Consider the following 220,527-nt stretch of genomic DNA (forward strand, 5'->3'; position numbering starts at 1 on the left):
CGCCGGCGCCAACGGGCCGATGGGCAAGCAGGCCGCCGAGGTGGGCTATGATGAGAGCGCCGTGGTCCTGTGGGTTGCGACCGCGCCTAGCAAGTCCTTCGCCGCCGCCGGCCTCGACGACGGCCGCGTCTGGGCGGCTGAACTCTCAGGCAGTTCGGTGAAGACCCTGAAGGCCGACAAGGGCGAGCCTGTCAGCGCGCTCGCCATGTCCGCCGACGGCCGCCGCGTCGCCTGGGGCTGTGAAGACGGCCAGGCTGGCGTGGCCGAACTGGACTGAGACGACCTATGGCCAAGGTGCGAGGCGCGGGCGCAACGATTCGCAGGCTCTTGAAGGGCCTGCTGATCGGTCTGTTGATCGTGGGTCTCGTCGGGCCGGTCGTCGTGGTCGGCGTCTACCGCTTCGTGCCGCCGCCGCTCACCTGGCTGATGGTGCAGCGGGTGTTCGAGGGGCGCGGCTTCGATCGGCGCTGGGTTCCATTGGAGCGCATTTCGCCGACCCTGACGCGGGCGGTGATCGCCGCCGAGGACGCGCGGTTCTGCGAACACCACGGCTTTGACTTCGAGGCGATGCGCAAGGCCTTCGCCGCCAACCAGCGCGGCGGCAAGGTGCGCGGCGGCTCGACCATCAGCCAGCAGACCGCCAAGAACGTCTTCCTGTGGCCGCATCGCGACTATGTGCGCAAAGGCCTTGAGGCCTGGTTCACCGTGTTGATCGAGGCGATGTGGGGTAAGCCGAGGATCATGGAGGTCTATTTGAACTCCATCGAGTGGGGGCCTGGCGTCTATGGCGCGGAGGCCGCGGCACGGAAGAACTTCGGCGTTCCAGCCGCCCAGCTAAAGCCCGCGCAGGCCGCCAGGCTGGCGGCGATCCTGCCCAAGCCCCTTTCCTGGAAGGCGGGCAGACCCGGGCCCTATGTGAAGCGCCGGTCCGGCGCCATCAACGCCAACGCCCGCGTCGTTCGACGCGAAGGGTTGTCGGCTTGTGTCCTGAGGTCGTCAGTGTCCTGAAAACAGGAAGGGCGGCGCAGTCGCCTGCGCCGCCCTCTCCAGGTCTTAGCGGTAGCCGTAGCGATAGTCGGGCTGGGCGTAGTAGGCTCGACCATAGCGGTCGTAACGGACCTGGTTGTCGCGCTGATAGTAGCCGGCGCGTTGGTTGTAGTAGCCGCGGTCGTTGCGATAGTTCGACTGGTAGTAGCGGCGATTGTTGTTCTTGGTCGAGGCGCCGATCGCGGCCCCGGCCACCGCGCCGATGGCGGTCGCGCCGCCGTCGCCATTGGAGACCGCCGCGCCGGCGACGGCGCCGATGAGGCCGCCGATCAGGGCGCGTTCGGTCTTGCTGGCCGCCGAAGCGCTGGCGGCGGGCAGGGCGACCGCGCCGGTCACGAGGACGGCGACGGCGATCTTGCTGAACTTGTTGATCATCTGAAAGCTCCTTGTCGCTCCTCCGGCCACACCTGAGACCGGATGTTGAGACAGGTTTTAGGACCTGGGCTTTGAACCCATGCTGAACGGCGCTGTTCAGGTTCCAGTCATCGACCAGACTTGCCTCGACCCCCGGCTCAGGCCATAAGGCGCGCACGAAGGCGGTCCTCCGCAAGGAGGCCAAGAGGGAACGGGGTCCGGCGCAGCCATGCGCCAATTCCCCGGCTGTGCCCGCAACTGTCGGCGGTGAGCGCCGCGTCCGATTCCTCCGTTCGGAGGGAAGGCCACTGGGTCGCAAGACCTGGGAAGGCAAGGGCGTGGGGCGATGACCCGCAAGCCAGGAGACCTGCCGTCTTCCGTCGTTCGACCGGGGCCCGGGACCAGGCCATCGGCGCGGCAGGACGCCACGCGTTCTCTCGTTGCAGCGACATCGCAAGGCCCCGCCGTCGGGCCGCCATGTCGCCTGCAAGGCCCGCCCGACGGCTTCGGGGAGGGCCGGTTATGGAGGAACCGCGACCATGCGTTCCCAGCTGATTATTTGCCTTCTCGCCTCGGCCGCGGCCGGACCTGTCTTCGCGCAAACCCCCGTGAGCGAGCTTGTCGTCACGCGGCTGCCGACGACGCCGGATCTGGTCACCGGCGCCCGGGTGATCGACCGCGCCGAGATCGAAGCGCGGCGGACGAGCTTCGCCGCCGACCTTCTGTCCACGGTTCCAGGCGTCGGCTTCACACGCAATGGCGGCTTCGGCGGCGTCACCGCCTTGAAGATCCGTGGCGCTACGGCCGACAAGACCCTGGTCCTGATCGACGGCGTGCCAGCCGGCGACGCGGCCGACCCCAACGGATCGTTTGACGCCAGTTCTCTGCAACTGGCCGACCTGGAGCGCATCGAAATCCTGTCCGGCCCGCAGAGCTCGCTCTGGGGTTCGGAGGCGATTGGCGGCGTGATTTCCTTCACCACCCGCGAACTCGCCGGCTTGCGCGCGGAGGTCGAGGGCGGATCGATGGAGACCGTGCGCGGATTTCTTGGGGCAGGCGTCGCCAGCGAGGCCTACGCGTTGAACGCAACGCTCGCCGGCTTTCGCACCGACGGGGTCTCCAAGGCCGCCTTGGGCGCGGAGAAGGACGGGTTCAAAACCTATACGGCGAGCCTCGGCGGCCGAGCCCAGCTGGGCGGCTTGCGCCTCGACGGCCGAGTGCGGCGCGCCGAGAGCGACATCGATATCGATGGCTACGCGCCGCCTGCCTATCTGCTGGGCGATCTCGACGACCGCAACAAGAGCCGGACCTGGTCCGGCTTTGTGCGGGCGACGGCCCAGGCGCTGGGTTTCGAGCACCAGCTCAGCGCCAGCCTCTATGACATCAAACGCGACAACATCTCCGGCTTCGCGTCGAGCTACGCCGCAGACCGCCAAGTGTACCGCTACACCGCCGCGCTGGGCCGAACCTTGGTGGTCGGCGCCGAACGCACCGACACGAATGCTGATCTCGACGGCCGGCCGAGCCAGGACCTATCGAATACGGCGGCCTTCGCGGTGGCGCGGGTCTCGCCGCTGGAACGGCTGACAATAACCGCCAGCGCCCGCATCGATGATCCAGACCAGTTCAGGTCGAAAGCGACGGGCCGGATTGCGGCGGCCCTTGATCTAGGCGCTGGATTCACCCTGACGGGCTCGGCGGGCACGGGCTTCAAGACCCCGACGATCAGTCAGTACGTCTGCGACTTCTGTTTTGCGCCAACCGTCGCGCTGCGGCCTGAATTCGCCCGCGGCTACGACCTGCGCCTGGGCTGGACGAGCGAGGACGGCCGTCACTCCGCGGCGGTCACGGGCTACCGGCTGAGGGTGAAGGACCAGATCGTTTACGCAGGCGTCGGCCGCTACGAGAACGTCTCGCGGACCCGTGGCGAGGGCCTGGAAGCCGAGGCCCTGCTGGGCCTGACCGCTGCGCTCAGGTTGAAGCTCGCCTACGCGCGCACCGAGGCCGAGGACGGTTCGACAGGGATCACTCTGCTGCGGACCCCCAAGACCTCAGGCGCCGCGGCTTTGTTGTGGGTCCAGGATCGCTGGTCGGGTTCGCTCACGGCGCGGGGCGAATCGCGCCAGATCGACACTGACCTGGATGGTTTCAGCCGCGTCGTCCGCAAAGGCTTCGTGGTGGCCGATGTCGCCGGCGCCTACCGGGTGACGGAGGGCGTTGAGCTCACGGGTCGTGTCGAGAACCTGGGCGACAGGCGCTACCAGGAGACTTTCGGCTACGGCGAGACGGGACGGGCGGTCTATGTGGGCGTGCGCCTGCGGCGATAAGGTCGGCGCCTAGGCCGCCGCCCAGGTGGCCTGTGCGTCGAGGGTGACGGGGTCGTCGATGGCCATTTCGTCCCAGTCGAGATCCGGCGGGGGCGACATGGCCGCGGCGATCACCGCCGACATTTCCGCCGCCGTGGCGACTCCGACCATCACGCAGGAGGCTTCCGGACGCGACAGGGCGAAGCCGAGCGCCGCCTGAAGCGGGTCTGAGCGGCCCTCGGCGATCAGCCGCCGGGCGCGGGAGATCCGGCTGGCGGCCGCCTTGAGATGGGTCGGCGCACGGTCCGGCGGCAGAAACAGCAAGCCGTTGAGGAAGATCGCTCGCAGGTGGACCTGAATGTCCATGTCGCAAAGCTCGGCCAGGGCGCCGTTGACCAGCAGCCGCTGGTCGAGGAGCGAGGCCGGCGCCTGGATGATGTCGGGCTTGAAGCGCTTGGCCAGACCTACGGGGTCGTCGGAGGCGTAGACCGAAACGCCGATGTGGCGGCAAAGTCCAGCGTCGCGCAGGCGGCGCAGGCGATCCCACAGCGCCGGGCCGTTCGGACTGAAGAGGTCGGTGGCGGAGGGCGCGAGGATCGTCTCGACGGTATCGACGCCCAGGCGGCGCATCTGCGCCTTCAGTTCAGCTTCGGCGAAGTCGGGGCCGCGGTCGGGGCGAACGGTGGTGATCGTGAGGCGAAACGGGTTTGGGCGCGGCAGGATCTGGCCCAGCACCGCCTCGCAATGGCTGGTCTGCCGGGCGACTTCGAGCACGGGCAGGGCGGCGCGGGCGGCCGTCGCCAGGATGTCTCTGGCCTCGACGTCCCGCGGACGGCCACGCGCCGCGGGCTGTCCGTCCAGGCCGAACTGGCCAGTCGAGACGCCGAGCTTTGCGAGGAGATGCTGCATGGGCGGTGGGGCTGCCGAGGCGGTTGCGAAACTGTCGATCGAAGCATCTTGCGCAGACGAAGCCTAAGAAGGCGTATCTAGGACCTTTCCAGGACGTTAAGGTTTTCGCCATGCGAGACCCCCTTCCCGAGTGGCCGATGTTCGGCCTGTCCGATGATGCGCGCCCCGCGCTCCGCCGCGCCCGAGACGCCGGCCAGACCCTTGTCCTCGCCACCTTGATCGCGCTGGACGGCGGTGGCCCGCGGCCGCCGGGCACGCAGATGGTGTTCTCGCCTCTAGAGGTCAGCGGCTATTTCTCGGGCGGTTGCGTCGAGAGCGACATCGCCGACCATGCCTTCGCCTGCCTGGAGGACGGAGAGCCCCGGACACTGGTGTATGGCGCGGGCAGTCCCTGGCCGGACATCCGCCTGCTGTGCGGCGCGCGGCTGGAGATCTTCCTTGAGCGTGTGCCAGCCGATGACCCCGCTCTGGCCAATCTGCTCGACGCCGACGACGGCCGCCAGGTGGTGACCTGGGTCAGCGATGGCGTGACCCGCGCCTGCGCGGCGGAGCTGTCGCCCTGGCCGGAGGCGGCGGTCAGCCGGCTCTATGCGCCGGCGACGCGATTGATCGTGATCGGGGGCGACCCGACGGCGATCGCTATCGCGACGCTGGGCGCTCAGGCTGGGATCGAGACGACTCTGGTGCGCAGTAAGGGTCCGGCGACGCCGCCGCCCGTCGCTGGCCTTGCCTATCGTCGCGATAGCGCCGCTGAGGCCCTGGCCGCCATCGGCGCAGACGCCTGGACGGCGGTGGCCATCGCCAGTCACGACCTGGAGGTCGATCGCGAGGCGCTCATGGCGGCTGTGCCGTCATCGGCGGGCTATGTCGGGCTCCTGGGCGCGCGGCGTCGGTTGCCTGATCGGATCGCGCCGCTGCAAGCAGCCGGCGTGCCAGAGGCGCAGATCGCGCGGATCCATGCGCCGATCGGCCTGGATATTGGCGGCAAGGCGCCCTGGGAAGTCGCCGTCTCGGTGATCGGCGAGATCATGGCCGAGCGCGGCGCCGAGGGCTTTCAGAAACGCTCGAGCGGCAAGACCGAAACCCTTTCGCCCGCCGCCGCGGCCGGCGCGCCAGCCTGACGCACCAGCAGCACGGTCGATAGGGCGAAGACGCTCATCAACGATGAATCCTGTTCGCGATAGGGCGTGACCAAATCCCCGTCATTGTCCGCGGCCAGGGTCGCGCGCATCCAGTGCTCTCGCGGGCCATTGGCCGGCAAGGGGACGGCAAGCCGCGCCGCGCGCAGGCGCGGCAGGGACTCGGCGCCCTGATAGGCCGCCGCGATCGGCCGCAGAAACAGCTCGGCGCAGACGAAACAGGACGCTGGGTTGCCAGGCAGGCCCAGGAGACGGCGGCCATCGGGCAGGGTGGCGAAGAAGGTCGGCTTGCCGGGGCGAACCGCGATGCTGCCCACCTTGAAGCTGGCGCCCAGGGCCTCGGCGGCGGCGCGCACCAGATCGTGGTCGCCGACCGAAGCGCCGCCGATCGTGACGATCAGGTCGGCGTCGGCCGCGCGGATCGCTTCGATGGTGTCCTCCAGCCGATCGCGGACGGCGGTGACACGCTCGGCCACCACGCCCCAGCCCCTGGCCATGGCGATCAGCGCCGGCGTGCCGGCGTCATAGATCTGGTAGGGCCCAGGTGACGCAGGAGGGACGACGATCTCCTCGCCGGTGGACAGGAACGCGACCTTCGGGCGACGCCGCACCGCCACTTCGCCGCGTCCGGCGGCGGCCGCCAGAGACAGCCGCCAGGGGTCGATGCGGACGCCGGCCTTCAGCAGGGTCTGCCCCGCCTTGAAGTCTCCGCCGGCGGGTCGGAACCACTCGCCGGGGACAGCTTGAGGCACGGTCAGTTGCTCGCCGTCCCGGGCGGCGTCTTCTTGAATAACGATGGCGTCGCAGCCTTCGGGCACGGCGGCCCCGGTGAAGATCCGCACCACCTGGCCAGGCGCCACGACGCCTTCAAAACCGCGGCCGGCTGCGCTTTCGCCGAGGATCGCGAGGGTTCCGGGGGTGTCGGCCGCACGCATCGCCCAGCCGTCCATGGCCGACGCCGTGAACGGCGGCTGGTCGCGGACGGCGGCGACATCTTGAGCCAAGACCCGGCCGATGGCCTCGGCGAGCGGAACGGTCTCAACGCCAAGGGTCGTGATCTCGGCCAGCATCCGGGCTCGGGCGTCCGCGACGGAGAGCAGGTTCACTGCCCCCAGTCTCCGCTCTTGCCGCCGGTCTTGGAGACGAGGCGCACGGTCTCGATGACCATGCCTTTCTCCGCCGCCTTCAGCATGTCGTAGAGAGTCAGGAGCGCGATCGAGGCCGCGGTCAGGGCCTCCATCTCGACGCCGGTCTGGCCGGTGGTGCGCACGCGGGCGGTGACGCTGAGCCCGCCATCGCCCGGTTCGACCCGCACCTGCGCCTTTGTGATCGGCAAGGGGTGGCACATGGGGATCAGGTCGGAGGTCTTCTTGGCCGCCATGACGCCGGCGATCTCGGCCACGGCGCGCACGTCGCCCTTGGCGCCGCCGCCGGCGAGCGCGAGGGCCAGGGTCTCCGGGCTCATCCGCAGGAAGCCCTCGGCCACGGCCTCGCGCGCGGTGACCGCCTTGTCCGAGACGTCGACCATGGCCGCGCGGCCGGTCTCGTCGATGTGGGTGAGCCTGGTCACCGTTCCAAAAGCCTGGGCATGAGCTCGACCATGTTGCAGGGGCCATGGCGGCTGTCGAGCTGGGCGGCGATCACCTTGTCCCAGCCGTCCTTCACTGCGCCGTTCGACCCCGGCAGGCAGAAGACGAAGACGCCCTTGATGATGCCGGCGGTCGCGCGCGACTGCAGGGTCGACAGGCCGACGCTGGCGTAGCTGACCAGGTGGAAGATCACCGCGAAGCCGTCGATGACCTTGTCGAACAGCGGTGTCACCGCTTCTGGCGTCACGTCGCGGCCGGTGATGCCGGTGCCGCCGGTGGTGACGATGGCGTCGACCAGACCGCCGTCGACCCAGGCCATGATCTGGGCGCGGATCGCCTCGACCTCGTCGCGGACAATGGCCTTGTCGGCGAGCTCGTGCCCGGCGCTGGTGACGCGGCTGGCCAGCAGGCGCCCGGAGGTGTCGGTCTCCTCGTCACGTGTGTCGGACACGCTGAGCACGGCTACGCGAACGGGGGTGAAGGGCTTAGCCTCGTCGATCCGGCCGCCAGGGATCAGTGCGGTCATTGGTCCAGCTCCCAGCGTTGAAGGTCGGCGTGGTCTTGAGGCCGCGGCTGGATCCAGATGGTCCCCGCCGGCCCGTGCGACTTCTTCCAGAAGGGCGCCTTCGACTTCAAGTAATCCATCAGGAAGTCGCAGGCTTCGAAGGCCTCACGCCGGTGGCGCGCCGCGGTGGCCACGAAGACGATCGCCTCGCCGGGCGTGATCCGGCCCACGCGGTGGAGCACCTGGGCGTCCTGCAGGCCGAAGCGAGCGGCAGCGTCAGTGATGATGCTGGCGATCGCGGCTTCGGTGAAGCCCGGATAGTGCTCTAGCTCCAGGATGTCGGTGTCTCCCGCCTCGGCGCGGGCGAGGCCTGTGAAGGTCGCCACCGCGCCGGTCTCGCTGCGGCCGGCGCAGAAGGCGTTCAGCGCCGCGCCGGGATCAAACGGCTGGTCGGTCAGGGCGACCGTCACCTCAGCCGCCGCTCATAGGCGGCAGGAACGCGACCTCGCTCGCAGAGGTCAGCGTCGCGGCGCCGCGGACGATCGCCTGATCGACAGCGATCAGGACGCCTGCGCCGGACAGGGCCTCGCCGAGGTCTGCGTCCTCGAACGCCAGCTGCTGTTTCAGGGCGGCGACGTTGTCGGCCTCGATCGCGCGCTCGCGCCAGCCGGCGAGGTCGGCCAGGGGCCCGAACAGCAGCACCCGCGCCATCCTAGCCCCCCGTCGTCGACATGTGGCGCGCGACGGCGGGGCGGGCGCGGGCGATCTCGAAGTCGTGGCCCTTGGGCTTGCCCAGGACCGCTTCGCGGATCGCCACGGTCAAGTCGGCGCCGGTGGCGCCGTCGCGCATCAGGGCGCGCAGGTCGCAAGCGTCGTCGCGGCCCAGGCAAGTGTGCAACACCCCGGTGCAGGTCAGCCGTACACGGTTGCAGGATTCACAGAAGTTGTGGCTGAGCGGTGTGATGAACCCTAGCCGCCCTCCGGTCTGGGCCACCCGGACATAGCGCGCCGGTCCGCCGGTCCGGACGTCCAAGTCTTGCAGCGTCCAGTAGCTTTCCATCTCGGCCCGAAGCGCGGTCAGCGACAGGTACTGGTCGGTCCGATCGACCTCGATCTCGCCCATGGGCATGGTCTCGATCAGGGTGACGTCGCAGCCGCGCCCGTGGGCCCAGACGATCAGGTCGGGCAGTTCGGCGGCGTTGTCCGCCTTCAGCGCCACGGCGTTGAGCTTGACTGACAGTCCCGCGGCCTGGGCCGCGTCGATCCCCTTGACCACCTGGGTGAGGTCGCCGCCGCGGGTAAGCTTGCGGAAGAGGTCCGGCTTCAGGGTGTCCAGCGAGACATTGATCCGCTTTACGCCCGCCGCGACAAGCTGGTCGGCGAAGGCCGCCAGTTGCGTGCCGTTGGTCGTCAGGGTCAGTTCGTCCAGCGCGCCTGTCTTGATATGGCGTCCCAGCCGGCGGATCAGATCCATGACGCCCTTGCGCACCAGGGGCTCGCCGCCGGTGATCCGCAGCTTGCGTGCGCCCAGGCCGATAAAGGCCGACCCGATGCGGTCGAGCTCATCCAGGGTCAGAACCTGGGCCTTGGGCAGGAAGGTCATGTGCTCGGCCATGCAATATTCACAGCGCAGGTCGCAGCGGTCGGTGACCGACATGCGCAGATACGACACCGCACGGCCAAAGCCGTCCACCAACGCGGGTTGCGCGTCGGCGATGCTTTCCGCAGGGTCCTGGGCGTCGTAGGGCGACATGTCAGCGCTAACATAGAGAGGGTTTGGTCGTGGCGACAGGTCCAGCCTTGGATGCGCCCATTTTGGAAGCGATCGTGTTGGCTGCGGGTTCAGGCTCGCGTTTTGGCGGCGGCAAGCTGCTTGCGCCCTATGCGGGGCGCCCTCTGCTGCATGGCGCCCTCGCCGCGGCCTTCGCCGCGCCGGTCCGTCAGGTGACGGTGGTCACCGGGGCTGACGCCGAAGGCGTCGCCGCCGCGGCGCGTGCTTTCGACCCGCGGGTCAAGGTCGTCCACGCGAGCGATCACCTCGAAGGCATGGGCGCCTCCCTGCGCGCAGGCGTCAGCAGCCTGCCTTCGGACACCGCCGGCGTTTACGTCTTCTTGGGCGACATGCCGCGCATTCCGGCCTCGGCGACGGCGGAGATGGCTCGGGCGCTGGAAGAAGGATTCGCCGCGGCGGCGCCGACCTTCGACGGCCAGCGCGGCCACCCGGTGCTGTTCAGCGCCGCGCTGTTTGCGGACCTGCTCCAGTCGCGCGGCGACGCCGGCGCGCGTGAGGTGTTGAAGGGGCTGGGCGTCAAACTGGCCTTGATCGCGGCGGACGACGACGGCGTGCTCTTCGACATCGACCTGCCCTCCGATCTGGGACGCTAGATGGACGCCTTCCCCGCCTTCTTCCCCCTGGCCGGCCGATGGGTGGTGATCGTCGGCGAGGGCGAGGCCGCTGAGGCCAAGGCGCGGCTGTTCGCCGGCTCGCCGGCGCAGGTTGTGCGGATCGCGGGGCCTGCGGCGCTGGCGTCGGACGCCTACACGGGCGCCGCGCTGGTCTTCGTCACCGGCGAGGATGAGACCTATGTCGCCGCTGCGGTGGCCGCCGCGCGGGCTGCCGGCGTTCCGGTCAACGCGCCGGATCGGCCGCACCTGTGCGACTTCACGACGCCGGCGATCGTCGACCGTGGGGCGGTGGTGGCGGCGATCGGCACGGGCGGCGGGGCGCCGATGCTGGCGACCATGTTGCGCCACCAGTTGGAGGCGCAGATCCCGGCGGGCCTGGGCCAGGTGGCCGCCCTGTTCGCCAGGTTGCAGACCAGAATCCGCGAGGCCCTGCCGGAGGCGCATCGCCGACGCGGCTTCCTCCGCGCGGCGCTGTCGCGTGCGGCGGCGGACGAGGCGATGCTGCTGGCGATGCTGGACGAGACGGCGGCGAAGGCTGTCGCGGGCGCCGTTGAGACCATCAACGGCGGCGGGCCGGCCGAGGCCCTGACGCTGGGCCAGGTGCGCAGGCTGGCGGCGGCCGATGTCCTGGTCGTCGAGCCGGGTGTCGATGGCCAGGTTCTCGACCTCGCGCGGCGCGACGCGCCACGCCTGACTTGGCCCCAGGACCTTGAGGCCCTGGCGGCGGATGGACGGCTGGTGATCAGGCTGACCGCCTAGAAGTTCAGGTCGCGCCCCTTGGTCTCGGGCAGGAACAGGAAACCCACCACGACCGCGAGCGCGGTCCAGGCGAAGGGGAACCATAGGCCGGAGTAGATGTCGCCCACCGAGGCCACGATGGCGAAAGCGGTGAAGGGCACGAATCCGCCCACCCAGCCTGTGCCGACGTTATAGGGCAGCGACATGGCGGTGTAGCGGATCCGCGTCGGGAACAGCTCCACCAGGCTGGCGGCCAGCGGCCCGTAGAGCGCGGTTGCGGCCACGACGAAGATCGACATCACGAAGAAGGCGCCGACCAGGTTCATCCGCTTAGGATCGGCGACGGTCGGGTAGCCAGCGTTCTTCAGCGCGCCTTTGATGTCGGCCTCGACCTTAGCCTTCACGGCCTTGGCCTCAGCCGCCGGCAGGCCGGTGACGGCCTGCGAGGTGACCACGACCTCGCCGACCTTGACCTGGGCCGGCGCGCCGGTCGGGCCGTCAGCGTTCCTGTAGGAAACGCCGGCGTTGGCGAGCGTGCTCTTGGCCAGATCGCAGGCGGAGGTGAAGGCGGCTTTGCCGACAGGGTCGAACTGCAGGCGGCATTGGGTCGGGTCGGAGACCACGACGACGGGGGTCCGCTGCTCGGCCTCGGCGAGGGCCGGGTTGAGGGTTCGCGAGAGCATGTGGAAGCCGGGGAAGTAGGCGACCAGCATCAGGGTGATGCCGAAGAGCATGACCGTCTTGCGGCCCAGCCTGTCCGACAGCGCGCCGAAGAGGACGTAGAGGCCGGCGGCGAGGATCGCGAGCGCCATCATCAGGACGTTGATGGTCGCCGGCGGCACCTTCAGGAACTTCTCCATGAAGGTCTGGGAATAGAAGAAGGCCGTGTACCAGACCGCCCCTTGGGCCACCATCAGGGAGAACAGGGCCACCAGCACCAGCTTGAGGTTCTTCCACTCGGCGAAGGCCTCCTTGAAGGGCCGCTTGGCGATCTGGCCTTCGGCCTTCATGGCGGCGAAGGTCGGGCTCTCGGACAGCTTCAGGCGCATGACGATGGAAACCGCCAGCAGGCCCGCCGAGAACAGGAAGGGGATCCGTCAGCCCCAGGCGTCGAAGGAGCCCGCGCCAAAGAGGCTGTTGGTGACCAGGCGCGAGACGAGGATCACCGTCAGCGCGCCGAAGAAGCCGACGGTGGCTGAGGCCTGCACCCAGCTGGTGGAGCGGCCGCGCTTGTCGTTGGGCGCGTGCTCGGCGACGTAGATCGCCGCGCCGCCATATTCGCCGCCCAGAGCGAAGCCCTGGATGATCCGCAGCAGGACCAGCAGCGCAGGCGCGATGATGCCGGCGGTGGCGTAGCTGGGCAGGCAGCCGATCAGCACCGTGGCGCCGCCCATCAGGATCACGGTGGCCAGGAAAGCGCCCTTGCGGCCCGACTGGTCGCCGATCTTGCCGAAGACGAGGGCGCCGAGCGGCCGGAAGGCGAAGCCGGCGCCGAAGAGGGCGAGGGCTGCGATGTAGCCGGCGGTCTCCGGCAGGCCGGAAAAGAAGGTTTTGGAGACGATCTGGGCCAGGCTGCCGAAGACGAAGAAGTCGTACCACTCGAAGGCGGTGCCGGTGGCGGAGGCGCCGACCACCATCTTCAGCGACGTCTCGCCGTCCTTGGGCCTGGCCATGATCGCGTGTTCCCCCCGGAGTTGTCAGGCGCTTGTCTAGCCTGCGCTTTCTGTCGTTGAAAGAACTTGATCCGCTAAAGCTCGGCCCACATTCGCAGCAGGTTGTGATACCCGCCGGTCAGGGCGACGATGCCGGCGTCGCCCTGGCCGACGCTCTGCGCCAACCGCTGGATCGCGAGATCCATATCGAAGAGCAGCGCCCGGCGGGCGTCCTCGCGCACCAGGCTCTGGATCCAGAAAAAACTGACCTCGCGGCGGCCTTCGGTGACCGGGCGCACCTCGTGCAGGCTGGACGAGGGATAGAGGATCAGATCGCCGGCGGGCAGCTTGACCTCGTGCGCGCCGTAGGTGTCCTCGACGACCAGCTCGCCGCCTTCATATTCTTCTGGCTCGGCCAGGAAGAGGGTCGCCGACAGGTCGGTGCGGATGCGAACCCGGCCGTCGCCGCTTTGGCGCACGCCGTTATCGACATGCATGGCGAAGGCCTCGCCGCCGACGTAGCGGCTGAACAGGGGCGGAAACACCGTGTGCGGCAGGGCCGCGGAGATGAAGAGCGGATTGCGGGCCACCGCCTCGGCGATGATCCGGCTGGCCGCCTGGCCGATGGGATCGGCCTCCGGAATCTGCAGGTTCTTCTTGGCGAGCGCCGACTGATGGCCAGACGTCGCATTGCCGTCCGACCATGGGGCCGTGTCGATCAGCCTGCGCAGGTCGGCCAGCTGGGCCTTCGTCAGGACATCAGGGACATGGAGCAGCATGCGGACGCACCTTAAAGAAAATGCGCCCCGTCCGCGAGGACGAGGCGCAAGGCAGGGTCTCCCGGTTGGCAGGAGGTCTAGAGCCGGTAGTTCACCGTCAGGCGCACCGCGCGGCCGTCGCCAGGGGTCGCCCAGCCATTGTTGCGGACGCGCGTGTAGTAGGTGCGATCGAACAGGTTGATCACATTGGCCCGCAGCTCGATCTTGCGGGTCGGACGCCACGAGGCCGTCACGCCGTGCACCCAATAGGCCTTGGTGGTGACCAAGGGCAGGGTCGTGCGGATCGCGCCGACGCCGGTCGTGCCGCCGGTGCCGCCCACAGTGCCGTGTTGAGTCAGGTAGAATTCGCCCTGATAGGTCGCGCTGTAGCCGAGCTGGATTTGGGGCGTGATGTCGTAGGTCGAGAACAGGCTGAAGGAATGATCCGGAACGTTGGCGATCGGGTCACCCTTGGTGAAGTCGAGGCCTTGGGCGGCGAAGGTGTCGTTGACGCCCTGCAGGACCTTGGACTTCAGGTAGGTGTAATTGGCGAACACCGACCACTGCGGCGTGATTTTGCCGGCGGCGCCCAGGGTCACGCCGTCGACGCGCGCGCTGCCGTTCAGTTGCTGCGGCACGACGAGGGGGTCGGCCGAGGGCACGCGGTAATTCGAGCGCTCATTGCGGAACACAGAGGCGGTCAGCGACAGCAGGCTGTTCCAGTCGTACTTCGCGCCAATTTCGAAGTTTTCGGCGGTTTCCGGTTTCACGGTGCAGGTCACGGCCGAGCAGGCGCCCGCGCCGTTGACGGTTGCTTGCGACGGCGTCTTGGAGTTGCCGTAGGCGACGTAGAGGCTGGCGTTCTGGACCGGCTTGTAGACCAGGCCCAGGCGATAGGTCAGCAGGTTCTCGTCGTTGCCGAAGCTTGGACCAGGGGTGATCTGGCCCAGGGTCGCGCCGCTGGTCGCGTAGGTGTCGGAGCGGTTTTCGCCTTCGTTATGCTCCCAGCGGACGCCGAAATTCACCGAGAACTGCGGGTTCAGCTCGATGTTGTCGAACAGGTAGACCGCCTGGTTCTTGCGCTCACCATCCTGGGCGCCGCCTTGGATGTAGTTGATCGGACCCGCGTAGTTGTTGTTCGGGTCGGCGATGCTCATCTGCGGATAGGTCGGCGCGACGCCGGCGGCCGATCGCTGCACGTTGCCGTTCGACAGCGAGAAGTCTTCCGCCAGGAAGGCGAAGCCGAACACGGCGGAGTGGCGCATGCCCGCGAACTCGCCGTTCCAGGCGAAGTCCGTCTGATTGTAGAGCAGGGTGTTCTTGGTGTAGCGCGCTGTGCCCCGCGGGCCGGAAGGTGCGTAGAAGCCGGGGGCTGGATCGGTAGCCGCAACGCAAGCGGTGAAGCCGGCGGCGTTGGTGACCACCTGGCCGCCGGCATAGGTCTGGCTCCATGCTAGCGGCTTGAAGCCGTTCGCCAGGCAGAAGGTCCCTTGGGTCGGGTTGACCACGAGATCCTGGGTCGTTTCCTGGTAGCGGCTGAGGTTGCGGACCGTCAGGCCATCGCCAAAGTTGTGGTCGATGATGGCCGTGAACATGTCGACCTTCTGGTCTTGGATGTCGACATTCTCGAAGCCGTAGTAGTTTTCGCGCGGCACGCCCGGTAGCGCGCGGCCATTGTAGTAGGGCACGCCGTACTGCGGGGTGTTCTCGTCTTCCTGATGGAAGAACTGGGCGGTGAACTGCGTCGGACCGTCCAGGCCTATGACGACCGACGGCGCGATACCCCAGCGCTTGAATTGCTCGACATCGCGACCCGGCGCGTCGTTGCGGTGGATCATGGCGTTCAGGCGGACGGCGACGCTGTCGTTGACCCGGTGGTTCGTGTCGATCGTGCCGCGGTAGTAGTTGTCGGCGCCGACGCCGGCCGACAGGATGGTCGAATTGCGCAGACCCGGGCGCTTGGCGCTCAGGTTGATGGCGCCGCCGACAGAGCCCGCGCCCGAGTAGACGGAGTTGGCGCCGTTGGTGACTTCGATCTGCTCGACGTTGAAGGTGTCGGAGCGGCTGTACTGGGCGCTGTCGCGGACGCCGTCCTGAGTGATGTCGTTGTTCGCTGAGAAACCGCGAAGGTTGATCGAATCGCCGAAGCCGCCGCCGCCTTCGCCGGCGCCGAAGGTGATGCCCGGCACAGTCTGCAGCACGTCGCGCAGCGACAGCAGGTTCTGGGCCTCCATCACGCCCTTGGAGACGACGGTCACCGTTTGCGGGTTGTTGAGCGGAACGGCGGTGACCTTGACGTTCTTGATCGCCGGGTCTTCGCCGGTCACGTCGACGGCGGCGACGGTGTTGTCGTCGTCGTGACGATCTCCACGGCGCTCGTCGCGCCCGCGTCCGTCGTGGTCACGGTCTCCGGGACCGCGACCTTCGGGACCGCGCTGTTCCAGCGTCACCGCCTCGGCTGCGTCCGTTGCGTCGGCGGCGTGCGCTACGCCGCCATACAGCGACAAGCCCGCCAGGCCCGCCACCGCGGCGGTCGCCAACGGGCGCTTCGTGGATTTCACGCCAGTTCTGATCGTCATCTTATGCCCCAAGCCCTACTGGCAGGCGTCGCCTGCAATTGCGAGGCGTTCCTAGGACGCGCTTGGCGGCGGCGCAATGAGAATTATTCGCACTTGCGTGTCGTCGGCGTCACAGCGCAGCCGTAAAAAGACGCCCCCCGCCGAACCGGTCGGCGAGGGGCGTGTGAAGTCATCGGCATGAGGGAGGAATCTCACAACCGGAAGGCGAGTTGGCGAAAGCCGCTCGTCCGCACTTCAATATCAGAATGAGAATGATTTGCAAATATAGAAGGCGGCAGCTCTGGGTTCGCTAAGCTTCGCCTCTGCAACAGACGGGTCGTCTGAAGCGTTTAGGCGGCGATTGGGGACGATTAATGAACCGAGATCCCATCCTGCAGTTGCTTGCGCCGCTGGCCTGGCTCTTCCTTGCGGCGTTTTGCGTGGGCTTCGGCGGTGTGCTCGTGATCTCTGCGCCGGTCTTCTCCCGATCGCAGACGGTTGATGTCCCTCGTGCTGTGAGCGTGCCCGCACCAGGCGGGTGGGACGCGTCCAAGTCCATCTGACGGTTCTCCCCGGCGGCAAATCACAGCAGGTTCGGATCATGCCGTCCGAACCGATCCCGCAGAGCGCAGCAGAGTTCGCCGCCGTCGTCGCGGCGCGCCTTTGTCATGACTTCCTGAGCCCGGCGAGCGCCATCGTCTCAGGCCTCGATCTGCTGGACGATCCCCAGGCTCAGGACATGCGGTCTGACGCCTTGGGTCTGATCGCGGAGTCGGCGCGCAAGTTGGTCGACCTTCTTGCTTTCTATCGGATCGCCTTTGGGGCGTCGGCCGCCGCTCAGGCGTTCTCCACCTCTGAATTGGGGGGCCTCACGCGGGCGGTCTTCACCCACGCGAAGGCGGAGCTCGATTGGTCGCCGAGCCTGGAGGCCCTGCCGAAACCTGCGGCGCGGGTCTTGCTCAATCTGACGCAGATGGCGGGCGCGGCGCTTCCCATGGGAGGACTCGTGCGGGTGCGCGCAGATGTACTGAGCGGGGTCCTGACCATCGCCGTCGAGGCGACCGGTCCCAAGACCCGTCTTCGCGAAGAAGTCAGTGAAGGCCTGAACCTGAAGGCGCTCGGCGAAGGCATGTCCGGGCCATGGGCCCAGGCGACATATGCAGCGCTTGTCGCCGCCGAGGCGGGCGGACGGATCGTTGTGGAAGCGGCGCCGGAAAGGATCACATTTGGCGCGGCGCTTCCGTCCTAGGTTCCAAACAAAAAGCCCCGCTTGAGGCGGGGCTTTCCTTATCAGGCTTTAGGAGAGGCCTACTTGGCTTCTTCAGCGGCGCCGCTCACCGCGGTGCCTGCGGAGCTGACGTCCTTGCCGGCGCCAGAAACAGTGTTGCAGGCCGAGACAGCCAGGCTGGCGGCCACGACGGCCAGGATGAACATTTTGCGCATTGGAGCACTCCAGGTTGGGGGCCGGCCGCAAAGCGAACCGGTGGGATCAGCGCGGATTCAACACTCAAGCTGGGCCGTGGTTCCCCTCGGGCGAATCGGGAATCACCATCTCTGGCGGGGGAATGGGGAAGGTGAGCTTCGCAGTCACCCCGCCGCCCTCATTAAGGGCCAGCTCAGTCGTCCCGCGCAGCTGTCGAGCGAAGGCGGTCATCAGGGTGCGTCCCACGCCCGTGGCGCTCAAGGTTTCTACCTTGGCGTGGCCGGTGTCGGCGATTTCCAACTCTCCGACCATGTCGCGCACGCGGAAGTTCACGGTAAGCGTGCCGCCGCGCCCGGCGAAGGCGTGCTTCTGGGCGTTCGTTATGGCCTCGACGGCGAACAGCGCTAGCGGCGCCAGACGGTCAGGATCGATGACCAGGGCGTCGACGTGAAGTTCCGTGCGAACCGGCGGGCCATGCAGCATTTCGCCGGCGACCAACTGGGCGGTCAGTTCCTCCAGGAACGGCCGCAGATCGACACGCTTGAGATCAGGCCCCTGATAAAGCGCGCGGTAGATGAGGGCCAGCGCGGTGATGCGTTGGCGGGTGTCGGACATCGCCGCCCGCGCCGCCGGGTCCGACAAGGCGCGCTGCTGCATGTTCAGCAGGGACGAGATGATCTGCAGATTGTTTTTCACCCGGTGATGGATTTCGCGCATCAGCGCGTCCTTCTGGGCGAGAGAATCGCGCAAGGACGCGTCGCGACCGACGATGGCGTCGGCCATCTGCTCCATGGTTTCGGCCAGCTCGCGGATTTCCGGCGGCATGGCCCCGGCCTGGATCGGACGCACGCTGAGTCGACCCCGCGCATAGAGGGCGGCGATGCGTTGCAGGTAAGCGATCCAGCGGACCACAACGCGGTCGGCGGCGATGCTGACTGCGGCCAGGGCGAGCGCGAAGGTCAACAGCGGCAGGAGCAGCGACGTCAGCGGGTTTAGCCAGGCCCAGGACCAAAGTCCGGGCGAGGGCGCTGACAGGACGACATAGATCTCTTCACCGACAACCGGCGTCGCCGAATAGATTCGTCGGCGACCCTCCTGATCGTCGCCGTACCAGACCAGTTCGCCCTCTTCGCGGGTGCGGTCGCGCCAGGCGGCGGGCAGGTCCGGGAAGGCTTCTGCACGGGTGGCGTTGATATATTCGCCAGCCCGGTCGATCAGGGCGACCTCGGCGTGCCGCGGCAGCACGGGGTCGCTGAGGGAGGGTCGAAGGGCTTCGAGCGGTATGATCGCAGCGAAGGCGCCGTCGAAAGACCCGTCCGTGCGCGTGGCGCGGGCGGCGGCGAGAACGGCCGGGGCGCCGGCGTAAACCTCGCCGGTCTCGCGGGTGATGGTCAGTCCCTCGCCATCGGCCAGCCGCCGGAACCAGGCGCGGTCGATGCGCCCAGGGTCGGCCTGCACCCCCTCGGCGGCGCAAGCCACGCGGCCCTGGCGATCGAAGCGGATCAGATTGGCGTAGCCGGGCAGCCGCTTAGACACCTGCGCCAGACGCTGGGCGCATTGGAACCCAACGGCGCCAGGCGCGAGTGTCTCGAGCAGGATTTCCGCGCCTTCGAGCCGCGTGCGGGCGGCGGCCGCGCTGCGCTGGGCCGCGGCGCCCAGGTTCTCGCGGATCGCCACGCCTTCGCGATGGAAGGAGAGGGCGGATTGGACAATGCCCAGCACGAAGATCGGCATGAGCGCCGCCGCCAGGGCCGCCGTCAGACGGACCCGGATCGTAGTGAACGATTCCGAGTTTAGGCCGCTCATCGCCGACACTTAATTCCCATCGCCGGCGACGCTGCCGAGCAGCGCCGCGGCTTAATTCAACGCACCGTAGACAGGCGCTCCGCATCGGCGAGGATCGAGCGCATGGCGTCGCTGGCCGAGGCTCCGTCGCGATCATAGGCCCCGTCGTCGAGGATGGCGTGCAGAGCACGCCGGGCCCGGCTGACGCGACTCTTCACGGTGCCGACCGCGCAATTGCAGATCTCGGCGGCTTCCTCGTAGGCGAACCCGCCCGCGCCCACCAGGATCAGCGCCTCACGCTGTTCGGCCGGCAGCATGCCCAAGCCCTGGCGCAGTTCGTCCAGCGCCACGGGGGCCTCCGGATCATCCACGGCCACCAAGGTCCGCTCGGCGGCTTCCTGGTCGAGCTGGGTCTGGCGCCAGGAGCGGCGCTTCTCGGAATAGAACTGATTGCGCAGGATCATGAAGGTCCACGCCTTCATGTTGGTGCCCAGCTGGAAGCTGGCTCGGGCGTCCCACGCCTTCATCATCGCGTCCTGGGCCAGGTCGTCGGCCGCGGCGGCGTCGCCGCAGAGGGTCCGGGCGAAGGCGCGCAGATGCGGGATCAATTGCACAAGTTCGCGCTTGAAAGCGATGTCGTCCGGCGTGTCGCGAGCATCAACCGCCGGCATCAGCTCTTCTCCGAGCGCGTATCGGCGCGCCTCAGGATTTCCAGGAACTCGTCCGGAACCTCTTCGTTGACCACCTGATCGAACATCTGGCGCAACCTTACGCCGATGGCCTGCTGGCGCAGGCGCGCTTCATCCAGGGGCGCAGCAGGCGGCCTCTGTGTTTCTTCTGTCGGTTTGCGTTCGATCATATCGCCGGCGATCCGCTTGCGCGGCGGCCGCCCCCTCTTTTGCATCCGTCATCGCACAACGCCGGCTCGACCCTTAGGTTCCCACACAGCTCCGCGCCAGACGAGAAAACGCTGAGCAAAGGGAACGGGTTCCCGCCGGCAGCGTTCTTAGACCATCATGGGGCTTGGTCGAGGTTCGCCTCCGCCTTCGCTCGCGTGAGCCCGGACCGCTTCCGGGGCAGCTGAATTCACGTCCTTCTGGGAGGGGTAATCCTTTGAGTCTTCTAGCCCGATTGGCCCCGCACCTTCCCTACGTGCGACGCTACGCCCGTGCGCTCACCGGCGATCAGACCACCGGGGATCATTATGTGCGTGTGGCGCTCGAGGCGCTGGCCGCCGGCGAACGTACGCTCGAGCCCGACCTGACGCCCCGCGTCGCCCTCTATCAGGTCTTCCACGCCATCTGGTGCAGCTCCGGCGCCCAGCTTGAGGCCGTGCAGGACGACGACATGGCCGACGACACTTCGCGCCGGCTGATGCGTATCGCCCCGCGTTCCCGTCAGGCCTTCCTGCTCACCGCGCTGGAGGGCTTCACGCCTTCCGAAGCCGCGCAGATCCTGACCACCGACTTCTCCGAGGTCGAGCAGCTGATCGGTGAGGCGCAGAGCGAGATCGACGCCGAACTGGCCACCGAGGTCCTGATCATCGAGGACGAGCCGGTGATCGCCGCAGACATCGAGGCGCTGGTCAAGGAACTGGGTCACGAGGTTCTCGACATCGCCGCCACCCGCAGCGAAGCAGCCGACGCCGTCGCGCGCCACACGCCGGGTCTGGTTCTCGCAGACATCCAACTCGCTGACGGATCGTCGGGCATCGACGCGGTGAAAGACATCCTGGCGCGATACGACGTGCCGGTGATCTTCATCACCGCCTTCCCAGAGCGGCTGCTGACGGGTGAGCGTCCCGAGCCGACTTTCCTGATCACCAAGCCTTTCCAGCCGGAAACCGTGAAGGCGGCGATCGGTCAGGCGCTGTTCTTCCACCCGCGCAAGACGAGCCGCCAAGCCGCCTAAAACCGCCGGAACGCCGGCGAGGCCCGACGTTTGCATTTGGAAAGGCGCCGCAGGACCCTGCGGCGCCTTTTCCATTTCATCGCAGGAGGTTCGAATGCTCGGTAGGCCATCGTCTTCGCGGTCGTCGCGCTTCTCGCCGGCGTTCTGGGGTTCTTCTCCCTAGCCGGCCCGGCCGCGACGATCCCATAGTCCAAAGCAAAACGGCCGCCCCGAGGGGCGGCCGTTCTTTCATGATGGCGATGCGTCTAGCGTGAGGCGGGTAGTTCGCTCGGCGGATTGGCGATCGGCTGCGGCGTGGGCGCATTGAACGTCCGGGCCGCCGGTTTCATCCCCCCGTTGTCGGAATTGGATGCGGCGAGGTCGTCGGCGCGCCAGGTCCATGCGGCGAACAGGGCGAGGGCGGCCAGGGTCGTCGAGACAAGCAAGACCCAAAACATGTGGCGGCCAAAACGCCCCTGGCGCGCTCGGGTGGCGTTAAGGACGGGATGGCCGCTGCTGCGGTCGAGATTGGCCATGGTTGGCTCCTTAAAGGGCGGCGACGTAGGTGATCGACCCAAACGGGTCGTCGCCGGTCGCCTCAAGGTGGGACAGGTAACCCAGCAGGCCGCCGCCGATCGCGAGGGCGAGCATAGCGGCCAGCGCCCCTCGCCGACGGCGACGTGACGCGTGGCGCGGCAGGGGCGATCTCATCAGGCTGGCGTCAGCGCTGGTGTAGGACATGGATTGTTCCTGGAAGAGGTGTCGGCTTCGCAGGAGAAACGTCGTGGCGCCTCTGCCGTTCCGCATTGGTCCCCGCGGGCGGTGAAAAGGCGTCGAGAAAATCGCACAAAAACATCAGGGCGCAGGGAACGGGTCGGACGAAGACGAGTTTTCCAGTCTGCGGAGACGGCGACGCCCCCCCCCGACTTGAGACCGGCGACAGCCGGTTTGCCGTCTCCGCGCCCCTTTTCTCGACGATGCCCCTGCGGGCCCCTTTGGGGCCCGCTTTTTTGCCCGCATCTGGCGCCTTTGGGGTGCGCCTTCTTGTGCGTGCGGGCCGATTTTCGGCGCAGGTGTCTGTCAGAGCCTTGGATCAAACAGACGCCGCCACAGCCCTTAGGACTTGGGCGAGAGCCGAAGCTGGATGTCGGTGCGGCGGCGCAGGGGGCGCGCCTGGCCCTGGGCGTTAAGGGCGCCGGCGTCACCGGCGGCTCCGACAAAATCAGCACGTGGCAGGCCGACTTGCGTCAGGGCGGCGTTGACGGACTGGGCCCGGCGTTCGGAGAGGACCAGGTTCGCAGCAGGCGCGCCGGCCGCGTCGGCCAGGCCTTCGACCTGGATCTTGTCTATCGTGCAGCCCTTGGTCATGGTCGCCGCCTGGCGCAGAACAGCCATGCCTTCGCTGGTGACGTCCGCGGAGTCTGGCTCAAAGTAGATCTGCACAGCCTGGTCGCCGCAGGTCGCCGGCGCTTTCACGACGCTGCTGGAGGTGGCGCAGGCGGTCAGCAACAGGCCCCCGCCCATGACGCTAAGCGCGCCGATCCAAGTCGAATGGTTCATGTCCGCTCCCCTAGCCCAAATCGATTGTTAGGACGCCCCAGCGGATAAGGCGAGGGGCGGCCGGACAAGCCGACCGCCCCTCAGACACCCATCAGGCGGCGCCGATCATGCAGGATCAGCGCGGCGCGCCGTTCTCCCAATAGTAACGGCCCGAGCCGGAGTCGTAGTAATAATAGCGGCCAGCCCGTTCGTCGTAATACTGTCGGCGGTTCGGGGCGGAAGCGCCGCACCCGCCGTCTTCACGGCAACCCTTCACGGCGCCGACGCCGCCGCCAACCACGGCGCCCACCGCGGCGCCGGTTCCCACGCCCACATCGCCGGAAACGGCGCCCAGCGCTGCGCCGGCCAGCGCGCCCAGGGCGGCGCCGCCCGCGGCGTTACGTTCAGTGTTGCCCGTGGTCGTGCAGGCCGAGGCCAGAAGGGCTGCGCCCAAAAGGCCGATCATTGGCTTCATCATCGTTCTCTCCTTGGGAAGGAAGTCTCGCCTTGAGAAGTGGGTCTGGCGGTCCTGAACGGCCCTTGTTCGGAAAACGTCACAGCAGAGCGCCAGTTCCGTCAGGCTTCACTGTAGATTCGGAACCGTCACCGCAGTGCTTCGTTCACTGGTCAACCAACCCCCTTCCAAGCCCTGGAGCTTGACCATGATCGATCGATCTGCAGAGGCCGTGTCGGCCGAAGCCGTTAGCCTGCACGCGGACATCAAGTCCGACCTGCGTGAGGCGTACGAGCGTGGCCGGCGCGACGAACGCGCCACGCGCAAGCGTCACCCGATCGCCATGACGATCACGGTGGTCGCCGCGGCGGTGGGCCTGGTGGTCATGGGCCTGGCGGCCGTCAACGGCTCGTTCTCGCGGGCTGGAGGCGTGGTCGATCAGAACCTGACCGTCGCCGCGGACCGCGCAGAACCTGTTGTTCGCGACGCCGCCGCCGACGCCGGGCAGTCCTTGCGGAACGCGGGCGACAAGGCCAAGAGCGACATCGCCCGCTGATCGCGGCTTCGGCCAGCCCGGACCGCGGGCCGGGAGACTTTGTTCGGGGGCGAGGCGTGACGCGAATTCGACGGATCGAGGTGGTGGCCAATATCGCCTCCGGCAGCGTTGGGCCGCACGCCCCCGCCGAGGTCGGAAAGATCCTGGCGGATCATGGTTTCGAGGCGCGGATTTGCGCGCCTGAGCCCTCCGGTCTGATCGATTGCCTGCGCGAAGCCGTTGCATCCGATCCTGATCTGCTCATCGTCCTCGCCGGAGACGGCACGGCGCGCACGGCGGCGGAGATGTGCGGGCCGGACGGCCCTATGCTCGCGCCCCTGGCCGGTGGGACGATGAACATGCTGCCTCACGCCATCTATGGAGTCCGGCCGTGGCGTGACGCCCTGCCCTTGATGCTGCGGTCGGGCGAACCGCAGATGCTCGGCGGCGGCGAGGTCGAGGGCCACAAGTTTCTGGTCGCGGCCATACTTGGTTCGCCTGCGCTCTGGGCGCCGGCGCGGGAGGCGGCCCGGCATGGGCGGCTGCGCCAAGCGGTGGACCAGGCTCGCAAGGCCTTCGGTCGCGCCTTCTCAGGCCGGCTGCGCTACGTCACAGCGGACCTTGGCCGCAACAAGGCCGAAGCCTTGACCTTCATGTGCCCGCTGGTGTCGCGCGGCATGGACGCCGACGCCGATCTGCTGGAGGTCGCAGCGCTCGATCCTTCCGGCGCCGCCGAGGCCTTGCGCCTGGGCCTGCACGCCCTGGTGGGCGACTGGCGCGATGATCCCGCCGTGCATGTCTCGCACGCGGCGACGACCCGCGTCTGGGCCGCTCGCCGCATTCCAGCCCTGCTCGATGGTGAAAGCGTCACACTCCGGTCGCTGACCGAGGTCCGGTATGTGAAAGAGATGGTGCGCGTCTACGGGCTGCCGGAGGCGCTGCGCGCGTGACCGTGCTGCGGCTGGCTCATCTGTCCGACATCCACTTCGGCGGCGAGAACATCGCCGCCACAGCCGCCGCCGTGGAGCATGTCAACAAGGGCGACTTCGACCTCACGATCGTCTCCGGCGATCTCACGCGATATGGTGAGAAGCCCGAATTTGAAGCCGCGGCGGCCTGGATCGCCCAGTTCAAGGGACCGACGCTTGTCACGCCTGGCAACCACGACGCCCCTTACTTGGCGTGGGCCGAGCGGATCGCCGCGCCGTTCCGCCGCTATGAACGCTACATTGGGCCGTCGCGGACCCAGACCTGGGCGGTCGAGGGCCTGTCGGTGCGCGGCGTCAATACAGCCCGCGGCGCCCAGCCGCGGATCAACTGGTCCAAGGGCCAGATCAGTCGCCGACAGTCCCAGGAATCGGCGGCCTGGTTCAAAGCCCAGCCGCAGGACGCGCTGAAAATCCTGGTCTGCCATCATCCCCTGGCCGAAATGATCGGCGGGCCGATGACGGCGCGGGTATGGAACGGCGAGGCGGCCGCCCGAGATCTCGCCGAAGCCGGTGTGGATCTTGTGCTGTCAGGGCATATCCACGCCCCGTTTGTCTGGCCCTACCCCTTCGCCGACGGCAAGACCCACGCTGTAGGGGCGGGCACCCTGTCGGTCCGCGAGCGCGGGGTGCCGCCGAGTTTCAATATTCTCGACATAGAAAGAGCGGCGATTCGCATCGCCGCTCTGGCTTGGACGGGCTCGCACTACGAGCCCTATCGAACCTGGTCGATAGAACGACGCTAGACGCGTCGCCCTCGCACGAGGTGCATGACCAGGGAAACGGCGAACAGAACCAGGAAGACGAAGAACATGATCTTCGCGATGCCCATGGCTGCGCCCGCGATCGAAGTGAAACCCAGGACCGCGGCGATCAACGCCACGACCAGGAATGTCAGGGCCCAACCGAGCATTGACGATCTCCTCGCGAATTGGGCCGACCCGATGTCCGCCCGCTGCTGAAGACTCAAACGTCCGCTCAGACGCCTGCGTTCCTTATTTCGGCCTGGGCGGCTTGCTGGCCATGAGCGTGGTCAGCACCATGGTCAGGATTCGTGGATTGCGGACCGCCAGCACGGAGGCGGCGGCCAGGGCGCCAGTGGCGATGATCGGTCGTTGCTTGGCGGCCTCGAACAGTCGCTGGACGAGGCTCTGTTCTTCCAGCGGCGGCTTTTCCTTGGCTTTCACCAGAAAGAACAATGCGAGCGCCAGCGGGACGAGCGCCGCGGCCAGGGCGACGATCGCCGCCGCCCCCGCCGGTCCGAAATTGTCCACCGTCAGCGCATAAAGCGCCATGGCGGCGGCCACGACGGCCGTGACCGTCGCCGCGAAGATCGCGGCGGCTGCGGCGAGAAGCGTCAGGATTTTTCGGATCAACGACGGCCGGCCGAGAGCAACAGGCCGATCAGGACGCCCACTCCGAGCGCCGCGCCCGTGGCCGCCAGCGGCCGCTCCTTGACGCGCTCAGTGACGTAGCGCGAGGCTTCATCGATATGCTGGCCGGCGTTGTCTGTGTAGGTGCGCGACTGGGCGCGGAACTGTTCGAGACCCTCGGTCACGGCCTGTTCGATCCGCTTGGCGGCTTCGCCGAACATGCGTTGAGCGTCTTCATTGACGCGCTTGGCGGTTTCGGCGGCGGCCTTGGCTTCGTTGGCGGCCGCGTCGAGAGCGTTGGAAGGCATGGGATTTCTCCGAATGGGGAAGCCCGGCCAAGCTGTCGGGCGGCGATCGTTCAACGCCTTACAGCCTAGCCGGTTCCCGCGTTGCGGCAATGGTCAAGCTTGATCGCGGGCGACGTCGCGACGCCGCATGCGACAGGCGCGGCAAAACGCCATCTGAGACAAGCGGTCACGTCGTCAACAGCCGCGGTCAGCGGCTATGGCACAGGCTCTGAGGACCCGCGGCTTGATCGCGGGGGCCGGACCGGCGGCCCAGGGGAATCGCCCGCGTCAAGCGATCCCCTACCTCAGACGCGTAAGACGCATCCCTGGGCCGGGAGGCCAGCGCCGGGCCTTGCCAATGAGAGGCTCGCCACGATACGGCTGCGGCATGACCGCATACGCCTTTCCCCCCGCCCCGCAGGCTTTCGTCCCCATTGTCGGCCGCGATGAGGTTTTTCCCGTTCGGCGGATTCTGTGTGTCGGACAGAACTACGCCGCGCACCGGGATGAGATGGGCGGCGACTCGCGCATCCCGCCCTTCTTCTTCTCCAAGCCGGCCGACGCCCTGGTGATGGCGGGGACCGATCCGGCTTATCCCAGCCACACGACGAACCTGCACTTCGAGATCGAGCTGGTGGTGGCGTTGAAGGCCGGCGGTTCTGACATCTCCGCGGATAGGGCGCTGGACCTGGTCTTCGGCTACGCGGTCGGCGTCGACCTCACACGGCGCGACCTGCAAAACCTGGCTAAGGAACGCAGCCAGCCTTGGGAGTCCTCCAAGGGCTTCGACCAGTCGGCGCCGATCAGCGCCATCCTACCCTGGGACGGTCCCGCGCCGGACGGCCGCATCGCGCTCAGCGTCAACGGCGAGGTCAAGCAGGACTCCACCGTGGCCCACATGATCTGGTCGGTGCCGGAGATCATCGCCGAGGCCTCCAAGATGTGGCGGCTTGAGGCGGGCGACCTGATCTTCACCGGCACGCCGGCGGGCGTCGGACCCGTCGTTCGCGGCGATCGTGTCGCCGGCGAGGTCAAGGGCGTCGGCGATATCGGCTTCACCGTCGTCTGACCTTGCGGCCGGCGGCCTGTGGTTCTAAGGAGCCGGCATGCTTGAAGACTTGAAGGCCAACAACCGCGCCTGGGCCGCGCGCAAGATCGCTGACGACCCGCATTTCTTCCAGCGCCTCGTGGGTCAGCAGGCGCCGGAATATCTGTGGATCGGCTGCTCCGACAGCCGGGTGCCCGCCAATGAGATCGTCGATCTCGATCCGGGCGAGCTGTTCGTCCACCGCAACGTCGCCAATCTCGCGCCGCCCCAGGACGCCAACTACCTGTCGGTTCTGCAGTTCGCCGTCGACGTGATCAAGGTGAAGCACGTCATGGTCGTCGGCCACTACGGCTGCGGCGGCGTCGCCGCCGCGGTCGACGGCCAACGCCGCGGCCTGGTGGACCACTGGCTGCACCCGATCCGCGAGGTGCACCACGATCATCGCCACGAACTCGAAGCCATTGGCGAGGACCGAGCGCGCCTCGACCGCCTGTGCGAGCTGAACGTCGTGCGCCAGGTGCGCAACGTCGCCTCCGACGTCTTCGTCCAGGACGCCTGGGCCCGCGGCCAGGACCTGCAGGTCCACGGCTGGGTCTACGCCCTCGACACCGGCCTGGTGAACGATCTTGACGTCACCGTCTCAGATCCCTCCGGTCTGGCCGACCTGATCGAGCGTTCGACGCCGCAAGGTTGACGGCGCGCTCTGGCGGACCTCCCATGGCGGCTTCAGCTGGAGGTCCGCTATGCGTGTTCGGTTCCTGTCCGGAGTCTTTGTCGCCGCCCTGACGATCGGCGCGCCCGACGCTCACGCCCAGACCGCTGCGGAGGCCAAGGCCTTTGTTGAAAACGCCGAGGCTGAGGCCGCGGCGATGAGCCAGTATACGAACCGCGCCGCCTGGGTGCGGGCCAACTTCATCACCGCCGACACCCAATGGCTGGACTCGCGCGCGTCCGGTCAGGAGAAGGAGATGGTGGTGCGCTTGGCCCGCGAGGCCGCCCGCTTTGACGGCGTCGCCGTTGATCCCGTCACAGCCCGCAAGCTGAAGCGCATCAAGCTCTACATGACCATTCCCGCGCCGGACCGCCCCGGGGCCGCGATTGAGCTGGCGACGCTCGCGACCAAGCTCAATTCCACCTACTCCACCGGCAAGTTCGCTTACGCCGGCCGCACCCTCACCCTGAACGACGCCGAGGACATCCTGGCCAAGAGCCGCGACCCGGCCGAAACCAAGGCGGTCTGGGAAGGCTGGCACACCATCTCGCCGGTGATGAAGCCGGACTACGCACAGATGGTCGCGCTGGCCAACGAAGGCGCCCGCGGTCTGGGATATGCCGACACCGGGGCCCTGTGGCGCGACGGCTACGACATGGCGCCCGACGCCTTCGCCGCCGAGACCGATCGGCTGTGGAAGCAGGTCGAACCCTTCTACCGCAACCTGCATTGCTATGTGCGGGCCCGGCTCAACGGCAAATACGGCGACGCCGTCCAGGCGCGCACCGGCCCGATCCGCGCCGACCTGCTCGGCAATATGTGGGCCCAGCAGTGGGGCAACATCTACGACATCGTCGCGCCCAAGGGCGTCGCCTCCAGCTACGACCTGACCCAGCTCCTGACCGACGAGGGCTATGACGCGACCCGCATGGTGAAGACCGGCGAGAGCTTCTATTCGTCGCTCGGCTTTGCGCCCCTGCCCGCCACCTTCTGGGAGCGGTCGCTGATCGTGCGGCCGCAGGACCGCGAGGTCGTCTGCCACGCCTCGGCCTGGGACGTCGACGACGCGGACGACATACGCATCAAGATGTGCACGAAGGTGAACGCCGAGGACTTCTACACCGTCCACCATGAGCTCGGGCACAACTACTATCAGCGCGCCTATTCCAAGCAGCCCTACCTGTTCCGCGGCGCCGCCAACGACGGCTTCCACGAAGCGATCGGCGACTTTGCCGGGCTCTCGGCGCTGACGCCCACCTACCTCAAGCAGATCGGCCTGCTGCAGACGGTCCCCGGTCCGGAGGAGGATATTCCCTTCCTGCTGAAGATGGCCCTCGACAAGATCGCCTTCCTGCCTTTCGGTCTGCTGGTCGACCGCTGGCGCTGGGATGTCTTCTCCGGGAAGGTCGCGCCGGCGCAGTACAACGACGCCTGGTGGGCGTTGCGCCTGAAGTACCAGGGCCTGACCCCGCCGGGTCCGCGCCCGGCTGACGCCTTTGATCCGGGCGCGAAATACCATGTGCCCGGCAACACGCCGTACACGCGTTACTTCCTGGCCCACATCTACCAGTTCCAGTTCCACCGGGCGGCCTGCAAGATCGCCGGCTGGGCGGGACCCCTGCACCGTTGCTCGGTGTTCGACCGCAAGGACGTGGGCGAGAAGTTCAACACCATGCTGGAGGCCGGCCGGTCCCAGCCCTGGCCCCAGACGCTGGAAAGCTTCACCGGCGAAGACCGCACCGACGCCAGCGCCATCATCGCCTACTTCCAGCCTCTGGACGCCTGGCTGACTCGCCAGAACAAGGGCGAACGGTGCGGGTGGTAGGGCGGCGTCGCGCTACGCCAGCTTGATCTCGCGCAGGCGCTCCATGAGGTAGTCGTCGGCGGTGATCGGCTCGGGGTGACGGTCGGGATGGGCTGCGTCGATACAGCTCGGCAGGGTCTTGATCAGGTAGTCCGAATTGAAGTGCAGGAAGAAGGGCGTCGAGTAACGGGCGAAGCTGGCGCGCTCCGGCGCAGGGTTCACCACCCGGTGGGTCGTCGACGGAAGGCGCTCGTTGGTCAGCCGCTGCAGCATGTCGCCGATGTTGCAGACCAGCGCGCCGGGCGGCGGGTTGATGGCGATCCAGCGGCCGTCGCGGTCCTGCACCTCCAGGCCCGCTTCTTCCGCGCCGAGCAGCAGCGTGATGACGTTGATGTCCTCATGGGCGCCGGCGCGGATATTTGGGCCGCCGGCGGGCGTCGGCGGATAGTGCAGCAGGCGCAGCACCGAATTGCCCATGTCGACGGTGGGATCGAAGAAGTGGCGATCGAGACCCAGGTAGACGGCGATCGCCTCCAAGAGTTTAAGGCCCATGGCGTCCAGCGCCTGGTAGAGCCAGCCCACCGCCTCGCGGAATTCAGGGACTTCAGCATCCGGCCAGACGTTGTCGTCCATGTGCGCCCGGAAGCGGTGGCCTTTGGGGAGGTCGCGACCGACGTGCCAGAATTCCTTGAGGTCGAAGTGGGCGTTCCCCTTGGCCGTCTCAATACCGAAGGGGGTGAACCCGCGCTGGCCGGCCATACCGACCTTGTAGGGCAGCTTGGCTTCCGGGGGCTGGGCGAAGAAGGCTTTGGTCGCCTTGAGCGCCGCCTCGATGCGGGCCTGCGGCAGGCCATGGTCCTTGACGACGGCGAAGCCGTAGCGGGCGAAGGAGGCGCCGAGGTCGCGGGAGAAGCCTTCGAAGTCTTTGGCGAAGTCGGCGTAGGATACCGGTTCGATGACGCGTTGAGGCTGGGTTTCAGTCTGGCTCATGGCGCCATCCTACACTTGGGATTCGCCCGCCTCCACCGGTCGCCGCGCGCGCGTCCGGTTGTCGGCGTCGTCGTCGCCGGCCGCAGCCATCTCGGCGCGCAGCAGGCCCTCCATCATGGCGCGGGATTGGCGGGTGGCGTCGATATAGCCCTGATCGGTCTTGCCGGTGGCGACCGAGGCCAGCTTCAGGAAGGTCTCACGGTCGTGATCGCGGAAGATCGTGGTGGCGCGCGCGGCGCGGCGATCGCTGAAGCCTAGCCGCGTCAGGGCGCGGCGGGTGAAGGCCAGCGCGCTCTCGAAGGTCTCGCGCTCGATATCCTCCACGCCCAGCTTCAACAGCTCATAGGCGTGCTGGCGATCGTAGGCGCGGGCGATGATCGATAGGTGCGGGAAGGCGTGGGACGCGGCCTCGATCATCTCCTTGGCCTTGGCGGTGTCGTCGATCGCCACCAACAACAGCTTGGCCTTCTCGGCGCCAGCGGCGCGCAGCAGGTCCAGGCGGCTGGCGTCGCCATAGTGCACGCGCCAGCCGAACTTCCGCAGGACGTCGATCTGCTCGATGCTGGAATCCAGCGTCACCACCTTGAAGTTGTTCGCCATCAGGACGCGGGCGGCGATCTGGCCGAAACGGCCGAACCCGGCGACAATGGCGTCGGGGTCGCCCTGGTCGAAGGGGAGTGGCTCGGGCTCGTCGAGGTCGACGTCGCGGCCTGCGGTCAGCTTCTCGACGGCCGCCATGGCGAGCGGCGCCAAGGCCATGGAGAGGGCGACGATAGCGGTGAGCAGGGCGGCCTGGTCTGGCGCCAGAACGCTCACGGAGAGCGCAAAGCCCAGCAGGACGAAGGCGAACTCCCCGCCCTGGGCGAGGAAGACCGATGTGATCGCTGCGGTGCGCGCCGGGGTCCGCAAGAGGCGGGCGACCACATACATGGCGCCGGCCTTGGCGACCATCAGCCCGAGGACCAGACCGAACAGCTCCAGCGGCCGGCTGGCCACCAGTTTCAGGTCCAGGCCCGCGCCGACAGTGATGAAGAACAGGCTGAGCAGCAGGCCGCGGAACGGCTCGATGTCGGCCTCCAGTTCACGGCGGAATTCACTGTCGGCCAGGACCACGCCGGCCAGGAAGGCGCCGAGCGCCGGCGACAGGCCCACCATCTCCATCAGCACGGCGACGGCGACCACCAGCAACAGGGCCGAGGCGGTGAAGATTTCGCGCAGACGCGTGCTGGCGATGAACCGGAACACCGGGCGCGTCAGGTAACGGCCGCCGACCACAACGGCGGCCACCGCCGCCATGACCCCAAGCGCGCCGGCCCAGAGCGGCAGGCCGGCCAACAGCCCGCCGCTATGGCTCCCATGGCCGCCGGCCGCATCATGGGCGGCGAGCCCGGGGATCGCCAACAGCGGCAGCAGAGTGAAGAGCGGTATCACCGACAGGTCCTGGAACAGCAGGACGCCGAAGGCCGCCTGGCCTGGCGCGGCCTGGCGCAGGCCCTTTTCGTCCAGGCTCTGCAGGACGATGGCCGTGGACGACATGGCCAGGATCAGGCCCGCGGCCAGCGCTGTCCTGGCCTCCATGCCCAGGGCCAAGGCTGCGCCGGCGGTGATCGCCGTGCAGGCGACCATCTGTCCTAGGCCCAGGCCGAAGATCGACTTGCGCAGGCCCCACAGAAGTTGGGGCCTGAGCTCCAGGCCGATCAGGAACAGCAGGATGACGACGCCGAATTCGGCGACCTTCATCACGTCGCCAGGTTCGCCGACGAGATTGAGCGCGAAGGGACCGACGATGACGCCAGCAACCAGGTAGCCCAGCACTGAGCCCAGGCCGAGGCGCTTGGCGATGGGGGCGGCGATGACGCCAGCAGCCAGATAGACCATGACCTGGAAGAGCAGCGATTGAGTCATGGTCCCACTATGGCCCGGCTCAAGACAGCTTGGGCGCTGATTTTTACGCGCGCGGCGCCTGGGAACCGACACGGCGCCCGCAGCGCGTGCGGTTCAGTCACGGCCCCGGTTCTCAATGTCATGCTTCCGGGCTTAGATAGGCCATGGCTCAGAAAGTATCTCCCGACGCCCAGGCCGCCCTCGCCGAGCACCTGACCGACGGCATGACGATCATGGCCGGGGGCTTCGGCCTCTGCGGCATTCCGGAAAACCTGATCACGGCGATCCGCGACAGCGGGGCCAAGGACCTGACCTTTATCTCGAACAATTGTGGGGTCGATGATTTCGGCCTCGGGCTGCTCCTCGCCGGTGGTCAGATCAAGAAGATGATCTCGTCCTACGTCGGCGAGAACAAGCTGTTCGAAAAGCTCTACCTGTCGGGTGAGCTGGAGTTGGAGTTCAACCCCCAAGGCACTCTGGCCGAGCGCATCCGCGCCGGCGGCGCCGGCATCCCGGCCTTCTTCACCAAGACCGGCGTCGGCACGGTGGTGGCGGAGGGCAAGGAGGTCCGCGAGTTCGACGGCGAGCTCTATGTGATGGAGCGCGCGCTCCACGCCGACCTCTCCATCGTCAAGGCCTGGAAAGGCGACGCGGCCGGCAACCTCGTCTATCGAAAGTCCGCCCAGAACTTCAATCCGATGATGGCGACGGCCGGACGCTTCACCATCGCCGAAGTCGAGGAACTGGTCCCGACCGGCAGCCTCGATAAGGCCGGGATCCATACGCCGGGCATCTATGTCGATCGCCTGTTCGAGGGCGTCGCCTACGAAAAGCGGATCGAGAAGACGACCACCCGCCCCAAAATCAGTGCGGCGACGGCTTAAGGAGAGCGACCATGGCCTGGACGAGACAGGAAATGGCCGCCCGCGCGGCCCGCGAAATCGAAGACGGCTTCTATGTGAACCTGGGCATCGGCATCCCGACCCTGGTGGCCAACTACATTCCCGATGGCCTGGAGGTTACGCTGCAGAGCGAGAACGGCATCCTTGGCATCGGTCCGTTTCCGTTCGAAGGCGAGGAAGACCCGGACCTGATCAACGCCGGCAAGGAGACCGTCAGCGAGCTCGACTCGACCGCCTACTTCTCTAGCGCCGACAGCTTCGCCATGATCCGCGGCGGCCATATGGACCTGTCGATCCTGGGCGCCATGCAGGTGGCCGCCAATGGCGACCTCGCCAACTGGATGGTGCCGGGCAAGATGGTGAAAGGCATGGGCGGCGCCATGGATCTGGTCGCCGGCTGCCGCCGCATCGTCGTCGTCATGGAGCACGTCGAGCGCTCCGGCGGGCCAAAGCTGCTCAAGGCCTGCACCCTGCCGCTGACCGGCGCGGGCGTTGTCGACCAGCTGATCACGGACCTGGGGGTCTTCGACATTGCTCGCGGGAAGCGGCCGATCCGGCTGCTGGAAGTCGCCCCTGGGGTGACGGTCGAAGAGATCAAGGCCAAGACTGAAGCGACGTTCGAGGTCGCGCTGGCGACGGCCTGAACATGCATCCGATGACCGGCCCCGCGCGTATCATCGGCATGTCCAGACAAAACCTCGCCAAGACGGTCGCCGCCGCAGCGCTGGCGCTTTCCGTCGCCCTGCCTGCCGCCGCCGCGCCCATGAAGACCGCCATCTTCGCGGGCGGCTGCTTCTGGTCGGTCGAACACGCCATGGAACACGCCCCCGGCGTGCGGTCCGTCGTCGTCGGCTACACCGGAGGCGCTTCGCAGCGGCCGACCTACCAGCGCCACAGCGACCATCTCGAGGCGGTGCGGATCACCTATGATCCGGCCAAGACGACCTACGGCCAACTCGCCGACTATTTCCTGCGCCACATCGATCCGACCGACGTCGGCGGGCAGATCTGTGACCGGGGTCACTCCTATACGAGCGCAATGTTCGCCGCCGATCCGGCCGACACCGCCGCCGCGCAAGGCGCCAAGGCGCGCGCGACCCAGGTCTTGAAGAAGGCCGTGGCGGTCAAGGTGCTGCCCGAAGGCCGTTTCTGGCTGGCCGAGGCCTATCACCAGGACTACGCCGCCAAGAACCCGATGGCTTACAACGCCTACCGCATCGGCTGCGGCCGCGACGCGCGGATCAAGGCGGTGTGGTCGCGGCGCTGACGGGCAGCCCGGTCCGTGGGTCGCGCGGCTTGGGCTGAAAACCCTCGCCGATAAACATCTCGATTCGACGGCGATGCTTGGCGTCGAGACCGATGCTCGCGAACCCCAGGGCCTCCGTGCGCGAGAAGTCGTCCTCCATCTGCGGTCGCCACCAACCCTCGTAGGAGACCAGCAGAGCCCGATGGCCGAGTGCTGCGTCCAGCGGCGCGGCCGTCTCGGCCTGATTGCGGGCTTCGCTGGCCAGGAGCCAGCTCGCCAGCGGCGGAGCGGCCGCCAAGCGGTCGCGGCCATAGTAGGTCAGGGCGTAGAACAGGAAGCGGTTGTTGACGGCGATGGAGGTCAGGCCGGCTTCGCGCTCGGCGCGGTCGAGGATCGCTGCGGTTGTTTCTTCCCAGCCCCGGGCGCGCTTGAAGCCGTTTGACGCCCCCAGTCGATCGGCCAGCATGGGCTGGGTGACGATCGCCAGGAAAGCTGCGGCGACCAGAGCCTGGGAGGCGATCGCCGCGATGATCCAGCCCTTCGCCCCCCAGCGCACCAGCCAGGCGGCGGCCAGCACCGCGGCCGGCAGCACGCAGGCGGCGGCCCAGTTGGCGTTGGCTCTGCTGATGAAGGCCTGGGCGGTGACGATCAGCAGCGGCGGGACGACGAAGCAGGCGAGCAGCATGTCCTGTGGGTGGAGGCGCTTGCGCCACCCAAGGCCTGCGCCGACCAGCAGGGCGCCAAAGGGAATGGGTCCGATCACGCCAAACTGGGCGGCCACGAACTGCAGCGCCTCCAAGGGGTTGAACCGGCTTGCCGCCCAGTCGGCGTTGTCGGCCGTGTGTCGGACGGTCGCCAGATCGTGGCCGAAGTTCCACAGGAGGTTCGGTGCGATAACGACGCCCAGGGCGCCGATCGCCGCCAGAAGCGCCCCCGGCCTCCATGCGCGCCGCGCGGACGGCGCCAGCGTCAGGTGCAAGGCGACGCCGACCAGCGCGTAGAGCGCCGCATACTTGGAAAGAAAGGCCAGGCCGAGGGCGGCCCCGGCCGCGGCGGCGTTGGTCAGTCGCGCTTCCGGTTGCTGTTGCCGGATGTAGGCCAGCAGGGCTGCGGCCAGGAAGAACAGCAAGGGCGCGTCGGTCGCCGCCACCAGGGCTGACAACTGGACCCCAGGCGCCAAGGCGTAGAGCGTCGCGGCGACCAAGCCAGTCGTCGGACCATAAAGTCGGCGGCCGATGAAGAAGGCCAACAGGGTCGCGCCAGCCTGGAACAGGCCGAAGGACAGCCTCACCCAGGGCTCCGAATCGCCGCCAAGCGCCGTCGTGGCGCGAATGGCCCAGGCGATCAGCGGCGGCTTTGAGAAGTAGCCGAAGGCAAGATCACGGGACCACGCCCAGTATTGGGCCTCGTCGGGGTACAGCTCCAAAGGAGTCGCAAACAGGGCGATCAAGCGGGCGGCGGCGAGGGCGATGATCAGCAACCAGACCAGGCGCAGCTCGCCTTCGCCGCTTTCTGCGGCGCCTGTCGCGGTGTTTTGCCCAGGCATAAGGCGTTGACGCATATCGGCTCCTTGGCCGCTGAGCCTATAGCTCAGGCAGACGATGCGTAAGACTGAGACCTTTTCGCCGCAGTGCAACACCGAGTGACGCCCCGTCACAAAACCATCACCAATGATGGCGGAATTTAGGTTTATAGAGGCCGCCAAGATGCGGGACGGCCCCACGATCCGGGGCGATGTGGGATGTTCCGCGTACTGCAGAGGGGTGCACCATGAAACTTTCCATCAGCCGCGCGCTTTGCGCGTCGACGGCGCTGGCCTCCGGCCTGCTGTTCGCACAGGGCGCACTGGCCCAATCGTCGGGGACGGCCGTCGTTGAAGAACTCGTCATCACGGCGAGCGGCGCGAAGAACTTCGACGGCGCGATCATCGCCGAGACCGAACCCAAATCGCGCGCCTCGATCGGCGCCGAGTTCATCAGCCGGCAGGCCCCGGGCCAGTCGGTGCTCGACACCATCAACCTGCTGCCAGGCGTCAACTTCAACAACAACGACGCCTACGGTTCATCGGGCGGCGACATCACCATCCGCGGCGTCGACAGCCAGCGTATCGCTCTGCTGCAGGATGGCATGCCCCTGAACGACAGCGGCAACTACGCCCTCTATTCGAGCCAGCTGCTCGAAAGCGATCTTGTCGAACGCGTGACCGTGAACCTCGGCACCACCGACGTGGACAGCCCGACGGCCGCGGCCGCCGGCGGCACCATCAACTACGTGACCAAGCGTGCGGCGGAAGACTTCGGCGTCCGCGCCGAGGTCGGTTTCGGCAGCAACGCCTACTCGCGTTACTACGGCACCATCGAATCTGGCCGCATCGGGCCGTTTGGCACCAAGATCTGGATCTCGGGCCTCTACACCCGCAACGACCTGTTCACGCCGCATGACTCGGATTTCGGGGCGGCTGGCCAGATCAAGAAGAAGCAGTTCAACGCCCGCATCGACCAGGAAGTCGGTTCGATCGGCGAGGTGAGCCTGATGGCCACCTACAACGAAGCGCGGAACAACTTCATCAACCGCTTCAACAAGGCGACCTACGACCGCCGCGGCGTCACCACGGCGAACCTGCCTGACACAAGCATGGTCGCCCCGAGCGTCTGCACGCGTCCGGCGCCGCGCACCGGGCTGGCCGACGTCGACAACTCGGCCGGCAATCCGTGCCCGACCAACTACTTCGACTTCAGCATCAACCCGTCCAACACGGGCAACATCCGCGGCCTGTCGAAGTGGAACCTGTCGGATCGCCTGACCTTCACCTTCGACCCTTCGTTCCAGTACACCCTGGCCAACGGCGGCGGCGTGCAGCTGATGAGCGAGCGTGACGCTCAGCTGCGCGGCCCGACGGCGGCGGTCGGCGTCGACCTGAACGGCGACACCGACACCTTGGACAGCGTCTACCTCTATCGTCCGAACACGACGAACACCCGCCGCTACGGCCTTACCTCGTCGCTGATCTTCAAGATCGACGACAATCAGAACGTCCGCGTCGCCTACACCTTCGACAAGGCCAAGCACCGCCAGACCGGCGACTTCGGCTACGTCGGCCAGGACGGCACGCCGCTTGATCCGTTCGCGGGCAAGGACGGCTACGGCGACGCCGTGGTCACCGCCGATGGCTCGAACCTTCGCCGTCGCGACCGCGCCTCAGTCGCCATGCTGAACCAGATCGCCGCCGAATACCGCGGCCGCTTCCTCGAAGACCGCCTGCAGTTCAACATCGGCGTCCGCGCGCCCTTCCTTAAGCGGGAGTTGAACAACTTCTGCTACCAGCAGAACACGTTCAACGCGTACTGCACCAACCAGACCCCGACACCGGTTCCGGGCACCAACGATGGCACCGGCCAGACCAAGGTCACGTTCCCACAGGCGTCCCTGAACTCGTCGGCGAGCCTGCAATACGGCCGCCCGCGGTCGTTCACGCGCAAATATGACGACGTGCTGCCCAACGTCGGCGCCTCCTATGAGTTCGCCACAGGCTGGACGGTCTTCGCAAGCTACGCCGAGACGCTGTCGGCGCCGCGTACGGACGACCTCTACGACCAGGTCCTGGTGGATCCGGGTCCGGAGAACACCAAGGCCTATGACCTGGGCCTGCGCTACAGCCAAGGCCCGTGGATCGCCTCCGTCTCGGTGTTCCGCAACGACTTCCAAAACCGCATTGAGCGCGTGCTGGACGAGCCCTCGGGCATCGCCTTCTCGCAGAATATCGGCGACGTCCGCTACACCGGCGTCGACGGCAGCGTCGGCTTCAAGCCGCTCGACACCCTGAGCGTCTACGCCTCGGCGTCCTACTTGAAGAGCGAGATACTCCAGAACATTCCGAACGCCACGGCGGGCGTCCTGGCGACCAAGGGCAAGGCGATCTATGAGATTCCGAAGCTTCAGGGGGGTGTTCGCGTCCAGTGGGATCCGATGGAAGCGCTCAGCCTGGGCGTCCAAGGCAAGTTCGTCGGCCGTCGCTTCACCAACCTGGTGAATACCGAAAGCTTCGACGACTACGCCCTGTGGGACGCCGACGTGCGCTTCAAGATGGACAGCTTCGGCCTGGAGAACACCTACCTCCAAGCCAACGTCCGGAACCTCTTTGACGAACGCTACCTCGGCGACATCTCGCCGAACCTGACCGGCACGGCCTTGGCCCAGCCGGGCTATCGTCGGACCTTCATCCTGACGCTGCACTACGAGTACTAGGACCTAGCGTCTGATCGAGTTGCGGGGGCGGTCTGCGGCGACGCAGGCCGCCCTTCGCATGTGCGGCGCCCGGCGCGAGGCTTGACGCACCGGGTGGCCGGGGCCATCTGCGCCCGTCGTCTGGAGGACCCATGAGCATCATTGTTCCCGCCGAGTGGGCGCCTCACAAGGCGATGTGGCTGGGCTTCCCAAGCCACGGCGAGCTTTGGCAAGACAACCTTGAGCCCGCCCAGGCTGAGGTCGCTGCTCTGGCGCGCGCCTTGGCCGGGCCTGGCGGCGAACAGGTGCGGCTGATGACCGGCTCCGTCGAGGGCGAGGCCGCGGCGCGGCGGCTGCTGAGCGAGGTGGCCAACATCCAGATCATGCCGGGCCGGTTCGGCGACATCTGGCTGCGCGACACCGGGCCGATCTTCGCGCTGCACGGGGATCAGCCCGCGGCCATGGGCTTCACCTTCAACGGCTGGGGTGGCAAGTACGAGCTTGAGCACGACGATGAGGTGGCCAGCCAGATCGCCGACGCAGCCGGCGTGCTGCTGCGCCGCCATGACTTCATCCTCGAAGGCGGGGCCGTCGACCACGACGGGGAAGGGACGGTCCTTACTACCGGCCAGTGCGTGCTGAACCGCAACCGCAACGCCGGGTGGACGCCGCAGGACGCTGAGACTGCGCTCGCTGAGAGCCTGGGCGCGAAGAAGGTGCTCTGGCTGGGCGAGGGTCTGATGAACGATCACACCGACGGCCATGTCGACAACCTGGCGCGCTTCGTCGCGCCCGGCCTCGTCGCCGCGCCGATAGGCTGGGGCAAGGGCGATCCCAATGTGGAGGTCTATGACGACGCCGCGCGACGCCTGTCCGAAATGACCGACGCCGCCGGACGCGCGCTGAAGGTCATGCGCATTCCGTCACCAGGCTGGGTTGAGGGCGATGACCGCCGGGCCGCGCCGGCTAGCCACATGAACTTCCTGATCGCCAACCGCGCCGTCGTCTGCCCGCTGTACACGGACAAGGCCGCCGGAAACTTCGCCCTTAAGGCGCTGGAAGCCCTGTTCCCTGACCGCCAGGTGATCGGCCTGTCGTCGAACGCCATCCTGTCGGGCGGCGGCTCTTTCCACTGCATCACACAGCAGGAGCCCGCCTGATGGCCCGGACCCTGACCCTGGCTGCGATCCAGGCGTCCTATGGCGACGACATGGCGGCCAACATCGCCAAGACCGCCGACCTAATTCGCGAAGCGGCCGCCGCGGGCGCCCAGGTGATCTTGCCCCCCGAGCTGTTCCAGGGCCCCTATTTCTGCGTCGCCCAGGAGGAGCGGTGGTTCGCCACCGCCTTCCCTTGGCGTGAACATCCGGCTGTCAGGGCGCTCGCCCCGCTGGCGGGCGAACTGGGCGTGGCCATCCCCATTTCGATCTTCGAGCGCGAGGGACCGCACTACTTCAACAGCCTGGTTATGGCTGATGCGGACGGATCGCTCCTCGGGGTCTACCGCAAGAGCCATATCCCCGACGGCCCGGGCTATATGGAGAAGTACTACTTCCGCCCCGGCGACACCGGCTTCCGGGTCTGGGACACCCGATTCGGCCGCGTCGGGGTCGGCGTCTGCTGGGATCAGTGGTATCCGGAAGCCGCCCGCGCCATGGCGTTGATGGGCGCCGAGGCCCTGCTCTACCCGACCGCGATCGGCTCGGAGCCGCACGATGCGACCTTGGACACAGCCGCGCCTTGGCGGCGCGCTATGCAGGGCCATGCGGTCTCCAACGTCATTCCCGTGGTGGGCGCCAACCGTACGGGTTTTGAGGCCTGGGACGGCTATCCGAACGGCGGCCAGCTGTTCTATGGCTCCAGCTTCATCAGCGATCATCGCGGCGACCTGGTCGCCGCCTTCGGGCGCGAGGACGAAGGCGTGATTTCGACGACCGTCGACCTTGATTTCCTGCAGACCCATCGCGCGGCCTGGGGCTTCTTCCGTGACCGCCGGCCGGACCTCTACGGCGCCCTCGCCCAGCCGCGTCCGGCCTGACCCGTCCGGCCTCAACCTCTCCGAAGGGCCTGCGTTTGCCGCCGGAGCGGCGATCAGCTAGAAGGCCCGCCTTTCCCGCAAGCTCGAAGGCTTCCGATGTCCGTCACCCCGACTTCGATCAACCCCGGTCAGATCAACGGCAATGTGCTGTTCTATTCGCAGCCGGAGCCGTTGAGCCCCGAGATGCACAAGGATCTAGGGGTCAAGAGCTCGAACTCGCCCTTCAGCTTCGCCAAGGTCGGCCACGCCGTGCCGCTGACGGTGGGCGAATTCCCGCTGGCTTCGCTGACGGGCCCGGTGATCTTCGTCGGCGACGACAAGCTGCCGCTGGCGGTCATGGGTCTGGCGGCCGGCGAGAACCTGTTCGTGCGCGAAGACGGCATCATCGAGCCGGGCGCCTACATTCCCGCCTATATCCGCCGTTATCCCTTCGTGTTCGCGACCGACGAGGACGCTGGCCAGATGGTGCTGTGCATTGATCGCGCCGCGGACTTCATCGTCGACAAGGCCCAGGCCGACGAGCCCTTCTTCCTGCCGGACGGCAAGCCCAGCGCCTATACCGAGCGCTGCATCAGCTTCTGCAACGACTTCGAAGTCGAGCGCCAGCGCACCATGGGCTTCGTCCAGCTTCTGAAGGATCTGGATCTGTTCGAGACCAAGGTCGCCAACTACACGCCAATGAACCCGGACGGCACCGCCGCCGCGTCGCAGCAGATCGCCGAATACTATGGCATCTCGGAAGACAAGCTGAACGCCCTGCCGCACGACAAGCTGGCCGAGTTGCGGGACAACGGCGCCCTGGGACAGATCTACGCCCACATGTGCTCGCTGAACGGCTGGGATCGCCTGATCTCGCTAGCCCTCAGCCGCAGCATCGCTTCGCCGCCCGCCTGATATCTAGCGGGCGAAGATGCTTCGCGTCAGGCACGAGAAGACGAGGCGGCCCGCCTCGTCGAGCAAATCGTGCTGGGCGATGACAATGCCCTTGCCTTCGCCCACCGGATCCTTGGCCATCACGGTCATCCGCGCACGCAGCAACTCGCCCAGGGGCGGGTTGCGCACCCAACGCAGCGCGTCGACGCCCAGGCGCTTGTTCTGCGGCCAGTCGGTGTGGGCCACAGCGTCGAGCTTGGCCCAGATCGCATAGACCATGGCGTCGGGCGCGCCGCGGTCGGCGGTCCAGCCGGGAGTGAAGGCCTTGATGAAGAGGTCCAGGGCGTTGGCGTCCACGGCCTGGGCGCCAAGCGACACCACCTGGCCGATCTGAATGTCGTCGAAAGCTGCGGGCAAGAGGGGCTCCAGGCGCGATGTCGCGATTCCGCGATCATGGGCTGGGGCGCCCACGGCGTCGAGCATGGTTTGCGCCCGCGGGTCGGCATGCTGATATAGCGACCTATGAACAGGCCTGCAGGACAGTGATGCGTATCTGGGCGGCGATGGCGGCGATGCTGTGCCTGGCGTACGCGCCGGGCGCTCAGGCCGGGCCGGTCGATACCGGTCATCTGGAAGCTGAGTTGGTCTCGCAGGCCCAGGGAATCGCGCCGGGCGCGACGATCCACGTCGCCCTGCGCCAGAAGATCGATCGCGGCTGGCACACCTATTGGCGTAATTCCGGCGATTCGGGCGAAGCCACGCGCCTGGTCTGGACCTTGCCGGCGGGCTGGAAGGCCGGCGAGATCATCTGGCCGACGCCTCATCGCCAGCCCACCGGCCCGTTGATGAACTATGGCTATACCGGCGAAGTCCTGCTGCCCGTAGCGCTGACCGCGCCGCGCCACGCCGGCCCCGGCCAGAGCGTCACCCTTGAGGCCAAGGCGGCCTTCCTGGTCTGCGCCGATATCTGCGTGCCGGAGGATGCGACCCTTAAGCTGACGCTGCCTGTGGTGGCTGCGGCCGCAGCCCCTGATCCGCAGTTTGGCGCGGCGATCGCGCAAACAGTGGCTGCGGCGCCCAAACCCGCCGCCCTGACAGCGGCCTTCGAGGCCCGGGGGGGCGGCGTGAAGCTGGCCATCGCTGGCGCGCCCCTCGCCGGCGCCGACATGGCCGACGCCTATTTCTATCCCTTCGCATCGACGGTGATCGACCACGCCAAGCCGCAGGCGATAGAGCGTGGAGCGAACGGCCTGACCCTCACCCTGGTCCCTGGCTACGACTTCCAGAGCCCGACCCCGCCACACGCGCTGGACGGCGTCCTGGCCCTCAAGGATCGCGCCTATGAGATCCACGCGGTGCGCGGCGCGCCGCCGGTCGGCGCCGCTGGCCTGGGCCCGCCGCCGGCGCGTGGCGGCGGCGGATCGGGGGGCCTTGGCCTGGCGAGCGCGGCGGTGTTCGCGCTGCTGGGCGGGCTGATCCTGAACCTCATGCCCTGCGTCTTTCCGATCCTGGCGATGAAGGCGGCGTCTCTCGCCGGCCACGCCGCCGCCGGCGCGGAAGCCCGGCGTCAGGGCCTGGCGTTTGGCGCGGGCGTCATCATCACCTTCCTGGCCTTGGCGGGCGGGCTGATCGCGCTGCGTGCCGCGGGCTCGGCGGTGGGTTGGGGTTTCCAACTGCAGGATCCGCAGGTGGTCGGCGCCCTCTCACTGCTGATGCTGCTGGTCGGCCTTAACCTCTCTGGGGTGTTCGAGGTCGGGACGTCTTTGCAGGGCGCAGGCTCGGGCCTGGCCGCGCGCGGTGGGCTGGCCGGTGGGTTCTTCACGGGCGTGCTGGCCGTGGTGGTGGCCGCGCCCTGCACGGCGCCATTCATGGGTCCGGCCATGGGTTGGGCCCTGACCCAGCCGCCGGCCGCGGCGCTGGTCGTCTTCACCGCCCTGGCGATCGGCTTTGCGGCGCCGTTCGTCGCCGTCGCCTTCGCGCCGGCGCTGCTCAGCCGCCTGCCGCGGCCGGGCGCCTGGATGGAGACCTTCCGCAAGGCGCTGGCCTTCCCGATGTATGGCGCGGCGGCGTGGCTTTTGTGGGTGTTGGCGATCCAGGCGGGCGAGGCGGGGCTAGCCCGTTTCCTGGCGGCCGCCGTCATCCTGGCGCTGGCCGCGTGGCTCACCGGCCTCGCGCAACGCCGTCGCTCCCTGGGCGGACACGCACTCGTACCCGGCGTCATCGCCGCCGGTCTCGCGGTCCTGGCCTTCAGCGCCGCCGTGACCGTGCGCGCAGCAGATGCCGAGAGTTCGGCCGCCACTGAGCTCACCTCGGACAGCTACAGCCCCGCAAAGCTCGCCGAGTTGCGCGCCCAGGGTCGCCCGGTGCTGGTGAACTACACCGCCGCCTGGTGCGTCTCCTGCCAGGTCAACGATCGCGTTGCGCTCTCGACCCGCGGGGTCGCCGACGCGCTCGCCCGGGCCAACGGCGCCTATCTGAAGGCCGACTGGACCAAACGTGATCCGGAAATCGCCGCGGAGTTGGCCAGTTACGGTCGAGCTGGCGTGCCCCTCTATCTCGTCTATGGCGCCAAGGGCGGCGCCCCCGTCATCCTGCCCTCGCTCCTGACCGAAGGGATCGTCGTGCGGGCCATCGAGGCCGCCAAGGCCGGTTAGTCTGCAAATCACGGAGAAGGCGATGTTCCGTACGCTGACCGCTTCCTTCGCCGTGATCGCGGTGATCGTTGCTGCGCCGGCGTCCGCCGCCCCGACCTTGGGCCAGCCTGCGCCGGCCTTTCGTGTCGCCGACGCCGACGGCGCGACCCGCACCTTGGCGGAGTTCGTCGGCAAGACGGTGGTCCTGGAGTGGACCAACGCGGGCTGCCCCTATGTGCAGAAGCACTACAATTCCGGGAACATGCAGAGCGTGCAGAGGCAGGCCGTGAAGGACGGGGCTGTCTGGCTCACCCTGATCTCCTCCGCGCCCGGCCAGCAGGGGTTCAAGTCCGGGGCCGCGGCCAGGGCTTGGAAGACCTCGTCGGCGGCTGCGTCAAGCGCCGTGCTGCTCGATCCGCTGGGTGTGGTCGGCAAGGCCTATGACGCGCGGACAACGCCGCACCTGTACGTCATCGATAAGTCAGGCAAGCTCGTCTACAGGGGCGGCATCGACGACAAGCCGAGCGCCGATCCGTCGACGCTTAAGGGCGCGAAGAATTATGTGACGGCGGCGCTTTCCGACCTCAAGGCGGGTCGAGCGGTGGCGCAGCCGGCGACGCGGCCCTACGGCTGCTCGGTCAAGTATGCGGGGTAGCGATGGCGGACGCGGAAACGATCTGGACGGCGCTTGAAGAGGCCGGCCGCGCGGCGGAGGGCCGCTCGATCGCCGGGCTGTTTGACGATCCGGGTCGGCTGGAGCGACTGACCCTGGAGGCCGCCGGGCTCTACCTCGATCTGTCCAAGCAACCCTGGTCCCTGGCCGACTTCGACCTCGCGCTCTGCCTGGCGGAAGCCTCCGGCGTCGCCGACGCCCGCACCCGGGTGCTGGCTGGCGAACTGTTCAACCAGACCGAGGGTCGCGCCGTCTTGCACGCCGCCCTGCGTGCGCCAGCCGGGGCCGATTTCTCCGCAGCCGGCGTCCCGGTGTCCGCCGACGTTGAGGCGACCCGCACCCGTATTAAGTCGTTCGCCGACGGTGTTCGCGCTGGGACCATCGGCGGCGCGGGCGGGCGGTCGTTCCGCGCCATCGTCCACATCGGCATCGGCGGTTCGGACCTTGGTCCCCGGGTCATCTGGGAGGCCCTGAAGCCGCTGGATCCACAGATCGACCTGCGGTTCGCGGCAAATGTCGATCCGGCGGAGCTGGCCCAGGCGCTGACTGGGCTCGATCCGGCGGAAACCCTGGTGGTTGTCGTCTCAAAGACCTTCACGACCCAGGAAACCCTGGCCAACGCCGAGACCGCGCGCGCCTGGCTGCGCGGCGGCCTGGGCGAGGAGGCCGCGAACCTGCACCTGGCGGCGGTGTCGGCGGCGCCAGCGCGGGCGGAGGCCTTCGGCGTGCCTGCCGACCGTGTGTTCGCCTTTTGGGATTGGGTCGGCGGTCGCTATTCGATCTGGTCGGCGGTGGGCCTGTCCTGCGCGGCGGCCCTCGGCTTCGAGGCCTTCGAGGGCATGCTGGCGGGCGCCGCCGAGATGGACGCCCACTTTAACAGCGCGCCCATGCATCGGAACGCGCCGGTGCTGTTGGCGCTCGCCCATATCTTTAACCGCAACGCCATGGGCCGGCCGATCCGCGCGGTCGTGCCCTACGCCCAGCGGCTGCGGCTGTTTCCAGCCTTTCTCCAGCAGCTTGAGATGGAGTCCAACGGCAAGCGGGTGGACGTCGAAGGCCGGCCTGTGCGCCGTGCTACGGCCGCGAGCGTCTTCGGCGACGCCGGCACCAACGGCCAACACGCCTTCTTCCAGCTGCTGCACCAGGGCACGGATGTGGTCCCAGTGGATTTCGTCGCCGTGCGGCAGGCTTCGGAGGGCGATCCGGCGGCGCAGCGGAAGCTGCTGGCCAACGTGATCGCCCAGGCCGAGGCGCTGATGATCGGCCGGCCGACCGCCGACGAACCGCACCGCGTCTTCCCGGGCGGGCGACCCTCCAGCTTCATCCTGATGGATCGGCTGACGCCGCAGACGCTCGGCGCCCTCGTCGCGCTCTATGAGCACAAGACCTTTGTCGAAGGCGTGCTCTGGCGGATCAACAGCTTCGACCAATGGGGTGTCGAGCTGGGTAAGGCGCTGGCCGGCGAGGTGCTGAAGGACCTCGAGGGCGGCGAGGGGGCGCACGACGCGTCGACGGCGAACCTGATTCAGCGGCTGCGATAGGCGCTAGATGTCGAAGCTATGAAGGTTGTTCACCCGGGACAGGGCTGAGAGGCTGGGGTTGCAAAGCTCCAACTCCTAACCCGGAAGGTCCCGGATGAACGTCCACCAGAATGCCCGTCTGACGCCTGGGGGTCGAGCGCTGCTGGCGCGGCGCGTGTCGCAAGGCTGGACGGCGAAGGCGGCGGCGGAGGCGGCAGGGGTGTCGCTGCGGACAGCGCGCAAATGGATCGCCCGGCATCGTCGCGGCGGCGAGCGAAGGCATCACGACCGCAGCTCGGCGCCGCGACGATGTCCGCGCAAGGTGGCTGCGGCTCGTGTGGCTGAGATCGAGCAACTGCGGCGTCAGCGGATGACCGGTCCGGCGATCGCCCGGACGCTGGGCATGGCCCGCTCGACGGTGGGGGCTATCCTGCGCCGGCAGGGGCTGGGCAAGCTGGCCGCGCTCGATCCGAAGCCGCCGGTGATCCGCTACGAGCACAGCCGACCGGGCGCGATGATCCATCTGGATATCAAGAAGCTCGGCCGCTTCGACGTCGCCGGCCACCGCGTCACCGGCGACCGCCAGCTCGGCCGCTCGCGCCGCGCTGGCTGGGACTTCCTGCACGTCTGCGTCGATGACGCTTCGCGCCTGGCCTACACCGAGATCCTGTCTTCGGAAGGCCAACTCGACACCACCGGCTTCCTCGAACGCGCCCTGGCCTGGCTCGGCCGTTGCGGCGTCCGCGTCGAGCGGGTGATGACCGACAACGGCTCGGCCTACCGTTCCAAGCTCTTCGCCAACGCCCTGCAGGCCGCCGGCGCCCGCCACGTCCGCACCCGGCCGTACACGCCCAGGACCAACGGCAAGGCCGAGCGCTTCATCCAGACCAGCCTCAGGGAGTGGGCCTACGCCAAGCCCTACAGCTCATCGGCTGAACGCGCCCAAGCCATCGGACCCTGGATCGACGCCTACAACCTCAGCCGACCTCACGCCGGCATCGGCGGACTCTCACCCTGGACAAGGGTGAACAACCTTCTTGGAAACGACAGCTAGACCACCAGGCGGGACCGCGGGGTCTCACTGAGCATCGCGCCGACCGCGGTCAGCGCGCGCTCCAAATCCTGCCTGCGGCCAGGGCCTCCCAGCGAGATCCGCACCCCGTTCGCTACATCCGGACGCGAGGCGAAGGCGTCGGCGGCGACCAGGGCCAAGCCGCGTTCAAGGCCGGCCAGACGCAGTCGCTCGGCGCTCCAGCTTTGCGGCAGCGGCAGCCACAGGTGCAGGTTTTCAGACGAGCCCAGCGCCGCGGGCAAAACCCGCTTGGCGATCGCCCGGCGCACGGCGACCTCGCGGCGGACGCCCTCTAGAAGGGTCTCGGCCTGACCTTCGCGCATCCAGGCGGTGACGACAGCGGTCATCAGCGGCGCTGGCATCAAGGTTACGGCCCGCAGGGCGCGGGCCACGACAGGGGCGTGATCAGGCGGACAGGCGAGATAGGCGGTGCGCAGACCGGGAGAGAGGCACTTGGACAGGGTCGCCAAATAGAAGGTTTGGTCGGGGGCGAAGCTGGCGATGGCCGGCGGCGGCGCGGCCAACAGGCGACTATAGGGATCGTCCTCGATCAGCCACAGGCCCGCAGCGGCGCAATGGCGGGCGATCTCGCGCCGCCGCTCCGTCGGCATGACCGCGCCTGTCGGGTTCTGCATGGTCGGTATGAGGTAGGCCGCGGTCGCTCCCATCTCGCGCTGAAGCCGTGCCAAGCTGTGAGGGGTCGGACCGTCAGCATCGACGTCGCACGCCACAAGCCGGATGTTCAGCGCCCGCGCCGCCGCCAGCACGCCGGGATAGGTGAGGGGCTCGACGATGAGCGTCGCCCCGGCTTTGCAGAGAACGGAGAGCGCCGCGGTGAGCCCCGCTTGCGCCCCGGCGCAGACCAGCGTCCGCTCCGGCGCGACGTCGCCGAGCGTCGGCGCGAGCCAGGCGGCGCCCGCCGCCCGCTGGCCGAAGAGCCCCGCGCCCTCGTGATAGGCCATGAGGGTCGCCGCATCGCTGCGCTGGAGCACGGCGGCGGTCGTCTCTCTCAGCATCGTAGCGAGCGAAACGCCCTCGGGCGGCGGCGGGAGGTTCATGGACAGATCGGCGAGACCGGCTTCGTCCTCATTAGCCCGGGCGCGAACGAACGCGCCGCGGCCGGCGCTGCTTTCCAGAAGCCCTCGGGCGCGGGCGGTGTCATAGGCGCGAGTGACCGTGGTCAGGTCGACGCCCAGGGCGGCGGCGACAGCGCGCTGAGCTGGGAGCCGATCGCCAGGCTGCAAGTCGCCCAGGCGAATGGCCTCGGCCATGGCGTCGGCGATGGCGAGGTAAACGGGACGCCTGCTGGGGTTCACGCCGCCCAGCCACGCGTCGGATGCTGGTGCGGCGAGCCGGCCCATCTTGCAATCCTCCGTAAAACCATACAGTATCATAAAATTGTATGGTTTATAGTCTTCTGTGTATGGAGATCGCCCGATGGCCACCGCCACGCAAGTCCAATCTACGCTCAGGGCCGGGCTGGCCTGTCGTTGCCCGCGTTGCGGCGAGGGCTCGGTGTTCAAGGGCTTTTTGACCATCGCCGAGCGTTGCGACGTCTGTGACCTCGATCTCAGCTTCGCCGATCCGGCGGACGGCCCGGCCTTCTTCGTTATGAGCGGCGTCAGCATCGCGGTGATCACCGGCTGGGCGATTTGGGCGGTCATGGCGCAGCCGGCGCTCTGGCTGCAGGCGGCTGTGGTGTTTCCCGCCCTGATCGGCGGGTGTCTGGCGTGCCTGCGCCCCGTGAAGGCCTGGCTGGTCGCCGAGCAATACGTCCACAAGGCCGAAGAGGGCCAATGGGCCAGCATTGGCGGCCATGGCGTCGGCGGCTTCGTGCTGGACCGTCGCAAGGCCTCGGGCGGCTGACTCGATTTCGTCATCCACCTCGGCTATAGGGCGGCCATGCGCGGCGCCTTGCACCATCACGGCCATCTCCATCCGACCTTTGCGGGGTCGGCTCGGGTGCGCTTGACCTAAGCAGACCCAAGCCCACGCCCCGCCGCCTGACGGACGGGGCCCGCGCGCCAGCCTCGTCCCCATTCCTGCCTGGAGACGACGATGACCCGCCCCGAGCCTTCCGACGCCAATCCCGCCTCGACGCGAGCGCCGCAAGCCGGTAAGCGCGCGCCTATGAGCGAGCCAACCGACGCCCCCATCCGTCCCGAGGCTAGGAGCCCGCGGGGCTTCATGGATCGCCGCGCCCGCGACCTGTCGGCCGAGCGCGCGATCCTGGACGCCGTCTCCGCCGTCTATGAGCGTTTCGGCTTCGAGCGGCTGGACACAGGCGCCTTTGAATTCGCCGACGCTCTGGGCAAGTTCCTACCCGACGCCGACCGGCCGAACGAAGGTGTCTTCGCCCTGCAGGACGACGATGATCAGTGGATGGCGCTGCGCTACGACCTGACTGCGCCGCTCGCCCGCTTCGCCGCCCAGCACTGGGACAGCCTGCCCAAGCCCTTCCGGCGCTACGCTTATGGCCCCGTCTGGCGCAACGAAAAGCCTGGCCCCGGGCGTTTCCGGGAGTTCGTGCAGTGCGACGCCGACACGGTGGGCTCCGCCCGGCCCGAGGCGGACGCCGAGATCATCGCCATGGCCGCCGAGGGGTTGGAGGCCGCCGGCCTGCCCGTCGGCTCAGCGATCGTGAAAATCAATAATCGGAAGCTGCTGAACGGCCTGATGAGCGCCGCGGGTGTGACCAGCGAAGGCCAGAAGCTCGCCGTCCTGCGCGCTGTCGACAAGCTCGACCGGTTCGGCGCGGACGGGGTGCGCCTGCTGCTAGGCGAGGGCCGGAAGGACGAGTCCGGCGATTTCACCAAGGGCGCGGGCCTGAACGCCGCCGCCGCCGAGCGGGTTCTGGCCTTCACCGCCGCCGGCGCGGGCGACCGCGCCGCAACCCTCGCCAAGCTCGCCGAGGTGGTCGGCGGCTCGGTCGAGGGCGACGAGGGCCTGAAGGAGCTGTCGGCCATCGACACCGCGCTCACCGGCATGGGGGTGGGCGCCGAGCGGGCGGTCTTCGATCCGTCGATTGTCCGCGGCCTCGAATACTACACTGGCGCGGTCTTTGAGGCCGAACTCCTGCTGGAGACCACCGACGATCGCGGCCAACCGATGCGCTTCGGCTCCATCGGCGGCGGCGGCCGCTACGACGACCTGGTGGCCCGCTTCACGGGCGAACGCGCGCCGGCCACCGGGTTCTCATTCGGAGTCTCACGTCTGGCCAGCGCGCTCCGGGCCGCCGGTCGCGACCTGGCGTCGGCTTCCCGGGGGCCGGTGGTGATCATCGCCTTTAGCCAGGACGACATGGGCGCCTATTTCGCCGCCGCCGCCGAACTGCGCGCCGCCGGCATCGCCGCCGAAGTCTATCTGGGCGGCTCCGGAATGCGACCCCAGATGAAGTACGCCGACCGTCGACTGGCGCCAGCCGCCGTCATTATGGGCGGCGACGAGATCGCCGCGGGCACGGTCACCATCAAGGACCTGGATCTCGGCCGCGACCTAGCCGCCGGCATGACCGATAACGCCGCCTGGCGGGCCGAGCGGCCCGGGCAGCAGACGGTGCCGCGCGCCGGGCTGGTCGCCGCAGTCGCCGCCATCGTGCGGGGCCAGCCGTGAAGACGGAACCGCTGGTCCCCGCGGCCGTCCTTGAGGCGATCCGTGCGCCGCTCGCCGCCATTGGCGCGGTGCGCGCTGACGCGCCGATCCTGCAGCCCCTGAGCCTGGTGCTGGAGTTGGCTGGCGAAGATGTCCGCGCCGGCCTGTTCGTCCTGCAGTCCGAAGGCGGCGCCGAGGCTTGCCTGCGTCCAGATTTCACGGTCGCCCTGGCCAGCGCTCACATCGCGCGCGGCGGGGGGAATGGACGCTATCTCTACGAGGGCCCTGTCTTCCGGGCCGGCGGCGGCGAAGAACCGGAAGAGGTGCTGAACCTCGGTCTGGAGCTGTTCGGCGCCCAAGACGCCGGCGGCGACGCCGACGCTGAGGTGGCGAGTCTCGCTTGGCGCGCCGCGCGCGCGGGGGGCCGCCAAGACCTTCGTCTCTGGCTCGGCGACGTCGCCCTGCTTGCGGCCTTCGTCCAGTCACTGTCGCTGCATCCGGCCCTGGCGGCCAAGCTGGTCCGCATCGCCGGCCGCCCGCGGTTGTTGAACGCTGAACTTGCGCGCGCCGGCGCAACCGCGCCCACGCGTCGTGGCGGGCAGTTGGCCGCCATGCTCTCCGGTCTGGAGGCGGCGGAGGCCGCCGCCATGCTGGAGGAAGTCTGGACCCTGGCTGGCGTCGAGCCGGTCGGGGGACGCGGAGCGGCTGATATCGCCCGTCGGCTGGTGACTCGAGCGGCTTCCGCCGAGGCGCCGGCCCTGACCGTAGGCCAGGCCGAGGCGCTCAGCGCGTTCATGGCGATCGGTGATGATCCGGCCGCGGCGATCAACGCGATCCGCGCCCTGGGCGGCCAATCGGACGCCCTGGAAGCAGCGTTGCAGGCCTGGCAGGGTCGGGTCACGGCGCTGACCTTGATGACGGATGGAGCGCCCCTGACCTTCGCGCCGGCGCTCGGCCACGCCTTTGACTACTATGACGGCCCGACTTTCGAGATCCGCAGCGCGGCCCTGGGCGCCGCCCGGCCCGTGGCGGTCGGCGGGCGTTACGATGGCCTGGCGCGCCGCTTGGGCGCGGAGGTCGTGCTTCCGGCCGTGGGCTGCACTGTGCGGCCCTGGCGCGCTTTTGCGGAGGGCGAGGCGTGAGCGATCCGCTGATCATCGCAATTCCTTCCAAGGGCCGGTTGAAGGAACAGGTCGAGGCCTGGCTGGCCGACTGCGGCACGCCGCTGAAGGTCAGCGGCGGGGCGCGTGGCTACTTGGCTGAGCTGAAGGGCGTGCCAGGCGCGCAGGTGCGCCTGTTGTCGGCCGGAGACATCGCCGAGGCTCTAGACAGCGGTGAGGTCCACTTCGGCGTCACCGGCGAGGACCTGCTGCGTGAGCGGGGCGATCTGGAGGGTCGGGTCTTGCTGCTCCAGGCGCTGGGCTTTGGCCGCGCCGACCTCGTGGTCGCCGCGCCGAAGTCCTGGCTCGACGTGGACGCCATGGAAGACCTGGAGGAGGTCGCACACGACCTCCTGAGCCGCACTGGCCGGCGCCTGCGCGTCGCCACCAAATACCTGGCCCAAACCCGCGCCTTCTTCGCGCGGCACGGCGTCGCTGATTATCGGATCGTTGAATCCAACGGCGCCACCGAAGGCGCACCGGCGGCCGGGGCGGCGGAGATCGTCGTCGACATCACCACCACAGGCGCGACGCTGGCGGCCAACGGTCTGAAGGTGCTGGACGACGGCGTCATCCTGAAGAGCCAGGCGCAACTCGCTGCGAGTCTGCGTGCGACCTGGTCGGAAGCGCAATTGGCCTCAGCCGAGCGCCTGATGCGCGCCATCGAGGCCCGTGCGGCCGCCCGGCGCAGCGTCACCTTGGTCTGGCCTCAAGCCGAATCGGATGCTGACGGCGAGGCGACCATCGTCGCGCGGCTGGTCGAGGCCGGCGCGCAGCCTCGGCCCAGTGGTCTGCTGGTGGCGGCTGAGCAGGCGGCGCAGGCGGCCTCCGCCCTGACAGAAGCCGGCCTTGGCCCGGTGACCGTGGCTCACCCGGAGTTTGTCTTCGCCAAGGCTTGTGTCGCCCTGACGACGCTTCGGGCCCGTATTTCTGACGTAAATGTCAAATAACACGGGCGGAATTGGTCTTCTTCACGAAAAAATAGCGGCGGCTGTGTGGCTAACGCGGATATGTCCGTTGACAGGCGCCGCTAAATCCCGTTCCTTCACCCCGCGAGAGACAAAGCGGCGCAAAAGCCAGCAGTCTCCGGCGTTTCGGGGAGGAAACGCCCTCTAAAAAAGAGCGAATGCTCAATGGGCCCGCCGCGCTTATCCCCCGCGGCGGGCCTTTATGATCCTCAGAAAAAACTGACGATGAAGCACAAATCGGTGCTCACCAGATTCGCACCCGGTTCGCCGGCGCGACGTACATCGGGTCGCCCGGCTTAATTCCGAACGCGTCATAGAAGGCGTCGATGTTGCGCATGGGCAGGTCCACGCGAGCCTCCGGCGGAGAATGCGGGTCGGAAACCAAGAGACGCCGCACCAGATCCTCGCGTGTCCGGGTGCGCCACCCCTGCGCCCAGCCCAGAAACAGGCGCTGTTCGCCGGTTAGACCCTCGATAGAGGGAGCAGGCTTGCCCTTGAGGGACGTGTGGTAGGCGTCCATGGCCATCAGCAGGCCCCCTAGGTCAGCGATGTTCTCGCCCATGGTCAGGTCGCCCTTCACGAAGGCGCCGGGAAGGGCCTCGTAGGCGTCATACTGTTTGCCGAGTTTGGCGGCCTGCACCTTGAAGCGCGCGGCGTCGTCAGCCGTCCACCAGTCGGATAGCCGACCATCGCCATCCACCTTGCGGCCCTGGTCGTCGAAGCCGTGGGTGATCTCGTGGCCGATCACCCCGCCAATGCCGCCATAGTTCACGGCGTCGTCAGCCTGCGGATCAAAGAAGGGAGGCTGCAGAATCGCCGCTGGGAAGACGATCTCGTTCTTGGTCGAGCTGTAGTAGGCGTTCACCGTCGGCGTGGTCATGGCCCACTCGCCGCGATCCACCGGTTGATTCAGTCGGGCTGCGCGGAAATCCCAGTCGAAGGCGGTCGCCCGCACCACGTTGCCGTAGAGATCGGTGTCACGGATCATCAGGCCGTCATAGCTGCGCCAGCGATCAGGATAGCCGATCTTCACATTGAACTTGGACAGCTTCTCCAGGGCGCGAGCCTTGGTCTCGGGGCCCATCCATTCCAGTTTCTCGATCCGTCCAGCCATGGCGACGCGCAGGTTCGCGACGAGATCGGCCATCTTCGCCTTGCTGTCGGCCGGGAAGTAGGCGTCGACATAGAGCTTGCCGGAGGCCTCGCCGATCAGCTGGTCGACGGCGGCGACGCCGCGCTTCCAGCGCTCACGCTGGACCTGCTGTCCCGACAGGGTCCGATCGCGGAAATCGAAGTGCGCCGCATCGAAGGCTTTCGACAGATAGGGCGAGGCCTGGTCGACCAAGGTGAAGGCCTGCCAGGCTTTGAGAGTGTCGAGCGGCGTGGCGGCGAAAACGGCGGCGATCTTCTGGATCGCAGTGTTTTCCTCCATGACCACGCGGTCGGCGGCCGACAGGCGCGCGCCGGCGAAGTAGGCGGTCCAGTCAAAACCCGGCGCATAGGTCGCCAGGTCCTTCACGGCGAGGGGATTGTAGGTCGTGTCGCGGTCTCGCCGCTCTGCGCCCGTCCAAGACACTTTGGCGATCTCGGTCTCGAAGGCGACGATCGCCTTGGCGTTGGCCAGTGGCTGCGGCCAGCCGGCCAGCGTCAGCAGTCGGGCGACATAGGCCTCGTATTTGGCGCGCTGAGCCTCGAAGCTGGCCTCGAGGTAGTAGTCCCGGTCGGGCAGACCGAGGCCGGCCTGGTTCAGGGTCACCACGTAGGCGCTCGGGTTCTTGGCGTCATCGCCGACACTGGCGGCGATCACCGCGCCGCCGAATTTGCGCAGCGAGGCGCCCATGCCGCGGGCGATGTCGCTGCGGGTCTTTTCCGCGCGGATCTGCGTCAGGTCCGCGGCCAGGGGCCTGGAGCCCAGAGCCTCGACGCCGGCCTCATCCATGAAGCTGCGATAGAGGCCGGCCACGCGGGCCAGGTCGCCGCCGGTCTGAGGGTCGGCCGCGGTCTTCTCGATCACCGCGCGCAGGCGATTGCGCGACAGCTCGGCGATCGCGTCGAAGGCCCCGTAACGCGATCGGTCGGCCGGGATGGTCAGGGCCTTCACATAGGTCCCGTTGGCGTAGCCATAGAAACTCTTGCCCGGCGAGGTCGAAAGGTCGCGGCCCGCCATGTCGAAGCCCCAGACCCCGAGGCGAGGGGTCTCCAGGCTCACCGACGCCGGCTCTGCGTCGGCCGGCGCAGGCGGCGAGCTGGCGGAAGCGGGTGTCGCGGTGAGCAGGGCCGCGGATGCGGCGGCCGAAAGCCAAAAGCGCTTCATGGGCAGGTCCTTCGCAGTCATGCCCAGACCATGCCCCTGTAACTCAGCGGAAGAATGTTACAATTTTGTCAGCTTCAGCGGCGTCAGTGCTTCATGGCGCTGTGGTCCATCGCCGCCGCGCCCGTCGCAGGCGCCGCCAGGCCGACGATAAAACTGATCCGCACCCGCGCGCCGCTGGCGAAGACCAGGGTGGCCGGCGCCTGAGCGCCCGCCTTGAGCCCGGCCTTCAGCCCGATCAGCATCACATGAAGGCCTCCCGGCGCCAGGGTCACCGAGGCGCCTGGCGCCAGCGGCAGGCGCTCCACCGGCGACATCCGCATCACCCCGCCCTCCATGGAGGAGCGGTGCAGTTCGGCACGGCCCGCCACGGGGGTCTCCACCGCAACGAGGGCATCGGCCGTCTTGCCGTGGTTGGTCATCGTCATGAAGCCCGCCGCAGTCCCGCCGGCGACCGCCGGGCGGCTCCAGGCTTTGGTGACCATTACCCCCGCGTGCTGGGCTGCGGCGGCCATCGCGCTCGCGAAGGCGCCCACGGTGACGGCGGCGATGAGAAGGATGCGACGCATGGGGAGATCTCCGGAAGGGATGAAGGTCAGAAGCGCCATGTCAGGCCTCCTGCGATGGAGCGGCCGTCTCCTGGCCAATAGGCTGCGGTCGTGGCGGCCGCGGTGATCACCGGCTGGACGTTGGACACATAGGCTTTGTCGAGCAGGTTGCGAGCATCGAGGTAGAGGCTGATGCGCTCATTGACCGCCCAGCCGAGGTTCAGGTTCCACACCGCGTAGGCCTGCGCGCGGGTCGTGTTCTTGAAATCAACCCAGATGTCGGCGGCCGACCATTCCACCGAGGGCGCGATGAAGGCGCCCGAGGCGAAGTCGTAGCGCAACTCGGCTCGGTAGAAGTGCTTGGGCGCGACCGGCAGGCGGTTGTCGCCATACTGAGCGTCATCGGCGAAGCGGAAGTCGGAGAGGGTGTAGGTTTGTCGTAGCCGTAGCGCCGGTGTGATCCGCCAGTCGAGCGCCGCCTCCAGGCCCTGGTGGATTGTCCGGTCGGCGTTGAAGGTCTGAGCCGGCACGCTGCCGGCGCCGGGCAGGTTGGGCGTGAACTGCAGCAATTCTCCACTGAGTCGGGCGCGGTAGGCCGTCAGGTCGAAGGTGAAGGGACCCTTGTGGCCGCGCGCCCCGATCTCCGCCGTCCAGGCCTCCTGCGCCTCGACCGGCGCGAAGCCCGCGTTGATCGGGCTCATCGATCCGAGATTGGGCGGCTCGACGGACTTGGTGACGTTGGCGAAGAGTTGCGCGCCCGCTGCGCTCTCCCAGAGCAGGCCGAACCGGGGGGCGATCCAGTCGTAGCGCTTGGACGCGGTGAGGTCGAAGGTCGTGGCGACCCCCGGCAGGCGGACGCTTCTATAGTCGCGGTCGGCGACGCCCCAGGTCGCGCCAGCGATCAGCGCCAGCTGATCGGTGACGAATAGCCGACCTTCGCCGAAGACATCCGCGGCCTGGGCGTTCTGGAACGTCTGCGACTGCAAGGCACCCCGCGCGCCTTTGACGTTCAGCCAGAAGCGCGAATCCAGGTCGCCGGAGCGTAGCCATGCGCCGGTATAGGCGTCGGCGCGCAGGCCGGCGATCTCGCCCTCCCACCGCAGGCGGCCGAAGGCGCCCCAGTTCCGGCTCTCCTGGTCGATGACCTGGAAGATCGGGTGATCGAGGTCTTTCCAGGTGGCGTAGACGGCGCCTTCGAAGGTGGCGCTGTCGCTCAGCCGCCATGTGGTCCGCACGGAGGCGCGCAGCCCGCGCTGATTGCGGCCCTGGTCGTTCGCGTAGTTGCCTGGAACGGCCTGGCGGTCATTCGTCTTGAACTGCGCCCAGGTGAGCGCCCCCGGAATCTCCTGGTTGATGTTCGAGCCATTGACGATCAGGCGCACCTCGCGGTCGTCACCGAAACGTCGGCCAATGTTCAAGGCGCCGAACTGGATGTTCTGCTGGCTCTGCGGCCGCCAGCCCTGCGCCCGCTGATTGGTCCCGGCAATGAACATGTCCCAATCACCGTGGGCGCGGGCCACCTGCAGGTTCTCGCGGTGGAGGCCGAAGGATCCGCCCTCGATCCGGAGCTTGTTCTCAAATCCCGCCGTCCTGCCGGTCGGCGTCACCATGTTCACCGCTCCGCCCAGCAGGGCACCGCCGAAGCGCAGCGCGTTGCCGCCACGGTAGACCTCGACATAGCGGGTCAGCAGCGGATCGGCGATCTGGCTGTCGCCATAACCGTCGGCCTCGTTCAACGGCACGCCGTCCTGGGCGATCAGCAGGCCGCGGTTGTGGTTGGCGTTGCCGACGCCGGACCCGCGGATCGAGATCCGGATGTCGCCGCCCCATTTGCGCTGGGCGTAGACGCCGGGCGCGTCGCGCAGCATGTCGTCGAGGGCGAGCGCTTGGCGACCGGCGTAGGATTCCTGGGAGATCACCGAGACCGCGCCCGGTGTCTCGGACAGCCGATGGCGCGCGTCGGCGACCACCGGCGGATCCTCAGGGTCGCGTCGGGCGGTGACAACCACAGAATCGAGTGAGGCAGGCTGGAAGGTTTCGGCCACGGCGACGGCCGGCCAGATCACAGAAGGTGCGGCGCAGGCGGCCAGGCCTACGACTACGGCGCGCAGCGGCGCGCGCGAAATGTTCGACATTATGGTGTTCCTGAACAACGACGATCGCCCGCGCGATGGGATCGCGGCGGGGGCTCAAACGGCTGTGTTCAGAGTGCGGGTGGCCCTTGGCCGAAAGGCCGGGGCGGCGCGCGCGCGCGCGGACGGGTCTTAAGCGGCTCGACTGGCTGCGCGGCGACCCGGACGGCATAGACCGCCGGCGTCACGCTGATGGCCGGATCAAGAACGGCGACCGTCGTTGCGCCAAGGCAGTCGGCGCAGGGCAGACCAGCGAAGCCGCCTTTCTCAGGTTGGCCCTGAGGGTCCAACGCGACGGTCTTCATGCCGTCGATGGTGCAGATCACCATGGTCTGGCCGCGAATCTGCGCGGCCATGGCCGCAGCAGGCAGCAGCGCCTGAATCAGCAGGGCCACGACGGCGAGCCAGGCGGCGATAGCCGTCCTGCCCTGAGCGCCGAAATGTTGGCCGATCCGCATGGCGCCGGTCTCTACGCCGATCCTCGCGTTTCTCAAGCGGCGTCTCATGCCTCATAGTGCAGGCTGATTTGAAATCGGGAGCGGGAATGGAAGGTCACGTCGAGCCTGGCGCGTACAAGGACGTGGTCCTGTTCCTGGCTACGGCGGGCGTCGTCGTCCCCCTGTTCCGTCGCTGGAAGGTGAGCCCGATCCTGGGGTTCCTGTTGGCCGGCATATTGCTCGGTCCCCACGGCCTAGGCCGCTTCTCCGCCGAGGTGGAGTGGCTCAGCGCCTTCACCGTCGATAACCCCGAACAGATCGGCCTGCTGGCCAGCTTCGGCGTTGTATTTCTGCTGTTCATGATCGGTCTTGAGCTGTCATGGGAGCGGCTGCGCCGGATGCGGCGGCTTGTGTTCGGCCTGGGGGGCTTGCAGGTCTTGCTCTGCCTCACCGGCACGGCGACGGCCGTCTATGCCTTGGGTCAGCCTTTCGAGGCGGCTCTGGCCGTGAGCGCCGCACTCGCCCTGTCATCGACAGCGATCGTCATGCCGATCCTGACTGAGAAAAAGCGGCAACATTCGCAGGCGGGCCGCGCCACCTTCTCCATCCTGTTGTTCCAGGACCTCGCAGTGGCGCCGATCCTCGTCACGCTGACTCTTCTCGCCCGCAGCACAGCCGATCCTGACGCTTCGGTCGGCAAGTCCCTGCTCCTGGCCTTCGCGCCGGCCGCTGTCGGGATTGCGGTGCTGCTGGCGTTCGGCCGCTTTCTCCTGCGGCCGATGATGCGGTCGGTCGCCCGGGCCAAGAGCGAAGAGCTGTTCGTCGCGGCCTGCCTGCTCGTGGTGATCGGCGCGGGGCTGATCAGCGCGGTCACAGGCCTGTCCATGGCGCTGGGCGCCTTCATCGCCGGCCTGCTGCTGGCGGAGTCGGAGTTCCGCCACAAGATCGAGATCACTATCGAGCCCTTTAAAGGGCTGCTGCTCGGCCTGTTCTTTCTGTCGGTCGGCATCGGCCTGGATGTGCCGGTTCTTCTGGCCCGGCCGCTCGACGTGCTGGCGACCACCGCAGGCATGATGTGCCTGAACGCCGCGGTGGTCTTCGGCCTTGCCCGGCTCTTCAAGCTGCCGGCGCGCGCCGCCGCCGAGACCGCCCTTTTGCTCGCTGGGGCGGGCGAGTTCGCCTTCGTCATCCTGGGTCAGGCGATGGACCAGGATCTGGTCGCCCGGGACGTCGGCCAGACCGTCCTGGTCTCGGCGACGCTGTCGATGATCTGCATTCCGCTGCTGGCGCTGGCCGGCGCCAAGATGGGCGGCCGCAAGATCACGCCGTCGCAGACTCCGGTCGCTCCCGAGCAGATCGGGCCGCTCTTGCCGGGGGATGAGGCCAAATCGCCCGTGCTCATCACAGGCTACGGCCGGGTCGGCAAGCTGGTGGGAGAGATGCTGAGCCGCCATGACCTGCCGTGGGTGGCGGCCGACCAGGACGCGCGCCTGGTGGAGGCCGGTCGTCGCGCCGGCCACGCCATCTACTACGGTGAAGCGTCGCGGCCAGAGTTCCTGCTGAGTTGCGGCCTGGCCGAAGCGCCGGCGCTCATCGTCACCATGGACAGTCCGGAAGGCGCCGAGGCCATCGTGGCGACGGCGCGGCAACTACGCCCCGACTTGATCATCGTAGCCCGCGCCCGCGACGCGCTTCACGCCCAACGGCTCTATGACCTAGGCGCGACGGATGTGGTTCCCGAGACCATTGAGGCCAGTCTGCAGTTGTCGGAAGCTGCATTAGTCGATATCGGCGTGCCCATGGGGTTGGTCATCGCCTCGATCCACGAGCGCCGCGATGAATATCGCAAGGATCTGAACCGGCCGGAATCGCTAGGCGGGTGGCGCCGACGTATGAACACCGTATCCTGAGATTCCCAGGCACTGCGGCCAAACGGCGCCGAAAGCGCGTCCAAAAAAAAGTCGCCTTGCGTCGGAACTGTGGGAACTAAGCGCCGCCATGGCACGTTGAAACCGCGCATGACCCCGATCTGGGCGTCGTGACAGGGGCGCGGGGGCATTTCCGAGTTACTGCCGGATATCCGACAGATGTAAAGGTTAACTCGGTGAATGCCTTGCAAAGCTCCTGAATCGCTAAGTTGTTGCAGGCGCTCGCCGCCAGCATCCGCGGGACGCGGTAAGTCATAGGGAGGCTGAAGGTCGGGGAATGGCTAACGGGCGTGAGGCCCGCTCAAGGACTGGAGTTTCGGTGAACGCCGAGGCCTTTGTCCAGGGTGACCCGCAGTCCGGCTGTCCTTGCCATTTACTATCTGGAAAGTGAATTTGGCGAGCGATTGCGACGCTGGTGTGGCTTCGGCGCACTACGCAAGATCGCCGACCTTGCTATAAGTAAAATTGGGTCAATAGGCCGCACTCTGCGGGCAACGAAGAGGGCTTTGAGAATGAGATTGAAACTCCTGGCAGGGGCGGCTGCGGCCGCGATCTGCGCCGCGGGCGCAGCGTCTGCCCAAGTCGGCTGGTATGGCGCCGTCGACCTCGGCTACCACTGGCCGGACGGCATCGAAGCCACGTCGGCCGGTCTGGCCGCCAACGGCAATCCGTACGTCTGGGAATTCAGCCAGGATGAAGACTGGGCCGGCTTCGCCCGTCTCGGCTACCAGCTGACCGATCACTGGCGCGTTGAACTCGAAGGGGGCTACCGCACCGGCGACATCGCCTCGGTTCACGGCCTGCCGTCGACCCAGTCCATCGTCGGCCTCTGCACGCCGAACGTGACCCGCACCACGGCTGCGCCGAACTGCGGCAGCCCGGACGGCGACCTGAAGACCTACACCTTGATGGCGAACGTGCTGTTCGACCTCGCTCCGAACTCGGTCATCAACCCCTTCGTGGGCGTTGGCGTCGGCGTGAACTACACCAAGGCTGAAGTCCTCGGTCAGTTCTCGACGGTCACGGGCGCTCTGACGGCGGCCAACCCGTCGATCCAGAACCTGCGGATCGACGACTCGGACACGGCCTTCGCCTACCAAGGCATCGCCGGCATCGAATGGGCTGCGACGGACCGCCTGAGCGTGGACCTGACGGGCCGTTACCTCTCGGGTTCGGATCTCGACCTGAACTCGGTCGGCTCGGCCGCCCTGCAACCGGGCGTCTTCTCGGGCAAGTATAAGGACACGTCGGTCACCGTCGGTCTGCGCTATTCCTTCGCGCCCCCGCCGCCGCCTGCGCCGGCCTATGAGGCGAAGCAATTCATCGTCTACTTCCCGTTCGATCAGTACGTCCTGACGCCGGAAGCTCAGGCGGTGGTTCAGGAAGCCGCCAACTACGCCACCGCCGGCAACGCGACCCGCGTCGTCGTCGTGGGTCACACCGACACCTCCGGCTCGACGGCCTACAACGCCCGTCTCGGCGAGCGTCGCGCCAAGGCCGTCGCTGACGCCCTGGTCGGCCTCGGCGTCGGTCAGTCGGCCCTGGCGGTCGACTGGAAGGGTGAGAGCATGCCTGCGGTCGCCACTGGCGACGGCGTGAAGGAACCCCTGAACCGTCGCTCGACGATCGACATCAACTTCTGATTTCGATCGCCGGCGGTTCGCCGGACGAACGCGGGAGCCCGGCCGAAAGGCCGGGCTCTTTGCGTTTGGCGCCGCCGTCGCTGCTGATCACAGTCGCGTGATCCGCCAACGCGTCGCCATGCAACCTGTTGATCCTGCTGGCCCACCTTCGCTCGTCCCGAAAAATAATTACGGGGGCGAAACCGGCCTCCTCATTGACGAGTCGTTAGGACGCATGGCCCCATATGTGGGTTGTTCAGGCGCAGTGCCCACAACATCTAGGCGATGCGACCAGTCACTGAACGGTGACGGTCGACGGGGAACGGGTCAGGGATCATGAGCGAAGCTGCACAGGTTGAGGTCGGCGGCGACCTGAAGACGAATGATGTGAAGGCCGAGGCGCGGCCCGTCCTGCGTCTGGTCCGCAAGGTCGAGATCGATCGCACCCGTGATGCGCTGTTGACGGACTTCGGCAAGACCACGTTGGAAGACCGCTACCTCCTGGCCGGCGAGTCCTATCAGGACATGTTCGCCCGTGTCGCGACGGCTTACGCCGACGACGCCGACCATGCCCAACGCATCTACGACTACATGTCCAAACTGTGGTTCATGCCGGCGACCCCGGTGCTTTCCAACGGCGGCGCGGCGCGCGGCCTGCCGATCTCCTGCTTCCTGAACGCCGTGCCCGACAGTCTGGAAGGGATCCAGAGCGTCTGGAACGAGAACGTGGCGCTGGCCTCCAACGGCGGCGGCATCGGCACCTACTGGGGCGGCGTCCGCTCCATCGGCGAGCGCGTGAAGGGCGCGGGCCAGACCAGCGGCATCATCCCTTTCATCCGCGTGATGGACAGCCTGACGCTCGCGATCAGCCAGGGGTCGCTGCGCCGCGGTTCGGCCGCGGTCTACCTCGACATCCACCATCCGGAAATCGAAGAGTTCCTCGAGATCCGCAAACCCTCAGGCGATTTCAACCGCAAGTCGCTGAACCTGCATCACGGCATCAACGTCACTGACGAGTTCATGGAAGCGGTCCGTGACGGCGCCATGTTCGGCCTGCGTTCGCCCAAGGACCAGGAGGTCCTCCGCGAGGTTGACGCCCGCAGCCTGTGGCAGAAGATTCTCGATATCCGGATGCAGACCGGCGAGCCCTATCTGATCTTCTCCGACACCGTGAACCGCTCGATGCCGCAGCACCAACGCGAGCTAGGCCTGTCGGTGCGCCAGTCGAACCTCTGCTCGGAGATCATGCTGCACACCGGTAAGGATCACCTGGGCAAGGAGCGCACTGCGGTCTGCTGCCTGTCGTCGGTCAACGCCGAGAAGTTCCTGGAGTGGCGAGACGACCCCGACTTCATCGAGGATGTCATGCGCTTCCTCGACAACGTCCTGCAGGACTTCATCGATAACGCGCCGCCGGAAATGGCGAACGCTGTCTACGCCGCCAAGCGCGAGCGTTCGGTGGGCCTGGGCCTCATGGGCTTCCACTCCTTCCTGCAGCAGCAGAACGTGCCCTTTGAGAGCGCGCTGGCCAAGTCGTGGAACATGCGCCTGTTCAAGACGCTGCGCCGCGAGTGCGACGCGGCCTCGCGCAAGCTGGCCGCTGAGCGGGGGGCGTGCCCGGACGCGGCCGACCGCAATGTGATGGAGCGCTTCAGCCACAAGCTCGCGATCGCGCCGACCGCCTCGATCTCGATCATCTGCGGCGGCACCAGCGCCGGCATCGAGCCGATCCCGGCCAACATCTACAGCCACAAGACGCTGTCGGGCACCTTTGCGGTCAAGAACCCCTACCTGGAGGCTCTGCTCGAGCAGAAGGGCCAGAACACGCTGGCGACCTGGGAATCGATCCTGACCTACGAAGGCTCGGTCCAGCAACTCGACTTCCTCACTCAGGATGAGAAGGACGTCTACAAGACCGCCTTCGAGATCGACCAGCGCTGGGTCGTCGAGCAGGCGGCCGACCGCGCACCGGACATCTGCCAGTCGCAGTCGGTCAACCTCTTCCTGCCCGGTGATGTCGACAAGTGGGACCTGCACATGCTGCACTGGCAGGCGTGGGAACGGGGCTGCAAGTCGCTCTATTATCTGCGCTCCAAGTCGGTGCAGCGGGCGGCGCACGCCGGACAGGAAGTGGTCGAACAGTCGGCCTTCGACGCGCCTGAGCGCACCGACTACGAAGAGTGCCTGGCCTGCCAATAGGGCGGCGAAGGCGGGTCCACGTCCCATCCCGGTCTTGTGATTTGCGGCGCCTCCGCGGGGGGCGGAACCTCAGGCCTCTCAGTGGCTTTGCTTACTGAGGGGCTGGCGCGGGCGTGCGCTGGCAGGGACTGGGAGTGGGTTCATGGGGCGGCTGACCTTGATGGTTGCTGCATGTGGCGTATGCCTCGCGGGGCAGGCGTCGGCCGAACCTTTTTCAGCATCGTCTGATCTGAACGCCGCGCCCTTCGCCAAGCGCCGGACCGCTGTCGAACGCACAGTCGAGCAGCCGGTGGTGCGCCGCCGTGGCCGCGAGGTTTTCCTGTACGCCGGCGCGAGCGGGGCCGAACCGCGATTCCACGCCGATCCACGCTGGAGCCCGCAGAACGATCCGGCGCAAGCCAGCCAGCTGGTGAACACCAAGCTTGGCGTCGGCTGGCGTCGCGAGGGCCTGGAGACCTCCTTCGGTTACCAGGTTCGCCAGGTGCAGGGCGCGCCGCGGCTTTCAGACAGCGGACGCGCCCGCAAGGACGCGATGCTGGGCATGACGCTGAAATTCCGGCCAGGTGGCTGAGGATCGTGTTTTCCCCAGCTTTCGGGGACACTACCTATAGACAAAATCAACGCTTCGGCCGCAACATCTAGGTCAGCGGGCCGGTCAGCGGTCCGGCCTGCACCAGGGCCCGAACCATGTCGACGTTAGCCACCAGCAAGCTTCCCGGCCTCCTGACGCCGTCGGCGGCGTACAAGCCGTTCCGCTACCCCTGGGCGCACGACTTCTGGAAGAAGCAGCAGCAAGTCCACTGGATGCCGGAAGAAGTGCCGCTCGGCGAGGACCTCAAGGACTGGGCCTCGAAGCTGAATGATCGCGAGCGCAACCTGCTGACGCAGATTTTCCGCTTTTTCACCCAGTCTGACGTCGAGGTGAACGACAACTACATGGAACGCTACGGGAGGGTCTTCAAACCCACCGAGATCAAGATGATGCTGGGCTCGTTCGCCAATATGGAGACGATCCATATCGCGGCCTACGCGCTTCTCCTCGAGACGATCGGCATGCCCGACTCGGAGTTTACGGCCTTCCTCGATTACCAGGCCATGCGCGACAAGCACGACTACATGCAGACCTTCGGCGTTGAGACCCACGCCGACATCGCCCGGACGCTCGCCATGTTCGGCGGTTTCACCGAGGGCCTGCAGCTCTTCGCCAGCTTCGCGATGCTGATGAACTTCCCGCGTCACAACAAGATGAAGGGCATGGGCCAGATCGTCTCCTGGTCGGTGCGCGACGAGAGCTTGCACTGCGAAGGCATCATCAAGCTCTACCATGCGTTCAACGCCGAGACCGGCTGCGTCACCAAGAGCGTGGCCGACGACATCGTCGACTGCTGCAAGACCGTCATCGGCCTTGAGGACAAATTTATCGACCTCGCCTTCGAGGCCGGCGAAGTCCAGGGCATGACCCCGGACGACATCAAGGCCTACATCCGCTTCATCGCCGACTGGCGCCTGCGCCAGCTCAAGCTGCCCGAAGTCTACGGGATCAAGGAAAACCCGTTGCCCTGGCTGCAGTCGATGTTGTCGGGCGTCGAGCACGCCAACTTCTTCGAGGCGCGCGCCACCGAGTACTCCAAGGCGGCCACCAAGGGCCAATGGACGGGCGACGCCGGGGTCTGGTCGGAATTCGACCGCATGATGGCCCGCCGCACCGAGACGACGCCTGCGGAGTAGGGAGCCTCGCGCCCTGGGCGGCGGTTGGCCGCCCGTGAGCAAGACCTGAAATCTGGAGACAAGGTCATTTGGCGCCACAGCCAGAGGACCACCACCGGCCACGTCGTGCGCAAACCGACGACGCTGGGTTTGAAAAAGGTCTAGCGCGGTGTCTTCCCCCGTCGGGAAAGCGACCGCTCGCCTCAGCCCGTCGCCAAGGCGTTGAGCCGCGCGTAGGCGCCGCGCTTTGCGACCAACTCGGCGTGACGGCCGTCCTCGACGACCCGGCCCTGGTCGAACACCAAGATCCGGTCCGCGCCGCGGATCGTCGAGAGCCGATGGGCGATCACGATGGTCGTGCGGCCCGCCATCAGCTCATCCATAGCGTCCTGGACCTGCCGCTCGGTTTCAACGTCGAGCGACGAGGTGGCCTCGTCCAAGACCAGGATCGGCGCATCCGCCAGGATGGCCCGGGCGATGGCCACACGTTGACGTTCGCCGCCGGACAACTTCACGCCGCGCTCTCCCACCAGCGTGTCGTAGCCGGCGGGCAGGCGGGCGATGAAACCGTCGGCCCGGGCGCGGCGGGCGGCGTCGCGCACGGCTTCGTCGCTTGCATCGGGCCGGGCGTAGCGGATGTTCTCGGCGATCGTCCGGTGGAAGAGGGCCGGGTCCTGCGGCACGAGCGCAATGGCGCGGCGCAGGGAGCGTTGCTCCACGTGCGCGACGTCCTGTCCGTCGATCAGGATCCGGCCGCTGTCCAGGTCGTAGAGTCGCTGGATGAGTTTGACGAAGGTTGACTTGCCCGCGCCTGTCGGCCCGACCAGCGCCACCCGCTCGCCCGGCGCTATGACCAGCGAGAAGTCCTCGTAAAGCGGCGTTCCGGCGGCCTTGTAGCCGAAGGTGACACGGTCGAAGACAACCATGCCGGATCCTGCCTGGAAGGCCGGCGCGCCTTCGGCGTCGGCGACCTCGGGCGCAGTGCGGGCGTATGCGGCCGCATCCTGAGCGTCATCCAGGCCCTTCTGCATCTGGCGCACGTTCTCGCCGATGTTGCGCAGATAGCCGCTCATCAGCATGAAGGCGGTGATGGCGAAGGTGACGTCGCCAGCGCTCGCCTCGCCCCGCGCCCACAGGCGCAGCAACAGGCCGCTCAGGCCCGCCTGCAACCCGACCAGGATCAGGTTCTGTAACAGCCAGACGTCGATGAACCGGTTCCAGGTGCGCAGGGTGTGCAGGCGCCAGTCAGCGGTGATCGCGGCGATCCGTCGTTCCTCGCCCGGCTCAGCGCCGAAGGCCTTGACCGTGGCGTTGGCGGAGATGGCGTCAGCCAGGGCGCCGCCGATAGCGGAATCAAGCGCCACTGACTGGAGGTTCGCCGGCCGAACATAGACCTTCGCCAGATAGAGGTTCGAGGCGACGTAGAGGATCACCGTCGCCCCGGAGAACAGGCCGACCAGCGGCCAGCGCAGGGTCATCATCACGGTCATGCCGATGAGCACCAGCAGGGCCGAGCCCAGCCACAGCACCACGGCGTCGGAGACCTGATCATAGCCCCACATGGCGCGCGACAGCCGGCGCACGGTCGCGCCGGCGAAGGTGTTGGCGTGCCAGTCCGAAGAGAAGCTCTGCACGCGGGCGAAGCCCTCGTCGGTCAGCTCCTTCATCGAACGCGCGGCGAGCGGGTTCCAGCTGCGAAACGACAGGTTGCGGATCAGCTGGAAGGCCAGGAACACGCCGACGTAGGCCAGCCACGCCGACCAGGCGAGGCCCGCGGCGCCAGGGCCCGCCGAGACGGCGTCCATCAGCCGACCGGCCGCCCAAGGCACGGCCAAGTCAAAGCCGATCGACACCACCGTCAGCACGATGGAGATCCAGAATAGCCAAGGCCGGCGCATCCAGAAGCCGGCGATAAATCGCAGGACCTGGAGGTTCGACAGGCTGCGAGGACGATCGTCCTCGTCGATGGCGTCGCTCATAACAGTCTCAACGGGAACGGCCGGCGGCGAGGCCGCAGGCCGGTGATTAGGAACGCGCGCGCACCCACGCGGGGGGCGTCACGACGACGGGAAGTTGGGCGGACGCGCGATGCGCGCCGGAGCCGCTCGGCCTAGGCGGCGACCTTAAGCGGCGAGCCGGCATATGCCGGCGTAGGCGCCAGGACGGGCGGGGAAAGACGGTGCTTGATGGTGATCACGGCCCCTCCCTTGCGGCTGGCGTGGCTGGAGATGCAAAGGCTAAGCGCCGACCTGCGTTCGGTCAAGCTCGCGCCTTCGAGGCTGTCGCGCGATCTGCTAAGCCGCCAACCATGACGACGCCGCCCGCACCGCTCCCTGACGCCGCCCGCGCCAACTGGGTCGACCGATTTGCGCCCGAGGCGTTGAAGCCCTGGCTCAAGCTCGCGCGGCTCGACCGACCGGTGGGCGTCTGGTTGCTGCTGCTGCCGGCCTGGCAAGGCGTCGCTCTGGCTTGCGCGATGTCCGGCCAACGACTGGACTTCCGCCTCATAGCGCTGTTCGCCGCCGGCGCGCTCCTGATGCGTTCGGCCGGATGCGCCTTCAACGACGTCATCGACCGCGACATCGACGCCAAGGTCGCCCGCACCGCCGCCCGCCCCATCGCGGCGGGCCAGATCCGCGTGCGCCAGGCCCTGGCCTTCATTGTGGTCTGCTGCCTCCTGTCCCTCGCGATCCTGCTGCAGTTGGGCCTGCCTGCGATCATCCTGGGTGCGGCCTCGCTCGCCCTCGTGGCGGTCTATCCCTTCATGAAGCGGATCACCTGGTGGCCGCAGGCTTGGCTGGGCCTGACCTTCAACTGGGGCGCGCTGATGGGTTTCGTCGCCGTCGTCCCGGAGGACGGTCTGCGCCTGCCGGCCCTGCTGCTCTACGCCAGTGGCGTGTTCTGGACGCTGGGCTACGACACCATCTATGCGATTCAGGACCTGGAGGACGATGCCCTGATCGGTGTGAAATCGTCGGCCCGACGGCTGGGCAGGGCGACGCCGCTTGGCGTGGCGGTCTTCTACGCCTTGGCGTTCGCCCTGGCGGTCGCCGCCGGCGTGACGGCCGGGCTTGGCCCAAGCGTCTGGCTCTTCGCTGTCTTCGGCCTGATTTTGGTCTGGCAGGTCTGGCGGCTCGCCTCAAAGACCGCGGTCAGCGCCCCGGTCGCCTTATCGCTGTTCAAGCTGAACATCCGCGCCGGCTTCGCCCTTTTCCTCGCGATCTCGATTGGGCTTTGGCGTTGATCGGCGCCGGTCGGGCCGAGCGCGAAGCCTTCATCCTGGCCAACACCCGACTGCAGCGGCCGCCGCATACGCCTGAACTTGAGCTTCACCTCGCCGATGAGGTCACGCCGATCTGGCGGATGACCGAAGAGGCTCTGAAGGAGATCGGTCTCGCCCCCCCGTTTTGGGCCTTCGCCTGGGCTGGGGGCCAGGCGCTGGCGCGCTACGTGCTGGATCATCCGGAAATCGTGTCGGACCGGGCGGTCATCGACTTCGCCTCTGGATCTGGTCTCGTGGGGATCGCCGCGGCGCGCGCGGGAGCGGCGAGGGTCTTGTGCGCTGATATCGACAGCTTCTGCGAGGCGACGATCGGATTGAACGCCGCCGCGAACGGCGTTGCGGTGGAGTTCACCGTGGAAGATCTGCTGAACGCTCCCGCGCCGGCCTGGGCGGCGACCATCCTCGCCGGAGACATCTGCTACGAAAAGCCGGTGGCCGAGCGGGTGTTGGCCTGGCTCGCTGCGGCCAGGGCGGCGGGCGCAGAGGTGCTGATCGGCGATCCCTTACGCAGCTATTTCCCGAGGTGTGGCCTGGAGCCTCTCGCGGAGTACCAGGTGGAGACCACCACCGAGCTGGAGGACATGGCCGTCAAGCGGGCCGGCGTCTGGCGCTTCCCCTAACGGCAGAGGCCATAGCGGGTCCCTTCGAAGTGAAGGTGGTTGGCGTGGTCGGCGTTGTAGTCCGGTGACAGCACCGTGCCGAAGAGCACGCAGGCCTCGTCGTGGACTCGGCGCAGGAAGGCCTGTTTGGCGGGGTCTGAGGCCCAATCCCGCTCGACGGTGACGCGGCGACCGTCGACCAGCCGGAAGCCGGCGATATCGATGGCCGCGGCGTGGGCGTGGGCGCTGGGCCGCGCCACGCGGCCGACGGTCCGACAGGCGTAGACGCCCAGGTGGTCGATCTGACGGACAGGCGAGCCCAGAATTTCTCGGGCGGCCGGGTCCACCGATTGCCGCCGCCAGAGGGCGAGCGCCGCGGCCAGCGGGCAGGCCATCATCGGCCGCGCGGGCGACAAGCGCGCATCAGGCTGCTCGGCGGCGTCGCGCAAAGTCCCGGCCCCGGTGACCACGCAGTATTCGCCCTGGGTCTGGTCGGCGACGGGGCGAAAATCCAGCCCTTGGGCGGCCATCCACTGGGCGCAGTCATCCGGCGTGCGGGTCGCGTAGGCCAGGCGGCCGCGGGTGCTGGCGTCGATTGGCTGGCTGAGAAACACCGGCCGGCGATCAAGCCCCATGTCGGCCATGGGCGCGCAGGCCGCCGCTGCGAACCAGGGCGGCGGCGATCCACGGACGCATCGTTCGGAACATGGCGGCTGAACGAGCCGGGCGAAGGCTGCGTTCCGCCTCAGGGCGTCTGGGGCGCGAACTCCAGCGCCTGGATCGTCAGCGCCTTGGTGGGCGCCCGCTGCACCCGGCCGACAATGCGGCCATGCTCGCACGGCCAGGTGAAGCGGCCTTCCATCGCTGAGATGGCGATGGGCGGGGCCTCCATGGCGCAGGCGCCGACTTCCGCCTTGAGGCGCGCCAGGCTCTTGCGCCAGGCGTCGGCGTCCTGGTCCATCAGGACGTTGTTCGCCAGCGGCGCAGCGGTGATCTCGCCCTCAATCCAGACTACGCGGGCGAGGGCGTAGGCTTGTGTCAGACCAGGCGACACCGTGGCCGGTGGCGAGACAAGATAGCCCGCCCGGTTCAACGCCAGGGCGGCGCGAAAGGCTGGCAAGGAGGCTCCGCCATAGGTCCTGCTGGTGAAGGCGAAGAGGCCGACGCCTAAGTCAGGCAACAGCATGACCACGGAGCCATAGCCTGGATACCCCCCTGTATGGCTCACCACCCGGCCGAGGTCGCAGTCCTCAATGACACGCCAGCCCATGCCGTAGGTCACGGCCTGCCGGCAGGGCGCGCCGCCAATGGCGGCAGGGCGCGCTACGCCAGCTGGAAAATTAGCGCCGGTGACGATCTCACGGACCGTGGCGCGCCGCACGGGCCCGGCCTCAGGATCGTTACGGGCTGGCCAGGCCGCCAGCAGGAAGGCCACCCATCGCGCATAGTCCTTGGCCGAAGTCTCGACCCCGCCCATGGCCCCGAAGGCGCCGTCTTTCATATCGGGTTCGCGCAGCCATTGATTGTCGCCCCAGCGATAGCCGATGGCGCGCTGCTCAGCCGGCGAGGCGAGGACGTCGTAGGTGGTGGCGGCCATACCCAACGGCGCCATGATCTGGCGGCGGATGTAGTCCTGGTAACGAACGCCGGCGACGTTGCTGATGATCCGGCCGAGCAGGGCGTAGCCGAAGTTGGAATATTCCATGCCGAGGCCCGGAGTGCGGGCGAAATCAACGCCGTCGCGCAGCAGGCGGCTGAACTCCGCCTCGGTCAGCACCTGTTGCCGGTCCCCCCAGGGATTGTCCTCGACGAATCCGGCGGAATGGCTGAGCAGGTTGCGCACGGTGATCTTCGGGCTGTCCCGGGTTGGATAGGTCCAGCCCTTCAATTCGGGCACATAGGTCTCGGCCGGTGCGTCGAGGCTGATCTTGCCCTCGTCGCGCAGCTTGAGGATCGCCAGCGCCGTGAAGGCTTTCGACATGGAGGCGATACGGAAGAGGCTGTCGGGGGTGACCGGCGCCCGCGCCTCGATATCCTGCACGCCCTGGCCCTTCACTGCGACCAGCTCGCCGCCGGCGACGACGCCGTAGACGAGGCCCGGAACGTGCGAGGCCTGAGCCCAGTCGGCGAAGATGCGGTCGACTTCAGCAAGGGCGGCGGGCGAAGGGGGCGGCGCAGCGCTCGCGGCGCCGGCCATGGCCAGGACGAAGCAGACGATCGTGGCGGCGAAACGCATGGACGGCCTCCTGGGCGTGCCCGCCGAGGCTATGGCGGCGGTTAGACGCCGGCAAGCCGCGCGAGGTTGGGCTTAGGGATAGCGGCGATGAAATCGCCTTTGGACTTGGCCCGCTCGCTGGCGAGCTCGGCCCAGGCGGCGCAGAAGGCCGCGGGCGTTCCGGGGTCAGCCTTTGCGGGCGCATAGCCCAGCGCCCGACCCGCGGCGGCCTTGACCAAGCCCTCCCAGGCCCGGGCTTCGGCCGGCGTCAGGCCGTCGGGAACTGCGCTTGCGCGGAGGGCCACGACCAAGGTCGCGACCTTGGCGTTGGCTGTGACGATCGTCGCCGGACCGGGTTCGGCGAGGGCCGCTGTCAGGGCGTGGATGGCCGCCGTCCAGGGCGTGGCCCGACGCTGTCCGCCAGCGCTGCCCACCGGCGGGGCCGCCAGACGCACGAAGGCGAAGCCGGCGCAGCTGTAGGTGGCGTTGAAGTCGACGGCGATGAGCAGGTGCGCGGCGGTCATGGCTCCCGACCTATCGGATGCGCACGGCGGCTTCCAGGTTTACACTTCGACACGTGAAGCCTAACGCTCCGCTGACGGATGATAAGCAAGGCGGGGGCCGCATGCTGAACTGGTTCCAGGCGCTCATGCCGAAGGAAGAGCGCTTCTTCGACATGTTCGAGGCGCACGCCGCCGTGCTTGTGCAGGGCGCGCGCGCCTTGCGCGCGGTGCTCGAGGGCGGCCCTGACACCGCGGCGCGGTGCGCAGAGGTGGCGCGCCTGGAGAACGAGGCCGACGAGATCACGCGCCAAGTGTTGCTCGCCGTGCGCCGGACCTTCATCACACCCTTCGACCGCAGCGACATTCGTGACCTGATCACCTCGATGGATGACGCCATCGACCAGATGCACAAGACCGCCAAGGCCGTGATCCTGTTCGGCAAGACCGAATTTGCGCCGGACATGGCGACCATGGGCGATGTCATTGTCCGCACGGCCGACTTGACGGCTGAAGCCGCCCCTCTTCTGCGATCGCTGCGCGCCAATGCTGCGCGGCTCAACGCCATCAGCGAGGAAGTGACCCGGCTGGAGGAGGATTCTGACCAGCTCTATGATGTCGGGATGTCGGCCCTGTTCCACGGGCCGGCCCGGGCCGAGCCGATCGAGTTCATCACAAGCTCCCAGATCTATGATCATCTGGAGCGCGTCGTCGACCGCTTCGAGGACGTGGCCAACCGGATCAGCGCCGTGCTGATCGAGCACCTCTAGAGGCTGCGCCCACCATGGACATGGGCTTTGCCCTGCTGATCTTTCTGGTCGCCTTCGCCTTGCTGTTCGACTTCCTGAACGGTCTGCACGACGCGGCCAATTCGATCGCCACCATCGTCTCGACGCGCGTGCTGTCGGCCAAGTACGCGGTGATCTGGGCTGCGTTCTTCAACTTCATCGCCTTCCTCTTCTTTGGCCTGCATGTGGCCAACACGGTCGGCAAAGGCATCCTGCATCCGGAGATTATCAGCGACGCGGTCATCTTCGGCGCCTTGGGCGGCGCCATCACCTGGAACGTCGTCACCTGGCTGGCCGGCATCCCGTCGTCGTCGTCGCACGCCTTGATCGGCGGCCTTTTGGGCGCCGGCGTCTCCAAGGCCGGACTTGATCCCGTCGTCTGGAGCGGCGTAGCCAAAACCGCCGCGGGCATCGTCGTATCGCCGGCCATCGGTCTGACCTTGGCTATGGCCTTGTCGCTGCTGGTGGCCTGGCTTTTCGTCCGTGCGACGCCGTCGATGGCCGATGGTGTTTTCCGCAAGCTGCAATTCGTGTCGGCCTCGCTCTATTCGCTGGGCCACGGCGGCAACGACGCCCAGAAGACCATGGGGATCATCGCCGTCCTGCTCTACGCCCACGGGCTTTCGGGCCCGACCTTCCACGTGCCGCTATGGGTGGTGCTTTCCTGCCAGACCGCCATGGCGCTGGGAACCTTGATGGGCGGGTGGCGTATCGTCCACACCATGGGCAGCAAGATCACAAGATTGTCGCCGCAGCAGGGGTTCTGCGCAGAGACCGGCGGCGCGATCACTTTGTTTCTGGCCACGCACCTGGGCGTGCCCGTTTCAACCACGCACACCATCACAGGCGCAATCGTCGGTGTCGGCGCCGCGCGCCGCGTCTCGGCGGTGCGCTGGAACCTCGCCACCGGCATCGTCTGGGCTTGGGTGATCACCATGCCGGCCGCGGCAGCCATGGGCGCGGCCTTCTATTGGCTGGCCCGTCTGCTCGACCTGACGGTCGGATAATCGTGCGCAAGCCCGAGATTGTCAGGGCCGAGGTCGATAGAGAGCCTCGAGCGCAATACGCCGCCCTGCCTTGGCGGCGGGGCGGGGACGGCGTTCTCGAAATCTTGCTGATCACCTCGCGCGAGACGCGGCGCTGGGTGATTCCGAAGGGGTGGCCGATGAAGGGCAAGACTTCGGCCGCCGCCGCGGCGCGCGAGGCCTTCGAGGAGGCCGGGGTGAGCGGCCAGACAGCCAAGAAGCCGCTAGGGGCGTTTCACTATGACAAGCGGCTGAGTTCCGGACGACTGCAGCGGGTGCGGGTGTCCGTCTTCGCCCTCAAGGTCGAGGCCGAAGCCGAGACCTGGCCGGAGATCGGCCAACGCGACCGGCTATGGGCGTCGCTCGCCGACGCCGCAGAGCGCGTCGACGAGCCGGAGCTGAAGGCGCTGATCAGCGCCTTTGCGCCCTAGGACTAGCGGGCCAGTTCGGCCTCGATCGCCGCGGTCACGATCGGATCCTCAGGCTTCACGTCAGGCGCGAAGCGGGCGACAACGTCGCCGTTCTTGCCGACCAGAAACTTCTCGAAATTCCACAGGACGTCGGCCGAGTCCGCCGGCAGGCGGCCGGCGGCGGCGAAGCGTTCGCGAAGCGCGCCGCCGCCGCTGGCTTCGGGCTGGGCGGCCGTGAGCGCCTGGTAGAGCGGATGCTTGTCTTCGCCGGTCACCGAGATCTTTTCGAACATCGGAAAGTCGACTCCGAAGTTGGTGGTGCAGAACTCGACGATCTCTTCATTCGTCCCCGGCTCCTGGCCGCCGAAGTTGTTGGCCGGGAAACCCAGGACGGCGAAGCCCTTGTCGCTATAGGTCTTCTGCAGGCTCTCGAGGCCCTCGTACTGCGGGGTCAGGCCGCACTTGGAGGCGACATTGACCACCAGGCGCACCTGGCCGGCGAAATCGCCAAGGCTCGACGGCGCGCCGTCGATCCGGTTTACGGGAACGGTATCTACGGGACTGGCCATGATGTTTCCTCGGGAACGCCTAAGTGTGGTGGGAACTTAAGCTCGGCCGCAGAGGAGACAAGGGCATGACCAGGACTTTCCAAACCGTGGACCCCGCCACCGGCGAACCGGGCCGATCCTACGCCGGTCATGGCCCTGACGAAGCGCTGAACATCGCCCGCCAAGCTCACGCCGCCTTCGCGAGCTGGCGCCGGACATCCTTCGCTGAGCGCAGCCATCTGATGCGGGCCGCCGCCGCCGTCCTTCGGCGCCGCAGCGACGATCTCTGCGCCCTGATGACGGCGGAGATGGGCAAGACTCTGACCGAAGGCCGTGCGGAAATTGAGAAGTGCGCCGTCAATTGCGACTACTACGCCGAACACGCGGAGGCCTTCCTGGCCGACCAGTCCGTCGACATGGGCGGGCCGAAGGCCAAGATCGTCTACCGTCCGCTCGGGACCATCCTGGCCGTGATGCCGTGGAATTTCCCCTTCTGGCAGGTCTTCCGCTTCGCCGCGCCGACGCTGATGGCCGGAAACACCGCGGTGTTGAAACATGCTTCCAACGTGCCGGGCTGCGCGCTCGCCATCGAGGACGTGTTCCGGGAGGCGGGCTTTCCGGCGGACGTCTTCCGCACGGTGCTGATCGCGGGGTCGCAGGTCGCCCCGCTGATCGACGACGACGCGATCGCCGCTGTCAGCCTGACGGGCAGCGTCGAGGCTGGCCGACAAGTCGCCCAGCGCGCAGGCGCCGCGCTTAAGAAGTGTGTGCTGGAGCTGGGCGGCGCTGACGCGTACCTGATCCTGGATGACGCCGATATCGAGCAGGCAGCCGAGGTGGCGGCGACCGCGCGGATGGTCAACGGCGGCCAAAGCTGCATCGCCGGCAAGCGCTTCATCGTCGGCCCCGGCCTGAAGAGCGCTTTCGAACAGGCGCTGAAGGCGAGGATGGACGCCTTCGTCATGGGCGATCCGAAGGATCCAGAGACCAAGCTGGGGCCTTTGGAAAGCATCGGCGCCCGGGATGGCGTGCATGATCAGGTGACCCGGAGTCTCGCGGCCGGAGCGCGACTGGTGACCGGCGGGGTCGCGCCTGACCGGCCAGGCGCCTGGTATCCTGCGACCGTACTGAGCGACGTCGGCCCCGGCATGGCGGCCTATGAGGAAGAGGTCTTCGGGCCCGTGGCGGCGATCATCGAAGCCGCCGACGAGGCGGAGGCGATTCGCATCGCCAACGCTTCGTCCTTTGGCCTGGGCTCCGGGGTCGTCACCCGCGATCCTGTCCGCGGCGAACGGATCGCCAGCGACGAACTGGAGGCCGGCATGAGCTTCGTGAACCAGAACGTTCGCTCAGACTCGCGCCTGCCCTTTGGCGGCGTGAAGCACTCAGGCTATGGCCGCGAGGTCTCGGTCTTCGGCATCCGGGAGTTCGTGAACATCAAGTCGGTGCTGGTGCACGTCTGATTTCAAGGGTCATCTCCGACGGTCGGGGAAGACGCCCAGAGTTGTGAGCGATCAGGCCGCGCTTGGCGTGATCAGCTTGTGCGCGTGGATGATAAAATAACGCATCAATGCGTTGTCGACCGTGGACTGCGCCTTTTCGCGCCAGACCTTTTCGGCTTCGGCATAGCTGCCATAGGCGCCGACCAGATCGATCTTCTTGATGTCCTTGAACTGCGCTCCGGCCAGGTCGGCCATTTCGCCGCCGATGACGAGGTGAAGCAGTTGTTGATCGGCCATGTGGGCTCCAGAACGCGTTAGGTGAAGGGCTACAGGGCGATATGCCGGACGCGGGCGCGGATCAAGGGCGCGAGTTCCGGCGTCGCGCACAGCAGGCTGGGCTGGAAGGGCAGGGGGCCATTATAGCGAAAGCCACGCCCGAGATGGTCGCCGACCACGCAGCCGGCTTCCGAGGCGATCAGATCGGCGGCGGCGAGATCCCAGTCGTGCTTTGCCGCCAGGGCCAGGGTGGCGTCCGCAGCGCCGGCCGCCACGAGACAGATGCGCAGGGCTGTCGAGTTGCGCTGCTCGACACGCATCTCTGGCCAGGGCTCGGGCCATGAAGGGTGACCCAACATCCTTGGATCGGCGACAAAGGCGCAGTCTTCCAACACGCGCACCGTGCTGGGCGTGATCGCCGCACCGTTCAACGTGGCGCCGCCGCCAGCCGTCGCTGCATAGACCTGCTCCAGCTGCGGCGCGAAGACGACGCCGGCGCTCGGCCGGTGGCCATCGACCACCGCCACCGACACCGCCCACCACGGCCGGTCGTTGAGGAAGGCGCGTGTCCCATCCACCGGGTCGACGACGAACAGGTGCTGGCGTGACAGCCTATCCGGATCGTCCGCTGTCTCTTCGGAGAGCCATCCATATTCGGGCCGGGCGGTGCGAAGGCGCTCTGTCAGAAGGGCGTCGGCGGCCAGGTCGGCGTTGGTGACGGGGGTGTTATCGCCGGGCTTGTAGGCGATCTCGAGCCCCTTGCGGCGCAGGGCCGCGGCCAGTTCGCCGGCTTCCCGGGCGGCGTCGAGGAGAAGATCGAGGTCCGCCTGGCTCAAGATGCTCAGCGGCCGGCTATGGCGAGGGCGTCGACGAGCAGCGAGGGCGAGTTGGACGACCCGCGGATTTCCAGGTCCGCGCCCGGGACCAGCCGGGCGTACATGTCCTTCAGGTTGCCGGCCACGGTGATCTCGGCCACCGGATAGGCGATCACGCCGCCCTCGAACCAAAAGCCTGAACAGCCCACTGACCAGTCGCCAGTGTTGCCATTGAGCGAGGGGCCGAACATCGAGGTGACCAGCAGGCCGGCGCCGGCGTCGCCCATCAACGCCGCCAGGCTGTGATCGCCAGGTGTGAGAGTCAGGTTCGAGGTCGAGACCCCAGGCGGGCCGGCCAGACCGCGCGAGGCGTGGCCGGTGGTGCCCATGCCGAGCTGCCGCGCGGTGGCGCTGTTGAGCAGCCAGGTGGTCAGCACGCCGTCGTCGATAATAGCCGTTCGGCGATTGGCGACGCCTTCGTCGTCGAAGGGCGAGGAGCCAAGGCCCCTCAGACGATGCGGGTCGTCGATGATCGAGACGCCCTTGGCGAACAGCTGCTCGCCCAGCTTGTCTTTCAGGAACGAGGTGCCGCGGGCGATCGCCGCCCCGTTTATCGCACCGATCAGCGGGCTGAGCAGCGACGTCGCCAGACGGTTTTCAAAGATGACCGGAGCGGTTGTCGATTCGATCTTGCGGGCGCCGAGCCGGCTGACGGCGCGCCGACCCGCTTCCAGGCCGATGGATTCAGCCGCCGGCAGATCGACCTGCCAACGTGCGGAGCGGCCGTCGTAGCCGCTTTCCATGCCGTCGGCGTCGCCGGCGATCGCAGAGGCGCCCAGCGAGAAGCCCGAGGCGCGGTAGAGGCCTGAGAAGCCGTGGCTGGTCACCATGCGCCACTGCGACGACGACCAGGAGGCCGAGCCGCCATCGGAGTTGGTGACGCCATCGACCGCGCGGGCGGCGGCCTCGGCTTCGCGGGCGCGGGCCTCAAGAATTTCGGCGGAGGGTTCGGCGGGATCGAAGAGGTCGAGCTCAGGGCCGGGACCTTGAATTAGGCGCTCCGGCTCGGCGAGGCCCGCGAAGGGATCTTCCGGCGCAAGGCGCGCCATGGCGACGCAGCGTTCCACCAGCTTGGCGCGCGCGTGAGGCGACACGTCCGAACCGGAGACGCTGGCCTGGCGGCGGCCGACGAAGACCCGCAGGCCGAGGTCGCGGGATTCCTCGCGCTCGACCTCTTCCAGGTCGCCGAGACGGACCGAGACCGAAAGAGCGCCGCGCTCGGCGCCGACAGCTTCAGCCGCGTCGGCGCCGGCCCTCAGCGCGGCGGCGACGACATCTTGCAGGAGGTTTTCATCCATAGGAGGCCATATGGCCGAGGCCCATGAGCGGCACAAGCTGCGCGCGCGGCTTGCGCCTCACGGAATTGCGAAGAAGAGCAGGCTGACCGCGGCGCCGAGGTAAGACAGCCAGGTCATCAACATGCCCACGGAACGCAGAGCCGATGCGCCGCCGTTCCGCAGCAGGCCCACCGCATGGGCGACCCGACCCGCGAAGAGGCTAAATCCGGCCAGGTGGACGAGCGCAGCCGGAGCGCCCGCGATGACCAGGACCAGCATCGCCACGACACCGGCCGGGACATATTCGGCGGCGTTGCCGAAGGCGCGTATGGCCTGGGTCATCTCCGACGGTCCCTGCTCTCCCAGAGCAATCTGGAACCGGCGGCGCTGCCGGACGGCCTGCACGGACAAGACCAGCAACAGCAGGAGGTGCAGCCCCGACCAGAAGGCTGCGGCGCGCGCGGCGGTGGTGATGTCCATTTGGGCTCCCCCGCCGGACCTGACGTGCCAAAGCCTGACAGTAAGCTTGAACTGGCGTCCTAGTCGACCGGTCCCCCGGCTCCAGGCAGGCCCAGCCGCCCCCACATCTGCGTGACCGCATCGACCGTGGCCTGATCCATGCCGAGCTTTTCGCCCCATTCGCGCTTGGTCTCGGGGGGCCATTTGTTGGTGGCGTCCAGGCCGATTTTCGACCCCAGGCCGCTCTCCGGCGAGGCGAAGTCGAGGTAGTCGATGGGGGTGCCTTCGACCAGGGTGATGTCGCGGGCGGGATCCATCCGCGTGGACATGGCCCACATGACGTCTTTCCAGTCCCGGGCATTGATGTCGTCGTCCACGACGATCACCCACTTGGTGTACATGAACTGGCGAAGGTAGCTCCAGACGCCCATCATCACGCGCTTGGCGTGGCCGGGGTAGGCCTTCTTCATCGACACCACCGCGATCCGGTAGGAGCAGCCCTCCGGCGGGAGCCAGAAGTCGATGATTTCCGGGAACTGCTGACGCAGCAGGGGGATGAACACCTCGTTAAGGGCTTCACCCAGCACTGAGGGCTCATCCGGCGGCCGCCCGGTGAAGGTGGTCAGGTAGATTGGATTGCGCCGCATGGTGATGGCGCTCACCTGGAACACCGGGAACCGCTCGACGGAATTGTAGTAGCCCGTGTGGTCGCCGTAGGGCCCCTCATCGGCGTACTCGTCCAGCAGGACATGACCTTCGATGACGATTTCGGCGTTGGCGGGCACAAGAAGCGGCACCGTCTTGGCCTGTACGAGTTCGATCTTTGCGCCGCGCATCAGGCCGGCGAACTGGTATTCAGACAAGGTCTCCGGCACGGGCGTCACAGCGGCCAGGATGGTGCCCGGGTCCGCGCCGATCACGGCGCAGGCAGGCAAGGGCTCACGCTTGCCCTGCGCCTTCCAGCGACGGTGGTGCTGTGCGCCGCCGCGGTGGGCGAGCCAGCGCATGACGGTGCGGTCGCGGCCAAGGACCTGCATGCGGTAGATGCCGAGGTTGTAGTCGTCCTCCGAGGTCGCGCCCGGCCCCTTCGTCACCACCAGCGGCCAAGTGATTAGCGGCGCGGGCTCGCCGGGCCAGCACGTCTGGATCGGCAGCTTGGACAGATCAATCTGGTCGTCAGTCCAGACGATCTCTTGCACAGGGGCGGCGCCGACGATCTGCGGACGCATGGCCATCACTGTCTTCGCCAGCGGCAACATGCCCAGCGCGTCCTTGAGGCCACGCGGCGGTTGGGGCGCGCGCAGGAAGGCCAGGAGTTCGCCCACTTCGCGCAGATCTTCAGGCGTCGAGCGCTCGCGACCCTCCAGAGTGACGCCCATGGCCACGCGCTTCACCGTCCCAAACAGATTGGCCAGGCAGGGCATGGAGGAGCGCTCGCCGTCGGCGCGGATCACATGTTCGAAGAGAACGGCAGGGCCGCCGTTGGCCAGGAGACGGCGGCAGATCTCCGTCATCTCCAGCACCGAAGAGACGGGCTCGCTGACGCGGACCAGCTCGCCGGCGGCTTCCAGCCGATCCATGAACTCGCGCATCGACCGATAGGCCATGGTCCCTCCGGAAACTCGCGCGGAAGCTAGAGGGGTTCCCCTCCGCCGTCATCCCCAGGCGTGTCGCGCGCGGCGTCCCAAGCCTTCACCGCCTTCTTCGGCGCGAGTTGGCGCCAGCGACGTTCCAGAAACGCCCGCAGCGATCCTGGGTCGAGGCTCTCCATTCGCGCCAGGACGATCGGGAAGTTCCGGTAGTGGTCGGTGAGGTGGAAGGTTTGAGGCTCGGCCTCAATCAGCATCTCGCGTTCGTCTCGGCCGACGGCCTGCAGCACGAGGCTGGCGTCCTCGTCCCGGAGGCGCGTGAAGAATTTGCCGAAGGCCTTGAAGGAGGGCGTGTTCCAACTCAGCCCCGGTTCGACGCCCGGGAAGGAGAGGATGATCGCTTCCGCCTCAGCGGGCGTCATCGCCCCGTCCGGCGTCTTCGGCCGTAACCTCATCGTCGCGCTGGAAGCCGACGGGAGCGTAGCCGTGGAGAAAGGACTCCACGGCTACGGTCACGGGCCCCGAGATGTCGCGCCGGCCGGATTCCATTTCCAGCACCCGCTTCACGCCCTGGCCGTCGCCGCCGGCGAGCCTGAGCGCCCTGGCGAGTTCACTTGGCGTCCAGCCGAGCGCCTCGCGGGCTTGCTTGAGGTGTGGTCCGTTTCTGATCATGCCGATGCGCCCTGAAAGAGCCGAGTAACGCCCGCCTATTTTGCCGGGCGCGCCGCCTGTACCTCGATTTCGGCCATCATTCCAGGTGCGCCGAGGCCAGCGATCTGGGTGGTGATGCGCGCCGGCTTCTTCGGCTGCGTCGGCGTGGCGAATTTCTCGAGGTAGGCCTTCATCATGCCTTCACGGTCCATGACCCCGCCCTTGGCCGGGTCGCCGACGAGGACGATGCGCATCATGACCACGTCGCCCAAGGTGAAGCCTTCGGCGACGAGCGTCGCCTCGATCTTCTTCAGGATGGAGCGGACCTGCGTTTCGGTGTCGCCGAACTGCGGGGCGGTCCCGGCCGGCAGTTTGCCGTCGGCGCCCAGGTTGATCACGTCCGGCGTCAGGCCGCTGACGTAGAGCATGTCCGAGCCGGCCGGCACGAAGACCGCCTGCGCGATCGGCGAGGGCGCGGCGCCGATGATGCGGTTCTGCGCCGCCGCCCCGGAGGCGGTTCCGGCGGCGAGAGCGAGGGCTAGAGCGGGAACGATCGACTTGAACATTCGGTGGTCTCCAAGGCCGGGCCAGCGTCCGCCGGCGGTCTGAACAGGCTTTCACGCTTGCGGGTGGCGCCGGTGGGCGCAACCAAATTCGGCCCAGGCGCCCAAAGAACGGCGTCCGCCGCCAAGTAAACCGGCGCCTCACAACGTTTCATTGCCCCGTCGTTACAGCGCATTGCGTCGCGCGAACGGTGAGCCGAGCGTCACTTCCAACATCCGGCGCGCTGTTGAGTGGCGCACGGACAAAAAATCAAAAGGGCTGGGGCGCTTCCACGAAGGACGAAACGACATGAGTTAGAAAACAAAGGGGATACTGAGATGGGGCACACCACCAAAAAGGCGATGCTGATCGCCGGAATTTCCGCCGTCGCGCTATCGGTCGGCGCGACGCAGGTCGTTGCGCAGGAAATCGACGCCGTCATCGTGACCGGCACGCGCACCACCGGCCTTCGCGCCGTCGACAGCCCGGCGCCGATCCAGGTGCTGGACGCCGGCTCGCTGACACGCAGCGGCCAGGGCGACCTGATCCAGGCGATGGCGCAGAACGTGCCATCCTTCAACGCCCAGGCCTTCGGCGGCGACGCCGCCAACCTGACGCTCTCGGCCAAGCTGCGCGGCCTGTCGCCGAACCACGCCCTGGTCCTCATCAACGGCAAGCGCCGTCACGGCACGGCGAACCTCGCGGTTCTGGCCGGCGCCTTCCAGGGCGGCGCCTCCGCCGACCTGAACTTCGTGCCCCTAGCCTCGGTGGACCACATCGAAGTGCTGCAGGACGGCGCGGCGGCCCAGTACGGCACTGACGCCATCGCCGGCGTCATCAACATCATCCTGAAGGACAAGTCTCAGGGCGGCGCCATCACGCTGACCGGCGGCAAGTATTTCGACGGCGGCGGCAAGACCGGCAACCTGACGGCCAACGTCGGCTTCGAGCCGATGGAAAACGCCTACATGAACATGACGTTCGAATCCCGCTGGCACGGTGAAAGCTTCCGTGGCGACGTTGACCCCCGGACGATCAGCACGCCTTACAACACAGCCTCGTCGAGCCGGCTGGGCGCCTATCCGAACCTGGTCAACGCGCCGGACTATCCCTTCATGAACCGCATCTCCGGCGATGCGGAATACCGCCTGAATGTCGGGGCGATCAATGCGGGCTATAACGTCAGCGACACCACCGAACTCTACACCTTCGGCACCTTCGGCACGAAATACGCCGCGGCCTATGAAAACTATCGCGTGCCGAACCTGGTGGTCGGCAAGGACGGCACCGTACCCTTTCCGTTCGGTTTCAGCCCCAAGGAACAGATCGACGAGACGGACTACGCCGTTACTGGCGGGATCAAGACCGTGGTCGGCGGCTGGAACGTCAACGCCGCGACGACCTACGGCAAGGACGACATCTCGATCAACACGATCAACACGATCAACCGCTCACTTTACATCGACACCTCGACGGCGACGACCAAGGGCTTCTCGCCGCTGGACTTCCACGCCGGCGACTTCACCACCACCCAGTGGACCTCCAACCTCGACATCACCCATGAATATGACATGGGCTGGTCCGATCCTCTGACCCTTGCCCTTGGTGCGGAATATCGTGAAGAGTCCTACGCGATCGGCGCCGGCGACGCCGGGTCGCGTTACAAGGAGGGCTCACAGTCCTATCCCGGCTTCCAGCTGACCGACGCGGGCAACCACAAGCGTGAGAGCTACGCCTTCTACGGCGACGTGGCCCTGTCGCCGGTCGAGGCCCTGAAGCTCGACTTCGCCGCCCGGTTCGAACACTTCTCGGACTTCGGTTCGACCCAGGTGTTCAAGGGCACGGCGCGCTACGACTTCAACGACGCCTTCGCGCTTCGCGGCACGGCCTCCACCGGCTTCCGCGCCCCGACGCTCGCCGAGTCCTTCTACTCGGCCACCAACGTGTCGCCGACCTCGGCCTTCGTGCAGCTGCCGCCGAACTCGGCCGCCGCGCGGCTCGTCGGCGTCGACGGCCTGGATCCGGAAAAGTCGCGCAACTTCAGCGTCGGCTTCGTCGCCCACCCGATACCCGGCCTGACCGCCACGGTCGACGCCTACCAGATCAGCATCCGCGACCGCATTGTCGGCTCCGGCTCGCTGTTCGGCTCCGGCGGCGCCCAGAACTACCCGGCGGTCACCGCCGCGATCCTGGCCAACGGCAACGTGCTTGACCCGACCGTCACCCAGACGGGCATCAATATCTTCACCAATGGCCTGAACACCCGCACGCGCGGCGTGGAAATGGTCGTGACCTATTCGACGCCCGGCCTGATGGACATGGGCGCCGTCAACTGGTCGGTCACCGCCAACTACGGCAAGACCAAGGTGACGAAGATCGCCGCCGCGCCGGCGCAACTGGCCGGCGCCTCGCTGTTCGACCTGACGACCATCTCGAACCTCGAGACCGCGTCGCCGGAATACCGCGTGGTTCTGGGCGCGCTGTGGACCTACGGTGATCTGACGGTCAATGTGAAGGAAAGCTTCTTCGGTCCGTCGGAGCAGTACAACAGCCGCACCGGCTGCCCGATCGTCAACCCGTCGGCCGGTTGCCGCATCAACAAGATCGGCGCCGCAGCCATTACCGATCTCGAGGTCTCCTACCAGGTCATGCCGTCGGTCAAGATTACAGCCGGCGCCAACAACCTGTTCAATGTCTATCCAGACGAGATCAATGCGTTCCTGCGCGACGAGTACCTGCGGAACAACTCGAACGGCTACGTCACCAAGTATCCCGCCTTCTCGCCCTTCGGCATCAACGGGGGCTACTACTACGGCCGCGTCACCTACACCTTCTAAGGTTTAGGCTGATCGTCGAACGGGGGCGGCGTCGCGAGACGCCGCCCCTTTTTCTTGGAATCTAGAGCGCCTTGCTCATTCGCAGCAGCGGCACAGCCACCTCGCCCACAACCGAGGCGAAAGGCTCGTCCGCCCGATAGCCGCAAGCCTCGTAAAGCGGCACGCCGGCCATGGTCGCGGCCATCTGGGCGCGGCGGAAACCGGCCGTCCGCGCGGCGTCCTCGCAGGCGGCCAGGATCAGCCGGCCCAGGCCACGGCGCGTAAAGTCCGGATGTGTGTACATGGCCCGCACCCGGGCGGGTTCTGTCGCCGGATCGAGCAGGGCCGCATCGCGACCGGCGGAGTGGTCGCCGCCAAACAGGGTCGCCCGATGGCTCCAGCCGCCGCAGGCCGCCGCGACGCCGCCGATCTCTATGAGGAAGTAGGTGCGGTCGGCGATCAGCTGGGTGTCCAGGCCCATGACGGCATAGGAGGCCGCCACCGCGTCGGGCGGCAGGAAGGCCGGCAGAAGGCCGGCGATGGCGGCGTCCATCAAGGCGCGGACGGCTGGAATATCCGCCTCGGTTGCAAGGCGAACATCGGCGAGGCTGAGCTTGGGCGCGGTCATGATCCATTGGCGCGCGGCGCCTTCGCTAGGCAAGAGCGTGCGCGCTGGCTTGCCGAATGTCGCGGCGACAGCCACAAACTTGCCCATGAGGACGCTCAGCTCCGCAATCGACACGATTTCGGCGGCCTTCCAGGCAAACGAAGCCGCCAACCAGGCCCTGGTCGACTCCCTGCGTGCGCATGTGGCGAAGGCGGCGCTGGGCGGGCCTGAGGAGTCGCGGCGACGGCACGAGGGCCGGGGCAAGCTTTTGCCCCGCGAACGGGTGCACCGACTCTTGGACGCCGGGTCGCCGTTTCTGGAGATCGGCCAGCTGGCCGCCTTTGGCCTCTATGACGACGAGGCGCCGGGCGCCGGTCTTATCGCTGGCGTCGGTCGGGTCTCCGGACGCGAGGTGATGATCGTCGCCAATGATCCCACGGTGAAGGGCGGCGCCTACTTTCCCCTGACCGTGAAGAAGCACCTGCGCGCCCAGGAGATCGCCCAGCAGAACCGCCTCCCGTGCGTCTATCTCGTGGACTCCGGCGGCGCGAACCTGCCGCACCAGGCCGAAGTGTTTCCCGATCGCGACCATTTCGGCCGCATCTTTTTCAATCAGGCGCGGATGAGCGCCGAGGGGATCGCCCAGATCGCCTGCGTCATGGGCCTGTCTACGGCCGGCGGCGCCTACGTGCCGGCCATGTCGGATGAAACGGTGATCGTCCGCGGCCGTGGCGAGGAGAGCCAGGGCGCCATCTTCCTGGCGGGTCCGCCCCTGGTGAAGGCCGCCACCGGCGAGGTGATCAGCGCGACGGACCTTGGCGGCGCCGAGGTCCATGGCCGCCGCTCCGGCGTCGTCGACCATGTCGCGGCCGACGACGAGCACGCGCTGAGCATCGTGCGCACCATCGTCAGCAACCTGAACCGCACCGAGGGCCCGTTCCTCCTGCCCGTCGCCGTCGAACCGCCGAAGCACGATCCCGCCGAGTTGCTGGGCGTGACGCCGGCGGATCTTAAGACCGCCTACGACGTGCGCGAGGTTATCGCCCGCATCGTCGACGGCTCGGTGTTCGACGAGTTCAAGGCGCTTTACGGGACGACGCTGGTCTGCGGCTTCGCCCGCATCTGGGGCTATCCGGTGGCGATACTGGCCAACAACGGCGTGCTGTTCTCGGAGAGCGCGCTGAAGGGCGCGCATTTCATCGAGTTGGCCTGCAAGCGGAAGATCCCGCTGGTCTTTCTGCAAAACATCTCCGGCTTCATGGTTGGCGGTCGCTATGAGGCCGCCGGCATCGCCAAGGATGGCGCCAAGCTGGTGACGGCCGTGGCCGGCGCTGAAGTCCCGAAATTCACGGTCCTGATCGGCGGCTCCTTCGGGGCCGGCAACTACGGCATGTGCGGCCGAGCCTATTCTCCGCGGTTCCTGTGGAGCTGGCCCAACAGCCGGATCAGCGTCATGGGCGGCGAACAGGCTGCGAGCGTTCTGGCCACTGTTCGGCGCGACGGCCTGGAGGCTCGCGGCGAGACGTGGAGCGCCGAGGACGAGGCCGACTTCAAGGCGCCGATCCGTGATCGCTACGAGGCTGAAGGCAGCCCCTACTTCGCCACGGCCCGGCTCTGGGATGACGGGATTATCGAGCCGGCCCAGACCCGCGACGTGCTCGGCCTTTCGATCGCCGCCAGTCTCAATGCGCCGATCCCGGAAAGCCGCTTCGGCGTGTTCAGGATGTGATGATGCGTCCGATCCGCCGCCTCCTCGTCGCCAATCGCGGAGAGATCGCCATCCGCGTCTTCCGGACCGCTCGCCGCATGGGGCTCGAGACGGTCGCGGTTTTCTCCGAGGCCGACGCCGCCGCGCCGCATGTGATGGCCGCAGATGTCGCCGTAGGCGTAGGGCCCGCGCCCGTGCGCGAAAGCTATCTAAGGCCCGAGCGGATTCTCGCCGCGGCGAAGGCCTCAGGCGCCGATGCGATACACCCCGGCTACGGGTTCCTGTCCGAGAACGCCGATTTCGCCGAGGCGGTGGTCGCCGCAGGCCTGATCTGGGTCGGGCCGCCGCCTGCAGCGATCCGGGCGATGGGCCTCAAGGACGCCGCCAAGGCCTTGATGCAGGCCGCTGGCGTGCCGGTTACGCCGGGCTACCTGGGCGAAAGCCAGGACGCCGCAGACCTGGCGCGCGAGGCCGGGCGGATCGGCTTTCCCGTACTGATCAAGGCTGTCGCGGGCGGCGGTGGTAAGGGCATGCGGCTGGTTGAGGAGGCCGCCGCCTTTGATGCCGCGCTCGCGTCCTGTCGGCGCGAGGCCGCCTCAAGCTTCGGCGACGACCGGGTGATCCTGGAGACCTATGTGGCCCGGCCACGGCACATCGAGGTGCAGGTCTTCGCCGATTCCCATGGCGACGCCGTCCACCTGTTCGAGCGCGACTGCTCTCTCCAACGCCGTCACCAAAAGGTGATCGAGGAGGCCCCAGCGCCGGGCATGGACCCCGCCACCCGGGCAGCGGTGACCGAGGCTGCTGTACGCGCCGCCAAGGCGGTGGCCTATGAGGGGGCCGGCACGATCGAGTTCATCGCCGACGCTAGCGAGGGCCTGCGGCCCGACCGCATCTGGTTCATGGAGATGAACACCCGTCTCCAGGTCGAGCACCCGGTCACAGAGGCTGTCACGGGGCTCGATCTGGTGGAGTGGCAGCTGCGCATCGCCATGGGCGAGCCCTTGCCGTTGGCCCAGGCAGAGATTCAGCTGAGCGGCCACGCGGTTGAAGCCAGGCTCTACGCCGAAAACCCGGCCGCCGGCTTTCTGCCGTCGACGGGCCCGCTGAACCATTTGCGCTTGCCGAAGGGCGTTCGCGTTGATTCAGGCGTCGCGGAAGGCGGCGACGTCTCGCCCTTCTACGATCCGATGATCGCCAAGCTGATCGGCCACGCCGAGACGCGCGAGGCCGCGATCGCCGCCATGGCGGAGGCCTGCGAAGGCGTCGAGGTCTGGCCGGTGCGCACCAATGCCGCTTTCCTGGCCAATTGCCTGAAGGCGCCTGACTTCATCGCTGGTGACATCGACACCGGCTTCATCGCCCGGCGCCTGGACGCCTTGGCGGCGCCGCGCGCGCCATCAGCCGTGGCCTTGTCCGCGGCGGCGGAGGCCGCCGTTGCGCTCGCTCAGGACGGCGACGGCCCGTGGGGCGGCGGGCTCGCCGGGTTCCGAGTGAACGGCGCGGCTGATCCGGCGGTGCGGCTGTTCCTCGACGGCAAGGCGATGCTGGGGTCGCCAAACGGCATGAGCGAGCGGTCGGTCCTTGCCGACGCCGATGGCCATATCGTCGTCTTCGAAGGGGGTGAGGCGATCGCCTTCACCCAGGCGGCGCCTGGCGGCCTCGACGAGTCCAGCGGCGACGGCGCAATCCGTTCGCCCATGCCTGGCAAGGTGACCGCGGTCGCGGTCGAGGCTGGCGACGTCGTAGAGAAGGGCCAACTCCTGATGGTGCTGGAGGCCATGAAGATGGAGCATTCGCTTACGGCGCCCATCTCTGGCGTGGTCGAGGCGGTGCTGGTCAGCGAGGGCGGCCAGACGACGGAGGGCGCCGTGTTGGCGCGTATTGTTCCGACCTAGCCGTTTCTCAAGAGGGCCACTGCGCCCTGGCCGCCGTCCGCGCAGACGCTGACGAGGCCCCAGGCGCCGGGGGCCATCGCCGCCAGTTCCTTGACCGCCTGCGACAGGATCCGCGCGCCCGTGGCGCCGAAGGGATGGCCGAGCGCCAGCGAGCCGCCGTTGGGATTGATCCGCTCGACCGGGACGAGACCCAATCCGCGGGCGACGCCGGCCTTGCGCGCCAGGAAGTCGGCGTCGTCCAACGCCTTTACATGGGTCGCGACCTGGGCGGCGAAGGCCTCGTGGATCTCCCAAAGCGCGACGTCGGCGTAGGTCAGGCCATTGCGCGCCAGCATCTGCGGGATGGCGTAGGCGGGCGCCATCAGCAGGTGCTCGGTATGAAGGTCGATGGCGTTGAGCACATAGTCGACCAGCCGCACGCGCGGCAGGGCGCCGGGCAATCGGGCGAGGCCCGCGCCCGAGGCCACCCAGACACCGGCCGCGCCATCGGTCAGCGGGCTTGAGTTGCCGGCCGTCAGGGTGCCCTGTCCGCTCTTGCGATCGAAGGCGGGCGACAGCTTGGCGAGGCGCTCGGCGCTGGTGTCGGCGCGCACGGTTCCATCGTGATCAATCCCGTCCATCGGCGTCACCAGGTCGGCGAAGAAGCCGGAGGTCCAGGCCGCGGCGGCGCGCTGGTGGCTGGCGAGCGCCAGCGCGTCCTGTTCGGCGCGGCCGATCTTCCAGGCCTTGGCCATCTCCTCGGTGTGCTCGCCCATCGACTTGCCGGTGACGCGGTTCTGCACCTTCGGCACATGCAGGCGCAGGTGGCTGGGCTTGATCTGGTTCAGGGCTGCGAAGCGCTGGCCCATGGACTGGGCCTCCATCACCCGGCGCAGATCGTCGGAGAACTCTGGCGACAGGCCGATTTGCACCCGGCTCATGGCCTCGGCGCCGCCGACCAGGGCCAGGTCGCGGCCGCGGCCGTCCAGCATGCCGGCCGCGGCGAAGGCGCCGGAGATCGAGGTGGCGCAGGCCATGACGTTGGAGAAGGCGGGGATCGTCGCGTCGGCGCCGGCGCTCAGCAGCGCCTCCCGGGCGAGGTTGCTCCAGGTCAGGTTCGGCACGACCGCGCCCCAGACCGTCAGGTCCGGACGGACGCCTGAGGTCATGGCCCGGATCACCGGGACAGAGAGGCCCAGCGCATCATGGGCGGCCAGCGCCCCGCCGGCGCGCGCGAAGGGCGTGCGCAGGCCCTGGGCCAGCCAGACGTCGGGAAGAGTGTCATTCGCCATCATTCGTCTCCGCTTCTCAGAACAGATCGTGCGTGTGGCGCCGGCTGTGAAGGCGCCGCGGGCGCACGCCCTACCGGAACGGCGGCTCGTCGAAGCTACGCAACTTCCGCGAGTGGAGCCTCGCGCCTTCCTGGCGCAACAGCGAAATGGTCGCGATGGCGATCTGCAAGTGCTGCCCGATGGCGCGCTCGTAGAAGGCGTTAGCCTGACCGGGCAGCTTGATCTCCCCGTGCAAGGGTTTGTCCGAGACACAAAGAAGGGTCCCATAGGGCACGCGGAAGCGATAGCCTTGGGCGGCGATGGTCGCGCTCTCCATGTCGATGGCCACGGCGCGCGACTGGTTGAAACGCAGGGCGCTCAGGGAATATCGCAACTCCCAGTTGCGATCATCGGTCGTGACGACCGTGCCGGTTCGCAGGCGGCGCTTCAACATCTCGCCGGTTTCGCCCGTCACCTGCTCGGCCGCCGAGTTCAGGGCGACCTGGACTTCACCGATCGGCGGGATCGGGATTTCCGGCGGGAGGACAGCGTCCAGCACATGGTCGTCGCGCAGGTAGGCGTGGGCCAGCACATAGTCGCCGATGGTTTGCGAGCCGCGCAGGCCGCCGCAGTGGCCGATCATCAGCCAGGCCTGGGGCCGTAGGACCGCGAGGTGATCGCAAATCGTCTTGGCGTTGGACGGCCCAACCCCGATGTTCACGAGCGTGATGCCACGCCGGCCCTCGGCCATGAGGTGATAGGCCGGCATCTGGTGGCGCCGCCACGCCGCCTCCGCGACGACCCGTTCCGGATCGGGCGTATCGGCGGTGACGATCACCCGGCCCGCGGCCGAGAGCGCGGTGTAGGGCCCGCCTTCCTTCAGCTGGTCGCAGGCCCAGCGGACGAACTCGTCCACATAGCGATGGTAGTTGGTGAACAGGATGTACTGCTGGGTGTGTTCGGCCGGGGCGCCGGTGTAGTGCGCCAGCCGCGCCAGAGAGAAATCGGTGCGCAGGCCGTCGAACAGGGCCAGGGGCCGCGCGCCGTCGGCCGGCGGCGTCCAGACTCCGTCAACCACCTCGTCGCCGATGAAGGCCAGTTCCGTCGTCGGAAAATGGCGGGCGATCTCGGACGAGGACACATCGACCAGACTCATGTCGACCGCGCCATCGAGCACGTAGGGGAAGGGGATTTCCTGGCGCGATACGCCCACCTCGACGGTGACGCCGAAGTCCTGCGACAGTAGGGTCAGCTGCTCGACGAGGTAGTCCTCGAACAGTTCCGGATGCGTGATGGTCACCGCATAGTCACCCGGTGCGCCGACGCGGGCGTAGGCGCGACTGATCCGAGGGAAGGGCTGACCGACCGCCCAATGCAGGCGCAACTCAGGATAGGCGAAGGCGCCCGTCCGGCGGGTGTCCGCGGAAGGCGGCGGGCCGCCGTCGAGGAAAAGCTTCAGCGCCTCGCGCAGGCGGCCGACGCTGGCGGCGTATTCTGTCTTCAGCTGCTCGACGATGGCGGAAGCGTCAAAAGAAGTGCTCATGGAGGGTTTATAGACGGGCGGCGTGACACGGGCGAGGCGAAGCCTGACCATTCTGCTACCTGAGGCCGCATCTGTGGACGCGGGCGTCGATCTGATAGCAACCTAGGCCCGCAGCAAATCGCCCGAAGGTGAGCATGAACCGCCGTTTCACGATCTTTATCGTCTCCGCCATGGTTCTCGGCGTCCTCGTGGGTTGGATCATCAACCAGGTGGCGACGCCGGAACAGGCGACCACCTGGGCGGGCAACCTGTCGATCATCACCGACGTCTTCCTGCGGCTGATCAAGATGATCATCGCGCCCCTGGTGTTCTCGACCCTGGTGGCGGGCATCGCCCACATGGAGGACGCCGGCGCCATCGGCCGCGTGGGCGTCAAGACCATGGGCTGGTTCATCACCGCCTCGATCGTCTCGCTCCTGCTGGGCCTCGCCATGGTCCACCTGCTGCAGCCGGGCTCGGGCCTGGCGCTCGCCCCGCCGCCGGCGGACGCCAGCGCCGGCGTCGACGTGGCCAAGTTCACCCTGAAGGAGTTTGTCACCCACATCGTGCCGAGCTCGATCTTCGACGCCATGGCGCGCAACGAGATTCTGCAGATTGTCGTCTTCTCGGTCTTCGTCGGGACCGCCGTCGCGGCCATCGACGACCGCGCCCCGGCCGTCATGGTCATCGTCGAACAGATCGCCGCCATCATGCTGAAGGTGACCGGCTATGTGATGAAGACCGCGCCGCTGGCGATCTTCGCCGCCTTGGCCGCCACCATCGCCACCCAGGGCCCTGGCGTCTTGTTGACATACGCCAAATTCGTCGGCGGCTTCTACCTGTCGCTGGCGCTGCTCTGGTCGCTGCTCATCGGCGTCTGCGTGTTGATCGTCGGCAAGCGGGTGCTGAAACTGATGGGCGCGATCCGCCAGCCGGCGCTGCTCGCCTTCTCCACCGCCTCGTCGGAAGCCGCTTATCCGCGGACGCTGGAAGAGCTGCAGAAATGGGGCGTCTCGCGCCGCGTCGCGAGCTTCGTCCTGCCGCTCGGCTACTCGTTCAACCTGGACGGGTCGATGATGTACTGCACCTTCGCCACGCTGTTCATCGCCCAGATCTATGGCATCGAGATGAGCATCGCCCAGCAGGTCACCATGCTGCTGCTCTTGATGGTCACTTCGAAGGGCATGGCCGGCGTGCCGCGCGCCTCCCTGGTGGTGATCGCCGCGACGCTCGCCTATTTCGACCTGCCCGAGGCGGGCCTGCTCGTCATCCTTGCGGTCGACCACCTCCTCGACATGGGCCGCTCGGCCACCAATGTGGTCGGCAACTCCGTGGCCGCCGCCGTCGTAGCCAAGTGGGAGAACCAGATCGAAGAGCCGGTCGCTGAACCCGCCAAGATCTAGGCGAGGTCGGAGGGGCGCGATCTTTTCGAGGGGCCCTGGATTTCCCATATAGGGTTCATGCGCAACACGCTTCGCACCTTCACCCTCCTCGCGGCGCTGACCGCCGTGTTTGTCGGCGTCGGTTACATGATCGGCGGCGTCGCCGGCATGGCGATCGCCCTGGTTTTGGCCGCGGGCATGAACCTGGTCAGCTACTGGAACTCCGACAAGATCGTCCTGTCGATGTTCCGCGCCGAAGCGGTGGACGAGGGTCACCCCGAGCCGCTGGTCCGGAACTATGTGGCCGACGTCCTGCAGATGGCGGACACGGCTGGCCTGCCCAGGCCCAAGGTCTATGTGATCGACCAGGATCAGCCCAACGCCTTCGCCACCGGCCGCGACCCCCAGCATGCTGCGGTCGCCGCGACCCGTGGCCTTCTGACGATGCTGGATCGCCGCGAGATTCGCGGCGTCATGGCCCACGAACTGGCCCACGTGAAGCACTGCGACACGCTGACCATGACAGTGACGGCCACCATCGCCGGCGCGTTCTCCGCGCTCGCGAACTTCGCCATGTTCTTCGGCGGCGGGAACGACCGCGACCGACCGATGGGTATGATCGGGACCATCGCCATGATGATCCTGGCGCCCATCGCCGCCAGTCTCGTGCAAATGGCGATCAGCCGTGGCCGCGAATATGAGGCCGATCGCGGCGGCGCCGAGATCTCCGGCGATCCCTCCGCCCTGGCCGACGCCCTGCAGAAAATCGAGGCCTATGCGCGCGGCACGCCCATGCATGACGCCGAGCGTCATCCGGCGGCCAGCCACATGTTCATCATCAATCCGCTGTCGGGCCGCGGCGCTGACAACCTGTTCGCGACCCACCCGGCGACGGCCAATCGCGTGGCCGCGCTCCTCAAGATGGGCGGCGGCGCTGATCGTCCGCGCGGTCCCTGGTCGCAGGATCCGGCGCCGCGGCCGCGGCGCGGGACCGCCGTGCCGGTAAGCCGCGGGGCCTAGCCCAGCGCCCGCGCCAGCTCGGCGGCCAGATCGCCTTTCGGCTCGACCCGCACCCCCTCCAGGCCAAGCCAACCGGCCATGAGCCGAAGCTCCCCCGCCAGGCGCGGGGCGGTCGCCCTGTCGGCGCAGGGCTCGGCCCAGGCCGACTGGACGATCAGGACGCCGGCCTTCCGGTCCGCCTTGAGGTCCACGCGGGCCGTGATCGCGTCGTCCTGCAGGAAGGGCAGGACGTAGTAGCCGTGCGTGCGCTTGTGCGCCGGAGTGTAGATCTCCAGTCGCACGCGCACGCCGAACATCCGCTCGGTCCGTTCGCGAAACCAGATCAGGTTGTCGAAGGGCGACAGCAGGGCGTCGCCACGGATCGCCCGGGGCCGTCGGGCGTCCGGATGGAGATAGGCCGGTTCGCGCCAGCCTTTCACCGCCACGGGAAGGAGCGCATCGGCCTCGACCAATTCGCCGAGCCTGGCCCGCGCATCAGCGACGCCCAGGCGGAAGTAGTCCCGCAGGTCGCGCGCCGTCGCCACGCCCATGGCCCGGGCGGCGATCATCATCAGCTGGCGTTGGGCCTCGTCGCGCTCCGGCGTAGGGGCGCTATGTACGGCTTTCGGCAACACCTTTGCCGGCAAACCATACACCCGCTCGAATGTTCCGCGCCGGGTCGCCGCGGTGAGCTCGCCCGTCCAGAACAGGGCCTCAAGGGCGCGTTTGGCGTCGCTCCAGCCCCACCAGCCGCCGGCTCCCTTTGTCCCGAGCTCAAGCTCGGAAGCCGCGATCGGTCCGCGCATCTCAAGTTGCGCCAGGGCCTCGTCCACGGTCGCCCGATGCTCGCGCAGGAAGCGGGCGACGCCCTTCCAGACGCCGACCCCATCGTGCGCGTCCGCCATCCGCCAGCGGAACAGCGGCTGGCTAGCAAGCGGCAGGAGTGAAGCTTCGTGCGCCCAGTACTCGAAGAGCGCGGGCTTTTTCCCCCAGGCCACCTCCTCCAGAAGCCGCCGCGGATAGGCGCCAAGGCGTGAGAAGGCGGGCAGGTAGTGCGTGCGCGACACCACATTGACGGAGTCGATCTGGATGACGCCCAGCCGATCGATGAGTTTCAGCAGGGCGCGGCGATCTACGGCCCTAGCGGGCCGCGCGCCAAAGCCCTGGGCGGCCAGGGCGATCCGTCTCGCTTGCAGGGCGCTTAAGGTTTCCATCGCCGCCTCCCGACTGGGTCCTCCTCGATTTGCATGGCCGGCGCCGTGTCGCAACGACGGCGTCGACCAATCCGGTTGACGCGCCGCCAAGGGTCCGGCCACAACGACGGTCTGCAATCTCCATCAGAAGAGCGGGTCGGAAATGAACTACGAAACGGATTGGCCGTCAGTCCAGGATCAGGTCAGCGCAGAGGAATGGCGTGCGCGTTGCGACCTCGCCGCCTGCTACCGGCTGATGGACAAATTCGGTATGACCGACTTGATCTACAACCACATCACCGCGCGTATTCCAGGCACCGAGCATCTGTTGATCAATCTATACGGCTTGCTTTATCGCGAGATCACCGCGAGCAGCTTGGTCAAGATCGATGTCGAGGGGAACATCATCTCCAAGCCAGACACCGACTATGGCGTCAATGTCTCGGGCTATGTGATCCATGGCGCGATCCACAAGGCCCGCCCTGACGCGACAAGCATCATCCATACGCACACCCGCGCCGGCATGGCGGTGTCGGCGATGAAGTGCGGACTGCTGCCGCTAAGCCAGACTTCGATCCGTTTCGTGGGTCACATCGGCTACCACGACTACGAAGGCCCGGCGATCAACACCGACGAGCGCGAGCGCATCGTCGAACACCTGGGCGCGCACAACGCCCTGGTGATGCGCAACCACGGCCTGCTCACCTGCGGCCCGACGATCCAGGAAGCCTTCAACACCATGTATCAACTTGAGATGTCATGCCGCGCCCAGGTGGACGCCATGGCGGCCGGCGCTGACCTCACCATGCCTGGCGATGACATCTTGGCCCACACCGCCCATCTCTATCAGCCTGGGACGCGGCGGCCCTATGGGGTGCTGGAGTGGCCAGCCATGCTGCGGCTCCTCAAGTCGGAAGAAGCGCGGGACGCCTATCCGTCCTATGCGTCCTGAGGGCTAGAAGAAGTCATCCAGGAATTGTACGGCGCCGGTCGACAGACCGGCCAGTTTGTTGGTCGCCTGCCGGTAGAACTTGAAGTTCAGTTCAGTCTGCGGGCGCCCATCATCCCAGTCCGAGAAGGTCTTTAGCGCGGCGCGGCCCAGCGGTCGCCGCGCCATGGCGGTGAGGCGTATCGTCAGGTCGACACGCGGTGTCTGGCGTTCAGTTCCCGGTCGCCGGGGCGTCGCGGTTGCGGCCGCGACAATGCCTCGCGCGGCAAGCCCATGCCCACCTGAGGACTCGCTGGCGAAGATGAAGACCGCATCGCCGTTCGCCACGGCTTTGCCGCCGTACATGGTCTTCACCGCCGACAGGTCGAGGTGTTCCGGAAGGGGATCGGTCAGCGAGGCCTTGAGCGCGAACGCTGCTGTCATGGTTCGAGTCGTCCGTCGCTGAGGGCGCTGACGTCGAAAGCGCTCAGAACCTCCGGATCCGGCGGCGCGGTGTCAGCCTCGGGGTCGAGCATGCGGAGCAGGTGGCGCATCACCGCGACCCTGGCATCCTTCTTTTTGTCGGTGTGAACGATCATCCAGGGCGTCGTCCCATTGTCGGTGCGCCTCAGCATCTCGTCGCGGGCGGCGCTGTAGGCGCTCCACTTGGTCTCGGCGACGGCGTCAAGCGGGCTGACCTTGAGAGCCTTCAGGGGATCCGTCCGCCGGTCCTTCAGTCGCGCGGCCTGTTCGTCGCGGGAGATGTCGAGCCAGAACTTGACCAGTTTGATCCCACTCTGGGTCAGCATCGCCTCGAAGGGTGCGACCTGGCGGAGAAAGGCCTCGTGCTCTTCTAGGGTGCAGAAGCCCATCACCAGCTCGACCCCGGCGCGATTGTACCAGGAGCGATTGAACAGCACGAGTTCGCCCGCCGCCGGCAGATGGGCCACGTAGCGTTGGAAATACCACTCGCTGCGCTCGCGCTCGTCGGGCTTGGGCAGGGCGACCACGCGCGTGTTTCGCACCGACAGGTGCTCAGTGATACGCTTGATCACCCCGTCCTTACCGGCCGTATCGCGCCCCTCGAAGATCACCAGCACCTTGTCGCCGGCCTCGATGGCCCGCTGTTGGTAGCGGACCAGCGCAGTCTGCAGGGCGATCAGTTCGGCGTCATAGTCCGCCGTCGCGTCAGGGTGGTTGCTCATAGCTGAGGATAACGCCCGGCGACCGCGGTCGGGCAACGGCTTTCAGGCCGATCGTTGGCCTAGTTGGAGTCCTCCTGCGGCTTGGGCAGGTGCTGGCGGGCGCGCCAATGGTCGGCGGCGGTGCGCGGGCGGGGCTGGCCCTCGTGCGCGGCTGCGGGTTCGGCCTCGCCGGTGCGCGCGCGGGCAGGGCGGTCGGCGTTGGACAGATGCTGGCGGTCGCGCTGGATTTCCTTGGCGGTGCGATGCTGGTCCTGGGCCGCACCGCTCGATGGCGCTGCGGCGGCGAGCAAGGTGGCGGCGATCAGAGTGGAGAGCGGCGTCATGGTCTTCATCGTGGAGGTCTCCCCGTGGCGTTGACGGGCGTCTCTTCGTGCGCCCTGGCGTCCGAGATGGGCCGCAACGGCTGCTTTCGTCAAACCTGGGAGATTTCAAAATTGTCGCAAAACGGACCGATTTTCTCGAAAAATGGACCAAAAATATCCGAATAATCGCAGAATGAGCGCACCGAACGCCGGAATCATCCCGAAAATGCCGAAAAGGAAAGAAATCGACTGAAACCGATTGATACAAAAAACCCGGCTTCGCTCCGACTTCGAGGCGGCTTGGAGATGGGTTAGAAGAAGGGCATGATCCGTCTCTATCTCTCCGCCGATCTTTCCGCCGAGGTCGGCCTGGACCTTGACGAGGGCCAAAGCCGCTACCTTGCTGCGGTGATGCGCCAGACGGCGGGTGACGAGATCGCTTGTTTCAACGGCCGCGACGGCGAGTGGCTTTGCCGTGTCGAGGCGGTCGGCAAGCGGCAGGTTCGCTTGCGCGCTGTGCAGCGACTGCGAGAACAGACGACTGGGCCGGATCTCGACCTCGTCGTCGCCCTGGTCAAGCGTGCGCGGCTGGAGACCATCGTTGAAAAGGCGGCGGAACTGGGCGCGCGACGGGTCAGGCTTCTGGTCACCGAGCGCACCAACGCCGACCATGCCCGGGTCGATCGACTTCAGGCGATCGCCGTAGAGGCCGCCGAACAGACCGGCCGCCTGGACGCACCAGACGTCGTCGCCCCGGTGAAGCTGGACGCCTTGATCCGAGCCTGGCCGGAGCACCGCCGCTTGATGTTCTGCGACGAGGCCGGCGATTCGCCACCCGCGATCCCGGTGCTTGCGGGCGCATCCGGCGCCTGGTCGATCTTCATTGGACCAGAGGGCGGCTTTTCGCCGACAGAGCGCGAGACCCTGCGCGCCCAGGCCTTCGCCAGCCCGGTCTCCCTCGGCCCGCGCATCCTCCGGGCTGACACCGCAGCGATCAGCGCAATGACCCTGTGGCAGGCGACGGCGGGCGACTGGCGCGCGCCTTGAGCTTGCAGCATTTGCGCCCATCTGATTTGGGCGTAGACACGCCCGCTTGCCTGGGTACGGCGCGTTTGGGGTTTGGGGAGTTTCCATCTATGGCCGACGTCGTCTCCGACGAGCGTCCCTTGACGTTCGAAAACCTGGTCTCGTGGTTTGAAAGCGGCGGCAAGCCTGCCGACCAGTGGCGGGTCGGCGCTGAACACGAGAAGTTCGTCTTCCAGGTCGAGGGTCACAAGCCCGTCCCCTATGAGCCCAACGGCATCAAGGCTTTGCTCGACGGCATGATGCGCTTCGGCTGGGCGCCCGTCATGGAGGGCGAGACGGTCATTGGCCTCGAGCGCAACATGGCCAACATCAGCCTTGAGCCGGGCGGCCAATTCGAGCTGTCCGGCGCGCCGCACGAAACCATGCACGAGATCGCCGAGGAGACGCAGGTCCATCTCGATGAGGCCAAGACCGTCGCTGGCGAACTGGGTCTGGGCTTCATGGGCCTGGGCTTCACGCCCGAATGGACCCGCGCCGAGATCCCGGTGATGCCCAAGGGCCGCTACAAGATCATGCGCGCCTACATGCCGAAGGTGGGCTCGATGGGCCTCGACATGATGTTCCGCACCTGCACGGTGCAGTCCAACCTCGACTTCGCCAACGAAGCCGACATGATCGCCAAGTTCCGCACCAGTCTCGCCCTGCAGCCGATCGCCACGGCGCTGTTCGCCAATTCGCCTTTCATCGAGGGCAAGCCCTCAGGCTTTCTGTCCAGCCGGGCCAATGTCTGGACCGACACCGACAACGACCGCACCGGCATGCTGGGCTTCGTCTTCGCCGACGGCTTCGGGTTCGAGACCTACGCCCGATATGCGCTCGACGTGCCGATGTACTTCGTGAAGCGCGGGGACGCCTACATCGACGTCGCCGGCCGCTCGTTCCGCGACTTTATGGCGGGCGGCTTGCCCGAGATCGGCGACGCGCGCGCCTCCATTAAGGACTGGGCCGACCACGTCACCACGATCTTCCCCGAAGTGCGCCTCAAGAAATACCTCGAGATGCGCGGCGCGGATGTGGGCTCCTTCGAGCAGATCGTCGGGCTCTCGGCGCTCTGGACCGGTATCCTCTATGATAGCGCGGCCCTGGCGGCGGCCTGGGACCTCTGCAAGGACTGGGCGATCGAGGACCACGAGCGCCTGCGCGCGGACGTGACCCGCCTGGGTCTCAAGGCTCGGATCGGCGGCCGTACGGTTCAGGACGTCGCCAAGGATATGGTCGAAATCGCCGCGGGGGGCTTGAAGGCGCGGGCTCGTCTCTCCGCCGCCGGCGCTGACGAAACCGTCCACCTGGAGTCGCTGCGCGCCATCGCTGACAGCGGCCTGACCGGGGCCGACCGCGCCTTGGCGCTCTATCACGGCGACTGGAACGGAGACATCAGCCGCGCCTACAAGGACTTCGCCTACTAGGGTTCAAGCCGCCGGCTTGTCCGTTGCGGCGGCGCATGGTTTTGTCGCCGCCATATTCCGCCGGCGGACGGCGCGTGGGACCCTAGGTATGAACATCGTCCTGATCATCGGCGTGTTGATCACGCTGGTCACCGGCATACCGGTGCTGCTGCAGCTGCTGAAGAAGCATCCGCGCGGGTTGATCATCCTGTTCTTCGCCGAGATGTGGGAGCGGTTTTCCTACTATGGGATGCGCAGCATCCTGATCTTCTACCTGACCCAGCACCTGCTGTTCGACGATGAGAAGGCGAACCTGCAGTACGGCTCCTACACCTCGCTGGTGTACCTGTTGCCGCTGCTGGGCGGCCTGATCGCCGACCGCTGGCTGGGCACGCGTAAGGCTGTGGCTTACGGCGCGCTACTGCTGGTCGCCGGCCACCTGACCATGGCTTTGGAAGGCAGCCCCGCGCAACAGACCCTGACCTACGCCGGCCAGTCCTATCCTGTGGTCGCCGAGGGCCGCATGGAGACCCGCCAGGTCCACCTGATGGTCGAGGGCAAGCCCTACGCCTTCACCGCGTCGGAAACCGGCCTAAAGGTGGAAGGCCTGCCGGCCGCCGCCCCGCTGCCCGCCGACCTGCCGGAAGGCGCCTACAAGATGGAAAGCCGCGCCGATCCTTTCGGCAAGGCCGCCTTCTACGCCGCGGTGTCGCTGATCATCATGGGGGTGGGTTTCCTCAAGCCAAACATCTCAACGATCGTCGGCCAGCTCTACGCCGAGGACGATCCCCGTCGCGACGCCGGATTCACTCTCTATTACTATGGCATCAACCTCGGCGCCTTCTGGGCCTCTGTGCTCTGCGGCCTACTGGGTGTCAGCTTCGGCTGGTGGGCGGGCTTCGGTCTGGCCGGCGTCGGCATGCTGGCCGGGCTCCTGGTCTTCGTGCTCGGCAAGAAGCACCTGGAGGGCAAGGGTGAGCCGCCGAATCCGGAGCGCCTGAAGGCTAAGGTCTTCGGACCCTTGAGCCGCGAGCACCTGATCTACCTGGGTGGCGTCCTGGGGGCGATCCCCGTCTGGCAGCTGGTCCAGCGCAATGACCTGGTGGGCGGCGCCCTGATCCTGTCGACCATCGCCTCGTTCCTCTACATCGGCTGGGTCATTGCGGTCGCGTGCAAGACCTGGGTCGAGCGCCAGAGGATGATGCTGGCGGTCGTCCTAATCCTGGGCGCGGTGGTCTTCTTCACCCTGTTCGAACAGGCCGGCACGTCTCTGAACCTCTTCGCGGCGCGCAACGTCGCCCTGGTGGGCGTCAGCGCCGCCCAAACTCAGGCGTTTAACGCCGGCTATATCCTGCTGCTGGCGCCCGTATTCGCCGCCATGTGGGCCTGGCTGGCGGCGCGCAAGCGCGACCCGAACCCGACCCTGAAGTTCGGCCTGGGCCTGATCCAGGTCGGCTTGGGCTTTCTGGTGGTGGTCTGGGGCGCGGCCTTCGCCGATGAACAGTTCCGCCTGCCGATGATCTTCCTGGCGCTGCTCTATCTGTTGCACACCACGGGCGAGCTTTTCCTGTCGCCGGTGGGCCTGTCGGAGGTGACCAAGCTCTCCATCCCGAAGGTCGTCTCCTTCATGATGGCGGTCTGGTTCCTGTCGTCGTCGGTCGCGCAATATCTCGGCGGCATCATCGCCGGCATGGCGGGCGCCCACACCGTGGGCGGCCAGGTGCTCGACCCGGGCGCGGCCCTGGCCAGTTCGGTGAAGGTCTTCAATCAGCTGGGATGGTGGGGCGTCGGCATCGGCGCCGGCTTCATCGTCCTCAGCGTCTTCATCAAGGGCTGGTCGCATGGCGCCGGTGGGTCGGGCTCAGCCCAGCCTGAACCGATCGCCCCGACGCTGGATGGCGAGCGCCAGGCCGTGAACCCCGCGGCGATCCGGGCTGACCGGCCGAACTGAACAGGTCAGAAGCTGTAGAGGAGCGAGGCCCGGGTCGTGGTGTTCAGGTTCTCGCGGCTGAGGCGCCGGTCGCGCTCGAACTGAAGATTGTAGGAAAACCGCGCCTTCAGCGGACCGAACAGCAGGGTCTCGACCGCGGTGGTCGACTTGGCGGTGGTCTGGCCGGTCTCGAGGTAGACCGCCCCGTCCTGGCTGACGGTGATCCGTTCGGACGGCAACCAGCGGGCGTTCAGGCTGCCGCGCCCGGCGATGGTCGATTGCCGGTTCTGAGCGATGTAGTCGGTGCGGCGGAAGGCGGGACCGGCATCCAGCGAGAGCTTGAAATCGGGGCGGTCGACCGGATTGACGCCGAAGCCCACGCCCACCGTCACGCGATCCTGATAGCCGAGAAAGCGGTCGTGTTCGTACTGCGCCACGCCGAAGCTGTAGAGTCGCTCGTTCAGCCGCACCTGCGGCTCGTAGCCCGCGCCGTAGCGCTCGACGCTGCGCACGCCGTTGGTGTCCTGATAGTCGAAGCGGCCGTTGATGCGGTGGGTCCAGGTGGGCCCGGTGCGCGTCAGCCCGAGTGAGCCGTAGACGCCCAGGGTGTCGGTGTCGCCGGTGGCGCGGCTGCCGCCCAATTCGGCGGCGCCTTTCCAGGGCGAGCGTTTCGAGGGCAGGGGCGCCACCAAGATGATATCCGGCGCCGTCGTCAGGTCGCCGGCTTCGGCGCGGACGATGGCGGCCACGTCCTTCGGGACCTCGCGCGATAGAGCCTCGATCTCCTCGGCGCTGCTGGGCGCCGCCTGCTTGGCCACGGCGATCACCGCGGCGAAGACGGTGGGATCGTCACTTCGCGCGGCGGCGACGATCATGGCGCGGATGGCGTCCGGCACGGGTTCGGCGCGCGCCTCGCCCACTTGCGAGAGCCACAGCGTGACGCCCGTCGTGAAGGCGGCGGCGGCGAAGGTGCGCGGGAGGATCGACACGGCGGCGAGCCTAGCCGCTGAGCGGGGCGAGGATGTGGCGCCGGGACCTGGAATGAAGGGTGAGGAACGCCCATTTGCCAAGCGCCGCCACAGAGCCAGGAGAGCGCCATGAAGGGCTTCATCGACGATATTGAAACACTGACGACGGAGAACACCGACTTCCGTCGTGTGCTTTACACCGGCAAGCACCTGCAACTGGTGCTTATGACGCTGCAGCCAGGCGAGGAGATTGGCGCGGAGACGCACGAGACCCACGACCAGTTCTTCCGCATCGAATCCGGCTCCGGCGAAGTGCGGATCGATGGCGTGGCTACGCCGATCAAGGACGATGACGCCGTCATCGTTCCGGCCGGCGCCCTGCACAATGTCATCAACACCGGCTCAGAACCGCTGAAGCTCTACACCCTCTATGGCCCGCCCGAGCATCGCCACGACGTCGTTCATCCCACCAAGGCCGACGAGGCCGAAGAGCACTTCGACGGGATGACCAGCGAGTAGGGCCCTAGAAGCCGAACTGGCGGTTGAACCGGATCCCAATAACGCGTGGCGCAATGGGGAAGGTGTAGAAGGTGCGCACGTAAACCGTGCCGCCGTCGTCGTCGCTAACGGTCTGGTTGTAGCGCGGCGTGCCGGCCACCGCCGTCTCGGCGAACTTGCCGAACAGGTTCTTGGCGTAGAGCGTCACATCCCAGACGCCGGAGGTGTCGCTGAGGGTCACCGAGGCGTCCGACACCGAATAGCCAGGCAGGGTGAGGGCGCCGCCGCGGTTGCCGATGCGCGAAAAGATCTTCGAGAGGCCCGAGACGTCGTAGTTGAACCGCAGCATCAGGTCGTCACGGACGGGCGTTTCATAGGTGACTCCTAAGCTCGCCTGGTGGCGGGCGTGGCCGGGCAGGCGGTCACCTTTCAGGCCGGGGACCTGGATCGTGCCGAAGCCCGCGCCTTCCGATGGATCGGCGATCGTCGAGACGATGCCTGGGGCGTCGGCGGTCAGTTTGGCGTCAGTGTAGGCGTACGTCCCGCGCAGCGTCAGGCCCTGGGCGATACGGCCGGTGAACGAGCCTTCGAAGCCCTTCGTCTCGGCGCCCTCGCCATTCTTGGTGATCGGCGAGGCGCCGTTCACCGTGGCCGACAGCAGCTGGGGCTTCGACCATTTGATGTAGTAGACATTGCCGTTCAGGATGAGCCGCCCGCCCATCCAGCTGGTCTTCAGCCCCAGCTCGTAGTTTGTGGTCTTGTCCGGCGAATAATCGATCTCGTCGGGCAACGCGCAGACGTTCTGGAAGTCGCCGATCGGGTCGGGGCAGGCAGCGATGCCGTTGCCGCCGCCGATGCGGTAGCCCTGGCTCAGCGTAAAGTAGCCCAGTGCGTCGGGGGTGAATGCGTAGGACGTATTGAATTTGTAGAGGAAGCCGCTGTCTTTCTGCCCGTCTTCCTCGAATGCAAGGTCGACGCCGTCGGGCCCCCGCTCGCCCAGGATTGAGGTATAGAGCAGCGGAAAGTCGGTCGCGGTGTTGGTGACCAGCTTGTAGGAATAGTAGCGTAGGCCGCCGGTGACCTGCCAGTCGGGCGTGATCTGGTAGGTGGCCTCACCGAAGCCGGAGAGTTGCTCGACCTTGCTGCTGCCGGCCGCATAATACTCCAGGCTGTCGGGCCGGTACTGGCCGCCGGCGCCCCAGACATCAACCACGTAACGGTCGAACAGCGGGGTGAACTCCTTGGAGTAGCTGTTGGACTTGTAGCGTGAGGCGAACCCGCCCACGAGCCAGGAGAGCGGCCCCTCTGTCTTCGAGACCAGTCGCACCTCCTGGGTGATGGTCTCGTCGTTCTGGTCCTCCAGGGTGAACGCCGAGAAGCTCGGGAAGGTCTCGTAGGAATATTCCAGGGTGATCAGGAGGTTCGTCTGGTCACGCTGGCCGGTCTCGCGGAAGCGCGCATAGCCGGTGGCGGACGTCAGCTCGGCGAAGCCGAGGTCGGCGGTCATCTCCAGGGCGAAGAGCTCGTTCTTGCGGTCGTTGGGCTCCTCGTATCGCGCCGTCGAGACGTATTTGCCCACGGGAATCAGGCCCCGGGCAGAGCTCATGGTGCGGCCCTCTGAGTGCTGGTCCTGATAGTAGTATGTCAGGTTCGCGTCGAAGCGATCGGAGGGCTTCCAGCGTAGCCCTAGCCGCCCTGAGACTGTGCTCTCGCCATTGGCGTCCGTGACTTGTTTGAGGTCGTAGCCGGGCGCGGAGGGATCGATGATGTCAGGGTCGGAGACGCCGGGCGTCTTGACCACATAGTTGTAGTCTATGAAGCCGCTGTCGCCGGTGTAGTCCAGTGAGCCCCGCAGAGCGAAGGTGTCGCTGAGCGGCAGGTTCACCGTCGCGCCAAATTCCCCGCTGACCGAGGAGGCCTTGGCGTACTGGTAGCCGTCGCCGCGCAGCGAAACTGTGGTCTGACCGAACTGCGGGCGTGTCGGGATGTAGCGGATGGCCCCCGCCATCGTGCCCTCGCCGTAGAGGGTGCCTTGCGGGCCCAGCAGGAATTCGACCCGCTCCATGTCGTTGAGCTTGAGGTCGATGTAGATCGGGATATCGCCCAGATAGGTCGAAACTAGGCCGCCGGCGTTATTGCCGAGGCTGTCGGTCTGGTTCAGGGCGTCGGCGTTCAAGCCGCGGACAATGATCCGGTCGGAGGTGCGCCCGCCGCCGTCGACCAGGTGGACGCCGGGGATGGTGTTGGCGATCTGCGCCAGGTCGGCGGCGCCGCGCCGCTGCAACTCAGCCGCGCCGACAGCGGCGATATTCAAGGGCACTTCCTGAAGGATCGCCTCGCGACGCGTGCCAGTAACGATCAACTCGTCGACATCCTGGGCGCGGGCGCCTCCGGCGAGGGCGAGGATACTGATGGAACCGAGAAGCGCTGCGCGGCGCGTCGAAAAGGTCTGGCGCATTGGCGAACATCCTCCTCCAATATCGAACTGTCACAGTCGACGACGCGGACGCCGAGGGGCAACGGTTGGAGGGGAAACGCCCTAAGGGAATGCCAATGCTTGCATTGTTCTTGCACACGCCGCCGCCATGAACGGGCATAATTCGGTGCCGAACGCCCTAAAAGAGGCCGAACGCTTGTTGGCGCAGGGCGCATACCAAGCGGCCCACCGACTCTGCTTGGACCTGCTTAACAGGGACGCGGGACTCGCCAGGGCCTGGTTCATCCTGGCCATGATCGCCGCCGACCATGACCGCTTCGACCGCGCCGCGGAGTTGCTGCGGCGCGCCGCCGCCCTCGATCCTGCCGATGCGCGTACGCTCGCCCACCTTGGCCGCGCCCTGATCGCGCTCAATCAGCAGGCCGAGGCGATCGATGCGGCCGAGGGTGCGGCCGCGCTCACGCCAGGCGATCCCTTGACGTTGGACACTATCGGCGTGGTCTTCAGCCGCGCCGGCCTGCATGCTCGCGCCGTACCGTTCTTCGAGGCGGCCGCCAAGGCTCGGCCGGACAATGCGGCCTTCCTCTACAACCTGGCGGCGTCGCGGCAGTTCTCAGGCGACTTCGCCGGCGCGGAGGCCGCCTATGCCGCCTGCCTGGCGCTGGAGCCCGGCCACTACCGCGCCTGGTCCTCGCGGGTGGCGCTCAGCCGGCAGACGCCCGGCGCCAACCACGCCGCCAAGCTTGAGGCCCTGTTCGCACAGCCCTCGGCTGACGCCGACCGCGCCCTCCATATCGGCCACGCCCTGGCCAAGACCTTCGAGGACCTAGGTCAGCCGGAGGCGGCGCTCGGCTGGCTGGTCCGCGCCAAGGCGGCCAAGCGCGACGCAGCGGCCCATGATCCGGCGCGGGACGAAGCCCTGTTCGCGGCGGCGGCGCGGACGGCGCCAGCGACGGCGAGAAGACGGTCCAGTTCGGATCTGCCGGTCTTTGTCGTGGGCCTCCCGCGGACCGGCACGACCCTCGTCGATCGCATCATCTCAAGCCACCCGCAGGCCGCCAGCGCCGGCGAACTGACCAATTTCGCCCTGATCGCCAAGCGCGCGGCCCACACGCCGTCCAATCTGGTGCTCGATCCGGAAACTCTGGACGCGGCAGGCCGGCTGGATCTCGCCTCGGTCGGCGAGGCCTATGTGGAGAGTCTGGCGGCCTTGCGCGGCGACGCGCGCCGCCTGGTCGACAAGATGCCGCTCAATGTCTTCTACGCCGGCCTGATCCACCGCGCCTTGCCGGACGCCCGCATCGTCTGTCTCCGGCGCGACCCGATGGACGCCTGCCTCGCCAACTATCGACAACTCTTCGCCACGGCCTTCTCCTACTACGCCTACGGCTACGATCTGGAGCATGTTGGCCGCTACTACCTGGGGTTCGATCGGCTGGTCGCCCATTGGCGCGCGACCCTGCCCGCCGATCGCTTCACCGAGGTGGCCTACGAGGACATCGTCGCCGACCAGGAGGGTGAGACGCGCAGGCTCTTGGACTTCTGCGGCCTCGACTTCGATCCGGCCTGTCTCGCTTTCCATGAGAACGCCGCGCCTGTGGCGACCGCCAGCTCCGTCCAGGTGCGCCAGCCGCTCTACGCCTCATCCATCGGCCGCTGGCGGCGCTATGGAGCGGGACTGGATCCCTTGCGCCGGGTGCTGGAGGCGGGCGGCCTGACCCTCGATCCCCTGAGGTCAATGGAACTTGAGCGCCACGGCGAAGGTTGCCGTGAGGATGCGCACCATCCTCATCCTGGCGGTTCTGGCCGCCCTGGCCGGTCCGGCTCTTGCGGGTCCCACCGGCAAGGGGGCGCCTGAGCACGGCTGGGCGCCCGGTCGATACGAGGACGGTCGCTGGATCGCAGGGCCCGTTCAGGGTCGTTACGATGAGCAGGGCCGATGGGTCGCCGGGGCGGCGGCCGGGCGGGTGGGACCAGCCGGCGTTTGGCTGCCAAACGCTGCGCCAGGTTATTGGGACGACCAAGGCCGTTGGCGCGCCGGCGCGGTCATGGGCGATTATGATGCGCAGGGTCGCTGGCGCACGACGGCGCCGGGCGTCGATCCTGCGGCCTCGACGCCGCTGATGCGGCCCGGCATGGCGCCGCCGCGCCCCAAACGTTAGGATCATTACCGAGGGGCCGATCGGGCCTCGCTAGGCGTCTTCCTCAAAATGCTGCTCTTCGCGTCGACCGTGGTGCTCTTCCTGGTGCTCCTGAACGGTCTCTTCGCCATGTCCGAGATGGCTCTCGTTTCCGCGCGGCGGCCCAAGATGCAGGCCAACGCCGACCGCGGGGATCGCGGCGCGGCCATCGCCCTCCGCCTGTCCGAAGATCCGACCCGGTTCCTGTCGGCCGTGCAGGTCGGCATCACCCTGATCGGCATTCTCGCCGGCGCCTACGGCCAGGCGACGATCGCGGGCGAACTCGACCAGATGATCGAGGCTAACGCTGTCCTGGCGCCCATCGTCGGCGCCTATTCCGAGCAGATCTCCACTGCGGTCGTCGTGGTCTTGCTGACCTACTTCTCGTTGATCCTTGGGGAGCTGGTGCCCAAGCGGCTGGCCCAGATTCACCCCGAGCCGATCGCCAGCCTGGTGGCCGCTCCACTGTCGCTGATGGCCAGGGCGCTGCACCCGTTCGTCAGCCTGCTGACGCTGTCGACGGCCGGCGTGCTGGCGCTGTTCAGGGTGCGCGACAGCGACGGTTCGGCCGTCACCCAGGAAGAGGTCGAGACCGTCCTGGCGGAGGGCGCCGGCGCCGGCATCATCGAGCCGCAGGAGCGGGCGATGATGCACGAGGTGATGCGGCTGGGGGACCGCGCCGTGCGCGCGGCCATGACGCCCCGGGTCGACGTTTATTGGATCTCGCTGGACGATCCGGAGGAGACGATCCGGCAGGAGCTGCGCGCATGTCCCTATTCACGCCTGGTCCTAGCCCGCGGCCACGACTTCGACAGTCCGCTGGGGGTGGTCCACAAGAAGGATGTCGCCGACGCTTTGCTCGCTGGCCAGACGCTGGACCTGGGAAGCCTGGCGCGCGAGCCGATCTACATCCCCGAGACGACCTCGATGCTGAGCGCCCTCGCCCAGTTGCAGGGCTCCAGGGTGCACATGGCCTTCGTCGTCGATGAGTTCGGCGGCCTGGAGGGCGTGGTCACCCCTACCGACCTTCTCGAAATGATCGCCGGCGACTTCAACGAAGCCCACGACCGCGGCTCGGCCAGCATCGCGCCGCAGGCCGACGGCTCCTTCCTGGTGGACGGCTCGGCGGATTGGCTGGAGTTGTCCGACGTGCTCGAGGAGCAGTTTGAGGAGGGCGGCTTCCATACCGCCGCGGGCCTGGTTCTCCACCGCTTCGAACGCTTCCCGCGGCAAGGCGAGATCATCCAGATCGGTCGCTATCAGGTGGAGGTGATCAAGATGGATGAACGGCGGATCGAGAAGCTGTCGTTCCGGCCGACCCGCAAGCGCTCAGCGTGATCATCCGAACGGCCAATCCGCAAGATCACGCCGCGATCTGGTCCATCATCGGGCCGGTGATCGGCAGCGGGGAGACCTATGCGCTCGAGCGGCGAATGAATGAAACGGAGGCCTTGGCCTATTGGTTCGGCGCGGACAAACAGACCTTCGTCGCTGAGCACGAGGGCGAGATCCTCGGGACCTATTACCTTCGCGCCAATCAGGCCGGCGGCGGCGGCCACGTGTGCAACGCCGGCTTCATGACCGCCGCGAACGCCACCGGTCGCGGCGTCGCCCGGACCATGGCGCAGCATGCCATGGCTCAGGCCAAGGTGCAGGGCTTCCTCGCCATGCAGTTCAACCTGGTGGTCATCACCAATGAGCGCGCCGTGCGGTTATGGCGCAGTCTCGGCTTCGAGACCGTCGGCCGTTTGCCCCGCGCCTTCGACCATCCGACCGCAGGGCTGGTGGACGCCCTGGTGATGTTCCGGGCGCTGTGAAGGCCGGCTAGGCCAGACGAAGGCTGGGGAACCCGGCGTAGCGCTCGGCGTGGCCACCTTCGTGGTTCGGCATCCCCGGCTTGGTCAGGCATCCGCGCGGGGCGACGTAGCTGTCGATCCTTCGCGCCGGAACCTCGCGCCAGTTGATGTTGAACGCGGCCAGCTTGGGAAAGAACAGAAGGCGCGAGTAGGGGAGGTGGTCGTGGATCCACCACGCCAGCGACCGCCAGTCCGCGCCCGCGTCATAGCGCTCGGCGAACCAGGGCACGACGATGCTCGCCGTCGCGCCCATCCGACCCTGCGCATCGCGCCGGTCCCAGATATGGCCGCCGTAGTTGGCCTCGTTGCTCGCACAGTTCAGGCGATTGGCGTTGCCGAAGGCGTTCACGCTGGGCGAACGGTAGGCCGAGCGGATGGCGATCCGACCGAAGGTGGCGTTCAGAGGCTCGAGCAACTCCTCGCAAAGCCGCGTGCCGGCGGCGATAGCGAGATCGGGATCATCCGGGATGTTAGGCATCCCATAGAGGTTGGCGATCTCGCTGTAGAGGAAGTCGCGCATGAAGAAGTTCGGCGAGAGACGCACTCTGCCAAGATCCTCAAGCGCCGGGACGGACTTTGGTGATTTCACGCACGTCCTCGCAACCGCGCCGCATCGGCGGCGGCATTGACTGTGAAGGTATCTGGAATTCCTGGGGTGCGACCAATCCGAAAAGGATTGGTGGAGCCGAGGGGAGTCGAACCCCTGACCTCCTCATTGCGAACGAGGCGCTCTACCAACTGAGCTACGGCCCCAGGAAGGCGCGGAATAAGACGACTGAGCGGGGGTCTGTCAAGGCGGTTGTCGCCGCGTCGTCGCGCGCTTCACCGCCAAGGCAAAGACAGCTAGAAGGGGCCCCATGGGCTCCTTCCTCTACTACGTCATCTCGACGATCCTCACCCTGCTGATCTGGGCGATCATCATCAACGCGATTATGTCGTGGCTGGTCGCATTCAATGTGATCAATCTGCGCAACCGCTTCGTCTACAACGTGCAGCGCGTGCTCGACGCTGTCACCCGGCCGGTGCTGGCGCCCTTCCAGCGCTTCATTCCGCCGCTGGGCGGCATCGACCTCAGCCCGATCGTGGCCATCATTATCCTGCAGGGCGTCAGCCGCTACCTGCTGCCATGGCTCTTCCAGCCGGTCATCGCCGCGATCGGCTGATTTCACCAACCGCCGATCTTTTTCGCGCGTGAGGCGGAACTGGATTCCGCCGGCCGCATTCTTAATGACAAGCCATCGTCGACAAGGTCGGCAGGCTTGATCGGCCCGGTTCGCCCAGGCATCCCCCCCGACCATGGCGGCCGGGCCGATCACCTCTCTCCCAAATTTCCATGACAAAACTGGCTAGCCAGACGGCGTGATTTCGCCAGTATGGGCGCCATGTCGCGCCAAGCCCTCGCTCGGATGATCGCTGACGCGAACCGGATCGTCGTCTTTACCGGCGCTGGGATTTCCACCGAATCCGGCATTCCCGATTTCCGCAGCCCCGGCGGGGTGTGGAGTCGGATGAAGCCCATCTACTTCAAGGACTTCATCAGCGACATCGACAAGCGCCGCGAGGCCTGGGAGCGCGCCTTCACCGGCCGCGCCGGCTGGACGGGGCGCTTACCCAACATCGGCCACGACGCGATCGCGCGCCTGGTGCGCGGCGGTCGCGCGAGCGCTGTCATCACTCAGAACGTCGATAATCTGCACCAGGACTCCGGGGTTCCCGCAGACCAGGTGATCGAGCTGCACGGCAACGCCAGCTTCGCGACCTGCCTCGAATGCGGACTGCGCCACGAGTTGGCCGACCTGAAGTCCGTGTATGAGCTAACCGGCGACCTGCCGAGTTGCCGCGAGTGCGGCGGCATCGTGAAGACAGCCACGATCTCCTTCGGCCAGCCCATGCCGCCCGAGCCGATGATGCGCGCCGCCGAGCACAGTAAGGCTTGCGACCTGTTCCTGGTGCTGGGATCCTCGCTGACGGTCTATCCGGCCTCGGCCTTTCCGATGCACGCCAAGCGACACGGTGCGAGCGTCGCGATCGTCAATCGCGACCCGACGGAGCTCGATCAATACGCCGACTTCGTGCTCCACGACGAACTGGGGGAGACGGTGAGCCAGGCCGTCGCCTTGGCGTTCGCCGAACGCGACGGAACAGCCGCGGAAACTTGACAAGGCCGCCCAACAACGGCGTACCGGCGTGATGCAATTTCTTCCGCCTCTAGAATCCCTGCCGCTCAACCACCTGCACCGCGAACGGGTCGAGAAGACCTTCGGCGTGGGCCGCTTTCAGCGGATCGAGCATGAGATGCGAGGCCCACAGGCCGCCTCCTGGCGCACGGTCGCTGACGCGGTGAGCGCCGAGGGCGGCCGCGCCGTCAGCGGCTGGCGCGTGATGCTGTGGCCGGGGCTCTATGTGATGGCCCAGGCCCATGCCGTGTGGGAGCGCCCGGACGGCCGCCTGGTCGACCTCAGCGAAAAGCCGGTCACCGACAGACAAGCCTACACGACCTTCGTCGCCGACCGTCGCGTCGCGGCGATCCTGGCCGACCAGTCGGCGCTGATCCCCGAGCGGTATCATCTGATCTCACGGAGCGCGCCGGCCCTGCGCCTCATCGAGACCCTGGCCGAGCAGTACAAGGCCAAGGAGTCCTTGCGCGAGAAGCTGGTCGAGGCTGGCGTGGTGTTTGGCGAGGACGGCGCCTTCGATGTCCCTGACGACCTAATCGACCTGTTCAACACCCAGAACGCCCACGCCCGCCGCGCGATCTTCGCCATGGAGGCCTGCGAGGAACTGCCCAAGGTCGCGCCGATCGTCAGGCTGCCATAGCGCGGCGCTCACATCGATGAACGATTGAAGCGCGGCCGCTTTCCCGATCGGTGGTGCCGCTTACAGGACTCGAACCTGTGACCCCCTCATTACGAATGAGGTGCTCTACCAGCTGAGCTAAAGCGGCGTGTCCGATGGACGCTGGTCTGCGCCAGGCTGGCCGAGCGCGAGGGCGGCTATTTAGCGGCTCTTGGCGCGCTCGCCAAGCGGGCATCCCACCTGGCCTGACAACTGATCACGGCTCGGCGTCTTGCGACTGCGGCGCTTATAGGGTCTGAGGGCCCAGACAGCGCGCTGACGCCTGAGTGGAAAGACGACATGCAAATCCTGATGACCAAGGCCGCTGCTGAACGCGTGCGCGGCAAGGTGGCCGCCATCGCGCCTGACGCGCAGATCATCACCTTGGCTCCAGGCGGCTTGCTGGAAATCGACGGCGCCCCGACTGCGGCCGAGTCCGCGTCCCCAGAGATCGCCTGGATGAGCGTCGACGCCCTGTTCGCCGGCCTCGCGCCGGCGATGACCGACCTGATCTCGGCAGGCTCGGTCAAGTGGGCGCAGGTGGCGGCCGCTGGCCTCGATCGTCCGATGTTCACCACCATGATGGCGGCGGGCGTTCGGCTGTCCAAGGGCGTGGCCCAGTCCCCGCCCATCGCCGAATATGTCGTGTCCCACGCGCTCAGCCTGCTGCATCCGATCGCCGAGCAGGCGGCCAAGCAGCGGGCGCACGCCTGGGAGCGGGTGAACTTCCGCGAAATCGCCTCCACGCGGTGGATGCTGATCGGCTACGGCGCGATCGGCCACCTCATCGCCCAGCGGATCAAGCCTTTTGGCGTCGACCTGACCGCCGTGCGTCGCGCCACGGACGCCGACACTCTGGCGGATCGCTCCATTCTCCTGAGCGAGGCTGGGAGCCTGCTGCCGCAGATGGATGTGGTGGTGCTGGCCTGCGCCCTGAACGACGAGACGCGCAAACTGGCGAACGCGGAGTTCTTCGCCGCGATGAAGCCGGGCGCCATCCTGATCAACATCGCCCGCGGCGGCGTGGTGGACGAGACCGCGCTGCGCGACGCGCTCGATCGCGACCAGCCCGCCCATGCGGTGCTCGATGTCTTCGAAACTGAACCCCTGCCGACCGACAGCTGGCTCTGGGATCATCCGAAGGTGCGGGTCACCGCCCACACATCAAACGCCGGCGACGGCAACACCGCGCGCGGCGACGCGCAGTTCCTGGCCAATATCAAGCGCTACCTGGCCGGTGAAGCGCCGAGCAACGAAGCGCACAAGAGCGAGGTCGGGCTTTAATCCGGCGGCCAGCAGCGCCGCTTGCGCGGCTTAGATTTCGCACAACGCCACATTCATTGTTCGCCACGTCTTGTTGTGGCTCGATTGAGAGCGCCATCGTAGCCCTGCATCGCGATATTCAGTAGCTGTACGACCATGGAACTGCGGCAACTCCGCTACTTCGTCCGCGTGGTCGAGCTCGGCGGCTTCAGCCGTGCGGCCCAGGATCTGAATCTGGTGCAGTCGGCGCTGAGCCAGCAGGTGGCCCGCCTTGAGGCCGAACTCTGCGCCAAGCTCCTCCGCCGGACCTGGCAAGGCGTAACGCCCACGGAGGCAGGCCTCGCCTTTTTCGCCGAAGCGCAACTGACGTTGCGCCATGCCGAGCAGGCTGTTCGCGCCGCGCGCGAGCCGCGGCTGACCGGAACGGTCAGCGTGGGACTCGCACCCACCACCGCTGCGGTTCTTGGGCTGCCGCTGATCGCCGCCATGCGCGAGCGTTATCCCGACGTGCGGCTTCACCTGACGGAAAGCCTGTCGGGTCACCTGTCGCAGATGCTGAACGCGCGTCAACTCGACCTCGCCATGCTGTTCGAGACCCACCCCGCTCGGCGCTGGAGCGTCACTACGCTTCTGGAGGAGCGCCTGTTCCTGATCCGCGCGCGCCGCCATCTGACCGAAGAGGTGCCGGCGGCTGGCCGCATCCGGCTGGCCCAGCTGAAGGGCCTCCCGCTGATCCTGCCGACCAAGGCCCACGGCTTGCGCGGCGCCCTGGACGCAGCCTTCGCGCGCGCCCGATTTGCGCCTGTTCTCGCCGCTGAGATCGATTCGCTGGCCATGCTGATGGACGCTGTGGATTCAGGGTTCGGTGCGACGGTCCAGCCCGGCGCGGCCGTGGCGCGGTTCGCTGACGCCGAGGATCGCTTTGTGATGAATGAGATTTCGGATCGCGCAGCAAGAAGGGTGAATTCCGTGTGCAGCCTGTCCGACGACGAGCTCTCACCGGCCGCCCAGGCGGCGCGGGTCGTCCTGATCGCCTGCGCTCGCGAACAGGTGCGTCTCGGCCGCTGGGCCGGCGCGGTGCTGACGGCGCCGGAACCGGCGCGATATCAGGCGCCGTGAGGGGGATGCGACGTCGCGGCGCGCAACGAGCGCTGCAATGGCCTGAGTGGACGGCTAGGCCGAGCGGATGATGTCCTTCGGCGTTCCGGCCAATTGTCGGACGATCCTGGGCGGCGTGGCCGCCATGAGGCTTGACCCATTCAATATCACGGATCGTGATGGCTTCATCCTGCCGAAGCGGCTTCACAGTGGCGGCTGACCTTCTTAGATGGCCCGATGAGCGCAAGTCCCGCGAGCGATTCTGAGATCGACGTCCTGGTTATTGGCGGGGGCAACGCCGCCCTGTGCGCCGCCTTGATGGCGCGCGAAGCGGGCGCCTCGGTGCTGCTTGTGGAGTCGGCGCCCTTCGAGTGGCGCGGAGGGAACTCCGTCCATGTCCGCAATCTGCGCTGCATGCACGACGCGCCGCAGGACGTGCTCATCGAGGCCTACAGCGAAGAGGAATATTGGCAGGACCTGCTGAAGGTTACGGGCGGCCTGACGAATGAGGGCTTGGCCCGTCGGGTGATCCGCGCCTCGGCGGTGTGCCGAGACTGGATGCGCCGGCACGGCGTTCACTTCCAGCCGCCCCTTTCGGGCGCGCTCCACGTGGCCCGGACCAACGCCTTCTTCATGGGCGGCGGCAAAGCGCTGGTGAACGCCTATTACCGCAGCGCCCAGGCGATGGGCGTGAAGGTGCGTTACGATACGCCCATCAGCCGGCTGGAGTTGGACGGGCCGCGGTTCGTCGCCGCCATCACCGAGGCCGGAGAGCGGATCGCCGCAAAGACCTGCGTCATGGCCTGCGGCGGCTTCGAGTCGAATCTGGAGTGGCAACGCGAGGCCTGGGGCCAGAATGAGCGCGGCGAATGGCCGGCTGAAAACTTCCTGGTCCGCGGCACACGCTACAATCGAGGCGTTCTTCTGAAGTTCATGCTGGACGCTGGCGCGGATCACATTGGCGATCCGACCCAGGCCCACTGCGTGGCCATCGACGCCCGCGCCCCGCTCTATGACGGCGGCATCTGCACACGAATCGACTGCGTCTCCTTAGGCGTCGTGGTCAATCGCGACGCCCAACGGTTCTACGACGAGGGCGAGGACTTCTGGCCCAAGCGATACGCCATCTGGGGTCGGCTGGTCGCCCATCAGCCGGGTCAGATCGCCTGGTCGATCACTGACCGAAAGGCCGTGGGACGCTTCATGCCGCCGGTGTTCGATGGAACTCAAGCGGACAGCCTGCCGGCGCTGGCCCAAAAAATCGGCCTCGACGTCGCGGCGTTCGAGCAGACGCTGGGCGACTATAACGCCGCCTGCCGTCCTGGAACGTTCGACCACACGACCCTCGACGATTGCGTCACCGAGGGGATCAGCCCGGCCAAGACACACTGGGCCATCCCGATCGACACGGCGCCCTTCTACGCCTACCCCCTGCGTCCCGGCATCACCTTCACCTACCTCGGCATGCGAGTGGACGAGACGACCGCCGTGCGGTTCGCCGGCGAGCCCAGTGAGAACCTGTTCGTCGCCGGCGAGATGATGGCCGGCAACGTCCTGGGGCAGGGTTACACGGCCGGCGTCGGCATGAGCATCGGCACGGCCTTCGGCCGCATCGCCGGCGTCAGCGCCGCCAAAGCCCTGGGGCTGGCCCATCCCACCTTCGCCGAGGAGGCCGACTTTGCCGCCAACCGATGAACTCGTGGTGACCCATCGGGTAATCTCGAACCGGCCGCCGCCGCGGCCAATGTCGGCGGGGGAGCAAGAGGTCGCCCGCGTCCTGCAAATATGCAACGCGTGCCGCTACTGCGAAGGGTTCTGCGCTGTCTTTCCGGCGATGACCCGCCGGCTGGAATTCGAGAAGCCCGACGTCAACTACCTGGCGAATCTCTGTCACAACTGCGGGGCCTGCCTGCACGCCTGCCAGTATGCGCCCCCGCACGAGTTCGGGGTGAATGTGCCCAAAGCCATGGCGGTGGTTCGGGGCGAGACCTACCATGACTACGCCTGGCCGCCGCAGATGGGCGCGCTTTACCGGCGCAACGGCCTGACCCTGGCCCTGGCGCTGGCCGGCGGGCTCGCGCTGTTCCTCGTGCTGGCCGTCGCCTTGACGGGCGGGCTCTGGCACGAGCCGATGGCCGGAAATTTCTATGCGATCTTCCCGCACAACCTTCTGGTCGTGATGTTCGGCGGCGCTTTCGCGTTTGCGATCCTGGCGCTCGGTCTCGGCGTCCGGCGGTTTTGGCGCGATGTCGATCCTGGCGCTCCGCCTACAGGCCAGGCCGCCGAAGCGGCCGGGGAGGCGGCCTCCAGCGCGCTGCGGTTACGCTACCTTGGCGGCGGCCATGGCGAGGGCTGCAACGATGAGGACGACGCCTTCAGCCTTTTGCGGCGTCGTTTCCACCACCTGACCTTCTACGGCTTCATGCTGTGCTTCGCCGCCACCAGCGTGGCGACAGCCTATCACTACCTGCTGGGTCGCCACGCGCCCTACCCCGTCCTGAGCGTCCCGGTATTGCTGGGGATCGCAGGGGGCCTGGGCTTGCTCGCAGGTCCTGCAGGCCTCTTCTGGTTGAACCTGCGACGTCATCCCCTGCAGGGCGACCTCGCTCAGAAGCCGATGGACCTGGGATTCATCGCTCTGCTGTTCTTCGTCAGCGTAACCGGTTTGGCGCTGCTGGCCTGGCGCGACACCGGGGCCATGGCCCTGCTTCTGGCCGTGCACCTGGGCGTGGTCATGGCGCTGTTCCTGACCCTGCCCTACGGCAAGTTCGCTCATGGCGTCTTCCGCTCGGCCGCGCTGCTGAAATACGCCATCGAGCGTCGCCAACCCAATACGCTGCAGCTAGGGGCGGACTAGTCGCCTTAGAGCCGATCGGATGGCACCGGCGTTCGCGACGCCTTCAGAGCCGCCCAGCTTTCGGCGTCCATCCAGTCGGCCCAGGCGCGGTAGGTCCACAGCTGGGCGTGCTCGTTGATCGCCGTGTCGACGTAGGGCGCGCCGCCATCCGCCGGCGTGATGACTTCGCCGTGCTTTAGATTCATCGAGAAGTTCAGCGGATAGCGCCGGGCGACGACGCCCATGGTCTGCCGCGTCGATTGGTCCCAGTTCTCGCCGTCGTCCTGCTCAAGGAAGCCGGAGGGGCCGAACTGGTGGTTGGCGCCGCGAATAGCTTCCTCGTGCTGCTTCTCATCCAGGCCTTCCGGGACCAGGGTGAACCACCAGATTTCGCAACCCGTTGGACCTTTCGGGAGGCGAAGCGAGATCTGGTTGGCCTCGGTGACCCACAGGTTCGGGAAGATATTGGGGTGCCCAACGCTCTCAATGGCCTGGTCGCCCAGGATCGCGCGGGCGTCGTCGCGGTGGCGCCAGGTCTCGTCCAGGTTCGGATTGTCGTGTGCGATGATGTTGGCCATCTCGTCCGTTGGAATGCGCGGGCCGCCGATGGCGTGGCCATAGTCGCCCAGCCAGACGCGGTGCTTTCCGAAAGAGAAGCGGGGCGGCGCTGGCGGCGCTTCCGGATCCCGCGCCCGGAAATTCGACATGAAGGCCGAGGCGTGGCTGATGCCCACGTGATAGTAGTCAAACAGATTATCGACGGCCAACTTCCAGTTGCAGCCGATGATATTCTTCTGGACGCCGGCCACCATTTTCAGTGGGCCCTGCGCCGCCAGGAGGTCGATGCTCATCCGCCCAACGGGACCGAGATATTCGTCCAGGTCGACGGCTTCGGGGTCCATCGTCGCGAAGACGAAGCCCTTATAGGAAGCGACCTTGGCCTTCACGAGTCCCCATTGGCTCTTGTCGAGCTGCTCGTGGTAAAAGTCCTTGTAGCCCGGCACGCCGATCAGCTGGCCGTCAAGGCCGTAGGTCCAGCCGTGGTAGGTGCAGAGGAACGAGCGCGCATTACCCTCCTCCGCCCGGCAGACGGCGTTGCCGCGGTGGCGGCAGCTGTTCAGCAGGACCTGAAGCTCGCCCTTCTTGTCGCGGGTCGCGATGACCGACTCTTCGCCGATGAAGCTGAGGAAGAAGTCGCCGGCCTTCGGGATCTGACTTTCGTGGCACATGAAGTTCCAGGCACGGGCGAAGATGCGCTCCAGCTCCAGCTCGTAGATCGCCTGGTCTGAGAAAATCACCCGGTCGACGAGACCCTTGTCTGCGTCGACATAGTCGTGAAACGGCTTGCCGTTCTCGTAGAGCATGCGCCAACCTCCAATGTTTCCTCGCCCGATCCTTAAGTGTGAAATCTCGGCCCGGACGCGACCGGATGCAACGCCTTAATTAGAGCAACCGTTCGGTTTTTGAGAAGTGTGAGGCGCAAATGAACGATCGGAACGCGACGATCGCCGCCGGCGTCGCCATCGCGGTGGGCCTGGCGATCGGCGGCGGCCTGATCGCCAAGGGATTGGTGGACGTGCGGACCGGCGCGCGTGGGGTCACGGTCCGGGGCCTGGCCGAGCGCGACGCCAAATCCGACCTGGCCATCCTGCCTCTGAAATTTGCTCAGTCCGGCGACGACCTGGCCGCGACGCAGGGCGCGATCGACGGCGATGTGGTCAAGGTCCAAAGGGTCCTGCGCCAGCAGGGCTTCCAGCCGGCCGACATCGACATTGGCCGGCTACAGGTGATCGACAACAACGCGCGTGAGTACGGCGTTCAGAACGTTCGCGCCCGCTTTATCCTCACCCAGAGCGTGGTGGTGCGCTCCGGCGACGTCGACCGCGTGCAGGGCGCCACGCGCGCCCTTGCCGCCCTGGTCCGTGAGGGGGTCGTCCTGCAGGACTTCCGTGGAGCAAGCTACCGCTTCACCAAACTGAATGATGTGCGCCCGGCGATGATCAAGGAAGCGACTGCGAGCGCGCGGACAGGCGCCGCGCAGTTCGCGGCTGACTCCGGCTCCAAGCTCGGCGGCATCACGTCGGCCACCCAAGGGTCTTTCGAGATCATCGAGCGCGACGCCTCGCCAGAAGACGGCCCGGACGCCTCCGTCGCCAAGCGCCTGCGCGTCGTGACCACGGTGACCTATGCGCTCAGATAGGACGCGGGTCACGGCCAAGCGGCGTTGGCCGTGGTGGCGATGCGCCTGAGTTCGAGACAGACGCCTGGCTCGGCGACGACGCTATGAGCGCTTGTCGCCAGACAGATTCACCCAGAGGCTCACGCCACCAAGCGTAATGATGAACGCGGCATAGACAATAATCACCAAGCCGAGGAACAGGTCTTGAGCGGTCATTGCGATCTCCTCTCTACGGCGAGAGGAATGGCGCATCGGTGGGCCCGCCAACATTCGGGCGTATGACCTAAGGGCCGATACGGAGGCGCTGGCGGCGCACTGCCCGCGGCGCACTTGGAAAGCGGACACTCTCCTGGGTCCGCCACGGCCTCTCAGCCGCGGCGTCTCGCGAAAAGCGGCAAGGCGCTGCGCCGGAGGATCTCGAACCCGCGCGTCACGGGCCAATGCGCCGCCATACTTGCGTCATCGGCCCAGAACGCTCGCAAGAGACGCACGAAGTTCGCCTCGGGAGCGACATGCGCGGCGTCGCCCTCCGCAGGGATGTCATGGCGGATCTGCGCGGGCTTCCTCATGACTGCGAGCACGCGCCCTTTCGGCGATCGAGGATTTGATCGGGATCAAATCGCGCCCGCGGAGAGCCGCCATTGACCAAGATCAAAGACCTGGAGCCGCCGCGCCGGATAGAAAACGCATCGTGGAAAGAGGGTTCTATGAACGTCACTTTGAGCGAAGACCTTTGGTCGAGCCGCGTCTTTCCTGAGGGCGTGCTGGAGGCTTGGCGTGTGGAGGATGGCGACGCCGTCATGCTTGGCGACGCGATCGCCGAAGTCCGCATCGAGGACCAACTGCACGAGGTGACGGCGCCTGGCGGCGGCGTGCTGCACCACATGAGCGTGATCGGCGACGTCATCGAGCCTGGATCGGTAATCGCCGTACTGCGCTGAAGACCCGTGTCCGGACCCCGCGGGTCGTCATTTTGCGGGCTTGGGATCGTCCTTACTCATGTGGCTCGCCGAGGCTTTCCTTGGTCGGCTGACGGTCTGCCGTTTCCCGCAGGCCCTCGATGTAAGTGAGTATGTCCTGCATGTCGTCGAGGCTGACTTCCATGGGCGGCATGCCGACGTGGGTCCGCGTCAGTTCAGCCAGCCGGCGCTGGCGGCTGATCGTCGTAAAGCTCATTCGGATATTGCGGAACGCAGGGGCGCCTTGCCAGGGACTCTGAGCCGAAAGCCCAACGGCGTGGCACGCCGAACAGGCGCGTTCAGACAACATTCTACCGCGCTCGGCCGCCGGGGTCAGAGGCGCGCTGATCGCTGGGTTTGCAGGAATTTCGGCGCAACCTGACGCCAGTAGTCCGAGCGCAATGATAAGGATCAGCAGGGCGATCATCGCCGCCCACTCTCCGCGTCCAATCAAGCCTCGATGCCGCGTTCGTGCTGTCTCAGCAAACTGTGACGTCGGCGTCTTGCGTGGCGGTGTGTCATCCATCCAAAGAGCTTAACCGGCACGGGCGCAGCGGCATTGTCGCCGATCAAAGTGCGAACCTCGCTGGTGTGTTTCACCGACGCCGGATTTGATCCAGATCAGGGCAGACCCGATCAGCCCGTTGATCCTAGCCGTTCGAAGGAGTCTGCCTTCCAACGATGGAGCTACGGATGCTGCAGGGCGCAAATAAACCCTTTCACGATTACGTCCACGTCAGTGACGGGACCGTCGACCGGGTCATTTTTTCGGACCAGGCCGTCTACGACATGGAGATGGAGCGCATCTTCGCGCGCGCCTGGAACTTCATGTGCCACGAGAGCCAGATTCCGAAGGTGGGGGATTTCTTCCTCACGTTCATCGGCGAGGAATCGGTCATCGCGACCCGCGACAAGAAGGGTGAGTTGCAGGTCCTCCTGAACTCGTGTCGCCATCGCGGCAATGCGGTCTGCCGAGCGGAGAGCGGCAACGCGCGCTCGTTCCTGTGCACCTACCACGGCTGGACGTTTGGCCTGGACGGCAAGCTTATCGGCGTGCCCGGATACAAAGACTTCTATCATGAGCAGTTGAACAAGGAGGAGTGGGGCCTCATTCCGGCCGGAAAGGTCCAAAGCTATAAGGGCTTCGTCTTCGCGACGATGGATCCGGAGGCGCCCGATCTCGAGGACTACCTGGGGCCGGTCGGCCGCCTGGGCCTGGACCTGGTCGCCGAGCGCGGTGACGAGGTCGTCGTCGAGGGAATCCAGAAGAGCCAGATCGGCTGCAACTGGAAGCTCGCTGTTGATAATCTCTTCGACTGGTATCACGTGGGCATCAGCCACGCCTCGGCGATGATGACCGGCTTCGGCCGCGGACGGAATCTGCCGCCGACGATCGCAGAACGCACTGGGCCAGGGACTTCAGATCCGCATGCGCACCGCGTTCTGCTGGGCGACTATGGTCACGCCATCGGCGGACCCCGCATCACCCCGGAACTGCGAGCGATGATGGCGGCGGCGGGTGATGACCCTGACGTAACCCTCGATGAACGCTGGCGCGATAAGCCTGCCGCCAAGGCTGCGCTTGGCGCCGCGGGCGCTGACGTTCGCGGCCATCCGAACATATTCCCGAACCTGTGGATCGCCTCGAACGGCACCCAGCTGTCCCTTCGCCTGCCCAAGGGGCCGACCACCACCGAAATCTGGTGGTTCACCATCGTCGACAAGAACCTGACCGAGGAGCAACGGCGCGCCCGCGTCTTCCGGGCCAACCACACCTTCGGGCCGGCGGGCATGCTGGAGCAAGACGATGGCGAGAACTGGGACCAGAGCACGCGCCAGACCCACGGCGTCGTGGCGCGTCGCTTCCCTCTGCATTTCGGCATGAACCTGGGACATGGAGCGCCTCAGTCAATCGACGGCGGGCCAACCTTCATCGACGCCGCGATTAACGAGCATGGCCAGTTCTGGACCTATCGCGCCTGGGCCGACTGGATGGACGCCGAGAACTGGGCGGCCCTGAAGCGCGACCACGTCCGCACGCCGCTTACGCCAGCCTAGGCGCGCGCAACAGGTCGTCATCAGCCTCGGCTGACCCTCGCGCCCGGCCTCAGGTCGGGCGCTTCTTTGCGCCGCCGACATCGTCGAGGCTCGACGCCTGGATCAGAAGCGTCAGCATCCGGATTTGCTCCTGCTGCGAAGCGATCATCGCCTCCAACTGTTCGGTCCGGAGTTGATCCAGCTTGTCATGCAGCGCCATGATCTCGATCTCAGCCTTCAGATTGACCTGATAGTCGTGCGAGGCGTCGGAGCGATCCTTAAGCGCCTGCCGGTTCTGGCTCATCATGATGACAGGCGCCTGGATCGCGGCGAGCATCGACAACATCAAGTTGAGGAAGATGAAGGGATAGGGATCAAAGGCCCGCGGGCCTAAGACAAGGTTGAGCGCCGTCCAGAGAACCAGCCAACATCCAAAGGCGATGATGAAACCCCAGGATCCGCCAAAGACGGCGACCTGATCGGCCAATCTCTGGCCGAAGGTGAGCTTTTCATCGAAAGCCGCGTTCGGATCGCGAACCAGAGCGGGGCGTGAATCCGAATGGCTAAGACCGCCTCGCTTCGCTCCGCCCAGACGATCCACCACCTGGCCGTGCGGGTGCGCCGCAGAATCCGGCGCTTCGGGGGAGGTCTTGTTCATCAGAGTTCCTTAGTTTGGGGCGCAGATCACCGGGCGGCGCAGCGCCCCGCCGGCGGTGTTCGTCGCCGTTCACGCTGACGAGCACCATGCGCCCGCGTACGAGCCTTCGATAGCGGACGACTCGGCCAGCCTTGCTTCCGGGCGCTACGTCGACCTTCTGCGACGTTGAGCAAGGAACAGCGCGGCGCAGGCGCCGACAGCCGCCACGGCCAGGAGATAAGGGCGCTGCTTCGCGACACCGGCCACTTGCGCCGTAACCCTACAGGTTCGCGCGCACGCATCGACGTAGGTTCGTTTGATGAAAGCCGGAGCCTGTGTCGCGGCATCGACGAAGGCGCTCGCTCCATCGCTCAGGTCCTCAAGCGTGTCTTGCGCAGAGCGCTGTAAAGCCGTGGTCGATCGACGGATCTTGCGCTCAATTCGATGAATCTTTTGCCTGTTCATGGTCGTCTCCTCGTTGACGTATTGTTCAAGCATAGGGTGGCGAAGATTTTATTGAGCGTGATCAAGGCCTTCGGCGGTTGTGCAGGCAGGCTTCAGGCGCCTCCGTATCACTACGTAGAGGACGGACCGAAATTCTAGGCCGCCGCCATTGATCCTATTCGTCAGGTCACCGAAGCCGGAGACCTGCGATGCCCAGCTTGAATGAGCCCGACGCACCGACGACCCATACGCTCGAAGCCGCCATGGATCGTCTGGCCACGAGAATCCGCGTGCCCCGGGAGGCGGAAATCTACGGGCAAGGCGATCTGGCGGAGCGCCTGTATCGGATCGTCAAGGGTGTTGTCCGGACGACCTGTCTGACCGCAGACGGTCGCCGCCTGATCGGTGCGTTCTACTATCCAGGGGACCTGATCGGTCTCGAGCAGGGGGGCGTTCATCGGTTCGGCGCTGAAGCGCTGACGGACTGCGAACTGCAGGCGGTGCGGTTCGGCGCGGTGCGCGCCTATGCCGGCGACGCGGAGGTTGACCGCGCGATCCTCAAGGCGACGACCGGGGAGGTGGATCGCTTACAGGACCATGTCGTCCTCTTGGGGCGGCGAAGCGCCCTTGAGCGCGTGGCTAACTTTTTGCTTGGGCAGGCGCATAGGGCCGGCGGAGATGAGATTGATCTGCCGATGACGCGCCAGGACATGGCCGACTACCTTGGACTGACGATCGAAACCGTCTCGCGCATGATCACCCAGTTGCAGGGCGAAGCGATCCTGGAATTTCCCTCCATTCGTCGGTTCCACGTGCGGAGATGGACCGCGCTTGAAGCCATGGCGGCCTGATTTGCGCCACGTCGTTGGACGATTGGCGCTAGTCCTGCTGGCTGCCAGCCTTGGAGGCGCCGGCTCTAAGCAACAGTTGGCGCCGATCGCGCGCCGGCCCGATCCTTTCATCGCAGAGACATCGCCCGGGCAGCAGTTCGCCAAGAAGAATTGCGGGGGCTGCCATAATGTGACAGCCGACGACGGCCCGCCTGACATCGGACCGCCATTCACGTCCTTAGCGGGCTTGGACAGCGAGGCGCTGATCAACAGGTTCGACCACATTGCGGCGCATGGTCTGGGCGCCATGCCGTCGATCGCCATCTCGCCCCAGCAGGCCCGCGACCTCGTCATTTATTTGCGCGGCCTCCCCGCACGGCGGAGGTCCGTTCATTATTTCGACCACGAGTGATAAGGAGGTCGGCCTAGGGGCGGAGAGCGCGGACGTGCGGTTTACGCGGGGGCGAGGCTTTGAGCGGGATGAGCTGCGCGCCTATGGCGTCGCCGTCATCGCGACGGCCCTGTGCCTGCTGTTCCGCCTGGCGTTGGCGCCGATCTTCCACGACAGCCTCGTCTTCTTGCTATTCGTACCCGCGCTCTTGGCGAGCGCATGGATGGGTGGCATCCGCCCAACCTTAGTCGCAGGCGCCCTGGGGCTGCTGTCCAGCACACTGTTGATCGGCCTGGACGCCCTCGCCGAACCGGAGGCGCTCGTGCGCTGCGCCGTGTTTGCGGCGCTCGTTGTGGCGATCGGCATCGCCGGCTCGAAAATGCGCAACAGCGCTTCGGAGATGGGCGCGCGCGAGGCGCATCTGGAATCCATCCTCGCCACCGTTCCCGACGCCATGGTCGTCATCGACGACCATGGCCTTATCCAGTCCTTCAGCGCCGCGGCGGAGCGCCAATTCGGCTGGAGCGCGCTCGAAGCCATCGGCCGCAATGTCAGCTTCCTGATGCCAAATCCCTACCGCGATGCGCACGACAGCTATCTCCGGCGCTATCAGCAGACGGGCGAGCGCAAAATCATCGGCATAGGCCGCATCGTTGTCGGGGAGCGCAAGGATGGCACAACCTTTCCGATGGAGCTTTCCGTGGGCGAGATGAAGTCCGGCGAGCGGCGATTCTTTACCGGCTTCGTCCGCGACCTCAGCGAGCGGCAGGACGCCGAACGGCGGCTGCAGGATTTGCAGGGCGAACTCATCCACGTGTCCCGATTATCCGCCTTGGGAGAAATGGCTTCTGCGCTGGCGCACGAACTGAACCAGCCGCTCACCGCGGCGGTGAACTTCATGAAGGGCAGCCTCGTCCTGGTGGATCGAGAGCCGCAAGACCGCGCCCGACTACGCGACGCGATCAGCCAAGGCGCGGATCAGGCGCTCCGGGCCGGCCAGACGATCCGGCGGCTACGTGACTTCGTCGCCAAGGGTGAAACTGAGCGACGGATAGAGGCCCTGCCGCAGCTCATCGAGGAGGCGGGCGCGCTGGCGATGGTTGGAGCGAGGGACCAGAGCGTGCGGCTGCGATATGAGTTCGACCCGGGCGCCCCGATCGTCTTGGCCGACAAGGTGCAGGTGCAGCAAGTCGTCCTCAACCTCATCCGAAACGGCATCGAGGCCATGGCGAACTCTTCCCGTCGCGAGATCGTGCTCTCGACGACGCCGGCTGATGACGAAATGGTCGAGGTCGCTGTGCGCGATAGCGGCCACGGCCTCACGGCTCATGCCGCCGAACAGCTGTTTCAGCCCTTTGTGACCACCAAGGCCGACGGCCTGGGGATCGGCCTGTCGATCTCGCGGACCATCGTCGAGGCGCATGGCGGGCGCATCTGGGCGGACGCCAATCCTGACGGCGGAACGACCTTCCGTTTCACCCTTCGCGTTCCAATTGAGGAGGCGGGCGACCATGGCTGAGCCCCTGGTGCATCTCATCGATGACGACGACGCCATAAGGGCCTCGTTGGGCTTCGTGCTCGAGGTGAACGATCTGCCGGCCCGCACCTATGCTTCGCCTTTGGATTTCCTCAACATTGTCGGCGCGATCAAAAGCGGCTGCATCGTCACCGACGTGAGAATGCCGCAAATGAGCGGATTGGAGCTCGTGACAAAGCTTCGCGATCAGGGCGTCGCGCTACCGGTGGTGGTCATCACCGGGCACGGCGATGTGGCTATGGCGGTCGAGGCCATGCGCGCGGGCGTCTTCGACTTCCTTGAGAAGCCGTTTGACGATCAGGCCCTGCTTCGCTCGGTGCGAGGCGCGCTAGAAAGCCAAGGCAAGGCGGATCGACACATGGCTGATCGCGAGCGGTTCAATCAGATGTACGCCTCGCTCTCGCCACGCGAGCGCGAAGTGCTGGGCGGCGTCATTACGGGCAAGATGAACAAAGTGATCGCCTACGAGCTGGGAATAAGCCCGCGGACTGTCGAGGTTTACCGGGCCAATGTGATGAGCAAGACCCAGGCCCATAACCTCTCGGAGCTGGTGCGGATGGCGGTCTTGGCCGGCTACGACGTTTGACCTGCCTCAAGGTGAGATGACCTCGCACGGCTGAAGCATACCCGCATGAGCCCTCTCACCCCGCAAGAGCCGAACACTGTCTACATCGTCGAAGACGACGAGGCCGTGCGCCGCTCGCTCGCGCTGGCGCTGGAGCTCCAGGGATTCGCCGTGAACCTCCATTCGTCCGCGGAAAGCTTCCTCATGCGAGAGCTGCCCGACCGCCACGCCTTCATAGTGCTCGATCAGCGTCTGCCCGGCCTGAGCGGCCTCCAAACTCTGAAAATTCTTCGCCGTCGTGGCGTCGCGCTGCCCATGGCGCTCGTCACGAGCCATCCGGAGCTGTCTCTGAGAGCGGCCGCGTATGAAGACGGAACACCGATCCTCGAGAAGCCCCTGCTGCCTGAGATTTTGCTGATGGCGGTGCGCAAGGGCCTGGCCGCGCACGAGCAAGCCCGCGGGGTTGACCCGGCTCAAGGTCACCACCCCTCAACCCGGTGAGGGTGCTCCTCGAAGCATCGGGAGAAAACATATGGACCGGCTCGTTGGGAAGGTCGCGGCGATCACGGGGGCCGCCGTCGGGCTCGGGCGGGCCACGGCGATCCGAATGGCGGAGGAGGGCGCTGCGGTGGCTATCCTCGACACCAATGAAGCGGACGGTCAGGCGCTGGCCACCGAAATATGCTCTCAGGGCGCACAGGCGCGGTTCTGGCGCCTCAACGTTTCCATAGAGGCCGACGTCTCGCGTGTCCTCAATGAGGTCGTTGACGGCTTTGGTCATCTGGATGTGCTCGTCAACAACGCCGGGGTGGTCGGGGCCAATAAGCCGACGGACCAGCTGACGGAGGCGGAGTGGGATTTCGTCCAGAACATCAACGTGAAAGGCGTGTTTTTCGCCACCAAGCACGCGATCGGCCATCTGCGACGCGCCGGCGGCGGCAGCATCATCAACCTGAGCTCGATCTACGGGTTGGTGAGCGCCGCGGACGTGCCGCCGTACCATGCTTCAAAGGGCGCGGTCCGCCTGATGACAAAGACAGACGCCCTGTTGTACGCCGCGGACAAGATCCGAGTGAACTCGGTTCACCCGGGTTTCATCTGGACACCTATGGTCGAAGGTTTCCTTGCCGAACAAGGTGATGTGGACGCGGGCAAGCCCCTGGTCGCGCAGCTTCATCCCCTAGGCCATCTGGGTGAGCCGGACGACATCGCCTGGGGTTGCGTCTATCTGGCGTCCGATGAAGCGAAGTTCGTCACGGGATCAGAGCTCGTGATCGACGGGGGCTACACTGCGCGATGACGCCGGCCAATGCCTGCAGACGTCGCTCAACGCGAGCCGCGGCGCCTTCACGGTGCATCATGGGCGTGCGGGCTAACGGCCCTCCGCCAGGCCGGCGCGGCGTAGGGCGCGACCCCGCCCGCTATCAACCCGGACCAGATCGTTTCGGGGCTGTCGGCGAACCGGATGAGTTCAAGGTCGTCGGGCCTGACCATGCCGGCGGCCACCAGGCCCTCAAGATTGATGATCGATCGCCAATAGGCTTGGTCGACGAGAATAACGGGTATCGGCGGGGCCTTGTTCGTTTGCCGCAGGGTTAGGACCTCGAACAACTCGTCAAGGGTTCCAAAGCCTCCCGGAAAGACGACGAGCGCCGCGGCGCGCATCATGAAATGCATTTTGCGCATCGCGAAGTAGTGGAAGTTGAAGCAAAGCGCGGGGGTGACGTAGGCGTTGGGTTCTTGAGCGGTCGGCAGGCTGATATTGAAGCCGACGGAGGGCGCGCGTGCATCCCATGCGCCTCGGTTCGCCGCCTCCATTATTCCGCCGCCGCCGCCTGTCGCGATCACGTTCTGACGCGGCTGTCCTGCTGGCGCGAGTGCTCCGCCCCGGCGGGACACGAGCTCGGCGAAAGACTGCGCCAGACGGTATCGACGATCTTGTGAGGGCGTCGCCGCGCTGCCGAACACAACGATCGTTGAGGCGATCCGCGCTGCTTTGAGACTTTCTTCCGCTTTCTCGAACTCAAGCAAGAAGCGCACGCCGCGCATGTGATCGCTGAGGAGGAACTCCGGATCCAGCGCTGCGAGGCGGTAAGTCGCCGATTCAATTTGCGCCGCGTTCCGTGCGCGAGGCGCAGTCGCAGGGACGCCGCCCATGGTCCTAGTGATGCTCCGGGCTCAGGCGGCTTGGCGCGGCGCCGGCGGGCAGACCGTAGGCCCTGGTCTCCGCAGGAAGGCGCATCGCCGTACGCACGGCGTCATGCATCGACGAGAACCGCGTAGCGCCGCCCGGATCGTCGATCCATTGCAGTCCGCGATCAGTCCTTCTCAAATAGAGCTCACAGGCGCGGGCGTAGCTGGTCTTGGCGACGATGGCGGGCCGGATATCGAGCGGCGGCGTGTTGATCATGGTGTCCTCCATGATCGCGATAAGGCGGCCGGCAGGTCGAACACGCCATTTCGGAGCTTCGCCTAAGTAGCGCTCCGGATGCGAGCAGCAGGCATTACAGCGTCACGGTGGAAACAGTGCGAAGCCGTAGCGTGGCAATGGGTAGTCTCGCTTCCGGCGTCGGCGTGAGGCTCACGCCCTGCGATCGACCTAGCGCGCAGCCCGGCCCGATGCTCGATTTCAAACATTCCCTACTGATTTTGAGCAAAGTCAAAGCTCTCTTGAGCGGAAAATCCATGATATGGTTTCCTAGAGGAGTTGGATAATGGATCTCTTGGATTCGTTTCAAGGAATAGCGTTACTTATCCTGTTCATGCTCATGGCCCTGGGCGGCCTCTGGTTGCTCGACACTGCGGGGCCGCGAAGGGATAGTTCTGACCGGACGCAGGAAGTGAGCGATGATCCGGGTGCTTGGAAGGATATCGAGCGCACGATCGAACACTATCGCGTTGCGGAACCTGAAGAGGGCGGTGGCCGAAGCGCCCAAGCCAACTTCGAAAAGGACGCGCGAACGAAGCTCGATCCTCTCCTCGACCGTATCGTCGAGCGGGCTCTGGCGGAGGGGCACCATGGTTTTGTGCGCCGCGAAGAGGACGAAGCGGGTGTGCGCTATCGGCTCGAGATCCGGCGATCCGATCATGCGGCAGGTCAACCTGCGCCCTACATGACCTTCGCCGCGGGCAAGGATCGGGACATCGCCGTCGTGTGGGGTGGGGACTTCCCCGGTCCTGTCGATGAAAATGGGCATCACACCGAGATCGACTGGTTTGAGATCAACTGGCGCGACCTCGACAAGGAGGTCTTGAAATTCATGAAGCGGGTTTTCAAGACCAATCCGGGGGTCCGCTCTGGGCTGCGGACATAGTGCGATCCGAAGGGCCGTCCGAGGTCAGTCGCTAGCCCCCCCCCAGGGGGCCACGGGCAGCCTCCGCCTTGCGGAAGCCGCCGGCCAGCTCGGCGATCTGCTTTGCGGCGGATCAACGACCAACGCTCGCCAAACCTCTAGCCTTGGCGCTGGAGGCGACCATGAACGAAACTGATCCTAAATCGGAGATCCTCGCCCTGCTCGACGAGAACAGGGTGATGAGCCTGGCCACTTTACGTCCCGACGGCTGGCCGCAAAATACGATGGTCGGGTACGTGAATGATGACCTGGCGATCTATTTCGCGGTGGCGAGAAGCAGCCAGAAGTTTTCCAACCTCAGCCACGACGCCCGGGCTTCGATCGCGATCGGCCGCGATGCACCGAACCAGATCCGGGGGCTCTCGATGGCCGTACGGATCGCTGAGGTGACGAGCTTCGAGGAGATCCAGCGGCTCAATCAACGCCTGCACGCCCGGTATCCGGAGCAGGCCGTCTTCGCCCCTCGCGAGGCCTCAGCCGTTATCCTGAAGGCGACCCCTGCGCTCATCTCGATTATCGATCTGTCCAAAGGCCCTGGGTCGCCCCGACTGGTGTCGGTGCAGACCGATGTCACGGTCCGGCCAGTCGTCTGAGCGTTTGGTCGTTTTCTGAGGCGCACAAGAAAGGGCCGAGCTCAGCTCGGCCCCCGCCATGGTTTGATTGTGGATCAGTGGCTGAACAGAACGAAGCAGGGCGGCTCGTGTAGCAGCGCGCGTGTCACCCCGCCCAACATCCATTCCTTCGCGCGACTGTGGCCGTAGGCGCCAGCCACGATCAGATCGGCGCCGTTCGCCTCGACGGCGGCGCACAGCAGTTCCGGAACATCCTGTTCACGGCCGTGAATGATGGCGCCCCGCGCGCAGACGCCGTGACGGCCCAATGCGGCGGCGACGTCATTGGTGGCAAGTACCGCAGCTTCGTTCCCATCCTTTGGGCAGATGGCCTGCACGACAACATCGTCCGCTTGTTTCAGGAACGGCATGGCGTCGGCGACGGCCCTGCGCGCCTCGCGCGTGTCTTTCCAGGCGATCACGACCGTCTTTCCGTGCAGCCGCCGAGTGGCGTTGGGCACGATCAACACCGGTCGGCCAGCCTCGACGATCAGCTCGGCGGGGTCGACGGAGCGCACTGCGCCGTTTTGGGCCCGAGCGCTCGCCACGATCAAGTCAGCGGCGCGGCTCGCTCTCGCGACAGCGCGGGTGGGGTAGTCCTGGAATGATCTCCACTCCAGGTCGGCGCCGGCGGCGTCCCTGCGGAAAGCATGCTCGGCCTGCGCGAGATCTGCGTTGACCTGCTCCTGCAGCAGCGAAATCCAATCGCCTGCCGGACCGGCCATCGGGTCTGTCATCATCACCGGCTCAAAGGTCTCTGCGCCGACGCCGATCAGGCGCGCATTCAATGACCGCGCGAGGGTGGCCGCGATTTCGATGCGGTGGCTGGACTGCAGTCCAGGCTCTGCGTGCGTGAGGATGCTGCTGAATCCGGCGACCCGGGCATGGCCGGCGGACTCCTTTAACGGCTCGCTGATGAACATAGCGCTGGTCCTTCCTGGCCGCTGGCCATGAGTTCTTCGATGCTCAGGTGATAGTCAGCGATGGGGCGCATCGAAATTCCGGTGCGCGCTCTACGTAGCTATACGGATGCTACAGCTAACAGCGGACCGCGCCGGAGCTCGACGGAGGCCCACGGCCCTTGGCCAAGACCCTTGTCGTCGGTCGCCCGGGGGCGCCCTTTGAATGACCGCGTCGGCCTTATGCGGAAAGCTCGAGGGTGATGGCGGAGAGGGTGGGATTCGAACCCACGGTACCCGTCAAGGTACGCCGCATTTCGAGTGCGGTGCTTTCGACCACTCAGCCACCTCTCCAAAGGTCACGTCAGGGACTTCGAGAGGCCCTGCTGAGCGAAGGCGCGGAACCTACTCATCCGCATGCCCCTCTGCAAGGGGCGGATTGTGCGTGTCTTCAAGCGCCGGGCGTATCGCCGGCGTGGCGCGGTTGCAAGGCGGCGGCTTCGGCGGCGCGGGCGGTGATGGCGGCCCAGTCCTTGGCGCGCAAGAGGTTGGCGGGCGCCACCCAACTGCCGCCCACGCAAGCGACGTTTGCAAGCGCCAGATAGTCGGGCGCGTTTGCTGGCGTGACGCCGCCGGTGGGGCAGAATTTCACCTGCTGGAAAGGGCTCTCGAAGGCCTTGATGGCCTTGGCGCCGCCGGCGACGTCGGCGGGGAACAGCTTGAAGCGGCGAAAGCCCTGGGCGATGCCCGCGATCAGTTCGGTGCCGGTGGCCACGGCGGGCAGGCGCGCGACGGGGCCGTCTTCGGCGCGTTCGCCCTCGATGAGGCCGGGACTGACGATGAACTTGGCGCCGGCCTCGGCGCAGGCGCGCAGGTCCTCATGGTTGATGGCGGTGCCGGCGCCGACGACCGCGCCCTCGACCTCCCCGGCGATGCGGGCGATGCAATCCAGCGCCACGGGGGTGCGCAAGGTGACCTCCAGGGCGAAGAGGCCGCCGGCCACCAGGGCGCGGGCGAGCGGTACGGCGTCAGCGGAGTCCTCGATGATGAGCACCGGAATGACGGGGGCCAACCCCATGATGTCCTCGATCTTCATCATCAGATCAGGCGTCCCATCTGCATCAGTTCGCGCGCCGCGCCGGTGATGGCGGGGTAAGGGGTCTGGACGAGGAAGGTCGGGATGGGCGACACGAAATCGGAGAGACGACCCTTGTCCTCGAACCGCCGGCGGAAAGCGCCGCCGTTCAATCGCGCGAACATGCGCGGGGCGATGCCGCCGGAGACATAGACGCCGCCTCGCGCGCCGAAAGCGAGCGCCAGATCACCGGCCACGGCGCCCAGCACGCCGCAGAAGACGTCAAGCGCCTGACTCGCGATCGGATCGCCCGCCTCGCCGGCCGCAAACACCGCCGGCGGATCGGCGGCTGTCGCGGGGGCGCCTGCGATGTCGCAAAGCACGCGGTAGAGATCGTAGAGGCCGGGGCCAGAAAGCACGCGCTCCACCGATACGCGTCCAAAACGCCGCATCAGCGCCTCCAGCACCTTGCATTCCACCTCATTGGTCGGAGCGAACGCCATGTGGCCGCCCTCGGTGGATATGGCGATGTCGCCGCGCTCGCTGCGCGCCAAACCGGCGACGCCGAAGCCGGTTCCCGCGCCCAGGACGACGAGCGGCTGGTTCTCGGCTGCCTTCAGGACCGGTCCGATGGGCCTCAGTTCATCGGGCTCCAGCCGGGGACAGGCCAGCGCCTGGGCGGCGAAGTCATTGATCAGGCGGACCGCCTCGAACTCGAACTGCCCCATGAGGTCGCATTCGGTCACCGTCCAGTCGAGGTTGGTGAACTCGATCTCGCCGTCCGCCACCGGGCCGGCGACGGCCAGGACCGCTCGCGAAAGCCGCCTGCCGCCGATGGTGGTGTTCAAGTAGTCCTCAATCACGGCCGACAGGCTCGAGTAGTCGGCCGACGGAAAGACCTTGGGGTGTCGAACGTGACCCTTCTCGTCGACCAGGGCCAGCCGCGCATTGGTGCCGCCGACATCGCCGACGAGGCCGAGATAAGCGATCTTCACGCCCGAGCCCTCACGCCGCGTCTTCGAACAGGGTGCAGGCGCCGGCGTCCGCCGGGCTTGCCGCGCGCCGCATCCAGCCGAACAGTTCGCGGCCGAAGCCTGAGGCCGATCGGACGGGCGACGCAGCCTCGCGAGCCGCCAACTCGGCCGGGTCGACGCGGACCAGCAGTTCGCCGGTCTCGGCGTCGAGACGGACGATATCGCCAGTTCGGATCTTGGCCAGGGCGCCGCCGGCCGCCGCTTCAGGCGTCACGTGAATGGCGGCCGGCACCTTGCCCGACGCCCCCGACATCCGGCCGTCGGTGACCAGAGCCACCTTGAAGCCGCGGTCCATCAGCACACCTAGCGGCGGGGTTAGGTTGTGCAGTTCGGGCATCCCGTTTGCGCGCGGCCCTTGGTGGCGGACAACCGCGACGAAATCGCGGTCGAGTTCGCCCTTCCGGAAGGCTTCCTGCAGCTCTTCCTGGCTTTCGAAGACGATGGCCGGCGCCTCGACGGCCAGGTTGGCGGTCTTCACCGCCGAGGTCTTCATCACCGCGCGACCGAGGGGACCGGTCAGCAGGCGGATGCCGCCCTCATGCTGGAAGGGGTCGTTCACCGGCCGCAGGATGTCGAAGTTCAGGCTGGTCCTGGGGCCTTCGCGCCAGACCAGCTTGCCGGCCTCGTCCAGGAAGGGCTCGGTCTGGAACCGGCGCAGGCCTGCGCCGGCGACGGTGACCACGTCGTCGTGTGCGAGGCCGGCGTCGAGCAGCTCGCGCACGACGAAAGCCATGCCGCCGGCGGCGTGGAAGGCGTTCACATCCTCAGAGCCGTTCGGGTAGACCCGCGCGATCAGCGGCGTGACCTTCGACAGATCGTCGAAGTCTTCCCAGGTGATCAGCACGCCCGCCGCCCGCGCCATGGCGACCAGATGCAGCGTGTGGTTGGTCGAACCGCCGGTGGCCAGCAGGCCAGCGATGGCGTTGACGATCGATTTCTCGCCGACCACAGCCGACATCGGAGCATAGGCGTTGCTTCCGTCGCGGATCTCGATGGCGCGCTTTGGCGCGGCGGCCACAAGGGCGTCGCGAAGCGGCGTGTTGGGCGTCACGAACGCCGAACCCGGCAGGTGCAGGCCCATCATCTCCATCATCATCTGGTTGGAGTTGGCGGTGCCGTAGAAGGTGCAGGTGCCGGGTCCGTGGTAGGACTTCATCTCGGAGTCCAGCAGTTCCTCGCGAGTCGCCAACCCTTGTGCGAACAGACCCCGCACCCGCGCCTTCTCGGAATTGGAGATGCCGCTGGTCATCGGGCCTGCGGGCACGAAGATCACCGGGAGGTGGCCGAAGGCGAGCGCGCCGATGGTCAGGCCGGGCACGATCTTGTCGCAGATCCCCAGCATCAGGGCCGCGTCGAAGGCGTCGTGGGTGAGCGCGACCGCCGTCGACATGGCGATCACGTCGCGGGAGAACAACGACAGCTCCATCCCCGGCTGACCTTGCGTCACCCCATCGCACATGGCCGGGGTGCCGCCCGCATATTGCGCCGTCCCGCCGACCTCCCGCGCAGCCGCCTTGATGATGTCGGGATAGCGCTCCAGCGGCTGATGGGCCGAGAGCATGTCGTTATAGGCCGAGACGATGCCGACGTTCGGTGCGGTTGGGTTGCGCAGGGTCTGTTTATCGCCGTCGGGCGAGGCGGCGAAGGCGTGAGCCCAGTTCGCGCAGGACAGTTTCGACCGTCCCGGCTGGGCCGTGCGCGCGGCCTCCATCCGCTCGAGATAGTCCGCGCGGGCGTCGCGGCTTCGATCGATGATCCGTTGGGTGACCTCAGCCGTGACCGGATGCATGCAGCTCCACCTGTTCGCCGTTCAGAGCGGGAGCCGGGCCGACCTCAGATGTCTGGCGACCAGAACACCCGCACCGGAACCCTGTCCTGCGCTAATAGGGCGTGGACCGGCAGGCCCTCGCCTTCAAGAACCTCGCGCTTCTTCTCGCCAGCGATCAACAGGAAGATGGCGCGAGACTGCAACAACGCCGCAAAGGTCATGCTGATCCGCGCCAGGGGCGGCGAACCGTAACCAGCCGGCATGGAAACCACCCAGCGCTCGTCGTCAGGGTTCATCGCGTCGGGCACCAGCGGGCTGCCCGGGATCAGGGCGGCGATATGGCCGTCTTCGCCCATGCCCAGCATGACCGCGTCGAAAGGCGACTGGGCCCATAACGCGTCCTCGGCGTCCTCGGTCAGGGGAAGGAAGCGTGAGACGGCCGCCTCGTCGATCAGCAGTCGGTCCTTTAGAAGCTTTACGTTGGACTCCGGATGGGTGTCCGGCACCAGCCGGTCATCGGAGAGGGTGACGACGACACGGCCCCACTCCAGGTCCAACTTCGACAGTCGGTCGTAGACAGGCCCCGGCATCCGTCCGCCCGTCGCGACGAGGGTGGAGTGCATGTTCTGCGCGTTGCCAACCCTGATGGCGTCGGCGACGGCGTTGGCGACGGCGTCGGCCAAGGCGGCATGGGAGGCGTAGGTTTCGATCATGGGAGTCTCAGTCATCCAGGCAATTCAGCACAGTCGCGCGCCCGCTTCGACGCCGTTTTTCAGGCGCCTGGACGAATCAATACTGCGCTGCGGAACTTTTCGGGCGATCGATCGATAAGGAGTCGCGTGTTCGGCCGCCGGGATCGCCTGGGCGGCGGGGAATCCGCGAGAGCCGGGGATGTCGTCCAATGAGAATCGCTCAGATCACGCCTCTCTATGAAGCCGTGCCCCCGAAGCTGTATGGCGGCACTGAACGTGTCGTCGCCCACCTTACGGACGCCCTTGTCGACCTTGGCCACGATGTGACCCTGTTCGCCAGCGCCGATGCACAGACAAAGGCGCGGCTGGTGCCGGTGCGCGACCAGGCGATCCGGTTGGACCCCGAGCCTCTGAAGTCGGACCTCGCGGCTCACATGGCGATGATCGCCGAGGTGCGCAGCCGGGCCGACGCCTTCGATGTCATCCACTTCCATACCGACATGATCCACTTCCCGTTCTTCGAAGAGGACGCGGGCAAGACGTTGACCACCCTGCATGGGCGCCTCGACCTGAAGGATCTGGCCGGCGTCTATCATCGCTGGTCGCAGTTTCCGCTGGTGTCGATCAGCGATGACCAGAGGAAGCCCCTGGCCTTCGCCAACTGGGCCGCCACGGTGCACCACGGCATGGCCGAGGACATCTACCTGCCGAGCGTGAAGGACCAGGGTTACCTGGCCTTTCTCGGCCGGATGTCGCCCGAGAAGGGTCCTGACCGGGCGATTGAGATCGCCAAACGTGTTGGCATGCCGCTGAAGATGGCCGCCAAGATCGACAACGCCGACAAGGCCTATTTCGAGACGGCGATCCGCCCGCTGCTTGACCACCCGCTGATCGAGTTCGTCGGCGAGATCGGCGACTCCGGCAAGTCGGCCTTCCTCGGCGGCGCGGCCGCCTTGCTGTTCCCCATCGAATGGCCGGAGCCCTTTGGCCTTGTCATGATCGAGGCCATGGCCTGCGGCACGCCAGTGATCGCCTACAACTATGGTTCGGTGCCTGAAGTGATCGAGAACGGGCTGACCGGCTTCATCGTAAACAGCGAAGCTGAAGCCGCCGCGGCCGTCGATCGACTGGGCGAACTCAGCCGCGCGGCGATCCGCAACCGCTTTGAGGCGCGCTACTCGGCCACGGCCATGGCGCGCCGTTATCTGGACATCTATGCGCGCTTAGGTTCGACCGAGGCGGCGGAGTTGGGTCGCGCCGCCGCCGAGTGAGATGACGGATGGATGACCTAGGCTCAGCCCCAGCAGCCATTGGCCAGCTGGGCGAAACCCATGAACCGCGCGTCCCCTCCAAGCTTTATGCGCTGAAGGACCGCGACACTTTCATTGTCGCTGACGCCATGGGCGACATCGCTGGTCAGGGTGACGGCTTCTTCCACGACGATACGCGGCTGCTCTCGCGGTTCCGCATTCTGCTGGGCGGCCAACCGCCGTCGCTCCTGTCGGCCGCGATCAGCCGTGACAACGTCTATTTCACCTCGCATTGCGCGAACCAGAACCTGCCGCTGCCCGGCGGCCCTGGAGCCCCCCCTGGCGTCCTGCACATCGAGCGCAAACGCTTCCTTTGGCAGGATCGGCTCTATGAGCGGATCAGCCTGGTCAACTATAGCCGCGACGAGGTCATCGTCCCGCTGGTGATCGAGTTCGCCGCTGACTTTCACGACATGTTCGAGGTGCGCGGCCTGAAGCGTCCACGCAACGGCGAATATGCGACGCCGCAGATTAATGGCCGCTCGATCCGGTTCGGCTACATGGGGCTCGACGGCAAGGAACGCGCCAGCGTCATAAGTTTCTCGGATCCGCCTGGGCGTCTCACCGAAGGCAGGGCCGAGTTCATGTACCCGCTCAGGCCCGAGGGGAAGCTGGATCTCTATATCGAAGTCGGACTCCACGACGGCCTGGTTCCCAGCCGCGAGCGGTTCGCGGAACAGGCGACCCATGCGCGCATGGACATGCGCGCCCGCCGTCGCCACGGCGCGCGCATTCGAAGCTCCGGTCGGCTGTTCAACGAGTGGCTGGAGAAGTCACGCGCTGACCTCGCGCTGCTGACCAGCATGATGGATACCGGCCCCTATCCGTATGCCGGCATTCCCTGGTTCTCGACGGCGTTCGGCCGCGATGCGATCATCACCGCCTGGCAAATTCTGTGGTTTGAGCCCTCGCTGGCCAAGGGCGTGCTGACCTACCTCGCCAAGCATCAGGCCGAAGAGGTCTCGACCTTTCGCGACTCCGCGCCGGGCAAGATCATGCACGAAACGCGCAAGGGCGAGATGGCGGCCTTGGGTGAGGTTCCCTTCGGCCGCTACTACGGCGGGGTCGACACGACGCCCTTGTTTGTCGCCCTGGCGGGCGCCTATGCGGAGCGCACGGGCGACATGGCGCTGATCGACCAGCTATGGCCGCACCTGGAACGCGCGCTTCATTGGATTGAGGCCTATGGCGACAGCGACCGCGATGGCTTGATCGACTATGCGCGCGGCCAGGAAAGCGGCCTGGCCAACCAGGGCTGGAAGGATAGTCACGACTCGATCTTCCACGCGGACGGCCGGTTTCCAAACGGGCCCATCGCGCTGGTCGAGGTGCAGGGTTACGCCTACGGCGCCTATGCGGCGATGGCCAAACTCGCGAAACGGCGGGGCGAAGATGCGGCCGCCGAGCGTTGGACGATCAAGGCCGCCCGGCTGCAGGCCGAGGTCGAGCGCCGCTTCTGGATGGAGGAGAAGGGCTTCTACGCCATCGCCATCGATGGCGAGAGTCAGCCCTGCGAGGTCCTTAGCTCCAACCCAGGGCATCTGCTGCTGATGGGCCTGCCGTCACCGGAGCGCGCCCAGGCCGTGACGCAGAAGCTGTTGGCCACCGAATTCAGCTCGGGTTGGGGCGTACGCACGCTGGCGCTCGGCGAAAGCCGGTTCAATCCGATGTCCTACCACAACGGCTCGGTCTGGCCGCACGACACGGCCATCTGCGCCATGGGCATGTCGCTCTATGGCGAGCGCGATGGCGTGGTCCAGTTGACTGCGGCGCTCTTTGAAACAGCCGCCAATTTCGAAATGCGCCTGCCCGAGCTCTTCTGCGGCTTCGCGCGCAACGCGGGCGAGCCGCCGGTGGCCTATCCGGTGGCCTGCCTGCCGCAGGCCTGGGCGGCGGGCTCGGTGTTCATGACGCTGCAGGCTTGCCTCGGCCTGACCGTGGATGGCGTGGCCGGCGAGATCACAATTCGCGATCCGCGTCTGCCGATCGGCATCGACCGCGTCCAGATCGACCGGTTGCGGGTGGGCGACGAGAGGGTGACGCTGGTCTTCGAACGCATCGGCGGCCGGGTCATGGTGACCACGCTGGGCCGGCCGAAGACGCCGGTCCGTCTGATCGGCTAGCGGCGGACGGTCAGCGGTTCGCGCGGGACCGGCGGTCGCGTGCGAACCTTCTCGCCCTTCAGCCAGATTTTCAGCGCCTCCCAGTGGATGGCGCTCAGCACGCCTAGGGTCATCCACGGATGGCCGGCCCAAGCTCTGAAAAGCGCCTGGTCGCTCAAGGCGCGGCGTTCGCCGGCGAAGGCGGTCGCAAGGATTGGGCCATCGGCGTCCGAGACGTTGACGGCGACGGCCACGCGATCGCCCGGCGGGGTCGTCTGGAAGGCGTAGCTCAGGTCCATGTCCATGAAGGGCGACACGTAGAACCTCTTATCGATCCGGGGCTCGGCGTCGGCCGGGATCAGATAGCTGTGCCGCTCGCCGAAGGTGTTGTTGACCTCATAGAGGGTAGCGGTCAGGGCGCCCGCTACATCGTGGCAGAAGAACACCGTGAGCGGATTGAACGCCGAACCGAGTACCGCCGGCATCGCCAGCATCTCGATCCGTCCCCCGCCGGCGACGCCGGCTCGCGCCAGGTGGCCCTCGATCTGCGCCTTCAGCGGCGTGCCTGTGCCGTCGCCATGGCGGCGCGGGTAAAGGCTGAGCAGATTGAAGCGTCCGAGCGAGAACAGGCGCAGGCGCGCGTCCAGTTCGGCCGCCTCGTCGAGATCGATGGCCAGCATGAAGATGCGGTATTTCAGCCGGTGCGCCCGAGGCCTTTTGCGGACGTGGGTGACTACGCCCGCATAGAGGCCCGAACGGACGCTCATGCGGCCTGGGTCTGGGGCTGCAGGTGGATGCGCGCGGATTCGTTCTCCACCGTCCACGGCCGGCGCACGCCGCCCAAGGCCTCTGCGACCCCCAGGCCTGACTGCAGGCCGTCCTCATGGAAGCCGTGTCCGAAGTACGACCCGCAGAACCAGGTGCGGTTCCGCCCTTGCAGGCTCCACAATTGGCGTTGGGCGGCGATGGCGGCGGCGTCGAACATCGGGTGATGGTAGTCGCGGCTGCGGATGATTGTCTCGGGCGCCGGCCGCGTGATCGGGTTCAGGGTGACAAGAATGTCCTTGTCGGCGCCCTCGAGCCCCTGCAGCCGGTTCATCCAATAGGTCACGCAGCCATCGTCGGGACGATTGCGAGCGCCGATGTGGTTCCAACTGGCCCAGGCGCGCCGACGGCGCGGCATCAGGCGGGCGTCAGTGTGGAGTACGACGGTGTTGGCGCTGTAACGGATGGTCTCCAGGAGGCGGATTTCGTCGGCGCTTGGCCGCGCCAGCATCATCCGCGCCTGGTCAGCGTGGGTGGCGATGACAACCTCGTCGAAGCCATGAGTCTGACCGTCGGCGCGCTTCAGGGTCACGCCGTCAGCGTCACGGTGGATCGCCGCGACAGCCGCGCCCGTGCGGACCTCGCCGCGGAACTCCTCGACCAGCCGGGAGACATAGGCGCGGCTTCCGCCTTCGACTGTGCGCCACCGGCCGCGGCCCAGGAACTGCATCATGCCGTGGTTCTGGAAGAAGCGGATTAGCGAGGCGGCCGGGAATGCGCCGACTCGCGAGAGCGGCGTCGACCAGATGGCGGCCGCCTGAGGCAAAATATGATCGTTCCGGAACGCCTCCCCGTAGCCGCCCTCGCGCAGGTAGTCGTCAAGCGAGGTCAGCGGGCCTTCCAGCGCCGCGAAGTCCTTTGGGCTTTCCCTGTAGAACCGGGCGATGTCGCGCAGCATGCCCCAGAAACGTGCGCTGAAGAGGTTGCGGGTCTGAGCGAAAACACCGCGGGCTCCATAGCTGGAATATTCGAACGCGCCGCTGTCGAGGCTGATGCTGAGCGACATATCCGCAGGCCGGCTGGCCACATTCAGGTGGTCCAAGAGTGCGGTGAAGTTTGGGTAGTTGGCCTCGTTGTAGACGATGAAGCCGGTGTCCACGGGCACAGGGCCATTGCGGCCGGGCGCCTCGGCGGTGTCGGCATGGCCACCCAGGCGCTGATCGGCCTCGAACAGCGTCACCCGGTGTCGTTGCGAGAGCAGCCAAGCCGCCGAGAGGCCAGCGATCCCGCCGCCGACGACGGCGATATTCAGCGGCCTAGCACCCAGATCCATCTCAACCCCTGTTTTCGCCTCCGCAGCCGACCGACTGCCGTTTCCGAAGCTACGGCGGAGCCCGGCCGGTGGATGCATCCGCCTGTCCGGCTCCACCGTAACGCCTTCAGGAGACAGATCGTGCTGATGCCGCTCGCCTATATATTGGCCGTCTTGATGCTGATGAGCTCGGTCATGGGCGCGGCGTGGCTGTTCTGCCGCCGGATGCGAAACGGCGGCTGGACTGACGTCTTCTGGACCTTCGGCACGGGTGTGGGCCTGGCTGCTGCGGCCATGGCTCCCATCGGCGGCCAGACAGCGCCTTCCCTGAGACAAGTCTTCAGCGCCATCCTGGTGTCGATCTGGGCGGCCAGGCTTGGTGGTTATGTCGCCAGTCGGGTGGCGGGCAAGCCTGAGGACCGTCGCTACGCTGGCTTCCGCAAGGCGTGGGGCGAGCAGTACGAGCTGCGGATGCTGGGCGTTTCCCTGGTCCAGGCGCCGGCGACAACGCTCTTGGCGCTTTCCGTTTTCGCTGCGGCCCATCGCCCCCAGCCCGGCCTTGACCTGCGTGATGGTCTGGCCTTCGCCGTCCTGGCGGCGGCCATCGCGGGCGAGGCTTTGGCCGACCGCCAGATGGCGGTGTTCCGACGCGATCCGGCAAGCCACGGCAAGGTCGCCGACCGCGGCCTATGGGCCTGGTCGCGCCATCCCAATTACTTCTTCGAATGGACCGCATGGCTCGCCTGGCCGGTCATGGCCCTCGACGTCAGCCGCCCGGCCACCTTGCTGACCCTGATCGCACCCGTCGTCATGTACCTGGTGCTGACGCGCGGCACCGGCATTCCACCGCTGGAAGAGGCGATGCTCCAATCCCGCGGCGAGGCCTACCGGCGTTACCAGGCGCGCACGAGCACGTTCTTTCCATTGCCACCCCGTTCGCGACCCAAGGGTTCCGTCTAGATGTCGATGATCGCCCGGGCCGTGACGGCCTTTGAAAATGCGCCGGTCCCAGATGTGGTGCGCCGCGCTGCGGTAGGCCTGCTGGTGGAGAACGCGCGTCGCGGCCTGGGTCTTGCGCCGGCTGATGCGGAAGACCGCTTCCTCGCCGCCAACGCCGGGCGTCCCATCGCTGAACACGCCGACGCCGCCAACCGTCAGCACTACGAAGTGCCTGCAGCCTTTTTCGAGACCGTGCTTGGACCCCGGCTCAAATACTCTTGCTGTTACTATCCGACCGGCGCTGAGACGCTCGCCCAGGCCGAAGATCTAGCGCTCGCGGCCACCGCAGAGCGCGCCGAGTTGCGTGACGGGCAGGAAGTCCTCGAACTGGGCTGCGGCTGGGGGTCGTTGTCGCTATGGATGGCCTGGTCTTATCCCAAGTCGAAGATCACCGCGGTCTCGAACTCCGCCTCCCAGGCCGAGTTCATCCGTGCGCGGGCCACGACGCTGGGCCTGGACAACCTGGCGGTCATCACGGCCGACATGAACCAGTTCCAGCCGCTGAAGCGCTATGACCGGGTCGTCTCAGTGGAGATGTTCGAGCACATGGCCAATTGGCGACGCCTGCTTGAGAACGTGCGCGGCTGGTTGAAGCCGGAAGGTCGGCTGTTTATTCATGTGTTCACGCACCGCACCACGCCCTACGCCTTCGATGCAGCCGATGAGGCGGACTGGATCGCGAAGTACTTTTTCACTGGCGGCGTCATGCCCAGCCACGGGCTGATCCGTCGGTTTCCCGACCTGTTCGAGGTGGAAGCCGAGTGGATCTGGGACGGTCGCCATTATGAGCGGACCGCCCTCGACTGGCTGGCCAACTATGACGCCGCCCGCGAGCGTATCCGGCCGATCCTTCGGCAGACGTACGGCCGCGACGCCGCGCTTTGGGGCCGGCGCTGGCGGCTGTTCTTCCTGGCGACCGCCGGCCTGTTCGGCGCGCGCAAGGGATCGGAGTGGGCGGTCAGCCATTACCGGCTGAGGCCCGTCGCCTGAGCCAAGGAGCCTTCGATGGCCTATGTCGCCGCCTACCTCGCCGCCGGCGTTGTCTTCGCCCTGCTCGACGGCGTCTGGCTGACCCTCGCGGGGCCGCGCCTCTACCAGCCGATTCTCGGCGAGTTGCTAGCGCCGAAGCCGCGCCTGGGCGTGGCGGTGATCTTCTACCTGACCTACATACTGGGCATCGTCCTGCTGGCTATCGCTCCGACGCGCGACGAGGCCTGGACGAGGACGGCGTTGACCGGCGCGATGCTGGGCGCCATGGCCTACGCCACCTATGACCTGACCAATCAGGCGACCCTGAAGGTTTGGTCGACCAAGATCACCCTGATGGATATCGGCTGGGGAGCCTTCGTCACGGCCGCCGGCGCAATCGCTGGCGTCATGGCGCTACGCTGGGCTGAGCGGACGTTCTGAGCAACATCGGGTCAGAAACCGTGTTTGGCGGCGATGAGGCCTGCATGCCATCTAGCCGCCATGGCGATTCCCTTCATCGATCTGCAGGCCCAGCGCGCGCGTCTTGGGCCGTCGCTTGAGGACGCGATCCTCAAGGTTGTCCGCTCCGGTGCCTTTGTCATGGGGCCTGAGATCACTCTGCTGGAAGCCGAACTAGCCCGCTTCGGCCATGCCGATCATGCGTTGACGTGCGGCTCCGGCACGGAGGCGCTGCTGTTGCCGCTGATGGCCTGGGGCGTCGGCCCTGGCGACGCGATCTTCTGCCCAAGCTTCACCTTCGCCGCCACCGCAGAGGTCGCGCCGCTCATCGGGGCTACGCCGGTCTTCGTTGATATCGACCCGGTCACCTTGAACATGGATCCGATGAGCCTGGAGGCAGCCATCGCGTCGGTTGTCGCCAAGGGCGAACTCAAACCCAAGGTGATCATCGCGGTCGACCTTTTCGGCCAGCCTGCGGATTATCCCGCGATCTCAACGATTGCGCGCCGCCACGGCCTGAAGCTGATCGCCGATTCCGCGCAGGGCTTCGGTGGAACGCTGGGTGGCGAGCATCCCATCCATTGGGCCGACGTCACCGCCACCAGCTTCTATCCGGCCAAGCCCCTGGGCGCCTATGGCGACGGGGGGGCGGTTCTGTCGAAGGACGCACGCCTGCACGACGTGATGATCTCGGTTCGGGTGCACGGCCAGGCGGTGAAATCCGACGCCGAGCATGAGGCCTTCGAGCACGATCCGCGCTACCTCAACATGCGCGTCGGCATGAATGCGCGGATGGACACGATCCAGGCCGCCATCTTGCTTGAAAAGCTGAAGATCTTTGAAGACGAGATCGTCGCCCGCAACCGCGTGGCCGCTCGCTACGCCGAGGGGCTGGCCGGCGCAGCCGTGACGCCGCGGGTGATCGACGGCGGTCTCTCTGTCTGGGCGCAGTACACAATCGAAGTGGATCGTCGCGACGCGATGGTCGCGCACCTGCGCTCGCGCGAGGTGCCGACGGCGGTCTTCTATCCGATCCCGATCCACCGTCAGAAACCCTACGCGGCCTATCCGACGGCGCCGGGCGGGCTGCCGGTCACGGAGGCCAAGGCCGCTCGTGTGCTCAGCCTGCCGATGCATCCCTATCTGACCCAAGCCGACCAGGACGCAGTGATCGCGGCGATCCGCAGCTTCGCCTGAGGGCGGGTTATCGTCGCAGCGGCTTGATCAGATGCAACAAGGCCAGGGCCGTGATCGCCGCGGCCGCGCCGACGGTGAAGGCCGCCGCCACCGCGGCTGAAACGCCGGCCGGGCCGACGGCCACGGGCTTGGGGTCCATCCAGTAGACCAGGGCGCCGTCGGTGGCGCGCTCATGGGCGGGCTCTCTGGCGTCGAGGTCCGTAAGCGGGTCCAGGTCGTTGATTCGGATCGTCATGATGCGCCCTCCATCGGGCTGTCAGCGCTTGCGCAAAGCGAACGGGCGGGCGCCGGGCGGAGTTCCGATTGGGGTTCCGCAACCTCGCATCGGAGGGTAGAAGCGCGGCCAACGGACTTCTCTTCCGAAAAGAAACGACCATGGCCGGCCACTCGAAATTCAAGAATATCATGCACCGCAAGGGCCGCGCCGATAGCGCTAGGTCCAAGCTGTTCTCCAAGCTTTCCCGCGAGATCACGGTGGCGGCCAAGGCCGGCCTGCCGGATCCGGCGATGAACGCCCGGCTACGCCTGGCGGTGGCCAACGCCAAGGCCGAGTCCATGCCCAAGGACAACATCGACCGGGCGATCAAGAAGGCCAGTGGCGCGGACGCCGAGACCTATGACGAAATCCGCTACGAGGGCTTCGGCCCGGGCGGCGTCGGCGTCATCGTGGAGGTGCTGACCGACAACCGCAACCGCACCGCGGCCAATGTCCGGACCATCTTCGCCAAGAACGGCGGCAACATGGGCGAGACCGGTTCTGTCAGCTTCATGTGGGATCGGGTCGGCCGCATCGTCTATGACGCCAAGGCGGGCGCCGAAGACAAGGTCATGGAAGCTGCTATCGAGGCCGGCGCCGACGATGTCGAATCCGACGACGAGGGCCACACCATCTACACCGCCTACGACCAGCTGTTCGAGGTCGCTTCGGCCCTGGAGGCCAGTCTCGGCGAGGCCAAGTCGACGGCCACGGCCTGGCGACCAAAGGCGCGCACTCCCCTGGAAGGACAGGCGGTCGCCACGCTGATGAAGCTGCTGGAATCCCTCGACGACGATGATGACGTACAGAACGTCTACTCGGGCGAGGATATCTCCGACGAAGAGCTCGAGAAGCTCGGCTGAGCCACCGACCGTCATCCCGGACGCCGGGATGACGGTGGTTCTTCTTAGACTCTACGCTTCAGCGTAGGTCCAACGCTCGCCCTTCTGGGCCCGCTCGAGATTGGCGCGGGCGAAGTCCCAGTTGGCGATCTTTTCCCAGAAGGCGCCCAGGAAGCCGGCGCGGTTGTTCTGGTAGTCGAGATAGTAGGCGTGTTCCCAGACGTCGCAGACGATCAGCGGGATCACGTCGGTGCAGGCGAAGCCGGCGTTGTCGTGGCTGTCGACCACCTTCAGCGCGCCGTCGGCGTAGACGATCCACACCCAACCCGAGGCGAAGTGGCCGGCGCCCTTGGCCAGGAACTCATCCTTCAGAGCGGCGAAGGCTTCCGGCGCCTCATGGCCGGTCGGGGCCGCCATGGAGTGCCAGAAGAAGGCGTGGTTCCAGCTTTGCTCGGCGTTGCGCAGCAGGGCGGTGAGGCCTTCGGCGCGCGCCTTGACGATCATGTCCTCGACGCTCAGGTCGTCGATGCCGAGGTCTTTGGCCGTCTGGTTGGCCACGTCGACATAGCGTTGGTGGTGCTTGTCATGGTGGAAGCGGAGCGTCTCGGCCGACACAGTCGGTTCCAAGGCGTTGTAGGCGTAGGGCAGGTCGGGGAGAGCGATCATGAGCGGTCCACAGGTTTTGATTGAGGCTGCGAAACGAATGGGCGAGCGGAAGGGTCCCGGTTAGAGTCCCGGCATGACAGGTGCGAATTCCTCACGACGTCTTTCCGCCGGCCTTATCGTTGCGCTGGCCCTAGCCCTATTGGGCGGGCCTGTCACGGCCCTGGCGGGCACGAAGGTGAAGCTTTCCACGCCCAGCGGCGATATCGTTCTCGAGTTGGCTGACACGCAGGCGCCGCTGACTGCGCGGAACTTCCTGAAGTACGTCGACGACGGTCTCTTTGACGGCTCAGCCTTCTACCGCGCGTCGCGCCCGAGGGGCGAGACGGGGACCAATTTCGGCTTCGTGCAGGGCGGCCTGCAGAACGATCCGGCCAGGGTCCTGCCTCCGATCGCGCATGAGAGCACGGCTGTGACCGGCCTGCGCAATGTTGATGGCGCGATCACCATGGCGCGCTATGCGCCCGGCACGGCCCAGGCCGACTGGATCATCTGTGTCGGCGATCAACTGTATCTCGACGCTACGCCCAGCGACCCCAAGACTACGGGTTTCGCCGTTTTCGGCCGTGTGATCGCCGGCATGGAGGTCGTTCGGTCCATCCTCGGCATGCCCGTTGATCTGAATGCGGGCGAGGGGCCGATGAAGGGTCAGATGCTGCTTCAGCCGCTGACGATCACCAGCGCCCGTCGGGTCGAGTAAACGACCTTCTTAGAGTTCAAGCAGGGTGGTGAAGCCGCCGTAGATCATACGTTTGCCGTCAAAGATGTCCTGACTCATCCCCGCCTTGATCCGCTCGTCCGCCATCACCTTGGCGTTGATGGCGTCGCGGGCCTCTCGGCTCTCGTAGACGATCCAGGAGAAGACCACGGTCTCGTCGTCATTAGCCTGGACGGCGCGCGGAAACGAGGTGATCTCGCCATACGGAACGTCGTCACCCACGGTCTCGACATAGGCGAGCGCGCCGTAGCCCATCCAGACGTCTCCGGCCGCGGCCGCCAACTTCCTGTATTCTTCGATCCTCGCCTTGGGCACGGCGAGGATGAAACCGTCAACATAGGTCATGACTGAACTCCTGTTGCGTTGATCTGATGGTTCAAGGACGGGCGAGGTGGCGCGGTTCCGACCTCAACCCAGGGCGATCGCGCGCAAGGTTTGGCGATTTTTGCGTTCAGGCGGCTTCGGCGGCCTGGGGCTTCAGGGCGCGGGCCATGGCCGCGGCGAGATCGGCCATGCCGAAGGGCTTGGCCAGCCGGACCAGGCGATCGTCGGTTTCCACAGGCAATTCTGCGTAACCGGTCGCCAGGATGATCGGCAGTCCGGGCCAGTCGCCCTGGATCGCCTGGGCTAGTTGGGCGCCGGTGGTCTTGGGCATGGCGTAGTCGGTGATCACCAGGTCGACCTCATGGCTGGCCAGAAGGTCCAGCGCCTCGCGGGCGGAATAGGCGGCGAGAACCTTGTGTCCCAACTCCTCCAGCATCGCCTGGGTGTTCATCAGCACCAGGCCATCGTCGTCCACCGCCAGGATCGTCAGGCCGGCGCACGCGGCCATGGGCGCTGCGGCGGCGGTCTCGACGGGAGCGGCGGCGATGGTCGCTTGCGGTAGCCACAGCTCGACTGTGGCGCCTTGGCCAGGCGCGCTGTGCAAGACCATACGTCCGCCGCACTGCTCAACCAGGCCATGCACCATGGAGAGGCCAAGACCCGTCCCTTTGCCGACACCCTTGGTTGTGTAGAATGGCTCCATGGCGCGTTCGACCGTCGCGGCGTCCATGCCGTGACCATTATCGACGACCGAAAGGCGGACATAATCACCCGGTGTCAGGCCGGCGCTTGAAAGCGCCGGACCTACCGCCTGGCTGGTCGCGCCGATGACGATGCGACCGCCGTCGGGCATGGCGTCGCGGGCGTTCAGGGCCAGATTGAGGATCGCCGCCTCGAGGTGCACAGGGTCGGTCTTGAGCGGCGGCAGCGCCTCGGGAATCTCAATCTCAAGCGAGATGCCGTGTCCCAACGACTGGCTGAGCAGCCCGCTCATGCCACGGACCAGTGCGCCGAGATCGACGGCGGAGACGCTCAGATCCTGCTTGCGAGCGAAGGCCAGCATACGCTGCGTGAGCGCCGCGCCGCGCTGTGCGCCCTGGATGGCGTTGTCGATCAATGGCGTGATGCGCGGATCAGTGGGCAGGCGGCGCCGCACCAGCTCCAGGCTGCCGAGGATCGCCATCAAGAGGTTGTTGAAGTCGTGCGCGACACCGCCGGTCAACTGCCCGATGGCGTCCAGCTTCTGCGACTGGAAGAGCGCCAGTCGCGCCTCTTCGAGCGCGTCTTGGGCCGCCTTTCGGTCGCTGACGTCACGGGTGATCTTGGCGAAGCCGATGACTTCGTCGCCGTCGCCGCGAATTGGGTCGATGACGACGTGGGCCCAGAAGCGGCTGCCGTCCTTGCGGACCCGCCAGCCCTCCTTCTCAAAACGCCCCTCGGTTGCGGCGGTGCGCAGCGCGAGTGCGGGCAGACCACTGTCGCGATCCTCCATGGTGTAGAAGCAGGAGAAGTGCTGGCCGATGATCTCGTCGGCGGTGTAGCCCTTGAATCTCTGGGCGCCGGCGTTCCAGCTGGAGACCCGTCCGACAGCGTCCAGCATGTAGATGGCGTAGTCGGTGATGGCGTCCATCAGCAGCCGATACCGGCCGTCTTCGTCTTCCGCGCGCAATGCGACGGTCTTGCGATCGATGTCCGCCATACGGTCCCCGCCTGAACGCGATAACGCCCTAAGGTTCAATAGGTTGCCTGCTGGCGGGCTGCCAGTTTTGTTCAACCCGAGTTCATCCGGAAAGCCGCATTGATGCATTCAAGAGCCGCGCAACCCGCGTGGCGACAGGAGCTAACCCTAATGAAGCGCATGCCGATCAAGCGCGTGCTCTTGGCGACAGCCGGCGTCCTGCTGAGCGTCGCCCCCATAGCTGCGGTCCCCGCCTTCGCTCAAGAAGGCCGCCAACGTCCGGAGCGTCAACAGGAACGCGGCCAACAAGGCCGCCAGCAGCAGGATCGTGTCCAGCAGGAGCGCGGCCCCAATCGCGCTCAGCAAAACCCTGGCCAGGGCGGATGGCACACCGACCGGGCCGACACACCCCGGGCTGAGGCCCAAGCACGCCCGGAAGGCGAGGCGCGTCCGGCAAATCAAGCGCAGCCGCAACGCCCGCCGCAAGCGCCGCGGCAGGCGGGTGACAACAATGGCCGCGGCTATCGGCCTGGTGACAATCGCCGCGTCTGGGCCGACCAGCCGCAGTCGAATGCGCCGCGCCAGGTCCAGCCCCAGAGGCAAGATCCGCGCATCGACCGTGGTCCTGCGGAGCGCCGTAATGACCCTCGTTGGAGCGACCGCGGCGCCCGCCAAGTCGACCCGCGTCGCGATGATCGCCGCTATGACGACCGTCGCTATGACAATCGTCAGGGCGACCGTCGCTGGGATGATCGGGGCTACGACAACAACCGGCGTTGGTCGCAGAACGGCTATTTTGGCTACGGGCCGCGCTGGAATGCGCCGCAACGCTATCGCTTGCCGGCCTACCGTCCGCCGATCGGCTTCGGCTTCCGCGCCTGGTCGTTCGGTCAGATCCTGCCTCAGGTCTATTACTCGGACAGCTATGTGCTGAATGACTTCTGGAACTACGGTCTGCCTGAGCCGCCTCCGGGGACCTTCTGGGTCCGCTCGGGCGCCGACGCCCTGTTGGTCGAGCAAGGCAGCGGCTACATCATCGAGGTCGCCGCAAACCTTTTCTGGTGACCTGAGACCTTCGGACGGGCGGCGCTAAGCGTCGTCCCGTCCACCTTTCCGCAAGCATTTGGCGCGCCTATGCTCGCGAACAGACAATGAACGCGCCGATTCGACCCCTTCGCATCCTCGGGCTTGATCCGGGCCTGCGCCACACCGGCTGGGGCGTGGTGGCGGTCGATGGCGCGCGCCTCAGCCATATCGCCCACGGGGTTGTGTCGCCCCCCGACAAGGCGGCGTTCGCCGACCGGCTGCTGGCGCTTTTCGAGGGGCTGGAAGCCGTGATCGCCGCGCACCGTCCGGACGAAGCCGCGGTCGAGGAGACCTTCGTCAATTCGAACGCCGCATCCTCGCTGAAGCTCGGTCACGCGCGCGCCTGCGCCCTGCTGGCGCCGGCCCGCGCTGGACTGCCGGTCGCTGAATATGCGGCCCGCCTGGTGAAGAAATCAGTGGTGGGCGCCGGCGGGGCTGACAAGGCCCAGGTCGCCTTCATGATCCAACGCCTTCTACCGACGGCCGGCGCCGTGACCGCCGACGCCGCTGACGCGTTGGCGGTTGCCATCGCCCACGCTCACGGCCGCAAGGCGCGCGCCTTCGCAGCGAGCCTGCCGCGATGATTGGCCGTCTGCGCGGCCTCGTGGCTGAGATCGGCGAGGACGAAGCCATGATCGATGTCGCTGGCGTGGGGTACGTTGTCCGCTGCGGCGCGCGCACGCTATCGCGTCTGCCGGCCGCCGGCGAAGAAGCTCTGCTGCATGTCGAAACCCAATGGGGCGAGCAGACCGGCATGACGCTCTACGGATTTCTCACGCGCGACGAGCGACGGACGTTCCTGGCGCTCAAGGCGATTCAGGGCGTGGGGCCCAAGGCGGCGCTGGCGGTGCTCGATGTCCTACCGCCCGCTGAACTCGCGCAAGCCGTCGCCCGTCAGGACAAGGCCCTCGTCGCCCGCGCCCAGGGCGTGGGGCCGAAGCTCGCCCTACGCATCGTCGTGGAGCTGAAGGATAAGCCGCTGACGGCCGGACCCGCCGCCTTCGCGCCCATCGATATGGGTTCACCGGCGGCGGCGGCGGCGCCTAGCGCCGCTGGCGAGGCGGTCGCCGCCCTTATGAGCCTGGGCGTCGCCGAGGTGAACGCGCGCCGCGTGATCGATCAGGCGGTGATGCGCCTGGGTGAAGACGCCGAGATCGCCGTCCTGATCAAGGCCGGCCTGCAGGAGCTGGGGCGTTGAGCGAGGGTCGGTTGGTATCGGGCGAAGGCGGCTATGAGCCCTCCGATCGCGCGCTACGCCCGCAAACGCTTAGCGAATTCGTCGGTCAGGAGCCACTGAAGGCAAATCTCACAGTCTTCATCGACGCCGCTCGCGGTCGCGGCGAAGCCTTGGACCATGTACTGTTGTTCGGTCCTCCCGGCCTCGGCAAGACGACGCTGGCGCAGATCGTCGCCCGCGAGCTGGGCGTGAACTTCCGCGCCACCTCTGGACCGGTTCTGGCCAAGGCCGGCGACCTGGCGGCGATCCTGACCAACCTTGAGCCCAACGACGTCCTGTTCATTGATGAGATCCACCGCTTGCCGGCGCAGGTGGAGGAGATCCTCTATCCGGCGATGGAGGATCACGTCCTCGATCTGGTGATCGGCGAGGGTCCGGCGGCGCGCTCCGTGCGGATCGATCTGTCGCCCTTCACCCTGGTGGCGGCGACGACGCGGGCCGGCCTATTGGCGACGCCGCTGCGCGACCGCTTCGGCATTCCGCTCCGGCTGGAGTTCTACACGGCGAAGGAATTGGCCCACGTTCTACTGCAGGCTGCGCGAAAGCTTGGGCTGGACCTCTCGGCCGACGGCGCGGCCGAGATCGCCGCCCGCTCCCGGGGCACCCCGCGGGTCGCTGGCCGCCTGTTGCGCCGCGTCCGTGATTTCGCCGCCGCCGACGGGTCCACGGTGGTGGACAGGACGGCTGCCGCCCGGGCGCTCGCTCGCCTCGACGTCGACCAGGAGGGCCTGGATTCGCTGGACCGCCGCTACCTGCGGGCGCTGATCGAGAACTACGCGGGCGGGCCAGCGGGCGTCGAGACGCTTGCCTACGCCATCGCCGAGGCGCGGGACGCCGTCGAAGATGTGATCGAGCCGTTCCTGATGCAGCAAGGCTTCATCCAACGCACACCGCGCGGCCGGGTGGCCTGCGCCAAGGCCTACGCGCACCTGGGCTTGCCGACGCCCGCTGGCGGGCCGCCGCTGATCGCTGATCTCTTCGACCAGGCCGGCGAATGAACGAGCCGTCGTCCGGCTGGCTGGAAGGGCGCGAGCACGTCCTGGGCGTGCGCATCTATTACGAAGACACCGACCTTTCCGGCCTCGTCTACCACGCCAACTACCTGCGCTACTTCGAGCGCGGGCGAAGCAATTTCCTCCGCCTCGCCGGCGTGGATCACACTCGGCTCCTGAACCTCGCCGACCCTATGGCTTTCGCCATCACCCGGCTGGAGATCAACTACCGCCGCGCCGCCCGCATCGACGACGCCTTGATGGTGCGCACCCGCTACGACGCGCTCAAGGGAGCGCGCCTGGTGATCGCCCAAAGGATCCTGCGTGGCGAAGAGCTGATCTGCGAGGCCCGCATCGAGGCCGCCTGCATCGATCTGGGCGGCCGGGCCAAGCGCCCGCCGCGAGACCTCGTCGCCGCGATCGCGCCGTTCTTCGCGCCATCGGGCGCTACGGACGCCGGTTCATAAGCAAGCCGTAACCGCTGTCGCGCTAAGCCTGCCTTATGTTCGCCTAACCGATTCAGCAAAGCTCACGCTGATTCGCGCATAGCCTGAGGACTGCATGGACGCCGCTGTCACCCCGGACATGTTTTCGCCGATCGCCCTTTTCATGCGCGCCGACTGGGTCGTGAAGATGGTGATGATCGGTCTCGCCTTCGCCTCCCTGTGGTCATGGGCGATCATCATCGAAAAGACCGTGCGCTTCGGGTCTGTGAACCGCGAGGCCAACCGATTTGAAGATCAGGTCGCCTCCGGCCGCAGCCTCGAAGACGTGGCGACCGAGGCCGGCGAGCGGCCGACCCACGCACTTCCGCGCATGTTGCAGGGGGCTCTGAAGGAATGGCGCGAGGCCCGCGCCCGCGGCATCGCCTCCGACAGCCAGGCCGGTTTCCTGATTCAGCGGATCGACCGCCTGCTGGACACTATCATCGCCCGCGAGACCGCACGGGTGGAGGAGGGCCTGGGCGCTTTGGCCATCGTGGCGACGGCCTCGCCGTTCATCGGCCTGTTCGGCACGGTCTGGGGCATCATGCACGCGTTCCAGGCCATCGCCGTGCAGAAGAACACCAACCTCGCGGTCGTGGCCCCGGCCATCGCCGAAGCCTTGTTCGCTACAGCCATCGGCCTGGTGGCGGCCATCCCCGCCTACATTTTCTACAACGCCTTCTCGACCAAGGCCGGCAAGTACGGCGCGCGCCTGGAAGGCTTCGCCGACGACCTGTCGACGGCGATCCAGCGCCGCGTCGCCGAGCGGTAGGCCATGGCGCTTTCGTCCAACGACGCTTTCGCCGCATCGGGCGGGTCGCGGCGGCGCCGGCGCAGCCGCAAGGGCGCGCTGTCGGAGATCAACGTCACGCCGCTGGTCGATGTGATGCTGGTGCTGCTGATCATCTTCATGATCTCAGCGCCGCTTCTGACGGTGGGCGTCGAGGTGGAGCTGCCGAAGACCGAGGCCGGCGCCATGGAGGACCAGTCCAAGCCGATCAACGTTTCGATCCGCGCGGACGGTTCGATCTTCGTCCAGGAGGACGCGGTCGCCTTCACTGGACTGGCGCCGCGCCTGCGCGAGATGGCGGGCGAGGAGTCCAAGACGCCGATCTATGTCAGGGCCGACGGCCGAGCATCCTATTCGGTGGTGGCCCAGGTGATGGCGGCGTTATCGAGTTCGGGATTCACAACGATCAACCTCATCACCGACACCGGCGGACCGTCGTCGGGCGCTCGCGCCCAAGCCTCAGCGGAGGCGCCGGACCAGTGAGTCGGCGGAGCGAATTCTCGCCTGCGCTCATCGCCTCGTTCGCCCTGCATGCGAGCGTGATGCTGGCTCTTTTGTTTCTGGCGCGCCTCCCCCGCGATCTGCAGCTCGGCGCCTCGGTGCCCGTGAATCTCGTCGCCAATGGCCCAACCACCGACCTTGCGCCGGCCGTCGAGGCGCCGGAAGAGGCGCCGGCGCAGACCGAAGACCCCGTACCCGAAGCGCCGACGCCGCCGGCCGCCCCGGTTCCCGCGCCGCAGCCTAAGCCTGTTCCGCCGAAGCCGGCGCCGCCGAAGCCCACGCCTGCGCCCACGCCTGCGCCGCGGCCTGCGCCGACGCCGAAGCCCGTGCCCGCCAAGCCTGCGCCCAAGCCGCAGAAGACCCTGGATCTCGACGCCCTGGCCGCCAGCCTGGGGGGCCGCACGTCGTCGGCGCAACGTGGGCCTTCTCGGCCTCAGACCGCCCAGCAGGCCAGGCCGGACCTCGGCTCCGGCGCCGTCGCCGCGGCGGTATCGGGGATGGGCGAGGAGATTCAGCGGCGCTGGAATCCCAACTGCAACGTCGAAGGCGGCCGTGACGTGCGCCTGCGCGTCAATTTTCAGCTCGGCATGGCCGGCCAAGTCGTCGGAACGCCCACTGTCCAGGTCCTGAGCGCACCCGGCCCCGTCGCCGAGGCGGCCAAGGATCGCGCGGTGCGTGCGCTCTATGCGGCCTCGCCGTTCCGCAGCGTGCCGCGCGACCTTTACGGGCAGAGCTTCAACATTAACTTCGCGGCTCAGAAGGCGTGCGACTACTGATGACGACCAACCGGAGCCCCGCCATGGCGATCAAGTCCCTGCTGCTCGCGCTGTGCGCGGCCTTCGCGCTCGGCGGTCTCGCCGCCCAACCGGCCGCGGCGGCCATCGAGGTCAATGTCAACCGCGGCGACGTCCAGCCGCTGCCGATCGCCATCCCGGCATTTGGCGGCGGCCAGCTGGGGTCCGATATCGCGGGCGTCATCAGCGCGAACCTGCAGCGCTCGGGCCTGTTTCGGCCTATCGACCCGGCGAGCTTCGTCGAGCGTGACCTGAACGCCGCCATCCAGCCGCAGTTCGCCTCATGGAAATCGATCAACGCCCAAGCTCTGGTCAACGGCCAGGTGACGGTCGAGGGCGGTCGCGTCCGGGTCGACTTCCGCTTGTGGGACGTCTTCTCCGAACAGCAGCTTCTGGGTCTGCAATTCACGGCCAGTCAGGAGAACTGGCGTCGCGTCGCCCATAAGATCTCCGACGCCGTCTATGAGCGATTGACCGGGGAGAAAGGCTATTTCGACACCCGCGTGGTGTTCGTCGCTGAAAGCGGCGGCCGCGACAGCAAGGCCAAGCGGCTGGCGATTATGGACCAGGACGGGGCGAACCCCAGTTACCTGACCGATGGCTCTTCCACCGTACTGTCGCCAAGGTTCTCGTCGAACAGCCAGGAGATCACCTACATGTCGCTCCGGGCGGATGGCTCGAGCGTCTATCTGTTCAATCTGGAGACGGGCCGCCGGGAATCCCTGGGCGCCTTCCAAGGGATGGTTTTCGCGCCCCGCTTTTCGCCAGATGGGGGCCGCGTGGCGTTCTCAGTGGAGCGGGCGGGCAATAGCGACGTCTATGTGATGAACCTGAAGAGCGGCGCGTCGAACCGGATCACGACAGATCCCGCCATCGACACCTCGCCGTCCTTCTCGCCCGATGGGTCGCGCATCGTCTTCAACTCTGACCGGGGCGGTAATCCGCAGCTCTATGTGATGGGCGCCGACGGCTCGGCGCCGCGGCGCATCTCCTACGGCGACGGCCGCTATTTCACGCCCGTCTGGAGCCCGACCGGCGAATTTATCGCCTTCACCAAGCAGTCCGGCGGCGAGTTTTCCATCGGCGTCATGCGCGCCGATGGCTCGGATGAGCGCATCCTGACGTCGGGCAACATGGACGAGGGGCCGACCTGGGCGCCCAACGGCCGCGTCCTGATGTTCGGCCGCTCGGCGCGCGGCGGAGCGTCGCGGCTGTGGAGCGTGGACGTCACTGGGCGCATTCTGCAACCGACGCCTTATCCGGGTGCAGCATCGGACCCGGCGTGGTCGCCGTTACTCAACTGAACTTGACCACACGGCGAGAATATTTCCCTTTAAAAGAACTGCGACGCTCCGTCGCGTTGAAGCTTCGAAGTTTTTTATAACCCAGCCATAAAGGAGGCCTTCGATGGTCCAGACCTTCACCCCCAGGCAGGCGATCCGCCTGGCCGTGATCGCCGGCGCCGCCTTGTCGATCGCCGCCTGCGCCTCGCGTCCCAAGCCGACATTCGAAACCACCCCGCCGCCGCCCGCCGGCCCGGCTGGTCCCGCGACCACCCCGCCGCCGCCGCCGGTCTCGTCTTCGGTCCTGCCGGGTTCGGAGCGTGACTTCGTCATCAACGCCGGCGAGCGGGTCTACTTCGACTTTGATTCCTATTCGGTCCGCGCCGACGCCACGCCGATTCTCGAAGCCCAGGCCGCCTGGCTGCGCCGCTATCCGGCGGTGATGATCCGCATCGAAGGCAACTGCGACGAGATGGGCACCCGCGAGTACAATCTGGCGCTGGGCGCACGCCGCGCCAATGCGGTGCGCGAGTTCCTGGTCGCCCGTGGTGTCTCGGCCAGCCGGATCGCCACCGTCTCCTACGGCAAGGAGAAGCCGATCAGCGACGACGACAACCAGAACCGTAACAGCCGCACCGCTCTGATCAGCGGCGCGCGGATGTAATGATGCGGGCTCCCGCCTCCCTCCGCAGATTTGGTCCGACCACCGTCGCGATCGCCTGCCTGCTGATCGCCATTCCGGCGGCGTCTCAGACGTCGCTGGATGATCCGCTGGATGCGCGCGACGCCAAGCGCCTGGACCGGATGGAGAAGGTGATGCGCGAGCTCCGCGCCATTGTCTTCCAGAGCCAGCGCCAGTCGGGCGTGCCCATCGTCGTCCAGCCGGCCGACACCGACGCGCGCCTGCAAGGGATCTCCGATCGCCTTGGTGATCTGGAGCAGACCCTGACGCGGCTCAATGGGACGATGGAAGCGCTGACCCGGGACCTGGACCTGACGCGCCGAGACAATGTCGCGCTGAAGGCCCAGGTCGCGGACCTCGCAACGCGGCTGACAGCGCTAGAGGCTTCGGGAGCGCCTGCGCCCGCGGCGGGCGATGCCTATGGCGCGCCGCCAGCGCCCCCACCGGGCGTCGACCCCGCCGAAGCCTTCTCGGCGGCCCGTCAGCTTATGCTCAATGGCGATTACGACGGCGCCGAGCGGGCGTTCGCCGCTTACGTCGCCGACTATCCGGATGGCCCGCGCACACCTGAGGCGCGCTACTGGCTGGGCAAGACCCTCACTGTGCGCGGCGAAGACACCGCCGCCGCCGGCGCCTACATCGGCGCCATCCGTGGCTGGCCGCAGACCGCCTGGGCGCCCGACGCCACGGTGGAACTGGCCCGCGCCTTGGTGGCGCTCCGCAAGCCCGCCGACGCCTGTCAGACGCTGGGCGAACTTGGCCGTCGCTACCCAAAGGCGCCTGTCGCCGTGAAGAACCGCGCCGCCGCCACCGCCGCCCAGGCCCGTTGCGGCTGACCGCTGGCGGGCTCGTGGAGCGGGCTTCAGCCCGGCTTGACGAGCGGCTCTCCACGACAAGCTCTCGTCCCTTTGCGCTCGCTCTGTCTGGCGGCGGCGATTCCACCGCGCTGGCCCTGATCGCCGCTGCGTGGGCGAGGCGGGTTGGCCGCAAGCTGCTGATCCTCAATGTCGATCATCGCCTACAGCCGGCCAGTGCGGACTGGACGCGGGCTTGCGCGGCGTTCGCGCAGCGTCTCGGCGCCGATTTCGAAGCGCTCGTCTGGGATGGGCCAAAGCCGCAGACGGGCCTGCCGGCTGCGGCCCGGACCGCGCGGCACCGGCTGCTCGCCGATGCGGCGCGCGCCGCGGGGGCTCGCATTTTGCTGCTGGGCCATACCGCCGACGATGTCCTGGAAGCCCAGCTCATGCGCGCGGCTGGCTCGACGACGCCAGACCCCAGGCCCTGGTCGCCGTCGCCAGCTTGGCCAGAGGGTCGGGGGTTGCATATCCTACGACCCCTGTTGGACGCTGGGCGGGAGGCGGTTCGCGATTTCCTGCGCGGAGAGGGCGAAGCCTGGATCGACGATCCCGCGAACCTCGACCTCAGTTACGCGAGGCCGCGCGCGCGGGCGGCGCCCGCCGTCCACGTCGTGGGCGCGACACCGGTGACGCCGGAAACCCCGCCGGCCTTTGCGGTCGACCGGGCCGGTGTCGTCATCCTGGCGCGCGCCCAGATCGACGCGGCTTTCCTGGCGCGGGCTGTCGTCTGCGCCGGCGGCGGCGCCCGCCTGCCGTCGCGCGCGCGCCTGTCGGCCTTAGCGGCGCGCTTGGCCGGCGACGACGCCGTGACGGCGACCCTCGCTGGCGCTTCGGTGGTCGCCGCGGGCGAAAGCGTTCAGATCTTGCGCGAGCCCGGCGAGTCGGCTCGCGGCGGCCTTGCGCCCGTCCGCATCGAGGCCCGCGCCGTCGCCGTCTGGGACGGTCGCTTCGAGATCCACGCTGGCGCCGAAGCCGTCGAGGTTCGCGGCCTGGGCGGCGCATCAACCGCGCTGACGCGGGCGGAGCGTGAGACTCTGCGCGCCTGGTCGCCTCGGGCCCGCCGAGGCCTTCCGTTGATCAGTGTCGATAACGCCGCCGGCTCCCTCCTTGCGCCGCCGCCCGGTGTCACGGTGCGGGAACTGGTGGGCGAGCGCCTGAGCGCGGCTTGCGGCCTGGTTGAGCGCGAAGCCGACTAGGCCTTAGCCAGCACGTGCTCGATCCCGCGGACGATGGCGTCGGCGTAGCAAGGGCCGAGCAGGCTGGCGTGGCTCGCCGCCGAGACATGCTCGACGTAGCCGTGGGTCGATGCCTCCGCCGGTCGGGCCTGGATGGTCTTGAGCCAGGCGCGGGGACCATCGACCGGTCCGGCGGCGACCACGGCGATCGGCAGGCGGGTGTCGAAATCAGCGGCGGCCGCGGCCTTGGAGGTCGCCGGCCATTCGACGACCTCGGCCGCCGCGCCGATGGCGTGGCTGCCCGTACCGTAGATGCGGCGCTTGTCGGCGGAAGCTTCGGGATCAAGGCCGATCAGGTCGCCGGCCAGCTTGGCGTAAAGCCGCATGGCGCCCGCTTTGGCGGCGAGCGTCACCCACCGCATGGCGCGAACATAGGTGAGCACGAACTTCGCGCCGCCGGGATCGTCGAGGATCGCCGGGGTGACCGCGTCGACCAGCACGACGCCCAGGGTCCGTTCCGGCCAAGCAAGGGCTTCCAGGCGCACCATCAGCCCGCCCATGGAATGCCCGGCCAGCAGCAGCGGACCGCTCTCGTCCAGCGCCCTCAGCAGACGCTCCAGATCATCGACGATCGCCTCGCCATCGCGTGGCGCGGGGCCGGGATCTGAGTCGCCAAGGCCGGCGCGATCATAGGCCAGGCTGCGGATTCCCTTGGCGGCGAGTTGGGCCTGGACCACCGCCCAGTCAGAGGCGCAGCCGAAGGCGCCGTGCTCTAGGATACACAGCGGGCCATCGGCGGGGCCGGCGCGGACGATGCGCAAACCTCGGCCGCCGATGTCGACGGTTGAGCCGCGGCGGGGAGCTTCAGGGGCGGGCATGGCTGCCAGATGGGGCGCCGATGGCCGCGCGTCCAGCGGCTCAGAGCTGAAGTGTCGCCTTCGGTCGGCCGTCAGCGCCGGTGGAGACCACGAAGTCGGGGATCGCCGGTTTGCCGGCCTCCGGTCCCTTGGGTCGGAAGCCAAGCACCGGAGCCGTGCCGACCGGTTCGGCCTCCGCCGCAACGGCCTCGCGTGCGGCGGCGAGGTTGGCGGCCTGACCATCGCGGCGGATGAACCGGGCTTGCGTCACCTGCATCTTGCCCGTCGGGATGCGCGAGACGTGGGCGATGCGGACGCCATTGGGCACGCGGCGGGCGAGCGCCAGAGGCAGCTCGTCGGCGGTGGCGAAGGCCCGCCCGATGAAGGCGTCTGGGTTCATGGGGCGGTCCTGGGCGTCGCGGATTTCGAAGTGCAGGTGGGGGCCGGTCGAGGTCCCGCTTGAGCCAACCTGGCCTACCGTCGATCCGGCCTTTAGCGCTACGCCGGAGCGGACGCCCGGCGCGATGCGGCCCATGTGGGCGTAGAGCGTGGTCAGGCCCTCAGCGTGGCGCACCTCGGCGAAACGGCCGTAGGTCGAGCTTTCGCCGGCGCGTACAATGACGCCGTCGGCGGCCAGGCGGATCCGCTCACCGCTCGGCGCCGGGATGTCGACGCCGGCGTGAAGGCGGCCCGACGCCTCCCAGGGCATCTGACGCAATCCGAAGGGCGAGGCGATCTCCTCGCCGGGAAGGGGATCCTGGAACGCGATCAGGGTGGTCTGGGCGGGCTGGGCCTTGGCCTCGACAGTCTGTATCGGACGCGGCGTGGGCGGAGCCTGGCGGGCAGGCAGGGCGGCGTGGGCCACGGTCAGGGCGCACAGGGCCACGACCGCGCCGGCGGCGGCGTCGATCAGTCCATGGGTCGCACGCTCGCCGAGCGCGATGGCCGAAATCGTCACGGGTGAAATCCCCCAATATTACCGAGCTGGCCGCGCCGGGGTCCGCGCCTGTCTTCGAGCAGGTTGCGGAGCGCGTTCAGGTCATCCCGAAGTGAGGCGGGTTATTGACCAACCATCTAGGCGAAAATCAGGCGTCTGTCGCGCAGCGATTGCCGGCGTTGCTAAACGGGGCCTTGGAACAAGCGTGGCCTTAGCTCAAAGATTCTTGAGAATGCCTTCGACCATCTTCTTGGCGTCGCCGAACAACATCATGGTGTTGTCACGGAAGAACAGCTCGTTTTCAACGCCAGCATAGCCCGAACTCATTCCGCGTTTCACGAACAGCACGGTGCGTGCTTTCTCCACGTCCAGGATCGGCATGCCGTAGATCGCGCTCTTCGGATCGGTCTTGGCCGCCGGGTTGGTGACGTCATTGGCGCCGATGACAAAGGCGACGTCGGCCGTCGGAAATTCGGCGTTGATGTCCTCCAGTTCAAAGACCTCGTCATAGGGGACGTTGGCCTCGGCCAGCAGCACGTTCATGTGCCCGGGCATCCGGCCGGCGACGGGGTGGATAGCGTACTTCACGTCGACGCCTTCGGCCTTCAGCTTGTCGGCCATCTCACGCAGTGCGTGCTGGGCCTGGCTCACCGCCATGCCGTACCCGGGCACGATGATCACCTTGGACGCGTTCTTCATGATGAAGGCGGCGTCGTCCGCCGAGCCCTGCTTGACGGGCCGGGTCTCGACCTTGCCCTCGCCGGTGGGGGCGCTGTCGTCGGCGCCAAATCCGCCAAGGATCACCGAGATGAAGCTGCGGTTCATGCCCTTGCACATGATGTAGGACAGGATCGCCCCGGAGGAGCCCACCAGGGCCCCGGTGATGATCAGGGTGGTGTTCTCTAGCGTGAAGCCCAGCGCCGCCGCGGCCCAGCCGGAATAGCTGTTGAGCATCGACACCACGACCGGCATGTCGGCGCCCCCGATCGGGATGATCAGGGTGACGCCGATCAGCAGGCTGAGCCCGAAGATCGCCCAGAACGCCCAGAGCGCGGTTCCGCCGCTCATCACCAAGACCACCACCAGGGCGACGATGCCGGCGGCGATGGCGATGTTCAGCAGGTGGCGCGCGGGCAGAATGATCGGGGCGCCGCTCATATTGCCGTTCAGCTTGGCGAAAGCGATCACCGAGCCGGTGAAGGTGACCGCGCCGATGGCTAGGCCGAGCGACAGCTCGACCAGGGACTGCAGGTGCACCGCGCCGTCCGCAGCCACGATGCCATAGGCCGCCGGCGTGTGGATGGCGGCGACCGCCACCAGGCAGGCGGCCATGCCGACCAGGCTGTGGAAGGCCGCCACCAACTGCGGCATGGAGGTCATGGCGACCCGCCTAGCGATCACCGCACCGATCCCGCCGCCTACGGCGACACCGGCGGCGATCAGAGCAAGCGTCAGGGCGTCCAGGGCGCCCTGGCCCCAGAGGGTGGCCAGCGTGGTCGCCACGGCGATGGCCATGCCGATCATGCCGTTGCGGTTGCCCGCCTGGCTGGTCGCCGGCGAGGACAGTCCTCGCAAGGCCAGGATGAAGAGGACGCCGGAGACGATGTAGAGGATGGCCGCGAGGTTGGCGCTCATCGGTCGTCTCCATGAGGCAGGAAGGTCATGACGGCGTAGGCGAGCGCGCCCGCGATGATCAGGCCGCCGACCGCGAGTCCACCAGTGGCCCAGGGTCCAGAGGCGATTTCCGGCTGCTGGGTCACGCTGATGAAGGCGCCGCCGGCCGCCGTCAGAACCGCGGCGCGCGACAGACGGGCGTTGCGCTCGTAGCCGCGGCTCACGCCGTCTCGTCCTTGCGGGTCGGTGGAGCCTTCTTCTTGTACATCGCCAGCATTCGCTGAGTGACGAGGAAGCCGCCGAAGATATTCACCGCCGCCAGAGCCGCAGCCAGGGCGCCCGACCCCTTCGAGATCAGAACGTTGGAGGTAAGCGCCCCGTCGGCGCCGTGCGCCGCCGCGGCCAGCAGCGCGCCGACGATGATCACCGAGGAGATGGCGTTGGTCACGGCCATCAGCGGCGTGTGCAGGGCCGGCGTCACGCTCCAGACGACATAGTAGCCGACGAAGATGGCGAGGACGAAGATCGCCAGGCGGAAGATCGTTGGGTCGACGGCTTCCATGGGCGTCAGGCCTTCAAGTTGGGGTGGGTGACGGCGCCGCCCTGGGTGACCAGGGCCGCCTTCAGGATCTCGTCCTCATAATCGGGGGCGAGCTTGCCCTCCTTGTCGAGGAACAGGCCGGCGAAGGCCATGAGGTTGCGGGCATAGAGCGCCGAGGCGTCGGCGGCGATGCGGCCAGGCAGGTTGGGCGCGCCGAGGATCATCACGCCGCCCTCGGTCACCACCTTTTCGCCGGGCTGGGCGCCCACGACATTGCCACCCTGTTCGACGGCGAGGTCGACCAGCACCGAGCCCGGCCGCATCGAGGCGACCTGTTCGGCGCTGACCAGCTTCGGCGCCGGCCGGCCGGGGATCAGGGCCGTGGTGATGACGATGTCCTGCTTGGCGATGTGGCTGGAGACGAGGGCGGCCTGCTTGGCCTGGTATTCGGCGCTCATCTCGCGGGCGTAACCGCCGGCGGTCTGGGCGTTCTTGAACTCCTCGTCTTCGACAGCCAGGAACTTGGCGCCCAGGCTTTCCACCTGCTCCTTGGTGGCGGGACGCACGTCGGTGGCGGTGACCACGGCGCCCAGGCGCCGCGCGGTGGCGATGGCCTGCAGGCCGGCGACGCCGACGCCCATCACGAAGACCTTGGCCGCGGCGACCGTGCCTGCGGCGGTCATCATCATCGGCATGGCCCGGCCATAGGCCTCGGCCGCCTCGATCACCGCGCGATAGCCGGCGAGGTTGGCCTGGGACGACAGGATGTCCATCGCCTGCGCCCGCGTGATCCGCGGCACGAATTCCATGGCGAAGGCGGTCGCGCCGCCGGCGGCCAGGGCGTCGAGGGTCACGCGATCGACGTAAGGGTTCAGCGCGGCCGCGACGATGGCGCCGGGCTTGAGGGCCCCGATCGTCTCAGGAGCGGGGCCGCGCACGCCGAAGACGATATCGGCGCCGGCCACCGCGGTCTTCGCGTCTGGAGCGAGTTTCGCGCCGGCGGCCTCGTAGTCTGCGTCTGGAAAGCTTGCCGCCAAGCCTGCGCCGGCCTCGACAGTCAAGGCGAAGCCCATGGCGATGAGTTTGCGGACGGTTTCAGGAGTCGCGGCGACGCGCGTCTCGCCATCGCGGCGTTCTCGGGTGACCGCGATGTCAGCCATCAGCGCTTCCGTCCCTTGTGAGCTTGCCCGTGCGGGCTTGCCTCAAGCTTAGGCAGAAGCGGCCGGAGCCGGCAAGGCTCCGTGAAGCCGGCTAGTGGGCGGGTTTGCCGCGCAGAATCACGAAGCCGACGACGGCGACGATCACCGCCACGACGAAGCCGGTCAGGAAGCCGGCCGGGGTGCAGAACCACAGGACCAGCAGCGCCAGCAGCGCGGCCAGAGCCAGCGAGCCCCACTTGGTCATGCCGCCGAACAGGTCATAGGTCGACGCCTGTTCCTGGATGTCCATCTCGCCGCGGTGGTATTCGGAAGCCATCTGCAAGCCCGTAAAAAGCGTGGTTTGCGCGGTGCTACACGAGACGCCCTATTGGCTCAAGCGGTCGCTCGCGTGGAAGGCGCCGGCGCTCAGACCAGCGCCTCGAATTCATCCACCAGCCGCTCAAGTTGGCGCATGCCCGCCGCCCAGAAGGATTTCTCCCGCGGGTCTAGACCAAACGGCGCGAGCGCCTCGACATAGGTGCGCGATCCGCCGCCGGCCAGCAGGGCCTCATAGAGCGGCGCGAAGCCCTTGGGATCGGCCAGACGCTTTTCCATCAGGCTGCGCACCAGGAGGTCGCCGAACGCGTAGGCGTAGACGTAGAACGGCGCGTGCACGAAGTGGCTGATGTAGCCCCAATAGTGCTCATATCCGGGGTTCAGCTTCACGGCTGGGCCCAGGCTTTCACCCATGATCTCGATCCAGATGCCGCCGATCTCCTCGGGCGACACCTCTCCGTGGGCCCGGGCGGCGTGGAAGCGCGTCTCGAAACGGTGGAAAGCGATCTGGCGCACGACCGTGTTGACGCCGTCCTCGATCTTGCCGGCCAAGAGGCCCCGGCGCTCCGGGCCCTTGGCCTCGGCCAGCAGGCGTTCGAACACCAGACCCTCGCCGAAGATAGAAGCGGTCTCGGCCAGCGTCAGAGGCGTGTCGGCGAGCAAGGTGCCGAGCGGCGCGCAAAGAGTCTGGTGAACGGCATGGCCCAGTTCATGAGCAAGCGTCAGGACATCGCGGCGCTCGCCCATGTAGTTCATGAAGACGTAGGGGTGCCGCTCGGCCGTCACGGGATGGGAGTAGGCTCCCGACTGTTTGCCCGGGCGGGGCCGGGCGTCGATCCACGGCTGGACGAAGAAGGATTCCGCCGTGTCGGCGAAGCGCGGAGCGAGGCTGGCGAAGCTGTCCAGCACCATGGAACGGGCCTCGGTCCAGGCGAAGGTGCGCGGCTGGCCGGCGTCGAGCGGCGCATTGCGGTCCCAATGATCCAGGGTGGTGCGGCCCATCGCCTTGGCTTTCAGCCGGTAGTAGCGGTGGCTGACGGCGGCGTAGCTCTCGACGACGGCGGCCTCCAGGGCGGCTACCGATTCCGGATCGACCTCATTGGAGATGTGGCGGGCGGCCGCCGGATCGGGGTAGCGGCGCCAGCGGTCCTCGACCTGCTTTTCGAAGGCGAGGGTATTGAGGCAGAGCGCCAGGGTGCTGGTCCGCTCCTCCAGGGCGCGCGACAGGCCCTGGGCGGCCTGTTTGCGGCGCTTGGCGTCGGGATCGCTCATCCGATTGAGCGTCTCTGACAGCGTCAGGGTTTCGCGGCCCACATGGGCGACCAGCTTGGCCAGGGTCTCTTCCGAGAGGCGCGACCAGTTGGCGACGGCGGGCCCTCGGTCGATCAGCATGCGCTCCAGATCGGCGGAAAGCTCGTGCGGGCGCGACAGACGCACGCGTCGCAGCCAGGGTCGCCAGCGTTGGGCGGCGGGCGAGGCGGCGAGCGCAGCCTCGATCTCGGCGTCGTCGAGCTGGTTGAGCTCCAGGGTGAAGAAGAGCGTCTCCGCCGCGATGGTCGCCGAGCGGGCCCGGAAGTCGGCCTCGAACTTCGCCCAGGCCGGATCATCGTGCGAAGTGGAGGCCGCCAGCGCGGCGTAGGCGCCGACGCTCCAGAGCGCGTTGGTCGCGTCTTCATAGAGCGCGACGCCATCGGCCAATCTCTCACCCAAGGTGGCGGGCTCTGCGCGGGCGGCGAGGAACTGACCCTCCATGGCGGCGAGCTTGCCGTTAGCGGCGCGGGCCCGAGCCAGATCGGCCTCGATGCGCGGGTCGTCACGGTCGACATAGAGGTCGTCTAGCCGCCACTGGGGCAGGGTGTCAGGCTTAAGCAAAGCGTTCATGGGGGGAACCTAATGGCGTGTGTGCGCCCTCACAAACGCCGATCACGACGATTTGCCGGCGGATATGCGGCCAAGCGATGAACTCACGGCTTAGTTGCGGATTTATCGAAGGAATTCTTAAGCGCTGGAGATTTTCGATGCCGTTCAGGGCTCTTACGCTAGCCGCCGCCGCGCTCCTTATCGCGGCGCCGCTGTCCGCCGCAGCGCAGGACCCGGTCCGGCCGGGCCGGGAAGCGGGTCTTGGTGTGACGGGACCGGACACCCCCGACGAGCTTGAACGCATCCAGGCTGATCCCTATGCGCCGCCGCGTGCGCCAGGCTGCGAAGGCGTCGCGGCCGAGTTGGCCGACCTCGACGCGATTCTGGGCCCCGACGTCGACAAGGCCAAGGCAGAGAAGGCTTCTGGTGTGGGCGCGGCCGTCGGCGGCGCCGTCAAGAGCCTGATCCCCTATCGCGGCGTGGTGCGCTTTGTGACCGGCGCCGGCAAGAAGGAGCAAGCTCTAGTCGACGCCTCGATGGCCGGATCGGCGCGCCGCGGTTATCTGCGCGGCTTACAAGCCTCGATGAGCTGCAACACCGGCGCGCCGGCGGTCGAATCGACGGCGGCGGACGCCGCGGCGACGGCGCCGGTCGCGGCCCTCGCTGAGGCGCAGATCACGCAAGACTAAGGTCCGGCTCGACGATCCGCAGCCCGTTCAGGGTGCGGCGGTCGCGACCACCCAATGAGCCGCAGCGGTCGGCTTGTCCCGACCGCTCGCCGCCTGACGATCCTTACCCGTCCAACGCACGCACAGCCCGCCACGGGCGACGCGCCAGCTGAGCCAGCGTAAGGTCGTGACGACGGCGACGGCCTAGGGGGAGCGGGCGGAATGAAGATCAACGGCGGATGCCATTGTGGCCGGGTGACCTATGAGGCGGAGGTTGAGATGGGGCGTGTCGTCATCTGCCACTGTGACGACTGCCAGACGCTGACCGGTTCAGCGTTTCGGGTCTCGATCCCGGCGCGCCGCGAGCAGATCCAGGTCACCGGCGAGACGCGGGTCTATATCAAGCTGGGCGAGAGCGGCGCGCGGCGCCACCAACACTTCTGTCCCGACTGCGCCTCGCATCTGTTCGTTCATGGCGAAGGCGACACGGCCGACGCCTGGGCGATCCGCTGGGGCGGGGTGCGCCAACGCGACCAGTTCGCCCCGACGCTGCAGTTGTGGCGCCGCTCGGCTGCGCCCTGGGTCTGCGCCTTTGACGACGTCCCGGCGCGCGAGAAGGACTAGCCGCGGTCTTCATCACGGGTGTTCCGGCGGAAGCCTTTGCGCCTGGCGGGTAGTTTCTCCTCGCCCTTCGCCTTGGCGGCGATCTGCTTCAGCTTCATCCGCTGGAGCGTCGATAGGGCCTGACCCGGAGCGCCCTTCTCCTGGTCGGCGAAGGCGCGGCCATAGGTTTTCAGACGATCCTCCACAGACCCCAGGAATTCGCCTTCCCAATCGGTCAGTTCGATGCCGGCGCGGTCGGCCGTCCGACGCGCGCGACGGAGCGCGTTCAAGGCCTGACGCTTGGCGACGGCCTTCAGGTCAATCGGTTTGCGCGGCTTCAAACTTCGCCGATGGCCGATAGGTAGAGGTCGAGAATGGCCTCTTCCTCCATGCGCTTGGCGCGATCCTGCTTGCGGATGCGGATGACCTTGCGCAGGATTTTCACGTCAAAGCCGTTGCCCTTGGCCTCGGCGAAGACCTCCTTGATCTGCTCGGCGATCTCGGCCTTCTCCTGCTCCAGGCGTTCGACCCGCTCGATGATGGAACGGAGCTGGCCTTGCGCGGCCTGGTTCAGCACGTCGGGATGCGGATCGGCGGCGTCATCGGCCATGGCGGGTTCTCTCGGTCTCGAAGCAAAAGTCAGCCGCTGACCTTAGGAGGTTTCGCCCCGCCGGGCATGGCCTGATCGGACGAATGCCTGTTGATAAGCGGCCCTGTGTCGTGGATGACCACGCTCAGGCGAACCTTCGCCATGTTCCGCCGTTCACCCGAGTCCTGACGAGAGAGGCCGCCCAAGATGTCCGAGAAAAAGGCGAAGCCGACCCAGGCCGAAGCGGAGGCGGCCGTCCGCACCCTGATCGAATGGGCCGGCGATGATCCCGACCGCGAGGGTCTGCTGGAGACGCCAGCCCGCGTCGCGCGCGCCTACGCTGAGTTGTTCGCTGGCTATGAGGCCGACCCCAAGGAGTATCTGGAGCGAACCTTCGACGAAGTCGGCGGCTACGATGAACTCGTGATCCTGACCGAGATTCCAGTGGTCAGCTTCTGCGAGCACCACATGCTGCCGTTCCTCGGCAAGGCCGCGGTGGGCTATCTGCCGTCAAACCGCGTGGTGGGAATTTCCAAGCTCGCCCGCGTGGTCCACGGCTTCGCCCGACGCCTTCAAATCCAGGAAAAGCTGACGGCGCAAATCGCCGAGGCGATCCAGGACATCCTGAACCCGCGCGGCGTGGGCGTGGTGATCGTCTCCGAGCACAGCTGCATGACCATGCGCGGGGTGAACACGCCAGGCTCGCGCCTGACGACCAGCCACCTGCTGGGCGTCGTCCGGGATGATCCGCGCACCCGTCAGGAATTCTTCGACCTGACCCGCAACCCGACGCGGTAGGTCACCGCCGGCTCGCTGGCTGTTCCTTCTGCCATAAGGAGAGGAGGACCTAGAGGAGTGCTCTTGTTTCGAGCGCTGGCCGCAGCGCTGCGGGATCGACAAAATGATGTACGTCAAAGCCCAGCTGCTCTGCGGCTTCGATGTTCCGGAGACTGTCGTCTACGAATAGGAAGTCCTCAGGCGCGTAGCCAAAGCGATCGCAACAGAGGCGGTAGATGGCAGGGTCAGGCTTCATTACGCCCTCAAGTCCCGAAGCGATGAACCCACGCAGACGCGCAAACGCCGGTGAAAGCTCTAGCGTCGCCGCGAGGGTCTCATGGGATATGTTTGAAAGGCCAAATTGGGGAATACCCTTAGCGTGAAGCGCTTCGATCGCGGCTTCGGTTTCGGCGATTGGTCCAGAGAACATCTCGCTCCAGCGGTCACGCCAAGCGAAGATCTCTGACTGGTGCTGAGGGTGTTGCCGGGCCAGCGCCGCGCAATTGTCATCAAAGGTCACGCCACAATCCGTCGGGGCGTGCCAATCCATCGTGCAGACGTCGGCGAGAAACCGATCGCAGGCTACGGGATCACTAAAAATCTTGGAGTAGATAGTGCGTGGGTTCCAGCGCACAATCACATTGCCGAAGTCCCAAAGGACAGCCTTCGGCACAACAGGCGGTCTTAGCCTTGCTTCGCCTTGAAGCGCGGGTCGGTCTTGTTGATCACATAGACCACGCCCTTGCGGCGCACGAGCTTGCAGTCGCGGTGACGCGTCTTCAGCGACTTAAGCGAGCTTCTGACCTTCATGACACTCTCTGCCCGCCGTGCGGGGGTTAGCCGTAAGAGGGCGGCGATATACGGGCCGGCGGCGGCGAAGTCAACGCGACTTGGCGAGCCCCGTCCGTACAGGTCGGTCGCGCGGATGTGATTGGGACCTGCGGCGACGCACACTAGGTCTTTGACCATGAGCCGCCGCGGAAGCCTGTTTGTCGTCCTCGCCCTGGCCGGGTGCGCCTCGCCCGGGCCAGTCCCAGCGCCCTACGCGCCGCCCCCGCCAGCAGCGCCCGTCTACGCGCCGCCGGCGCCGTCTCTGCCCGTGGCGCCGCCGACGGCGTCTGGCGACATGACCTTCGACGCTTGGTCCCAGGGCTTCTTCGGCCGGGCGGTCCAGGCCGGGATCCCGGCCGACGTCGTCGCCCGCGAGATGGCTGGGCTGACGCCCCTGCCCCGTGTGTCGAGCCTCGATTCGCGTCAGCCGGAATTCTCCAAGCCGGTGTCCGACTACATCCGTGGCGTCACCAGCGCCGACCGGATCGCCATCGGTCAGCGCAAGCGCTTCGAGACAGCCGGCCTGGCCGACATCGAGCAGCGCTATGGCGTGCCGCGCGACGTGCTGGTGGGCATCTGGGCGATGGAGAGCGGCTTCGGCGCGATCCAGGGCGACTTCGATGTCATCCGCTCCATGGCGACGCTCGCCGCCGATGGCCGCCGCCGCGCCTTCGCCGAGGAACAGCTGATCGCCGCCCTCCGACTGATCGCCAGCGGCGAATTCACGCGCGCGCGGCTGCGTGGCTCCTGGGCTGGGGCCATGGGCCAGACGCAGTTCATTCCTGCGACCTTCCTGGCCACGGCGGTGGACGGCGACGGCGATGGCCGCCGCGATATCTGGGGCTCAAGCGTAGACGCCCTGGCCTCTGCGGCGAACCTCCTGTCCAAGGCGGGCTGGGTGCGTGGCCAGGGCTGGGCCCGCGAGGTCACAGCGCCGCCCGGCTTCGATTTCAGCCTGACTGAGGGCCCGCGCGAGACACCGGCTTGGTGGGCCGAGCGCGGGCTGCGACCTGCAGACGGGTTGGGCTGGTCGGCGGCCGACCAGGGCGCCAAAGGCCAGTTGGTCGCACCGGCGGGGGCGTCAGGCCCCTTATTCCTGTTGTTGCCCAATCACTTCGTCATCCGGCGTTACAACAACTCGCTGGCCTATGCGCTCGGCGTGGGCCTGCTGGCCGACCGCTTCGCCGGCGCAGGCCCCCTGATCACCGCCTGGCCGCAGGAGGTCCCCTTGTCATTGGCGGACCGGATGACCGCTCAGCGCGCGCTGGCGCGGCTGGGCTTCGATCCGGGTCCGGCCGACGGCGTGGTGGGCCTGGGCACGCGCACCGCGCTGCGCGGATGGCAGAAGCAGCGCGGACTGACCGCTGATGGCTATCTTACGCCGCAGTTGGTGCAACGGCTGGCGGCCGAAGCTGGCGCGGCTTGAAATCGTGATCACACATCTGTGATTTAGCCGCTTGTGAGCTGGGAAAACCGGCGCATAGTCAGCCTTGCCCTTTCCAGGAAGGGGCTGAAAAAGCACAAGGATCACGCAGATGACCACCGAACTCCTTCGCAAGATCATGGTCGCCGGCGCTGCGGTTGCGGCGCTTTCCGTCGCCGCCTGTAACAAGCCGGCGGAATCCACCGAGGCCGCGGCGGACGCCGCCGCCGAAGCCTCCACCGCCGCTGCGGCGGCCCAATCCGCCCAGGACGCCGCAACGACGGCGGCGGGCGCCGCCACCGACGCCGCCGGCGCCGCGACCGACGCCAGCCAGTCGGCCAGCTCCGCCGCCATGTCGGCCCAGGCCCCGGCCGCCCCGGCTGAACCTGCGCCTGCGCACTAAGCTTCAGGACGACGTGTCCGCAGGAAGGGCCGTCCGCAAGGGCGGCCCTTTTTGCGTGGACGGCTGAGCGCCCGCCTGCTTCAGGCTTGAAGGATGGACGAATCCGAAGGCGCGCTGATCTGGGGGGAGGACGGCCAGCCGCGTTCGCGGCTCTACGGCGATGTCTATTTTTCCACCAGCGACGGTCTGGCGGAATCGCGGGCGGTCTTTCTGCAAGGCGCCGGCCTGCCTGAGGCCTGGGCGGGGCGGCAGCGGTTCACCGTCGCCGAACTCGGCTTCGGTTCGGGCCTGAACATCGCAGCGCTGCTGGACCTTTGGCGCACGACCCGCCCTGACGGCGCGCGCCTGCACATCTTCAGCATCGAGGCCCACCCGCTGACGGCGCAGGAAGCCGCTCGCGCCCTGGCTGCGTGGCCGGAGATCGCCGAGGTGGCGGACCTGATGGTCGCGCGGTGGCCGGGCCGCGCGCGCGGCGTCCACCGCACTGAGTTTCCGGAACTCGACGCCATCCTCGACGTGGCGATTGGAGGCGTGGAAGTCGGTCTCGCGGGCTGGGACGGTCAGGCGGACGCCTGGTTCCTTGATGGGTTCTCACCGGCGGTCAATCCCGCCATGTGGCGCGACGAGGTGCTGGCTGCGGTCGCTGCGCGCTCGGCGCCCGGCGCCCGGGCGGCGACTTTCACGGTCGCGGGCCAAGTACGCCGCGGGCTTGCGGCGGCAGGGTTCGTCGTCTCCAAGCGCCCGGGCTTTGGGCGCAAGCGCGAGCGTCTGGAGGCGGTTTTTCCAGGAGACCGCCCGCAGGGCGCCGGTCCGGTCCGGGTGGCGGTCATTGGCGCCGGCGTCGCTGGCGCGTCTGTCGCCCGCGCCCTGCGCGCCCTTGGGGTCAGCGCCGCGGTGGTTGAGGCGGCCGGCGTCGGCGCCGGAGCCTCGGGTAATCCGGTGGCCTTGGTCACCCCGCGGTTTGATGCGGGCCTGGGTGATCCGGCTGAACTGGCGGCCCGGGCCTTCGCGCGAGCCGTCACGCTTTATGAAGCGACCGCCGGCGTCGTGGTCGAGCATGGCGTGACCCGGCTCGTCGCCGAAGGCCGTGAGGCCGCCCGCATGGCCAAGATCGCCGGCGCCGATCTCTTTGAACCGGACGAACTGACCCTGGGCGAGGCCCTGGCGATCCGCCGCGCCCTCGTCGTCGTTCCGCCCGCCATTCTGTCGGCATGGTTGCCCGCGCTCGCGGCCGGACATGTGGCGGCGATCCGCCGCGACGGCGTGTCCTGGCGGCTGGAGGATGAAACCGGCGCCGAGATTCTGAAAGTCGATGTCGTCGTCGTGGCCGCAGGGCTGGGCGCGGCGGCGCTCTTGGGCGATCTCGGCCTGAGCCCGGTGCGCGGACAATTGACGATCGCGCCCGGCGCGACCGGCGCGGCCATGGAGTGGGGTGGGTACGTCGCCGGCTCGCCGATCGGACTAGCGTTCGGCGCGACGCATGATCGCGGCGACACCGGCCTCGAGGTCCGGGAGGCTGATCATGCCCGCAACCTGGCGACCCTAGCGCAGGCCTGTCCTGACTTGGCGGCGCGCCTTGTGGGGAGAAGTCTCATCGGCCGCGCCAGCGTGCGGGCGGCGACCGCCGACCACATGCCGATCGCCGGGGCGATCGGCGAGGGGCTCTATGTTCTCGGGGGCTTCGGCGGGCGGGGATTCAGCTTCGCGCCGCTCCTGGCCGAGCACGTAGCGGCTAAAATTGCGGGCGCGGCCTCGCCGTTGCCGCGGCGTTTGGCCCGTCTCATCGACCCAACGCGTTTTCGATCCCCTGTTTCTAAGCCGGCGGACGGCTCCTATGTTGGGGTCAAGGGGAAGCCATGATTGAAAGAAGGAGGAAGGGTATGAAACCTGCTCCCATTCTCGCCGCCATGGCGGCGCTCGCCGCGACCGCATCGCTGTCGACGGCGCCGGCCGTGGCCCAGGGGGAAAACTTCGGCAAACCCAACAAGAGCGAACGCGCCTGCTTCTACGCCAGCAACGTCCGCGGCTTCGACGCCGTGCAGGACAAGGTGCTGAACGTCAAGGTCGGAGCGAACGACGTATATCGGATGGAGTTGTTGGGATCGTGTCCCAATCTCGACTACGCCAACGGCATCGCCCTGATGTCGAGAAATTCGACCTTCATCTGCGCCGGGCTCGACGCGACGATCGTCTATGATGGCCCGAACGGCCCGCAGCGGTGCCAGATCAGCCAGATCAGCAAGCTTACCGCGGCCGAGGCGAAGGCCTTGCCGCGCGACGCGCGCCCTTGAACCCCATGCGGCGGCCGGGCGGCGACGCCCGGTTCGCTGTCTAGGCCAGGGTGCTGATCACCCACTGCAGCACAAAGGCTGCGACCGCCAGAATGGCCAGGGCCGAACCAAAGCAAAGGCCGTGTTCGACGACGGACTTCTCGCCGTGTTCACTCAGGCCGTGACCCTCATCGCGTAGCGACATCTCAGCTCCTCCACCCATGTGGCGCGCGCTCTTCGGCGGCTGTCCACGGAGGAAATCTGCGCTCAAAAACCCAGCTTGGCTAGAGGGCGCGAAAGGCCCGATTCAGCACGTCGCAGTGATGAGGCTGGGCCCGCCGAGAAGCCCTTCGACCAGGGGGCGCAGCGTTTGCAACAGGGCCTCACGATCGGGACGATCGGGCTCGTCCATGGGTCGGATGACGGCGCGCATCGCTAGGCCGTCGAAGAGCGCGGCCAGAACCTCCGCACGGGTCTCGATCTCTGCGTTGGAAACGCCTGGCGGACAAACCAGCCGGAGCATGCTGCGGTGCAATGCAAGTTCGTCGGCGTCGGCGGCGCGGACGATGGCATGGACCTTGGGATTGCGAGCCGCCTCGGCCACCACTTCCAGGAACAGGGACGCGCGGTCGGCCTGGGTGTTGCGCTCGACCGCCACCGCGCACTGGCTGAGGAGCGAGCGGATCAGCGGTGTTTCGCTGGCGTCGAGGGCGGCGAAGCGCTCGCGTTTGTCGGCGATGTCCTGCGCGGCTAGGGCCGCGATGATCGCCTCCTTGTTGTCGAAGTAGCGATAGATCTGGCCCACCGACAGATCAGCCGCGTGGGCGATCTGATGCATGCTCGATCCATGGAAACCGGCCTGCAGGACGCAGATCCGAGCCGCCTCCAGAATCTGGCGGCGTCGCGCATCCGCCTTGGCGCCGGCGGCCGATGACGGGGTTTCAGACAAGGTCGCGATTCCTTTACCGCAGTGCGGCAAAAAGCGTGGGTGTTGCGTTGACACAGGTGCGAGACGTTCCTATTTCAACGATCGAGTGGGGAATGAACGTTCATTCTCACATTGGGGATCGGCAGCGATGCGTCAAGAGGCCGGGTGGCTCGCCTGGCGTCGCATCAAACGCCGCGGGTTGGACCTATGCGTCAGATAAAGCGTTTTTCTGCAGCCGCAGCTCTTGCGGCGCTTGTCATGCTCTCCGCCTGTGGGCCGAAGGGCGGCGCTCAGGGGCCGCAAGGCCCCATGCCCGTCAGCGTGGTGGTGATGCAGGCCCAGCCGGCGATACTCACGACCGAGTTGACCGGACGCACCTCGGCGCTTGAGGTTTCGGAAGTCCGGCCGCAGGTCACGGGAGTCGTCCGCGCGCGGCTTTTCACGGAGGGAGGCCAGGTCAAGAAAGGCCAGGCGCTCTACCAGATCGACCCGGCGACCTATCAAGCCACTCTGCAGAGCGCCCAGGCGGGCCTCGCCCAGGCGCAGGCCAGTCTCTCCGCCGCCCGGCTTAAGGCTGAGCGCTATCGCGGACTGGTGGCGATGAACGCGGTCAGCAAGCAGGACAATGACGATGCCCAGGCGGCGTTCCGCCAAGCCCAGGCCAATGTCCAGGCTCAACAGGCCACCGTCCGACAAGGCCAGATCGGCGTCGAATTCACCCGTGTCCTGTCGCCAATCTCCGGCCGCATCGGCAAGTCTTCGGTCACGCCGGGCGCCCTGGTGACGGCGACTCAAGCGACTCCGCTGGCGACCGTACAGAACCTCGACAAGATCTATGTTGATCTCACACAGTCGGCGGCCGAGGTGATGCGCCTGCGCCGCGAGTTCGCTTCGGGCCAAGTCGGCCGGCCGACCAGCACGGCGGTTAGCCTTATTCTCGAAGACGGCGTCGTCTATCCCGTGCAGGGTCAGCTCGAATTTTCCGATGTTTCGGTCGATCCGGGCACCGGTTCCGTGACCCTGCGTGCGATCTTCCCCAACGCCAGCGGCGAACTCTTGCCGGGCCTGTTCGTCCGCGCGCGCCTCACCAAGGCGGTCGCCGCCGACGCCCTGCTCGTGCCCCAAGGTGTGGTCTCTCGCGGTCCGAAAGGCGAGGCGACCGTCATGGTCGTCGGCGCGGGCGACAAGGTCGAGCCGCGCAACGTCATGCTGGGGCAGGGCGTCGGCTCAAGCTGGCTGGTGCTCTCAGGCCTCAAGGCGGGCGATCGCCTGATTGTCGATAACCTGCAGAAGCTTCAGCCTGGCATGCCGGTGAAGCCAACGCCGGTCCAGCCTGGTCAGGGTTCGGCGGCGCCCGCCGCCGCGCCGCAGACCGCCCGCTAAGGGCCGCGCCATGATTTCTCAGTTTTTCATCGGCCGGCCGATTTTCGCTTGGGTCATCGCCATCGTCATCATGCTGGTCGGCGTCCTGGCGATCTTCAACCTGCCGATCGCGCAATACCCGAACATCGCCCTGCCGCAGATCACCGTGCAGGCGACCTACCCCGGCGCCTCGGCCAAGGCCGCCGAGGATAGCGTCACCCAGGTCATCGAGCAGCGGATGAAGGGCCTGGACGGCCTGCTCTACATGAGCTCCAGCTCCTCCAGCAGCGGCTCGATCAGCGTCACCCTGACCTTCAAGTCCGGCACCAATCCGGACATCGCCCAGGTGCAGGTACAAAATAAAGTGCAGAGCGCCATCGCGTTGTTGCCTCAGGAAGTGCAACAGCAGGGCGTCAGTGTCGTGAAGTCCCAGTTCAACTTCATGATGTTCATAGCGCTCTATACCGACGACCTGACCGCCAAGAGCGCGGACCTGGGCGACTATGCCGCCTCCAACGTCGTCGACCCGATCAGCCGCGTGGACGGCGTCGGCGAAGCCCAGCTCTTCGGCTCGGCCTACGCCATGCGGATTTGGCTCGATCCGGCCAAGCTCGCCGCGGTCTCCCTCACGCCGTCGGACATCACCGCAGCGATCCGCGCGCAGAACACCCAGGTTTCAGCAGGCAAGATCGGCTCGGCGCCCGCGACGCCAGGAACGGAAATCGTCGCCAGCATCAACGCTCAGTCGCGCTTGCAAACCGAAGACCAGTTCCGGCAGATCATCCTGAAAAACACGCCTGGCGCGTCCATTGTCCGCCTTGGCGATGTGGCGCGTGTGGAGCTCGGCGCGGAGTCCTACGTTTTCTCGGCCAAGTATAACAACAAGCCCGCCGTCCCCATGGGCATCAAGCTGGCGCCTGGCGCCAACGCGCTTGAGACCAACAAGGCTGTGCTCGCCAAGCTCGATGAACTCCAGAAGTCCTTCCCGGCAGGCGTGAAGTACGCCATCCCCAGCGACACGACCCCCTTCGTCAAGAAGTCCCTGGAAGGTGTCGTGCACACCCTGATCGAGGCGGTCGTCCTCGTCTTTCTGGTGATGTACTTGTTCCTGCAGAACTGGCGCGCGACGCTCATCCCGACCATCGCCGTGCCGGTGGTCTTGCTGGGCACCTTCGGCGTGTTGGCGGCGACCGGTTACAAGATCAACACGCTGACGATGTTCGCCATGGTCCTGGCGATCGGCTTCCTTGTCGATGACGCCATCGTCGTCGTTGAAAACGTCGAGCGCATCATGCGCGAAGAGGGGCTCTCGCCGGTCGAGGCCACGCGCAAGTCCATGCGCGAAATCACCGGCGCCCTCATCGCCATCGCCTTGGTGCTCTCGGCCGTGTTCGTGCCGATGGCGTTCTTCGGCGGCTCTCAAGGGGTGATCTACCGCCAGTTCTCGATCACCCTCGTCTCGGCCATGGCGCTCTCGGTCATCGTCGCCCTCATCCTGACGCCGGCGCTTTGCGCCACCCTGCTGAAGCCGATCGACCCCGCCCACGATCACGCGCCGAGGGGACCGCTCGCCCGCCCGCTAGGCTGGTTCAACCGCAACTTCGACCGCGCCTCCGAACGCTACCAGGGCGCGGTGCGCAAGCTTCTGCCCCGCGGTCTGCGCACCATGGCGGTCTACGCCGCCATCGTCGTCGTCGCGGGTCTGCTGTTCGTGCGCCTGCCCACGGCCTTCCTGCCCGAAGAGGATCAGGGGTCGATCATCAACATCATCGAGCTGCCAGCGAACGCGACCGTCGAACGCACCCAGAAGTTCCTGGATCGCATGTCGGACCATCTTCGCTCTAGCGAGAAGGAAGGCATCGACTCGATACTGACCATCGCCGGCTTCAGCTTCGCCGGTCAGGCGGAGGGCAACGGCATCGCCTTCGCCAAGATGAGACCCTTCGAGGAGCGAAGCGGTAACGATCTGTCGGCCAAGGCCGTAGCCGGCCGGGCGATGGGCTTTGGCCTGAGCCAGCCGGACGCTACCGCCTTCGCCATCGTGCCGCCGGCGGTGCCTGAATTGGGCCAGGCCCAGGGCTTCGAGATGCAGCTGCAGGATACCGGCGGCGTCGGCCACGAAGCCCTGATCGCGGCCTCGCAACAGCTGATCGGCATGGCCGCCAAGGACCCGCGCCTGGCGGGCGTGCGCCTGAACGGCCTGTCCGACAACGCCCAGCTGAACCTCTCCGTGGATCTCGCCAAGGCCGGCGCTCTCGGGCTGTCCTCGGCTGACATCAACGCGACCCTCGTCGCCGCCTTCGGCGGCTCCTACGTCAACGACTTCATCGACCGGGGCCGGGTCAAAAAGGTGCTGATCCAGGCTGATGCGTCCAACCGCATGCAGGCTGAAGATCTCGACCGCTGGTTCGTCCGCAACAAGGACGGCGAGATGACCCCCCTCTCGTCCTTCGCCACCGCCGCCTGGACCAAGGGTCCGCCGGCGCTCGGCCGCTACAACGGCGTTCCGGCGCTGAACATCCAAGGCTCCGCCGCACCGGGTAAGAGTTCGGGCGAGGCGATGAAGGCCATGGAGGAGCTCGTCGGCAAACTGCCCTCGGGCATTGGGTTCGAATGGACCGGCCTGTCGCTGCAGGAACGTGCGGCGGGCGCCCAGGCGCCGATGCTCTACGCCCTGTCCATCGTCGTGGTCTTCCTGCTGTTGGCCGCTCTCTACGAGAGCTGGACGATCCCGCTGTCGGTCATCCTGGTGATTCCGTTGGGCGTCGTCGGCGCGCTTTTGGCCACCAGCGCCCGGGGGCTCTCCAACGACATCTACTTCCAGGTGGGTCTGCTCACGACCATGGGCCTGGCCGCCAAGAACGCGATTCTGATCGTCGAATTCGCCGTCGATCGCATGAAGAGCGGCATGGAGATGATCGAGGCGACCATTGAGGCCGTCCGCATTCGCCTGCGGCCAATCATCATGACCTCGCTGGCCTTCGTGTTCGGGGTGTTGCCGCTGGCGATCTCCACGGGCGCGGGGTCCGGCAGCCAGCACTCCATCGGCACCGGCGTGATCGGCGGCATGCTTACCGCGACCTTCCTCGGCATCTTCTTCGTGCCGGTCTTCTTCGTCGTTGTCCGCAAGCTGTTCCACCGCAGGGAGCATCCTGCGCCCACGACCAGCACGGAGGCGCAGGCATGAGCCCGCTGAAACCCGCCCTGGCGGCGCTCCTCATCGTCTCCACCGCACTTTCGGCCTGCGCGACACTGGCCCCACGCTATGAACGACCCGCCCTGGCGGCGCCGCAGACCTGGCCGGATCCCGCCCAGGGCGCGGCGGCCTCCGCCGGCGACCTCGCCTGGCGCGACGTGTTCCTGGACGCCAAGCTGCAGGCCCTGATCGATCTGGCGCTCGCCAACAATCGCGACCTCCGTCTGGCCGCGGCCAATATCGAACAGGCGAGGGCGCAGTACCGCATCCAGCGCGCAGCGCTCCTGCCGACGGTCAACGGCGTTCTGTCCCGCTCCGAGACTGTGACGCCGGCGGCCGGGTCGGCCTTTGGCCAGGCGCTTGATATCAAGCAGGCGAGCGCGTCCGTGAACCTGACGTCGTTCGAACTCGACCTGTTCGGCCGCATCCGCAGCCTCAGCCGGTCGGCTCTGGAATCGTTCTTCGCCACTGAGGAGAATCAGCGCGCCGTCCGTATCAGCCTGATCGCCGAGACGGCCTCAGCCTATCTGCAGATGGCTTCCGACCTCGAGTTGATGGCGATCACCCGGTCGGCGCTGGACGACCGCGATGAATCCCTTCGCCTGACCCGTCGTCGCTTCGACGCCGGCGTCGCCTCCGACCTTGACCTCAGCCAGGCCGAAACCCTCGCCGAACAGGCGCGCAGCGACCTAGCGACAGCGACCGCGCTCGTCGGCCAGGACCAGAACGCGCTGCGGCTGGTCGTCGGCGCTCAGCCGCCTGCGGCCCTGCTCCCGGCGGCGGGCGTCTCCTCGACAACCGTCCTGGCCGACCTGCCCGCGGGCATGCCCTCCGACGTGTTGACCCGCCGCCCGGATGTCCTGGCCGCGGAGCACACTCTGCGGGCGCGCAACGCCGACATCGGCGCGGCGCGGGCGGCCTTCTTCCCGAGGATCGCGCTCACCGGCAATTACGGGACCGCCAGCTCCGCCATCAGCGGTCTGTTCGACGCCGGCACCAAGGCCTGGAGCTTCGCCCCGCAGATCGTTCTGCCGCTTTTCGCGGGCGGGGCGAATATCGCCGGCCTGAAGCGCTCCCGGGCTGCTCGGGACGCCGCTGTCGCCACCTACGAGAAGACGGTGCAGACGGCCTTCCGCGAGGTCGCCGACCAGCTGGCGGTGCGCAGCACGATCCGCGACCGTGTCGAGGCCCAGACCCGTCTGACCAGCGCCGCCGAGCGGGCGCAACGCCTGTCGCGTGCGCGATATGAGGCCGGCGTCGATTCCTACATCACCGCCCTGGACGCGAACCGCACGCTCTATACGGCGCGCCAGACCTTGCTGTCGGCCAGGCTGGCTGAGCAACTGAACCGCGTCACGCTCTACAAGGTGCTTGGCGGCGGCGCCGGCTGACGGACGCTGAACGACAGCGGCCGCCGCTCTGCGTCGAGCCGCAGCACCGCGTCGGCGCGCGCCGGACCCTCCTCAAGGAGCCGGCGTGTGACGCGTTCGAAGTGGGCGACGAAGCGCGCGACCTGGGCGTCGTCCATCAGGCCCGGCGCGCCTGGGCGCGCCGCGCGCAGTTTTGCCTCCTGTTCGCGACGCCAACCAACCACCACCTCGAAGTCCGGCGGCAGGATCTGGATCAGCGCGTCGAGCTGGGCGAACAGCGTCTGATCGGCCGCCAGGGCGGTGTTGACATAGGCCCGCCAGACACCCGTCGGGTCCTCGTTGCGCTCGAGCGCGTTGAGCGGCGTCGCAAGGTCAGCCATGGGCGCAGGCCTGGCGCCCACGCACCACCCTTCAAAGAGCACGACGTCGGCGGGCCCCTCAAACCACGGCCAGTCGGCTTCCGGCGTGCGGTCATCCGTCGACTTGTCGAAGCGCGGCAGGGCGAGGCTTTCGCCGGCCCGCAGCGCCGCCAGCACCGACATCCCGAGCGCACGGTCGTGGGTGCCTGGAGGTCCGCGGGTGGCCAGCAGGGGATGAACGTCTCGAGCGAGGATCTGGCGCTCGGCATGAGTGAGGTAAAGGTCGTCGATCGATAGGCTGGCGACCCGCAGGCCGTGCCCGCGCAGGAGGTCGGAGAGAACCTCGCAGGCCGTGCTCTTGCCGCTGCCCTGAGGCCCGGAAAGCCCGACCATGAAGGGCCTCTGGCGGCGTCGCTCCAGGATCAACTGGGCCAGCGGCCGCAGCGCGATATCGACCGTCGCTGCGTAGTTCCTGGGCCAGCCGGCCTCAGACTCCGTCGGCAAGCACGCACCGGTTGCGGCCCGTTCGTTTGGCCGCGTAGAGGGCCACGTCGGCGGTGGCGAGCCATGCCTCGCAGGAGGCGGTCAGTGGATCGCCAAGAGCGACGCCAAAGCTGGCGGTCACCGCCTGCGGAAGCGTTCCCATCTGCAGGCGCTCGAGGCCCGCACGCACGGTTTCGGCGAAGGCCAGCGCATTGTCGGCGGCTGCTGCGTCGCCGGTCAGTAGGATGGCGAACTCCTCACCCCCCAGTCGGCCGACCATGCACCCGGCCGGAACAAGGTCGCGGCAGTGCTTCGCGATGGCTTTCAGCACGAGATCGCCCATGGGATGGCCGTAGGTGTCGTTGATCGATTTGAAATGATCGGCGTCGAGCAGAATCATCGCGCAGGGGACAGCATCGCTCCGCAGTCTGGCGAGGGCCTTGTCGCCTTCGATGAGGAAGCCGCGGCGCGTCATCGCCCCGGTCAGGCCGTCGCTCTGGGCTATGACCCTCAGCTCCAGTTCGTCGACGATCATTGAGGCGAGGGTGGACAACATTGCCAACTGGCTGGCGTCGAACACCCGGGGCACCGTATCGATGGCGCAGAGCGATCCGACATTATAGCCGTCTGGCGTCGACAGCGGCGCGCCGAGGTAGCTGCGAATGTGCGGGGGCCCGACGACCAGAGGGTTCTCTGCGAACCGTACGTCAGTCAGGGCGTCGCCGACGTTCATCGTTTCGCGCTGCTGGATCGTGTGGGTGCAGAAGGAGACGCCACGGCTGGTTTCCGAATCGCCGATGCCTTGGCGAGACTTGAACCACTGTCGATCCTGGTCGATGAGCGAGACGGCGGACATGGGCACATTCAGGACCGACTGCACGAGCTGTGTGATCCGGTCGAAAGACGGCTCTGGCATGGTGTCGAGCACATTATAGCGTTGCAGAGCCGCCAAGCGACCTTGCTCGTCCATCAGCTTCGCATCGTTCATCAACTAGCCTTGCCGCCGGACCGCCGGCTTTCAATCATCTGAGACTATTTGAGCATGGCCGCTCGCACACGCAACACGTGTGGCGTCGCCGCGGCGGCGATTCGCCGATCATTGCGACATCGCGGCGAAGCAAACTGTGAAACCCTGGTGGACGCGGCTGGGATCGAACCAGCGACCCCTACGATGTCAACGTAGTGCTCTCCCGCTGAGCTACGCGTCCTTGGGTCCAGGGAGGGCGGATATACAGAGGCGTTGCGCGCTTAGCAACCCGCCAGCGCGGCCTTGCTAAGCTCAAGCGCGCAGCGTTGTATGCCCTCATCATGGAAGACTGCGAATCTATCGCAAACGAAGGCGACCAGACGCCGAACGCCGCCTTTGACGTGCGTCGCGCGGCGCGAGCAGGCGAGGCTGCGCCAACACCGCTGGTCTTCGCTTCACCCCATTCTGGCCGGGACTATCCTGACGACATGGGATCCGCACTCGATCCGCGGAACCTGCGGTTGTCGGAAGACGCCTTCGTCGACGACTTGATCGAGGCCGCTCCAGCGATGGGCGTCGCGGTCATCGCCGCCCGTCTGGGCCGCGCCTACATCGACATGAACCGCGAGGCCTTTGAACTCGATCCGGCCATGTTCGCCGATGAACTGCCCGCCCACGCGAAGCCGCGTACGGCGCGCGTCGCCGCCGGCCTGGGCTCGATCGCCAAGGTCGTCGCCGAGGGCAAGGAGATCTATGCGCGCAAGCTGATGTTCGCCGAGGCGCGTGACCGTATCGAAAGCGCGCATCAGCCCTATCACGCTGCTTTGGAACAGCTACTGGAAGAGGCGCGCGCGGCGCACGGCTTCGCCGTGCTGATCGACTGGCATTCAATGCCCGCCGCCGCCGCCCGCGGCGCGACGCGGGAGAGGCCCTGCGATATGGTGCTGGGCGACCGGTTCGGTGCGGCTTGCTCGAACCTGGTGACCAGCCTGATCGAGCGCGAGTTGGAGGCCATGGGCTATCGGCTGGCGCGTAACGCGCCCTACGCCGGCGGCTACACGACAGAGCACTACGGCCGCCCCGCTCAGGGCGTCCACGCGCTGCAGATCGAGATCAACCGGGGCCTGTATCTGGATGAAAAGGCGCTAAAGCCGACGGCGGGGTTCGCCAAGCTGAAGAGCCGCCTCGAAACCTTGACCCAGACCTTGGTGGCGACCGACTGGGCGGAACTCGCTCCCTGAGCTGCGAGCCAGCTTCGCCCGCGAGTTTTTCAGGCGCCGGCCGTTTTCCGATCCGCGGACCAGACAGGCTTCAGACCAAAAAAAAGCCGCGCCACTGTCACAAGGACGGGGCGCGGCAAGTCATTAGGGAGGAAACGCCCAGGAAGGGCAGAGGCGTCAGCGACGCCTCACAACTTCCTTATACGGTGCGGCGCACAACGAAACAAGCAGAAAATTTCACCATTTCGATCGATCAAATTTCGAACTATATAAAATCCAATATTAACAGTTACTTGTTCGAAATTAGCGCCGTTTAGATTGAATTTTGCGCTGCACAATGGAATGGAGCGTGCGGTGCAGCGAAATGCGAATCTGCGGCAGGGGTGGCTTCAGAGGCCCGTCTCGTCTAAAAGCCCGCGTCTTCTCAAAAATTCGCACGCGCCCAAAGCCCTGCCCGGACCCTGGACTTCCCATGTCGCTTCGCAACATCGCCATCATCGCCCACGTCGACCACGGCAAGACGACCCTCGTGGATCAGCTGCTCGCCCAGTCAGGCGTTTTCCGAGCCAATGAGGCTACGGTGGAACGCGCCATGGACTCCAATGATCAGGAGCGCGAGCGCGGGATCACCATCCTGGCGAAGTGCACCAGCGTGCTCTGGCACGGCGAGCAGGGCGAGACCCGCATCAACATTATTGACACCCCTGGTCACGCCGACTTCGGCGGCGAGGTCGAGCGGATCCTCGGCATGGTGGACGGCTGCGTCCTGCTGGTGGACGCCGAAGAAGGCGTGATGCCGCAGACGAAGTTCGTGCTGGGCAAGGCGTTGAAAATGGGGCTGCGCCCGATCGTCTGCCTGAACAAGGTCGACCGCGCCCACGCCGATCCGGAACGCGTGCTGAACGACGCCTTCGATCTCTTCGCCGCCATGGGCGCGAGCGACGAGCAACTCGACTTCCCGCACATCTACGCCAGCGGCAAGAACGGCTGGGCGACGCTGGATATGAGCCAACCGTCGGAAACCCTTGCGCCGCTGTTCGATCTCATCGTGCGCCACGTGCCGGCGCCCAAGGCCGAGGCGCGCAAGGACGAACCCTTCCAGATCCTGTCGGTGCTGATCGAAAACGACCCGTTCCTGGGTCGTCTGCTGACCGGCCGCATTGAATCCGGCAAGGCCGTTCCGGGACTCGCGATCCACGCCCTGTCGCGCGACGGCAAGGAGATCGAGCGTGGCCGCATCACCAAGGTGCTGGCCTTCCGTGGCCTGAAGCGTCAGCCGATCGAGGACGCCGAGGCTGGTGATATCGTCGCTATCGCCGGACTGTCGAAGGCCACCGTCGCCGACACCCTTTGCGCCATCGACGTGCTGGACGCCCTGCCGGCTCAGCCGATCGATCCGCCGACCATCTCCATGACCGTCTCGGTCAACGACAGCCCGCTCGCGGGGCGTGAGGGCGATAAGGTGCAGAGCCGCGTGATCCGCGACCGCCTGCTGAAGGAAGCTGAATCCAACGTCGCCATCAAGGTCAGCGAGACCGCCGGCAAGGACGCCTATGAGGTCGCAGGTCGTGGCGAACTGCAGCTGGGCGTGCTGATCGAGGGCATGCGCCGCGAAGGCTTCGAACTGTCCATCAGCCGTCCCCGCGTGGTCTTCCAGATCGACGAGGAGACCGGCCAACGGTTGGAGCCGATCGAGGACGTCATGATCGACGTCGACGACGAGTTCACCGGCATCGTCATCGAAAAGCTCTCGGCGCGTAAGGCGGAGCTGAAGGACATGGGCCCGTCGGGCGCGGGGAAGACGCGCATCAGCCTTCTCTCCCCATCCCGCTCGCTGATCGGCTACCAGGGCGAGTTCCTGACCGACACCCGCGGGTCGGGCGTTCTGAACCGCGTGTTCAGCCACTATGAGCCTTACAAGGGCGCCATCGATGGCGGCCGCAAAGGCGTGCTGATCTCCAACTCCGACGGTGAAACCGCGGCCTACGCCCTGTGGAACCTGGAAGACCGCGGCACGATGTTCGTCGGCGGCGGCGAGAAGGCTTACCAGGGCATGATCATCGGCGAGAACTCGCGCCAGGATGATCTCGACGTCAATCCGATGAAGGCCAAGCAACTGACCAACGTCCGCGCCTCCGGCAAGGACGAGGCCGTGCGCCTGACGCCGCCACGGAAGATGACCCTCGAACAGGCCATCGCCTACATCGAGGAAGACGAACTGGTGGAAGTGACTCCCAAGTCCATTCGCCTTAGGAAGAAAGAACTGAATCCGAGCTTCCGCAAGAAGCGCGTCAAAGACGAGTAGGCGATGGCGCGAGGCGACCTGGCCGAAATCACCGGGTCCGACCGCCAGTCCGCGCGCGAGCGGGCGTTTCGGCTGCTCGCCGGCGTCGTCACCGCCCTGGTGGCGACCTTCGCCGTCTTGGCGGCCGTCTTCGTAGGTTACGACAATTCGGTCCAGTGGGTGACTCACACCCACGCTGTGCGCACTGGCGTGGCGGATGTCCTGCAGGGGGTGTCAGACGCCGAATCCGCCCAGCGCGCCTATATGGTCACCAACAATGAGCGCTACGTGGGGGTCCAGCAGGAGGGCCGCGCTTACGCGCTGCCCAGGCTCTCGGATCTGCGCGTGATGACCACCGACAACCCCGAACAGCAGAAGCGAATCGCGGCGCTGTCGCAGCTTGTCGACCAGCGGTTGGCGATCATGGATCAGGTGATTGCAACCCGCAGGATGTCCGATGTCGACACTGCCGTCAGCGTTGGCCGTCGACATGGCGCAGGCGAGGTCAACGTCCAGATCCGCCGGATCCTCTCGGAGATCGATCAGGCGGAAGCCGCCCTTGAAGCCGATCGCGAACGCCGCGCGTCCGCTCTGCGGCTCCTGCTTGTGGTGACCGCCGTCACCTTCGGCCTCCTGCTCATCGCCCTGTTCGTCAAGGCCATCCGTGATCTCGCGCTGGATCGCGAGGTTGAGATGGAGACGTCGGACCGGTTGCGCGAACTCGTTCGGCAGCGGACTCTGCTGCTCGACGAGGTCAATCACCGCGTCAAGAACTCCCTGCAGCAGATCGCCGGCGTCATGCGCCTGCAGGCGCGGGCCGCGAACAATCCTGAGGTCCGAGAAGAGCTGGAGAAGACGCTCGCGCGGATCATCGCCGTCGGGCGCGTCCATGAGCAGGTCTACAAGGCCGAGGGGCGTCTTGGCGTGTTCGACGCCGGCAGCTATGCTGATCATCTTGCGCGCGATCTGGTGCAGTCGATGGGCCGGGAAGACATCCGCCTCGAGATTGAAACCGAATCCGCGCTGCTCGACCTTGGTCACGCCAGTCCGATCGCCTTGATCCTGAATGAATTGATCACCAACGCCCTAAAATATGGCTGCCCCGCCGAGGCGGTCGGCTGCGCCCTGCGCGTGGTCTTCGCCGGCGAAGGCGAGAACTATGTGCTCAGCGTCGCCGATGATGGACCAGGGCTGGCGGCGGACGCCCAGCTGGTGAGCTCCAACACCCTTGGCCTGCGCGCGGTTGACGCCTTGGCGCGCCAACTTGGCGGGCGGCTGGAAGTTGAACGGCCCACGCAGGGCGCGACGTTCCGGGTGCGCTTCCCGAAGGCGGCGGCCTGATGCGTGTCCTGATCGTTGAAGACGACGCCTTGATCGCCCTGGACATGGCCGGTCTTGTCGAAGACCTGGGCCACGAGGTGATCGGCTCGGAAGCCGAGGCCGAGGCCGCGTTCGCGCTTGCCCGCAACGACCGACCGGATGTCGCCCTGGTCGACATCCGCCTGGCAGGCAAGGCCGACGGCGGCGAGCTCGCGGGGTGGCTCTACCGGGACCTTGGCGTTCGGTCGCTGTTTGTCTCGGGCTCCATCACCGAGACTTTCCGCGAGGCGATGGCCGACATTCAGCCCTTGGGCTTCCTCGGCAAGCCGATCACCTTCCGCAACCTGGGCGAGGCGTTGCGCGACATCTGAGGCCTGCAGGCGGAAACGTCCCTCCGCCCCCTTGCGGTCACGCCAGCGACAACGCACGTTCCTGACCTGAATCTCGCCTGACTTGAATCTCGATTGGAGTTTGAAATGCAAACCGGCTGGCTCGACGAAGACGAAGACGGCGAAGATAACCGCCTGCCGGACATGCCGATGAACTCGGGCCCGGTGCAGAACGCGCTCTACAAGTCGCGCACCGTCCTGATCTTCGGCGAGGTGAACATGCGCATGGCCGAGCGTGTGACCGCCCAGCTGTCGGCCTTCGCGGCTGAGAGCGACAAGGAAATTCGGGTGCTCATCAACTCGCCCGGCGGTCACGTCGAAAGCGGCGACACCATCCACGACATGATCCGCTTTTGCGGTGCGCCGGTGAAGGTGATCGGCACGGGCTGGGTCGCTTCCTCGGGCGCGCACATCTTCCTGGGCGCCAAGAAGGAGAACCGCTTCTGTCTGCCCAACACGCGCTTCCTGCTGCACCAGCCGGCTGGTGGCGTGCGCGGGCAGGCCTCGGACATCCAGATCGAGGCCGAAGAGATCATCAAGATGCGCGACCGTGTGAACAAGATCATCGCCCGCGAGACCGGCCAGACGCTCGAACGAATCGTCAAGGACACCCAGCGCAACTTCTGGATGAGCGCTGAAGAGGCCATCGCCTACGGCCTGGTCTCCAAGATCGTCACCGACGCTTCGGACGTCTGAACCCATGAGCGAGGCGTGGTGGAAGGGCGCGATCCTCTACCACGTCTACGTTCGCAGCTTCTTTGACTCAGACGCCGATGGACAGGGTGACCTGGCCGGATTGGAGGAGAAGCTCGACTACATCGCCAGTCTCGGCGTCGACGGGATCTGGCTGTCGCCTATCCATCCCTCGCCAGATCGCGATTGGGGCTACGATGTTTCAGACTTCGAGGACGTCCATCCGGACTACGGGACGCTCGAGGACTTCGACCGCCTCCTGGATGCGGCTCACGCCCACGGATTGAAGGTCGTGCTGGACGAGGTCCTGGCCCACACCTCCGACGAGCACGCCTGGTTCATCGACAGCCTGACCGGCGGGTCCGCAGGGGAGAAGGCCGACTGGTATGTCTGGGCCGATCCGGCGGATGATGGGACCGCGCCCAACAATTGGCTCTCTGTGTTTGGCGGTCCGGCCTGGGCCTACCAGCCCCACCGCCGCCAGCACTATCACCACAAGTTCCTCAGGCAGCAGCCAAAGCTTAACTGGCGTTCGCCAGGCGCGCGGGCCGCGGCAATGCAGGTCCTCGACTACTGGCTCGAGAAGGGCGTCGATGGCTTTCGCCTGGATGTCGCCGGCGCTTACCTGCACGACGACGCCCTGACCGATAACCCCGCTGTCCCGCCGGAGGCGCGCACCGCCCAGACCTGGTCGCAGGCCGCGAGCCTTCAGCGGCACATCCACGACGCAAATCTGATCGAGAACGCCGAGCTGCTCGACGCCGTCCGCCGCCGCGTCGAGGCCTGGGGCGACCGCTTCGTCTTCGGCGAGTTCTTCGAGGAGGAGGCCCGCGCCGGCGCCTATCTCGCCTCGGACGAGGGCCTGCACTCGGCCTATACCTTCGTCCTGCTGACCGCCGAGCGGATGACTGCGCGGCTGGTGCGCGACCACTATGCGCAGCTCGCCTCTCATCCCGGCCACTGGCCCACCATCTCGTTCAGCAACCACGACGTGCCCCGCGCGGTCAGCCGCCTGGCCGATGGCTCGCCGGAGGCGGCGCGCATGCTGCTTGGGCTCCTGGCGACCCTGCAGGGCACGATATTGATCTATCAGGGTGAGGAGTTGGGCCTGCCGCAGGCCAAGCTGACGCGGCGCGAGCAGCGCGACCCTGTTGGCGATCTCTATTGGCCCTACGCCGGCGGCCGCGACGGCGCGCGCACACCCATGCCCTGGAGCGACGATGAGACCCTCGGATTCAGCAAAGGCGAAGCCTGGCTCACGCCATCGCCGCTGCATCGCGCGCTCAGCGTCGCAGCGCAGGATGATGATGAGGATTCGGTGCTGAACTTCGCCCGCGCGGTCATCGCGCTTCGCCAGGATTCCCAGGCGCTGCGCACGGGCGAGATCGTTTTCTTGGACGCCGCAGAGCCGGCCTTGGCCTTTGTGCGGCGCGATGGCGACGAAGCCATCGCCTGCGTCTTCAATCTTTCGCCCGAGCCCTGCATCGTCGAAACGCCGGCGCTGGAGGATGGCGTCCTGCTTGAACTGCGCGCGGGAGAGGTGGAGTTGCGCGGCGGCTCCATTGGCCTTTCGCCCTTTGCTGCGGCGTTTGTGAAGCTCTGATTAAGTTGTGATTGCGGATAAGAGGGGCCGCATGACGCAGCAGGACCAGTTCGAGAAGGCGACCACGCCCCGTTTCGGGCGCGGCTTCCTGCGTGACATCTGGTACTTCGCAGCGCTCTCGCGGGACCTCAAGCGCGGCAAGATGGGCCGCTACGAGTTCCTGGGCGAACCCGTCCTCTTAGGGCGTTCGCCGGACGGGGCGATCTTTGCGCTTCGAGACATCTGTCCGCACCGCGCTGCGCCGATCTCGGCGGGCCGCTTCCGCAAGGAAGCTTCCGGCGACGAGGTCGTCGAGTGTCCCTATCATGGCTGGCGCTTTGGTGCGGATGGTGTGTGCCGGGCGATCCCGTCTCTCGCCGACGACCAGGCGATGGATGTGAGCCTCATCCGCGTCCGGCGTTACCCGACCTCGGAAAGCCAGGGCCTGGTGTTCATCTGGATCGGCGATGGCGAACCCAGCGAAGCGCCGCCGCTGTTCCCAGGGGTGGCGGCGACCTCGCCGAAGGTCATCGACCGCATGGACTTCCACGCCCATATCGACCACGCGGTCGTGGGCCTTATGGACCCGGCCCACGGGCCCTACGTCCACCAGCAATGGTGGTGGCGCTCGGCCGGCAGCCAGCACCAGAAGGCCAAGCAGTTCACGCCCAGCGAATCCGGCTTCGCCATGACGCGGCATTCGCCGTCGAAGAACTCGCGCGCCTACAGGATTCTGGGCGGGGCGCCGGAGACCGAAATCACCTTCCGCATCCCTGGGTTGCGCTGGGAGCATGTGACGGTCGGCAAGCGCCAGGTGCTGTCGCTGACTTGTCTCACGCCGATGGGCGAGCGGCGGACGCGCATCACCCAGATCATCTGGTCGGACCACCCGGCCTTCATCTTCCTGCGCCCGGTGATCGCCGCGGCGGCCAGGGCCTTCCTGAGGCAGGACGGCCGCATGGTCGATCTGCAGAACGAAGGCCTGAAGTACGATCCGACGTTGCTTTGGATCGACGACGCGGACAGTCAAGCCAAATGGTACATGCGCTTGAAGAGCGAGTGGGAGCAAAGCCGTCGCGAGCAGCGGGCGTTCCGTAATCCGATAGAGCCCGCCGTTCTGCGTTGGCGCAGCTAGTCGGCCTCGGCGCCGACGAAGGTCACCTTGGTTCCCTGATGGACGGCCGCGCCAAGTTGAGCGGCGTCCCAGTTGGTCAGGCGCACGCAGCCGTGGCTAGCGACCTTGCCGACGAGACGCGGGTCCGGTGTGCCGTGAATGCCGTAGGTGTCCTTGGTCAGGTCGATCCAGGTGGAGCCCACCGGATTGTTCGGACCCGCCGCGATCGTGAGCTTGCCCTTCGAAGCGTCGCCGAAGGTCACCCGATCCGGATCAAAGGTGTAGGTCGGCGCAGGCGCTAGCGTTCTCACCGCCCAGACGCCGCTGGGCGCCGGACGCTCCGAGGATCCCACAGTGGCCGGATAGACGGCGATCAGGCCGCCCTTGTCGTCATAGGCCCTGAGCTGCTGTTTCGATTTGTCGACCTCGATGGCGGCGACCTTGGGCAGGACGGGGTCGACGGCCGCAGCTCCGGCTGCGGCCACCAGGATCGTGGTCCCGGCGACAGCGAAGTTCGCGGCCGGGTTCAGGGCGCGCAACAAGGCCTCGTCCATGTGGAATTTCTCGGCGAGGGCCTCAGCAGGGCTCGTGTAGGCGAGCCGATCGAGCTTGGCCATGTCGCTGTAGTCCTTGGGCACAGCCTCGATGAACGGGCCTGCCGCATCTTCGGCGGTGATCACATAGTCCATGACCGTCGGCCGCGCGTCGCTGAGCAGCATGGTCCAAACCTGGGCGTCGAGCTTGCCGTCGGCGGGAAGGTTGCGGCTTCGCTCATAGGCGGCGAGCGCATTCGTGAAATTGCCGCCTAGCTGGCCGTCGATGACGCCAGGCGAGACATGGGCGCGGTCAAGCAGCACCTGGGCGCGGATCAGCACGTCGCGCTTTGCGATATTGTCGCTCATCGCTTCGGCGAACTGCGCCGTGTCGATGGCCTTGGCGGCGTCAGCGGTCGACGCCGTCAGGGGCGGCGGCGCTGGCGACGCAGCGACAGCCGCCGCGGAAGACGCGGGCGGAGACTTTTCGGCAGGCGCCGGCTGCGAACAGGCGGCCAGGATAGCGAAAAGGCAGGCTGACGACAGCTTTAGAGTATTCATGGTGGACCTCCGCGGTGCGCCGTGCGTTGAGCGCAGCGTGAGGATCAAGGTTTCAGAAGCGCTGCGGTTCCTGGCCGGGTTGGGCGCGACTGCGCTCGTCCTGCTGTTGCTGGCGATCCGCGTGACGAGCTGCGCGCCGATGAGCGTCAGCGCGCCGCCGATGGCCGCCTCGCCGCCGCCGCCCGCTGCGCGCGCGCCGGCGACGCCTGCGGAATGCCGAAACTCCGCCTTCGACGCGCAGGCCCAGGCCAACACGGCTAGCCTGGCGGGCTTGGCCTGGGCGCCGTTCGGACGGGACGAAATCGGCTGGGAAATCTATGCGCCGATGATCGGGCGCGAGGTCGCGACAGGCTGCCCGCCGACCAGTCCGGCCTTCGCAGCCGCCCTAGCCCGATGGCAGGCCTCCCAGGGCCTGGCGGCGACTGGCCTGATGAACGAGGTTGATTTTCAGCGCATGCGCGGCGTCATCCAACTGCGCCGGCCCTTCGTGGTGCTGGCGGCGCAAGAGGTTTGCCCGGAGCCGACCTTGGGCGTGCTTGAGCCCAATCATGACGGTGAGGGCTATGGCGGCAAGCAGGTGTTCATGCGGCCTGCCGCCTTCGCCGCCTATCGCCGAATGGCCGCCGAAGCCCGCCGCGATCCGGAGATCGCCGCCGATCCGCGCAACCTGACCATCTTCTCCGGTTATCGCAGTCCGGCGCTTGACGCCCAGCGGTGCCAGCTGGAAGGCAACTGCGATGGCGTGGTCAGGGCCAGCTGCTCGGCCCATCGCACAGGCTTGGCGGTGGACATCTATGTGGGCCAGGCGCCCGGATTCGGCCCCGACTCAAGCGCTGATCCCAATCGCCTCTACATGAGTCGCACGCCGACCTACCGTTGGCTGGTGGCGAACGCCGACAGGTTTGGCTTCGTCAACTATCCCTTCGAGCCCTGGCACTGGGAGTGGACGGGCGAAGCGCCCTAGGGCAAGGCAAGCCGCCGCGGACGGGGCTCAGGTGCTTGACGCATGGTGAGTGCTCTGGGCCTCGCGAGTGAATCCCGCGGCGACCACGGCTATGTGGCGATCCATCTGAATCGAAAGACTTTCGGCGTCCGCGGCTTCCGACGCCGCCCAACGATAACACCAAGCATAGGCGGCGATCAGCAGATCGGTTGTGGCCCAGGTGTCGCACGCGGGATCGACGTCGCCGCGGCGGATGCCGTCGAGCAGGCACTCATTGACCATGTTGAGCACCCGCTTGTTGCGACCGTAGGGCTTGGCCGTCCGGGGCAGGGTCCAGTCATAGGCCGCCGAGATGTGCGTCATGAACAGGCGGACGCGGTGTAGTTCGAAGGCGAAGTAGAGCGCGAACAGCGAGCGCAAACGATCGACGGTCGACCCCTTCAGATGCGGCGCCACGCGGTCGACCTCCGCGTAGAGCGCGTCCAGGCGCGCCTCCATCACCTCGCTCAGGATGTCGCCTTTGGAGGTGAAGGTGGTGAACACCGTGCCCACGGACACGCCGGCGCGTCGCGCGATCTCGCGGATGGTCGCGCCGTGGTAGCCTTCGGCTTCGAACAGCTCGCGCGCGGCGTCCAGCACGCGACCACGGGTCGCCGCTTTCTGGTTTTGGCGCCCGTTCGGCCTCACGGGTGGAGGCTGCGGGTCGCTCGATCGCTCAAGCTCTGCTGGCTCGGTCATTGGCCCAAGATTTGTAGTCTGGGCCGCGACTGTCATCAATGGGCCGCGTAGCCGCGACTCGATGCGGTCAGACGCGGGCCCCGGCAAGAATTACCGCCACCTGCAGCCCGGCGCGCTCGGCCAAGTTTTCCGGGGTGAGCCCGTGGCGGAAGGCCCGCGAGAAGTTGGCCAAGTAGGCGTCGAAGATCATCTCGGCGCGCAGCTTTAACTCCGCGTCGGCTTTAAGCTGCCCCGCGGCCACACCCCGTTCCAGCTGTTGCAGGATCAGGTCGCACATGGTCGCGGCGCCCGGCGCCGTGCGGCGCGTGGCGCTGGCATGCAGGGTGAAGGAGGCGCTGAAGGCGGCCCGCACCAGCGGCAATTGGGTGTGATAGAAATCGTAGCCCGCCGAGAGCATCGCGCTGAGCGCAGCTTCCACGTCTTCCTTGTCGCCGGCGGCCTCGGCCATCAGGCTGCTCAGTTCCTGCATGTCGGTGGACATGATCTCCTGGAAAAGGTCGGCCTTGTCCGAGAAGTTGGCGAACACCGCCCCCGTCGACATGCCCGCGGCGCTGGCGATGTCGCGGATGGTGGCGCCTTCATAGCCGTGCTCGCTGAACAGTCGGCGGGCGGCCTCCAGCACCTTGGCGCGGGTTTCCTGCTTGGCCAGGGCCCGGCGGGAGGGGCCTTTTTCCTTGGCGCAGCGCGCCGCGTCCTTGGGGGAGACGTGCATCATCAACTTCGTGCCTTTTCGAAACGTGGCGTTGCGCGCCTACGGATCCCCCCTGTCCGCCGGCGCAAGCGTCGCCACCCTGTATCGCTGAACATGATCAGCTAACAATGTCTTTTCGCTGGCCAAGATGAGAAAGCTTCGCTTTCTCGCAAAACTCGACAAGTTAGGCTGGTTCTTCGAACGTGTTCATTGCCTCAACTGAGATCGCGCATTGGCGAGACGCCCGGTCGTGGCCTAGATTGCGGCCATGGACGCCGTTTTCAGAATCCTGATGCCGCTCTCCCTCGCCGCTGTGGCGATCGTGCTGGCGTTAGGCATCTATTCCCTGTTTCGCGGCGGCGATTTCGCCCGCAGCTACTCGAACCGTTTGATGCGCCTGCGGGTCGTGATGCAGGCGCTCGCGGTGGCGATCCTGGCCGGCGCCCTCTGGTGGCGCAGCCATAGCTGAGCCGCAGGCGTGGTCCGGCTCACCCGCATCTACACCCGGACCGGCGACGCCGGATCGACCAGCCTCGCCGATGGCTCAAGCACGCCCAAGACCAGCTTGCGCGTTGAGGTCTGCGGCGCTGTCGATGAGACGAACGCCTGCGTCGGCCTCGCCCGGATCCACCTGACCACGATGGCCGAGCTCGACACTATGCTGAGCCGAATCCAGAACGAGTTGTTCGACCTGGGCGCCGATATCGCGACACCCCCTGTCGCGGACGAGGCGCCTGGCGCCGCCCTGCGTATCCTCGACGGTCAGGTCACGCGCCTGGAGGCGGAAATCGACCAGATGAACGTCGTGCTGGCGCCGCTCTCGTCCTTTATCCTGCCGGGCGGGACTCCGGCGGCGGCGGCCCTGCATCTGGCCCGCACGGTCTGCCGACGAGCCGAACGCGACGCCTGGAGGCTGACGGAGAGCGGGGCGACGGTCGGCGGCCCCGCGCTTCGCTATCTGAACCGGCTATCCGACTTGCTCTTCGTCGCAGCCCGCGCCGCCAATGGCGCGACCGGTGAGGTATTCTGGAGGCCGGCGGCGACCCGCTAAGGTCTATCTCGACTGTGGGGCGGTCAGGATCGGCGCGGCCGGGCTCTGGGGCTCTGGCCGGCCGATCGCTTGCTTGGCCGCGGCCTCGGCCTGCTTGTCCTGGATGGTGCGGCCGGTGATGTCGGAGATCAGCACGGGCTGGGCGCAGACCCGCTCGGAACGATCCCACCACTTTCCACCTTCGAGACAACGCTTCTCTGGCCAGACCCAACCCACCTGCCAAATCGCAAGCGCGACGCAGATCGCGGCGAACAGAACCAGGAAGACGAGCTTCGCCCGTTGGATCATGGGGTTCAGGCGATCGCCGTTACGCATCCGTGGCCTCCTTGACCCCTCTTGCCGCGGCTTTGCAAAGCCGGGCGGGAACCGTTATGCCCCCTCCAATGCTGCAGTGCGAACGACGTGGAGAGCGTGCGACATGAAGGTTCTGGTCCCGGTAAAGCGGGTGATCGACTACAACGTCAAGCCGCGGGTGAAGGCCGACCAAACCGGCGTCGAACTCGCCAACGTCAAAATGTCGATGAATCCGTTCTGCGAAATCGCCGTCGAAGAGGCGGTGCGGTTGCGCGAAAAGGGCGTGGCGACCGAGGTCGTCGCTGTATCGATTGGCCCGGTGCAGGCGCAGGACACTCTGCGCACCGCCTTGGCCATGGGCGCTGACCGCGCGATCCTTATCCAGACCACCGACGACATTGAGCCGTTGGCTGTCGCCAAGGTGCTCAAGGCCCTGGTCGACGAGGAGCAGCCCGGTCTGGTGGTTATGGGCAAGCAGGCGATCGACGGTGACAACAACGCCGTCGGCCAGATGTTGGCGGCCTTGCTCGGTTGGCCGCAGGCGACTTTCGCCTCGGCGGTCGAGGTCTCCGGCCAGACGGCCAAGGTCACCCGCGAGGAGGACGGCGGCCTCCAGACCCTGGAGGTCGACCTGCCGGCGGTGGTCACCGCCGACCTGCGCCTGAACGAGCCACGCTATGCGTCCCTTCCCAACATCATGAAGGCCAAGAAGAAGCCGCTAGACGTGCGCGAGTTGGCCAGCCTCGGCCTGGACACCGCGCCGCGTCTGAAGGTGCTGAAGGTCGCCGAGCCGCCGAAGCGCAGTGGTGGGATCAAGGTTGAATCGGCCGCCGACCTCGTTGCGAAACTCAAGACCGCCGGAGCGCTCTGATGGCTGTTCTGCTCATCGCCGATCACGACAACGCTGTCCTGAAGGACGACACCGCCAAGGCGCTGACCGCCGCCCTGAAGATCTCAGGCGACGTCGATATCCTTGTCGCGGGCCAAGGCGCTTCTGCGGTCGCCGCCGCGGCCGCCAAGCTGGCCGGGGTGCACAAGGTTTTGCTGGCCGAAAGCGAAGCCCTGGGTCACGGCGTGGCCGAAGCGATCGAGGCCCAGGTCCTGGCGCTGGCCGAGGGCTATGAGGCGATCGTTTCGCCGGCCACGGCCCAGGGCAAGAACTACAGCCCGCGTATCGCCGCCAAGCTGGACTCCGCGCCGATCTCGGAAATCGTCGAGGTGATTTCGTCCGACACTTTCGTGCGGCCGATCTACGCCGGCAACGCCCTGGAGACGATCCAGTCGGCCGACGCCAAGAAGGTGATCACCGTCCGCGCCACGGCCTTCGCGCCGGCGGCCGAAGGGGGTTCGGCCCGTGTTGAAACGCTGACCGCGGCTGCGGCTTCGACCAAGGCCCGCTTCGTTTCCGATGAGTTGGTGAAGTCAGCCCGTCCGGACCTCGGCGCGGCCAAGGTGGTCGTGTCAGGCGGCCGTGCTCTGGGTTCGGCCGAGGAGTTTCAGGCTGTGATCGACCCACTCGCTGACAAGTTGGGCGCCGCCGTCGGCGCAAGCCGGGCTGCGGTGGACGCAGGCTATGCGCCCAACGACTATCAGGTCGGCCAGACCGGCAAGGTCGTCGCGCCCGAGCTCTACATCGCCATCGGCATCTCCGGGGCGATTCAGCATCTGGCCGGCATGAAGGATTCCAAGGTGATCGTCGCGATCAACAAGGATCCCGACGCACCGATCTTCCAGGTCGCCGACTTCGGCCTGGTGGGCGACTACAAGACCCTCGTGCCGGAATTGATGGCCGCGCTCGGCTAGAACGGCGTTCGCTGCATTGCAGCAAAAGAGAGTCGGCGCCGTGGCGCAACGTGCTAAGAACGCCGCAGACAACGGTATTCGAGGCGCTACCCATGGGTGAGATCAGGTCTGTCGGCATCATCGGCGCGGGGCAAATGGGCGCCGGCATCGCCCAGGTGTGCGCTGCAGCGGGCTATGATGTGCTGCTGCACGACGTGAGCGCCGATCGCATCGAGTCTGGCCTTGGCGTCATTCGCGACACCCTGGCCAAGACGGTCGCCCGCGGCCAGATCGACCAGGCCGCCGCGGATGGCACGATCGCCAAGGTGAAGGCCGCACCTGAGCTGCAGTCGATCGGCCAGTGCGACCTCGCGATCGAGGCCGCCACCGAAGACGAAGTGGTCAAGAAGGCGATCTTCAAGGCGCTGCAGCCGCATCTGAAAGCCGAGACGATCCTGGCGTCGAACACCTCCTCGATCTCGATCACCCGGATGGCTTCGACGACCGATCGGCCCGAGCGCTTCATCGGCTTGCACTTCATGAATCCCGTGCCGCGCATGAAGCTGGTGGAAATCATCCGCGGCATCGCCACGGCGCCGGCCACCTATGAACAGGCTGTCCAATTCGCCCGCTCGCTGGGCAAGACCACGGCCAACGCCGAAGATTTTCCGGCCTTCATCGTCAACCGCATTCTCGCGCCGATGATCAATGAAGCGATCTACACCCTCTATGAGGGCGTCGGCACGGTCGACTCCATCGACACCGCCATGAAGCTCGGCGCGAACCATCCGATGGGCCCGCTGGAGCTCGGCGATTTCATCGGCCTCGACACCGTCCTCGCCATCATGAACGTGCTCTACGACGGTCTGGCTGACTCCAAGTACCGGCCTTGTCCGTTGCTGACCAAATACGTTGAAGCTGGCTGGCTCGGCCGCAAGGTCGGCCGCGGCTTCTACGACTATCGCGGCCCCACGCCCATTCCGACCCGCTAGGAGCTCAGGGACTGACGACGCCCGCGGGCGTCGTCAGTTGAACCGGGGCTTGCGCATCAGTGAGGTCCGGTCGGCCGAGCGTATCTCGACATCGAAGACATCGCCTTCGCGTTGCAAGGTCAGCGGCACCCGTACGCCGGCCGGGCCCTGGGCCCAAAGTCGGGTGTAGAAGTCCGCCAGATCGCTCACCGCCACACCATCGACGGCCAGGATGAGATCGCCCTGGCGAAGTTCGGCGCGCGAGGCCGGACCGCCCGGGGTCACGCTGGTGATGACCACATGGTCGCTGGTCTCGCCGCTGATTACGCCCAGCCAAGGACGCGGCGGATGCGGCGCACGGCCCTGAGCCAGAGCGTCCAGGATCGGCGGCAGGAGATCGGTGGGCACGAACATGTTGAGCTGGCTGACGCCGCGCCGGCGCCGGCGCTGCAGGCTCAGCGAGCCGATGCCGAGCAGGTCCCCGCCGGCGCCGATCAGGGCCGCGCCGCTCCAGTGCGGGTGCGCGGGCTCCGTCATGATCGCGTCGTCCAGCATATATTCCCAGTAACCGGCGAAGGGCATGCGCGTCAGGACCTGGCCTACCGAGGCGTGGGCCACGCCGCCGCCGCCAGCGATGATCACGGGGCTGCCGTCGGTCAGGCCCTCGGAATCGCCCAGCTGCAGGGCGGGCAGATCCAAGGGCTCCAGCGCCTGGACAAGGCCGAGGCCCGAGACCGGATCCACGCCGAGGGCGTGGGCGTCGACGCGGCGGCCGTCATTGGTGGTGAGGGTGATCTGCTGCGCCTCGTTGATGAGATAGCCGATGGTCAGGACCAGACCGTTCGTGCCGATGACGGCGCCATTGCCCAGCCGCTCCGTGCCGAGCGTCCGGGCGGTGAAGGCGTCCGCGGGCGCCGTGGCTTCCAGCGCCACGACGGCGGACAATGTTCGGTCCAGATCAAAGCCCCAGCGCTCCGCCGAGGGACGCAGTTCAGCCTCGACCTCATAGCCATCGAACGGTGAACTCAAGCCAAGCTCCTCTTTAATCGCGCGTTCGCCGAAGGCTCTGCGCCCAAAGTCACCCCGGCATCAAGGGTTCCGCGTCATTTCTGGCGACTGTCCCGACGACGCAGGCGGAACACTCGCCGCGCTTAAGCTTTAGCGTCCTATCGCGGCCTTGGCCGCTCAAGGGGCTGACCAAATGTCTATTCTCATCTTCGCCGTCATCGTTCTGATCGTTGCGGCCCTTATCGCCTGGGCCGTGCAGAAGTTGCCTCTGCCCTCGCCGTTCGGCCTGATCATCCAGGCGCTGATCCTCATCATCGCCGCGGTGGTGATCGCGCAGCGCGCGGGGCTGTTCTAAGGCACGCGACACGGCGCCGCCGCCAGCGACAGGGCTGGCGGCGGACCGGCTTTAAATGGTATAGGAATATGCCATTCGTGTCGGGGGACCGTCTTGCCAGCCATTAGCGCCTCTGCGACCGCGATGTTCGCGGCCTCCATCGTTCTGCAGGTGACGGCTCTGTATTTCCTGCCGCTCACCAACGGGTTTGCGAACCTGCGTCCGACCCTGATGCTGCTTCTGTGCTTCGGCCTCTCGTTCTACCTCTTCTCGCGTCTGGTCGCGGCGGGAGTCCAGATGAGCGTGCTTCTGCCGGCCTCTGCGGCGCTTGTTCCGCTGGGCGCGATCTTCTTGGGGGTCGTCGTCTATGGCGAGGCCGCGCCTTTGCCCAAGATCGGCTTACTTTGTCTCTCCGCCGCGATCATCGCCGGCGCCAGCATGTTGAAGTGAGCACGCGCCGGCGCCTCGTGCGGCGGCGATTATCTTTCACGGCTTTGTCGGGCCTTGGCATAGTCCCTCGTCCTAAGACGGAAGAGGGAAGGCCCCCATGCTCTACGCCATGCTCTGCTATAACGACGAAGACGTCGTCTGGTCCTGGACCAAGGCGCAGGATGACGCGGTCATGGACCGCTTGCAGGTCATCCATGAGCGACTGACCGCCGAGGGCAAGCTGGGCCCGTCCCTTCGCCTGCTGCCGACCACGGCGGCGGCGACGCTTCGCAAGTCCGACGGCGTTGTGATCGACGGCCCTTACGCAGAGACCAAGGAGCAGCTTCTCGGATTCTATATCGTCGACTGCGCCAACCTCGAGGAAGCCTTGGACATCGCGCGCGAACTGACGATCGCCAATCCTGGCGGCGCCTATGAGATCCGGCCCATACACCTCTATCTGCCGGGCGCGACGATCGCCGATGCGGCCTCCGCAGGCGGGGCGTGACCGAACTCGCGTGGATCGATGCGGCGCTGACGGTCGCCCGACCCCAGGCGATCGGCGCCCTTCTACGTTATTTCCGTGATCTCGATACGGCGGAGGAGGCCTTCCAGGAGGCGAGCCTGCGCGCCTTGAGGGCTTGGCCGAAAAACGGGCCGCCACGCGATCCGACGGCCTGGCTGATCCTGGTCGGCCGCAACGCCGCCCTGGACGGGGTGCGCAAGAAGGCCCGCGAGACCGACCTGCCTGACGAGGGCGTGCTCTCAGACCTTGAAGACGTCGAGGCGCCGCTGGCCGAGCGGCTGGATGGTTCGCAGTACCGCGATGACGTCCTGCGACTCCTGTTCATCTGCTGCCATCCCGACTTGCCGGCGACCCAGCAGATTGCGCTGGCCCTGCGGATCGTCTCGGGGCTTTCGGTCAAGCAGATCGCGCGGGCCTTCCTGGTCTCCGAGGCGGCCATGGAGCAGCGGATCACCCGGGCGAAGGCGCGCATCGCCAAGGCGGAGGTCGCCTTTCAGGCGCCGGGCGCGGTCGAACGGTCCGAGCGTCTCGCCGCGGTGGCGGCCATGATCTACCTGGTCTTCAACGAGGGCTATTCGGCCGGAGGGAGCTCCACGCGCGGCCAGCTCAGCGAGGAGGCGATCCGGCTGGGACGCCTGCTGCTCAGGCTATTTCCCACCGAAGCCGAGGTCATGGGCCTTTGCGCCCTGATGCTCATTCAGCATTCGCGGATGGCGGCGCGCTTCGATGCGGCCGGCGAGGCCATCCTCCTGGATGATCAGGATCGAGGGCTTTGGGACCACAAGGCCATCACCGAGGGACTGGCTTTGATCGATAAGGCCATGCGCCACCGCCGCCCTGGCGCGTATCAGGTGCAGGCCGCGATCGCCGCCCTGCACGCCCGCGCCACGGCTCCGGCGATGACGGATTGGTCGCAGATCGAGCGGCTTTACGCGACCCTTGCGATCATCCAGCCCTCACCGGTTGTGACCCTGAATCGCGCCGTCGCCCTGTCGCGGGCTGAGGGGCCCGCCGAAGCCCTCGCCTTGATCACGCCGCTCGAAGAGCGGCTGTCGGGCTATTTCCATTTCTTCGGCGCGAAGGGCGCGTTTCTCTTGGAGCTCGGCCGCGACCGCGAGGCGGCGGAGGCCTTCGACCGGGCGATCGCGCTAGCGAACACCCCGGCGGAGGCCGCCCATATTCGCGGCCGCCTGGACCGCATCCGCGCTGAGGCGAAAGACAAGCTGGGCGGTGTCGGCCCGACCGTGTCTCCAGCGTCCTCAGAGCAGCAACAGGGAGAGATCCGATGAGCGAGACTGGGAACCAAACCTACGAAAAAATGCCGCCGGTCGAGGTGAAGGGCGGGATCGTCGCCTACCTGCAGGTTCGCGGCGCCATCAAGGCCGCGCAGTTCTACCAGAAGGCCTTCGGGGCTGAGCTGGCTGGCCAATACGATCCCGATGAACAGGGCCGCACCATGCACGTCCACCTGTACATCAACGGCTCGTCCATGATGCTGAGCGACGCCTATCCGGAGCATGGCGTCCCCGAGGTCGATCCCCAGGGCTATTCGATCATGATCCCGGTGGACGACATCAAGCCCTGGTGGGATCGCGCCGTCGCTGCGGGTTGCGATGTGGTGACGCCCTATCAGCAGATGTTCTGGGGCGACGTCTACGGCCAACTCAAAGACCCGTACGGGGTCAGCTGGGCGATGAATCAACAAGCCGAAGCTTAGGGTTTGACCTTGCAGGACGGCGCGGCTACCGCCGCCCGTCATGGAACAGATCGCCGGCCTTTCCGACCTCGCCGACCGTTACGACGTCCTGCTTTGTGACGTTTGGGGCGTCGTCCACAATGGCCGCGAATGCTTTCCCGTCGCCTGCGAGGCGCTGGCGCGCTGGCGCGCGGAGGTGGGCCCGGTGGTGCTGATCACCAACGCGCCGCGCCCCCATGGGCCAATCATCGAGCAGTTGGACAGCCTGGCGGTGCCTCGCGCCGCCTGGAGCGAAATCGTCACCTCGGGCGATGCGACCCGCGTCCTTATCGCTAGTCGCGCGCCCGGCCCGGCCTGGACCATCGGCACAGAGCGTGACGCCGTGCTTTACGCCGGCCTCGGCCTCCGCGAGCAGCTTGATCCGGAGGGCGCCCAGTTCATCGCCATCACGGGGCCGTATGACGACGATGTCGAGACCCCCGAAGACTACCGCGGGCGCCTGACAGCCGCTGCGGCGCAGGGCTTGCCGATGATCTGCGCCAACCCGGACATCGTCGTCCATAAGGGCGAGAAGCTGATCTACTGCGCGGGCGCTGTGGCGCAGCTTTATGAAACGCTGGGTGGAAAGGTGGTGATGGCGGGCAAGCCGCACGCGGCGATCTACGATCTGGCCATGGCGAAGGCGCAGGGGCTGCTGGGCGGGCCGCTAGATCCGGCGAGGGTGCTCTGCGTCGGCGACGGCCTGGCTACGGACGTCAAGGGCGCCAACGACCAAGGCCTCGACGTCCTGTTTGTCGCCAGCGGGATCCATGGCGCCGAGACCATCACCGCCGCCGGCCTGGATCAGGCCGCCACTGAGGCCCTACTCGCTCGCGAAGGCCGTACCGCCACCTGGGCCATCGCCGACCTGATCTGGTGAGCAGCCGCCAACCTCGCTAATAGGCGCTAAAGGGAGAGAGCGTGCCGGGATTCTATCTGGAAGACTTGAGCGTCGGTCAGAGCGCTGAAATGGTTCACGTCGTGACCGACGGAGATTTGCGCGCCTTCGCCGCGGTCTCTGGCGACGACAATCCCGTTCACCTCGATGACGCCTTCGCCGCGACAACCGCCTTTGGCGGCAGGGTCGCTCACGGCATGTTGGGCGGCGCCTACTCTCAGCCGTCCTGGGAACGAAGCTGCCAGGGCCCGGCGCGATCTATGTTTCGCAATCGCTGAAGTTTCGTCGTCCCATCCGCATCGGCGATGAAGTGACCACCCGGGCGATCATCAGCGCCATCGATCGCCGGGGTTTCGTCACCCTGCACACCGAATGCCTTGTGGGCGGCAAGGTCGCCGTACAGGGCGAGGCGGTTGTTCAGGCCCCACGTCGGCCCGCGGCGGCATGACCGGCCTGTCCGTCATTCGGGGCTGGAAGGGCCTTCGCGCGGATCAAATGGGCGCCTCCATCGCCATGGGCTCCTTTGATGGCGTCCATCGTGGTCATCAGCAGGTGATCGCCATCGCGGCGCGCGCTTCGCGCGCCCTAGGCGCGCCGCTGGGCGTCATCACCTTCGATCCGCACCCGCGCGATTATTTCCGGCCGGGCGACCCCAGCTTCCACTTGATGACGCCGGCGCAGCAGGCCCGCGCCTTCGCCGCCCTTGGTGTTGAGCGGCTCTACATCCTGCCGATGGACGCCGAGTTGGCCGACATGTCCGATCACGCCTTCGCCGAGCAGGTGCTGCTGCGCGGCCTGGGCGCGCGGCACATCACAGTCGGGTTCGACAACACCTTCGGCAAGGGGCGGACTGGAACTCCAGACGCCATGGCGCGATACGGCGTCGAACTCGGCTTCGGCGTCTCGATCGCCGAGGCTGTGGGCGACGATCACGGCAAGTTCTCGTCCACCGAGGTGCGGAAGGCCTTGCGCGTCGGCCGGCCGGAAGACGCCACGGCGATCCTGGGGCGGCCGTTCGCGATCGAAGGCGTCGTGGAAAAGGGCCGGCAACTTGGCCGGACGCTGGGGTTTCCGACGGCCAACGTGGCGCTCGGCGCCTATGTGCGGCCCCGTTACGGGGTCTACGCCACGCGCACCCGCCTGGCGGACGGACGTGAAATTCCCGGCGTCGCCAGCATCGGCGTCAATCCGACCGTGGGCGAGGTCGAGGCGCGCGTGGAGGTCTGGCTTTTCGACTTCGACGAGGACCTTTATGGCCAGACGATCGAAACCGATCTGATCGCCTTCCTGCGCCCTGAGGCGAAGTTTGAGGGCTTGGAGGCGCTGACCGCCCAAGTCATGGCCGACGCCGCGGCCGCCCGCGCGATCGTCGCGCCGCCGTTCGACTAGCCTTCAGTTCTGCGCTCGCCTCTGTTACAGCCTGCCGATATGACCCCGCCTCGGAAGAACGCGCGAATTATTCGCCCGGCGTGACGCCGCGACGGCGCGCGCCGGGTCAGACTCCGCACCCCTTCCGACACGCTGGATGCTCTCCATGGCCGATGACGCCGATCTCCCCTCGCGCGATTACCGCGAAACCGTCTTCCTTCCCGACACCGCCTTCCCAATGCGCGCGGGCCTGCCGCAGAAGGAGCCCGTGATCCTCGAGGCCTGGGCCGAGGCCGACCTCTACCAGACGGTGCGCAAGGCCCGGCAGGCGGCCAACGCGCCGCTGTTCGTGCTCCATGACGGGCCGCCCTACGCCAATGGCGCGATCCATATCGGCCACGCCCTCAATAAGGTGCTGAAGGATTTTATCGTCCGCTCGCGCTTCGCCCTGGGCTACGACGTCGACTATGTGCCCGGCTGGGACTGCCACGGCCTGCCGATCGAGTGGAAGATCGAGGAACAGTACCGGGCGAAGGGGCGGCGCAAGGACGATGTGCCGGTGGGCGAGTTCCGCGCCGAATGCCGCGCCTACGCCGCACACTGGCTTGGCGAACAGATGCGCGAATTCAAGCGTCTGGGCGTACTGGGCGACTGGGAAAACCGGTACGCCACCATGGACTTTGCGAGCGAGGCGGCGATCGTCGCGGAGTTCCACAAGTTCGCGGCCTCCGGCCAGCTCTATCGCGGCTCAAAACCCGTGATGTGGAGCCCGGTGGAGCGCACGGCGCTGGCCGACGCTGAAGTCGAGTACCACGACCATGTCAGCCCGGCGATCTGGGTGAAGTTCCCGGTCGTTGAAGGGGCCGATGCAGCCCTGGGGGCCAGCGTCGTGATCTGGACGACCACCCCCTGGACGATACCGGCCAACCGCGCCGTCTCGTACAACGAGCAGATCGATTACGCGGTCTATGAGGTCGAGGCGATGGAGACGGGCTTGGAGTTCGCCCCCTGGTCGGCGGTGGGCGATCGCCTGATCGTCGCCGAGCGCCTGGCCGACGAGGTCTTCAAGGCCGCTAAGATCGCGGAGGCCCGCAAGGTCGAGGCCGTCGATCCGTCCGGCATGGTGCTGGAGCATCCGCTGGCGGCCTTGGACAGCCACTACGGCTTCACTGTCCCGCTGCTGGCCGGCGACCACGTCACCGACGACGCCGGCACAGGATTTGTCCACACCGCCCCAGGCCATGGCGCGGACGACTACCTGGTCTGGTTGGCCCACGGCCATCGCGAAATCCCGGAAACCGTCGATCCGGACGGCGCCTACTATCCGCATGTGGCGTTGTTCGCTGGCCTGAAAGTGCTGGAGACCGAAGGCAAGAAGCTGGGCAAGTTTGGCCCGGCCAACGGCGCGGTCATGGAGCGGTTGATCGAGGCCGGCCGGCTCTTGGCGCGTGGCCGGGTCGAGCACTCCTATCCTCACTCGTGGCGTTCCAAGGCGCCGGTGATCTTCCGCAACACGCCGCAGTGGTTCATCCAGATGGACCTGCCGCTCGACGACACCGCCCATGGCGGCCGCACTTTGCGCGAAACCGCGTTGGAGGCGATCGACGCCACCGCCTTCTATCCGGCGACGGGCCGCAACCGCATCCGCGCGATGGTGGAAAGCCGCCCCGACTGGCTCATCAGCCGCCAGCGCGCCTGGGGTTCGCCGCTGGCCATGTTTGTCGACAAGGACACTGGCCAGCCGCTGGTCGATCCTGACGTCAATGTCCGCATTGTCGACATCATCGCCGCCGAGGGCGCCGACGCCTGGTATGTGCGTCCCGCTGAAGACTTCCTGGGGGGGCGCGACCCGGCTCGCTATGAAAAGGTCGAAGACGTGCTCGACGTCTGGTTCGACTCCGGCTCGACCCACGCCTTCGTCCTGGAGCAGCGCCAGAGTACGGCGACCCGTAGCCCCGCCGATCTCTACATTGAAGGCTCCGACCAGCACCGCGGCTGGTTCCAGTCGTCCCTGCTGGAGAGCGCCGGCACCCGCGGCCGCGCGCCCTACCAGGGTGTGCTGACCCACGGCTTCACCCTCGACGAAAAGGGGGAGAAGATGTCGAAGTCCAAGGGCAACACCACCGATCCGCAGAGCGTGATCAAGGATTCAGGCGCAGAGATTCTGCGCCTGTGGGTGGCGATGATCGACTATTCGGACGACACCCGGATCGGCAAGACGATCCTGGCCACCACCACCGACGCCTACCGCAAGCTGCGCAACACCGTCCGCTATCTGCTGGGCGCTCTGGCCGGTTTCGAGGAGGCCGAGCGCGTGGCGCTTGAGGACATGCCGCCTCTGGAACGGTTCATCCTGCACCGCCTGTGGGAGCTCGATGGCTTTGTCCGCGAATCTTTCGAACGGTACGATTTCCAGAGCGTCACGCGGGCTTTAACCGAGTTCTGCCAGGACGAGCTGTCGTCGCTATTCTTCGATATCCGTCGCGACGCCCTCTATTGCGACCGGCCTGACAGCCTGCGCCGACGCGCGGCGCGCACGGTGATGGACCTTGTGTTCGAGCGGCTGACGGTCTGGGCCTCGCCGCTGCTGTCCTTCACCATGGAGGAGGCCTGGACGCTGCGATTCCCCGACGCCGGCTCCAATGTCCTGCGCGTGTTCCCGAATACGCCGGGCCAGTGGCGCAATGACGCCGAAGCTGCGCGCTGGGCCAAGGTGCAGACCGTGACCCGTGCGGTCACCGGGGCGCTGGAGGTCGAACGCCGCGAGAAGCGCATGGGTGCGGCCCTGGAGGCTGCTCCGGTGGTGCATATCGCCGACGCCGACCTGCGGGCCGCCTTCGGCGGCTTGGACGCCGCGGAGGTGTTTCGCACCAGCCAGGCGACCCTGGTCGCCGACGAGGGTCCGGCCGACGCCTTCCGTATCCCTGAAGCGCCCGGCGTGGCCGTCCAACCTGTGAAGGCCGAGGGCGCAAAGTGCGCGCGGTCTTGGCGGATCCTGCCGGAAGTGGGGTCCGATCCCCGCTATCCGGACCTGTCGTTGCGCGACGCGGACGCCGTCGCAGCGTGGGACGCGAAGGCTGCTGCGGCGTGAACGCTGTCCCGCGCGCCTGGGCGACGCCACGCGGCCTGGCCGCGCTTGCGATCGCCGCCGCGATGATCGTCCTCGACCAGGCCAGCAAGGCGTGGATTCTCTATGGGCTGGACTTGCCGGACCTGGGGAGCGTCGCGCTGTTCTGGCCTTTGCGGTTGACCATGGTCTGGAACCAGGGCGTCAGCTTCGGTCTGCTGCAGGCTGGCCACGACGCCGTACGGTGGGCGCTCTTCGCCTTTTCGCTTGGGGTCGCCGGCGTACTGGCGGCCTGGGCGCTGAAGGCGACACGATGGCTCACCACGGTGGGCCTGGGTCTGGTGATCGGCGGGGCGGTCGGCAACGCCATCGATCGCGCACGATTCGCCGCCGTGGTGGACTTCATCGACGTCCAGCAGATCGGCTTCTTCCCGTGGATTTTCAATATCGCCGACAGCGCCATCACCGTAGGCGTCTGCTTCCTGCTTTGGGACAGCCTTAGAAAAGACAAGCCGCAAGCCTGACTAGAGCGCGACGTTGGCGCAGGGTCGCGATTGCGCTATTGCCGAAGACAAGATGTAGCCGGGGGCGGCTGAAGGAGCTTTTGGAAGTTGATGAGCGTCAATCGGATCATCCTCGCCTCGGTGCTCGTGGCCCCGTTGGCGCTCGGCGCCTGCCAATCGACCCGCAGCGCGCTGGGCATGAACAAGGTGACCCCGGACGAGTTCCGGGTGGTTTCCAAGGCGCCTCTGGTGGTGCCGCCCGACTTCTCCCTGCGGCCGCCGGCGCCGGGCAAGCCGCGCCCGCAGGAGCTTCAGCCTGAAAGCGCCGCCCGCGCCGCCCTGATGGGTCAACGCGCCAGTGAAGACCGCACCGACGGCGAGAAGATGCTGGTGGCTAAGGCCGGCGCCGACAAGGCCGATCCGCTGATCCGCTATGTCGTCGACGACGAATTCGGCGACGTCGCCCACAAGGACAAGAGCTTCGCCGATCGCGTGATGTTCTGGCGCGCCGACGGCGCTCCGGCCGTCGCTTCAGCCGGCTCTGACACGCCGGCGCCCGTGGATGCGGCCGCCGAACAGGCGCGCGTCGAGGCCCTGACCGGCGGCAAGCCGGTGGTTATCTCCCGCGGCGGCGGCGGCAAGATCAAACTTCCTGGCCTCTAGGACGCCGGCTCGATCGTCTCGCCTGGCGTTGTGACCTCCAGGCCTTTCGCGCGCAGTTGATCCAGTACGCCGCCCTGCGCCAGCAGGGGGCGTAGCGGCACGAGCGCGATCGCCGAGCCAGGGGTGGCCAGGGCCGCCTCGATGGCCGCCGCCGTGTCGCGCTTGACCCGGGCGTCGAGCGCCTGGGCGCCGGGCACGAAAGCGATGCAGCGCTCGAATGTCCGCTCATTGTCGAGCGCGGCGCGGACGTCGCCTGCGGCCCAGGCGCGCGCCGCCTGGCGCGTCACCTCAGGCCCGGCTTCGATCTGGGCGATCACCTCGTTCAGGCAGGCGCGCCCGGCGGCGTCGGGCGTGCGGATGATCGCCCCAAGCTGCGGGCCGAGATCATAGCTCTTCTCCACGATCGGCTTTCCGGCCTGATGCGCCAGAAGCTTGATCAACTTGGTGGGGTCGGTCGTGGTGAGCTCGAAATGCTCGCGGTAGTCAGTCGACATCATCAGGCCGGCAGCAAGAGGGTGGTGGGTGCGATAGCGCTTGGCGGGTTGAGCGATCTGCTCGCGCGCCGCGGCGAAACGGCGTCGGCCTTCGGCGTCCATGCGCTCTTCATAGGGCTGGGATGAACGCAGACGCAGGTAGTTCACCCCAGCGCCCAGAGCCCCGAGGGTTTTCACCCGAAAATTCTCGAAGGGCAGGATGACCACCCTGGCCTTCGCCAGTCGTCGGTCGAACACCGTCCTGTCCCATTGCATGCGCTTAGGGGCGAGGCTGGGGACGCCCAGGACGTAGGCCGTCGCTGATCCGTTCGAGACGGTCCACCAGGCGGGGCCGGGATCGGCGGCGGTGACCACCAATTCCTCGACCAGGGCCTCGTTCGGATCCGCCGGCGCCAGCGGGATCTGGGCGGCGGCTGGCTGGCCCAGCAGCCAAGCCCAAAGCAGCAATGCGGCGACGCGACGCTTAACCATGTTTCGCCCTATAGTCCGACTCAAGGACCGCTCCAGCCATGCCGATTCGCCGCCTTCCCCCTGAGACCGTCAACCGCATCGCCGCTGGCGAAGTGGTCGAGCGGCCGGCCAGCGCGGTCAAGGAGCTCGTCGAAAACGCCCTCGACGCGGGCGCGACCCGCGTGGAGGTGCAGGCCGACGGCGGAGGCCTGTCGCGCATCCTGGTGGCGGACGATGGCCAGGGTTTGGCGGCGGACGAACTGGCGCTGGCGGTGGAGCGGCACGCGACCTCGAAGCTCTCGCCAGACGCCGAGGGCGAATATGACCTGTTGCGGATCGCCACGCTCGGCTTCCGCGGCGAGGCCCTGCCGTCGATCGGCTCGGTGGCCAGGCTTGCGATCGCCAGCCGCGCGCGCGGGACCTCCGGCGCCTTCGCCATCCTTGTGGACGCCGGCGCTGTCGGCGCGGCCCATCCGGCGGCTTTTCCAGGGCCGCATGGAGCGCGGGTCGAGGTGCGCGACCTGTTCTACGCCACGCCGGCGCGGCTCAAGTTCATGAAGTCCGAACGGGCCGAGGCCCTGGCCATCACTGAGGAGCTGAAGCGCCAGGCCATGGCGCATGAGGACGCCGGCTTCTTCCTCGACCTGGATGGTCGCCGTGTCCTGAAATTGCCGGCCGAGACCAAGGGGCCGGAAGGCCGCTTGGCTCGCCTGTCGGCGATCATGGGCCGGGAGTTTTCCGACAACGCCGTCGCGCTGGACCAGGAACGCGAAGGCATCCGGCTGACGGGATTCGCCAGCCTGCCAACCTACAACCGCGGTAACGCGGCGCATCAGTATCTATTCGTCAACGGCCGCCCGGTGCGCGACCGCCTGTTGCAGGGCGCCTTGCGCGGCGCCTACGCCGATTTCCTGGCCCGCGACCGTCATCCTCTGGCGGCGCTTTATCTGGAGATCGATCCGACCCAGGTGGACGTCAACGTCCATCCCGCCAAGGCTGAAGTGCGTTTCCGCGATCCCGGTCTGGTGCGCGGCCTGATCATTGGCGCCCTGCGCCACGCCCTGGCGAGCGCCGGACATCGCGCATCGACAACGGTCGCCGGCGCGGCGCTGGGCGGCTTCCGCCCGGGCTACGCCGCGCCGCCGCCCGCCACGGGATTCTCCGCCTGGCGCCAGGGCGGCTGGGCGCCGCAACCCTCGGGCCAGTCGATCCCCGGCCTCACGGACGTCTCAGCCCGGGCTGAACCAAACTGGACTGAACCGGTCTGGCAGGCGAATTCGCTGGGGGACGCGGTGACCTACGCCGCCGAGGCCGTCCAACCGGCCTATGAAGCCCAGGACTTCCCCCTCGGCGCCGCCCGCGCCCAGGTGCACGAGACCTACATCGTCTCCCAGACCCGTGACGGCGTGGTGATCGTCGACCAGCACGCGGCGCATGAGCGGCTGGTCTATGAACGGATGAAGGCGCAGATGGCCGACGGCGGCGTGGCGCGCCAGGCGCTGCTGATCCCCGAAGTCGTCGAGCTGGATCCCGCCGAGGCCGAGCGGGTCGTCGGCCGGGCGGGCGAGCTGGCGGCCCTGGGTCTGGTCGTCGAGGCCTTTGGGCCCGGGGCGATCCTGGTGCGCGAGACACCGGCGCTGCTGGGCCAGACCGATGCGGCCGGCCTCATCCGCGACATCGCCGACGATCTGGCCGAGCATGACCAGGCGCTGGCGCTGAAGGAGCGGCTGGAGGACGTCTGCTCCACCATGGCCTGCCACGGCTCGGTGCGGGCGGGTCGCCGGCTCAGCGCGCCGGAGATGAACGCCCTGCTGCGCGAGATGGAGGTCACCCCTCATTCGGGCCAGTGCAACCACGGCCGGCCGACCTATGTCGAGTTGAAGCTCGCGGACATCGAGCGGCTCTTCGGTCGTCGCTGACAGGGCAACCCGGGGCGAGGGCGGACGTTGAGCCGACAGACGCCAACATCCAGGAGCAGCCCATGGAACTGTCTCGCGGTCGTTTGATCGATCACGTGCACCTGCGCACTCAGAACCTGCCCGCCACCGCCGCCTTCTATCGCGCTGTCATGGCCGCGTTGGAAATCCCGATCACCGGCGAAGACGACGAACACTTCAGTGTCGACGAGTTGTGGATCGACGTTGGTGAGCCGGCGACCCACGTCCACCTGGCGTTTCAGGCGCGTGATGAAGCCATGGTCCAAGCCTTCTATGACGCCGCCTTGCAGGCCGGTGGCCGCGATAACGGCGCGCCGGGCGTGCGTGACTATCATCCCGGCTACTACGCCGCCTTCGTGCGCGATCCGGAGGGCAACAACATCGAAGCGGTGCACCATGGCCCGCACCGCCGATCCGCCGAAGCGGTGGTGTTGACCTGGGACGCGTGAACCCGGCCGGCAACATTAACCGTACCTGACCGTTGGCTTCACTGCGGGGCCAATCTGGGCCGCGCATGTTGCAGACGACGCACTCCAGCGTCCGATGACCGCAAGGTGACTCCCATGTCCCGCACTCGTTTGAAGACCACGCTCATCTTGGGTCCTAGCCTTCTCGCTATGGCCCTGGCGTCGTGCCGCGATGAGGCCCAGCAATCCGCCGCCCGGCCACTGGAACCGCTCAGCGGCTATGAAACCGTCGCGGCTCTGCCCGCGGCGCCGGCGGCGCGTGTCGCGCCGGTCCCTCAGAGCGCCGGCTATCAGCTGGCGGAGCGGGCCTATGGGCTGCAGGAAGCGTTCTATGATGCGCCGCCGGCCTACGGCTTCGACTACGACGGTCGCCAGGGCATGGCCTGGGAGACCGAGGACGACTGGTCGATGTACGCCGACCCCTATGGCGACCAGGAGGTCTATTACTATTATCAGCCCGACGCGCCGCGGCCGTACTTCGTGCGTGACAGCCAGTACGGCTATGGCTTCGACGCCGCCGGAGTGCTGATCGCCCTGTTCGACAGCAACGGTCGCTACCTTGACCGCGATCAGTTCCGCGGCGCAGCGCCGCTTGCCGGCCGCTATTACGCCAACGGCGGAGATCTGCGCCGCGCGGCGCGCAATCGCGCGCCAATCCGGCAGGAGGTCTGGCGCACCCGCGCGCCGCGCGTTCAGGCGACTGCTCAACCCTGGATTCGCGCCGTCCGCAACGACGCCGACTGGCGCGCCTGGCGTGATCGCGATGATCGCGGTGATCCTGCGCCGCGTTTTCGGGCGAGGCCCCAACAAGTCGTCTTCGAACAGGACCGCACCCGCGACCTGCAGCGCGAACGCTTGCAGCAGGATCGGCGGCGACAGGTTCTTGAACAGCGTGATCGCGAGCAACAAGTCCGCCAGCAGCAGGCCGATGCGCAGGCCCACGCCCGCGACCAGCAGCAGGCGAATCGCGATCAGGCGGCGCGCGTACGCCAGGTCCAACAGGGTCAGCGGGAGGCACAGCAGAGCCGGGTCGCCGCGCAACGCCAGCAGCAGGCGAATGAGCGTCAGCAGCAAGCCAATGCGCGCCAACAACAGGCGGACCAGCGTCGTCGGCAGGCTGAGCAGCAACAGCAACAGCAACAGGCCAGCCAGCAACGGGCGAATGAACAACGCGCCCAGCAGCAGAGGGCGCAACAGCAGGGTCGCGAGCAGCAGGCCCAAGCGCAACGGGCTCAGCAGCAGGCGAAGCAGGAACAGGCGCGCGCCCGCCAGCAACAGCAGCAGGCGGCCCGCGAGAACGCGGGGCGCCAGCAGGCGGCGCAGGCCAGAGCGCAACAACAGCAGGTGCGTCAGGCCCAACAGGCCCCGCGCGAAGCTCAACGCCAACAGCAACAGGCCGCCCGCGCGAACCCCGCCGCTGATCACGCCCGCGAAGCCGCAGCGCGCGCGAAAGCGGACCGACCGCAGCAGCAAGCCCCCGGTCGGAACCGCGGTCCCGAGGGCCGGCGCGACTAGCCGCCAGGCGGGCGGCCACTCAAAGCCGTCCTCGCCCGCCTAGCCGCCGGCGAGCTTCAGGAAGTGGACGCGGGCCGCGCCATAGTCGCGGACGTCGAGACCTTCGTACCCTGGGGCCAAGATGTCGGGTTCCTCGGCCCCGCGCTCGAAGACGACCAGGGCGTCCTTCGCCAACCAGTCGCCCTCGATCAAACCGGCGAGCGCCTGTTCGCCCAGCCCCTTGCCGTAGGGCGGATCCAGGAACGCCAGGTTGAACGACGGGCCATCGGCGCCAGGCCGCAGGCCCAGGGCGGTGGCGTCGCGCCGATGCACGCGGGTTCGGCCGAAAAGGCCAAGCGCGTCGATATTGTCGCGAATCGCCCCGCGCGCCATCTCGTCGGTCTCTATGAAGAGCGCGAACCCCGCGCCGCGGGATAGCGACTCAAGACCGAGTGCGCCTGAGCCGGCGAAGAGGTCGATGACACGCCTGCCTTGCAGGCCGGTTGACCAGGGCGCGTGCTCAAGGATGTTGAACACCGCCTGGCGCGCCCGATCTGCGGTCGGTCGTGTCAACGCCCCCGGTGGCGCGGCCAGGGTCCGGCCACGAAATTCACCCGCTACAATTCGCAAAGTTAGCGGCCTCCGTCGGGTCCGCCACGGCCAGGCTTGGCGCCGGGTTTGGGGCCGGGCTTGCGACCGGGTCGTGCGGGACGCGAAACGGTCGGCGCGGCGGCGCCGGCCGTATTGGCAGGACCTGAGCGGTCCGAGGCGGCGCGTTCCGGTTTGGGGCGCTGGAAGCCTCGCCCGGTCGATGGGACGGCCTTTGTGGGTCGGATGACGCTGCGGCCCGGCTTGGCCGCGGCCGGAGGCTTGCCCTTCTTGCGCGGCGAATTGCCGGAAGGAGGCTTTCCATCGGAGTAGAAATACTTCACCGGCCGCGCCTCGCCAGGCTTCAACGGCCTGCCGTTCTTGCCCAGGGCCGGCTTGGCGTAGATCGGCGAGGCCGCCTTGTCCTTCTCTACGAAGGGCCGGCTTTTGCCAACGCCGTGCGGACTGGCCTTCGGCTTCGCCTTCGCCCAGCCGGCCTTGTAGACCTTCTTTTGCGGCGCCTCAGGCGGAGAAGGGACCATGGCGTCGGCGGGCGTGCGGCGAGGCCGGTTGGGCGTCGCTGGTCGCCGGTAGAGCGGCCGCTCACCCGCCGGCATGTTCGCGGGGTCGATATAGTCGACCATCTGCTCACGCAGGACCCGCGGACCGATCTCGTCCACCTCGCCAGGTTCTAACGTGCCGAGCGCAAACGGTCCGTAGGAGAGGCGCAGCAGGCGGTTCACCTTCAAGCCGACGGATTCCAGCACGCGGCGGACTTCGCGGTTCTTGCCCTCGGCCAGGGTGATGGTGATCCACAGGTTGGCGCCGGCTGGGCCCTCTTTGGCCTTGTCCAACGTAGCTTCGATCGGGCCGTAGTGGACACCTTCGACGGTGACGCCGGCCTTCAGGGTGTCGAGCTTGGCCTGGGTGATCCGGCCGTGGGCGCGCGCTCGGTAGCGCCGCGGCAGGGCCGTCGCCGGCAGCTCCAGAGCGCGCGCCAGTTCGCCGTCGTTGGTGAGCAGCAGCAGGCCTTCGGTGTTGATATCGAGCCGGCCGACCGAGATCAGACGCGGAAGTTCGCCGGGCAGATTGGCGAACACCGTTGGTCGACCCTGCGGGTCCTTGTGCGAGGTCACCAGGCCAACCGGCTTGTGATAGCGGAACAGCCGCGTCGGCTCGGCGTCGCCGACCACTTCGCCGTCCACCGTCAGGATGTCGCCGGGTTCAACCTTGACCGCCGGCGTCGTCAGCGTCTGGCCGTTGAGCGCCACGCGACCCTCGGCGATCAGCCGTTCTACGTCGCGGCGCGAGGCGACTCCGGCGCGGGCGAGCGCCTTGGCGACGCGTTCGCCCTCGCCGCCGGCGGCAAGGATGACGTCGTCATCGCCGTCGTCTTCGCCATTGTCTTGATGAGGCCGGGCTTGACCTGGGCGATAGGCGCCGGTTCGTAGGGGATCGTGGACCATGATCATCGCACCATGCGCATCGCCCTTGAGGCGGCGCAAGCCGCAGCCGACGCAGGCGAGACGCCCGTCGGCGCCGTCGTCTTCGATATCGTCACTGGCGAAGTAATCGCTCAAGCCGCGAACCGCCCGATCGCAAGCCACGATCCGACCGCCCACGCCGAGATCTTGGCCTTGCGGGCGGCGGCCCAAAAGCTCGGCAACTACCGGTTGACCGGCCTAGGCCTGGCGGTGACCCTTGAGCCTTGCGCGATGTGCGCGGGCGCCGTCAGCCATGCGCGCATCGGTCGGCTGGTGTTCGGGGCGACGGACCCGAAGGGCGGCGCAGTGGTCTCCGGGCCGAAATTCTTCGACCAGCCGACTTGCCACTGGCGCCCGGAGGTTGTCGCAGGCGTGCTCGCTGAAGAGGCGTCCGTGCTGCTAAAAAGCTTCTTCCGGGCGCGTCGGGGGACTCGCATTTGAGATAGTTTGTTTTTCTTCGGCCGAGGCCTTGCATCTGAGCGGGGGAGGATTATTTCCGCGGCTGCCCAATCTGGGCGTTTCCTCCCAAGGAAGAACAAACTTTAAGGCTGGGCTCACGCCCGGCCTTTTTTGTTTTTATCAGCCTTCCTTGACTCCGAACCGACTGGAACCTACTTCCGCCTCGCGTTGGCACTCGTGGCTGGCGACTGCTAACGGCAGTCGCCAATGGCTAAGGCCATCGCAGCAAATTCGGATGGAGAATAATAAATGGCGTTTCGTCCCCTCGGAGACCGCGTCCTCGTCAAGCGTGTCGAGGAAGAGGAAAAGACCAAGGGCGGGATCATCATTCCCGACTCCGCGAAGGAAAAGCCGCAGGAAGGCGAAGTGATCGCCACCGGCCCCGGCGCCCGCGATGACAGCGGCAAGATCCAGCCCCTCGACGTTAAGACGGGCGACCGCATCCTGTTCGGCAAGTGGTCGGGCACCGAGGTTCGCCTCGAAGGCCAAGACCTGCTGATCATGAAGGAAAGCGACATCCTGGGCGTGGTCTCCTGATCGGCCGAGCCGACCTTTAGAGACCCCTCCCGGACATCCCCTAGAAAAGAGAGACAACCATGGCTGCGAAAGACGTTTATTTCGCCTCTGACGCGCGCGACCGTATGCTGCGCGGCGTCAATATCCTCGCCAATGCGGTGAAAGTGACCCTCGGCCCCAAGGGCCGCAACGTCGTCATCGAGAAGTCGTTCGGCGCCCCGCGCTCGACCAAGGACGGCGTTTCCGTCGCCAAGGAAATCGAGCTGGCGGATCGCTTCGAGAACCTCGGCGCCCAACTGATCCGTGAAGTCGCCTCCAAGACCAACGACAAGGCCGGCGACGGCACCACGACCGCCACGGTCCTGGCCCAAGCCATTGTCGTCGAAGGCCTGAAGTCGGTGGCCGCGGGCATGAACCCGATGGACCTGAAGCGCGGCGTCGATAAGGCCGTCGCCAAGGTCGTCGAAGAGATCAGGAACACCTCGCGCAAGGTGACGAGCAATTCGGAAATCGCCCAGGTCGGCACCATCTCCGCCAACGGCGACACCGAAGTCGGCGAGATGATCGCCAAGGCGATGGACAAGGTCGGCAACGAAGGCGTCATCACCGTCGAGGAAGCCAAGACCGCCGAGACTGAACTCGACGTCGTCGAAGGCATGCAGTTCGACCGCGGCTACCTGTCGCCCTACTTCATCACCAACCCGGACAAGATGGAGGCCGATCTCGAAGAGCCCCTCATCCTGCTCTTCGAAAAGAAGGTTTCCTCGCTGCAGCCGCTGCTGCCGGTGCTGGAAGCCGTCGTTCAGTCGGGCCGTCCCCTGCTG

At 66.9% G+C, this 220,527-nt stretch carries 227 protein-coding genes, 4 tRNA genes, 2 pseudogenes and 1 riboswitch (2 of these 234 only partly in view); of the genes and pseudogenes, 134 read left to right on the forward strand and 99 right to left on the reverse strand.

Annotated elements, in window-relative coordinates; genetic code table 11:
• Together BN1313_RS03575 and mtgA are read left to right on the forward strand one after the other, a co-directional pair.
• On the forward strand, positions 1–277 hold the 3' end of the coding sequence (locus BN1313_RS03575; protein WP_091736665.1) for a WD40 repeat domain-containing protein. Its footprint begins 692 nt before the window's first position; 277 of the gene's 969 nt are visible here — the last part of the coding sequence; the start codon falls outside the window, past its left edge; the stop codon is at positions 275–277.
• 8 nt (positions 278–285) lie between these two features.
• On the forward strand, positions 286–1,008 hold the full coding sequence (gene mtgA, locus BN1313_RS03580; RefSeq protein WP_091736666.1) for a monofunctional biosynthetic peptidoglycan transglycosylase: 723 nt from the start codon (positions 286–288) through the stop codon (positions 1,006–1,008).
• 45 nt (positions 1,009–1,053) lie between these two features.
• On the opposite strand, the gene BN1313_RS03585 is transcribed toward mtgA, so the two are convergent.
• Positions 1,054–1,422: a glycine zipper 2TM domain-containing protein gene (locus BN1313_RS03585; RefSeq protein WP_091736667.1), complete on the reverse strand. Its 369-nt coding sequence runs from the start codon at positions 1,420–1,422 to the stop codon at positions 1,054–1,056.
• A 145-nt stretch (positions 1,423–1,567) separates the two neighbouring features.
• Positions 1,568–1,790: riboswitch (cobalamin riboswitch) on the forward strand.
• 150 nt (positions 1,791–1,940) lie between these two features.
• On the opposite strand from BN1313_RS03585, the gene BN1313_RS03590 reads away from it, so the two are divergent.
• Positions 1,941–3,728: a TonB-dependent receptor plug domain-containing protein gene (locus BN1313_RS03590; RefSeq protein ID WP_091736670.1), complete on the forward strand. Its 1,788-nt coding sequence runs from the start codon at positions 1,941–1,943 to the stop codon at positions 3,726–3,728.
• A 9-nt stretch (positions 3,729–3,737) separates the two neighbouring features.
• Here the strand turns inward: BN1313_RS03590 and BN1313_RS03595 are convergent, their stop codons facing one another.
• Positions 3,738–4,616, reverse strand: coding sequence for a bifunctional regulator KidO (locus BN1313_RS03595; protein ID WP_091736671.1), 879 nt, complete (start codon positions 4,614–4,616; stop codon positions 3,738–3,740).
• A 110-nt stretch (positions 4,617–4,726) separates the two neighbouring features.
• On the opposite strand from BN1313_RS03595, the gene BN1313_RS03600 reads away from it, so the two are divergent.
• On the forward strand, positions 4,727–5,737 hold the full coding sequence (locus BN1313_RS03600; protein ID WP_245620076.1) for an XdhC family protein: 1,011 nt from the start codon (positions 4,727–4,729) through the stop codon (positions 5,735–5,737).
• On the opposite strand, the gene BN1313_RS03605 is transcribed toward BN1313_RS03600, so the two are convergent.
• From BN1313_RS03605 to moaA, 6 genes are read right to left on the reverse strand one after another with little or no spacing between them, the layout of a single operon-like run.
• Positions 5,671–6,861 carry a molybdopterin molybdotransferase MoeA gene (locus tag BN1313_RS03605; protein ID WP_091736673.1) on the reverse strand — a complete coding sequence of 397 codons (1,191 nt, stop codon included), beginning with the start codon at positions 6,859–6,861 and terminating at the stop codon, positions 5,671–5,673. The genes BN1313_RS03600 and BN1313_RS03605 overlap by 67 nt on opposite strands.
• Positions 6,858–7,325: a cyclic pyranopterin monophosphate synthase MoaC gene (gene moaC / locus BN1313_RS03610; protein WP_091736675.1), complete on the reverse strand. Its 468-nt coding sequence runs from the start codon at positions 7,323–7,325 to the stop codon at positions 6,858–6,860. Before moaC ends, BN1313_RS03605 begins: the two co-directional genes overlap by 4 nt.
• The gene (gene moaB / locus BN1313_RS03615) at positions 7,322–7,870 is read right to left on the reverse strand and encodes a molybdenum cofactor biosynthesis protein B (protein WP_091736677.1); all 549 of its coding nucleotides are present in this window, start codon (positions 7,868–7,870) and stop codon (positions 7,322–7,324) included. The genes moaC and moaB overlap by 4 nt, the downstream gene beginning before the upstream one ends.
• On the reverse strand, positions 7,867–8,319 hold the full coding sequence (locus BN1313_RS03620; RefSeq protein ID WP_091736679.1) for a molybdenum cofactor biosynthesis protein MoaE: 453 nt from the start codon (positions 8,317–8,319) through the stop codon (positions 7,867–7,869). The genes moaB and BN1313_RS03620 overlap by 4 nt, the downstream gene beginning before the upstream one ends.
• Before the next feature lies 1 nt (position 8,320).
• Positions 8,321–8,560, reverse strand: coding sequence for a MoaD/ThiS family protein (locus BN1313_RS03625; RefSeq protein WP_091736681.1), 240 nt, complete (start codon positions 8,558–8,560; stop codon positions 8,321–8,323).
• A 1-nt stretch (position 8,561) separates the two neighbouring features.
• Positions 8,562–9,602 carry a GTP 3',8-cyclase MoaA gene (gene moaA / locus BN1313_RS03630; RefSeq protein ID WP_091736689.1) on the reverse strand — a complete coding sequence of 347 codons (1,041 nt, stop codon included), beginning with the start codon at positions 9,600–9,602 and terminating at the stop codon, positions 8,562–8,564.
• Between the two features lie 62 nt (positions 9,603–9,664).
• Here moaA and BN1313_RS03635 point away from each other — a divergent pair, with 62 nt between their 5' ends.
• Positions 9,665–10,234 carry a nucleotidyltransferase family protein gene (locus BN1313_RS03635; protein WP_245620077.1) on the forward strand — a complete coding sequence of 190 codons (570 nt, stop codon included), beginning with the start codon at positions 9,665–9,667 and terminating at the stop codon, positions 10,232–10,234.
• Entirely contained in the window at positions 10,235–11,014 is a 780-nt protein-coding gene (locus BN1313_RS03640) for an NAD(P)-dependent oxidoreductase (protein WP_091736692.1), read from the forward strand.
• On the opposite strand, the pseudogene BN1313_RS03645 reads toward BN1313_RS03640, so the two are convergent.
• The 3 genes and pseudogenes from BN1313_RS03645 to BN1313_RS03655 form a co-directional block, all read right to left on the reverse strand.
• Positions 11,011–12,666, reverse strand: a pseudogene (locus tag BN1313_RS03645) (MFS transporter). The gene BN1313_RS03640 and the pseudogene BN1313_RS03645 overlap by 4 nt on opposite strands.
• A 74-nt stretch (positions 12,667–12,740) precedes the next feature.
• A complete protein-coding gene (locus tag BN1313_RS03650) occupies positions 12,741–13,424 on the reverse strand; it encodes a Fe2+-dependent dioxygenase (protein ID WP_091736696.1) in 684 nt (227 codons plus the stop codon).
• A gap of 77 nt (positions 13,425–13,501) precedes the next feature.
• Complete coding sequence (locus tag BN1313_RS03655; RefSeq protein WP_091736700.1) at positions 13,502–15,982, reverse strand: TonB-dependent receptor; 2,481 nt, start codon at positions 15,980–15,982, stop codon at positions 13,502–13,504.
• Positions 15,983–16,335: 353 nt separating this feature from the next.
• Here BN1313_RS03655 and BN1313_RS03660 point away from each other — a divergent pair, with 353 nt between their 5' ends.
• Both BN1313_RS03660 and chpT read left to right on the forward strand, forming a co-directional pair.
• A complete protein-coding gene (locus tag BN1313_RS03660; RefSeq protein WP_091736702.1) occupies positions 16,336–16,524 on the forward strand; it encodes a hypothetical protein in 189 nt (62 codons plus the stop codon).
• A gap of 38 nt (positions 16,525–16,562) precedes the next feature.
• A complete protein-coding gene (chpT, locus tag BN1313_RS03665; RefSeq protein WP_091736704.1) occupies positions 16,563–17,210 on the forward strand; it encodes a histidine phosphotransferase ChpT in 648 nt (215 codons plus the stop codon).
• Between the two features lie 59 nt (positions 17,211–17,269).
• Here the strand turns inward: chpT and BN1313_RS03670 are convergent, their stop codons facing one another.
• From BN1313_RS03670 to nepR, 4 genes are all read right to left on the reverse strand, one after another.
• Positions 17,270–17,404 carry an entericidin A/B family lipoprotein gene (locus tag BN1313_RS03670; RefSeq protein WP_091736706.1) on the reverse strand — a complete coding sequence of 45 codons (135 nt, stop codon included), beginning with the start codon at positions 17,402–17,404 and terminating at the stop codon, positions 17,270–17,272.
• Between the two features lie 64 nt (positions 17,405–17,468).
• Positions 17,469–19,190, reverse strand: a complete 1,722-nt coding sequence (phyK, locus tag BN1313_RS03675) for a sensor histidine kinase PhyK (RefSeq protein WP_091736708.1) — start codon at positions 19,188–19,190, stop codon at positions 17,469–17,471.
• A gap of 56 nt (positions 19,191–19,246) precedes the next feature.
• Entirely contained in the window at positions 19,247–19,840 is a 594-nt protein-coding gene (locus BN1313_RS03680) for a sigma-70 family RNA polymerase sigma factor (protein ID WP_091736709.1), read from the reverse strand.
• Positions 19,840–20,028, reverse strand: coding sequence for an anti-sigma T factor NepR (gene nepR, locus BN1313_RS03685; RefSeq protein ID WP_091742248.1), 189 nt, complete (start codon positions 20,026–20,028; stop codon positions 19,840–19,842). The genes BN1313_RS03680 and nepR overlap by 1 nt, the downstream gene beginning before the upstream one ends.
• A 254-nt stretch (positions 20,029–20,282) precedes the next feature.
• Between nepR and phyR the strand changes: the two genes are divergently transcribed.
• Entirely contained in the window at positions 20,283–21,080 is a 798-nt protein-coding gene (phyR, locus tag BN1313_RS03690) for an anti-anti sigma factor/receiver protein PhyR (RefSeq protein WP_091736710.1), read from the forward strand.
• 108 nt (positions 21,081–21,188) lie between these two features.
• Entirely contained in the window at positions 21,189–21,269 is an 81-nt protein-coding gene (locus BN1313_RS17060) for a DUF1328 family protein (protein WP_091742250.1), read from the forward strand.
• Positions 21,270–21,325: 56 nt separating this feature from the next.
• Here the strand turns inward: BN1313_RS17060 and BN1313_RS03700 are convergent, their stop codons facing one another.
• The 4 genes from BN1313_RS03700 to BN1313_RS03715 all read right to left on the reverse strand — a co-directional run bounded on the left by BN1313_RS03700 (position 21,326) and on the right by BN1313_RS03715 (position 23,076).
• Positions 21,326–21,595 (reverse strand): hypothetical protein, encoded by a 270-nt coding sequence (locus BN1313_RS03700; RefSeq protein WP_091736711.1) that lies wholly within the window; start codon positions 21,593–21,595, stop codon positions 21,326–21,328.
• A 10-nt stretch (positions 21,596–21,605) separates the two neighbouring features.
• Positions 21,606–21,800: a hypothetical protein gene (locus tag BN1313_RS03705; RefSeq protein WP_091736712.1), complete on the reverse strand. Its 195-nt coding sequence runs from the start codon at positions 21,798–21,800 to the stop codon at positions 21,606–21,608.
• Between the two features lie 375 nt (positions 21,801–22,175).
• Positions 22,176–22,619, reverse strand: coding sequence for an OmpA family protein (locus BN1313_RS03710; protein WP_091736713.1), 444 nt, complete (start codon positions 22,617–22,619; stop codon positions 22,176–22,178).
• A gap of 115 nt (positions 22,620–22,734) precedes the next feature.
• The gene (locus tag BN1313_RS03715) at positions 22,735–23,076 is read right to left on the reverse strand and encodes a YMGG-like glycine zipper-containing protein (protein WP_091736714.1); all 342 of its coding nucleotides are present in this window, start codon (positions 23,074–23,076) and stop codon (positions 22,735–22,737) included.
• 184 nt (positions 23,077–23,260) lie between these two features.
• Here BN1313_RS03715 and BN1313_RS03720 point away from each other — a divergent pair, with 184 nt between their 5' ends.
• The 3 genes from BN1313_RS03720 to BN1313_RS03730 are packed head-to-tail and all read left to right on the forward strand — an operon-like array spanning position 23,261 to position 25,319.
• The gene (locus BN1313_RS03720) at positions 23,261–23,608 is read left to right on the forward strand and encodes a hypothetical protein (RefSeq protein WP_091736717.1); all 348 of its coding nucleotides are present in this window, start codon (positions 23,261–23,263) and stop codon (positions 23,606–23,608) included.
• Positions 23,609–23,664: 56 nt separating this feature from the next.
• The gene (locus tag BN1313_RS03725) at positions 23,665–24,537 is read left to right on the forward strand and encodes a diacylglycerol/lipid kinase family protein (RefSeq protein WP_245620078.1); all 873 of its coding nucleotides are present in this window, start codon (positions 23,665–23,667) and stop codon (positions 24,535–24,537) included.
• Positions 24,534–25,319, forward strand: a complete 786-nt coding sequence (locus tag BN1313_RS03730) for a metallophosphoesterase family protein (RefSeq protein ID WP_245620079.1) — start codon at positions 24,534–24,536, stop codon at positions 25,317–25,319. Before BN1313_RS03725 ends, BN1313_RS03730 begins: the two co-directional genes overlap by 4 nt.
• On the opposite strand, the gene BN1313_RS03735 is transcribed toward BN1313_RS03730, so the two are convergent.
• The 3 genes from BN1313_RS03735 to BN1313_RS03745 form a co-directional block, all read right to left on the reverse strand.
• Positions 25,316–25,486 carry a DUF1328 domain-containing protein gene (locus BN1313_RS03735; RefSeq protein WP_091736719.1) on the reverse strand — a complete coding sequence of 57 codons (171 nt, stop codon included), beginning with the start codon at positions 25,484–25,486 and terminating at the stop codon, positions 25,316–25,318. The genes BN1313_RS03730 and BN1313_RS03735 overlap by 4 nt on opposite strands.
• 82 nt (positions 25,487–25,568) lie before the next feature.
• Entirely contained in the window at positions 25,569–25,949 is a 381-nt protein-coding gene (locus BN1313_RS03740) for a hypothetical protein (protein WP_091736721.1), read from the reverse strand.
• The gene (locus BN1313_RS03745) at positions 25,946–26,254 is read right to left on the reverse strand and encodes a glycine zipper domain-containing protein (RefSeq protein ID WP_091736723.1); all 309 of its coding nucleotides are present in this window, start codon (positions 26,252–26,254) and stop codon (positions 25,946–25,948) included. Before BN1313_RS03745 ends, BN1313_RS03740 begins: the two co-directional genes overlap by 4 nt.
• 367 nt (positions 26,255–26,621) lie before the next feature.
• On the opposite strand from BN1313_RS03745, the gene BN1313_RS03750 reads away from it, so the two are divergent.
• Genes BN1313_RS03750 through BN1313_RS03760 form a run of 3 tightly spaced genes read left to right on the forward strand, consistent with a single transcriptional unit; the run spans position 26,622 to position 29,818 of the window.
• On the forward strand, positions 26,622–27,302 hold the full coding sequence (locus tag BN1313_RS03750; protein WP_091736725.1) for a fumarylacetoacetate hydrolase family protein: 681 nt from the start codon (positions 26,622–26,624) through the stop codon (positions 27,300–27,302).
• Positions 27,303–27,339: 37 nt separating this feature from the next.
• Positions 27,340–27,975 carry a carbonic anhydrase gene (locus BN1313_RS03755; protein ID WP_091736727.1) on the forward strand — a complete coding sequence of 212 codons (636 nt, stop codon included), beginning with the start codon at positions 27,340–27,342 and terminating at the stop codon, positions 27,973–27,975.
• Between the two features lie 49 nt (positions 27,976–28,024).
• The gene (locus BN1313_RS03760; RefSeq protein ID WP_091736730.1) at positions 28,025–29,818 is read left to right on the forward strand and encodes a M2 family metallopeptidase; all 1,794 of its coding nucleotides are present in this window, start codon (positions 28,025–28,027) and stop codon (positions 29,816–29,818) included.
• Positions 29,819–29,830: 12 nt separating this feature from the next.
• On the opposite strand, the gene BN1313_RS03765 is transcribed toward BN1313_RS03760, so the two are convergent.
• A complete protein-coding gene (locus BN1313_RS03765) occupies positions 29,831–30,787 on the reverse strand; it encodes an isopenicillin N synthase family dioxygenase (RefSeq protein WP_091736733.1) in 957 nt (318 codons plus the stop codon).
• Between the two features lie 9 nt (positions 30,788–30,796).
• A complete protein-coding gene (locus BN1313_RS03770) occupies positions 30,797–32,692 on the reverse strand; it encodes a monovalent cation:proton antiporter-2 (CPA2) family protein (RefSeq protein WP_091736735.1) in 1,896 nt (631 codons plus the stop codon).
• Positions 32,693–32,835: 143 nt separating this feature from the next.
• On the opposite strand from BN1313_RS03770, the gene BN1313_RS03775 reads away from it, so the two are divergent.
• From BN1313_RS03775 to msrA, 3 genes are read left to right on the forward strand one after another with little or no spacing between them, the layout of a single operon-like run.
• Positions 32,836–33,555 carry a CoA transferase subunit A gene (locus tag BN1313_RS03775; RefSeq protein ID WP_091736736.1) on the forward strand — a complete coding sequence of 240 codons (720 nt, stop codon included), beginning with the start codon at positions 32,836–32,838 and terminating at the stop codon, positions 33,553–33,555.
• An 11-nt stretch (positions 33,556–33,566) separates the two neighbouring features.
• Positions 33,567–34,217: a CoA transferase subunit B gene (locus BN1313_RS03780; protein WP_091736737.1), complete on the forward strand. Its 651-nt coding sequence runs from the start codon at positions 33,567–33,569 to the stop codon at positions 34,215–34,217.
• Positions 34,218–34,255: 38 nt separating this feature from the next.
• Positions 34,256–34,840 (forward strand): peptide-methionine (S)-S-oxide reductase MsrA, encoded by a 585-nt coding sequence (gene msrA / locus BN1313_RS03785; protein ID WP_091742256.1) that lies wholly within the window; start codon positions 34,256–34,258, stop codon positions 34,838–34,840.
• Here msrA and BN1313_RS03790 read toward each other — a convergent pair.
• Positions 34,815–36,380: an ArnT family glycosyltransferase gene (locus tag BN1313_RS03790; RefSeq protein ID WP_245620080.1), complete on the reverse strand. Its 1,566-nt coding sequence runs from the start codon at positions 36,378–36,380 to the stop codon at positions 34,815–34,817. The two genes, msrA and BN1313_RS03790, sit on opposite strands and share 26 nt — an antisense overlap.
• 209 nt (positions 36,381–36,589) lie before the next feature.
• Here BN1313_RS03790 and BN1313_RS03795 point away from each other — a divergent pair, with 209 nt between their 5' ends.
• From BN1313_RS03795 to BN1313_RS03810, 4 genes are all read left to right on the forward strand, one after another.
• Positions 36,590–39,064: a TonB-dependent receptor domain-containing protein gene (locus tag BN1313_RS03795; RefSeq protein WP_091736739.1), complete on the forward strand. Its 2,475-nt coding sequence runs from the start codon at positions 36,590–36,592 to the stop codon at positions 39,062–39,064.
• Between the two features lie 131 nt (positions 39,065–39,195).
• Positions 39,196–40,203 (forward strand): agmatine deiminase family protein, encoded by a 1,008-nt coding sequence (locus tag BN1313_RS03800; protein WP_091736740.1) that lies wholly within the window; start codon positions 39,196–39,198, stop codon positions 40,201–40,203.
• The gene (aguB, locus tag BN1313_RS03805; protein WP_091736742.1) at positions 40,203–41,081 is read left to right on the forward strand and encodes an N-carbamoylputrescine amidase; all 879 of its coding nucleotides are present in this window, start codon (positions 40,203–40,205) and stop codon (positions 41,079–41,081) included. The genes BN1313_RS03800 and aguB overlap by 1 nt, the downstream gene beginning before the upstream one ends.
• Before the next feature lie 96 nt (positions 41,082–41,177).
• Entirely contained in the window at positions 41,178–41,975 is a 798-nt protein-coding gene (locus tag BN1313_RS03810) for a SapC family protein (protein WP_091736745.1), read from the forward strand.
• Between the two features lie 3 nt (positions 41,976–41,978).
• Here the strand turns inward: BN1313_RS03810 and BN1313_RS03815 are convergent, their stop codons facing one another.
• Positions 41,979–42,371 (reverse strand): acyl dehydratase, encoded by a 393-nt coding sequence (locus BN1313_RS03815; RefSeq protein WP_091742258.1) that lies wholly within the window; start codon positions 42,369–42,371, stop codon positions 41,979–41,981.
• Between the two features lie 128 nt (positions 42,372–42,499).
• On the opposite strand from BN1313_RS03815, the gene BN1313_RS03820 reads away from it, so the two are divergent.
• The 4 genes from BN1313_RS03820 to BN1313_RS03835 all read left to right on the forward strand — a co-directional run bounded on the left by BN1313_RS03820 (position 42,500) and on the right by BN1313_RS03835 (position 47,834).
• Positions 42,500–44,608 carry a protein-disulfide reductase DsbD family protein gene (locus BN1313_RS03820; protein ID WP_091736748.1) on the forward strand — a complete coding sequence of 703 codons (2,109 nt, stop codon included), beginning with the start codon at positions 42,500–42,502 and terminating at the stop codon, positions 44,606–44,608.
• A gap of 22 nt (positions 44,609–44,630) precedes the next feature.
• Positions 44,631–45,242, forward strand: a complete 612-nt coding sequence (locus tag BN1313_RS03825) for a redoxin family protein (RefSeq protein WP_091736749.1) — start codon at positions 44,631–44,633, stop codon at positions 45,240–45,242.
• A gap of 2 nt (positions 45,243–45,244) precedes the next feature.
• Complete coding sequence (gene pgi / locus BN1313_RS03830) at positions 45,245–46,801, forward strand: glucose-6-phosphate isomerase (protein WP_091736750.1); 1,557 nt, start codon at positions 45,245–45,247, stop codon at positions 46,799–46,801.
• 94 nt (positions 46,802–46,895) lie between these two features.
• The gene (locus tag BN1313_RS03835; RefSeq protein WP_091736751.1) at positions 46,896–47,834 is read left to right on the forward strand and encodes an IS481 family transposase; all 939 of its coding nucleotides are present in this window, start codon (positions 46,896–46,898) and stop codon (positions 47,832–47,834) included.
• On the opposite strand, the gene BN1313_RS03840 is transcribed toward BN1313_RS03835, so the two are convergent.
• Positions 47,831–49,213 (reverse strand): aminotransferase-like domain-containing protein, encoded by a 1,383-nt coding sequence (locus BN1313_RS03840; protein ID WP_091736752.1) that lies wholly within the window; start codon positions 49,211–49,213, stop codon positions 47,831–47,833. The genes BN1313_RS03835 and BN1313_RS03840 overlap by 4 nt on opposite strands.
• A 76-nt stretch (positions 49,214–49,289) precedes the next feature.
• On the opposite strand from BN1313_RS03840, the gene BN1313_RS03845 reads away from it, so the two are divergent.
• From BN1313_RS03845 to hisG, 4 genes are all read left to right on the forward strand, one after another.
• A complete protein-coding gene (locus BN1313_RS03845) occupies positions 49,290–49,718 on the forward strand; it encodes a DUF983 domain-containing protein (protein WP_091736761.1) in 429 nt (142 codons plus the stop codon).
• A 264-nt stretch (positions 49,719–49,982) separates the two neighbouring features.
• Positions 49,983–51,464: a histidine--tRNA ligase gene (hisS, locus tag BN1313_RS03850; protein WP_091742260.1), complete on the forward strand. Its 1,482-nt coding sequence runs from the start codon at positions 49,983–49,985 to the stop codon at positions 51,462–51,464.
• On the forward strand, positions 51,461–52,585 hold the full coding sequence (locus BN1313_RS03855; protein WP_091736763.1) for an ATP phosphoribosyltransferase regulatory subunit: 1,125 nt from the start codon (positions 51,461–51,463) through the stop codon (positions 52,583–52,585). The genes hisS and BN1313_RS03855 overlap by 4 nt, the downstream gene beginning before the upstream one ends.
• On the forward strand, positions 52,582–53,553 hold the full coding sequence (gene hisG / locus BN1313_RS03860; protein ID WP_091736766.1) for an ATP phosphoribosyltransferase: 972 nt from the start codon (positions 52,582–52,584) through the stop codon (positions 53,551–53,553). The genes BN1313_RS03855 and hisG overlap by 4 nt, the downstream gene beginning before the upstream one ends.
• Before the next feature lie 262 nt (positions 53,554–53,815).
• On the opposite strand, the gene BN1313_RS03865 is transcribed toward hisG, so the two are convergent.
• From BN1313_RS03865 to BN1313_RS03880, 4 genes are all read right to left on the reverse strand, one after another.
• Complete coding sequence (locus BN1313_RS03865) at positions 53,816–55,885, reverse strand: M13 family metallopeptidase (protein ID WP_091736769.1); 2,070 nt, start codon at positions 55,883–55,885, stop codon at positions 53,816–53,818.
• 83 nt (positions 55,886–55,968) lie between these two features.
• Positions 55,969–56,490: a copper chaperone PCu(A)C gene (locus BN1313_RS03870; protein ID WP_091736770.1), complete on the reverse strand. Its 522-nt coding sequence runs from the start codon at positions 56,488–56,490 to the stop codon at positions 55,969–55,971.
• Positions 56,478–58,565, reverse strand: coding sequence for a TonB-dependent receptor family protein (locus BN1313_RS03875; RefSeq protein ID WP_091736771.1), 2,088 nt, complete (start codon positions 58,563–58,565; stop codon positions 56,478–56,480). Before BN1313_RS03875 ends, BN1313_RS03870 begins: the two co-directional genes overlap by 13 nt.
• Before the next feature lie 68 nt (positions 58,566–58,633).
• Positions 58,634–59,056 carry a DUF2946 family protein gene (locus BN1313_RS03880; RefSeq protein WP_245620081.1) on the reverse strand — a complete coding sequence of 141 codons (423 nt, stop codon included), beginning with the start codon at positions 59,054–59,056 and terminating at the stop codon, positions 58,634–58,636.
• 50 nt (positions 59,057–59,106) lie between these two features.
• Here BN1313_RS03880 and BN1313_RS03885 point away from each other — a divergent pair, with 50 nt between their 5' ends.
• The 5 genes from BN1313_RS03885 to BN1313_RS03905 all read left to right on the forward strand — a co-directional run bounded on the left by BN1313_RS03885 (position 59,107) and on the right by BN1313_RS03905 (position 66,476).
• The gene (locus BN1313_RS03885; protein WP_091736787.1) at positions 59,107–60,909 is read left to right on the forward strand and encodes a cation:proton antiporter domain-containing protein; all 1,803 of its coding nucleotides are present in this window, start codon (positions 59,107–59,109) and stop codon (positions 60,907–60,909) included.
• 530 nt (positions 60,910–61,439) lie between these two features.
• Positions 61,440–62,570, forward strand: coding sequence for an OmpA family protein (locus BN1313_RS03890; protein ID WP_091736790.1), 1,131 nt, complete (start codon positions 61,440–61,442; stop codon positions 62,568–62,570).
• Positions 62,571–62,885: 315 nt separating this feature from the next.
• Complete coding sequence (locus BN1313_RS03895) at positions 62,886–64,748, forward strand: ribonucleoside-diphosphate reductase subunit alpha (protein ID WP_091736793.1); 1,863 nt, start codon at positions 62,886–62,888, stop codon at positions 64,746–64,748.
• A 142-nt stretch (positions 64,749–64,890) separates the two neighbouring features.
• Positions 64,891–65,319, forward strand: coding sequence for a hypothetical protein (locus BN1313_RS03900; protein WP_091736796.1), 429 nt, complete (start codon positions 64,891–64,893; stop codon positions 65,317–65,319).
• A 116-nt stretch (positions 65,320–65,435) separates the two neighbouring features.
• A complete protein-coding gene (locus tag BN1313_RS03905; protein WP_091736799.1) occupies positions 65,436–66,476 on the forward strand; it encodes a ribonucleotide-diphosphate reductase subunit beta in 1,041 nt (346 codons plus the stop codon).
• Positions 66,477–66,658: 182 nt separating this feature from the next.
• Here the strand turns inward: BN1313_RS03905 and BN1313_RS03910 are convergent, their stop codons facing one another.
• Positions 66,659–68,434 (reverse strand): ABC transporter ATP-binding protein, encoded by a 1,776-nt coding sequence (locus BN1313_RS03910; protein ID WP_091736802.1) that lies wholly within the window; start codon positions 68,432–68,434, stop codon positions 66,659–66,661.
• A gap of 329 nt (positions 68,435–68,763) precedes the next feature.
• Here BN1313_RS03910 and ubiA point away from each other — a divergent pair, with 329 nt between their 5' ends.
• Complete coding sequence (ubiA, locus tag BN1313_RS16815) at positions 68,764–69,699, forward strand: 4-hydroxybenzoate octaprenyltransferase (protein WP_091736804.1); 936 nt, start codon at positions 68,764–68,766, stop codon at positions 69,697–69,699.
• Positions 69,696–70,358, forward strand: coding sequence for a class I SAM-dependent methyltransferase (locus tag BN1313_RS16820; RefSeq protein ID WP_091742263.1), 663 nt, complete (start codon positions 69,696–69,698; stop codon positions 70,356–70,358). Before ubiA ends, BN1313_RS16820 begins: the two co-directional genes overlap by 4 nt.
• On the opposite strand, the gene BN1313_RS03925 is transcribed toward BN1313_RS16820, so the two are convergent.
• The 3 genes from BN1313_RS03925 to BN1313_RS03935 all read right to left on the reverse strand — a co-directional run bounded on the left by BN1313_RS03925 (position 70,355) and on the right by BN1313_RS03935 (position 73,076).
• Positions 70,355–70,981: an extensin family protein gene (locus BN1313_RS03925; RefSeq protein WP_091736806.1), complete on the reverse strand. Its 627-nt coding sequence runs from the start codon at positions 70,979–70,981 to the stop codon at positions 70,355–70,357. The genes BN1313_RS16820 and BN1313_RS03925 overlap by 4 nt on opposite strands.
• 101 nt (positions 70,982–71,082) lie before the next feature.
• Positions 71,083–72,573 (reverse strand): serine hydrolase domain-containing protein, encoded by a 1,491-nt coding sequence (locus BN1313_RS03930; protein ID WP_091736808.1) that lies wholly within the window; start codon positions 72,571–72,573, stop codon positions 71,083–71,085.
• Positions 72,574–72,614: 41 nt separating this feature from the next.
• Positions 72,615–73,076, reverse strand: coding sequence for a hypothetical protein (locus BN1313_RS03935; RefSeq protein WP_091736816.1), 462 nt, complete (start codon positions 73,074–73,076; stop codon positions 72,615–72,617).
• Between the two features lie 101 nt (positions 73,077–73,177).
• On the opposite strand from BN1313_RS03935, the gene BN1313_RS03940 reads away from it, so the two are divergent.
• From BN1313_RS03940 to BN1313_RS03950, 3 genes are read left to right on the forward strand one after another with little or no spacing between them, the layout of a single operon-like run.
• Entirely contained in the window at positions 73,178–73,822 is a 645-nt protein-coding gene (locus BN1313_RS03940; RefSeq protein ID WP_091736817.1) for a DUF47 domain-containing protein, read from the forward strand.
• A 14-nt stretch (positions 73,823–73,836) separates the two neighbouring features.
• Positions 73,837–74,847 (forward strand): inorganic phosphate transporter, encoded by a 1,011-nt coding sequence (locus tag BN1313_RS03945; protein WP_091736819.1) that lies wholly within the window; start codon positions 73,837–73,839, stop codon positions 74,845–74,847.
• Positions 74,848–74,849: 2 nt separating this feature from the next.
• On the forward strand, positions 74,850–75,296 hold the full coding sequence (locus BN1313_RS03950; protein ID WP_245620082.1) for an NUDIX hydrolase: 447 nt from the start codon (positions 74,850–74,852) through the stop codon (positions 75,294–75,296).
• A gap of 2 nt (positions 75,297–75,298) precedes the next feature.
• Here BN1313_RS03950 and BN1313_RS03955 read toward each other — a convergent pair whose 3' ends face one another.
• Positions 75,299–75,844: a glutathione peroxidase gene (locus tag BN1313_RS03955; RefSeq protein WP_091736821.1), complete on the reverse strand. Its 546-nt coding sequence runs from the start codon at positions 75,842–75,844 to the stop codon at positions 75,299–75,301.
• Between the two features lie 65 nt (positions 75,845–75,909).
• Here BN1313_RS03955 and BN1313_RS03960 point away from each other — a divergent pair, with 65 nt between their 5' ends.
• Positions 75,910–77,286, forward strand: a complete 1,377-nt coding sequence (locus BN1313_RS03960) for an NAD-dependent succinate-semialdehyde dehydrogenase (RefSeq protein WP_091736824.1) — start codon at positions 75,910–75,912, stop codon at positions 77,284–77,286.
• Between the two features lie 51 nt (positions 77,287–77,337).
• Here the strand turns inward: BN1313_RS03960 and BN1313_RS03965 are convergent, their stop codons facing one another.
• Genes BN1313_RS03965 through BN1313_RS04000 form a run of 8 tightly spaced genes read right to left on the reverse strand, consistent with a single transcriptional unit; the run spans position 77,338 to position 82,958 of the window.
• Positions 77,338–77,562: a DUF4170 domain-containing protein gene (locus BN1313_RS03965; RefSeq protein ID WP_091736827.1), complete on the reverse strand. Its 225-nt coding sequence runs from the start codon at positions 77,560–77,562 to the stop codon at positions 77,338–77,340.
• 29 nt (positions 77,563–77,591) lie between these two features.
• Entirely contained in the window at positions 77,592–78,377 is a 786-nt protein-coding gene (locus BN1313_RS03970; protein ID WP_425414989.1) for a 3'(2'),5'-bisphosphate nucleotidase CysQ, read from the reverse strand.
• 5 nt (positions 78,378–78,382) lie between these two features.
• Positions 78,383–79,714, reverse strand: a complete 1,332-nt coding sequence (locus tag BN1313_RS03975; protein ID WP_091736830.1) for a TldD/PmbA family protein — start codon at positions 79,712–79,714, stop codon at positions 78,383–78,385.
• 57 nt (positions 79,715–79,771) lie between these two features.
• Positions 79,772–80,173 (reverse strand): MAPEG family protein, encoded by a 402-nt coding sequence (locus tag BN1313_RS03980; RefSeq protein ID WP_091736833.1) that lies wholly within the window; start codon positions 80,171–80,173, stop codon positions 79,772–79,774.
• Positions 80,174–80,232: 59 nt separating this feature from the next.
• Entirely contained in the window at positions 80,233–81,759 is a 1,527-nt protein-coding gene (locus BN1313_RS03985; protein ID WP_091736835.1) for a UbiD family decarboxylase, read from the reverse strand.
• Between the two features lie 26 nt (positions 81,760–81,785).
• Positions 81,786–82,163: an MmcQ/YjbR family DNA-binding protein gene (locus BN1313_RS03990; protein WP_091736836.1), complete on the reverse strand. Its 378-nt coding sequence runs from the start codon at positions 82,161–82,163 to the stop codon at positions 81,786–81,788.
• Entirely contained in the window at positions 82,150–82,413 is a 264-nt protein-coding gene (locus BN1313_RS03995; protein WP_091736837.1) for a helix-turn-helix domain-containing protein, read from the reverse strand. Before BN1313_RS03995 ends, BN1313_RS03990 begins: the two co-directional genes overlap by 14 nt.
• Before the next feature lie 35 nt (positions 82,414–82,448).
• On the reverse strand, positions 82,449–82,958 hold the full coding sequence (locus BN1313_RS04000; protein WP_176695879.1) for a Rid family hydrolase: 510 nt from the start codon (positions 82,956–82,958) through the stop codon (positions 82,449–82,451).
• A 315-nt stretch (positions 82,959–83,273) separates the two neighbouring features.
• Here BN1313_RS04000 and BN1313_RS04005 point away from each other — a divergent pair, with 315 nt between their 5' ends.
• The gene (locus BN1313_RS04005; protein WP_245620083.1) at positions 83,274–85,772 is read left to right on the forward strand and encodes a TonB-dependent receptor plug domain-containing protein; all 2,499 of its coding nucleotides are present in this window, start codon (positions 83,274–83,276) and stop codon (positions 85,770–85,772) included.
• Positions 85,773–85,833: 61 nt separating this feature from the next.
• On the opposite strand, the gene BN1313_RS04010 is transcribed toward BN1313_RS04005, so the two are convergent.
• A complete protein-coding gene (locus tag BN1313_RS04010; protein ID WP_091742278.1) occupies positions 85,834–86,379 on the reverse strand; it encodes a GNAT family N-acetyltransferase in 546 nt (181 codons plus the stop codon).
• An 85-nt stretch (positions 86,380–86,464) separates the two neighbouring features.
• Between BN1313_RS04010 and BN1313_RS04015 the strand changes: the two genes are divergently transcribed.
• Positions 86,465–88,087 carry a carboxyl transferase domain-containing protein gene (locus tag BN1313_RS04015; protein ID WP_091736838.1) on the forward strand — a complete coding sequence of 541 codons (1,623 nt, stop codon included), beginning with the start codon at positions 86,465–86,467 and terminating at the stop codon, positions 88,085–88,087.
• A 2-nt stretch (positions 88,088–88,089) separates the two neighbouring features.
• Positions 88,090–89,964, forward strand: coding sequence for an acetyl/propionyl/methylcrotonyl-CoA carboxylase subunit alpha (locus BN1313_RS04020; RefSeq protein ID WP_091742283.1), 1,875 nt, complete (start codon positions 88,090–88,092; stop codon positions 89,962–89,964).
• Here BN1313_RS04020 and BN1313_RS04025 read toward each other — a convergent pair.
• Complete coding sequence (locus BN1313_RS04025; protein ID WP_091742285.1) at positions 89,961–91,235, reverse strand: acetyl-CoA C-acyltransferase; 1,275 nt, start codon at positions 91,233–91,235, stop codon at positions 89,961–89,963. The genes BN1313_RS04020 and BN1313_RS04025 overlap by 4 nt on opposite strands.
• A 70-nt stretch (positions 91,236–91,305) precedes the next feature.
• Complete coding sequence (locus BN1313_RS04030; protein ID WP_091742287.1) at positions 91,306–92,757, reverse strand: AMP nucleosidase; 1,452 nt, start codon at positions 92,755–92,757, stop codon at positions 91,306–91,308.
• Between the two features lie 134 nt (positions 92,758–92,891).
• On the opposite strand from BN1313_RS04030, the gene BN1313_RS04035 reads away from it, so the two are divergent.
• Positions 92,892–94,139 (forward strand): dicarboxylate/amino acid:cation symporter, encoded by a 1,248-nt coding sequence (locus BN1313_RS04035; protein ID WP_091736839.1) that lies wholly within the window; start codon positions 92,892–92,894, stop codon positions 94,137–94,139.
• Between the two features lie 57 nt (positions 94,140–94,196).
• Positions 94,197–95,138: a zinc metalloprotease HtpX gene (gene htpX, locus BN1313_RS04040; protein ID WP_091736840.1), complete on the forward strand. Its 942-nt coding sequence runs from the start codon at positions 94,197–94,199 to the stop codon at positions 95,136–95,138.
• Here htpX and BN1313_RS04045 read toward each other — a convergent pair.
• The gene (locus tag BN1313_RS04045; protein WP_091736841.1) at positions 95,135–96,331 is read right to left on the reverse strand and encodes a winged helix-turn-helix domain-containing protein; all 1,197 of its coding nucleotides are present in this window, start codon (positions 96,329–96,331) and stop codon (positions 95,135–95,137) included. The two genes, htpX and BN1313_RS04045, sit on opposite strands and share 4 nt — an antisense overlap.
• A gap of 142 nt (positions 96,332–96,473) precedes the next feature.
• On the opposite strand from BN1313_RS04045, the gene BN1313_RS04050 reads away from it, so the two are divergent.
• Positions 96,474–97,262, forward strand: a complete 789-nt coding sequence (locus BN1313_RS04050) for a class II aldolase/adducin family protein (protein WP_091736842.1) — start codon at positions 96,474–96,476, stop codon at positions 97,260–97,262.
• Positions 97,263–97,265: 3 nt separating this feature from the next.
• On the opposite strand, the gene BN1313_RS04055 is transcribed toward BN1313_RS04050, so the two are convergent.
• From BN1313_RS04055 to BN1313_RS04065, 3 genes are read right to left on the reverse strand one after another with little or no spacing between them, the layout of a single operon-like run.
• Complete coding sequence (locus BN1313_RS04055) at positions 97,266–97,682, reverse strand: hypothetical protein (RefSeq protein WP_091736843.1); 417 nt, start codon at positions 97,680–97,682, stop codon at positions 97,266–97,268.
• Positions 97,679–98,443 (reverse strand): polyphosphate kinase 2, encoded by a 765-nt coding sequence (gene ppk2, locus BN1313_RS04060; RefSeq protein WP_091736846.1) that lies wholly within the window; start codon positions 98,441–98,443, stop codon positions 97,679–97,681. The genes BN1313_RS04055 and ppk2 overlap by 4 nt, the downstream gene beginning before the upstream one ends.
• Before the next feature lie 59 nt (positions 98,444–98,502).
• A complete protein-coding gene (locus BN1313_RS04065) occupies positions 98,503–98,775 on the reverse strand; it encodes a hypothetical protein (protein ID WP_091736849.1) in 273 nt (90 codons plus the stop codon).
• A gap of 294 nt (positions 98,776–99,069) precedes the next feature.
• Here BN1313_RS04065 and BN1313_RS04070 point away from each other — a divergent pair, with 294 nt between their 5' ends.
• The 3 genes from BN1313_RS04070 (at position 99,070) to BN1313_RS04080 (ending at position 103,167) form a co-directional block, all read left to right on the forward strand.
• A complete protein-coding gene (locus tag BN1313_RS04070; RefSeq protein ID WP_091736853.1) occupies positions 99,070–99,792 on the forward strand; it encodes a 16S rRNA (uracil(1498)-N(3))-methyltransferase in 723 nt (240 codons plus the stop codon).
• A gap of 89 nt (positions 99,793–99,881) precedes the next feature.
• Entirely contained in the window at positions 99,882–101,237 is a 1,356-nt protein-coding gene (locus BN1313_RS04075) for a glutamate--cysteine ligase (protein WP_091736857.1), read from the forward strand.
• An 88-nt stretch (positions 101,238–101,325) separates the two neighbouring features.
• Positions 101,326–103,167, forward strand: a complete 1,842-nt coding sequence (locus BN1313_RS04080) for a peptide MFS transporter (protein ID WP_091736860.1) — start codon at positions 101,326–101,328, stop codon at positions 103,165–103,167.
• A 5-nt stretch (positions 103,168–103,172) separates the two neighbouring features.
• Here the strand turns inward: BN1313_RS04080 and BN1313_RS04085 are convergent, their stop codons facing one another.
• Complete coding sequence (locus BN1313_RS04085) at positions 103,173–104,135, reverse strand: DUF481 domain-containing protein (protein ID WP_091736861.1); 963 nt, start codon at positions 104,133–104,135, stop codon at positions 103,173–103,175.
• A 108-nt stretch (positions 104,136–104,243) separates the two neighbouring features.
• Between BN1313_RS04085 and BN1313_RS04090 the strand changes: the two genes are divergently transcribed.
• A complete protein-coding gene (locus BN1313_RS04090) occupies positions 104,244–104,633 on the forward strand; it encodes a cupin domain-containing protein (RefSeq protein WP_091736862.1) in 390 nt (129 codons plus the stop codon).
• 4 nt (positions 104,634–104,637) lie between these two features.
• Here BN1313_RS04090 and BN1313_RS04095 read toward each other — a convergent pair whose 3' ends face one another.
• Positions 104,638–107,070, reverse strand: a complete 2,433-nt coding sequence (locus BN1313_RS04095; RefSeq protein WP_091736863.1) for a TonB-dependent receptor — start codon at positions 107,068–107,070, stop codon at positions 104,638–104,640.
• Positions 107,071–107,287: 217 nt separating this feature from the next.
• On the opposite strand from BN1313_RS04095, the gene BN1313_RS04100 reads away from it, so the two are divergent.
• The 4 genes from BN1313_RS04100 to BN1313_RS04115 are packed head-to-tail and all read left to right on the forward strand — an operon-like array spanning position 107,288 to position 111,046.
• Positions 107,288–108,907, forward strand: coding sequence for a tetratricopeptide repeat-containing sulfotransferase family protein (locus tag BN1313_RS04100; protein ID WP_176695880.1), 1,620 nt, complete (start codon positions 107,288–107,290; stop codon positions 108,905–108,907).
• Positions 108,825–109,211, forward strand: a complete 387-nt coding sequence (locus tag BN1313_RS04105; RefSeq protein ID WP_091736865.1) for a hypothetical protein — start codon at positions 108,825–108,827, stop codon at positions 109,209–109,211. Before BN1313_RS04100 ends, BN1313_RS04105 begins: the two co-directional genes overlap by 83 nt.
• Before the next feature lie 48 nt (positions 109,212–109,259).
• Positions 109,260–110,567, forward strand: coding sequence for a hemolysin family protein (locus tag BN1313_RS04110; RefSeq protein ID WP_176695881.1), 1,308 nt, complete (start codon positions 109,260–109,262; stop codon positions 110,565–110,567).
• Positions 110,564–111,046 carry a GNAT family N-acetyltransferase gene (locus tag BN1313_RS04115; RefSeq protein WP_091736866.1) on the forward strand — a complete coding sequence of 161 codons (483 nt, stop codon included), beginning with the start codon at positions 110,564–110,566 and terminating at the stop codon, positions 111,044–111,046. Before BN1313_RS04110 ends, BN1313_RS04115 begins: the two co-directional genes overlap by 4 nt.
• A gap of 7 nt (positions 111,047–111,053) precedes the next feature.
• Here BN1313_RS04115 and BN1313_RS04120 read toward each other — a convergent pair whose 3' ends face one another.
• Together BN1313_RS04120 and BN1313_RS04125 are read right to left on the reverse strand one after the other, a co-directional pair.
• Positions 111,054–111,674: a hypothetical protein gene (locus BN1313_RS04120; protein ID WP_091736867.1), complete on the reverse strand. Its 621-nt coding sequence runs from the start codon at positions 111,672–111,674 to the stop codon at positions 111,054–111,056.
• A gap of 88 nt (positions 111,675–111,762) precedes the next feature.
• Positions 111,763–111,838 (reverse strand) — tRNA-Ala (locus tag BN1313_RS04125).
• Between the two features lie 104 nt (positions 111,839–111,942).
• On the opposite strand from BN1313_RS04125, the gene BN1313_RS04130 reads away from it, so the two are divergent.
• The 3 genes from BN1313_RS04130 to BN1313_RS04140 all read left to right on the forward strand — a co-directional run bounded on the left by BN1313_RS04130 (position 111,943) and on the right by BN1313_RS04140 (position 113,902).
• Positions 111,943–112,248 carry a YggT family protein gene (locus BN1313_RS04130; RefSeq protein WP_091736868.1) on the forward strand — a complete coding sequence of 102 codons (306 nt, stop codon included), beginning with the start codon at positions 111,943–111,945 and terminating at the stop codon, positions 112,246–112,248.
• 219 nt (positions 112,249–112,467) lie between these two features.
• A complete protein-coding gene (locus BN1313_RS04135; protein ID WP_091742292.1) occupies positions 112,468–113,244 on the forward strand; it encodes an SIR2 family NAD-dependent protein deacylase in 777 nt (258 codons plus the stop codon).
• A gap of 31 nt (positions 113,245–113,275) precedes the next feature.
• Positions 113,276–113,902, forward strand: a complete 627-nt coding sequence (locus BN1313_RS04140; RefSeq protein ID WP_091736869.1) for a hypothetical protein — start codon at positions 113,276–113,278, stop codon at positions 113,900–113,902.
• A 51-nt stretch (positions 113,903–113,953) separates the two neighbouring features.
• On the opposite strand, the gene BN1313_RS04145 is transcribed toward BN1313_RS04140, so the two are convergent.
• Positions 113,954–114,029, reverse strand: a tRNA-Thr gene (locus tag BN1313_RS04145).
• Positions 114,030–114,220: 191 nt separating this feature from the next.
• Here BN1313_RS04145 and BN1313_RS04150 point away from each other — a divergent pair.
• The 4 genes from BN1313_RS04150 (at position 114,221) to tcuB (ending at position 119,138) form a co-directional block, all read left to right on the forward strand.
• Positions 114,221–115,204 (forward strand): NAD(P)-dependent oxidoreductase, encoded by a 984-nt coding sequence (locus tag BN1313_RS04150; RefSeq protein ID WP_091736870.1) that lies wholly within the window; start codon positions 114,221–114,223, stop codon positions 115,202–115,204.
• Between the two features lie 135 nt (positions 115,205–115,339).
• Positions 115,340–116,302: a LysR family transcriptional regulator gene (locus tag BN1313_RS04155; protein ID WP_091736872.1), complete on the forward strand. Its 963-nt coding sequence runs from the start codon at positions 115,340–115,342 to the stop codon at positions 116,300–116,302.
• Positions 116,303–116,518: 216 nt separating this feature from the next.
• Positions 116,519–117,976 carry an FAD-dependent tricarballylate dehydrogenase TcuA gene (gene tcuA, locus BN1313_RS04160; RefSeq protein WP_091736875.1) on the forward strand — a complete coding sequence of 486 codons (1,458 nt, stop codon included), beginning with the start codon at positions 116,519–116,521 and terminating at the stop codon, positions 117,974–117,976.
• Complete coding sequence (tcuB, locus tag BN1313_RS04165; RefSeq protein ID WP_281176461.1) at positions 117,960–119,138, forward strand: tricarballylate utilization 4Fe-4S protein TcuB; 1,179 nt, start codon at positions 117,960–117,962, stop codon at positions 119,136–119,138. The genes tcuA and tcuB overlap by 17 nt, the downstream gene beginning before the upstream one ends.
• Before the next feature lie 5 nt (positions 119,139–119,143).
• Here the strand turns inward: tcuB and BN1313_RS04170 are convergent, their stop codons facing one another.
• The gene (locus BN1313_RS04170; RefSeq protein ID WP_091736878.1) at positions 119,144–120,481 is read right to left on the reverse strand and encodes an aromatic ring-hydroxylating oxygenase subunit alpha; all 1,338 of its coding nucleotides are present in this window, start codon (positions 120,479–120,481) and stop codon (positions 119,144–119,146) included.
• Positions 120,482–120,600: 119 nt separating this feature from the next.
• Between BN1313_RS04170 and BN1313_RS04175 the strand changes: the two genes are divergently transcribed.
• Both BN1313_RS04175 and BN1313_RS04185 read left to right on the forward strand, forming a co-directional pair.
• On the forward strand, positions 120,601–121,317 hold the full coding sequence (locus BN1313_RS04175; RefSeq protein ID WP_091736881.1) for an SIMPL domain-containing protein: 717 nt from the start codon (positions 120,601–120,603) through the stop codon (positions 121,315–121,317).
• 686 nt (positions 121,318–122,003) lie between these two features.
• Positions 122,004–122,237 (forward strand): lipoyl domain-containing protein, encoded by a 234-nt coding sequence (locus BN1313_RS04185; protein WP_091742298.1) that lies wholly within the window; start codon positions 122,004–122,006, stop codon positions 122,235–122,237.
• A 52-nt stretch (positions 122,238–122,289) separates the two neighbouring features.
• Here the strand turns inward: BN1313_RS04185 and BN1313_RS16255 are convergent, their stop codons facing one another.
• The gene (locus BN1313_RS16255; protein WP_141653066.1) at positions 122,290–122,682 is read right to left on the reverse strand and encodes a c-type cytochrome; all 393 of its coding nucleotides are present in this window, start codon (positions 122,680–122,682) and stop codon (positions 122,290–122,292) included.
• 266 nt (positions 122,683–122,948) lie between these two features.
• Between BN1313_RS16255 and BN1313_RS04195 the strand changes: the two genes are divergently transcribed.
• Positions 122,949–124,313 (forward strand): aromatic ring-hydroxylating oxygenase subunit alpha, encoded by a 1,365-nt coding sequence (locus tag BN1313_RS04195; protein ID WP_176695882.1) that lies wholly within the window; start codon positions 122,949–122,951, stop codon positions 124,311–124,313.
• A gap of 49 nt (positions 124,314–124,362) precedes the next feature.
• Here BN1313_RS04195 and BN1313_RS04200 read toward each other — a convergent pair whose 3' ends face one another.
• Together BN1313_RS04200 and BN1313_RS04205 are read right to left on the reverse strand one after the other, a co-directional pair.
• A complete protein-coding gene (locus BN1313_RS04200) occupies positions 124,363–124,950 on the reverse strand; it encodes a DUF1003 domain-containing protein (RefSeq protein WP_091736897.1) in 588 nt (195 codons plus the stop codon).
• 144 nt (positions 124,951–125,094) lie between these two features.
• Positions 125,095–125,427: a hypothetical protein gene (locus BN1313_RS04205; RefSeq protein WP_091736899.1), complete on the reverse strand. Its 333-nt coding sequence runs from the start codon at positions 125,425–125,427 to the stop codon at positions 125,095–125,097.
• 155 nt (positions 125,428–125,582) lie between these two features.
• Between BN1313_RS04205 and BN1313_RS04210 the strand changes: the two genes are divergently transcribed.
• Genes BN1313_RS04210 through BN1313_RS04235 form a run of 6 tightly spaced genes read left to right on the forward strand, consistent with a single transcriptional unit; the run spans position 125,583 to position 129,996 of the window.
• Complete coding sequence (locus BN1313_RS04210) at positions 125,583–126,224, forward strand: helix-turn-helix domain-containing protein (RefSeq protein ID WP_091736901.1); 642 nt, start codon at positions 125,583–125,585, stop codon at positions 126,222–126,224.
• 1 nt (position 126,225) lies between these two features.
• A complete protein-coding gene (locus tag BN1313_RS04215; RefSeq protein ID WP_218054306.1) occupies positions 126,226–126,615 on the forward strand; it encodes a c-type cytochrome in 390 nt (129 codons plus the stop codon).
• A gap of 34 nt (positions 126,616–126,649) precedes the next feature.
• Positions 126,650–128,113: a PAS domain S-box protein gene (locus tag BN1313_RS04220; RefSeq protein ID WP_245620084.1), complete on the forward strand. Its 1,464-nt coding sequence runs from the start codon at positions 126,650–126,652 to the stop codon at positions 128,111–128,113.
• Positions 128,106–128,717, forward strand: a complete 612-nt coding sequence (gene fixJ / locus BN1313_RS04225; protein ID WP_091736906.1) for a response regulator FixJ — start codon at positions 128,106–128,108, stop codon at positions 128,715–128,717. The genes BN1313_RS04220 and fixJ overlap by 8 nt, the downstream gene beginning before the upstream one ends.
• 45 nt (positions 128,718–128,762) lie before the next feature.
• A complete protein-coding gene (locus BN1313_RS04230; RefSeq protein ID WP_091736907.1) occupies positions 128,763–129,197 on the forward strand; it encodes a response regulator transcription factor in 435 nt (144 codons plus the stop codon).
• Positions 129,160–129,996: an SDR family NAD(P)-dependent oxidoreductase gene (locus BN1313_RS04235; RefSeq protein ID WP_245620085.1), complete on the forward strand. Its 837-nt coding sequence runs from the start codon at positions 129,160–129,162 to the stop codon at positions 129,994–129,996. The genes BN1313_RS04230 and BN1313_RS04235 overlap by 38 nt, the downstream gene beginning before the upstream one ends.
• Positions 129,997–130,043: 47 nt before the next feature.
• On the opposite strand, the gene BN1313_RS04240 is transcribed toward BN1313_RS04235, so the two are convergent.
• Together BN1313_RS04240 and BN1313_RS04245 are read right to left on the reverse strand one after the other, a co-directional pair.
• On the reverse strand, positions 130,044–130,853 hold the full coding sequence (locus tag BN1313_RS04240; RefSeq protein ID WP_091736912.1) for an LOG family protein: 810 nt from the start codon (positions 130,851–130,853) through the stop codon (positions 130,044–130,046).
• A 4-nt stretch (positions 130,854–130,857) separates the two neighbouring features.
• Positions 130,858–131,106 carry a hypothetical protein gene (locus tag BN1313_RS04245; protein WP_091736914.1) on the reverse strand — a complete coding sequence of 83 codons (249 nt, stop codon included), beginning with the start codon at positions 131,104–131,106 and terminating at the stop codon, positions 130,858–130,860.
• Between the two features lie 304 nt (positions 131,107–131,410).
• Here BN1313_RS04245 and BN1313_RS04250 point away from each other — a divergent pair, with 304 nt between their 5' ends.
• Together BN1313_RS04250 and BN1313_RS04255 are read left to right on the forward strand one after the other, a co-directional pair.
• A complete protein-coding gene (locus BN1313_RS04250; RefSeq protein ID WP_141653067.1) occupies positions 131,411–132,010 on the forward strand; it encodes a hypothetical protein in 600 nt (199 codons plus the stop codon).
• Between the two features lie 161 nt (positions 132,011–132,171).
• Positions 132,172–132,642: a pyridoxamine 5'-phosphate oxidase family protein gene (locus BN1313_RS04255; RefSeq protein WP_141653068.1), complete on the forward strand. Its 471-nt coding sequence runs from the start codon at positions 132,172–132,174 to the stop codon at positions 132,640–132,642.
• 74 nt (positions 132,643–132,716) lie between these two features.
• Here the strand turns inward: BN1313_RS04255 and BN1313_RS04260 are convergent, their stop codons facing one another.
• The 6 genes from BN1313_RS04260 to BN1313_RS04285 form a co-directional block, all read right to left on the reverse strand.
• Positions 132,717–133,583, reverse strand: coding sequence for a universal stress protein (locus BN1313_RS04260; RefSeq protein ID WP_245620086.1), 867 nt, complete (start codon positions 133,581–133,583; stop codon positions 132,717–132,719).
• A gap of 240 nt (positions 133,584–133,823) precedes the next feature.
• Positions 133,824–133,913, reverse strand: a tRNA-Ser gene (locus tag BN1313_RS04265).
• Positions 133,914–134,010: 97 nt separating this feature from the next.
• Positions 134,011–134,658 carry a bifunctional 4-hydroxy-2-oxoglutarate aldolase/2-dehydro-3-deoxy-phosphogluconate aldolase gene (eda, locus tag BN1313_RS04270; RefSeq protein WP_245620087.1) on the reverse strand — a complete coding sequence of 216 codons (648 nt, stop codon included), beginning with the start codon at positions 134,656–134,658 and terminating at the stop codon, positions 134,011–134,013.
• Positions 134,658–135,629 (reverse strand): glucokinase, encoded by a 972-nt coding sequence (gene glk / locus BN1313_RS04275; protein WP_091736923.1) that lies wholly within the window; start codon positions 135,627–135,629, stop codon positions 134,658–134,660. The genes eda and glk overlap by 1 nt, the downstream gene beginning before the upstream one ends.
• A 10-nt stretch (positions 135,630–135,639) precedes the next feature.
• Complete coding sequence (gene edd, locus BN1313_RS04280) at positions 135,640–137,457, reverse strand: phosphogluconate dehydratase (RefSeq protein WP_091736926.1); 1,818 nt, start codon at positions 137,455–137,457, stop codon at positions 135,640–135,642.
• Between the two features lie 44 nt (positions 137,458–137,501).
• Positions 137,502–138,164: a 6-phosphogluconolactonase gene (locus tag BN1313_RS04285; RefSeq protein ID WP_091736929.1), complete on the reverse strand. Its 663-nt coding sequence runs from the start codon at positions 138,162–138,164 to the stop codon at positions 137,502–137,504.
• 173 nt (positions 138,165–138,337) lie between these two features.
• Between BN1313_RS04285 and BN1313_RS04290 the strand changes: the two genes are divergently transcribed.
• Positions 138,338–139,399: a glycosyltransferase family 4 protein gene (locus BN1313_RS04290; protein ID WP_091736932.1), complete on the forward strand. Its 1,062-nt coding sequence runs from the start codon at positions 138,338–138,340 to the stop codon at positions 139,397–139,399.
• Between the two features lie 8 nt (positions 139,400–139,407).
• Positions 139,408–141,561: an amylo-alpha-1,6-glucosidase gene (locus BN1313_RS04295; protein WP_091736935.1), complete on the forward strand. Its 2,154-nt coding sequence runs from the start codon at positions 139,408–139,410 to the stop codon at positions 141,559–141,561.
• Here BN1313_RS04295 and BN1313_RS04300 read toward each other — a convergent pair.
• Together BN1313_RS04300 and BN1313_RS04305 are read right to left on the reverse strand one after the other, a co-directional pair.
• Positions 141,558–142,307, reverse strand: coding sequence for a DUF1365 domain-containing protein (locus tag BN1313_RS04300; protein ID WP_091736938.1), 750 nt, complete (start codon positions 142,305–142,307; stop codon positions 141,558–141,560). The two genes, BN1313_RS04295 and BN1313_RS04300, sit on opposite strands and share 4 nt — an antisense overlap.
• Complete coding sequence (locus BN1313_RS04305) at positions 142,304–143,638, reverse strand: NAD(P)/FAD-dependent oxidoreductase (protein ID WP_091736941.1); 1,335 nt, start codon at positions 143,636–143,638, stop codon at positions 142,304–142,306. Before BN1313_RS04305 ends, BN1313_RS04300 begins: the two co-directional genes overlap by 4 nt.
• 126 nt (positions 143,639–143,764) lie before the next feature.
• On the opposite strand from BN1313_RS04305, the gene BN1313_RS04310 reads away from it, so the two are divergent.
• The 4 genes from BN1313_RS04310 to BN1313_RS04325 are packed head-to-tail and all read left to right on the forward strand — an operon-like array spanning position 143,765 to position 147,241.
• Positions 143,765–144,577, forward strand: a complete 813-nt coding sequence (locus BN1313_RS04310; RefSeq protein WP_091742307.1) for a DUF1295 domain-containing protein — start codon at positions 143,765–143,767, stop codon at positions 144,575–144,577.
• Positions 144,578–145,606 carry an SAM-dependent methyltransferase gene (locus BN1313_RS04315; RefSeq protein WP_091736945.1) on the forward strand — a complete coding sequence of 343 codons (1,029 nt, stop codon included), beginning with the start codon at positions 144,578–144,580 and terminating at the stop codon, positions 145,604–145,606. It begins immediately after the preceding gene.
• 15 nt (positions 145,607–145,621) lie between these two features.
• Positions 145,622–146,026 carry a DUF2177 family protein gene (locus tag BN1313_RS04320; protein ID WP_091736947.1) on the forward strand — a complete coding sequence of 135 codons (405 nt, stop codon included), beginning with the start codon at positions 145,622–145,624 and terminating at the stop codon, positions 146,024–146,026.
• Between the two features lie 60 nt (positions 146,027–146,086).
• Positions 146,087–147,241: a DegT/DnrJ/EryC1/StrS family aminotransferase gene (locus BN1313_RS04325; RefSeq protein WP_091736948.1), complete on the forward strand. Its 1,155-nt coding sequence runs from the start codon at positions 146,087–146,089 to the stop codon at positions 147,239–147,241.
• Between the two features lie 7 nt (positions 147,242–147,248).
• On the opposite strand, the gene BN1313_RS04330 is transcribed toward BN1313_RS04325, so the two are convergent.
• Positions 147,249–147,476 carry a hypothetical protein gene (locus BN1313_RS04330; RefSeq protein WP_091736949.1) on the reverse strand — a complete coding sequence of 76 codons (228 nt, stop codon included), beginning with the start codon at positions 147,474–147,476 and terminating at the stop codon, positions 147,249–147,251.
• Between the two features lie 140 nt (positions 147,477–147,616).
• Here BN1313_RS04330 and BN1313_RS04335 point away from each other — a divergent pair, with 140 nt between their 5' ends.
• Positions 147,617–148,360, forward strand: a complete 744-nt coding sequence (locus BN1313_RS04335) for a YebC/PmpR family DNA-binding transcriptional regulator (RefSeq protein WP_091736950.1) — start codon at positions 147,617–147,619, stop codon at positions 148,358–148,360.
• 51 nt (positions 148,361–148,411) lie between these two features.
• Here the strand turns inward: BN1313_RS04335 and BN1313_RS04340 are convergent, their stop codons facing one another.
• A complete protein-coding gene (locus tag BN1313_RS04340) occupies positions 148,412–149,005 on the reverse strand; it encodes a superoxide dismutase (RefSeq protein ID WP_091736951.1) in 594 nt (197 codons plus the stop codon).
• 175 nt (positions 149,006–149,180) lie between these two features.
• On the opposite strand from BN1313_RS04340, the gene BN1313_RS04345 reads away from it, so the two are divergent.
• Complete coding sequence (locus BN1313_RS04345; RefSeq protein ID WP_245620088.1) at positions 149,181–149,702, forward strand: peptidylprolyl isomerase; 522 nt, start codon at positions 149,181–149,183, stop codon at positions 149,700–149,702.
• A 9-nt stretch (positions 149,703–149,711) separates the two neighbouring features.
• Here BN1313_RS04345 and BN1313_RS04350 read toward each other — a convergent pair whose 3' ends face one another.
• Together BN1313_RS04350 and BN1313_RS04355 are read right to left on the reverse strand one after the other, a co-directional pair.
• A complete protein-coding gene (locus tag BN1313_RS04350; protein WP_091736968.1) occupies positions 149,712–150,065 on the reverse strand; it encodes a DUF1428 domain-containing protein in 354 nt (117 codons plus the stop codon).
• A 106-nt stretch (positions 150,066–150,171) separates the two neighbouring features.
• Positions 150,172–151,743 (reverse strand): PAS domain-containing sensor histidine kinase, encoded by a 1,572-nt coding sequence (locus BN1313_RS04355; RefSeq protein ID WP_245620089.1) that lies wholly within the window; start codon positions 151,741–151,743, stop codon positions 150,172–150,174.
• Between the two features lie 150 nt (positions 151,744–151,893).
• Between BN1313_RS04355 and BN1313_RS04360 the strand changes: the two genes are divergently transcribed.
• From BN1313_RS04360 to tilS, 12 genes are all read left to right on the forward strand, one after another.
• A complete protein-coding gene (locus BN1313_RS04360; RefSeq protein WP_176695884.1) occupies positions 151,894–152,787 on the forward strand; it encodes an RcnB family protein in 894 nt (297 codons plus the stop codon).
• 86 nt (positions 152,788–152,873) lie between these two features.
• The gene (gene ruvC / locus BN1313_RS04365) at positions 152,874–153,392 is read left to right on the forward strand and encodes a crossover junction endodeoxyribonuclease RuvC (protein ID WP_091736972.1); all 519 of its coding nucleotides are present in this window, start codon (positions 152,874–152,876) and stop codon (positions 153,390–153,392) included.
• Positions 153,389–154,006 (forward strand): Holliday junction branch migration protein RuvA, encoded by a 618-nt coding sequence (gene ruvA, locus BN1313_RS04370; RefSeq protein WP_091736978.1) that lies wholly within the window; start codon positions 153,389–153,391, stop codon positions 154,004–154,006. The genes ruvC and ruvA overlap by 4 nt, the downstream gene beginning before the upstream one ends.
• A complete protein-coding gene (ruvB, locus tag BN1313_RS04375; protein ID WP_091736980.1) occupies positions 154,003–155,043 on the forward strand; it encodes a Holliday junction branch migration DNA helicase RuvB in 1,041 nt (346 codons plus the stop codon). The genes ruvA and ruvB overlap by 4 nt, the downstream gene beginning before the upstream one ends.
• Positions 155,040–155,504 (forward strand): tol-pal system-associated acyl-CoA thioesterase, encoded by a 465-nt coding sequence (ybgC, locus tag BN1313_RS04380; RefSeq protein WP_091736984.1) that lies wholly within the window; start codon positions 155,040–155,042, stop codon positions 155,502–155,504. The genes ruvB and ybgC overlap by 4 nt, the downstream gene beginning before the upstream one ends.
• A 94-nt stretch (positions 155,505–155,598) precedes the next feature.
• Positions 155,599–156,294 (forward strand): protein TolQ, encoded by a 696-nt coding sequence (tolQ, locus tag BN1313_RS04385; protein WP_091736987.1) that lies wholly within the window; start codon positions 155,599–155,601, stop codon positions 156,292–156,294.
• Positions 156,295–156,297: 3 nt separating this feature from the next.
• Positions 156,298–156,795, forward strand: coding sequence for an ExbD/TolR family protein (locus BN1313_RS04390; protein ID WP_091736990.1), 498 nt, complete (start codon positions 156,298–156,300; stop codon positions 156,793–156,795).
• A complete protein-coding gene (locus BN1313_RS04395) occupies positions 156,792–157,589 on the forward strand; it encodes a hypothetical protein (protein WP_091736992.1) in 798 nt (265 codons plus the stop codon). The genes BN1313_RS04390 and BN1313_RS04395 overlap by 4 nt, the downstream gene beginning before the upstream one ends.
• Positions 157,590–157,612: 23 nt before the next feature.
• Complete coding sequence (gene tolB, locus BN1313_RS04400) at positions 157,613–158,911, forward strand: Tol-Pal system beta propeller repeat protein TolB (protein WP_091742310.1); 1,299 nt, start codon at positions 157,613–157,615, stop codon at positions 158,909–158,911.
• A gap of 103 nt (positions 158,912–159,014) precedes the next feature.
• On the forward strand, positions 159,015–159,554 hold the full coding sequence (locus BN1313_RS04405; protein WP_091736996.1) for an OmpA family protein: 540 nt from the start codon (positions 159,015–159,017) through the stop codon (positions 159,552–159,554).
• Positions 159,555–159,556: 2 nt separating this feature from the next.
• Entirely contained in the window at positions 159,557–160,408 is an 852-nt protein-coding gene (gene ybgF / locus BN1313_RS04410) for a tol-pal system protein YbgF (protein ID WP_091742312.1), read from the forward strand.
• Positions 160,399–161,625: a tRNA lysidine(34) synthetase TilS gene (gene tilS, locus BN1313_RS04415; RefSeq protein WP_245620090.1), complete on the forward strand. Its 1,227-nt coding sequence runs from the start codon at positions 160,399–160,401 to the stop codon at positions 161,623–161,625. The genes ybgF and tilS overlap by 10 nt, the downstream gene beginning before the upstream one ends.
• Here tilS and BN1313_RS04420 read toward each other — a convergent pair.
• From BN1313_RS04420 to BN1313_RS04455, 8 genes are all read right to left on the reverse strand, one after another.
• The gene (locus tag BN1313_RS04420) at positions 161,622–162,482 is read right to left on the reverse strand and encodes an alpha/beta hydrolase (protein WP_176695885.1); all 861 of its coding nucleotides are present in this window, start codon (positions 162,480–162,482) and stop codon (positions 161,622–161,624) included. The two genes, tilS and BN1313_RS04420, sit on opposite strands and share 4 nt — an antisense overlap.
• 40 nt (positions 162,483–162,522) lie before the next feature.
• Positions 162,523–163,419, reverse strand: a complete 897-nt coding sequence (locus BN1313_RS04425) for a M23 family metallopeptidase (RefSeq protein WP_091737005.1) — start codon at positions 163,417–163,419, stop codon at positions 162,523–162,525.
• A gap of 195 nt (positions 163,420–163,614) precedes the next feature.
• Positions 163,615–165,033 carry an NAD(P)(+) transhydrogenase (Re/Si-specific) subunit beta gene (locus BN1313_RS04430; RefSeq protein ID WP_091737006.1) on the reverse strand — a complete coding sequence of 473 codons (1,419 nt, stop codon included), beginning with the start codon at positions 165,031–165,033 and terminating at the stop codon, positions 163,615–163,617.
• Entirely contained in the window at positions 165,030–165,236 is a 207-nt protein-coding gene (locus BN1313_RS04435) for a hypothetical protein (RefSeq protein WP_091737007.1), read from the reverse strand. The genes BN1313_RS04430 and BN1313_RS04435 overlap by 4 nt, the downstream gene beginning before the upstream one ends.
• Positions 165,233–165,574: an NAD(P) transhydrogenase subunit alpha part 2 gene (locus BN1313_RS04440; RefSeq protein WP_091737008.1), complete on the reverse strand. Its 342-nt coding sequence runs from the start codon at positions 165,572–165,574 to the stop codon at positions 165,233–165,235. Before BN1313_RS04440 ends, BN1313_RS04435 begins: the two co-directional genes overlap by 4 nt.
• A gap of 5 nt (positions 165,575–165,579) precedes the next feature.
• Entirely contained in the window at positions 165,580–166,713 is a 1,134-nt protein-coding gene (locus BN1313_RS04445) for a Re/Si-specific NAD(P)(+) transhydrogenase subunit alpha (protein WP_091737011.1), read from the reverse strand.
• Between the two features lie 91 nt (positions 166,714–166,804).
• The gene (locus tag BN1313_RS04450; protein WP_091737017.1) at positions 166,805–167,029 is read right to left on the reverse strand and encodes an aa3-type cytochrome c oxidase subunit IV; all 225 of its coding nucleotides are present in this window, start codon (positions 167,027–167,029) and stop codon (positions 166,805–166,807) included.
• A gap of 89 nt (positions 167,030–167,118) precedes the next feature.
• Positions 167,119–168,909, reverse strand: coding sequence for a M3 family oligoendopeptidase (locus BN1313_RS04455; protein ID WP_091737019.1), 1,791 nt, complete (start codon positions 168,907–168,909; stop codon positions 167,119–167,121).
• Positions 168,910–169,046: 137 nt separating this feature from the next.
• On the opposite strand from BN1313_RS04455, the gene BN1313_RS04460 reads away from it, so the two are divergent.
• Both BN1313_RS04460 and BN1313_RS04465 read left to right on the forward strand, forming a co-directional pair.
• Complete coding sequence (locus tag BN1313_RS04460) at positions 169,047–169,577, forward strand: hypothetical protein (protein ID WP_091737021.1); 531 nt, start codon at positions 169,047–169,049, stop codon at positions 169,575–169,577.
• A gap of 201 nt (positions 169,578–169,778) precedes the next feature.
• Positions 169,779–170,180, forward strand: a complete 402-nt coding sequence (locus BN1313_RS04465; protein ID WP_091737024.1) for a GFA family protein — start codon at positions 169,779–169,781, stop codon at positions 170,178–170,180.
• Here BN1313_RS04465 and BN1313_RS04470 read toward each other — a convergent pair.
• Both BN1313_RS04470 and gapR read right to left on the reverse strand, forming a co-directional pair.
• Positions 170,177–170,500: a hypothetical protein gene (locus BN1313_RS04470; RefSeq protein ID WP_091737027.1), complete on the reverse strand. Its 324-nt coding sequence runs from the start codon at positions 170,498–170,500 to the stop codon at positions 170,177–170,179. The genes BN1313_RS04465 and BN1313_RS04470 overlap by 4 nt on opposite strands.
• Positions 170,497–170,769, reverse strand: a complete 273-nt coding sequence (gene gapR, locus BN1313_RS04475; RefSeq protein WP_091737030.1) for a nucleoid-associated protein GapR — start codon at positions 170,767–170,769, stop codon at positions 170,497–170,499. Before gapR ends, BN1313_RS04470 begins: the two co-directional genes overlap by 4 nt.
• Before the next feature lie 186 nt (positions 170,770–170,955).
• Here gapR and folE point away from each other — a divergent pair, with 186 nt between their 5' ends.
• The gene (gene folE / locus BN1313_RS04480; protein ID WP_091737032.1) at positions 170,956–171,546 is read left to right on the forward strand and encodes a GTP cyclohydrolase I FolE; all 591 of its coding nucleotides are present in this window, start codon (positions 170,956–170,958) and stop codon (positions 171,544–171,546) included.
• Positions 171,547–171,595: 49 nt separating this feature from the next.
• Here folE and BN1313_RS04485 read toward each other — a convergent pair whose 3' ends face one another.
• Positions 171,596–172,198, reverse strand: a complete 603-nt coding sequence (locus BN1313_RS04485; protein ID WP_091737035.1) for an HAD family hydrolase — start codon at positions 172,196–172,198, stop codon at positions 171,596–171,598.
• Positions 172,199–172,209: 11 nt separating this feature from the next.
• Complete coding sequence (gene ykgO, locus BN1313_RS04490; protein WP_056023006.1) at positions 172,210–172,335, reverse strand: type B 50S ribosomal protein L36; 126 nt, start codon at positions 172,333–172,335, stop codon at positions 172,210–172,212.
• A gap of 157 nt (positions 172,336–172,492) precedes the next feature.
• Here ykgO and BN1313_RS04495 point away from each other — a divergent pair, with 157 nt between their 5' ends.
• The 4 genes from BN1313_RS04495 to BN1313_RS04510 all read left to right on the forward strand — a co-directional run bounded on the left by BN1313_RS04495 (position 172,493) and on the right by BN1313_RS04510 (position 176,473).
• The gene (locus BN1313_RS04495; RefSeq protein WP_091737038.1) at positions 172,493–173,782 is read left to right on the forward strand and encodes a lytic murein transglycosylase; all 1,290 of its coding nucleotides are present in this window, start codon (positions 172,493–172,495) and stop codon (positions 173,780–173,782) included.
• A 109-nt stretch (positions 173,783–173,891) separates the two neighbouring features.
• On the forward strand, positions 173,892–174,182 hold the full coding sequence (locus BN1313_RS04500) for a hypothetical protein (RefSeq protein WP_176695886.1): 291 nt from the start codon (positions 173,892–173,894) through the stop codon (positions 174,180–174,182).
• A 93-nt stretch (positions 174,183–174,275) separates the two neighbouring features.
• Complete coding sequence (gene mnmC2, locus BN1313_RS04505; RefSeq protein ID WP_091737041.1) at positions 174,276–176,042, forward strand: tRNA (5-methylaminomethyl-2-thiouridine)(34)-methyltransferase MnmC2; 1,767 nt, start codon at positions 174,276–174,278, stop codon at positions 176,040–176,042.
• Positions 176,043–176,062: 20 nt separating this feature from the next.
• Positions 176,063–176,473, forward strand: coding sequence for a DUF6491 family protein (locus BN1313_RS04510; RefSeq protein ID WP_091737044.1), 411 nt, complete (start codon positions 176,063–176,065; stop codon positions 176,471–176,473).
• A gap of 40 nt (positions 176,474–176,513) precedes the next feature.
• Here the strand turns inward: BN1313_RS04510 and BN1313_RS16475 are convergent, their stop codons facing one another.
• Positions 176,514–176,657, reverse strand: a complete 144-nt coding sequence (locus BN1313_RS16475) for a hypothetical protein (RefSeq protein ID WP_176695887.1) — start codon at positions 176,655–176,657, stop codon at positions 176,514–176,516.
• A gap of 102 nt (positions 176,658–176,759) precedes the next feature.
• A complete protein-coding gene (locus tag BN1313_RS04515; RefSeq protein WP_091737047.1) occupies positions 176,760–177,401 on the reverse strand; it encodes a TetR/AcrR family transcriptional regulator in 642 nt (213 codons plus the stop codon).
• Positions 177,402–177,638: 237 nt separating this feature from the next.
• On the opposite strand from BN1313_RS04515, the gene BN1313_RS04520 reads away from it, so the two are divergent.
• Genes BN1313_RS04520 through BN1313_RS04530 form a run of 3 tightly spaced genes read left to right on the forward strand, consistent with a single transcriptional unit; the run spans position 177,639 to position 183,329 of the window.
• Complete coding sequence (locus BN1313_RS04520) at positions 177,639–178,763, forward strand: efflux RND transporter periplasmic adaptor subunit (RefSeq protein ID WP_281176463.1); 1,125 nt, start codon at positions 177,639–177,641, stop codon at positions 178,761–178,763.
• A gap of 10 nt (positions 178,764–178,773) precedes the next feature.
• On the forward strand, positions 178,774–181,929 hold the full coding sequence (locus tag BN1313_RS04525; protein WP_091737053.1) for an efflux RND transporter permease subunit: 3,156 nt from the start codon (positions 178,774–178,776) through the stop codon (positions 181,927–181,929).
• Complete coding sequence (locus BN1313_RS04530) at positions 181,926–183,329, forward strand: efflux transporter outer membrane subunit (protein ID WP_091737056.1); 1,404 nt, start codon at positions 181,926–181,928, stop codon at positions 183,327–183,329. Before BN1313_RS04525 ends, BN1313_RS04530 begins: the two co-directional genes overlap by 4 nt.
• Here BN1313_RS04530 and BN1313_RS04535 read toward each other — a convergent pair.
• The 3 genes from BN1313_RS04535 to BN1313_RS04545 all read right to left on the reverse strand — a co-directional run bounded on the left by BN1313_RS04535 (position 183,299) and on the right by BN1313_RS04545 (position 185,358).
• Positions 183,299–184,171 carry a kinase gene (locus tag BN1313_RS04535; RefSeq protein WP_218054308.1) on the reverse strand — a complete coding sequence of 291 codons (873 nt, stop codon included), beginning with the start codon at positions 184,169–184,171 and terminating at the stop codon, positions 183,299–183,301. The two genes, BN1313_RS04530 and BN1313_RS04535, sit on opposite strands and share 31 nt — an antisense overlap.
• The gene (locus BN1313_RS04540; protein ID WP_091737059.1) at positions 184,155–185,138 is read right to left on the reverse strand and encodes a sensor domain-containing diguanylate cyclase; all 984 of its coding nucleotides are present in this window, start codon (positions 185,136–185,138) and stop codon (positions 184,155–184,157) included. The genes BN1313_RS04535 and BN1313_RS04540 overlap by 17 nt, the downstream gene beginning before the upstream one ends.
• Positions 185,139–185,283: 145 nt before the next feature.
• Positions 185,284–185,358 (reverse strand) — tRNA-Val (locus BN1313_RS04545).
• 100 nt (positions 185,359–185,458) lie between these two features.
• Between BN1313_RS04545 and BN1313_RS04550 the strand changes: the two genes are divergently transcribed.
• The 7 genes from BN1313_RS04550 (at position 185,459) to BN1313_RS04580 (ending at position 193,740) form a co-directional block, all read left to right on the forward strand.
• Positions 185,459–186,358, forward strand: a complete 900-nt coding sequence (locus BN1313_RS04550) for an N-formylglutamate amidohydrolase (RefSeq protein WP_091742324.1) — start codon at positions 185,459–185,461, stop codon at positions 186,356–186,358.
• 451 nt (positions 186,359–186,809) lie between these two features.
• A complete protein-coding gene (typA, locus tag BN1313_RS04555) occupies positions 186,810–188,642 on the forward strand; it encodes a translational GTPase TypA (RefSeq protein ID WP_091737062.1) in 1,833 nt (610 codons plus the stop codon).
• 3 nt (positions 188,643–188,645) lie between these two features.
• Entirely contained in the window at positions 188,646–189,962 is a 1,317-nt protein-coding gene (locus tag BN1313_RS04560) for a sensor histidine kinase (protein ID WP_091737064.1), read from the forward strand.
• Entirely contained in the window at positions 189,962–190,312 is a 351-nt protein-coding gene (locus BN1313_RS04565; protein WP_091737067.1) for a response regulator, read from the forward strand. Before BN1313_RS04560 ends, BN1313_RS04565 begins: the two co-directional genes overlap by 1 nt.
• 105 nt (positions 190,313–190,417) lie before the next feature.
• Complete coding sequence (locus BN1313_RS04570; protein WP_091737070.1) at positions 190,418–191,026, forward strand: ATP-dependent Clp protease proteolytic subunit; 609 nt, start codon at positions 190,418–190,420, stop codon at positions 191,024–191,026.
• Between the two features lie 4 nt (positions 191,027–191,030).
• Positions 191,031–192,626 (forward strand): alpha-amylase family glycosyl hydrolase, encoded by a 1,596-nt coding sequence (locus tag BN1313_RS04575; protein ID WP_091737073.1) that lies wholly within the window; start codon positions 191,031–191,033, stop codon positions 192,624–192,626.
• Positions 192,627–192,657: 31 nt separating this feature from the next.
• Positions 192,658–193,740 (forward strand): aromatic ring-hydroxylating oxygenase subunit alpha, encoded by a 1,083-nt coding sequence (locus BN1313_RS04580; protein ID WP_091737075.1) that lies wholly within the window; start codon positions 192,658–192,660, stop codon positions 193,738–193,740.
• Here the strand turns inward: BN1313_RS04580 and BN1313_RS04585 are convergent.
• Positions 193,737–194,813 carry a L,D-transpeptidase family protein gene (locus BN1313_RS04585; protein WP_091737077.1) on the reverse strand — a complete coding sequence of 359 codons (1,077 nt, stop codon included), beginning with the start codon at positions 194,811–194,813 and terminating at the stop codon, positions 193,737–193,739. The genes BN1313_RS04580 and BN1313_RS04585 overlap by 4 nt on opposite strands.
• Between BN1313_RS04585 and BN1313_RS04590 the strand changes: the two genes are divergently transcribed.
• Complete coding sequence (locus BN1313_RS04590; RefSeq protein ID WP_091737080.1) at positions 194,812–195,777, forward strand: M15 family metallopeptidase; 966 nt, start codon at positions 194,812–194,814, stop codon at positions 195,775–195,777. The genes BN1313_RS04585 and BN1313_RS04590 overlap by 2 nt on opposite strands.
• Positions 195,778–195,804: 27 nt before the next feature.
• On the opposite strand, the gene BN1313_RS04595 is transcribed toward BN1313_RS04590, so the two are convergent.
• Positions 195,805–196,494 carry a TetR/AcrR family transcriptional regulator gene (locus BN1313_RS04595; protein ID WP_091737085.1) on the reverse strand — a complete coding sequence of 230 codons (690 nt, stop codon included), beginning with the start codon at positions 196,492–196,494 and terminating at the stop codon, positions 195,805–195,807.
• A 67-nt stretch (positions 196,495–196,561) separates the two neighbouring features.
• Positions 196,562–197,206 (reverse strand): TetR/AcrR family transcriptional regulator, encoded by a 645-nt coding sequence (locus BN1313_RS04600; RefSeq protein WP_245620091.1) that lies wholly within the window; start codon positions 197,204–197,206, stop codon positions 196,562–196,564.
• Between the two features lie 247 nt (positions 197,207–197,453).
• On the opposite strand from BN1313_RS04600, the gene BN1313_RS04605 reads away from it, so the two are divergent.
• Together BN1313_RS04605 and BN1313_RS04610 are read left to right on the forward strand one after the other, a co-directional pair.
• Positions 197,454–197,654: a twin transmembrane helix small protein gene (locus BN1313_RS04605; protein ID WP_091737092.1), complete on the forward strand. Its 201-nt coding sequence runs from the start codon at positions 197,454–197,456 to the stop codon at positions 197,652–197,654.
• 9 nt (positions 197,655–197,663) lie between these two features.
• Positions 197,664–198,236 (forward strand): cob(I)yrinic acid a,c-diamide adenosyltransferase, encoded by a 573-nt coding sequence (locus tag BN1313_RS04610; protein ID WP_091737095.1) that lies wholly within the window; start codon positions 197,664–197,666, stop codon positions 198,234–198,236.
• Between the two features lie 3 nt (positions 198,237–198,239).
• On the opposite strand, the gene BN1313_RS04615 is transcribed toward BN1313_RS04610, so the two are convergent.
• Entirely contained in the window at positions 198,240–198,551 is a 312-nt protein-coding gene (locus tag BN1313_RS04615; RefSeq protein WP_091737098.1) for a hypothetical protein, read from the reverse strand.
• Between the two features lie 103 nt (positions 198,552–198,654).
• Between BN1313_RS04615 and BN1313_RS04620 the strand changes: the two genes are divergently transcribed.
• The 3 genes from BN1313_RS04620 (at position 198,655) to BN1313_RS04630 (ending at position 201,304) form a co-directional block, all read left to right on the forward strand.
• Entirely contained in the window at positions 198,655–199,401 is a 747-nt protein-coding gene (locus BN1313_RS04620) for an electron transfer flavoprotein subunit beta/FixA family protein (protein ID WP_091737101.1), read from the forward strand.
• Positions 199,401–200,333 carry an electron transfer flavoprotein subunit alpha/FixB family protein gene (locus BN1313_RS04625; RefSeq protein WP_091737104.1) on the forward strand — a complete coding sequence of 311 codons (933 nt, stop codon included), beginning with the start codon at positions 199,401–199,403 and terminating at the stop codon, positions 200,331–200,333. Before BN1313_RS04620 ends, BN1313_RS04625 begins: the two co-directional genes overlap by 1 nt.
• A 92-nt stretch (positions 200,334–200,425) precedes the next feature.
• Positions 200,426–201,304, forward strand: coding sequence for a 3-hydroxybutyryl-CoA dehydrogenase (locus BN1313_RS04630; RefSeq protein ID WP_091737107.1), 879 nt, complete (start codon positions 200,426–200,428; stop codon positions 201,302–201,304).
• Between the two features lie 33 nt (positions 201,305–201,337).
• Here the strand turns inward: BN1313_RS04630 and BN1313_RS04635 are convergent, their stop codons facing one another.
• Complete coding sequence (locus BN1313_RS04635) at positions 201,338–202,312, reverse strand: S1C family serine protease (protein WP_091737110.1); 975 nt, start codon at positions 202,310–202,312, stop codon at positions 201,338–201,340.
• Between the two features lie 172 nt (positions 202,313–202,484).
• Here BN1313_RS04635 and BN1313_RS16480 point away from each other — a divergent pair, with 172 nt between their 5' ends.
• The 11 genes and pseudogenes from BN1313_RS16480 to BN1313_RS04685 all read left to right on the forward strand — a co-directional run bounded on the left by BN1313_RS16480 (position 202,485) and on the right by BN1313_RS04685 (position 211,814).
• Entirely contained in the window at positions 202,485–202,646 is a 162-nt protein-coding gene (locus BN1313_RS16480) for a hypothetical protein (protein WP_176695889.1), read from the forward strand.
• A 93-nt stretch (positions 202,647–202,739) separates the two neighbouring features.
• Complete coding sequence (locus BN1313_RS04640) at positions 202,740–203,075, forward strand: DMT family transporter (protein ID WP_176695890.1); 336 nt, start codon at positions 202,740–202,742, stop codon at positions 203,073–203,075.
• Between the two features lie 97 nt (positions 203,076–203,172).
• Positions 203,173–203,562: a YciI family protein gene (locus tag BN1313_RS04645; RefSeq protein WP_091737116.1), complete on the forward strand. Its 390-nt coding sequence runs from the start codon at positions 203,173–203,175 to the stop codon at positions 203,560–203,562.
• Positions 203,559–204,869, forward strand: a complete 1,311-nt coding sequence (locus BN1313_RS04650) for an RNA polymerase sigma factor (protein WP_091737119.1) — start codon at positions 203,559–203,561, stop codon at positions 204,867–204,869. Before BN1313_RS04645 ends, BN1313_RS04650 begins: the two co-directional genes overlap by 4 nt.
• Positions 204,866–205,297, forward strand: a complete 432-nt coding sequence (locus BN1313_RS04655) for a VOC family protein (RefSeq protein ID WP_091737122.1) — start codon at positions 204,866–204,868, stop codon at positions 205,295–205,297. The genes BN1313_RS04650 and BN1313_RS04655 overlap by 4 nt, the downstream gene beginning before the upstream one ends.
• Positions 205,298–205,337: 40 nt before the next feature.
• Positions 205,338–206,195, forward strand: a complete 858-nt coding sequence (locus BN1313_RS04660; RefSeq protein ID WP_091737125.1) for a TIGR01459 family HAD-type hydrolase — start codon at positions 205,338–205,340, stop codon at positions 206,193–206,195.
• Positions 206,196–206,236: 41 nt separating this feature from the next.
• Positions 206,237–206,661, forward strand: a pseudogene (locus tag BN1313_RS04665) (MaoC family dehydratase).
• Complete coding sequence (locus BN1313_RS04670; RefSeq protein ID WP_091737128.1) at positions 206,658–207,602, forward strand: bifunctional riboflavin kinase/FAD synthetase; 945 nt, start codon at positions 206,658–206,660, stop codon at positions 207,600–207,602. Before BN1313_RS04665 ends, BN1313_RS04670 begins: the two are co-directional and overlap by 4 nt.
• Before the next feature lie 145 nt (positions 207,603–207,747).
• Positions 207,748–210,672 (forward strand): isoleucine--tRNA ligase, encoded by a 2,925-nt coding sequence (gene ileS / locus BN1313_RS04675; protein WP_091742327.1) that lies wholly within the window; start codon positions 207,748–207,750, stop codon positions 210,670–210,672.
• Between the two features lie 62 nt (positions 210,673–210,734).
• On the forward strand, positions 210,735–211,172 hold the full coding sequence (lspA, locus tag BN1313_RS04680) for a signal peptidase II (protein ID WP_091742330.1): 438 nt from the start codon (positions 210,735–210,737) through the stop codon (positions 211,170–211,172).
• 90 nt (positions 211,173–211,262) lie between these two features.
• On the forward strand, positions 211,263–211,814 hold the full coding sequence (locus BN1313_RS04685; RefSeq protein WP_091737131.1) for a DUF3035 domain-containing protein: 552 nt from the start codon (positions 211,263–211,265) through the stop codon (positions 211,812–211,814).
• Here the strand turns inward: BN1313_RS04685 and BN1313_RS04690 are convergent.
• A complete protein-coding gene (locus BN1313_RS04690; RefSeq protein ID WP_091737134.1) occupies positions 211,811–212,779 on the reverse strand; it encodes a TraB/GumN family protein in 969 nt (322 codons plus the stop codon). The two genes, BN1313_RS04685 and BN1313_RS04690, sit on opposite strands and share 4 nt — an antisense overlap.
• Before the next feature lie 38 nt (positions 212,780–212,817).
• On the opposite strand from BN1313_RS04690, the gene mutL reads away from it, so the two are divergent.
• From mutL to BN1313_RS16260, 3 genes are all read left to right on the forward strand, one after another.
• A complete protein-coding gene (mutL, locus tag BN1313_RS04695) occupies positions 212,818–214,677 on the forward strand; it encodes a DNA mismatch repair endonuclease MutL (RefSeq protein WP_091737137.1) in 1,860 nt (619 codons plus the stop codon).
• 62 nt (positions 214,678–214,739) lie between these two features.
• The gene (locus BN1313_RS04700; RefSeq protein ID WP_091737140.1) at positions 214,740–215,144 is read left to right on the forward strand and encodes a VOC family protein; all 405 of its coding nucleotides are present in this window, start codon (positions 214,740–214,742) and stop codon (positions 215,142–215,144) included.
• A 114-nt stretch (positions 215,145–215,258) separates the two neighbouring features.
• Complete coding sequence (locus BN1313_RS16260; RefSeq protein ID WP_141653069.1) at positions 215,259–216,677, forward strand: hypothetical protein; 1,419 nt, start codon at positions 215,259–215,261, stop codon at positions 216,675–216,677.
• Positions 216,678–216,716: 39 nt separating this feature from the next.
• Here BN1313_RS16260 and rsmD read toward each other — a convergent pair whose 3' ends face one another.
• Both rsmD and BN1313_RS04715 read right to left on the reverse strand, forming a co-directional pair.
• Positions 216,717–217,286, reverse strand: a complete 570-nt coding sequence (gene rsmD, locus BN1313_RS04710) for a 16S rRNA (guanine(966)-N(2))-methyltransferase RsmD (RefSeq protein ID WP_091737143.1) — start codon at positions 217,284–217,286, stop codon at positions 216,717–216,719.
• Positions 217,287–217,288: 2 nt separating this feature from the next.
• Positions 217,289–218,710: a pseudouridine synthase gene (locus BN1313_RS04715; RefSeq protein ID WP_091737146.1), complete on the reverse strand. Its 1,422-nt coding sequence runs from the start codon at positions 218,708–218,710 to the stop codon at positions 217,289–217,291.
• Positions 218,711–218,722: 12 nt separating this feature from the next.
• Between BN1313_RS04715 and tadA the strand changes: the two genes are divergently transcribed.
• From tadA to groL, 3 genes are all read left to right on the forward strand, one after another.
• Complete coding sequence (gene tadA, locus BN1313_RS04720) at positions 218,723–219,169, forward strand: tRNA adenosine(34) deaminase TadA (protein WP_091742333.1); 447 nt, start codon at positions 218,723–218,725, stop codon at positions 219,167–219,169.
• A gap of 267 nt (positions 219,170–219,436) precedes the next feature.
• A complete protein-coding gene (groES, locus tag BN1313_RS04725; protein WP_091737149.1) occupies positions 219,437–219,724 on the forward strand; it encodes a co-chaperone GroES in 288 nt (95 codons plus the stop codon).
• A gap of 59 nt (positions 219,725–219,783) precedes the next feature.
• Positions 219,784–220,527 carry the beginning of a chaperonin GroEL gene (gene groL / locus BN1313_RS04730; RefSeq protein ID WP_091737152.1) on the forward strand. It continues 900 nt past the right edge of the window, so 744 of the gene's 1,644 nt are visible here — the first part of the coding sequence; the start codon lies at positions 219,784–219,786; its stop codon lies off the right edge, out of view.

It is taken from the genome of Phenylobacterium immobile (ATCC 35973) (assembly GCF_001375595.1).
Lineage (GTDB): Bacteria > Pseudomonadota > Alphaproteobacteria > Caulobacterales > Caulobacteraceae > Phenylobacterium > Phenylobacterium immobile.

Coding starts and splice junctions, on each gene's coding strand:
- mtgA (WP_091736666.1), top strand. CDS start 286: ATGGCCAAGGTGCGAGGCGCGGGCGCAACGATTCGCAGGCTCTTGAAG.
- BN1313_RS03585 (WP_091736667.1), bottom strand. CDS start 1,422: ATGATCAACAAGTTCAGCAAGATCGCCGTCGCCGTCCTCGTGACCGGC.
- BN1313_RS03590 (WP_091736670.1), top strand. CDS start 1,941: ATGCGTTCCCAGCTGATTATTTGCCTTCTCGCCTCGGCCGCGGCCGGA.
- BN1313_RS03595 (WP_091736671.1), bottom strand. CDS start 4,616: ATGCAGCATCTCCTCGCAAAGCTCGGCGTCTCGACTGGCCAGTTCGGC.
- BN1313_RS03600 (WP_245620076.1), top strand. CDS start 4,727: ATGCGAGACCCCCTTCCCGAGTGGCCGATGTTCGGCCTGTCCGATGAT.
- moaB (WP_091736677.1), bottom strand. CDS start 7,870: ATGACCGCACTGATCCCTGGCGGCCGGATCGACGAGGCTAAGCCCTTC.
- BN1313_RS03625 (WP_091736681.1), bottom strand. CDS start 8,560: ATGGCGCGGGTGCTGCTGTTCGGGCCCCTGGCCGACCTCGCCGGCTGG.
- moaA (WP_091736689.1), bottom strand. CDS start 9,602: ATGTCGCCCTACGACGCCCAGGACCCTGCGGAAAGCATCGCCGACGCG.
- BN1313_RS03640 (WP_091736692.1), top strand. CDS start 10,235: ATGGACGCCTTCCCCGCCTTCTTCCCCCTGGCCGGCCGATGGGTGGTG.
- BN1313_RS03650 (WP_091736696.1), bottom strand. CDS start 13,424: ATGCTGCTCCATGTCCCTGATGTCCTGACGAAGGCCCAGCTGGCCGAC.
- BN1313_RS03655 (WP_091736700.1), bottom strand. CDS start 15,982: ATGACGATCAGAACTGGCGTGAAATCCACGAAGCGCCCGTTGGCGACC.
- BN1313_RS03660 (WP_091736702.1), top strand. CDS start 16,336: ATGAACCGAGATCCCATCCTGCAGTTGCTTGCGCCGCTGGCCTGGCTC.
- chpT (WP_091736704.1), top strand. CDS start 16,563: ATGCCGTCCGAACCGATCCCGCAGAGCGCAGCAGAGTTCGCCGCCGTC.
- BN1313_RS03670 (WP_091736706.1), bottom strand. CDS start 17,404: ATGCGCAAAATGTTCATCCTGGCCGTCGTGGCCGCCAGCCTGGCTGTC.
- phyK (WP_091736708.1), bottom strand. CDS start 19,190: ATGAGCGGCCTAAACTCGGAATCGTTCACTACGATCCGGGTCCGTCTG.
- BN1313_RS03680 (WP_091736709.1), bottom strand. CDS start 19,840: ATGCCGGCGGTTGATGCTCGCGACACGCCGGACGACATCGCTTTCAAG.
- nepR (WP_091742248.1), bottom strand. CDS start 20,028: ATGATCGAACGCAAACCGACAGAAGAAACACAGAGGCCGCCTGCTGCG.
- BN1313_RS03700 (WP_091736711.1), bottom strand. CDS start 21,595: ATGGCCAATCTCGACCGCAGCAGCGGCCATCCCGTCCTTAACGCCACC.
- BN1313_RS03705 (WP_091736712.1), bottom strand. CDS start 21,800: ATGTCCTACACCAGCGCTGACGCCAGCCTGATGAGATCGCCCCTGCCG.
- BN1313_RS03710 (WP_091736713.1), bottom strand. CDS start 22,619: ATGAACCATTCGACTTGGATCGGCGCGCTTAGCGTCATGGGCGGGGGC.
- BN1313_RS03715 (WP_091736714.1), bottom strand. CDS start 23,076: ATGATGAAGCCAATGATCGGCCTTTTGGGCGCAGCCCTTCTGGCCTCG.
- BN1313_RS03720 (WP_091736717.1), top strand. CDS start 23,261: ATGATCGATCGATCTGCAGAGGCCGTGTCGGCCGAAGCCGTTAGCCTG.
- BN1313_RS03735 (WP_091736719.1), bottom strand. CDS start 25,486: ATGCTCGGTTGGGCCCTGACATTCCTGGTCGTGGCGTTGATCGCCGCG.
- BN1313_RS03745 (WP_091736723.1), bottom strand. CDS start 26,254: ATGCCTTCCAACGCTCTCGACGCGGCCGCCAACGAAGCCAAGGCCGCC.
- BN1313_RS03750 (WP_091736725.1), top strand. CDS start 26,622: ATGACCGCATACGCCTTTCCCCCCGCCCCGCAGGCTTTCGTCCCCATT.
- BN1313_RS03755 (WP_091736727.1), top strand. CDS start 27,340: ATGCTTGAAGACTTGAAGGCCAACAACCGCGCCTGGGCCGCGCGCAAG.
- BN1313_RS03760 (WP_091736730.1), top strand. CDS start 28,025: ATGCGTGTTCGGTTCCTGTCCGGAGTCTTTGTCGCCGCCCTGACGATC.
- BN1313_RS03765 (WP_091736733.1), bottom strand. CDS start 30,787: ATGAGCCAGACTGAAACCCAGCCTCAACGCGTCATCGAACCGGTATCC.
- BN1313_RS03770 (WP_091736735.1), bottom strand. CDS start 32,692: ATGACTCAATCGCTGCTCTTCCAGGTCATGGTCTATCTGGCTGCTGGC.
- BN1313_RS03775 (WP_091736736.1), top strand. CDS start 32,836: ATGGCTCAGAAAGTATCTCCCGACGCCCAGGCCGCCCTCGCCGAGCAC.
- BN1313_RS03780 (WP_091736737.1), top strand. CDS start 33,567: ATGGCCTGGACGAGACAGGAAATGGCCGCCCGCGCGGCCCGCGAAATC.
- msrA (WP_091742256.1), top strand. CDS start 34,256: ATGTCCAGACAAAACCTCGCCAAGACGGTCGCCGCCGCAGCGCTGGCG.
- BN1313_RS03790 (WP_245620080.1), bottom strand. CDS start 36,380: ATGCGTCAACGCCTTATGCCTGGGCAAAACACCGCGACAGGCGCCGCA.
- BN1313_RS03795 (WP_091736739.1), top strand. CDS start 36,590: ATGAAACTTTCCATCAGCCGCGCGCTTTGCGCGTCGACGGCGCTGGCC.
- BN1313_RS03800 (WP_091736740.1), top strand. CDS start 39,196: ATGAGCATCATTGTTCCCGCCGAGTGGGCGCCTCACAAGGCGATGTGG.
- aguB (WP_091736742.1), top strand. CDS start 40,203: ATGGCCCGGACCCTGACCCTGGCTGCGATCCAGGCGTCCTATGGCGAC.
- BN1313_RS03810 (WP_091736745.1), top strand. CDS start 41,178: ATGTCCGTCACCCCGACTTCGATCAACCCCGGTCAGATCAACGGCAAT.
- BN1313_RS03820 (WP_091736748.1), top strand. CDS start 42,500: ATGCGTATCTGGGCGGCGATGGCGGCGATGCTGTGCCTGGCGTACGCG.
- BN1313_RS03825 (WP_091736749.1), top strand. CDS start 44,631: ATGTTCCGTACGCTGACCGCTTCCTTCGCCGTGATCGCGGTGATCGTT.
- pgi (WP_091736750.1), top strand. CDS start 45,245: ATGGCGGACGCGGAAACGATCTGGACGGCGCTTGAAGAGGCCGGCCGC.
- BN1313_RS03835 (WP_091736751.1), top strand. CDS start 46,896: ATGAACGTCCACCAGAATGCCCGTCTGACGCCTGGGGGTCGAGCGCTG.
- BN1313_RS03840 (WP_091736752.1), bottom strand. CDS start 49,213: ATGGGCCGGCTCGCCGCACCAGCATCCGACGCGTGGCTGGGCGGCGTG.
- BN1313_RS03845 (WP_091736761.1), top strand. CDS start 49,290: ATGGCCACCGCCACGCAAGTCCAATCTACGCTCAGGGCCGGGCTGGCC.
- hisS (WP_091742260.1), top strand. CDS start 49,983: ATGAGCGAGCCAACCGACGCCCCCATCCGTCCCGAGGCTAGGAGCCCG.
- BN1313_RS03865 (WP_091736769.1), bottom strand. CDS start 55,885: ATGAAGCGCTTTTGGCTTTCGGCCGCCGCATCCGCGGCCCTGCTCACC.
- BN1313_RS03870 (WP_091736770.1), bottom strand. CDS start 56,490: ATGGCGCTTCTGACCTTCATCCCTTCCGGAGATCTCCCCATGCGTCGC.
- BN1313_RS03875 (WP_091736771.1), bottom strand. CDS start 58,565: ATGTCGAACATTTCGCGCGCGCCGCTGCGCGCCGTAGTCGTAGGCCTG.
- BN1313_RS03885 (WP_091736787.1), top strand. CDS start 59,107: ATGGAAGGTCACGTCGAGCCTGGCGCGTACAAGGACGTGGTCCTGTTC.
- BN1313_RS03890 (WP_091736790.1), top strand. CDS start 61,440: ATGAGATTGAAACTCCTGGCAGGGGCGGCTGCGGCCGCGATCTGCGCC.
- BN1313_RS03895 (WP_091736793.1), top strand. CDS start 62,886: ATGAGCGAAGCTGCACAGGTTGAGGTCGGCGGCGACCTGAAGACGAAT.
- BN1313_RS03900 (WP_091736796.1), top strand. CDS start 64,891: ATGGGGCGGCTGACCTTGATGGTTGCTGCATGTGGCGTATGCCTCGCG.
- BN1313_RS03905 (WP_091736799.1), top strand. CDS start 65,436: ATGTCGACGTTAGCCACCAGCAAGCTTCCCGGCCTCCTGACGCCGTCG.
- BN1313_RS03910 (WP_091736802.1), bottom strand. CDS start 68,434: ATGAGCGACGCCATCGACGAGGACGATCGTCCTCGCAGCCTGTCGAAC.
- ubiA (WP_091736804.1), top strand. CDS start 68,764: ATGACGACGCCGCCCGCACCGCTCCCTGACGCCGCCCGCGCCAACTGG.
- BN1313_RS03925 (WP_091736806.1), bottom strand. CDS start 70,981: ATGGCCGACATGGGGCTTGATCGCCGGCCGGTGTTTCTCAGCCAGCCA.
- BN1313_RS03930 (WP_091736808.1), bottom strand. CDS start 72,573: ATGCGTTTCGCCGCCACGATCGTCTGCTTCGTCCTGGCCATGGCCGGC.
- BN1313_RS03935 (WP_091736816.1), bottom strand. CDS start 73,076: ATGACCGCCGCGCACCTGCTCATCGCCGTCGACTTCAACGCCACCTAC.
- BN1313_RS03940 (WP_091736817.1), top strand. CDS start 73,178: ATGCTGAACTGGTTCCAGGCGCTCATGCCGAAGGAAGAGCGCTTCTTC.
- BN1313_RS03945 (WP_091736819.1), top strand. CDS start 73,837: ATGGACATGGGCTTTGCCCTGCTGATCTTTCTGGTCGCCTTCGCCTTG.
- BN1313_RS03955 (WP_091736821.1), bottom strand. CDS start 75,844: ATGGCCAGTCCCGTAGATACCGTTCCCGTAAACCGGATCGACGGCGCG.
- BN1313_RS03960 (WP_091736824.1), top strand. CDS start 75,910: ATGACCAGGACTTTCCAAACCGTGGACCCCGCCACCGGCGAACCGGGC.
- BN1313_RS03965 (WP_091736827.1), bottom strand. CDS start 77,562: ATGGCCGATCAACAACTGCTTCACCTCGTCATCGGCGGCGAAATGGCC.
- BN1313_RS03975 (WP_091736830.1), bottom strand. CDS start 79,714: ATGGATGAAAACCTCCTGCAAGATGTCGTCGCCGCCGCGCTGAGGGCC.
- BN1313_RS03980 (WP_091736833.1), bottom strand. CDS start 80,173: ATGGACATCACCACCGCCGCGCGCGCCGCAGCCTTCTGGTCGGGGCTG.
- BN1313_RS03985 (WP_091736835.1), bottom strand. CDS start 81,759: ATGGCCTATCGGTCGATGCGCGAGTTCATGGATCGGCTGGAAGCCGCC.
- BN1313_RS03990 (WP_091736836.1), bottom strand. CDS start 82,163: ATGACGCCCGCTGAGGCGGAAGCGATCATCCTCTCCTTCCCGGGCGTC.
- BN1313_RS03995 (WP_091736837.1), bottom strand. CDS start 82,413: ATGATCAGAAACGGACCACACCTCAAGCAAGCCCGCGAGGCGCTCGGC.
- BN1313_RS04000 (WP_176695879.1), bottom strand. CDS start 82,958: ATGTTCAAGTCGATCGTTCCCGCTCTAGCCCTCGCTCTCGCCGCCGGA.
- BN1313_RS04005 (WP_245620083.1), top strand. CDS start 83,274: ATGGGGCACACCACCAAAAAGGCGATGCTGATCGCCGGAATTTCCGCC.
- BN1313_RS04010 (WP_091742278.1), bottom strand. CDS start 86,379: ATGACCGCGCCCAAGCTCAGCCTCGCCGATGTTCGCCTTGCAACCGAG.
- BN1313_RS04015 (WP_091736838.1), top strand. CDS start 86,465: ATGAGGACGCTCAGCTCCGCAATCGACACGATTTCGGCGGCCTTCCAG.
- BN1313_RS04020 (WP_091742283.1), top strand. CDS start 88,090: ATGCGTCCGATCCGCCGCCTCCTCGTCGCCAATCGCGGAGAGATCGCC.
- BN1313_RS04025 (WP_091742285.1), bottom strand. CDS start 91,235: ATGGCGAATGACACTCTTCCCGACGTCTGGCTGGCCCAGGGCCTGCGC.
- BN1313_RS04030 (WP_091742287.1), bottom strand. CDS start 92,757: ATGAGCACTTCTTTTGACGCTTCCGCCATCGTCGAGCAGCTGAAGACA.
- BN1313_RS04035 (WP_091736839.1), top strand. CDS start 92,892: ATGAACCGCCGTTTCACGATCTTTATCGTCTCCGCCATGGTTCTCGGC.
- htpX (WP_091736840.1), top strand. CDS start 94,197: ATGCGCAACACGCTTCGCACCTTCACCCTCCTCGCGGCGCTGACCGCC.
- BN1313_RS04045 (WP_091736841.1), bottom strand. CDS start 96,331: ATGGAAACCTTAAGCGCCCTGCAAGCGAGACGGATCGCCCTGGCCGCC.
- BN1313_RS04050 (WP_091736842.1), top strand. CDS start 96,474: ATGAACTACGAAACGGATTGGCCGTCAGTCCAGGATCAGGTCAGCGCA.
- BN1313_RS04055 (WP_091736843.1), bottom strand. CDS start 97,682: ATGACAGCAGCGTTCGCGCTCAAGGCCTCGCTGACCGATCCCCTTCCG.
- ppk2 (WP_091736846.1), bottom strand. CDS start 98,443: ATGAGCAACCACCCTGACGCGACGGCGGACTATGACGCCGAACTGATC.
- BN1313_RS04065 (WP_091736849.1), bottom strand. CDS start 98,775: ATGAAGACCATGACGCCGCTCTCCACTCTGATCGCCGCCACCTTGCTC.
- BN1313_RS04070 (WP_091736853.1), top strand. CDS start 99,070: ATGATCCGTCTCTATCTCTCCGCCGATCTTTCCGCCGAGGTCGGCCTG.
- BN1313_RS04075 (WP_091736857.1), top strand. CDS start 99,882: ATGGCCGACGTCGTCTCCGACGAGCGTCCCTTGACGTTCGAAAACCTG.
- BN1313_RS04080 (WP_091736860.1), top strand. CDS start 101,326: ATGAACATCGTCCTGATCATCGGCGTGTTGATCACGCTGGTCACCGGC.
- BN1313_RS04090 (WP_091736862.1), top strand. CDS start 104,244: ATGAAGGGCTTCATCGACGATATTGAAACACTGACGACGGAGAACACC.
- BN1313_RS04095 (WP_091736863.1), bottom strand. CDS start 107,070: ATGCGCCAGACCTTTTCGACGCGCCGCGCAGCGCTTCTCGGTTCCATC.
- BN1313_RS04105 (WP_091736865.1), top strand. CDS start 108,825: ATGCGCACCATCCTCATCCTGGCGGTTCTGGCCGCCCTGGCCGGTCCG.
- BN1313_RS04110 (WP_176695881.1), top strand. CDS start 109,260: ATGCTGCTCTTCGCGTCGACCGTGGTGCTCTTCCTGGTGCTCCTGAAC.
- BN1313_RS04130 (WP_091736868.1), top strand. CDS start 111,943: ATGGGCTCCTTCCTCTACTACGTCATCTCGACGATCCTCACCCTGCTG.
- BN1313_RS04135 (WP_091742292.1), top strand. CDS start 112,468: ATGTCGCGCCAAGCCCTCGCTCGGATGATCGCTGACGCGAACCGGATC.
- BN1313_RS04140 (WP_091736869.1), top strand. CDS start 113,276: ATGCAATTTCTTCCGCCTCTAGAATCCCTGCCGCTCAACCACCTGCAC.
- BN1313_RS04150 (WP_091736870.1), top strand. CDS start 114,221: ATGCAAATCCTGATGACCAAGGCCGCTGCTGAACGCGTGCGCGGCAAG.
- BN1313_RS04155 (WP_091736872.1), top strand. CDS start 115,340: ATGGAACTGCGGCAACTCCGCTACTTCGTCCGCGTGGTCGAGCTCGGC.
- tcuA (WP_091736875.1), top strand. CDS start 116,519: ATGAGCGCAAGTCCCGCGAGCGATTCTGAGATCGACGTCCTGGTTATT.
- BN1313_RS04170 (WP_091736878.1), bottom strand. CDS start 120,481: ATGCTCTACGAGAACGGCAAGCCGTTTCACGACTATGTCGACGCAGAC.
- BN1313_RS04175 (WP_091736881.1), top strand. CDS start 120,601: ATGAACGATCGGAACGCGACGATCGCCGCCGGCGTCGCCATCGCGGTG.
- BN1313_RS04185 (WP_091742298.1), top strand. CDS start 122,004: ATGAACGTCACTTTGAGCGAAGACCTTTGGTCGAGCCGCGTCTTTCCT.
- BN1313_RS16255 (WP_141653066.1), bottom strand. CDS start 122,682: ATGATCGCCCTGCTGATCCTTATCATTGCGCTCGGACTACTGGCGTCA.
- BN1313_RS04195 (WP_176695882.1), top strand. CDS start 122,949: ATGCTGCAGGGCGCAAATAAACCCTTTCACGATTACGTCCACGTCAGT.
- BN1313_RS04200 (WP_091736897.1), bottom strand. CDS start 124,950: ATGAACAAGACCTCCCCCGAAGCGCCGGATTCTGCGGCGCACCCGCAC.
- BN1313_RS04205 (WP_091736899.1), bottom strand. CDS start 125,427: ATGCTTGAACAATACGTCAACGAGGAGACGACCATGAACAGGCAAAAG.
- BN1313_RS04210 (WP_091736901.1), top strand. CDS start 125,583: ATGCCCAGCTTGAATGAGCCCGACGCACCGACGACCCATACGCTCGAA.
- fixJ (WP_091736906.1), top strand. CDS start 128,106: ATGGCTGAGCCCCTGGTGCATCTCATCGATGACGACGACGCCATAAGG.
- BN1313_RS04230 (WP_091736907.1), top strand. CDS start 128,763: ATGAGCCCTCTCACCCCGCAAGAGCCGAACACTGTCTACATCGTCGAA.
- BN1313_RS04240 (WP_091736912.1), bottom strand. CDS start 130,853: ATGGGCGGCGTCCCTGCGACTGCGCCTCGCGCACGGAACGCGGCGCAA.
- BN1313_RS04245 (WP_091736914.1), bottom strand. CDS start 131,106: ATGATCAACACGCCGCCGCTCGATATCCGGCCCGCCATCGTCGCCAAG.
- BN1313_RS04250 (WP_141653067.1), top strand. CDS start 131,411: ATGGATCTCTTGGATTCGTTTCAAGGAATAGCGTTACTTATCCTGTTC.
- BN1313_RS04255 (WP_141653068.1), top strand. CDS start 132,172: ATGAACGAAACTGATCCTAAATCGGAGATCCTCGCCCTGCTCGACGAG.
- BN1313_RS04260 (WP_245620086.1), bottom strand. CDS start 133,583: ATGTTCATCAGCGAGCCGTTAAAGGAGTCCGCCGGCCATGCCCGGGTC.
- eda (WP_245620087.1), bottom strand. CDS start 134,658: ATGATGAAGATCGAGGACATCATGGGGTTGGCCCCCGTCATTCCGGTG.
- edd (WP_091736926.1), bottom strand. CDS start 137,457: ATGCATCCGGTCACGGCTGAGGTCACCCAACGGATCATCGATCGAAGC.
- BN1313_RS04285 (WP_091736929.1), bottom strand. CDS start 138,164: ATGACTGAGACTCCCATGATCGAAACCTACGCCTCCCATGCCGCCTTG.
- BN1313_RS04290 (WP_091736932.1), top strand. CDS start 138,338: ATGAGAATCGCTCAGATCACGCCTCTCTATGAAGCCGTGCCCCCGAAG.
- BN1313_RS04295 (WP_091736935.1), top strand. CDS start 139,408: ATGGATGACCTAGGCTCAGCCCCAGCAGCCATTGGCCAGCTGGGCGAA.
- BN1313_RS04300 (WP_091736938.1), bottom strand. CDS start 142,307: ATGAGCGTCCGTTCGGGCCTCTATGCGGGCGTAGTCACCCACGTCCGC.
- BN1313_RS04305 (WP_091736941.1), bottom strand. CDS start 143,638: ATGGATCTGGGTGCTAGGCCGCTGAATATCGCCGTCGTCGGCGGCGGG.
- BN1313_RS04310 (WP_091742307.1), top strand. CDS start 143,765: ATGCCGCTCGCCTATATATTGGCCGTCTTGATGCTGATGAGCTCGGTC.
- BN1313_RS04315 (WP_091736945.1), top strand. CDS start 144,578: ATGTCGATGATCGCCCGGGCCGTGACGGCCTTTGAAAATGCGCCGGTC.
- BN1313_RS04320 (WP_091736947.1), top strand. CDS start 145,622: ATGGCCTATGTCGCCGCCTACCTCGCCGCCGGCGTTGTCTTCGCCCTG.
- BN1313_RS04325 (WP_091736948.1), top strand. CDS start 146,087: ATGGCGATTCCCTTCATCGATCTGCAGGCCCAGCGCGCGCGTCTTGGG.
- BN1313_RS04330 (WP_091736949.1), bottom strand. CDS start 147,476: ATGACGATCCGAATCAACGACCTGGACCCGCTTACGGACCTCGACGCC.
- BN1313_RS04335 (WP_091736950.1), top strand. CDS start 147,617: ATGGCCGGCCACTCGAAATTCAAGAATATCATGCACCGCAAGGGCCGC.
- BN1313_RS04340 (WP_091736951.1), bottom strand. CDS start 149,005: ATGATCGCTCTCCCCGACCTGCCCTACGCCTACAACGCCTTGGAACCG.
- BN1313_RS04350 (WP_091736968.1), bottom strand. CDS start 150,065: ATGACCTATGTTGACGGTTTCATCCTCGCCGTGCCCAAGGCGAGGATC.
- BN1313_RS04355 (WP_245620089.1), bottom strand. CDS start 151,743: ATGGCGGACATCGATCGCAAGACCGTCGCATTGCGCGCGGAAGACGAA.
- BN1313_RS04360 (WP_176695884.1), top strand. CDS start 151,894: ATGAAGCGCATGCCGATCAAGCGCGTGCTCTTGGCGACAGCCGGCGTC.
- ruvC (WP_091736972.1), top strand. CDS start 152,874: ATGAACGCGCCGATTCGACCCCTTCGCATCCTCGGGCTTGATCCGGGC.
- ruvA (WP_091736978.1), top strand. CDS start 153,389: ATGATTGGCCGTCTGCGCGGCCTCGTGGCTGAGATCGGCGAGGACGAA.
- ybgC (WP_091736984.1), top strand. CDS start 155,040: ATGAACGAGCCGTCGTCCGGCTGGCTGGAAGGGCGCGAGCACGTCCTG.
- tolQ (WP_091736987.1), top strand. CDS start 155,599: ATGGACGCCGCTGTCACCCCGGACATGTTTTCGCCGATCGCCCTTTTC.
- BN1313_RS04390 (WP_091736990.1), top strand. CDS start 156,298: ATGGCGCTTTCGTCCAACGACGCTTTCGCCGCATCGGGCGGGTCGCGG.
- tolB (WP_091742310.1), top strand. CDS start 157,613: ATGGCGATCAAGTCCCTGCTGCTCGCGCTGTGCGCGGCCTTCGCGCTC.
- BN1313_RS04405 (WP_091736996.1), top strand. CDS start 159,015: ATGGTCCAGACCTTCACCCCCAGGCAGGCGATCCGCCTGGCCGTGATC.
- ybgF (WP_091742312.1), top strand. CDS start 159,557: ATGCGGGCTCCCGCCTCCCTCCGCAGATTTGGTCCGACCACCGTCGCG.
- BN1313_RS04420 (WP_176695885.1), bottom strand. CDS start 162,482: ATGCCCGCCCCTGAAGCTCCCCGCCGCGGCTCAACCGTCGACATCGGC.
- BN1313_RS04430 (WP_091737006.1), bottom strand. CDS start 165,033: ATGAGCGCCAACCTCGCGGCCATCCTCTACATCGTCTCCGGCGTCCTC.
- BN1313_RS04440 (WP_091737008.1), bottom strand. CDS start 165,574: ATGGAAGCCGTCGACCCAACGATCTTCCGCCTGGCGATCTTCGTCCTC.
- BN1313_RS04445 (WP_091737011.1), bottom strand. CDS start 166,713: ATGGCTGACATCGCGGTCACCCGAGAACGCCGCGATGGCGAGACGCGC.
- BN1313_RS04450 (WP_091737017.1), bottom strand. CDS start 167,029: ATGGCTTCCGAATACCACCGCGGCGAGATGGACATCCAGGAACAGGCG.
- BN1313_RS04455 (WP_091737019.1), bottom strand. CDS start 168,909: ATGAACGCTTTGCTTAAGCCTGACACCCTGCCCCAGTGGCGGCTAGAC.
- BN1313_RS04460 (WP_091737021.1), top strand. CDS start 169,047: ATGCCGTTCAGGGCTCTTACGCTAGCCGCCGCCGCGCTCCTTATCGCG.
- BN1313_RS04465 (WP_091737024.1), top strand. CDS start 169,779: ATGAAGATCAACGGCGGATGCCATTGTGGCCGGGTGACCTATGAGGCG.
- gapR (WP_091737030.1), bottom strand. CDS start 170,769: ATGGCCGATGACGCCGCCGATCCGCATCCCGACGTGCTGAACCAGGCC.
- folE (WP_091737032.1), top strand. CDS start 170,956: ATGTCCGAGAAAAAGGCGAAGCCGACCCAGGCCGAAGCGGAGGCGGCC.
- ykgO (WP_056023006.1), bottom strand. CDS start 172,335: ATGAAGGTCAGAAGCTCGCTTAAGTCGCTGAAGACGCGTCACCGCGAC.
- BN1313_RS04495 (WP_091737038.1), top strand. CDS start 172,493: ATGAGCCGCCGCGGAAGCCTGTTTGTCGTCCTCGCCCTGGCCGGGTGC.
- BN1313_RS04500 (WP_176695886.1), top strand. CDS start 173,892: ATGACCACCGAACTCCTTCGCAAGATCATGGTCGCCGGCGCTGCGGTT.
- mnmC2 (WP_091737041.1), top strand. CDS start 174,276: ATGGACGAATCCGAAGGCGCGCTGATCTGGGGGGAGGACGGCCAGCCG.
- BN1313_RS04510 (WP_091737044.1), top strand. CDS start 176,063: ATGAAACCTGCTCCCATTCTCGCCGCCATGGCGGCGCTCGCCGCGACC.
- BN1313_RS16475 (WP_176695887.1), bottom strand. CDS start 176,657: ATGTCGCTACGCGATGAGGGTCACGGCCTGAGTGAACACGGCGAGAAG.
- BN1313_RS04520 (WP_281176463.1), top strand. CDS start 177,639: ATGCTCTCCGCCTGTGGGCCGAAGGGCGGCGCTCAGGGGCCGCAAGGC.
- BN1313_RS04525 (WP_091737053.1), top strand. CDS start 178,774: ATGATTTCTCAGTTTTTCATCGGCCGGCCGATTTTCGCTTGGGTCATC.
- BN1313_RS04530 (WP_091737056.1), top strand. CDS start 181,926: ATGAGCCCGCTGAAACCCGCCCTGGCGGCGCTCCTCATCGTCTCCACC.
- BN1313_RS04540 (WP_091737059.1), bottom strand. CDS start 185,138: ATGAACGATGCGAAGCTGATGGACGAGCAAGGTCGCTTGGCGGCTCTG.
- BN1313_RS04550 (WP_091742324.1), top strand. CDS start 185,459: ATGGAAGACTGCGAATCTATCGCAAACGAAGGCGACCAGACGCCGAAC.
- typA (WP_091737062.1), top strand. CDS start 186,810: ATGTCGCTTCGCAACATCGCCATCATCGCCCACGTCGACCACGGCAAG.
- BN1313_RS04560 (WP_091737064.1), top strand. CDS start 188,646: ATGGCGCGAGGCGACCTGGCCGAAATCACCGGGTCCGACCGCCAGTCC.
- BN1313_RS04565 (WP_091737067.1), top strand. CDS start 189,962: ATGCGTGTCCTGATCGTTGAAGACGACGCCTTGATCGCCCTGGACATG.
- BN1313_RS04570 (WP_091737070.1), top strand. CDS start 190,418: ATGCAAACCGGCTGGCTCGACGAAGACGAAGACGGCGAAGATAACCGC.
- BN1313_RS04575 (WP_091737073.1), top strand. CDS start 191,031: ATGAGCGAGGCGTGGTGGAAGGGCGCGATCCTCTACCACGTCTACGTT.
- BN1313_RS04580 (WP_091737075.1), top strand. CDS start 192,658: ATGACGCAGCAGGACCAGTTCGAGAAGGCGACCACGCCCCGTTTCGGG.
- BN1313_RS04590 (WP_091737080.1), top strand. CDS start 194,812: ATGGTGGACCTCCGCGGTGCGCCGTGCGTTGAGCGCAGCGTGAGGATC.
- BN1313_RS04585 (WP_091737077.1), bottom strand. CDS start 194,813: ATGAATACTCTAAAGCTGTCGTCAGCCTGCCTTTTCGCTATCCTGGCC.
- BN1313_RS04595 (WP_091737085.1), bottom strand. CDS start 196,494: ATGACCGAGCCAGCAGAGCTTGAGCGATCGAGCGACCCGCAGCCTCCA.
- BN1313_RS04600 (WP_245620091.1), bottom strand. CDS start 197,206: ATGCACGTCTCCCCCAAGGACGCGGCGCGCTGCGCCAAGGAAAAAGGC.
- BN1313_RS04605 (WP_091737092.1), top strand. CDS start 197,454: ATGGACGCCGTTTTCAGAATCCTGATGCCGCTCTCCCTCGCCGCTGTG.
- BN1313_RS04615 (WP_091737098.1), bottom strand. CDS start 198,551: ATGCGTAACGGCGATCGCCTGAACCCCATGATCCAACGGGCGAAGCTC.
- BN1313_RS04620 (WP_091737101.1), top strand. CDS start 198,655: ATGAAGGTTCTGGTCCCGGTAAAGCGGGTGATCGACTACAACGTCAAG.
- BN1313_RS04625 (WP_091737104.1), top strand. CDS start 199,401: ATGGCTGTTCTGCTCATCGCCGATCACGACAACGCTGTCCTGAAGGAC.
- BN1313_RS04630 (WP_091737107.1), top strand. CDS start 200,426: ATGGGTGAGATCAGGTCTGTCGGCATCATCGGCGCGGGGCAAATGGGC.
- BN1313_RS16480 (WP_176695889.1), top strand. CDS start 202,485: ATGTCTATTCTCATCTTCGCCGTCATCGTTCTGATCGTTGCGGCCCTT.
- BN1313_RS04645 (WP_091737116.1), top strand. CDS start 203,173: ATGCTCTACGCCATGCTCTGCTATAACGACGAAGACGTCGTCTGGTCC.
- BN1313_RS04655 (WP_091737122.1), top strand. CDS start 204,866: ATGAGCGAGACTGGGAACCAAACCTACGAAAAAATGCCGCCGGTCGAG.
- BN1313_RS04660 (WP_091737125.1), top strand. CDS start 205,338: ATGGAACAGATCGCCGGCCTTTCCGACCTCGCCGACCGTTACGACGTC.
- BN1313_RS04670 (WP_091737128.1), top strand. CDS start 206,658: ATGACCGGCCTGTCCGTCATTCGGGGCTGGAAGGGCCTTCGCGCGGAT.
- ileS (WP_091742327.1), top strand. CDS start 207,748: ATGGCCGATGACGCCGATCTCCCCTCGCGCGATTACCGCGAAACCGTC.
- lspA (WP_091742330.1), top strand. CDS start 210,735: ATGATCGTCCTCGACCAGGCCAGCAAGGCGTGGATTCTCTATGGGCTG.
- BN1313_RS04685 (WP_091737131.1), top strand. CDS start 211,263: ATGAGCGTCAATCGGATCATCCTCGCCTCGGTGCTCGTGGCCCCGTTG.
- BN1313_RS04690 (WP_091737134.1), bottom strand. CDS start 212,779: ATGGTTAAGCGTCGCGTCGCCGCATTGCTGCTTTGGGCTTGGCTGCTG.
- mutL (WP_091737137.1), top strand. CDS start 212,818: ATGCCGATTCGCCGCCTTCCCCCTGAGACCGTCAACCGCATCGCCGCT.
- BN1313_RS04700 (WP_091737140.1), top strand. CDS start 214,740: ATGGAACTGTCTCGCGGTCGTTTGATCGATCACGTGCACCTGCGCACT.
- BN1313_RS16260 (WP_141653069.1), top strand. CDS start 215,259: ATGTCCCGCACTCGTTTGAAGACCACGCTCATCTTGGGTCCTAGCCTT.
- BN1313_RS04715 (WP_091737146.1), bottom strand. CDS start 218,710: ATGGTCCACGATCCCCTACGAACCGGCGCCTATCGCCCAGGTCAAGCC.
- tadA (WP_091742333.1), top strand. CDS start 218,723: ATGCGCATCGCCCTTGAGGCGGCGCAAGCCGCAGCCGACGCAGGCGAG.
- groES (WP_091737149.1), top strand. CDS start 219,437: ATGGCGTTTCGTCCCCTCGGAGACCGCGTCCTCGTCAAGCGTGTCGAG.